This window comes from Streptomyces sp. NPDC090021 (assembly GCF_044748225.1).
Taxonomy (GTDB): domain Bacteria; phylum Actinomycetota; class Actinomycetes; order Streptomycetales; family Streptomycetaceae; genus Streptomyces.
On the sequence record NZ_JBIVFO010000015.1, the window covers coordinates 1 to 179588 of the forward strand.

General features: G+C 73.8%; 134 protein-coding genes and 1 pseudogene. 53 read left to right on the forward strand and 82 right to left on the reverse strand.

The features are described 5' to 3' along the window. Nucleotides 1–290 precede the first annotated feature (290 nt). Nucleotides 291–2363 carry a BTAD domain-containing putative transcriptional regulator gene (locus ACIPXC_RS14095; protein WP_401616799.1) on the reverse strand — a complete coding sequence of 691 codons (2073 nt, stop codon included), beginning with the start codon at nt 2361–2363 and terminating at the stop codon, nt 291–293. Nucleotides 2364–3112: 749 nt separating this feature from the next. Here ACIPXC_RS14095 and ACIPXC_RS14100 point away from each other — a divergent pair. Then, the gene (locus ACIPXC_RS14100) at nt 3113–4588 is read left to right on the forward strand and encodes an NDP-hexose 2,3-dehydratase family protein (RefSeq protein ID WP_401616801.1); all 1476 of its coding nucleotides are present in this window, start codon (nt 3113–3115) and stop codon (nt 4586–4588) included. An 89-nt stretch (nt 4589–4677) separates the two neighbouring features. Here the strand turns inward: ACIPXC_RS14100 and ACIPXC_RS14105 are convergent, their stop codons facing one another. Further along, nucleotides 4678–5298: a dTDP-4-dehydrorhamnose 3,5-epimerase family protein gene (locus ACIPXC_RS14105; RefSeq protein ID WP_401616804.1), complete on the reverse strand. Its 621-nt coding sequence runs from the start codon at nt 5296–5298 to the stop codon at nt 4678–4680. Nucleotides 5299–5574: 276 nt separating this feature from the next. Between ACIPXC_RS14105 and ACIPXC_RS14110 the strand changes: the two genes are divergently transcribed. Then, nucleotides 5575–6435, forward strand: coding sequence for a class I SAM-dependent methyltransferase (locus ACIPXC_RS14110; protein ID WP_401616807.1), 861 nt, complete (start codon nt 5575–5577; stop codon nt 6433–6435). Here ACIPXC_RS14110 and ACIPXC_RS14115 read toward each other — a convergent pair. The 6 genes from ACIPXC_RS14115 to rdmE all read right to left on the reverse strand — a co-directional run bounded on the left by ACIPXC_RS14115 (nt 6413) and on the right by rdmE (nt 13572). After that, nucleotides 6413–7654 carry a DUF418 domain-containing protein gene (locus tag ACIPXC_RS14115; protein ID WP_401616810.1) on the reverse strand — a complete coding sequence of 414 codons (1242 nt, stop codon included), beginning with the start codon at nt 7652–7654 and terminating at the stop codon, nt 6413–6415. The genes ACIPXC_RS14110 and ACIPXC_RS14115 overlap by 23 nt on opposite strands. Before the next feature lie 21 nt (nt 7655–7675). Next, on the reverse strand, nt 7676–8485 hold the full coding sequence (locus ACIPXC_RS14120; RefSeq protein ID WP_401616813.1) for an FkbM family methyltransferase: 810 nt from the start codon (nt 8483–8485) through the stop codon (nt 7676–7678). Nucleotides 8486–8602: 117 nt separating this feature from the next. After that, nucleotides 8603–9886: an activator-dependent family glycosyltransferase gene (locus ACIPXC_RS14125; protein ID WP_401616815.1), complete on the reverse strand. Its 1284-nt coding sequence runs from the start codon at nt 9884–9886 to the stop codon at nt 8603–8605. Between the two features lie 27 nt (nt 9887–9913). Next, on the reverse strand, nt 9914–11095 hold the full coding sequence (locus tag ACIPXC_RS14130; protein ID WP_401616818.1) for a P450-derived glycosyltransferase activator: 1182 nt from the start codon (nt 11093–11095) through the stop codon (nt 9914–9916). A gap of 24 nt (nt 11096–11119) precedes the next feature. Continuing rightward, entirely contained in the window at nt 11120–11917 is a 798-nt protein-coding gene (locus ACIPXC_RS14135) for a phytanoyl-CoA dioxygenase family protein (protein ID WP_401616820.1), read from the reverse strand. A gap of 47 nt (nt 11918–11964) precedes the next feature. Beyond that, the gene (gene rdmE / locus ACIPXC_RS14140; RefSeq protein WP_401616823.1) at nt 11965–13572 is read right to left on the reverse strand and encodes an aklavinone 12-hydroxylase RdmE; all 1608 of its coding nucleotides are present in this window, start codon (nt 13570–13572) and stop codon (nt 11965–11967) included. Between the two features lie 168 nt (nt 13573–13740). On the opposite strand from rdmE, the gene ACIPXC_RS14145 reads away from it, so the two are divergent. Beyond that, nucleotides 13741–15027, forward strand: coding sequence for an activator-dependent family glycosyltransferase (locus ACIPXC_RS14145; RefSeq protein WP_401616826.1), 1287 nt, complete (start codon nt 13741–13743; stop codon nt 15025–15027). A 56-nt stretch (nt 15028–15083) separates the two neighbouring features. Here ACIPXC_RS14145 and ACIPXC_RS14150 read toward each other — a convergent pair whose 3' ends face one another. From ACIPXC_RS14150 to ACIPXC_RS14200, 11 genes are all read right to left on the reverse strand, one after another. Continuing rightward, nucleotides 15084–15491: a helix-turn-helix transcriptional regulator gene (locus ACIPXC_RS14150; protein ID WP_401616829.1), complete on the reverse strand. Its 408-nt coding sequence runs from the start codon at nt 15489–15491 to the stop codon at nt 15084–15086. Continuing rightward, entirely contained in the window at nt 15484–16338 is an 855-nt protein-coding gene (locus tag ACIPXC_RS14155) for an ABC transporter permease (RefSeq protein WP_401616832.1), read from the reverse strand. The genes ACIPXC_RS14150 and ACIPXC_RS14155 overlap by 8 nt, the downstream gene beginning before the upstream one ends. Then, nucleotides 16335–17219, reverse strand: coding sequence for an ABC transporter ATP-binding protein (locus ACIPXC_RS14160; protein ID WP_401617153.1), 885 nt, complete (start codon nt 17217–17219; stop codon nt 16335–16337). Before ACIPXC_RS14160 ends, ACIPXC_RS14155 begins: the two co-directional genes overlap by 4 nt. 201 nt (nt 17220–17420) lie before the next feature. Further along, the gene (locus ACIPXC_RS14165) at nt 17421–18713 is read right to left on the reverse strand and encodes a P450-derived glycosyltransferase activator (RefSeq protein WP_401616835.1); all 1293 of its coding nucleotides are present in this window, start codon (nt 18711–18713) and stop codon (nt 17421–17423) included. Between the two features lie 64 nt (nt 18714–18777). Next, complete coding sequence (locus ACIPXC_RS14170) at nt 18778–19557, reverse strand: SDR family NAD(P)-dependent oxidoreductase (protein ID WP_401616837.1); 780 nt, start codon at nt 19555–19557, stop codon at nt 18778–18780. Further along, nucleotides 19550–20887 carry an activator-dependent family glycosyltransferase gene (locus tag ACIPXC_RS14175; RefSeq protein WP_401616840.1) on the reverse strand — a complete coding sequence of 446 codons (1338 nt, stop codon included), beginning with the start codon at nt 20885–20887 and terminating at the stop codon, nt 19550–19552. The genes ACIPXC_RS14170 and ACIPXC_RS14175 overlap by 8 nt, the downstream gene beginning before the upstream one ends. Next, on the reverse strand, nt 20887–21840 hold the full coding sequence (locus ACIPXC_RS14180) for an aromatase/cyclase (RefSeq protein ID WP_401616842.1): 954 nt from the start codon (nt 21838–21840) through the stop codon (nt 20887–20889). Before ACIPXC_RS14180 ends, ACIPXC_RS14175 begins: the two co-directional genes overlap by 1 nt. Before the next feature lie 32 nt (nt 21841–21872). Beyond that, nucleotides 21873–22658, reverse strand: a complete 786-nt coding sequence (locus tag ACIPXC_RS14185) for an SDR family NAD(P)-dependent oxidoreductase (protein WP_401616845.1) — start codon at nt 22656–22658, stop codon at nt 21873–21875. 17 nt (nt 22659–22675) lie between these two features. Beyond that, complete coding sequence (locus tag ACIPXC_RS14190) at nt 22676–23896, reverse strand: ketosynthase chain-length factor (protein ID WP_401616848.1); 1221 nt, start codon at nt 23894–23896, stop codon at nt 22676–22678. Continuing rightward, nucleotides 23893–25173 (reverse strand): beta-ketoacyl-[acyl-carrier-protein] synthase family protein, encoded by a 1281-nt coding sequence (locus tag ACIPXC_RS14195; RefSeq protein WP_401616851.1) that lies wholly within the window; start codon nt 25171–25173, stop codon nt 23893–23895. The genes ACIPXC_RS14190 and ACIPXC_RS14195 overlap by 4 nt, the downstream gene beginning before the upstream one ends. After that, the gene (locus ACIPXC_RS14200; protein WP_401616854.1) at nt 25173–25523 is read right to left on the reverse strand and encodes an antibiotic biosynthesis monooxygenase family protein; all 351 of its coding nucleotides are present in this window, start codon (nt 25521–25523) and stop codon (nt 25173–25175) included. The genes ACIPXC_RS14195 and ACIPXC_RS14200 overlap by 1 nt, the downstream gene beginning before the upstream one ends. Nucleotides 25524–25759: 236 nt before the next feature. On the opposite strand from ACIPXC_RS14200, the gene ACIPXC_RS14205 reads away from it, so the two are divergent. Both ACIPXC_RS14205 and ACIPXC_RS14210 read left to right on the forward strand, forming a co-directional pair. Continuing rightward, complete coding sequence (locus ACIPXC_RS14205; protein ID WP_401616856.1) at nt 25760–26194, forward strand: SnoaL/DnrD family polyketide biosynthesis methyl ester cyclase; 435 nt, start codon at nt 25760–25762, stop codon at nt 26192–26194. Nucleotides 26195–26236: 42 nt separating this feature from the next. Beyond that, nucleotides 26237–26857, forward strand: a complete 621-nt coding sequence (locus ACIPXC_RS14210; protein WP_401616859.1) for a disulfide bond formation protein DsbA — start codon at nt 26237–26239, stop codon at nt 26855–26857. 54 nt (nt 26858–26911) lie between these two features. Here ACIPXC_RS14210 and ACIPXC_RS14215 read toward each other — a convergent pair whose 3' ends face one another. From ACIPXC_RS14215 to ACIPXC_RS14230, 4 genes are all read right to left on the reverse strand, one after another. Continuing rightward, entirely contained in the window at nt 26912–27805 is an 894-nt protein-coding gene (locus ACIPXC_RS14215) for an alpha/beta fold hydrolase (RefSeq protein ID WP_401616862.1), read from the reverse strand. A 75-nt stretch (nt 27806–27880) separates the two neighbouring features. Further along, entirely contained in the window at nt 27881–28942 is a 1062-nt protein-coding gene (locus tag ACIPXC_RS14220) for a methyltransferase (RefSeq protein WP_401616865.1), read from the reverse strand. Then, nucleotides 28939–30144 carry an acyl-CoA dehydrogenase family protein gene (locus tag ACIPXC_RS14225; RefSeq protein ID WP_401616868.1) on the reverse strand — a complete coding sequence of 402 codons (1206 nt, stop codon included), beginning with the start codon at nt 30142–30144 and terminating at the stop codon, nt 28939–28941. The genes ACIPXC_RS14220 and ACIPXC_RS14225 overlap by 4 nt, the downstream gene beginning before the upstream one ends. Further along, nucleotides 30141–30920: an NAD-dependent epimerase/dehydratase family protein gene (locus tag ACIPXC_RS14230; protein ID WP_401616870.1), complete on the reverse strand. Its 780-nt coding sequence runs from the start codon at nt 30918–30920 to the stop codon at nt 30141–30143. The genes ACIPXC_RS14225 and ACIPXC_RS14230 overlap by 4 nt, the downstream gene beginning before the upstream one ends. 161 nt (nt 30921–31081) lie before the next feature. Here ACIPXC_RS14230 and ACIPXC_RS14235 point away from each other — a divergent pair, with 161 nt between their 5' ends. Continuing rightward, entirely contained in the window at nt 31082–32200 is a 1119-nt protein-coding gene (locus tag ACIPXC_RS14235; RefSeq protein WP_401616872.1) for a glycosyltransferase, read from the forward strand. A gap of 32 nt (nt 32201–32232) precedes the next feature. Here ACIPXC_RS14235 and ACIPXC_RS14240 read toward each other — a convergent pair whose 3' ends face one another. From ACIPXC_RS14240 to ACIPXC_RS14255, 4 genes are all read right to left on the reverse strand, one after another. Further along, entirely contained in the window at nt 32233–33867 is a 1635-nt protein-coding gene (locus ACIPXC_RS14240; protein WP_401616875.1) for an FAD-binding oxidoreductase, read from the reverse strand. Continuing rightward, nucleotides 33864–35228 (reverse strand): activator-dependent family glycosyltransferase, encoded by a 1365-nt coding sequence (locus tag ACIPXC_RS14245; protein WP_401616878.1) that lies wholly within the window; start codon nt 35226–35228, stop codon nt 33864–33866. The genes ACIPXC_RS14240 and ACIPXC_RS14245 overlap by 4 nt, the downstream gene beginning before the upstream one ends. A gap of 52 nt (nt 35229–35280) precedes the next feature. After that, nucleotides 35281–36498 carry a methyltransferase domain-containing protein gene (locus tag ACIPXC_RS14250; RefSeq protein ID WP_401616881.1) on the reverse strand — a complete coding sequence of 406 codons (1218 nt, stop codon included), beginning with the start codon at nt 36496–36498 and terminating at the stop codon, nt 35281–35283. Nucleotides 36499–36617: 119 nt separating this feature from the next. Beyond that, nucleotides 36618–37826: an aromatic ring-hydroxylating dioxygenase subunit alpha gene (locus ACIPXC_RS14255; RefSeq protein ID WP_401616883.1), complete on the reverse strand. Its 1209-nt coding sequence runs from the start codon at nt 37824–37826 to the stop codon at nt 36618–36620. 231 nt (nt 37827–38057) lie between these two features. On the opposite strand from ACIPXC_RS14255, the gene ACIPXC_RS14260 reads away from it, so the two are divergent. Next, nucleotides 38058–38777 (forward strand): class I SAM-dependent methyltransferase, encoded by a 720-nt coding sequence (locus ACIPXC_RS14260; protein WP_401617156.1) that lies wholly within the window; start codon nt 38058–38060, stop codon nt 38775–38777. A 37-nt stretch (nt 38778–38814) separates the two neighbouring features. Here ACIPXC_RS14260 and ACIPXC_RS14265 read toward each other — a convergent pair whose 3' ends face one another. From ACIPXC_RS14265 to ACIPXC_RS14275, 3 genes are all read right to left on the reverse strand, one after another. Next, nucleotides 38815–39072 (reverse strand): phosphopantetheine-binding protein, encoded by a 258-nt coding sequence (locus tag ACIPXC_RS14265; protein ID WP_401616886.1) that lies wholly within the window; start codon nt 39070–39072, stop codon nt 38815–38817. A gap of 79 nt (nt 39073–39151) precedes the next feature. Then, nucleotides 39152–40090, reverse strand: a complete 939-nt coding sequence (locus tag ACIPXC_RS14270) for an NAD-dependent epimerase/dehydratase family protein (protein WP_401616889.1) — start codon at nt 40088–40090, stop codon at nt 39152–39154. Nucleotides 40091–40172: 82 nt separating this feature from the next. After that, on the reverse strand, nt 40173–40610 hold the full coding sequence (locus ACIPXC_RS14275; RefSeq protein WP_401617158.1) for a nuclear transport factor 2 family protein: 438 nt from the start codon (nt 40608–40610) through the stop codon (nt 40173–40175). Between the two features lie 189 nt (nt 40611–40799). Here ACIPXC_RS14275 and ACIPXC_RS14280 point away from each other — a divergent pair, with 189 nt between their 5' ends. The 6 genes from ACIPXC_RS14280 (at nt 40800) to ACIPXC_RS14305 (ending at nt 46275) form a co-directional block, all read left to right on the forward strand. Then, nucleotides 40800–41579 (forward strand): cyclase family protein, encoded by a 780-nt coding sequence (locus tag ACIPXC_RS14280; RefSeq protein WP_401617161.1) that lies wholly within the window; start codon nt 40800–40802, stop codon nt 41577–41579. A 56-nt stretch (nt 41580–41635) separates the two neighbouring features. Then, nucleotides 41636–42346: a class I SAM-dependent methyltransferase gene (locus ACIPXC_RS14285; RefSeq protein ID WP_401616891.1), complete on the forward strand. Its 711-nt coding sequence runs from the start codon at nt 41636–41638 to the stop codon at nt 42344–42346. Nucleotides 42347–42394: 48 nt separating this feature from the next. Continuing rightward, nucleotides 42395–43504 (forward strand): DegT/DnrJ/EryC1/StrS family aminotransferase, encoded by a 1110-nt coding sequence (locus tag ACIPXC_RS14290; protein ID WP_401616894.1) that lies wholly within the window; start codon nt 42395–42397, stop codon nt 43502–43504. After that, a complete protein-coding gene (locus tag ACIPXC_RS14295) occupies nt 43501–44514 on the forward strand; it encodes a Gfo/Idh/MocA family protein (RefSeq protein WP_401616897.1) in 1014 nt (337 codons plus the stop codon). Before ACIPXC_RS14290 ends, ACIPXC_RS14295 begins: the two co-directional genes overlap by 4 nt. 158 nt (nt 44515–44672) lie before the next feature. Beyond that, complete coding sequence (locus ACIPXC_RS14300; RefSeq protein ID WP_401616900.1) at nt 44673–45422, forward strand: hypothetical protein; 750 nt, start codon at nt 44673–44675, stop codon at nt 45420–45422. Between the two features lie 394 nt (nt 45423–45816). Next, nucleotides 45817–46275, forward strand: coding sequence for a GNAT family N-acetyltransferase (locus tag ACIPXC_RS14305; protein ID WP_401616903.1), 459 nt, complete (start codon nt 45817–45819; stop codon nt 46273–46275). Nucleotides 46276–46387: 112 nt separating this feature from the next. Here the strand turns inward: ACIPXC_RS14305 and ACIPXC_RS14310 are convergent, their stop codons facing one another. Further along, nucleotides 46388–47206: a DUF2182 domain-containing protein gene (locus ACIPXC_RS14310; protein WP_401616905.1), complete on the reverse strand. Its 819-nt coding sequence runs from the start codon at nt 47204–47206 to the stop codon at nt 46388–46390. After that, nucleotides 47206–48642, reverse strand: a complete 1437-nt coding sequence (locus tag ACIPXC_RS14315) for a tyrosinase family protein (RefSeq protein ID WP_401616908.1) — start codon at nt 48640–48642, stop codon at nt 47206–47208. The genes ACIPXC_RS14310 and ACIPXC_RS14315 overlap by 1 nt, the downstream gene beginning before the upstream one ends. A 266-nt stretch (nt 48643–48908) precedes the next feature. Here ACIPXC_RS14315 and ACIPXC_RS14320 point away from each other — a divergent pair, with 266 nt between their 5' ends. The 3 genes from ACIPXC_RS14320 to ACIPXC_RS14330 are packed head-to-tail and all read left to right on the forward strand — an operon-like array spanning nt 48909 to nt 51174. Continuing rightward, on the forward strand, nt 48909–49544 hold the full coding sequence (locus ACIPXC_RS14320; protein ID WP_401616911.1) for a metal ABC transporter ATP-binding protein: 636 nt from the start codon (nt 48909–48911) through the stop codon (nt 49542–49544). Beyond that, nucleotides 49541–50410 (forward strand): metal ABC transporter permease, encoded by an 870-nt coding sequence (locus ACIPXC_RS14325; RefSeq protein WP_386459771.1) that lies wholly within the window; start codon nt 49541–49543, stop codon nt 50408–50410. The genes ACIPXC_RS14320 and ACIPXC_RS14325 overlap by 4 nt, the downstream gene beginning before the upstream one ends. After that, nucleotides 50368–51174, forward strand: coding sequence for an ABC transporter substrate-binding protein (locus tag ACIPXC_RS14330; RefSeq protein WP_401616915.1), 807 nt, complete (start codon nt 50368–50370; stop codon nt 51172–51174). Before ACIPXC_RS14325 ends, ACIPXC_RS14330 begins: the two co-directional genes overlap by 43 nt. A gap of 161 nt (nt 51175–51335) precedes the next feature. On the opposite strand, the gene ACIPXC_RS14335 is transcribed toward ACIPXC_RS14330, so the two are convergent. Together ACIPXC_RS14335 and ACIPXC_RS14340 are read right to left on the reverse strand one after the other, a co-directional pair. Further along, nucleotides 51336–52994 (reverse strand): AMP-binding protein, encoded by a 1659-nt coding sequence (locus tag ACIPXC_RS14335; RefSeq protein WP_401616917.1) that lies wholly within the window; start codon nt 52992–52994, stop codon nt 51336–51338. After that, nucleotides 52991–54820 carry a CoA transferase gene (locus ACIPXC_RS14340; protein WP_401616920.1) on the reverse strand — a complete coding sequence of 610 codons (1830 nt, stop codon included), beginning with the start codon at nt 54818–54820 and terminating at the stop codon, nt 52991–52993. The genes ACIPXC_RS14335 and ACIPXC_RS14340 overlap by 4 nt, the downstream gene beginning before the upstream one ends. A gap of 253 nt (nt 54821–55073) precedes the next feature. On the opposite strand from ACIPXC_RS14340, the gene ACIPXC_RS14345 reads away from it, so the two are divergent. Then, entirely contained in the window at nt 55074–56252 is a 1179-nt protein-coding gene (locus ACIPXC_RS14345) for an acyl-CoA dehydrogenase family protein (RefSeq protein WP_401617164.1), read from the forward strand. A 131-nt stretch (nt 56253–56383) separates the two neighbouring features. On the opposite strand, the gene ACIPXC_RS14350 is transcribed toward ACIPXC_RS14345, so the two are convergent. The 3 genes from ACIPXC_RS14350 to ACIPXC_RS14360 all read right to left on the reverse strand — a co-directional run bounded on the left by ACIPXC_RS14350 (nt 56384) and on the right by ACIPXC_RS14360 (nt 59428). Continuing rightward, complete coding sequence (locus ACIPXC_RS14350) at nt 56384–56800, reverse strand: hypothetical protein (protein WP_401616923.1); 417 nt, start codon at nt 56798–56800, stop codon at nt 56384–56386. A 298-nt stretch (nt 56801–57098) separates the two neighbouring features. After that, entirely contained in the window at nt 57099–58226 is a 1128-nt protein-coding gene (locus tag ACIPXC_RS14355) for a sugar ABC transporter permease (protein WP_401616925.1), read from the reverse strand. Further along, a complete protein-coding gene (locus ACIPXC_RS14360) occupies nt 58223–59428 on the reverse strand; it encodes an MFS transporter (RefSeq protein ID WP_401616927.1) in 1206 nt (401 codons plus the stop codon). The genes ACIPXC_RS14355 and ACIPXC_RS14360 overlap by 4 nt, the downstream gene beginning before the upstream one ends. A gap of 194 nt (nt 59429–59622) precedes the next feature. On the opposite strand from ACIPXC_RS14360, the gene ACIPXC_RS14365 reads away from it, so the two are divergent. From ACIPXC_RS14365 to ACIPXC_RS14380, 4 genes are all read left to right on the forward strand, one after another. Beyond that, complete coding sequence (locus ACIPXC_RS14365; RefSeq protein ID WP_401616929.1) at nt 59623–60360, forward strand: hypothetical protein; 738 nt, start codon at nt 59623–59625, stop codon at nt 60358–60360. Between the two features lie 250 nt (nt 60361–60610). Further along, a complete protein-coding gene (locus tag ACIPXC_RS14370; RefSeq protein WP_401616932.1) occupies nt 60611–61309 on the forward strand; it encodes a sigma-70 family RNA polymerase sigma factor in 699 nt (232 codons plus the stop codon). Between the two features lie 579 nt (nt 61310–61888). Next, nucleotides 61889–62566 carry a DUF4142 domain-containing protein gene (locus ACIPXC_RS14375; RefSeq protein WP_401616935.1) on the forward strand — a complete coding sequence of 226 codons (678 nt, stop codon included), beginning with the start codon at nt 61889–61891 and terminating at the stop codon, nt 62564–62566. 9 nt (nt 62567–62575) lie between these two features. Beyond that, entirely contained in the window at nt 62576–63958 is a 1383-nt protein-coding gene (locus ACIPXC_RS14380) for a DUF1996 domain-containing protein (RefSeq protein ID WP_401616938.1), read from the forward strand. A 595-nt stretch (nt 63959–64553) separates the two neighbouring features. Here ACIPXC_RS14380 and ACIPXC_RS14385 read toward each other — a convergent pair. Then, complete coding sequence (locus ACIPXC_RS14385) at nt 64554–65855, reverse strand: PucR family transcriptional regulator (RefSeq protein ID WP_401616940.1); 1302 nt, start codon at nt 65853–65855, stop codon at nt 64554–64556. A 585-nt stretch (nt 65856–66440) separates the two neighbouring features. On the opposite strand from ACIPXC_RS14385, the gene ACIPXC_RS14390 reads away from it, so the two are divergent. From ACIPXC_RS14390 to ACIPXC_RS14410, 5 genes are all read left to right on the forward strand, one after another. After that, the gene (locus ACIPXC_RS14390) at nt 66441–67343 is read left to right on the forward strand and encodes a hypothetical protein (RefSeq protein WP_401616943.1); all 903 of its coding nucleotides are present in this window, start codon (nt 66441–66443) and stop codon (nt 67341–67343) included. Between the two features lie 29 nt (nt 67344–67372). Beyond that, nucleotides 67373–68791 (forward strand): NADH-ubiquinone oxidoreductase-F iron-sulfur binding region domain-containing protein, encoded by a 1419-nt coding sequence (locus tag ACIPXC_RS14395; RefSeq protein ID WP_400735789.1) that lies wholly within the window; start codon nt 67373–67375, stop codon nt 68789–68791. Between the two features lie 137 nt (nt 68792–68928). Beyond that, nucleotides 68929–69927 carry an SCO0930 family lipoprotein gene (locus ACIPXC_RS14400; protein WP_401616950.1) on the forward strand — a complete coding sequence of 333 codons (999 nt, stop codon included), beginning with the start codon at nt 68929–68931 and terminating at the stop codon, nt 69925–69927. Nucleotides 69928–70066: 139 nt separating this feature from the next. Further along, nucleotides 70067–70672, forward strand: a complete 606-nt coding sequence (locus ACIPXC_RS14405) for a hypothetical protein (protein ID WP_401616953.1) — start codon at nt 70067–70069, stop codon at nt 70670–70672. A 166-nt stretch (nt 70673–70838) separates the two neighbouring features. Then, nucleotides 70839–72413, forward strand: coding sequence for an alpha/beta fold hydrolase (locus tag ACIPXC_RS14410; protein ID WP_401616956.1), 1575 nt, complete (start codon nt 70839–70841; stop codon nt 72411–72413). 14 nt (nt 72414–72427) lie between these two features. Here ACIPXC_RS14410 and ACIPXC_RS14415 read toward each other — a convergent pair whose 3' ends face one another. The 7 genes from ACIPXC_RS14415 to ACIPXC_RS14445 all read right to left on the reverse strand — a co-directional run bounded on the left by ACIPXC_RS14415 (nt 72428) and on the right by ACIPXC_RS14445 (nt 82156). Further along, nucleotides 72428–72880 (reverse strand): SRPBCC family protein, encoded by a 453-nt coding sequence (locus ACIPXC_RS14415; protein ID WP_401616959.1) that lies wholly within the window; start codon nt 72878–72880, stop codon nt 72428–72430. A 97-nt stretch (nt 72881–72977) separates the two neighbouring features. Beyond that, on the reverse strand, nt 72978–73391 hold the full coding sequence (locus ACIPXC_RS14420) for a PaaI family thioesterase (protein ID WP_401616961.1): 414 nt from the start codon (nt 73389–73391) through the stop codon (nt 72978–72980). A 46-nt stretch (nt 73392–73437) separates the two neighbouring features. Beyond that, nucleotides 73438–75471 (reverse strand): FAD-dependent oxidoreductase, encoded by a 2034-nt coding sequence (locus ACIPXC_RS14425; RefSeq protein WP_401616964.1) that lies wholly within the window; start codon nt 75469–75471, stop codon nt 73438–73440. A gap of 302 nt (nt 75472–75773) precedes the next feature. Further along, complete coding sequence (locus ACIPXC_RS14430) at nt 75774–78797, reverse strand: alpha-mannosidase (RefSeq protein WP_401616967.1); 3024 nt, start codon at nt 78795–78797, stop codon at nt 75774–75776. An 88-nt stretch (nt 78798–78885) separates the two neighbouring features. After that, nucleotides 78886–79827 (reverse strand): carbohydrate ABC transporter permease, encoded by a 942-nt coding sequence (locus tag ACIPXC_RS14435; RefSeq protein ID WP_401616970.1) that lies wholly within the window; start codon nt 79825–79827, stop codon nt 78886–78888. Then, on the reverse strand, nt 79824–80717 hold the full coding sequence (locus ACIPXC_RS14440; protein WP_401616973.1) for a carbohydrate ABC transporter permease: 894 nt from the start codon (nt 80715–80717) through the stop codon (nt 79824–79826). Before ACIPXC_RS14440 ends, ACIPXC_RS14435 begins: the two co-directional genes overlap by 4 nt. Before the next feature lie 101 nt (nt 80718–80818). After that, nucleotides 80819–82156 (reverse strand): ABC transporter substrate-binding protein, encoded by a 1338-nt coding sequence (locus ACIPXC_RS14445; RefSeq protein ID WP_401616976.1) that lies wholly within the window; start codon nt 82154–82156, stop codon nt 80819–80821. A gap of 446 nt (nt 82157–82602) precedes the next feature. On the opposite strand from ACIPXC_RS14445, the gene ACIPXC_RS14450 reads away from it, so the two are divergent. After that, nucleotides 82603–82734: a hypothetical protein gene (locus tag ACIPXC_RS14450; RefSeq protein WP_401616979.1), complete on the forward strand. Its 132-nt coding sequence runs from the start codon at nt 82603–82605 to the stop codon at nt 82732–82734. Nucleotides 82735–82737: 3 nt separating this feature from the next. Here the strand turns inward: ACIPXC_RS14450 and ACIPXC_RS14455 are convergent, their stop codons facing one another. Beyond that, nucleotides 82738–84123 carry a serine hydrolase domain-containing protein gene (locus ACIPXC_RS14455; RefSeq protein WP_401616982.1) on the reverse strand — a complete coding sequence of 462 codons (1386 nt, stop codon included), beginning with the start codon at nt 84121–84123 and terminating at the stop codon, nt 82738–82740. A 270-nt stretch (nt 84124–84393) separates the two neighbouring features. On the opposite strand from ACIPXC_RS14455, the gene ACIPXC_RS14460 reads away from it, so the two are divergent. Next, entirely contained in the window at nt 84394–85449 is a 1056-nt protein-coding gene (locus tag ACIPXC_RS14460; RefSeq protein ID WP_401616985.1) for an AraC family transcriptional regulator ligand-binding domain-containing protein, read from the forward strand. A gap of 43 nt (nt 85450–85492) precedes the next feature. Here the strand turns inward: ACIPXC_RS14460 and ACIPXC_RS14465 are convergent, their stop codons facing one another. The 3 genes from ACIPXC_RS14465 to ACIPXC_RS14475 all read right to left on the reverse strand — a co-directional run bounded on the left by ACIPXC_RS14465 (nt 85493) and on the right by ACIPXC_RS14475 (nt 87643). Beyond that, nucleotides 85493–85858 carry a hypothetical protein gene (locus ACIPXC_RS14465; protein WP_401616987.1) on the reverse strand — a complete coding sequence of 122 codons (366 nt, stop codon included), beginning with the start codon at nt 85856–85858 and terminating at the stop codon, nt 85493–85495. Between the two features lie 95 nt (nt 85859–85953). Beyond that, the gene (locus ACIPXC_RS14470; protein ID WP_401616990.1) at nt 85954–86970 is read right to left on the reverse strand and encodes a serine/threonine dehydratase; all 1017 of its coding nucleotides are present in this window, start codon (nt 86968–86970) and stop codon (nt 85954–85956) included. Between the two features lie 31 nt (nt 86971–87001). After that, entirely contained in the window at nt 87002–87643 is a 642-nt protein-coding gene (locus ACIPXC_RS14475) for a TetR/AcrR family transcriptional regulator (protein ID WP_401616993.1), read from the reverse strand. A gap of 156 nt (nt 87644–87799) precedes the next feature. On the opposite strand from ACIPXC_RS14475, the gene ACIPXC_RS14480 reads away from it, so the two are divergent. From ACIPXC_RS14480 to ACIPXC_RS14510, 7 genes are all read left to right on the forward strand, one after another. Then, nucleotides 87800–89488: a ricin-type beta-trefoil lectin domain protein gene (locus ACIPXC_RS14480; RefSeq protein ID WP_401616996.1), complete on the forward strand. Its 1689-nt coding sequence runs from the start codon at nt 87800–87802 to the stop codon at nt 89486–89488. Nucleotides 89489–89503: 15 nt separating this feature from the next. Continuing rightward, on the forward strand, nt 89504–91819 hold the full coding sequence (locus ACIPXC_RS14485) for an alpha-N-acetylglucosaminidase (protein WP_401616999.1): 2316 nt from the start codon (nt 89504–89506) through the stop codon (nt 91817–91819). Between the two features lie 231 nt (nt 91820–92050). Then, nucleotides 92051–92395: a hypothetical protein gene (locus tag ACIPXC_RS14490; protein WP_401617002.1), complete on the forward strand. Its 345-nt coding sequence runs from the start codon at nt 92051–92053 to the stop codon at nt 92393–92395. Continuing rightward, the gene (locus ACIPXC_RS14495) at nt 92388–93422 is read left to right on the forward strand and encodes a polyprenyl synthetase family protein (protein ID WP_401617005.1); all 1035 of its coding nucleotides are present in this window, start codon (nt 92388–92390) and stop codon (nt 93420–93422) included. Before ACIPXC_RS14490 ends, ACIPXC_RS14495 begins: the two co-directional genes overlap by 8 nt. A 168-nt stretch (nt 93423–93590) precedes the next feature. Next, the gene (locus tag ACIPXC_RS14500) at nt 93591–94778 is read left to right on the forward strand and encodes an oxygenase MpaB family protein (protein ID WP_401617008.1); all 1188 of its coding nucleotides are present in this window, start codon (nt 93591–93593) and stop codon (nt 94776–94778) included. 60 nt (nt 94779–94838) lie between these two features. After that, nucleotides 94839–96428 carry a molybdopterin-dependent oxidoreductase gene (locus tag ACIPXC_RS14505; RefSeq protein WP_401617011.1) on the forward strand — a complete coding sequence of 530 codons (1590 nt, stop codon included), beginning with the start codon at nt 94839–94841 and terminating at the stop codon, nt 96426–96428. A 235-nt stretch (nt 96429–96663) separates the two neighbouring features. After that, complete coding sequence (locus ACIPXC_RS14510) at nt 96664–97842, forward strand: serine hydrolase domain-containing protein (RefSeq protein ID WP_401617014.1); 1179 nt, start codon at nt 96664–96666, stop codon at nt 97840–97842. A gap of 110 nt (nt 97843–97952) precedes the next feature. Here ACIPXC_RS14510 and ACIPXC_RS14515 read toward each other — a convergent pair whose 3' ends face one another. After that, nucleotides 97953–99230, reverse strand: a complete 1278-nt coding sequence (locus ACIPXC_RS14515; protein WP_401617017.1) for a cytochrome P450 — start codon at nt 99228–99230, stop codon at nt 97953–97955. Nucleotides 99231–99684: 454 nt separating this feature from the next. Between ACIPXC_RS14515 and ACIPXC_RS14520 the strand changes: the two genes are divergently transcribed. Continuing rightward, nucleotides 99685–100593 carry an SDR family oxidoreductase gene (locus tag ACIPXC_RS14520; RefSeq protein ID WP_386395385.1) on the forward strand — a complete coding sequence of 303 codons (909 nt, stop codon included), beginning with the start codon at nt 99685–99687 and terminating at the stop codon, nt 100591–100593. 327 nt (nt 100594–100920) lie between these two features. Here ACIPXC_RS14520 and ACIPXC_RS14525 read toward each other — a convergent pair whose 3' ends face one another. Further along, a complete protein-coding gene (locus ACIPXC_RS14525) occupies nt 100921–101694 on the reverse strand; it encodes a TetR/AcrR family transcriptional regulator (protein ID WP_401617020.1) in 774 nt (257 codons plus the stop codon). Nucleotides 101695–101802: 108 nt separating this feature from the next. Between ACIPXC_RS14525 and ACIPXC_RS14530 the strand changes: the two genes are divergently transcribed. After that, entirely contained in the window at nt 101803–104070 is a 2268-nt protein-coding gene (locus ACIPXC_RS14530) for an ATP-binding cassette domain-containing protein (RefSeq protein ID WP_401617023.1), read from the forward strand. Between the two features lie 149 nt (nt 104071–104219). Here ACIPXC_RS14530 and ACIPXC_RS14535 read toward each other — a convergent pair whose 3' ends face one another. Further along, complete coding sequence (locus ACIPXC_RS14535; RefSeq protein ID WP_401617026.1) at nt 104220–105296, reverse strand: enoyl-CoA hydratase/isomerase family protein; 1077 nt, start codon at nt 105294–105296, stop codon at nt 104220–104222. A gap of 191 nt (nt 105297–105487) precedes the next feature. Here ACIPXC_RS14535 and ACIPXC_RS14540 point away from each other — a divergent pair, with 191 nt between their 5' ends. The 3 genes from ACIPXC_RS14540 (at nt 105488) to ACIPXC_RS14550 (ending at nt 108332) form a co-directional block, all read left to right on the forward strand. After that, complete coding sequence (locus ACIPXC_RS14540) at nt 105488–106069, forward strand: hydrolase (protein ID WP_401617029.1); 582 nt, start codon at nt 105488–105490, stop codon at nt 106067–106069. Nucleotides 106070–106125: 56 nt separating this feature from the next. Continuing rightward, the gene (locus ACIPXC_RS14545; RefSeq protein WP_401617031.1) at nt 106126–106299 is read left to right on the forward strand and encodes a hypothetical protein; all 174 of its coding nucleotides are present in this window, start codon (nt 106126–106128) and stop codon (nt 106297–106299) included. Nucleotides 106300–106364: 65 nt separating this feature from the next. Continuing rightward, nucleotides 106365–108332, forward strand: coding sequence for an NAD-binding lipoprotein (locus ACIPXC_RS14550; protein ID WP_401617034.1), 1968 nt, complete (start codon nt 106365–106367; stop codon nt 108330–108332). A 30-nt stretch (nt 108333–108362) separates the two neighbouring features. Here the strand turns inward: ACIPXC_RS14550 and ACIPXC_RS14555 are convergent, their stop codons facing one another. The 4 genes and pseudogenes from ACIPXC_RS14555 to ACIPXC_RS14570 form a co-directional block, all read right to left on the reverse strand. Continuing rightward, nucleotides 108363–110375, reverse strand: coding sequence for an FAD-dependent oxidoreductase (locus ACIPXC_RS14555; RefSeq protein ID WP_401617037.1), 2013 nt, complete (start codon nt 110373–110375; stop codon nt 108363–108365). 126 nt (nt 110376–110501) lie between these two features. Beyond that, nucleotides 110502–111239, reverse strand: coding sequence for a carbonic anhydrase (locus ACIPXC_RS14560; RefSeq protein ID WP_401617040.1), 738 nt, complete (start codon nt 111237–111239; stop codon nt 110502–110504). Nucleotides 111240–111294: 55 nt separating this feature from the next. Next, a pseudogene (locus tag ACIPXC_RS14565) lies at nt 111295–111819 on the reverse strand (ATP-binding cassette domain-containing protein); the annotation flags it as partial. A gap of 148 nt (nt 111820–111967) precedes the next feature. Then, complete coding sequence (locus ACIPXC_RS14570) at nt 111968–115126, reverse strand: AfsR/SARP family transcriptional regulator (protein WP_401617166.1); 3159 nt, start codon at nt 115124–115126, stop codon at nt 111968–111970. Between the two features lie 259 nt (nt 115127–115385). On the opposite strand from ACIPXC_RS14570, the gene ACIPXC_RS14575 reads away from it, so the two are divergent. The 6 genes from ACIPXC_RS14575 (at nt 115386) to ACIPXC_RS14600 (ending at nt 120210) form a co-directional block, all read left to right on the forward strand. After that, nucleotides 115386–116051 (forward strand): M15 family metallopeptidase, encoded by a 666-nt coding sequence (locus ACIPXC_RS14575; protein ID WP_401617043.1) that lies wholly within the window; start codon nt 115386–115388, stop codon nt 116049–116051. A gap of 25 nt (nt 116052–116076) precedes the next feature. Continuing rightward, nucleotides 116077–116613 (forward strand): RNA polymerase sigma factor, encoded by a 537-nt coding sequence (locus tag ACIPXC_RS14580; protein WP_401617046.1) that lies wholly within the window; start codon nt 116077–116079, stop codon nt 116611–116613. A gap of 82 nt (nt 116614–116695) precedes the next feature. Next, nucleotides 116696–117571 carry a C40 family peptidase gene (locus ACIPXC_RS14585; protein WP_401617049.1) on the forward strand — a complete coding sequence of 292 codons (876 nt, stop codon included), beginning with the start codon at nt 116696–116698 and terminating at the stop codon, nt 117569–117571. Nucleotides 117572–117633: 62 nt separating this feature from the next. Next, nucleotides 117634–118440, forward strand: a complete 807-nt coding sequence (locus ACIPXC_RS14590; protein ID WP_401617052.1) for a peptidoglycan DD-metalloendopeptidase family protein — start codon at nt 117634–117636, stop codon at nt 118438–118440. Next, entirely contained in the window at nt 118434–118841 is a 408-nt protein-coding gene (locus ACIPXC_RS14595; protein WP_401617055.1) for a hypothetical protein, read from the forward strand. Before ACIPXC_RS14590 ends, ACIPXC_RS14595 begins: the two co-directional genes overlap by 7 nt. A 145-nt stretch (nt 118842–118986) precedes the next feature. After that, nucleotides 118987–120210: a hypothetical protein gene (locus ACIPXC_RS14600; protein WP_401617058.1), complete on the forward strand. Its 1224-nt coding sequence runs from the start codon at nt 118987–118989 to the stop codon at nt 120208–120210. Between the two features lie 171 nt (nt 120211–120381). Here ACIPXC_RS14600 and ACIPXC_RS14605 read toward each other — a convergent pair whose 3' ends face one another. Further along, entirely contained in the window at nt 120382–121023 is a 642-nt protein-coding gene (locus ACIPXC_RS14605; RefSeq protein ID WP_401617061.1) for a DUF305 domain-containing protein, read from the reverse strand. A gap of 124 nt (nt 121024–121147) precedes the next feature. Then, nucleotides 121148–121567, reverse strand: a complete 420-nt coding sequence (locus ACIPXC_RS14610; protein ID WP_401617064.1) for a DUF6153 family protein — start codon at nt 121565–121567, stop codon at nt 121148–121150. A 105-nt stretch (nt 121568–121672) separates the two neighbouring features. Here ACIPXC_RS14610 and ACIPXC_RS14615 point away from each other — a divergent pair, with 105 nt between their 5' ends. The 4 genes from ACIPXC_RS14615 (at nt 121673) to ACIPXC_RS14630 (ending at nt 125314) form a co-directional block, all read left to right on the forward strand. Then, nucleotides 121673–122101 carry a hypothetical protein gene (locus tag ACIPXC_RS14615; RefSeq protein ID WP_401617067.1) on the forward strand — a complete coding sequence of 143 codons (429 nt, stop codon included), beginning with the start codon at nt 121673–121675 and terminating at the stop codon, nt 122099–122101. 233 nt (nt 122102–122334) lie between these two features. Next, on the forward strand, nt 122335–122763 hold the full coding sequence (locus ACIPXC_RS14620) for a hypothetical protein (RefSeq protein ID WP_401617070.1): 429 nt from the start codon (nt 122335–122337) through the stop codon (nt 122761–122763). 125 nt (nt 122764–122888) lie between these two features. After that, entirely contained in the window at nt 122889–124013 is a 1125-nt protein-coding gene (locus ACIPXC_RS14625; protein WP_401617072.1) for a PLP-dependent cysteine synthase family protein, read from the forward strand. Then, entirely contained in the window at nt 124010–125314 is a 1305-nt protein-coding gene (locus ACIPXC_RS14630) for an MFS transporter (protein WP_401617074.1), read from the forward strand. The genes ACIPXC_RS14625 and ACIPXC_RS14630 overlap by 4 nt, the downstream gene beginning before the upstream one ends. 36 nt (nt 125315–125350) lie before the next feature. On the opposite strand, the gene ACIPXC_RS14635 is transcribed toward ACIPXC_RS14630, so the two are convergent. The 5 genes from ACIPXC_RS14635 to ACIPXC_RS14655 all read right to left on the reverse strand — a co-directional run bounded on the left by ACIPXC_RS14635 (nt 125351) and on the right by ACIPXC_RS14655 (nt 132208). Beyond that, nucleotides 125351–127525: a tetratricopeptide repeat protein gene (locus tag ACIPXC_RS14635; RefSeq protein ID WP_401617077.1), complete on the reverse strand. Its 2175-nt coding sequence runs from the start codon at nt 127523–127525 to the stop codon at nt 125351–125353. 146 nt (nt 127526–127671) lie between these two features. Further along, nucleotides 127672–128001 (reverse strand): hypothetical protein, encoded by a 330-nt coding sequence (locus tag ACIPXC_RS14640; RefSeq protein ID WP_401617080.1) that lies wholly within the window; start codon nt 127999–128001, stop codon nt 127672–127674. A gap of 177 nt (nt 128002–128178) precedes the next feature. Beyond that, nucleotides 128179–129378, reverse strand: a complete 1200-nt coding sequence (locus ACIPXC_RS14645) for an FAD-dependent oxidoreductase (RefSeq protein WP_401617083.1) — start codon at nt 129376–129378, stop codon at nt 128179–128181. Next, complete coding sequence (locus ACIPXC_RS14650; RefSeq protein ID WP_401617086.1) at nt 129375–130775, reverse strand: FAD-dependent oxidoreductase; 1401 nt, start codon at nt 130773–130775, stop codon at nt 129375–129377. The genes ACIPXC_RS14645 and ACIPXC_RS14650 overlap by 4 nt, the downstream gene beginning before the upstream one ends. Then, a complete protein-coding gene (locus tag ACIPXC_RS14655) occupies nt 130772–132208 on the reverse strand; it encodes an FGGY family carbohydrate kinase (protein ID WP_401617089.1) in 1437 nt (478 codons plus the stop codon). Before ACIPXC_RS14655 ends, ACIPXC_RS14650 begins: the two co-directional genes overlap by 4 nt. Nucleotides 132209–132498: 290 nt before the next feature. Between ACIPXC_RS14655 and ACIPXC_RS14660 the strand changes: the two genes are divergently transcribed. After that, nucleotides 132499–133479 carry a hypothetical protein gene (locus ACIPXC_RS14660; protein ID WP_401617092.1) on the forward strand — a complete coding sequence of 327 codons (981 nt, stop codon included), beginning with the start codon at nt 132499–132501 and terminating at the stop codon, nt 133477–133479. Between the two features lie 101 nt (nt 133480–133580). Next, nucleotides 133581–135113 (forward strand): amino acid permease, encoded by a 1533-nt coding sequence (locus ACIPXC_RS14665; protein ID WP_401617095.1) that lies wholly within the window; start codon nt 133581–133583, stop codon nt 135111–135113. Between the two features lie 77 nt (nt 135114–135190). Here the strand turns inward: ACIPXC_RS14665 and ACIPXC_RS14670 are convergent, their stop codons facing one another. Then, nucleotides 135191–136531, reverse strand: coding sequence for a phosphatase PAP2 family protein (locus tag ACIPXC_RS14670; protein WP_401617098.1), 1341 nt, complete (start codon nt 136529–136531; stop codon nt 135191–135193). A 173-nt stretch (nt 136532–136704) separates the two neighbouring features. Next, nucleotides 136705–137751, reverse strand: a complete 1047-nt coding sequence (locus tag ACIPXC_RS14675) for a hypothetical protein (protein WP_401617101.1) — start codon at nt 137749–137751, stop codon at nt 136705–136707. A gap of 308 nt (nt 137752–138059) precedes the next feature. Here ACIPXC_RS14675 and ACIPXC_RS14680 point away from each other — a divergent pair, with 308 nt between their 5' ends. After that, nucleotides 138060–141218 carry an AfsR/SARP family transcriptional regulator gene (locus tag ACIPXC_RS14680; RefSeq protein ID WP_401617104.1) on the forward strand — a complete coding sequence of 1053 codons (3159 nt, stop codon included), beginning with the start codon at nt 138060–138062 and terminating at the stop codon, nt 141216–141218. Nucleotides 141219–141240: 22 nt separating this feature from the next. Here the strand turns inward: ACIPXC_RS14680 and ACIPXC_RS14685 are convergent, their stop codons facing one another. From ACIPXC_RS14685 to ACIPXC_RS14765, 17 genes are all read right to left on the reverse strand, one after another. Then, a complete protein-coding gene (locus ACIPXC_RS14685) occupies nt 141241–141459 on the reverse strand; it encodes a hypothetical protein (protein ID WP_401617107.1) in 219 nt (72 codons plus the stop codon). A gap of 190 nt (nt 141460–141649) precedes the next feature. Further along, nucleotides 141650–142462: a dimethylargininase gene (gene ddaH / locus ACIPXC_RS14690; protein ID WP_401617110.1), complete on the reverse strand. Its 813-nt coding sequence runs from the start codon at nt 142460–142462 to the stop codon at nt 141650–141652. 240 nt (nt 142463–142702) lie between these two features. Next, nucleotides 142703–144034 carry an MFS transporter gene (locus tag ACIPXC_RS14695; RefSeq protein WP_401617113.1) on the reverse strand — a complete coding sequence of 444 codons (1332 nt, stop codon included), beginning with the start codon at nt 144032–144034 and terminating at the stop codon, nt 142703–142705. A 6-nt stretch (nt 144035–144040) separates the two neighbouring features. Beyond that, the gene (locus ACIPXC_RS14700; RefSeq protein WP_401617116.1) at nt 144041–157564 is read right to left on the reverse strand and encodes an amino acid adenylation domain-containing protein; all 13524 of its coding nucleotides are present in this window, start codon (nt 157562–157564) and stop codon (nt 144041–144043) included. A 34-nt stretch (nt 157565–157598) separates the two neighbouring features. Continuing rightward, complete coding sequence (locus ACIPXC_RS14705) at nt 157599–158597, reverse strand: TauD/TfdA family dioxygenase (RefSeq protein ID WP_401617168.1); 999 nt, start codon at nt 158595–158597, stop codon at nt 157599–157601. 8 nt (nt 158598–158605) lie between these two features. Then, nucleotides 158606–158818, reverse strand: a complete 213-nt coding sequence (locus ACIPXC_RS14710; RefSeq protein ID WP_401617119.1) for an MbtH family protein — start codon at nt 158816–158818, stop codon at nt 158606–158608. Between the two features lie 130 nt (nt 158819–158948). Beyond that, complete coding sequence (locus tag ACIPXC_RS14715; protein WP_401617122.1) at nt 158949–160166, reverse strand: cytochrome P450; 1218 nt, start codon at nt 160164–160166, stop codon at nt 158949–158951. After that, nucleotides 160166–160990, reverse strand: coding sequence for a thioesterase II family protein (locus tag ACIPXC_RS14720; protein WP_401617125.1), 825 nt, complete (start codon nt 160988–160990; stop codon nt 160166–160168). Before ACIPXC_RS14720 ends, ACIPXC_RS14715 begins: the two co-directional genes overlap by 1 nt. Beyond that, on the reverse strand, nt 160987–162816 hold the full coding sequence (locus ACIPXC_RS14725; protein ID WP_401617128.1) for a non-ribosomal peptide synthetase: 1830 nt from the start codon (nt 162814–162816) through the stop codon (nt 160987–160989). The genes ACIPXC_RS14720 and ACIPXC_RS14725 overlap by 4 nt, the downstream gene beginning before the upstream one ends. Nucleotides 162817–163196: 380 nt before the next feature. Next, complete coding sequence (locus tag ACIPXC_RS14730) at nt 163197–167933, reverse strand: amino acid adenylation domain-containing protein (RefSeq protein ID WP_401617131.1); 4737 nt, start codon at nt 167931–167933, stop codon at nt 163197–163199. Between the two features lie 142 nt (nt 167934–168075). After that, nucleotides 168076–172836, reverse strand: a complete 4761-nt coding sequence (locus ACIPXC_RS14735; protein WP_401617134.1) for an amino acid adenylation domain-containing protein — start codon at nt 172834–172836, stop codon at nt 168076–168078. 206 nt (nt 172837–173042) lie between these two features. Then, a complete protein-coding gene (locus ACIPXC_RS14740) occupies nt 173043–174317 on the reverse strand; it encodes a glutamate synthase-related protein (RefSeq protein WP_401617137.1) in 1275 nt (424 codons plus the stop codon). Continuing rightward, a complete protein-coding gene (locus ACIPXC_RS14745; RefSeq protein ID WP_401617140.1) occupies nt 174314–175318 on the reverse strand; it encodes an asparagine synthetase A in 1005 nt (334 codons plus the stop codon). The genes ACIPXC_RS14740 and ACIPXC_RS14745 overlap by 4 nt, the downstream gene beginning before the upstream one ends. Continuing rightward, nucleotides 175315–176982, reverse strand: a complete 1668-nt coding sequence (locus ACIPXC_RS14750) for a methylaspartate mutase (RefSeq protein WP_401617142.1) — start codon at nt 176980–176982, stop codon at nt 175315–175317. Before ACIPXC_RS14750 ends, ACIPXC_RS14745 begins: the two co-directional genes overlap by 4 nt. Continuing rightward, the gene (locus ACIPXC_RS14755) at nt 176979–177473 is read right to left on the reverse strand and encodes a cobalamin B12-binding domain-containing protein (protein ID WP_401617145.1); all 495 of its coding nucleotides are present in this window, start codon (nt 177471–177473) and stop codon (nt 176979–176981) included. The genes ACIPXC_RS14750 and ACIPXC_RS14755 overlap by 4 nt, the downstream gene beginning before the upstream one ends. A gap of 222 nt (nt 177474–177695) precedes the next feature. Further along, complete coding sequence (locus tag ACIPXC_RS14760) at nt 177696–178934, reverse strand: helix-turn-helix domain-containing protein (protein ID WP_401617148.1); 1239 nt, start codon at nt 178932–178934, stop codon at nt 177696–177698. A gap of 197 nt (nt 178935–179131) precedes the next feature. Further along, complete coding sequence (locus ACIPXC_RS14765; protein ID WP_401617151.1) at nt 179132–179440, reverse strand: hypothetical protein; 309 nt, start codon at nt 179438–179440, stop codon at nt 179132–179134. Nucleotides 179441–179588 lie beyond the last annotated feature (148 nt).

Here is a 179588-nt window from a genome sequence, read left to right on the forward strand (position 1 = left end):
GCCGACGAGATCTTCGAACGCCTCGCCGGCTACCTGAACCGCCTGCCGAACCCCAAACCCTAGATATGCACCTCTTCCGAGACTCGGGACACTAGGGCCTGTATTGAGTTGCCCCGTGGAGCAAGGAGCGGCGTTCGGTGCGGTGCGCCGCAGGGCGGAGGGCCGCGGCGGCGACCGGGGCGTACTCGCGTGGTCCGGCAACGCGGCGAGGTGCCGGGTCCGGGCGCCGCGACCCGGTGAACCCTCGCGGTCACAGCACCAGGAGCGGTCGGTGGTGGACGGAGCGTCGGTCAGCACCGGTGGCGGTCCGGCCAGATGCCCGTCGTGTGGGCCGCCCGGCCCGAGCCGGTCCGGGTCCGCCGGGTCCGCCGGCCCGGGAGGTCGGCCACCGTCTCCTCCGCGCCGGGATCCGCGGGCCCTCCTCTCCGGGTCGAGTCCCCCTCGTGGCCGGGTCCATCGCCCGAGAGGGTGTCGAGCAGCCGCTCGCGGGCGTACACCCGGGTCAGTTCGGGGAACTCGTAGTGGGCGCCGCCGTCCTCCCAGCGGACGATGTTGATCAGGTGGCTGTCCACGAAGCGCTGGAGGAGGTGCTCCACGCTGCGGCTGTCGCTGCCGAGGAGCTCGACGACGGAGTCCGCGGTGAACCGCCGGGGCGGCAGGATGCTCAGCAGCCGGAAGACGCTCTGCTCGACGCGCCCCAGCCCTTCGTAGCTGAAGTCGTACCGGGACCGTACGTCGAGCTCCCCGAGGCGGAGCTCGTCCAGCAGCTTCTCGGAACAGGTCAGTTGGGTCGCCAAGCCGGACAGGGTGAGCCCCGGGCTGCCGCTGAGGCGTCCCCCGATGCACCGCACGGCCAGGGGATGTCCGCCGACGGTCTCCATCAACTGGTTGGCTGCGTTGCGTTCCCGCCTGACCCGGGCGGATCCGATGATCCGGGCGAGCAGTTCCCGGCCCTCCGCGGTGTCCATGGCGTCGAGGTTCACGTTCCAGGCGCCGCCCAGGCCGTGCAGCCGCCTGCGGCTCGTGATGATCACGGAGCACTCCGGGTCGCCGGGGAGCAGCGAGCGTACGTCGGCCAGCGCGGACACGTCGTCCAGCAGGATCAGCAGGCGTCGGCCGACCGTGGTGGAGCGGAACAGCTTGGACCGTTCCTCCAGGTCGGCGGGGATCTCGGACTCCGCGACGGCCAGGGCCCGCAGGAATCCGTGGAGCACCTCCGAGGGGTCCGTGCCGATGCCGGTGGAGCCGCGCAGGTCCGCGTAGAGCTGCCCGCCCTCGAAGAACGGCCGGACGGTGTGGGACATGTGCACGGCGAGCGCGCTCTTGCCCACGCCCGGCATGCCGCTGATGACCGCGACGGCGGGGGCCGTACGGGGCCGGTCGTGCTCCCCCACCCCGGCCAGGAGGGTGGGCGCCTGCTCGACGATGGATTCCCTCCCGGTGAAGTCTGCTATGTCCGGCGGGAGTTGAGCGGGGGCGGGGATGCCCGGCGCGGGCGGCCGGGGCGGGGCGGGCCGCGGTCCGGCGGCCACCGGAATCTCCTCGGGTTCGGGAGGCAGGGCCGCTGCGCAGTCGGGCCCGCTCAGGACGGGCTGCGGATGGCGTTGGTACAGCACACCGCCCGTGGCCTCCGACAACAGCGCCTGGTGGAGCGCCCGGAGTTCCTTGCCCGGTTCGAGTCCGAGGTTGTCGATCATGCTGCGCCGCAGCACCTGATAGACCTCCAGCGCCTCGTGGCGCCGACCGGAGCGGTGCAGGGCGATCATCAGGGAGGCGTGCACGTTCTCGTGCAGGGGGCGGCTGAGCACGAGCGACTTCAGCTCGCTGATCAGCTCCTGGTGGCGCCCCAGCTGGAGGTCGGCCTCGATCCGCAGGTCGAGCGTGCGCTCCCGGAACTCCTCCAGCCGGGTCACGTAGGAGGACAACAGGCCGCCGGGGACGACGTCGACGAGCGCGGAGCCGCGCCAGAGCGCGAGCGAGCGCCGGAGCGCTTCGGCCGCCCCTGCCGCGTCTCCGCTCTTCAAGAGCGACTTGCCCTCGCCGGCTTCCGTTTCGAATCGGTGGAGGTCGACGCACCGGTCGGGAATGGACAGCGTGTATCCCCCGGGCCGGGTGAACAGAATTTCCTCGGAATTCCGTGCGGTAAGAATCTTCCGGAGCTTGTAAATATAGGTCTGCAAAGTGGTCATCGCGCTCGCGGGAGGGTCGCTTTCCCACAGCTCGTCAATAAGCTCGGAGGTCTGCACCAGCGTGTTCCTCCGCATGAGAAGGAGGGCGATCACCTGGCGCGGCTTGGGCGCCGTGGGCACGACATTGCGCGGACCATCGAGAATCTCTAATGGGCCGAGCATCCGGAAGTCCATCTCATGTCCCCCGTTCGGTGATGCTGCGTGTTCACGAGAGGGTCGAGCGCCGCCTGGTCGACGTAAGGGGCACGGAGCGACTTCTCCCCTGACTTTGCACTAAGTTAACCCTTCCCCTAAGGCGGGGCAAGGCCATATGCCAGTGTCCTGCGCCCGACCTCTCGGGACAACATCGACCACCGGCTGCTTTGTTGGTCCGAAACAGCTCGGGATTAAACGGAATTCGATCTTCCAAGGTACGCCCGCCCTGGGACACCTCGACAGTGACGGGATTCCGCTTCGAATTCACGCCAATCACCCACGGAAATGCGCCGGTTCCTTTCGCTGCGCACAACCGTCGTGGTCGCTGGAGGCCGCCACGATCCTCGCTCGACCCCTGGAGGAGGGGAGCACTCTCCGGACGGGAACGGGCGCGTGGGGGGCGTCATGACCACAACCATCGGGCGTCACCCTCGAGGAACGATCGAAGCGCCCGACGGATTCCGTCCGGACGGATCGGCTTCGCCGCGCGGGCCCCGTCCGGCCCCGCCCCGGAGGTTCAGGGAGATTCGAGGTCGTTGCTGGCAGCCCGCACTGTACTGGTCCCCGCGCGCCGTCGAAGGCCCCACCTCCACGGGAGCACCCGAGGACACCGGTACGGCCACCCCCTCTCGACGCCGCGGACGCGGAAGACCGCCGAGCACGCCGAGCACGCCGAGCACGCCGAGCACGCAGCACCACCCTGTCCTTCCGGCGCAAAGGAATCCCTGGTGAACAGAATCGCCCTCCAGCTCCCTTCCCCGACCGCCCTGCGCACGCTCCAGGACCGGCTCGCGAGGTCGGCCCTCGCCGAGGAGAGCCGCATCCGCCAACCGGTGCCGTTCGCCACGTGGTTCGCGGGCGCCCGCGAACGCTCGGGCCTCCGGGTCGAGCGCGTGGGGCTCGACGGCCTGGAGAACTGGGAACGGGACCCGCGCACCGGAGCCCTGCGGCACACCAGCGGCGGCTTCTTCGCCATCGACGGGCTCGACGTACGCTTCCCCTCCGGCCCCGTGCCCCGGTGGCAGCAGCCGATCATCCACCAGCCGGAGGTCGGTGTCCTCGGCCTGCTGGCCAAGGAGTTCGGCGGGGTGCTGCATTTCCTCATGCAGGCCAAGGTCGAGCCGGGGAACAGGAACCACCTCCAGCTCTCCCCCACCGTGCAGGCCACCCGCAGCAATTACCTGCGACTGCACAAAGGGCGCGCCGTTCCCTATCTGGAGTACTTCCAGGAAAGGACGCGGCACCGGGTCGTCGCCGATGTCCTCCAGTCCGAACAGGGCGCCTGGTTCTACCGCAAGCGGAACCGGAACATCGTGATCGAGGTCACCGAGGACATCATGGTCGAGGAGGACTTCCGCTGGATGACGCTGGGCGAGATCCACCGGCTGCTGGCCGTCGAGGACATCGTCAACATGGACACGCGCACCACCCTGTCCTGCCTGCCCCTGGCCGGCGGCGGTCTCGACGTCCTGATGGACACCGGTGACCGCTTCCGGGACGCCCTGGCCCGCTCGTGCGCCGGGGAGCCGGGCGGCGTGCACACCCTGGACGAGCTCCAGAGCTGGATCACCGAGCACCGGGCGCAGAACGACCTCATCACCCGCCCGGTCCCCCTGGTCGAACTGCGCGACTGGCACAGCTCACCGGAACGGGTCTCCCACACCAGCGGGCGCTTCTTCTCCGTGATCGGGGTGAACGTCTCGGCCGGCACGCGCGAGGTCCGCGGCTGGTCCCAGCCCATGCTGGAGCCGCACGGCACGGGCGTGATCGCCGTACTGGTCAAGGAGATCGACGGGGTGCTCCACGTCCTGCTGCGGGCCGGCGTGGAGCCGGGGTACGTGGACGGGGTCGAGCTCTCCCCCACCGTCCAGTTCACCCCCGAGAGCGTGCCGCCGGGCGCGGCCCTGCCCCGCTTCGTCGACGACGTGCTGTCGGCCCCGCCGGAGCGGACCCGGTTCGCCTGCCTGCTGTCCGAGGAGGGCGGCCGCTTCCACCACGCCCTGAACCACTACCTCGTCGTCGAGGCCGACGGCGACGCCGAGGCCATGGAGGACCGGGACTTCCGCTGGCTGACCCTGGAGCAGCTGAGCACCCTCCTGCGGCACAGCCACTACCTCAACGTCCAGGCCCGTACCCTCGTGGCCTGTCTGCACAGCCTGCTGGCGCCGCGGCGGCCCGGTGCCGCCGGGGCGCTGGTCCGGTGAGCGGCTGAGCGGGCCGGCCGCACGCGGACGCGTGGTGGCGGCCCACCGGGCATCCGGTGGGCCGCCACCACGCGTCGCCGTACCGCCGGTCAGGCGGAGCGCAGGGCGCGGTCGATCGCCAGACACTCGGCGTAGTCGGGCAGCAGGCCCTCCGCCGCGGCCTTCTCCAGGGTCGGCGCCGCGAGGTCGCGCTCGGACAGGACGGGCTCGATGTCACCGGGGATCGGGAGGGCCAGCTCCGGGTCGAGGATCGACAGCGCCAGCTCGTGCTCCGGCACGTACTCCCCCGAGAGCAGGTAGGACACGACGGTGTCGTCCTCCAGCGCGACGAAGCCGTGGGCGACGCCGACCGGGAAGTACACGGAGCGGAACACCTCGGTGTCCAGCAGGACGGCGTCCCACTGCCCGAAGGTGGGCGAGCCGACCCGGACGTCCACCGCTATGTCGAGCGTCCTGCCGCGCGCGCAGTAGACGTACTTGGCGCAGCCCGGTGGTGTCAGTGTGTAGTGCAGCCCGCGCACCACGCCCCGCCGCGACCTGCTGTGATTGGTCTGGGCCACGCGGAACAGCGTGTGGCCGCCGGTGGCGTCCGAGAACGCCGACTCCTGGTAGGGCGAGAGGAATATGCCACGCTCGTCGTCGAACACGCGCGGGGTGAATTCGATTGCGCCCTCGACGGAGAGTTTCCGCGACTCCATGGAGGAAACCATGACGGACTCCCATTCAGTGCAGTGATGTGCGGTCTGTGGTCCGTGCGCGCCTGGGTCCCGCGTCCGGCGTGCCAGGATCGGGGATTCTCCACTGGGCCCGCGTGCTGCTGACGATGATGGCCGCTGCGTCTCGTACGCGCCTCAACGACGGCTGGACGCCACGGCCCCCGGCCCGGCCCGCGCTCCCGCGGGGTCCATCCGGCTTCGAGCGCCTGCGCAGGTGCCGGCCGGACGATGGTGGGCCGGACACGCCGACCATTCCTGGGAGCGACGCACGTGGACAAGACAACCTACAAGGCCCATGTCACGGCCGCCTTCGACCGTGCCGCCGGGTCCTACGACCGGATGGGGGTCAGCTTCTTCACCCCCATGGGACGGCGCCTGGTGGAGCGGGCCGCACCGAGGTCGGGGCAACGCGTGCTGGACGTGGGCTGCGGGCGGGGGGCGTGCCTGTTCCACGCCGCCACCCTCGTCGGCGGGCGGGGCCACGTCCTCGGCATCGACATCGCGCCGGCCATGATCGAGGAGGCCCGCAAGGAGGCCGCCGGCATCGGGGCCTCGAACGTCGAACTGCGGGTGATGGACGGGGAGTTCCCCGAACTTGCGGCCCGGTCCTTCGACGTCGTCACCGGCAGCTACAGCCTCATCTTCTTCCCCGACGCCCGGGCCGCACTGCCCCGCTACGCCGAACTGCTCGCCGACGGCGGGCGCATCGCCTTCACCAGCCCGGTGTTCGACGACGGCACCTTCCCCTTCCTGCCGCCCGTCTTCACCGAACTCATCCCGCGCTCGCTCCTGGAGAACCTGCCGCCGCAGTGGCGGCCGGAGGAACTCAGCAAGCGGTTCAACAGCTGGCTGGCGAAGGAGTCGGACCTGCGCCGGGCCCTGGAGGCGGCGGGGTTCCACGAGGTGGAGATCACCGACGAACCGGTCGACCTCGTGGCCCCGTCCGGCGAGGCGTGGGTGGCGTGGTCCCACACCCAGGGCATGCGGCTGCTGTGGGAGCACCTGCCCGACGACGACCGGGAGCGGCTGCGGGTCCGGCTCACCGAGGCACTGGACGCCATGCGCCACGACGGCGGGCCCCTGTCGATCGAGACGCCGGTGCGCTACGTCACGGCGACCGTGGCCCGTTGACCTCCCCCACCGCGGCCGCGCGGGCCGGAGCGGCGGCCACCGCCGGGGACCGGCGGGTGACCCTGGCCAGCAGGGTCTCGGCGGGCCCCCGCCGGCCCCGGCGGCGCAGCAGTTCGGCGAGCAGTACGCCACTGCCCCAGGTGCCGAGGGCGACGAGCGCGGAGCCGAGGACTCCGACGCGGTCGCCGAGCCCGAGGGTGTACGGGGCGAACAGCGTGAGCCAGACGACCGACTGCCAGACGTAGGCGCTCATCGACCGCCGGCCGCACGCGGCGACGGCGACCACGGCCCTGCTCCGCCGGTGCTCCAGACGCAGCGCGAGCAGGGCCACTGCCGCGGCCAGGCCGCAGCCCCCCGCGTACCCCGTCAGCACGTGCAGCGCGCTGAGCCCCCATGTGACACCGGAGGCGGCGGTGGTCCACACCCCCGAGGTGATCAGCGCCAGCGGGACGCCTCCGGCGACGCTCAGGGCGGTGCCCGTCCCCGCGACCCGGCGCAGCAGGACCCGGTGGCGGCCCGGCTCCTCCAGGATCCGCCGCCGCGCGGCGTGCGCGCCGACCAGGAACGGGCCGAGCGACATCACGGCGAACAGCGGGGTGGTGAACACCCAGGTGCCCAGGCGGTAGGCCGCGTCGGACACCGGGTCGGCGGCCAGGTGCAGCGCCGACGCGGTGTCGCCCGGGTCACCGGAGACGCCCGCGGCCAGCATGCTCGCGTACAGCGCCGTTCCCACGAGGACCCCGGCACCCGCCACCGTGAACAGGGTGCGGTCACGGGCAGCGGTCAGGCCGACCGCGACCAGCCCGAGCAGCCCGTAGGCCCCCAGGACGTCACCGGCGAACAGCAGCAGGGCATGGACGGACCCGAACAGCAGCAGCAGGCGGGCGCGGCGCCGCAGCACTCCGCGCGCACCCGGGCCGTCCCGTCCGCGCTCCCGCTCGCGTGCCAGGATCCGGCCCGTGCCGTAGCCGAAGAGCAGGGCGAACATGGGGAAGCTGCGGCTGTCCGCCAGTACCGTGAGCACTCCCGCCGTCAGCGCGTCCGCCGGCGAGCCGGCGACGGGCGGGTACCCTCGGATCACGGCGGCGCTCCCGCTGATGAACATGTGGGCGTGCACCAGGGCCACGATCAGCAGCATCAGGCCCCGGGCGAGATCGGGGGCGAGGGCGCGGTCCGCCGTCGCCCCGGATCCGGACGGACGCGGAGCGCCGTCGCTCATCGTCCCTTCCTCCCCGGCACGTCAGTCCCGCTCCGCCAGCACCAGGTGGACGCTGCCTCCGACGTAGACCCCCCACTGGGAGACCGTGGCGCGGAAGCCGAGGCCGGTCAGCCGCGCGACGACCCGGCCGAGCCTGCCGTCGATGTCGTGGACCTCCAGGAGGACCCGGCGGATACGGGACCAGCAGGCCGGATCGATGCCGTCGAGGACGTCGAGTTCCCCGCGTTCGACGTCGATCTTGAGCAGGCCCACCCGGTCGACGGCGTGTTCCGCCATGACGGCGGCCAGCGTGGTCACCTCGACGGTGACCCGCTGGGTCACGCTGAAGGTGCGCCGGACGACCTCCCGGGTCTGTTCGTCGGCGCCGATGTTGTCCAGGTGCGCCTCCAGGTTGCGGGCGTCGTCCTCGGCGTCGTCGTACAGGGTCGAGGCGGAGGCCACGTAGGGCCGGTAGGTCAGTTCGGACGTGCCGGGCGCGGCGCCCAGCGCCTGCCGGAAGGCGGTCGCGCCCGGCAGGTGACGGGCGAGGTTGTCCTCCAGGCAGGTGTAGGCCTTGGGGGCGGGTTCGAAGGCGAGCAGGCGGCTCCGGGGGGCCAGCTCGCCGAAGAGCAGCGACGCCAGCCCGATGTGGGCGCCGACGTCGATGACGGCCTCGCCGGGCCGGAGGCCCTCGGCCGCCTTGCGGTAGGGGGCGGCGCTGCTGATCTCCTCCCAGAGGGTGTGCGCCTCCGCTTCCTGGACCGCCGACAGCACGCGGCCGTCGGGCAGTTCGCAGCGGGAGACGGGGACGTCGGTGGGCAGTTCGTCGGGGAGATCCCACGGATTCGGCATGGCGTCGAATCTGCGGCACGGGTCTCGAGGCCCGCACGAGGAGCACTGGTCCACCGGCCGCCGGCCCGATGGACGGGTGGACCAGTGCCCGGGTGGACCGGTGCCCCGGTGGACCGGTCATGCGCGGTGCCGGTGCTCCCTGGTCATCGCCTCAAGGACCGGCACGACCTCGTTGGGTGTCGGCATGGCGCGGATCTCCTCGCTCAGCGCGGCGGCCCGTTCGGTGTACGAGGGCTCGTCGAGCAGCCGGAGGATCTTCTCGCGCAGCACCTCGGCGGTCAGGTCGCGGGCGGAGACGGCCAGGGTGGTGCCGGACTTCTCGTACTCCTCGCCCATGTCCTCGCTCACCCACTCGTAGCCGACGATGACCACCTGGGGCACGCCGTGCAGGTCCGCGGTGGCCTTCGTCTGGTAGCCGGCGTGGTGCACGATCACCGAGCACGTAGGCGCCAGTTCAGCCAGGGGCACGAAGTCGGTGGCGCGGATGTTGTCCGGGAGGTCGGGCAGGGCGTCGCGCTGCGCCGGGTCGAGGGCGGCGATGATCTCGACGTCGAGGCCGGCCAGGCTCCGGAAGAGGGCCGCGAGGGTCTCGCCCAGGCGGAACCGCTCGGACTCCTCGCTGGTGATGGAGGTGCCGAGGGTGATGCACACCCGGCGGCGCTCCACCGGTTCACCCAGCCACCTGGGCACCACACAGCGCCCGTTGTAGGGGACGTAGCGCATCGGGACGGTCGGCAGGTCGAGTTCCTGGCGCAGGCTCGCGGGCCGGGTGTCGACGACCCACTGGCCGGTCAGCATCGTCTCGTCGAACCGCCGGTCGCTGCCGAGGCGTTCGAGGGTCCAGTTCAGCCACTCGGCCGTCGGGTCCTCGCGCAGCGGCTCGGGCTGCAGGTCGCGGTGGTGCACGAAGTGTCCGCGGGTGACCATCTGGAGGGCGAGCTCGGGGCCGGACACCAGGCGCGCGTGGGCGGCGCCGGTCGCGACGGCGAGGACGGCCCCGGCGATCGAGAAGCTCTCCCAGAGGACCAGGTCGGGCTGCCAGCCGCGGGCCGCCGCCACGAGCTGGTCGATCTGGGCGTCGTTGTTGAGGGGCTGGTAGAGGGCGGGGACGACCATGTTCTCGTAGGAGAGGTGGTCCTCCCAGGTCGCCTTGGACGGGTCCTGCTTGCTGGTGCCGATCTCGTTGAAGAGGGAGATCGCCTCCTTCTGGAAGCCGTCGAGCTGTTCCCAGAGGGTGGGCGACTGGATCGGCACGGCGGTCAGGCCGGTCTGGGTGACGGTGTCGACGAGCCGTTCGTTGCAGGCGGCCCGCACCTCGTGGCCCGCGGTGCGCAGGGCCCAGGCCAGCGGGACCATCTGGTGGAAGTGGTTGCCCTCGATCGACGTGAACAGGATTCTCATCGCCGGGTTCCTTTCTGTGGGCGCCGGTCAGCCGGTGGTGAGCGGGCAGCCGAGCAGGTGCCGGGTCACCGGTGAACGGCGGCTGCGCAGTCCGCCGGCGGACCGGCGCGGGCGCGGACCGGCGGTCGCCAGGGTGCGCAGGACCGCCTCGGCCTGGGCGCGGGCGAACGGCAGGGTCACCCGGTGGTGGAGGCCGGGGACCAGGGCTTCGGCCGGGCGGCCGGTGACGAACCGGTCGGGTTCGTCGAAGACCTCGGGATCGCGGTTCGCCGCGGCGACGAGCACCACCACCCGCTCGCCCGCCCGGACGCGCTGTCCGGCGAACCCGGCGTCGGCGAGGGCGACGGCCGGATGGATCCGCACCGGGGAGTCGTGGCGCAGGACCTCGGCGACGACGAGGGCCGCGTGCCCGGGGTCGTCGGCCAGGCTCGCCCACTGCGCGGGGTGGTCGGTCACCGCGAGCACGGCTCCGGTGATCAGCCGGGCGGCGGTGCGCACCCCCGCGGTGGCGAGCAGCAGCGCGGCCTCGTGCCGCGGACGGGCGTGCGCCGCGTCCCCCGGGCCGGTTCCGGAGGAGCCGGTCCCCGGGGTGGCGAGGAGTGCGCGCAGCCGGCCGACTGCGGCCGCCGCCCGCCGGGTGGTGTCCAGGGGCTGCGGACACAGCAGGCCGTCGAGTACGACCCCGGCGGCGGCGCAGGCCCGGGACAGTTCCCGGCGGTCGGCCCCGGCCGGGCCGAGGGCGGTGGCGAGCAGGTTCACGGGCACGACCTCCGCGAGGTCGGTGACGAGGTCGAAGTCGGCGGCCAGGCCGGCGACCACCCGCTCGCACACCGCTTCGACGGCCGCGGGGGCGAGGGCCTCCTGCACCTGCCCGTGCAGGCGCCGGTAGTGGGCGGCGTCCCCGTCGAGTCCGGCGTCGTGCACCGGTACGTGGGCCTCTTCGTCCGTCAGGGGCCGGTGCGGCCACGTACCGCCCAGGAGTTCCCCGGCCAGTGCGTGGTCGGCCGTCACCCAGGCGCCCGTGGCGCTGCGCCACAGCGGGCCGAGCGCGCGGACGCGCTCCTGGGCCGGCCGGGGATCGTCGGCGTGGCCGCGCAGGAGGTCGGCGTACGGATCGCCCTTGACCTGCTGCAGCCACACCTCCCCGGTGGCCCGCTGGAGGCGTCTGCCGAGTTCGCCGATGTCCGTGCCGTTCCATGTGCCGTGCATGACGCTCACCTTCGACGGTCTCCTCTAGATGAGGGGGAACTTCTCGTTGTCCAGCGGGTCCCCGGGGGCCATGTGGGAGATGTGGGCGTCCTCGGTCCCGGGCCGGTAGGTGGCGCCGTCGTCCATGTAGACGATGCCGTGGCCCAGCCGGGGGTTGTCGGTCAGGTTCGCCCCGGCCATGTGCACGGTGCGGCAGTGGTGGAAGGCGACGTCACCGGCGCGCAGCGGCACGGTGACCCGGGGCTGCCAGTCGTAGTCCGGCCAGACGTCGGGGAGGGGCCGGTACTCGGCGAAGCTGGTCATGTGGATCTGCCGCTCGGTGTCGTCGCGCAGATGCGAGCCGGGCAGGTACGTGAGGCAGCCGCTCTCGACCGGTACGTCGACCAGCGCGACCCACGCCGTCAGCGTCCGCTCGATGCCGTGCAGCGGGAGGCCCGTCTCGTCGTCGTGGACGATCGTGGGCAGCGTGTTCAGGGTCCTCCGCCCGGACTTGAGGAGGATGTCGGTGCTGTAGAGGCGCAGCGGTGCGGCGGCGAGCCGCTTGGCGATACCGGTGATCGCCGGGTGCAGCGCGAGGTCGCGCAGCGCCTCGTGCTTGAGCCAGGCCTGGGCGACGAAGTGCACCTGCACCTCGTCCTCGCCGGCGCCCCAGATCTCCGGGCCGAGCCGGGCTACCAGTTCCTCGGAGGCGGCCCTGAACCGTTCCACCTCGGAGGCGGAGAGGACCTGGGGGATACGGACGAAACCGTTCTCCCGGTAGTGGCGGCGGGCCTCGTCGGTGAGGACGTCGTCGGCCGTGACCGGGGCGCTTCGGGCCGTCATGGCGTGTCGCTCCTTCGTCGTGGTGGTGGGCTTCGCGGGCGTCGCGGTCAGCGGGACAGCACCCGGGTGAGGGCGCCGCGCAGGGCGCCTGCGGGGTCGTCGGGCCGGGTGGCGGTGCGCCAGGCGACGACGCCGTCGGGCCGGATGAGGCTGGCGCCCCCGGCGCCGATGCCGAACCGTTCGGCGAGTTCTCCGGCGGGGTCGTCGAGGTCGGTGGCCGGGCCGTGGACCGCGACGGGGACGCCGAGGTCCCCGCTCGCGTCGCGGGCCCATCCGGTCCAGTCGGCGCCGTCCGTACCGGTCATCAGCAGCCAGCCGGAACCGAAGAGGTCCACGGTGGAGATCCGTTCGCCCGCCCTGCGCACCCACACGTGCGGCATCCGGAACCCGGGCCGGCCGGTGGGACGGGCCGGGGACTCGACCCTGGCCGGGTCGTCGTCGTCGATCAGGACGGCGTCCGAGCGGTACCGGAAGCCGAGGATCACCTCGGCGTAGCCGACGGGTTCCGCCATGCGGTCCTGCAGGTGCGGGGCGAGCCGGGAGGCGTAGAGGTGCATGGACTCGTCCATGACGAGGCGGGCCACGAGGCTGCGCTCGGGCTCGTAGCTGTCGAGCAGGCCGGGGCCGGCCAGGCCGGTGAGTACGGCGGACAGTTTCCAGGCCAGGTCGTACCCGTCGCCGATGGCCGTGTTGCCGCCGAGGCCGCCGGTGGGCGGTACGACCTTGGCCGAGTCGCCGACCAGGAACACCCGTCCGGCGCGCCACCGTTCGGCGATGCGGGCCGCCATCTCCCAGCGCTGGACGTCCAGCACCTCGGGCGCCAGCTCCGGTGCGTCCAGGCCGGTGCGGATCAGTTCGAGGCAGCGGTCGGGGGTGAAGTCCGCTGCGGACTCGCCGCGTTCGGGGTCGTACTCGACCAGGAAGGTGTGCCGCTCCGGCCGGTCGCTGCCGATGAAGATGCCGCTGAAGGCGGGGTTGCGCAGGTAGTACAGCCCGGACGCGTCGGAGGTGAGCACCTGGGACAGGTCGGCTTCGAAGATCATGCCGACCACGTGGGACAGCGAGCCGTGGCCCCGGCGGGCGATGCCGAGGCCCTCCCTGATGGGGCTGCGGTCGCCGTCCGCGGCCACCAGGTAGCGCGCCCGTACGGTGGTCAGGGCGTCGGTGTCGCGGTCGCGGAGCACCGCGGTCACCCCGTGCTCGTCCTGTTCGTAGGAGACGAGGGCGGTGCCGAACCGGATCTGCGCGCCGTCCCGGCGGGCCCGGTCCAGCATCAGCGGTTCCAGCTGGTCCTGCCAGGCCAGCGCCCAGTGCATGGGGGAACAGGGCGCGGTGGTGGCCACGAGGTCGTCGAAGCCCTCCTCGAAGGTAGCGAGCACCTCGCCCCGTACGGTCTCGGCGACCCGGGTCGTGAAGTGGCCCTTGGCACCGCGGTGGTCGGTGGCGTCCTGGACCTGTTCGGCGATCCCGGCCAGCCGCAGCAGCTCCATGGTGCGCGGGTTCTGGCCGATCGCCCTGGGGTGGATCGACGTCGTCGGATGTTTCTCGGCCATGAGCACCGGCACGCCCAGGCGGGCGAGGAACATCGTGGTGGACAGGCCCCCCAGCCCCGCGCCCACTACCAGTACGTCTACTTCCGTGTCGGATGTGGCCATCGTCTACTCCCGCTTCGGTGGCGGCCGTCCTGTCGGGCCTGGCGTTGCCCGGGGCCGAGACTCGCCGGTCGCCTTCGAAGTTCGCTGGAGGCCCGTCGGCGCGGGCTCGTGCCGGGCTGCGGAGTTCCTCGAGTGCCGTGCGAACGGGCAGCGGCAGGGTGACCTCCCATGCGAGTGCTGTTCACGCCGTTCCCGGCGAGCACGCACGTCCACACCCAGGTACCCCTGGCGTGGGCGATGCGGGCCGCGGGACACGAGGTCCGTGTCGCCACCAGGCCGGACGTGGTCGAGGACATCAACAACGCCGGCCTGACCGCGGTCGCGGTCGGCGGAGTCCTCGACGTCGCGGCCACGATGAATCCGGAGTACACCGACGAGCCCGACGAGATGCGTGACGAAGCCTGGCTGGACGTCCTCGACATCAGCGAGACCCGGCCGGAGAGACTGACCCTTCCCTACGTCCACGGCGTGCTCACCGCGTGGACGTCGTTCGTCTACCAGAACACCCTGCCGGATGACACCACCGGGGAACTGATCGACTTCGCCCGTTCCTGGCGGCCCGACCTGGTCGTCTGGGACACCATGTACTACCCCGGGGCGCTCGCGGCGCGGATCAGCGGCGCGGCGCACGCGCGGCTGATGTTCGGGCTGGACCTGGTCGGGTTGATGCGGCAGCACTACCTGCGCGGGCTGGCCGAGCTGCCGCCGGCGCTGCGGGAGGATCCGCTGGAGGAGTGGATGGAGCGGATCCTGCGGCTGCACGGCCGGGAGTTCAGCGAGGACCTGGTCGTGGGGCAGTGGACGATCGATCCCGTTCCGCCGTCCCTGCGGCTGCCCGTCGACCTGCCGTCCGTGCCGGTGCGCTATGTGCCGTACAACGGCGAGGCGCAGATCCCGGGGTGGCTGCGGGAGCCGCCGCCCCGTCGGCCACGCGTCTGTCTGACGCTCGGCAGGTCGTTCCGCGAGGTGGTCGGCTCCGACCGGGCCTCGGTGGGCGACCTGCTGGAGGCGGTGGCGGACCTGGACGTGGACGTGGTCGCGACGTTCACCGCGGACCAGCTCGATGCGGGCCGGCGCATACCGGACAACGTCCGGGTCGTCGACTTCGCACCGCTGGACGCGCTGCTGCCGACCAGCTCGGCGATCGTGCACCACGGGGGGTCGGGCACCCTGCAGACCGCACTGGCGCACGGTGTGCCCCAGGTGATGGTGCCCGCCAAGATGTGGTGCAACGTCCCCAAGGCGGAGCGGGTGCGCGACGCGGGGGCCGGGCTGTGCATCAATCCGGAGGAGCTGACGCCGCGGGGACTGCGCGCCGCGCTGCTCCGGGTGCTGGAGGAACCGTCGTTCCGCGAGAACGCCGGGCGGCTGCGCCGGGAGGTGCTCGCCACGCCGTCGCCCGCCGACATCGTCCCGGTGCTGGAGCGGCTCACCGCCGCACACCGTTCACGGTAGGGGATGTCCCGCGGCCGTGGGAGCGTCGGTGCCTCCACGGCCGCGGTGGCTCGCGGCTACGCGGGCGGGGTGCTCCCGATCCGGGGGAACGGGGTGGTCGAGAAGATCACCTCGACCGGTACCTCGAAGTACTCCGCGATCCGCAGGGCGAGGTGCAGGCTGGGGCTGTACTCGCCGCGCTCCAGGTAGCCCACCGTCTGGTAGTGCACCCCGAGGGCGTCGGCGAGCTGCCTGCGCGTGATGGCGCGCTCCACCCGCAGCACGGCGATGCGGTTGTGGACCGTCTCGTTCCCGGCGCCGCCGCGCGGACGGCCCTGCTCGCCGCCGGCGCGCCAGCCCGCCGCGGGCGTTCCGGCGTCGGCGTCAGCGCCGGACCGCGGGGCGGCCGCCCCGGCCTCCGGCTCCGCCTCCGATGTGCTCCGGCGCGCCGGCGCGCGCTTGCTGCCGGTTCCCTTGTCACCCAACGCGCTTCAATGCCTCCTGTTGCCGGGCCTCGACCTTCGAGCCCGTCTCGCCGCGCACCGTACGGCCCAGGACCCGCGGTGCGATCACCAGCGCCACGACGGCCCAGGCGAGCAGCACGACCGCGGTCATGGGCCTGCGCCAGGAGTCGCCGAGCTCGACCGCGACCGCCGCGTCGGGCAGTAGCGCGGCGCGGGTGCCCAGGCCGACCCAGTACACGGGGAACAGCTGCGCGATGCCCTGGAGCCAGCCCGCGAGCGAGGTGATCGGGTAGAAAATACCCGAGATCGCCATCAGACCCATCGTCGGGAAGATGCCCCAGGTGTTGGCGCCGCGCGGGTTCTTCACCATCGCGCCGATGATCAGGCCGATCGGCAGGGTGGCGAGCAGTCCGAGGGCCAGCACCCACACCAGGTTCAGCCATTTGGCGAGGTCCCCGGTCATGAGGTCGTCGAAGAGGAACACGCTGGGCACCAGGATGATGACCAGGGTGAGCAGGGTGCTCAGCGCGATGCCCAGCACCCGGCCGGCGATGTAGCCGACGAGCCCCTGCGGTACGGTCCTGGCCCGCAGCAGCGTGCCGTCCTCGCGTTCGGCCGCCAGCGCGAACGCCGCGCCGCCCAGCGCCTGGAAGGCCAGCAGTCCACCGATCATGCTCGGCATGGTCAGCGTGGCCAGCGACAGGTCGGTGCCCTCGACGGTCGAGTTCCGCATGAAGAACAGCACCGTGAGGAAGACGCCGCCGAGGAAGAGGTAGTAGACGATGTCGCCCGGCGAGGTCACGCTCTGCCGGAACTCGGTCCAGCCGCGGCGCAGCCCGAGGCGTACGGCGTAGAGGGTGGGGTTCATCGTCCTGCCTCCCGGAACGCCGCGATCGCCTCTTCGGACCGGCCGGCCTCGTGCTGGCGGACCATGGTCATGTACGTGTCCTCCAGGCTGGCCCGGCGCACCTCCAGGTCGCGGACGCGGTCGCCGTGCTGCTTGAACAGCTCGTGGACGAACGTGCTGGCGTCGGGGGTGGCGTGGACGAACTGCTCGCCGCTCAGGCTCCAGCGGACCTCGGCCTTGCCCGACGTCTGCCGGGCGAGCTGGTCGGCGCTGCCGTCCGCGACGATCTGGCCGCCGGCGAGGATCAGGATGCGGTCGGAGAGCTTCTCGGCCTCGTCCAGGTCGTGCGTGGTGAGCAGGATCGTGGTGTCCTCCAGGTCGGAGAGCCGGTGCACCACGTCGTGGAAGTCACGGCGCGCCTTGGGGTCGAACCCGACGGTGGGCTCGTCCAGGAACAGCACCTCCGGCCGCCCCACGATGCCGATCGCGACGTCGAGCCGGCGCCGCTGGCCGCCCGACAGGGACCCGATCTTCTGGGCCGCCTGCTCCTCCAGGCCGACCATGGAGATCAGCTCGTCCACGTCGCGCGGACGCGGTCGCTCGGCGGTGGAGTAGGGCCGGTAGAAGTCCCCCAGCTGGGCGAGCAGTTCCCGGACCTTCCACTTGCCGTGGTCGCGCCACGACTGGAGCACGACACCCAGTCTGGCGCGCCACTCCTCGTCGCCCTTGGCCGGATCGACGCCGAGCACGCTGACCTCACCCGCCGAGCGCGTCCGGAACCCCTCCATGATCTCGATGGTGGTCGTCTTCCCGGCGCCGTTGGGCCCGAGGAGAGCGAGCACCTCACCCCGGCGGACGCTGAAGTCGACCCCGTTCAGCACGTCTTTGGACCCGTACCGCATACGCAGTCCGCGGATGTCGATCACTCGTTCGCCTGCCGAGTCGTCCGGCGCTCCCGCAGCCCGGCCCGCCTCGCGCAGATCACTTAACTCCGCCATAGGTCCCTACCTTCCGATCAGACCTGTGAGATCAAAGATAGTATCTCTACTACGACCCGTACAAGTCACACGACCAAGGGTTCGTCACGCACCGTGAGGTTCGGTTCAACCGGCGACGGGCAGTGCGATGACCGCCCCGGTGACACCGGACCGCAGCCGCCGCAGGACGGGACCGGTCCGGCGCAGGTCCGGCGCCCGGGCCGCGAGCACGCGGAGCCCGCTCTCCGCCAGGAACCGGACCAGCGGGGCCGGCAGCGACGTGGGCAGGCCCGCCGCGAACACCAGCCGCTCCCCCGTCGCGTCCCGGGCCGGATCGAAGGCGGCCGGCTCCGCGTGCGCCGCCGCGTCCCGGCCGGCCGCCTCGACCGCCACCACGACCTGGCTGCCCGCCGCGACGGCCGTCCCCGCCAGTTCCAGGTCCCGGGCCGCGTACAGCGGGACGAGCCGGACGGGGGGCGCGTGCCGCAGCGTCTCCTCGACCACCGCGGGCGCGAGTGCGGGGTCCTCGCGGAGCGAGCGCCACACCGCGAGGTGTTCGAGGAGCTCCGCCACCGCGTCGCAGAACAGGGTCGCGGCCAGCTCGGTCCCGACGAGGGCCAGCAGCATGCACACCGACCGCACCTCGTCCTCGTGCGTCGCCGCCAGCAGGGCGCTGACGAGGTCGTCCCCGGATTCCTCGCGCCGCCGCGCGATCAGGCCGGTCAGCAGGGACCGCATGCCCTCGACGGAGGCGATCAGCTCGCGCGCCGTGCGCAGGTGCGGCGAGCACACCGTGGCGTCCAGGAGGCCCGCGGCGCCCCGGCACAGCTCCGCGAACCGGTCGTACTCCTGCTCCGGCACGCCGAGGATCTCCGCCACGATCCGGGTGGCGAACGGGTCCGCCACCTCCGTCCGCAGGTCGAAGTCGCCGCCCGCCGCGACGAGGGCCCGGCGCACCGCCTCGTCGGCCGCGGGCCGCCGGCGCTCCAGGGCCTTCCCGCCGAGCAGGGGTTCGAGCAGGTCGCGCACCCGCTCGCAGTCGGCCCGGCCGGCCGTCAGGAAGACCTCGTCGAAGGGGAGGATCTCGCGCAGTGCGGGCACCTCCCAGGGCATGGGCTCGCGCTGCTCCCCCTCGTCGGGCACGGCCGGCGCGTCCGCGTCGGGGTGCCGGACGCTCAGCCGCGGGTCGCCGAGCGCCGCCGCGGCGACCTCGTGATGGGCCGTCACCCAGGCGTCGGCGCTGCTCCGGTACAGCGGACCCCGCTGCCGGATCAGCTCGCCGAGCCGGTGCGGGTCGTCGCCCGCGGCCCGCACGAGCAGGGCGTACGGGTCGTCCTTCGTGCCGGTGATCCACTGGACGCCGCGGTGCGTGAGCAGCACGCGGCCCAGTTCGCTCTCGGTCAGGGTCATGGTCACCATGTGCTGAACTCCGCCTCCGACGGGGCCTGTCGGCGTCCCGTCCCGATGTGGGGGTCGTGCCGGTTCATGTCAGGGAGAGCCCGCCGTCCACCGGCAGTACGGCGCCGGTCAGGTGGCGTGCCTCGGGCCGGGTGAGGTGCGTGACCCACCAGGCGATCTCCTCGGGGGCGCCGACACGGCCCTGCGGTGTCAGCGCGCCCACGTGGTGGAGCATGCCGTCGTACTGTTCGGGCGACATGCCCGCCCGCTCCGCGAAGCCGGAGTCGACCAGCCCGGGGGCGACGCCGACGACACGGATGCCGCGCGGTGCGAGTTCGACCGCCCAGCTGCGGGTGAGGAAGTCCAGGGCGGCCTTGGTGGCGCCGTACACGCTGTTGCCCGGCCAGGCCCGGGACCCGCGCGCACCGGACGAGCCGATGTTCACCACGGTGCCGCCGCCGTCGGCCGCCAGGGCATCGAGGGCGGCCCGGGTCAGGAGCACGGGCGCCGCGAGGTTCGTGCCGAGCTGGGCGGCCACCTGCTCGGGGTCGACGTCGGCGAGGGCACGGTGGCCCAGCGCCGCCGCGTTGTTCACCAGGACGTCGATCCCGCCCAGCTCGCGCACGGCGGTCCCCACGACCTCCCGGGGCGCGCCGGCCCCGGTCAGGTCGACGGCGAGCGTCCTGATCGTGTCGTACCCCTTCGCCGTGCCCTGAAGGTCGGCGGCGGTACGGCCGACGACGAGGACGGCCGCGCCCCGGTCGGCGAAGGCACGTGCGACGGCCCTGCCGATCCCCGAACCGCCGCCGGTCACCACGACCGACCGCGGGGCAGTGGTCAGGGGCGGGGGTGCTGCGTCAGCCATCGGTCCTCACAAGGTCGTCGTAGGGCGCGGCTCCCCGGCTCCGGTGTTCGGCGGTGAGCCGCTCCAGCAGCGGGACGATGTCCCGGGGGGAGGGGGTGGCGAGCGTCTCCAGGCGCAGCCGCTCGGCGCCGGCCGCGAACGACGGCTCCGTCAGCACGCGGGTGAGCGCCTCGCGCAGGGCGGCGGCGGTCAGGGTCCGCGCGTCCAGGCTCAGCCCGGCGCCCGACCGTGCCACGAGGTCGGCCCGGACCGCGTTGTCCCACATGGTGCCCGGCACCAGGATCTGCGGGACGCCGTACAGGAACGCCGTGTGCACCGTGCCGGAACCGCCGTGGCTGACGAGCGCCGAGCAGGTCGGCAGCAGCACGTCCATCGGGACGAAGTCGACGGCGCGGACGTTGGGCGGAAGGCTGCCTACGTCCCTCAGCTGGCGGGCGTTCAGGGTGGCGACGACCTCGACGTCCAGCCCGGCGACCGCCTCGACCAGCTCACCGATGGACGCCTGGTCGCCGCCCATCACCTCGCGGTGCGAGACGCCCAGCGTCAGGCACACGCGGGGCCGCCGGGGTGCCTCGCGCAGCCAGTCCGGGACGCTGCCCCGGCCGTTGTAGGCGACGCAGCGGACGGGTACGTACGGCAGGTCCGCCGGCAGCCGCAGGGAGGTCGGCACCGGGTCGACGGTCCACTGGCCGGTCACCAGGTCCTCGGTGAACCCGCCGCCGTAGCGCTCCATCACCCAGCCCAGCCACTCCCGCAGGGGGTCCTCGCGCAGCGCGGCGGGGCGCGCGCGCACCTGCGCCAGATAGCTCTGGCGCATGCGGCCGACCAGGTCCAGGCCGAACATCAGCCGGGCGTGGGCTGCGCCGGTGACCCGGGCGGCGACGGCTCCGGCGAAGGTCAGCGGGTCCCAGATCACCAGGTCGGGGCGCCATCCGCGGGCGAAGCCGACCAGGTCGTCGATCATCTCGGCCGACGAGTAGTTCTGGAACACCGCCGAGGTCATCGCGGTGAACACGCCGTGCATGTGGTCGTACGTCAGCTTCTCCGGGCGCAGCTCGTCCATGGCCAGCAGCAGCTGGGCGTCCGGCGCGTCCTCGTCGTAGACCTCGCGGTCGGCGTCCTCGCGCTCCCGCAGCTCCTCCATCAGCCGGTCCTCGCCCAGTTCACGGCCGACCGGGACCGCGGTCAGACCGGTGCGGGCGACGACCTCCACGAGGTCGGGGTGGCTGGCCACGCACACCTCGTGGCCGGCGGCCCGCAGCGCCCAGGCGAGCGCGACCTGGGCGTGGACGTGGTTGCGCGCGCCGAAGGTGGTGAACAGGACGCGCATCAGCGCTCCCGCGCCGCTCGCTCGGCGTGCTCCTTGGCGAGCAGCATGGTCGCCGTACTGTTGCGGCCGAGCGCGTCGCGGACGAAGGTGCGCGCGTCTCCGACCGTGGCGCCCTCGCCGAGGACCGGGGCGACGGCGTCCGGGGCGAGGACGACGGTGTGGGTCGAGGTGACGGTGCAGCCGGAGGCGCTCTTCGTGATCCGCCAGCGGCCGTTGTGGACGCTCATCAGGGCGGGTGTCCTGAGCTGTTTGTAGACGATGGTGTCGCAGGGGAAGCAGACCCGCACGGACTGGGTGGTGTGGACGGCGCCGTTCGGGGTGAGCGTGTCCATCTCCAGCAGTTGCAGGTTCGGGGTGTCCTCCCCCAGCTCGACCCGGTTCACGTGCGGCAGCCGCTCCTGCCACCGGCGGGCGTCGTAGAGGAAGTCGTAGACGTCGGCGGGATCGCCGGCCACCTCCACCGCGTCGTCGAACTCCAGTGACAGCTCGTCGTCCCCGGCGCCGGGGGTCCGTTCGGCGGCCCGGCGGAGCGCGTCCAGTTCCGCGTCGCTGTTGCGGTCGATGGCCCGCGTGATCCACTCCACGCCCTCCGGGTCGTCGCCGACGGCCCGGTAGTCGTGGGTCAGGCGGACCAGGGACGTGGTGTCCGACAGCGGCTCGATGATCCATTCGCCGCCCATCGCGGCGACCGGCGGCTGGGAGACCTCCTGGCGGAAGCCCACCCGCAGTCCGTCGGGGTCGAGGACGCGGCGCGAGGTCCAGGTCTTGACGGCGTCGTTGGCGGTGGCCCAGATACGGATGCGCTCCTCGCCGGCCGTCCGTTCGAGCACGTCCGCGTGCACGGTCGGCGGGAAGACCCGGGGCCATGCCTCGGCGTCCGCGATCAGGCCGTAGACGGTGCGGGCGGGGGCCCGCACGGTGATCCGGTGTTCGGCTCGGTGGTGGTTCGTCATGGTGCGGGTCTCCTGCTCCTCGGCCGGGGCCGTCAGTAGTTGCCCAGTCCGCCGCAGACGTTGATCGCCTGCGCCGTGACGGGTGCGGCCCGGTCGGTGACGAGGTAGCCGACGAGTCCGGCGACCTCCTCCGGGGTGGTGTACCTGCCGAGCGGGATCTTCGCCTCGAACCGCTCCAGCACGGCCTCCTCGGTGGTGTCCCAGACCGCGGCGTACCCCTGCCGGACCCGCTGGGCCATCGGCGTCTCGACGTAGCCCGGGCAGACCGCGTTCACGGTGATGCCGGTGGGGGCCAGTTCCAGGCCCAGCGCCTTGGTGAAGCCGACGACTCCGTGCTTGGAGGCGGAGTAGGGGGCGCCCAGCACCACGCCCTGCTTGCCGCCGGTCGACGCGATGCTGATGATCCGGCCCGTGCCCCGGTCGAGCATGCCGCCCGTGGTCAGCGTCTCGCGGGTCATCCGCAGGACGCTGTTGAGGTTGGTGTCGATGACGTCGAGCCACAGCTCGTCCGTGATCTGTGCGGTGGGGCCTCCCCCGCTGCGGCCGGCGTTGTTCACCAGCACGTCCACGGGACCGTACCGGTCGACGGCGGCCCGGACGAGGGCGCCGACCTGTTCGGTGGAGCGTACGTCGCATGCCTGCCCCGCGACCTCGTACCCCTTGTCGCGGAGGCGTTCGACGGTGAGTGCGACGTTCTCGGGGTCGCGGGCGCAGATGAACACGCGCTGCCCGAGTTCGCACAGCAGGGTGGTGATGGCGAGCCCGATACCGCTGGTGGCACCGGTGACCAGGGCGTGCCGGTCGTCTTGGGCGGACATGTCTCTCCTCGTCGTCGTCATCGTTGGCGGGTCAGGACGGCGGCCGCGTTGAAGCCGCCGTGTCCCCTGGCGAGCACGAGCGCGGCGGACACCGGCACGTGGCGGGGGGCGCGGACGAGGTCGATGCCGTAGTCGGCGACCGGCCGGCGCACGTTGGCCGTCGGCGGGATCACCCCGTCCCGGATGGACAGCACGGCCGTCGCCAGGTCCAGGGCGGCCCCGCCGGCGCCGAGCCGTCCGGTCATCGTCTTGGGCGCGGTCACGGGGACGCCCTGCGGGCCGAAGAGCCCGCGGAGGGCGTCCGCCTCGGCGCGGTCGAGCTCGGGGACGCCCGCGGCGTCCGCGAAGACCACGTCGATGTCCGCCGGGTCCAGCCCCGCCTCGTCCAGGGCGAGTTCGGCGGCGCGCCGCAGGTTCGGCGGGCGGCCGGTGCCGGGCGCCGGGTCGAAGGTCGATCCCTGCCCGGCGATCTCCGCGTGCCAGGACCGGACGCCGCGGGCGCGCGCCGACTCCGGGCTCTCCAGGACGAACAGCGCGCCGCCCTCTCCCGGTACGTGGCCTGCGGCGTCCTCGTCGAAGGGCAGGTAGGCCCGTTCGGGATCGTTCACGGTGCTGATCCGGCCGCCGGCCAGCTGCGCGACCCAGCCCCAGGGCGACGGGGAGCCGTCGACGCCGCCCGCGATCACCATCGGTACGCCGTCGCGCAGGTGGCGGCGGGCCTTGGTCAGGGCGTCCAGGCCGCCGGCCTGTTCGGTGACGACCACGCCGCCCGGGCCGCGCAGGCCGTGCCGGATGGAGATCTGGCCGGTGTTCACCGCGTAGAACCAGGCGAAGGACTGGTAGGCGCTGACGTGCTCCGGTCCCTTGCTCCAGAGGTTGTGCAGCTCCCGGTGGCCGAAGGCGAATCCGCCGGCCGAGCTGGCGGTGACCACGCCCACGCCGTATTCGGGCATCGCCGCGGGATCCACGCCGGCGTCCTCGAAGGCCCATTCGGCGGCGACCAGCGCCAGCCGGGTCATATGGTCGGTCTGCGGGAGCAGCCGGCTCGGGATGCCGTGCGCGCGCGGATCGAAGCCGGCGATCTCGCCGGCGAGCCGGCTGGGGTAGGGCCCGGCGTCGAAGCCGGCCACCGGGCCGATCGCGGCCCGTCCGGCCAGCGTACGGCTCCAGTGGGAGGCCGCGCCCAGGCCGGTCGGCGCGATCACGCCCATGCCGGTGATCACGGCGGGGGGCGTCATGACACCGCCCTCTCCGGGCTGCGCAGCACCATGGCGCTCTGGAAGCCGCCGAAGCCGCTGCCCACGGTGAGTACGGTGTCCACGCGCTGCCGGCGCGCGGTCAACGGCACGTAGTCCAGGTCGCATTCGGGGTCGGGCTCGTGCAGGTTGGCGGTGGGCGGGATGGTGTCGTGCTCGATGGTGAGGGCGCAGGCCGCGATCTCCAGCGAGCCGATCGCCCCCAGCGAGTGGCCGATCATCGACTTGATGCCGCTGACGGGCACCCGGTAGGCGTCCTCGCCCAGCGCCCTCTTGAAGGCCGCCGTCTCGTGCCGGTCGTTCTGGAGGGTGCCCGAGCCGTGCGCGTTGACGTAGTCGACGTCCCGGGGGGTGACCCCGGCCGCCCCCATCGCCACGCGGATGGCCTCGGCCATCTCCCGGCCGTCCGGGCGCAGTCCGGTCATGTGGAAGGCGTTGGAGCGGGAGGCGAAGCCGCTGATCTCGGCGTAGGCGTACGCGCCGCGCCGGCGCGCGTGCTCGGCGTCCTCCAGCACGAACACCGCGGCGCCCTCGCCGAGGACGAAGCCGTTCCTGGTCCGGTCGAAGGGCCGTGAGGCCTGCCCGGGGTCGTCGTTGCGCGGTGTGGTCGCCTTGATCGCGTCGAAGCAGGCGACGGTGATGGGCGAGATCGGGGCGTCGGTGGCTCCGGCGACCATGACGTCCACGGTGCCCTCCCGGATGAGGTCGACCGCGTGCCCGACGGAGTCGAGTCCGGAGGTGCAGCCGGTCGAGATGAGCGCCACGGGTCCCTCGGCGCCGACGTCGCGGGCGACCTCGGCCGCGATCGAGTGCGGCACGAAGTAGTCGAAGAGGTGCCGTCCGGCGTAGGAGGCGTCCACGTTCCAGAGGCGGCCGCCGTCGCTGACGACGCGGTACTCCTCCTCCAGGCTCATGGTGCAGCCCACGGCGCTGCCGATGGCGACACCGGTGCGGGCGGGGTCGAGTTCCGCGGGGTCCAGCCCGCTGTCGGCGACACCCTCCCGGGCGCTCACGACGGCGAACTGGGCGGCCCGGTCCATCCGCCGGGCCTGCTGCGGGCTCAGTCCCTCCGCCAGCGGGTCGAAGTCCACCTCGGCGGCGATCTGCGAGCGGTAGGGGCCGGGGTCGAAGGAGCTGATCCTCCTGGTGGCCGTGCGTCCGGCGGTCAGGGCGTCCCAGAAGGGCTTGCGCCCCACGGCTCCCGGGGCGACGACACCGATGCCGGTGATGACGACGCGGCGGCCCGCGGACCTGGCCATCAGAGGCCCTCCGTAGCCGCCCGCTCCGCCGGCACGTACTGCCGGGGGACGTACAGACCGGGCTCGCTGGTGCTCAGTTCCCGCAGCCGGGCGACGTGCTGGGGGAAGGACGGGGCGCCCACCGCGGCACGGAAGGACCGGGCGTCGCGCCAGTGGGCGATGTTCACCCAGCGGGTCGGGTCCTCGGCGTGCCGGTGCAGCGTGTACTGCAGGAATCCGTCCCGGCCGGCGAGGTGCCGTCCGGTCGCGGCGAAGGCCTTCTCGAACTCCTCGGGCGAGGCGTGCACGGTGAATCTGTTGATGAAGGTGACCACCCCGCTCCCGCCGGGATCAAGGTCGTTGGGTTGCATCTCACGCCTCTCTTCAGGTCCGAAGTCGCGCTGACGATGTGGCGTCGTCCAACGTGGGCGTCGGTTCTCGCAGCCCGCTCAACGGCGTCTGGACCCGGCGGCCCCGGCGGGCGGTCCGGGGTCGAGCGGCCGTGGAGGAGCCGTGGAGAAGCGGCTCCAGCGAACGTCGATCCGCCGGTCGGGTCCGTGTTGCGATGCTCGTCGGCAACGAGCACCCCGAGAGCCGGAGGCACACTGTGAGTCAAAACCTCGAAGCCGTGCGGCGGATGATCGCGGCGTACAACACGGGCCGGACGGACGACGTCCACGAGTTCATTCACCCGGAGTACCTGAATCCGGCCACGATCGAGCACGGGCTCGGTGAGGGGCCCGAGGCGTTCGCCATGGCGGTAGCCTGGGTGCGCAGGACCTTCTCCGAGGAAGTACACCTGGAGGAGGTCAGGATCGAGGAGCGGGGCGACTGGGTGCGGGCCTACCTGGTCCTCTACGGCCGCCAGGTCGGTCCCATGGTCGGCATCGCGCCGACCGGCCGCCGCTTCTCCGGGGAGCAGATCCACTTGCTGCGCGTCGTCGACGGCAGGATCAGGGATCACCGGGACTGGCCGGAGTACCAGAGCACGTACCGTCAGCTCGGCGAGCCGTGGCCGGAGCCGGAAGGCTGGCGCCGCTAGCGGGTGCCTTGTCGGGGAGAGCCGTGTGAGGAGCACCGATCGATGACCGAACAGCGGACCGTGGACTTCTGGTTCGACCCCGTCTGCCCGTACACGTGGATCGCCTCGCGGTGGCTGGTCGAGGTCACCAAGGTGCGGCCGGTGACCGTCCACTGGCGGGTGATGAGTCTGTCGGTGCTCAACGAGCACCGCGACGACAACCCCGAGGGCGAGTGGGAGGACTACATGTGGGCGCCGGTGCGGGTCTGTGCCGCGGTGGAGGAGCGGTACGGTCAGCGGGCGCTCGGCGACCTCTTCACGGCGATGGGCACCCGCTTCCACCTGCAGGGCGACTGGGGGAACCTGGCGGGCGCCCTGGCCGACGCCGGGCTGCCGGAGGAGATCGCGGAGGTCGCCGGTTCCACGGCGTACGACGCGGCCGTCCGGGCCTCGCACGCGCAGGCCGTGGCACTGGCCGGGGGTGACATCGGCACCCCGGTCGTGTCGGTCGTGCGGCCGGGCGGCGAACGGGTCGGCTTCTTCGGTCCGGTCGTCTCCCCCGCGCCCACGGGGGAGACGGCCGGCCGGCTGTGGGACGGCCTGCTGCTGATGGCCGGGGTTCCCGGCTTCTACGAGGTCAAGCGCACGCGGACCGGGGAGCCCCGGTTCGAGCTCGCCGACTGAGGCGGCCCGCCGCGGGCGGCGGCGCCGTGCGCCGGTGCGGGTCGCCGACCGCGGTCACCCGCACCGGCGTACGTGCCCCAGCAGGGCCTCGGCGAGCGGCGGGTGCACCGAACGCGGCAGGGCGTGGCCCATGTCCTCGATCTCGACGAGGTACGCGCCCGGGATCAGGCCGGCGAGGTGGCGCCCGTGGGGCGGTGGCGCGATCGGGTCCTGCCCGGCCTGGATCACCAGGGTGGGGACCCGGACGTCGCGCAGCTCGGCGGCCCGCTCCCGGGGCGGCGGCTGCACCGCGTAGTGCACCTGCGGCTCGGTGAGCGAACCCGAGTGCTCGACGGCCTGCCGTTCCCAGCGCCGGAAGTCGGCCTCGTCGAAGGGGGCCTCGTCGCCGGAGAACAGCTTCCACCGGCGCACCCGCCGCTCCAGTTCCGCCTCCGGGCCGTCCGCCTCCTCGTTCATCACGGCGAGCGCCCTGAGGAACCGTTCCTGCGGCAGGGGCAGTCCGTCGGCCGAGGCCTCGCCGGCGAAGGCGCGTCGGATGTTGCCGGGGAAGTCCACGTCGAGTGCGCCGCCGAGCATCATCGACATGCTCAGCATCCGCCGCGGGTGGTCGAGCGCGACCAGCTGGCACAGGACCGTGCCCATCGACATGCCGACGAAGTGGGCCCGTTCGACGCCCCAGCCGTCGAGTACCGCCACAGCGTCGGCGGCCAGCCGCAGGTAGCTGTACGGGCGTTCGGCGGGGTCCCAGGCGGTGGAGCGGCCCACTCCCCAGTGGTCGTAGCGGATCACGTGCAGCCCGCCGGCGACGAGCCGCTCGACGAACTCGGCAGGCCAGCTCATCGCGGTCAGGCCGCCGCCCGCCACCAGGAGGAGGGTGGGATCGGCGGGGTCCCCGAAGTCCTCGCTCCACAGCTGTACGTCCTGCGACGGGACGATGCGTTCTGCCACTTCGGTCTCCCTCTCGGCTCCTGGAACTCCTGGTTCCGTGGGTCTGCGGTCGTGGTGGACGGGACGGGCGGCGGCTCAGAGCGGGGCCAGTTCCCAGAGGCAGGAGTCCAGGGGCACGCTGGGCGAGGCCAGCGGCCCGGTCCGGGAGACGATCCGCAGTCCCGCCGCGTCGGCCAGGGCGGCCCATTCCCGGTCGGTGCGGACCCGGCCGCCGAGGAACACGAGCATGCGCATGTCGAGCACGCTGAAGTACAGGTCGGAGGTCCGGGTGCCGCCGGACGGGGCCTCGGCCCGCTCCAGCAGGACGATCCGGCCCCCGGGCCGCAGGGCGTCGCGGCAGCGTCCCAGGATCCGCAGCGCGTCCGTGTCCGACCAGTTGAGGAGGACGAACGACAGCACGGCGATGTCGGCGGACACCGGCAGTTCCTCGAAGAAGTCCCCGGCGACGACGTCGACGCGGTCGTCCAGGCCGGCCGCCTCGATGCGCTCCCGCGCCCGCCGCGCCGCTCCCGGCAGGTCCAGCAGGGTGCCGCGGGCCCCGGGCGCGGCCCGCAGGATCGCGCCGAGCAGACCGCCCGGCGCACCGCCCACGTCGAGCACGTGCCGGGCCCGGCTCCAGTCGTACGCGGCGACGGGCGCGGCGAAGGCGGCGTCCTCCCGGGTCGTCATCAGGGCGTCGAAGGAGGCGCCGAGCCCGTCGTCCTCGGACAGGTCCGTCCAGAAGGGCTTGCCGTAGCGGTCCTCGTACTGCGGCCGTCCGGTGCGGACGGCCTCGCGCAGGTCGAGGAAGGTCAGGTCGGCGCGGCCGACCGCCTGGTCCAGGTCGAGCCAGGAGCGCTGCCGTGACGGGTCGTCCTCGGCGAGCAGGTCGCCGAGGGGGGTGGGGGCGTAGCGGCCCGGTGCGCTCTCCTCCAGCACCCCGGCGGCGGCCAGGTGCCGCATCAGCCGGGCCAGGGCGTCCGCGTCCGCCCCGGTGGCCGCGGCGAGGGCCTCGGGGCTCGTGACGCCGCGGTGCAGGTGGTCGACCAGCCGCAGGGTGGCCGCGACGCGCAGCGCCATCGGGGTGACCAGGTTCGACATCCGCACCAGGGCGTCGACGGGCCGTTCCTCCACCGGTTCGTCCTTCGTCCCGCTCACGGTGTTTTCCCCTCCGGGTCGGTGCCGAGCGCCTGCGCGCTCAGGTGGTCGACGGCGTCGGCGTAGGTGAAGGGCTGCATGAACCAGCCGGCGCGGACGTCGCGGTAGTGGCGGGACAGGGGGTGGCTCGTGGTGAAGGACGCCCCGCCCATGAGGGTCATGCTGTCCTCGACGATCGCGGCCGCGGTGCGGTTGACGACGAGCTTCGCGTACTGGAAGGGCGCCATCATCAGGCGGCCGCGCTCGTCGGGGTCGACCGCCGTGCGGTGCGCGTGGTGGTCGGCGTTGGTCAGGGCCGCCGCGAGCGCCGTGCGGAGCGTGTAGAGCTTCACGTCGAGCTCGGCCACGAGGGTGCGCACGGCCGCGGCGGGCGGGCCGCCGCGCCGGGCGATGCCCGCGACGGCGAAGTCGCGGGCCGCCTGCGCGATCCCGGCGTACACTCCGAGCAGTCCGATCGAGCTGACGGTCTGCCCGGCCATCGCGGCGTCGTTGCGGACGCCGACCGGTCCGCGCAGGAAGACGTCGGCCGCGGGTACGGGGCAGTCCTCGAAGACGACCTCGGTGCTGGCGGACGCCCGCATGCCCATGCCGTTCCAGTTGTCCGGCGCCTTCAGGCCGGGGGTGTCGGCGGGCAGGAAGGCCGAGGCGAGCCGTGCGGGCCCGGAGGCGGGGCGGGTCTGCGCGGCGACCACGACGTGCGTGGCGAACGGGGCCATGCTGACGAGGATCTTACGGCCGGTCAGCCGCCAGCCGCCGTCCTCGGCGGGCACCAGCTCGGTGGTGACGCCGGCGTCCTTGAGGGCGCCGCTGATCAGGGCCCGTTCGGTGCCCATGAGCCGCAGCAGCCGCTCGGCCAGGGCGCGCCCGGTGTCGGTGCCGTGCTCCCGCTCGTACGACATGGTGATGCCGCGGCTGAACTGCATGTGCAGGGACAGGGCGACGGAGGCGTCGGCCTCGGCGATCCGTTTCACGGCGAGGCACACGTCGTGGACGCTGGCGACGCCCAGTCCGCCGAACTCCTGCGGCACGGTGGCGCCGAGCACGCCGTCGGCGCCCATGCGGCGGACGGCGTCGAGGGGGAACGTGGCGTTGCGGTCGTGCTCGGCGGCGCCGGCCGCCAGGTCCGGCAGGTGCCGGCCGAGCACCTCCAGCAGTGCGTGGCCCTCGGGTGTGCGCGGTTCGGTGAGGTCTCCCGCCGTCATGGCGTCTGTGTCCTTTCGTTCCGGATGACGTCCGCGGGACGCGTCGCCGCCAGATATCGGTCGATGGCGGACCGGTGGTATCCCGGCCCGAATCCCAGCCGGTCGAGCCCGGGCACCAGCCGCCGCAGTTTCCGTACCGACGGGCAGTGCCCGATGCCGTCGTCGGAGACCTGCCACCGGGCGGTGACGCCGAGCCGGTGTTCGAGGTGGCGCACGACCTCGGCCACTTCCACGCAGTCCCCGGACGCGACGTTCACGGTCTCGTCGCGGACCCCGGTGCGCAGCAGGGCGTCGACGACGGTGGTGAAGTCGGCGACGTGGAGCATGTCCCGGCGCGCTCCGTGCTGGACGCGTACCCGGCCCGCCAGGACCTGGGTCACCAGTGCCGTCAGGAGACGGAAGTCCGGTTCGTCCGGGCCCAGTACGTAGCCCAGCCGCAGGATGAGGTGGCGCACCCCGGAGGCCCTGACAAGCCGTTCGAGGTCGAGCTTGTGCCGGCCGTAGCGGGTGGACGCGGCCCGCGGGCCGCTCTCCTCGCCGGGGCCGCTGCCCTCGCCGGGACCCCCGTACATGCTGACGGTGGAGAAGAAGACGAGCATGCGGCCCTGCCGCAGGCAGTGCCGGACCGTGTCTTCGACGAGCGCGGTCTCGCGCAGGTGGTCCGCGTCGGGCAGCGGGTGCGTGGGCACTCCGGCGGCCAGCACCGTCACCGCGGGGTGTCCGGCCGCGAGCGGTGCGAGATGTCGTGCGAGGAACCCGTTCCCGATGATCTCCATCTGACAAGGCAGCCCTTCGGCTCGCTGGGGGCACCGACCCTGGCAGCAGGGTGTCGAAAGACACTCGAAGGAGGTGTTCAACAAGGCTCCGTGAGCCTTCAAGGACACGGGGGGAGGGTGGCACCACCACCCCCACCCCTTTCATGAGGCGAGGAGTCCCCATGCGCGCACTGTTCGTCAACTCCCCAGGGCTGGGGCACATCTTCCCGTCCGTGCCCCTGGCGCACGCGCTGACCGCGGCAGGTCACGACGTGCTGTTCGCCCAGGGCGGTGACGTCGGCGCGGTGGCCGCGGCGGGCGTCGACGTCGTCGATGTGACCCCCGGGCTCGACTATGCGACGGTCTTCCGGCCGGAGGAGATCGACTTCAGTGTCGACGGCGGGGACGAGTTCGTCGCCGCACTGTTCGCCAGGGTCTCGGGCGTCACCGTCGACCGGCTGCTGGAGGTCGCGCGCAGCTGGTCCCCCGACCTGGTCGTCCACTCGCCGCTGCAGGGCGCCGGGCCGCTGGTGGCCGGCGCGATCGGTGTGCCCGCCGTGTCGGTGGTCACCGGTCCGGCCGACAGTGCGCCGCTCATCGGCGCTCTGATGCGCGATCACATGAAGGAGCACTACGTGCGGCAGGATGTCGCACCGGTGCCGGCGCCCGGCCTCCGGCTCAACTCGATGCCGTCGAGCCTGCTGGCGCTGCTCCCGGATCGGGTACGGGCGGACGACGACGTACCGATGCGCTACGTGCCCTTCAATGGCAACGGAGAGCTGCCCGGCTGGCTGCTGGAGCCGCCGCGCCGGCCCAGGATCGCGGTGACGCTCGGGTCGATCGCCGGTCTGTGGGGCGGCCTGGCGGTGCTGGCGCCGCTCGTCGCGGCGGCGGGCGGCACGGACGCGGAGTTCGTCGTCACCCTCGGCGGCGGCGATCCGTCGCTGCTGGGCGAACTGCCGCCCAACGTGAGGACGGTGGACTGGCTCGCGCTGGGGCCGCTGCTGAAGACCTGTCACGGGCTGATCCACCACGGCGGGTCGGGTACGTCCGCGGTGGCGATGGCCATGGGCGTGCCCCAGTGCGTGATGCCGCTCAGCCCGGACCAGAAGGACAACGAGCGGGCGGTCGTCGAGCGGGGCATCGCGATCGGCGCGGCGGCGGGCACGGTCGGCGCGGCGGAGTTCCGGGCCCTGCTGGAGGACGAGGGGATGCGGGCGGCCGCGGCCGAGGTGCGCGACGAGGTGACGGCGATGCCGTCCCCCGCCGCGCTCGTCGGGCGCCTGGAGTCCCTGGTGTGAGGGGCCGCGGGCCGCGGGCGCCGGCCGGCGCGTCAGCGGCCCGGCGGCCGGACGGACAGGGCGTGGCGGAAGACGTCCGCCGGGTCCCAGCGGGCCTTGACCTGCTGGAGTCTGGGGTAGTTGTCCCGGTAGTAGAAGGTGTGCCAGGGCACCCCGGAGGTGTTCCACCGGGGGTCGGCGAGGTCGACGTCCGGGTAGTTGACGTAGGCCCCGCCGTTGGCCGCGTCGGGGACGGGGACGCCCCCGGTGTCCGCGTAGACGTCCCGGTACAGCTCGCGCACCCAGGCCAGCTGTTCGTCGCCGGAGATCCCGGGCCACCAGGAGGTCTCGTAGGAGGCGCTGAAGAGGCTGTCCCGGTGCGGGATCGCCGTCGCTGCCGCCGGTACCGTGTTGATCCTGCCGCCGAGGGTGGAGAGGTACACGGCCGAGCCCTGGTGCTCACCGTCCGGGCTGGTCAGGTAGCGGTGGAGGGTGCGGATCTGGGTCTGCGTCCATGCCTTGCGCAGCAGCGCGGCCTTGGACTTGAAGGGGTACCTGCCGCCGGCGTAGGGGTCGGCGGTCAGGGTGGACTTCATCCACAGCGCGGTCGACTGTTCGGCCTCGTGCCGCACTCCCGTGCCGGTGGTGACCGCCGCGACGTACTCGTCGAGGAGCTTCGCGCCGTGCGGCAGGGCACCGTCGACGTTGGCCACGAGGGTGAACCGTCCGGCGGCCCGGTGGTTCAGGATCAGCCAGGCGCTGAGGGGTGCGTAGCGGGAGCCGGTGCCGGACTCCTTCTCGTGCCAGGTGCCGTGGTTGCGCAGGATCCGCACGAAGGCCGCCTCGGTCATGTCCGCCCACGACCAGCCGATGGTGACGGAGCGGATGGTCGCCGGGGGCCTGGGCAGCAGGGTCGTGGGGTCGTTGCCGTGCGTGCCGGGCGAGCGCATCAGATAGCGGGTGACGACGCCGAAGTTCCCGCCCCCGCCCCCGGTGTGGGCCCACCACAGGTCGTGGTGGGGGTCGGCGGGGTCGCGGGTGGCGGTGACCAGGCGGGCCCGGCCGCGGCGGTCGGCGACGACGACCTCGACGCCGTACAGGTGGTCGGCGACGAAGCCGTGGTGCCGCGACAGCCCCCCGTACCCGCCGCCGGCGATGTGCCCGCCCGCGCCGACGCTCGGGCAGGCGCCCGCCGGGACGGTCACGCCCCAGCCGAGGTAGAGGGTGCGGTAGACCTCGCCGAGGGTCGCGCCGGACTCGACGGCGAAGGCGTTGTGCCGGGGGTCGTAGTGGACGGACTTCATCTCGGAGACGTCGACGACGACCTGGACGGCCGGGTCGTCGACGAAGCCCTCGAAGCAGTGTCCGCCGCTGCGGACGGCGATCCGCCGGCCGGTCCGCAGGGCGTCGTCCACCGCGGCGACCACCTGGTCCGCGCGGTGGACCAGGCGTACGGACTCCGGCCGCCCGGAGAAGCGCCCGTTGTAGCCGCGGGCGATCAGCTCCTCGTAGCGGGGGTCGCCCGGGCGGATGTCCTTGGCCGGGGGCGCCGGGAAGCACCCGGCGGACGCGGTGTCCGCCCCGGTCTCCGCGGCCACGGCCGCTCCGCTGCCGGCCGCGGCGAGTGCCGCGGCGCCGCCGGCCGCGACGCCGCCCGCGATGAATCCGCGGCGCGATAGGTCCTTCACTGCCACTCTCCCTGTCGTTGGTGCGGTCGTCGCCCGGCGAGCCCTTCGAGTACGGGCACGACGGCGCCGGGCGTGGGCATCCGGCGCGACTCCCCGCGCAGCCGGTCGGCCGCCCGGGCGAAGGACGGTTCCTCCAGCAGCCGCGTGATCAGGCCGCGCAGCATCGCGGCGTCGGCCTTCTCCGGATGCGCGACCCGCAGGCCTGCGCCGTGCCGCTCCAGCAGACGTGCCTTGTGGTCGGTGTCCCACACCCCGTCGGGCAGGATCAGCTGCGGCACCCCGCAGCTCAGCGCGGTGTTGAAGGTGCCCGCTCCACCGTGGTGGATCACCGCGGAGCAGCTGGGGAGCAGGGTCTCCAGCGGTACGAAGTCCACGACGCGGACGTTGTCCGGCACCGCGGTGACGGACGCGAGCTGGGCCTGGTTCAGGGTGGCCACCACCTCGGCGTCGAGCCCGGCCACCGCCGTGAGCACTTCGCCGAGGGGGACCCGGTCCGCGCCGAGCAGCTCGCGGTGGGAGACCCCGAGGGTGAGGCAGACGCGCCTGCGCGGCTGCGGCTCGCGCAGCCAGTCCGGGAGGACGGAGCTGCCGTTGTGGGGCGCGCACCGCATCGGTATCCGGTCCGGTGCGTCCAGGAGGCGCAGAGTGGCCGGGAGCGGGTCGATGGTGCGCTGCCCGACGACGAGGTCCTCGCCGAACTCCCCGCCGTAGCGCCGTACGGTCTCGCCCAGCCATTCCTCCATGGGGTCCTCGCGCTGCAGCGGGTGGAGCCGGCCCACCGCGTCGAGGTAGGGCCGGCGCATCCGGCCGATGAGGTCCAGGCCGAACAGCAGCCGGACGTGGGCCGCGCCGACGGCCCGGGCGGCCACGGGACCGGCGAAGGTGAGCGGGTCCCAGACGACCAGGTCGGGCCTCCACCACCGGGCGTGGCGCACCAGGTCGTCGATCATCGCAGGATCCGAGTACTGCTGGAACACCTGGGTGGTCATGGCGGTGAAGACGCCGTGCATGTACTCGTACGTCAGCTTCTGCGGACGGATCTCGGTCATGTCCGTCCAGTACTCGTACCGCTCGGCGACGGCCCGGTACGCGTCGGCGCCGGCCGTCCCCTCCCATGCCCCGGCGTCCTGCGCCGTGCCGTCGCCGGACCCGTCGTGCTGTTCGTACGACTCCATCCGGGCCGCCTGGTCGAGGGCGGCTCCGGCGGTCACGGCGGTCAGGCCGGTGCGGGTGATGTCGTCGGCGAGGTCGGGCTGGCCGGCCATGTGGACCTCGTGACCGGCCGCCCGCAGTGCCCAGGCCAGCGAGACCTGTGCGAACAGATGGGACTTCGCTGTGTGTGTGGTGAACAGGACCCGCATCGGGCACCCTTCCTCCTCCGGCGTGGCTCGCGTGTTCCGGGCGCGGGCGCGCTCAGAGCACGCGGACGTCCGGGACGTAGCGGATCCATTGGCCGCCGGAGTCCCGGAACCGCTGTTCCTTGGCGATGATCTCCTCGGCGTGGTTCCAGGCGAACAGCACGGCGTAGTCGGGGTAGGGGTTCTCGAAGTCGGCCCGGGAGCGCACCGGGATGTGCGAGCCGGGGGTGAGCCGTCCCTGCTTGTTCGGGGTGGTGTCGGAGATGAACGAGATGAGGTCGGGCCCGATGCCGCAGTAGTTGGCGACGGTGGCGCTCTTGGCGGTGGCCCCGTACCCGACGACCGTACGGCCCTCGTCGCGCAGCCTGCGCAGCAGCGCCACCAGTTCGTCCCGGGCCCGCTCCACGCGGGTCACGAAGCCCTGGAGGGTGGTGAGTTCGGACAGCCCGCGCAGGCGCTCCTGTCCCAGCAGTTCGGCGACCGCGGGCGAGGGGGTGCGCCGTCCGGCGCGGGCGATGGTGTAGCGGACCTCGCCGCCGTGGACGGGGAGGCGTTCCACGTCGACCAGTTCGAACCCGAACCGCTCCACCATGGCGCTGACGGAGGAGACGGAGAAGAAGTAGTAGTGCTCGTCGTAGATCTGGTCGAAGGAGGCGAGGTCGACGATGTCGGCGAGGTAGGGGTCCTCGAAGACGAACACCCCGTCCGGTGCCAGCAGTTCGTCCACGCCGCGGAAGATCGAGTCCAGGTAGGGGATGTGGCAGATGGTGTTGGCCGCGAAGATGACCTGGGCGTGTCCCTCCTCCTTGCGGATGTCGGCGGCCGTCGACTCCTGGAAGAACTCGGTGGCGACGCGGATGCCCTGGCGCCGCGCGATGTCGGCCACGCTCTGCGAGGGCTCGACGCCCAGGTGGCGGACTCCGGCCTCGGCGAGTGCGCGGAGCATGACGCCGTCGTTGCAGCCCAGTTCGACGAGGAAGGCGTCCTTCCCGGCGAGTTCGCTCTGCAGGAAGTGCCGGGCGGTCTCCTCGAAGTGCCCGCGCATGACGGAGGACCCGGACGACAGGTACGGATAGTGGCTGTTGAACATCAGGTGGCGCGGCACTTCCTCGGTGAGCTGGACCATGGTGCAGTCCCCGCAGACGCCGACGGCCAGCCGGAAGAAGAACTCGTCGCCGAGGTATTCGGGCTCCAGGAGCCCACTGGAGAGCGGTTGCTGTCCAAAGTCGATGAACTCGTGCAGCCGACCGCCGCAGATCCGACAACTGAGCACGTTGGGTGTCCTCTTCCTTGAGTGGCTTCCACAGCTGGTTTCCACAGGTGGCTTCCACAGGTGGCTTCCACGGGTGGCTTCCTCGGGTGCCGCTGAACGCCGTGCCGGCCCGGTGGCGGCTACAGGCCTCCCGGCCAGTCCTCGTCGGCGCGCAGCAGGGCCCGGGCGAGGTTCTGGTAGAAGGCCACGACGCCCGGTTCCTTGGGGCTCAGGTGGCCGCGGGCGGCGAAGCGGGACCCCACCGCGCGCTGGACGGCCTCCAGGCCGGTGCGGTCCTCACTGTTGATCATTCCGGCGTATGTCTCGGCCTGCCGGCGCATCTCGTCGAGGTCGGCGCCCTCCAGGGCGGCGCGCGGTACGAGGATGCCGCCGCGGACCAGCGTCCGGTCGATCGTCCGCGGGATGAGGCTGAGCCAGATGACCATCTCGCCCGCCGCGGCCAGGCTCGCCGCGGGGAAGACGAAGACGCCGTACAGGTGGGCCTTCTCCGCGTCGGTCAGCGGCAGGGCGTAGGCCTCCTGCGGCTCGGTGAACGGGACGAGCAGGCGCAGCGCCCAGGGGGAGTCGACCCGTACGTCGGTGTCGGACCCGCCGGGCGTGGACTTCTGGAGGGTCTCCCGGTGGAACCCCAGGACGTGGTAGTTCTCGTGGGCGTTCTCGACGGCGACCTTCCAGTTGCAGGCCCACTCCTCGCTCCAGGAGCCGAGCTGCGCCATCTCGTCGAGGCGGTAGTTGGCCAGGTCGCCCGAGACGCGTGTGAGTTCGGGGGCCAGGGGGGCCGCGCGGGCGTCGAGGTTCACGTACACGAAGCCGTGCCACTCCTCGACGGCGAAGGCGGGCAGTCGGCAGTCCTTCGGGTCGAAGTCCGGGTTCCCCCGCATGTGGGTGGCGCCGATGAGCCGGCCGTCGAGTCCGTACCGCCAGAGGTGGTACGGGCAGGTGAAGGAGTCGGCCCGGCCGGCGGCGCCGGGTTCGAGGAGCGGCATCATCCGGTGGCGGCAGATCGGTGACATTCCGTGGAGGGCGCCGTCCGCGTCGCGGGTGACCACGATCTGCTCGCCCGCGACGTCGACCGAGACGTAGCTGTTCGGCTCGGCGAGTTCGTCGCGGTGCGCGACGAGCACCCACGAACGACCGAAGACGCGGGTGCGTTCGAGTTCGTACAGCTCGGGCGAGGTGAACGCGCGCGGCGGGAGACTGAGCCGGGGTGCCTGGTCCAGGTAGCCGCGCAGTACGTCCAGCAGCCCGGCGACCTCGTCCTGTGCCGACGGGGAACCGGCCCCGGGGCGTTCGCCGGCGGTCCGGTCTGTGCTCGTGCCTGTGCTCACGGTGGGACTCCAACCTGTGCCGCGGGTCCGTGGTGCCCCGACCCTGGCAGGGCGGGTTCGAAGCCTGCTCGACAGCGGGGTCCGGGGCCACGGGCGTCCCCCGGGTCCCGTGCGTCAAGCCGGTCTCCGGCGTTCCTCTAGCGGCCCGCCCGACCATCGGTCCGCCGGACCCCTGTCCCTTCCCCCGTGCCTGTCGGGTTCGCCGCCGGGTGCCCGTCGAACGAGGTCGCCGTGTACGGAGCCGAACTGGCCGAGATCTACGAGCTCATCCACCGCAGCCGCGGCAAGGACTACCGGGAGGAGGCCGCCGAGGTGGAGCGGCAGGTGCGGGCGCGCAGGCCGGACGCGGCCTCCCTGCTGGACGTGGCCTGCGGCACCGGGGCCCACCTGCGCTGCTTCGACGAGCTGTTCGACGAGGTGGCCGGGCTGGAGCTGTCGGAGCCGATGGCCCGCTTCGCGCGGACGGCACTGCCTCGGGTGCCCGTGCACGTGGGCGACATGCGGGACTTCGAGCTCGGCCGCACCTACGACGTCATCACGTGCATGTTCGGCTCGATCGGCTACCTGCTGACGCAGGAGGCGCTGGTCGACGCGCTGCGCCGGTTCGCGCGGCACCTGACGCCCGGCGGGGTGGTGGCCGTCGACCCGTGGTGGTTCCCGGAGACGTACCTGGACGGGCATGTCGCCGGCAGCACGGCGACGGTCGGGGAGCGGACCGTGTCCCGGGTCTCGCACTCGGTGCGGGAGGGGGCCGCTTCCCGGATGGACGTGCACTATCTGGTCGCCGACGGCGCCTCGGGCGTACGGCACTTCCACGAGACGCACCTGATCGGCCTGTTCGCGCGGGAGCGGTACGAGGCGGCGTTCGAGGCCGCCGGTTTCCGCGTCGACTACGTCCCCGTCGCGCCCGCCGGACGGGGTCTCTTCGTCGGCGTCCCGTCCGCCGGCTGATCCGGCGGACGGGACGGGCGGGGGTCCGGGGCGGGGATCAGGGCTGCCGGGCCAGTTGCTCGTTGGCCTGGTCGAGGAACTGGTTCAGCGTCTTGATCCGGGTCTCCGCGTCGGGCATGCCGATGGAGTACCTCCGCTCCACCTGGCTGATCGCCTCCAGCAGGGCGAGCGAGTCGTAGCCGAGGACGCTCAGCTCGACGTCACCGACGTCGTCACCGTCCAGACCGGCGCCGTCCGGCTCGCCCGCGCACTGCCGGAAGATCTCGACCAGTACCGGCAGGGTCAGTTCACTCATCACACGTACCTCTCTCCGCTCGTGGGGACTCCTGGGTGGGGGGCGCTCGCCGACGAGCGCCCGGGAGGGCGGCCGGGGCTCAGCCCGCCGCCTTCCACATGTCGTGCAGGGAGGCGCGCAGTCCGATGGCCGGGCGCCAGCCCAGCACCCGCTCCGCGCGCCGGACGTCGGCCTTGGTCCAGCCGCCGCCCTTGCTCTCGACGGGCCCGCCGGTCTCCTCGACCGTTCCGGGCGGGAATCCGGCCGCCTCGACCAGGGTCGTGACCAGGTGGCGCATCGTGGGCGCCTCTCCGCGCCCGATGTTGAACACGTTGCCGGACGCCGCCGCGTCCGCGGCCAGCAGGACCGCCGAGGCCACGTCGCGCACGTCGACGTAGTCGCGGGCCGCATCGGCGATCACCAGCTCCAGCCGCTCCCCCGGCGCCAGGGCGCGCAGGCGGCTCAGGACCGTGCCGAGGAAGCTCACCTCCGACGGGTGCGGGCCGCACACGTTGACGGGGCGCAGCACGACCCCGTCGACGTCCCCGGTCCGGGCCGCCGCCAGTACGGCCCGGGATCCGGCCAGTTTCGTCCGGGCGTACGGGGTGCTCGGCTCCGGGGTCACCGACTCGTCGATGCCGTCGGGGTCCGGCGGTACGAACCCGTACTCGTGGATGCTGCCGACGTGGACGACTCGGGGGCGGCCGGGCAGCATCGCGACGCCGGCGAGCAGCCGCTCCACCAGTCGCACGTGGGCGCGGTGCATCGCCTCCTCGGTCACCACCCATCCGCCCGTGGCGTTGACGACGACCTCCACGTGGTGCTCGGCGAGGAGTGCGGCGATGTCCCGGGGTTCCGCCGCCGCCACGTCCAGCGGGACGAAGGGGTGCGCGGCGCTGTGCGGGGCCCGGTGCCGGGCCACGCCGAGGACCTCGTGGCCCGCGCGGGCGAACGCCGCGGCCACCTGTCGTCCGATGGTGCCGGTCGCGCCCAGTACGGCGACCGCACCGGGCCTTCTCACCTCACGCGGGGTCGCCACCGCGTCCTCCTTCCGGCGTCGTCCTTTCGGCGTCGTCCCGCGTCGTCCCGTGTGGTCGCGACGGTTCGCCGCGGGGCGGCGGTCACGGGTGCCGGTCGTCACGGCTGACGCGGCGTTCGCGTACCTTCAGTTCGCCGTCGACCCGGACGAGCACGTCCTCGCACACGCACATCAGGTGCAGGCGGGGGCTGCCGCCCCGCGGGGTCGCGATGATCTGCGCGTACGAACGGACGCTCAGGGTGCCGTCCTCGCACGGCCGGACCGCCACCATGCCGAGCAGGTGCCGGTGCACCTCGCCGGCCTCGGCCAGCGCCGCGGCGGCCTTGTCGACCCCCGCGGCCAGGGCGGCCCGGCCGACGACCGGTTCGGGCAGGGAGGGCGGGGCGAACGATCCGTCCTCGGTGAAGGTCCGCGCCCAGCCCGCGCCGTCGCCGGCGTCCAGCAGGTGCATGTGGTCGGCGTAGAACTGCTGTACTTCGGCATAGAGGGCATCGAACGACGACGAGGTTCCCGTCCGCATTGCCACCGCGTCCTCCTCACGCTGGTCCCGTTCGGGGCGAACGGGCGCACCCGCGAACGATTCCCGACGCCCTTCGACTTCGGCTCGAACGTGACGCGCGGGAGCCGAGTGAGGCTTGAGCGCTTCTCCGTCGCCGCCGAGCACGATCGGCCCGTCGGTACGAGCGGTTTCGGTGCGTGGGAGGCCCCTGTGCGGTTGATCGACCTGTCGTCGGCGGTGGATGCCGCCGCCTACGAGCCGGATCCGGTGGTGCACGAGGTCTTGACGCCCCGTCAGGGCGCGGAGCACATGAGCGCGGAGATGCGGACGCACTTCGGGCTGGAGTTCTCCCCGGACGAGCTGCCCGACGGGGAGTTCCTCTCGCTCGACCGGATCACGCTGACCTCGCACACCGGCACGCACGTCGACGCCCCCTCGCACTACGGCTCCCGGGCCGGCTACGGCGACGGCGTGCCGCGGCACATCGACCGGATGCCGCTGGAGTGGTTCTGCCGGCCGGGGATCGTGCTGGACCTCACCGACGCGCCGACCGGAGCGGTCGGGGCCGGCCGGCTGGAGAAGGAGTTCGAACGGATCGGTCGCGCCCCGGCGCCGATGGACATCGTCCTGCTGCGCACCGGTGCCTCGCGGCGGGCGGGCACCCCGGCGTACTTCACCGAGTTCGCCGGGCTGGACGGTCCGGCCGTGAACCTGCTGCTGGACCTGGGGGTACGGGTGATCGGGACGGACGCGTTCAGCCTGGACGCCCCGTTCACCGACATCATCGAGCGCTACCGGAGCACGGGGGACCGCTCGGTGCTGTGGCCGGCGCACTTCGCCGGCCGCGACCGGGAGTACTGCCAGATCGAGCGGCTGGCGAACCTCGACGCCCTGCCCGCGCCGTACGGGTTCACCGTCGTCTGCTTCCCCGTGAAGATCGCGGGCGCGGGCGCGGGCTGGACCAGGGCGGTCGCCATGGTCGCCGACTGACCGGCCCCCGCGAGGGACCCGACACCGACACCCCCACCGACCCCGACAGGAGAGAGATGTACGGACAGGAGCTGGCGGAGGTCTACGAGATCTTCTACCGCAGCCGGGGAAAGGACTGGCCCGCGGAGGCCGCCCACGTCACGGACCTGGTACGGGCGCGGTGCCCGGAGGCGGACTCCCTGCTCGACGTGGCCTGCGGCACCGGGGCCCATCTGGAGACCTTCGGAACGCTGTTCGGGCACACCGAGGGGCTGGAGATCGCCGCACCCATGCGGGAGCTGGCCCACCGGCGGCTGCCCGCGGTGACCGTCCACCCCGGCGACATGCGCGCGTTCGGCCTCGGCCGCACCTTCGACGCGGTCGTGTGCATGTTCTGCGCCATCGGCTACCTGGGCACCGTCGCCGACCTGCGGGACGCGGTGCGCACGATGGCCCGGCACGTGCGCCCCGGCGGAGTGCTCGTCATCGAGCCGTGGTGGTTCCCGGAGGACCACGTCGAGGGGTACGTCGCGGGCGACCTCGGCCGGGAGAACGGCCGTACCGTGGCGCGGATCTCGCACTCGACGCTCCAGGGCCGCGCGACCCGGATGGAGGTGCGGTTCCTGGTCGGCGACAGCTCCGGCATCCGGGAGTTCACCGAGGTCGACGTCCTCACCCTGTTCACCAAGGACGAGTACCTCGCGGCGTTCGCCGACGCGGGGTGCACCGTCGAGTACCTCCCCGGCGAACCGACCGGCCGCGGTCTGTTCGTCGGTGTACGCCAGTAGGACCCGGCCGGAATCGTGCCCGAGACGAGCGGAGACAGTGACGCAGCCATGACCACTTACGTATGGGACTACCTGCGCGAGTACGAGAACGAGCGGGACGACATCCACGACGCCGTCGAGACCGTACTGCGGTCGGGACAGCTCGTGCTCGGTGCCAGCGGGCGGGGATTCGAGGAGGAGTTCGCCGCCTACCACGGGGTCGGGCACGCCGTGGGCGTCGACAACGGCACCAACGCGATCAAGCTGGGGCTCCAGGCGATCGGCGTGGGCCCCGGCGACGAGGTGATCACGGTCTCGAACACCGCGGCGCCCACCGTGGTGGCCATCGACGCCGTGGGGGCCACGCCCGTCTTCGTCGACGTCCACCCCGAGACCTATCTGATGGACGTCGAGCAGGTGTCCGCGGCCGTCACCGAACGCACCAGGTGCCTGCTCCCGGTCCACCTGTACGGGCAGTGCGTGGACATGGCCGCGCTCCGGGCCGTGGCGGACGAGCACGGCCTGCTGGTCTTGGAGGACTGCGCGCAGGCCCACGGCGCCCGCCGGGACGGACGCCTCGCCGGCACCTGGGGGGCCGCCGCCGGGTTCTCGTTCTATCCCACCAAGGTGCTCGGGGCCTACGGCGACGGCGGCGCCGTCATCACCTCGGACCCGGCGGTGGACGCCGCGCTGCGGCGGCTGCGGTACTACGGCATGCAGGAGCGCTACTACGTCGTCCAGACCCCGGGGCACAACAGCCGCCTGGACGAACTGCACGCGGAGATCCTGCGCCGCAAGCTGCGCCGGCTCGACGCCTACGTCGAGGGCCGGCGCGCGGTGGCCCGGCGGTACACCGAGGGCCTCGCCGGCACCGGGCTGGTGCTGCCGTCGACGGCTGCGGGCAACGACCACGTGTACTACGTCTACGTGGTCCGCCATCCGCGGCGCGACGCGATCATCGAGGCGCTGAAGGGCTACGACATCCAGCTGAACATCAGCTACCCGTGGCCGGTCCACACCATGACGGGCTTCGCCCACCTCGGATACCCCAAGGGGTCCCTGCCCGCCACCGAGTCGGCGGCCGAGGAGATCTTCTCGCTGCCCATGTACCCCTCGCTGGACCCGGCGGTGCAGGACAAGGTGATCGGCGCGCTCCACGACGTGCTGGCCACGCTGTGAGCCCTGTCCCCACCGGACGGGACGGGGCCGGGGGCCGCCGGGTCCGCATGGGCGTGCTCGGCTGCGCGGACATCGCGCTGCGCCGGATGCTCCCGGCCATCGCGGCGGCCGACTCGGCCGAGCTCGTCGCGGTGGCCAGCCGGGACGCCGCGAAGGCGGAGCGGGCGGCGGCCCGGTTCGGGTGCGCCGGGGTCAAGGGCTACCGCACGCTGCTGGAGCGGGACGACATCGACGCGGTGTACGTCCCGCTCCCGCCCGCCCTGCACTTCGAGCAGGTGGCCGAGGCACTGGGGGCCGGGAAGCACGTGCTGTGCGAGAAGCCGCTGTGCACGACCCACGCGGAGGCCGCCGAGCTGATGGAGCTCGCCCGGCGGCACCGCCGGATCCTCGCCGAGAACTTCATGTTCCTGCACCACTCCCAGCACGCCGGGGTCCGCTCGCTCGTCGCATCGGGTGCCATCGGCGGACTGGAGGTGCTCTCCGGTTCCTTCGGAGTGCCGCCGCTGGATCCCACGGGGTTCCGGTACGCGCCCTCGCTCGGCGGTGGCGCACTGCTGGACGTCGGTGTCTATCCGCTGCGCACGGCGCAGATGTACCTGTCGGGCGAGCCGGAGGTGCTGGCGGCCACCCTGCGGGTGGACGACGCGACCGGGGTGGACGTGGCGGGCACGGCGCTGCTGTGCGCCCCGGACGGCGTGGCGGCGCAGCTGGAGTTCGGGTTCCGGCACTCCTACCGGTCGCGCTACGCCCTGTGGGGCGGCACGGGACGGATCTCGGTGGAGCGGGCGTACACCCCGCCGGAGGTGCTCAAGCCCGTGGTCCGGCTCCAGCAGCAGGACCGTCTCACCGAGCTGGCGATGCCCGCCGACGACCAGGTGGGCAACGCGCTGGCCGCGTTCACCTCGGCCGTCCTGTCCGGCGGGGACGGTCCGGTCGGCGAGGCGGAGTCGCTCCTGCAGGCCAGGCTGGTGGAGGACGTCCGCAAGGTCGCCAGGATCGTCGGCGGCTGAGCCGGTGGAAGGGCTCGGCGAGGGCGGGAGCCGCGGGCGGCGGCGCCCGGGCTGCGGCGGCCTCGGCGCGGACCTACGCTGATCGGGTGACCGGCCGCGCCGGAGGGCAGGGTGCCACCTGCCGCCGCCCGGCGGCGGCCCGAGGGAGGTGACGCCCGATGTCCGCATCCCGGGCAGCAGCCGCGGCCCGCCGCGCGGCTGCGGGAACCGTCTGTCTGATCGTGTTCGCGGGCGCCGGCACCGGCGCCGCCCTGGCCGACGACAACGGCATGGCCGACAAGAGCGCACAGGCCATCGCCGAAGCCTCCCGCACGGCGATGTCCGAGGTCACGTCCATGCGCATGGTGGCCGAGGTGACCGAGGGGCCGGGCACCACCGGCCTGGACATCCGCTTCGACGAGGCGGGCGACTGCGTCGGCACCGTCACGCCTCCCGGCGGCTCCGGCAGGGCCGACGTCATCAAACGCGGCAACGACGTATGGATGAAGCTCGACGACGAACTGCTCCGGGCCCAGGTGCCGGGCCCCGCGGCCGAGGACGCGATCGCGCTCATCAACGGCCGCTACCTGCACGGCACCACGGACAACATCATGCTGCGCGACTTCGCCCAGTTCTGCGATCTCGACTACTTCAAGAGGGAGTTCTCCTCGAAGCCGGCGAACGAGCAGCTGCAGAAGGGCCCACGCACCACCGTCGACGGCCGTCCGGCCATCACCGTGACCGGCAAGCGCGGCGGCGACACGGGCACCTACCTGGTGTCGACGCAGGACGAGCCGTACCTCCTGCGCATCCAGGGGGCCAAGGCCTCCGGGGAGCGGGTGGACGCCACCTTCTCCGCCTTCGACGAGCCCGTCCGCCCCGAGCCCCCCGCGCCCGCCGACTCGGTGGACCTGTCCCAGCTCCGATAGCGGGCCACGCGAAGGGAACACCATGATCACCACTGGCTTCGCCGCGGGCACCCCCTGCCGGATCGGCCTCGGCGCTCCCGACGTGCCCGCCGCGGCGGCCTTCCACGGCGGGGTCCTCGGCCGGTGGTACAGCGACATGGAGCTGCCGGGTGGCGGGGGCACGTGTGGGGCGACGTCTTCGGCATGTGCACGGACCGCTTCGGCGCGTCCCCTGGCTCGTCAACATCAACACCTTCGAGGGCTGACCGGACCGCGACCAGGGACGGCCCGCCGGCGCCACCGTCCACGGTGGCGCCGGGGCCGTCCCCGTTTCGACACCGCGGCACCTGCACCGGCGGCCGGACTCCTGCATGATCGATTCTCCGCCCCCTTTCGATCACAGGAGTCCAGCCCCATGTCCGACATCACCGTGCGCGCCGTCCGGTCCGGGGACTTCGCGCAGTGGCGCGCCCTGTACCGCGGCTACGCCGACTTCTACCGCGTGGAGCAGACCGAGGAGGCTGCGGCCACGGTGTGGTCGTGGGTGACCGATCCGTCCCACGAGGTGGGCGCCCTGGTCGCCGAGGACACCGCGGGGCGGCTGCTCGGCCTGGCCCACTACCGCCCCTTCGCCCGGCCTCTCTCCGCCACGGTCGGCTGCTTCCTCGACGACCTGTTCGTGGCACCGGAACACCGCGGCTCGGGCGCCGCCGACCTGCTGCTCGGCGCGCTGCGCGAACTCGCGGCCGAACGGGGCTGGAGCGTGGTCCGCTGGATCACGGCGGACGACAACCACCGGGCGAGGGCCAAGTACGACCAGGTCGCCACCCGCACGATGTGGGTCACCTACGACATGGCTCCCGGGCGCGGGTGAGAACGGCCCGCAAGTGCCCGCGTGTCAGCCTGCACTGACGGCACGTCATGGACGGGCGACGAAGGGAACGGATGGACACCTCCGTCGGCTGGACCTGCCGGCCTGAGCGTCCTCAGGCCGCAGCGGGTGCGAGGGCGACCGCCAGCGCCGCCGCCGCGAGGACACCGGCGGCGAGGCGCGTGGTGCGCGCCGGCCCGGCCGCGAACCGTTCCGCCGTGACGATCCCGGTGAGCAGCGCCATCCAGGCGAGCATGGCGACGCCCCCACCGGCTGTGGCCATCGCCGCCATCAGCGCCCAGCACGACCGCAGGCAGGCTCCGCCGTGGCGCAGCCCGAAGCGGACGGTGCCCGTCGCGGCGCGCGGGCCGCTGAGCGGCAGCGGGGAGGGGCGGTGGCAGTCGCGCAGGGCGCGCCGCTTGTGGACCGTCAGCTGCCAGGCGGCGGCGAGCGCGAGCGCGCCGGCCGCCACGGCGTGACCGGGCGGCCGGGACCACAGCGGGGCCGTCACGAGGAGCACTGCGCCGTAGCCGGTCCACACCGCGAGGTAGACGGCGGCGAAGGCCGCCATCGCGCGCTGCCGGCACCGGCGCAGGCTGTTCTCGCCCACGTGGGCGAGGGCCGGGAGCGCCGCGGGCAGCATCATCGCGCCGCACATGAGAGTCCACGTCGCGAGGCTCCCGAAGCCGACGGTACCGGGGCCGGGAGCGCTGTGGGGCGGGTGCGCCGGGATCACGTGGTGAGGGGCCACCTCGCCGGCCGGAGGGACGGCCGGGGCCGCCGGGTGGAGGCCGTGCACCGCCCCGGTCACGGTCAGCGCGATCACGGCGATCCAGGCGGCGACGGCCGCCAGCTCGTACCAGAGGGTGACGCGCGGGCGCTGCCACCGCGACGCGGGCGCCGTCCGCGCCCGCCCCGCGCTCGCCAGGACCATCAGCTGTAGCTGAGGCTGACGCGCCCGATCTCGACCGGCGGGTCCTCGTCCGCCATCCCTTCCGTGCCGTCCGCGGCCACCCGTCCGAGGGGGAGGAACGTCACGCGCAGCCGGGCTTCGTCCCAGGCGCCGTCGGCCTGGAGACTGCGCACGAGCGGGGTGATCTCGACGCTCACCCGCAGGCCGTGGGGGTGCTCGTCACCCCGTGGGTCCTGGGCCCGCTCGATCCCGAAGAAGGACAGGTTGCCGGCCCGGTGGCCCTCCGCCTGTTCCCGGGTGGCCTCCTCGGGGAGGTTGACGTAGATGCCGTAGACCGTGTCGGGGTTCGTGTCCCCCTCGATGTCCTCGACGTTGAGGTAGACGTGCCGGTCGGTCTCGGGTCCGGCGACGCCGAACGCCTCGCCCAGGGGCAGGGTGGTCCGCCGGTCGATCGGGACGGCGACGCTCGCGGCGCGGCCGACGAGGCGCAGGGGTTGCTCGGAGGAGCCCGCCATCTCACGCCGCCCGGGCGGGGTCGGCCCCGGGGTGCTCGGACCGCTCGTCGTCTCGGGCACGGGGGGCCTCCTCACGGACGGCGGCAGCGGAACCGGAGGGGAGATCGGCACGGGCTCCTCGTACGTGTAGCCCAGCCCGCCGGAGATGTCGAGGATGTCGGACGCCGCGAGGCTCTGCCGGCTCCCGTCCGCGTCGAAGAACGTGTACTCCTGGCTGGTCCAGCGCGGGTCGTCCGGGTTGTCGTGCCCCGCGCGGCTCGCCCACACGAACCACAGGCGGTCGATGTTGGCGTGGTGGAGCCAGAAGACCGGATCGAGCGCGGCCGTGGTCGTCCTGCCCATCCAGCGGCCGATGTAGCTGTGCACGTCGTTGTGGGGGGTGCCCTCCAGGGCGCCCCTGCGGTTCCAGAAGGCGCCGCCGTTCAGCGTGATGCCCCCGCCGAACTCGGTCTCGCCGACGAACAGGGTGCGCCCCATCGCGTAGGCCGGGGAGGTGATCTCGACGGGCAGGGGTTCGCCCTGGTTGACGAGGTTCGCCCGGTCGGCGAACAGCGGGTTGGAGCCGCCCTCCTCGTCACGGAAGGCCGGGGGGATCCGGGCCTGTTCCCGGTCGGCGTCGTAGTCCCAGAACGGCAGGGCCCAGTCGGCCGGGCCGCCCAGCTGCACGACCGTCGCACGGACGATCCGCTCGAAGTACCAGAGGTACATGCGGTGCCAGGCGAGGAAGTACCAGGATCCGTGCTTGCAGCCGTTCCACAGCGGCATGGAGGGAGTCGTGTTCGTGCCGTGGACGGCCGCCTGGTAGGTCCAGCCGGTGGGATCGTCGGGTGCACGCTTCTTCATCTCGGCGACGGCCGCCGCGTAGTGGGCGAGTGTCAGGTCGCCGGGCGGGAGGGTCCACACGTTCCTGCGTACGTGCGCCACCTGCTGAGGGCTGCCCATCGTGTCCGCCTTCCGTTGGAAACCGGGAGGAAACCTACCGAAAGCACATGTCCTGATCGAACCGGCACGCGGGTGGCGGGCCCAATGGGGGCATCCGTCGAACGCCGCCGGCCCGGGCCGGGACGGCCCGGTTTCCCCGCGCGCCGCGGCCCGGCGCAATCGGTCCGGCACCGGCGGGAACCCCGGACGCACCGCGTCCGACTACTGGCACGTGGGAGGCGCAGCCGAGCCGTCCCGCGCGGCCGAGGACGATCGAGAGGCGTGTGATGGGCGGACTGGACGTGCGCATGCGGGGGGTCGTCTGCCGGCACGGCCGGGTGGAGGCCGTCGCCGACGTGGACCTGGAGATCGCCGCCGGCGAACGCGTGGCGCTGACCGGGACCAACGGCTCGGGCAAGTCCACCCTCCTGCGCGCCGTCCTCGGCCTGCACCCCCGGACGGCGGGCTCGATCCTGGTCGGTGGCCGGGAGGGCCGCTCCCCCGCGGAGTGGGCGTGGCGGCGCCGGGCCTGTGCCTGGATCCCGCAGAAGCCGGCCGCCGGGCGCTTCCCCCTGCTCGGCAGCGAACTGCTGGCCGGGAGCAACGCCCCGGCGGAAGCGGCCGAGGCGGCGGACCGGCTCGGGGTGGGCGCGCTGACCGGCAGGCCCCTGCACACCCTGTCCGGCGGCCAGTTGCAGCGCATGTACCTGGCCCGGGCGATCGGATGCGTCGCCGCAGGCGCCGAACTGCTCCTGGCGGACGAGCCGACGGCCGCCCTCGACTTCGACGGACAGGCGGAGGCGGCCGACGTGCTCACCTCGCTGCCGGTGACCTTGATCGTGGTGACGCACGACCGGGCCCTGGCGGACCGCTGCGACCGTGTGCTGGAGATGGCCGCGGGCCGGCTGCGGGAGGTCCGGTGACGACCCTGGCCACCGCGGACCTCGGTGAACTCCTGCAGCTGCTGCCGGTGCAACGGGCCGGAGCGGCCCTGCTGCTGGCCGCCGTCGGGCTGCCCGTCATCGGTGTCGTCATCGTCGGGCTCGACATCATGCCGGTCCGGTTCGCGATGATGCACGTGGCCCTGCTGGGCATCGCCGTGGGCCTGCTCACGGGGCTCGACCCGATGCTGTGCGCGCTGGTCGCCTGCGCCCTGGCCGGTGCCGGCGTGGCCCCGCTCGCCCGTACGCCCGACGGCCTCTCGGGGGCGATGGGGCTGCTGATGAGCCTGGCCATCGCGGCGGCCCTGCTGGTACTGGCCGTGTCGGGGGTCAACGCCTCCGGCGCCTTCGCCCTGCTGTGGGGGTCGATCCTGTCCGTCGGCACCCCCGACCTGGTCGTCCTCGGCGTCCTCGCCGTCGCCGTGCCGGGCCTGTTCTGGTGGCGGCGGCGCGAGATCGGCCTGCTCCTGTACGACCGCGAGCTCGCGCTGTGCTCCGGTGTCCCGGTGCGGGCGCTCACGGCCGCGCTCCTGGTGCTGGTCGCCGTCGCGGTGGCCGGGGCCATCAAACTCACCGGCGCGCTGCTCGTCGACGCGCTGACCCTGCTGCCCGCACTCGCCGCGCGCCGCCTGGGCAGTTCGCTGAAGTCGATCACCCTGTGGGCGGTCGGCATCGGCGTCACGGTGAACCTGACGGGGTTCCTCCTGGCCCTGTGGCTGGACTGGCCGCCCGGCCCGGTCCTCGTCCTGACCGCGGGGGCGCTGGTCCTCGCGGTGCACTTCATACCCGAACGGAGAATCAGCTCATGGCGCGCACCCGCGTCCGTATCCCTGCCGTCCTCGCACTGAGCGCGGCCCTCTTCCTGACCGCCGGCTGCGGCAAGGACGCCTCGTCCACGTCCGGCGAGGACAAGAGGCAGCCGCGCACCGGCAAGCCGTCCGTGGTGGTCACGACCACCTGGGAGGGCGCCCTCGCGAAGGCCGCCGGCGCGGAGGACATCAAGGTCATCGTGCCGCAGTCCGTCCACCACGCCCCCGACTACGACCCCAAGCCCTCGGACCTCGCCGCCGTGGCCAAGGCCGACTTCGTGCTGTACGCGCCCTTCGAACCGTACGCGGCGAAGATCAAGGAGGCCGCGGGGTCCGGGGCGAAGCTCGTCGAGGTGGAGCTCGACAACGACCCCGACAAGGTGTCCGCCGAAGTCGGCCGGCTGGCCGGGCTGTTCGGCACGGCGGACGACGCCGCCCAGTGGAAGACCGGCTTCGACGCCGAGTACACGAAGCTGAACAAGGAGCTCCAGGCCGCCTGGCCGGGCGGCCGCAGTCCGTCCGTCGTGACCCAGGTCTTCACCGCGTGGTCGGCGAAGCTGGCGGGCGCCACCACGGTGGGGACGTACGGGCCGGAGGCGGTGACCCCGGCCCAGCTGGCCGAACTCGCCGCGAAGAAGCCGTCGCTGGTGCTGGACAACGCCCACATGTCCACCGGAGCGGTCCTGCCGGACTCGGGCGCCAAGCAGGTGAAGATCGTCAACTACCCGGGGGACGACCTCGATCTGCTGCCGGTGTACCGCAACGCGGCTGCGGAGCTGAAGAAGGCCATGGGTACTCCCTGACCCCCGGTCGTACGGGAGGGGCCCGGCGGCAGGTCCGCCGGGCCCCTCCCCCGTATCGGGCGCGACGCGGCGGTCCCTGACCATGATCTCCGCTCCCGTACGTCCCCTGGAGAAGTCCGTCCATACGGCGGTCATGCCGCCCGGGTCGGACAGCGGTCGTTCTACAGGAGAGCGCCGGTCTCGGTCAGCCGCCTGCGCAGGGCCGCCCGGTCGGGCTTGCCGGCGGCGGTCAGGGGCAGTTCCGCGACGACGAGGAGCCGCTCGGGGTGCTTGCGCCGCTCCAGGCCGCGCCCCGTCAGGTGTTCGCCGAGGGAGGCGAGGGTGGGGGCCTGGGCCCCCCGGGCCACGACGCAGGCCGCGAGCCGCTCCCCCATCAGCGGGTCGGGGACGCCGACGCAGGCCACGTCCCGCACCTGGGGGTGGGCGGTGAGCTCGCGCTCCACCTCGGCCGGACTGATGTTGGCGCCGCCCCGGATGACGATGTCCTTGAGGCGGCCGACGACGTGCAGGACGCTCTCGGCGTCGAGGTAGCCGAGGTCACCGGTGCGGACCCAGCCGTCGGACGTGCGGTAGCGGGCGTCCAGCTCGGGCGCGCCGACGTAGCACAGCGGGGTCATCGGGCCGCGGGAGATGATCTCCCCGACGGTGCCGTCGGGGAGTTGCTCGTGCGTCTCTGGGTCGGCGATGCGGATCTCGGCGACCCGGGGGTCGGGGTGCCCGGCGACGACGCCGGAGCCGTCGGTGGGCGGCACCGTACTGCCGAGTCCGGTATGGCAGTTGACGCCGTCGGCGGATCCGTAGAGGTTGACGACGGCGCAGCCGAAGGCCCGCGCCGCGGCGGCGGCCGTGGTCTCGTCGAGCGGCGCCCCGCCGAGGACGAGCGCGGTGGGCGGGGGCAGTTCCCCGCCGCTGCCGTCGAGGCGTTCGAGCATCATGCGGACCATGGTGGGGACGCCGAGGACGTGCGTCGGCCGGTGCTCGCGCACCGCTCCCAGCGCGGCGTCCGCCGTGAACTGGTCGAGCAGGACCAGGGTGCCGCCGTGCCGGGCGAGGGTCACCGCGGTGCCGTTGGACCCGAAGGCGGAGGCCAGCGGGACGAGGAAGAGGCAGCGCGGTGGGGTTCCGTCGGGGATGAGCGAGGCCAGGAAGTTGCCCCGGCCGCCGGCCAGCGCGTTGTGCGAGTACGCGACCATCTTGGGTTCGGCCTCGGAACCGGAGGAGACCAGGATGCGGGCGGCACTGTCGGGATCGGGCCGGGCGGGGACGAACCCGGCGGGGTCGCTGCGCAGCAGTTCCGCCAGCGGAATCGTTCCGTCGGGGAGGGTGCCCGGCCGCCCCGCGGCGATGACGTGGCGCAGGCGCGGCAGGGACCCGGAGAGCGTGCGCAGGTCGGCCGCGTGCCGGAACGCCCGGTGCTCGGTCGCGGCGATCACGGCGACGGCCTCGGCGCGGCGCAGCAGGCACTCGGCCTCCAGGACCCCCCGGCCGACGGGGAAGGGGAGGGAGACCGCGCCGAGGGCGGCCAGAGCCAGGTCGGCGATGACGGCGGCCCGGCCGTCGGGCAGTTGGACGCCGACCACGTCGCCCGGGCCGATCCCGAGGTCCCGCAGGCCGGTGGCCAGAGCGCGCACCTTGCGGTCGAGGGCGGTGTAGCAGAGCTTGCCCTTGGCGTCGATGACGGCGGTGCGGTGCAGGTCGGCGATCTGGCGTGCCCGGAAGAGGCTGTAGAGGTCGAGGTCGGGGCAGGTGCCGTCGACCACCCAGGCGCGGCGGAGTTCGGCGGGCAGCAGGTCGCGCAGTACGAGCCTGTCGGCGGTCATACGAAGCTCCAGGGGTCGGGGACTGCGGGGGCGCCGTGCGCGTCGCGGCCGATCGAGCCGGCGAATCGCGGGTCGTGGTGCAGGTCGGACAGATCGGTGGTGACGGCGGTCGCCGTCAGGCCGTGGTCGCGCAGCCGGGCCAGGGCCTCTGCCGTGGGCAGGCCGCGCAGGTCGTGGCCGGCGGCGGCGCGGGCATCGTCGTCGGCGGGTGCGATCCAGCCGTCGGCGGTGGCCAGCGGGTGGCGGAACCCGGCCGGCCGCCGGGGGTTCTCCCCGCGGGCCGCCCGGCGCAGGGCGGGGCCGGTCAGCGTGTCGGCCGCGCCGAGCAGCGAGGAGTCGACCCGTACGCCGCGGCCGGTGCGTTCGCGCATCAGCAGCCCGGCGAGGACGGCCTCGGCTCCCAGGAGTCCGCCCATGACGTCGAGGAGGGTCATCAGCGAGGGCGCGGGGCTTTCGCCCTCGGGGCGGGCGGCCTCGCCGACCCCGGTGCGGGCCTGGACCATGAAGTCGGTGCCCATGGGGGCGTCGTCGAGGCGGCCGGCCCAGCCGCTGGTGTAGGCGTGGACGAGCGCGGGATTGACGCGGGCCAGGTCGTCGGCGTCCAGGCCGAGGGCGGCGGCCTTGCCCGGCGCCCAGTTGTGCAGGAAGACGTCGGCGTGCGCCGCCATGTCCCGCAGCCGCCCGCGGTCCGCCTCCGCCTTGATGTCGATCTCGACGGCCCGCTTGCCGCGGTTGAGGGCGAGCCAGCGGGCGGAGATCCCGGAACAGGCGGGGGGCATGCCGCGCAGCGGGTCGCCGCCCGGCGGTTCGATGCGGATCACGTCGGCGCCGAGCAGCCCGAGCAGGTGCGCGGCGAGCGGCGCCTGGATGCGGCGGCCGGCCTCCAGCACGGTCAGCCCGGCCAGGGGTCCGGCGGCCGGCGCCGCGCGGACGGCCCGCCCGCCGGGCGCACGGCGGGGCCCCGGAAGCAGCGCCGGCCCGCCGGGGGCGGCCTCGGCGCCGTGGGCCGACGGGACCAGGGACCAGGGGGCGGCGCCGTCGTGCTCCGCGGCCCGTTCGGCGAGGGGGCGCAGCGCGCATACTTCGGCACCGGAGAGGTCCGCGGCGCGGCGGATCCGGTCCCAGCCGTGGGACCGCACGGTGGCGTGGAGGGCGGCCGGCAGGGGGGCGCAGGCGGTGGCGTAGCGGAACTGGAAGGGCCGCCAGCCGCCCCGCAACGCGTCCGCGGGTGCCTCCAGCGCCTTCCAGAAGGCGGCCCAGGCTCCCGGGTCGAGGGTTTCCAGTTCGAAGAGGATCCCGTCGGCGGATGTGAACGGCGGCCCGCCGGGGGCGATTTCGGCCGCCTCGCCCTCGTCGGCGCCGGCGGCCGCGAGGTACTGCGACACCGCGAGGAGTCCGGCCCGGTCGGCGCTGGTGGTGACCGGGGCGGCGGCCGTGCCGCGGGCCTGGCCCACGAGGTTCGCGAGGAGCCCCTGCACCGTGAGGACGGCGGTGGCGGTGGCGGCGTAGTCGACGGCCAGTCCCCGGGGGCTGCCGTCCCGCCGCCCGTGCACGGCCATGATGCCGGTGGCGGCCTGCACGGTGGCCTCGTCGGCGAGCCCGCTCGCGGGATCCGCCCAGGTGGCGGTCGCGTGCGCCGGTTCGAAGCCACCGCCGCCGAGTGTGATGCCGGCGGCGGGCGCGTCCCCGTGGCCGGGGCGGTCCGTCCGTGCGCCGAACAGGCGCAGGTGGTCGGTGACGACGCTCGTGATCCGGGGCGGCCCCGAGGCGTCGAAGCGCAGTGTGTCGAGCGGCCGGACCGTCTGCGTGGTGGCTGGTGACGCCATGCCTCTCCTCTCCTGGCGCGGCGGTGGCCGCAGCCCGGGTCTTGCGGGTTGCGGGAACCGGGGAGCGTCCACGCCCGACCAGTTCCACGAACAGACAGTCGGTCGGCCGTTCGTGCGAGTTCCCGCGAGTTCGCGGAGGCCCCCGAACGTTTCCGGAAGTCCGTACGCGTCCCGGAAGTTCCCGGGAAAGAGGAGGCGAGCAGTGACGGATCCCCGCACGAACCAGGCGGATGCCGTAACCGAAGCAGGAGGCGTGGCCGCCGGGGGCGCGGGGCGGGAGGCGGAGGTGGTGGCGCTGCGGGAGCGGGTCGGCCGGTTCGTCCGGGAGCGGGTGTACCCCCGGGAGTCCGTCCTGGACGGGGGCGGCCCCGAGGCCGCCGGGGTCCTGGCCGCACTGCGCGCCGAGGCGCGGGCCGAGGGGCTCTGGGCCCTGCCGCTCCCCGCCGAACTGGGCGGCGGCGGACTCTCCTTCGAGGCCTATGCCGAGCTGGCCGAGGCCGAGGGGGCCAGTGACCACGGTCCCGCCGCGCTGGGCTCGGCCCCGCTGCTCGACGTGACGATGCTGGCGCGGCACGGGCGGACCGGCGTCCGCGAGGCGTACCTGGAGCGGCTGGTCGCCGGCGAGATCCGCGCCTGCTACGCCATGACCGAGCCGGGGGTGCCCGGCACCGATCCGTTCCGGACCGCGACCCGCGCCGAACGGCACCCCGACGGCGGCTGGCTGGTGACCGGCCGCAAATGGTTCACCTCGGGCGCGGCGGATGCCGACCTGGTGACCGTCCTGGCCCGCACCTCCGGGGCGGACGGAGACCGCGAGGGGCTGTCCCTGCTGGTGGTACCCACCGGCTCGGCCGGCTTCCGCGTGGTGCGCGAACTCCCCGTGCTGGGCGCCACGGGCCAGTACGAGATCGCCCTCGACGGGGTGCGGGTCCCCGCCGGTCACCTCCTCGGCGAGCCCGGCGACGCCCTGGCCATCGCCGGCGAACGGCTCCGGCTCGGCCGTACGCTGCGCTGCCTGCGGTGGCTCGGCCAGGCACAGCGGGCCTTCGACCTGATGTGCGAGCGGGCCGCGACCCGCGACGGCTCGCACGGACCGCTCGCCGACCGGCAACTGGTGCAGGGTCACGTCTTCGACGCCCTGCTCGCGCTGCGCACCACCCGCCCCCTGGTCCGGGAGGCGGTGGCGCTCATCGCGGCCGGACGGGACGCGCGGACGGAGGTCGGCCTCGCCAAGGTCGCCGCGGCGCGGATGCTCCAGCAGGTCGCCGACTGCGCGATCCAGGTCCACGGCGCCGCCGGCCTCGGCCCGGACACCCCGCTCCCGGCCCTCTTCCGCGCCGGCCGCGCCGCCCGCATCCTCGACGGTCCGGACGAACTCCACATCACCTCGGTGGCCCGCCGAGTGCTGCGCGCCCACGGCTGGGACGGGTAGGGCGTCCGGCCGTCAGGACCGGCCGTTCAGGGGAGGGTCCACGGGCGTACTCCCGCTCAGGGCGGTCCGCGCGGGTACGCCGCAGGGGCCGGACCCGGTGGGTCCGGCCCCTGCGGGCCGCGCGTGGGGCGTCAGTTCTGGACGGGCTCCATGCAGAGGACGAACTTGTCCGTCTCCAGCTGCTGCGCGAGGGCGACATCGGCCACGCCCTGGCACGTGTCGAGGTCGAAGGTGTTGTCGACGACCTTGACGACCTTGTAGAGGTCGGCCACCTTCTCGGTGCAGCCCTTGCTCTCGACCTCGGGGTCGTTCTCCGGGCCGGTGACGACGACGCAGTCGCCGGCCTTCGCGTGCACCGGGGCCTCGCCCGTCAGGTGGGGCAGACCCAGGCGCCAGAACAGGGCGATCGCGATCGCCACGACGACGCCGAGGATCTTCTTCCCCAGGGTGCCCTTCTTCTTCGCGGGCTCGGACGGCGCGACGGGGACGTCGACCGGGCCGGAGGCGGCGGGCTGCTCGGGGGTCTGCGGCGCGGGAGGCGTGGCCATGAAGGTTCCTTGGGGACGTGTACATGATCGAACGCGCGTACGTTACCGGCTTCTGACCGCACAAAAGGGACTCTCCCCTACCGTTCTCCGATCGGATACGGAGTCGTGACCCTGTCGACCCGTCAGGTCCCCGCTAGGGCCTGTATTGAGTTGCCCCGTGGAGCAAGGAGCGGCGTTCGGTGCGTGCCCTCGGCGTGCGGGACGAATATCCTCGTAGCGGAGCTACTAGGACATTCGGCTCGTGCGCCGAGGGTGCGTGCCGGGCGTCGCGACGCCGCGGGGCAACTCAATACAGGCCCTAGATACGGGCGATGTCCACGTGGCCGTGGAGGGCGGTCAGGGCGAGGGCCAGGAAGAAGTCGCCCCAGACGAGTTCGTGGCGGACCGCCAGTCCCTTCGCCGCGTCGTAGCAGCCGTCCAGCAGCATGCCGGGCGGGCGGGTGCCGCCCTCGGGGGTGAGGTGCGTGCGGATGAGACGGTCGAGGACCTCCGCGGCGCGGAGCGCGTACTGCTCCGCGCGGGGGCCGGGCGTCCGGGCCAGTTTCAGCAGGGCCACCGCCGCGATGGCCGCGGCCGAGGTGTCGGGGGGACCGTCCGGGCAGGCGGTGTCGGCGGGCGGGACCGGCGGTCCGGTCAGCACCCCGCCGCGCGTGACCAGCAGGGCGGCCGCCGCGGAGAGACGGGCGAAGTCCCCCGCTGCGACGGCTGGTTGGAGCATCGCGTCGGCCACCGCCAGGAGCAGCCAGGCCCGGCCCCGGCTCCAGCCGGGCGGCGGGTCCTCGCAGGGCCGCCAGCCTCCCGTGGCCGCATCGTGGACCAGGGCGGGCCGGAACCAGGGGTCGCCGGTCCCGTCCAGACAGAGGTCCAGGTGCCGGTGCAGATGGGCGGCCGCCGCGGCCGCCCCGCCGGGCCCGGCGGCCGCCAGGAGCGGCACGGCGCCGGGTACGGCGTCCACGCGGGCGAGCAGGCGGGGGCCGCCCAGGGCGTCGCCCCAGGGCAGGATCCCGAGCCCCGGGTCCCAGGCCGACCGGCAGGCCCGGGCCGCCCGGGCCCGGAGCGCCGCGGCTGCGGCGTCGTCACCGGCCGCGGCGGTTCCGTACCAGAAGATGAGGCCGCGCGTGGCGGTGTCGGCCGCGGTCCACGGCGCGAGCCGGGCCGTGCACGCCGCGGCGGCCCGCCGGTCGTGCTCGGCTCCGGTGTACCGCGCGCGGAGCCACAGCAGTCCGGCCCAGAAGCCCCCGGTCCACGAGCCGCGGCCGGTCGTGGTCCACCGCCCGTCGGCGGGGTCGGCGTACAGCGGGAAGCGGGGGCCCACCTCGGCCGCGGTCACCGCCACCCGCGCCATCACCGCGGCCAGCGCCCGGCCCGTCGGCCCGCCCGAGCCGCCCGAGCCGCCCGAGCCGCCCACGCCGCCCACGCCGCTCACGCCGTGCCTCGCCGCCGGTCGCGTACCGCCCAGAGGAACGCGACGGCGGCGGCCGCCGCGAACTCCGCCGCCACCAGCAGCCACCCCGGCCCGTACCGCCCGCTCTGCGCGAGCAGGCCGAACAGCGGTGGCCCCAGGGCGAATCCGGCGAAGAACCCGGCCGCGACCAGCGCGGAGTCCTGTCCGGCCCGGCCCGGGGCGGCCCGCTGGAGGACCAGCACCATCGAGACGGCGTTGCCGGACACGGCGAACACCCCGACGGCGACCGCGCCGACCCACACCAGCGGGCCCACCACGAGGGCGGCGCCCAGCAGGGCGGCCGCGCCCAGGGCACCGCACGCGAGCCAGCCGGGCAGCCATTCGGCACGCCCCGGACGGGCCGCCTTGGACCAGCCCACCCGGCCGGCGATCCCGGCGACTCCCAGTACGGCGACCAGGGCGCCCGCCGCCGTCGGTCCCATGCCGAGGCGTTGCGCGCCGAAGAGCGCGAGGTAGGTGTTGACGGAGGCGATTCCCGCGCCGAGGAACAGCGAGAAGGCGGCAAGCCAGGCCACCATCCCGCGCGGGACGAGCTCCGTACGGGGGCCGGCCGGCGGAGCCGAAGGGTCCGCCGGGAGCACCCGCAGCGCCCACAGGCCCGTGAGCAGGGCCGCCGCGGCACCCGTCCACACCGCGCCCCGCCAGCCGATCCCGCCCGCGAGGGCCGCCAGCGGCGCTCCGGCCGCGAAGGCTCCGAGCTGGACGCCGGACTGCTTCAGGCCCGTGACGGCGCCGCGCCGGGCGGGCGGAACGGCCCGCAGCACGGCCTTGTTGGTGGCCGGGTTGGCGAGCGCCTGCGGTACGCCGCCCAGTGCGACGGCGGCCAGCAGCAGGCCGGCGCCGGGGGCGGCGCCGATCAGGGCGAGTGCCGCGGCGGAGAGGAGGAGCAGTGCGACCAGCGAGCGCCGGGGCCCGATCCGGTCGACGATCCGGCCTCCGGCCGGGGACAGGGCGGCGGCCGTCCCGAAACCGATCGTTGTGGTCAGCCCCAACAGGGCCGGTGAGAGCTCCAGTTCGGTCACCAGTCGCGGACCGAGCGCCCCGATCAGGAACAGTTGCAGCATCGAGAACGCCATGGCGCTGGTGAGGAGCGCCGTCAGTCGCCGGCCCGCACCGCCGTCCTTCTCCGTCGGCGATGCCGTCGCCGTTCCCTCCGCCGCCACAAAGTCTCCCTTCCCCGGACGTTGAACCGCTCGATCGACCGGGTAGGCAGTCGGTTGGAACGGCGGGCCGGTTCCCGCGTTCCGCTGTGCCCTGCACCACACGAGGCAGGCGGCCCCGCTGTGACATGGTGGGTCCGCGGAAACTTGTCCGGAAGTGCGCACCCCGGTGTGCGGCTCGGGAGGCCGGTGCGAGGATGAGCCCCGCCATGGAGCCGGTCCGCTGTTTACGCGCCCTGAGGGCTGTGATGTTCGCAGCCCTCTGCGTGCTGCTCGCGGCGACCGGGCACATGCTCATGTCGGGTGTCCCGGTGCCCTGGTGGGCGTTGTCCTTCGGGTTCGCGGCCACCTCGGGGACGGCATGGTCCCTCGCCGGACGTGAGCGCGGGATCCTCGCCGTCACGGTCACCGCCGTCGCCGTACAGACCGTGCTCCACTCGGGGTTCTCCCTGGCCCAGTCCCTGACGGGGCCGCCCGCCGAGCCGGCCATGGCGGCGATGCCGGCCGGAGCGGTCGGAGCCGCCGGAGCGGAAGCTGCCGCCCACGCACAGCACGGCACCCACGCGCCGTGGGCCGCCGTGGCCCCGGCCACCGGGCACATGGCCGGCGGTGGGCACATGGCGGGCACCGGGCACGAGGCCTCGGCCATGCCTGCGGTGTTGATGTCACCGGCCGGGATGGTGCTCGCCCACCTGCTCGCGGCCGTGCTCTGCGGACTGTGGCTCGCCCACGGCGAACGCGGCCTCTTCCGGGTGGTGCGCGCCGTCGCCGCACGACTGCGGGCCCCGCTGCGCCTGTTGCTCCGACCGGTCGCCCCGGCGCACCGGCCGCGCCCGCGGGTGCGCCGGCGGCGCCGGACGCGCGCACCGCGGCAGCTGTTCCTCGTCCACGCCATCACCACCCGGGGTCCGCCGACGGCGACCGCTGTCCTCTGACAGCTGGTCACCCGAGCCGCATCTGCATCTGCATGCGCATCCGCGACTGCTCTTACGCACGCCTCGCGCGCCTCACAGACCTCACATGCCCCTCGTGCACCTGATGCGTCCGACGCATTGCGTGCACCGCATGTCTCACGCGGATGCCGCGCCTCGGGCCCTCGGCCGTGCCCTCGGGCAGGCCGTGCCCCTCACCGGCCCCGCCCTTGGCGCGGTGCCGGACTCCCCTTGCACATAAGGACCTTTGGCGATGACTCCTGCCCTGACGACCATCCAGTCCGGTACCGTCGGTGAGCGTCCGGCCCGGCACACCGAGACCTCCGACGCGGCGGTGACCCGGCTGGCACTCGCCGCCCGGGACGGCGACCGCGCGAAGACGGACCGCTTCGTACGCGCCCTCCACCGCGACGTCTGGCGCTACGTCGCCTATCTGAGCGCCGACCCCCAGGCCGCGGACGACCTCACCCAGGACGTGTTCCTGCGGGCGCTCGCGAGCCTCCACCGGTTCGAGGGCCGCTCCTCCGCGCGTACCTGGCTGCTGTCCATAGCGCGGCGCACCGTCGTGGACAGCCTGCGCCACGCCGCCGCCCGGCCGAGACTGTCGGACCGCTGCGACTGGCAGACGGCCGCCGAGCAGGCCCAGCCGTACGACGTACCGGGCTTCGAGGACGGCATCGCCCTGGCGGAACTGCTGGCCGCGATCCCGGCCGAACGGCGCGAGGCGTTCGTCCTCACGCAGTTGCTCGGCCTCCCCTACGCGGAGGCGGCCGAGGCCGTCGGCTGCCCGATCGGCACGGTCCGCTCCCGCGTGGCCCGGGCGCGGACCTCCCTCGTCGCGCTGCTGACCGACACCCCCACGACCGCGCCGGAGCCGGCGGCCCCGGCCGCGCGGGGCGAGCGGGCCCCGCGGCGCACGCGCGAGGCGGCGCTCGCGGCTTCGCCCGCCTGAATTGGGACGGTCCGCAGGCACGGACCGTCCCAGGCCGGCGCCCCCGGACCACGGGGGCCCCGGGCCCGGGACGGTCCCGCCGGGCCGTGTCCGGGTCAGCGCCAGGGCCAGGGCCGGGCTGCGACGGCCTCGACCTCGGCCTCGAACAGCACATCCGCGGTGGCGAGCGCCGCGACGCCTCTGAGGGTCTGCGTGGGCGGCTTCGAACCCCAGTCGCTCCCGCACGGCCGCGGCGATCGGCCCCAGCCCGGTCACGTCGCGACCTCGCCCCCGAGCAGGAGCCTGCCGCGTAGGACGGAACGCACGGGGCGCGGGACACAGCGCGCAGCGCAGGACGCGCAGGGCGGAGTGCCCGGCACGAGCCGCGTCGGCCCGCATCAGGGGGTGCGCGCGCAAGATATCAGCCTTTCCAGGACTCGCCGGAGTGTTTATCCGATGGTGATGTCCTCCCGTAGGCGCGTCACCCCGGGCACTAGCGTCCCGTGTCACCCCCGGGAATGCGGGTGTTGCACCGCACGACGCTTGCGGAAACTCCCTGCCCCGCCACCTCCCGGCCCCACGGAGCAAGGAGGCACATTGTTGTCACTGCGGCGGAGAAGCAACCGAGGCTGGTCGACGGCCACCCGGTACTCGATCGCGAGCGGCGTCGTCATCACCGCACTCGCGCTCACCCTGATCGCCCTGCTGGTCCCCGTGGACAAGTTCGGCGACCGAGTCTCGGCAGCCGCCCCGGCTCCGGCAGCGGGCGACGACGACGGCCTCGGAACGGTGAGCACGGCGTACGGTCCGCTGACGGCCGTGGACCGGGACTTCGTCCGCAAGGTTCGACTCGCCGGGCTGTGGGAGCTGCCCGCCGGGCGGCAGGCCCAGCAGCGCGGGACGCGCCCCGCGATCCGCACGGCCGGCGATCACCTCGTGGACGGCCACACCGAACTGGACCGTCAGGCCATCCAGGTCGGCCAGGCCCTCGGCATCGACCTGCCCAACCAGCCCACCGCACAGCAGCAGGACTGGCTGGGCCAGATGAACCGCGCCAAGGGAGACGAATACGAACGACTGTTCACCCAGCTGCTGCGACGAGCACACGGAAAGGTGTTCTCCGTGCTGGCCGGGATCCGGGCACAGACCCGCAACTCCATGGTGCGAGCCCTCGCCACGTCCGCCAACGCCACGGTGCTGGACCACATCACGGTCCTTGAGGACACCGGGCTGGTCGACTTCGACGGGCTCTCCGACAATGTCCCACCGACGAAGTGAAGTGATCGCATGAGTCAAAAGGGCCACAAGCGCTCCCGGTTGTCGACCAAGCTCGTGGGAGTGGTCTCCGCGCTCGCGCTGGGCGGCGGCGGTGTCGCCTTCATCGCCGGCAACGCCTCCGCGGGCCAGGACGGCAACCGCAAGGGGCAGTTGATGACGACCATCGACTGTCCCGACGTGGGAGACAAGCTCACGTCGGTGCCCGAGCAGGCCAAGGCCGAGGTCGACGCGAACCTGGCCAAGCTGGACGACCAGGTGGCGGACGCCTACCGGCGGCTCGCCGCCGGCGAGGCCCAGGGCAATGCCCTCCTCGGCGAGCTCAAGGCCAAGCGCGAGCAGACCATCAAGGGCATGTCCGACGCGATCGACCGGGTGGCCGAGCCCCCGAAGGAGATCGCCTCCCTGGCCTCCTGCGAGATGAAGAAGGCTCCGGTCGAGGAGGACGGAGCGGCCGGCGCCGCGGCGCTGAAGGCCGGGGCCGACGCCAGGTCCGCCGCGGCCGGGAGCAAGAGCGGTCCGGCGAAGAACGACTTCGTGAACATCACCAAGGTCCGTCCGAACGTCCGCAAGCCCAGGGTCCAGGGCGGCGCCTCCAACGGCACCTTCAGCGTCCAGTGCGGCCGTAACGAGAACAAGCACTTCAACCCGGACAACGTCATCGTCGCGCCCGGCGTCTCCAACGGCGCCCACCACATGCACGACTACGTGGGCAACGTGTCCACCGACGCCTTCTCCACCAACGACAGCCTCGCCAGGGCCCGCACCACGTGCCGCAACGGTGACCAGTCCACCTACTACTGGCCGGTGCTGCGGCTGCGCGACGGCAAGGCCGAACGGGACGCGAAGGCCCCCGGCGGCGGCCAGGACGGGAACGTCGGCACCATCCTGCAGCCCAAGCAGGTGACCATCGAGTTCAAGGGGAGCCCCACCGGCAAGGTGACGGCCATGCCCCGCTTCCTGCGCATCATCACGGGTGACGCCAAGGCCTTCTCCAACGGCACGGCCAACGCCAACGCCTCCTGGAGCTGCACCGGCTTCGAGAACCGCCAGCTGAAGGACAAGTACCCGATCTGCCCCAAGGGCAGTGACGTGGTGCGCACCTTCACCTTCCAGAGCTGCTGGGACGGGCGGAACGCCGACAGCGCCAACCACCGGACCCACGTGGCCTTCCCCGACAACAACGGCCGCTGCAAGAAGGGCTTCAAGGCCATTCCGCAGCTGGTCCAGCGCATCGTGTACGGGGTGTCGCCGGGCTCCCGCATCGCCGTGGACAGCTTCCCCGAGCAGCTCCACAAGCCGGTGACCGACCACGGCGACTTCATCAACGTGATGTCGAACGGCCTGATGAACAGGGCCGTGAGCTGCATCAACGAGGGTCGTCGCTGCCGCTGACGCCCACTGCGGGGCGCTGCCCCCCTTCAGCCCCCGGGGCGGGCGCTCCCCCCATCCTCACCCCGCGCCCGCCCCGGGACAGGTGTTGGCCCGAAGCTCGCTTCGGGCCAACACCGTTTTGTGTGCCCGTCCCTCGGCCCCGTCACGGAGGGCTGGACCGCGGGTACGTACGCACGCGCTCCGGCGGTGACCGCGGACGGTGTGGACGGTGTGGACGGTGTGGACGGTGTGCGCGGGCCGCACCGGCGCCCGGTCGGCGGCAGCGGACGGTCTGCTGAGCGGGCGACGCCGCGTCGGTGCCGGCGGACGGTGCGCGGGACCACGCGTACGCAGGTCCGGTGCCGGCGGACGGTGCCCGGGACCGCACGCACCCCGGTCCGTGGACGACCGCGGCGTACGTGGGCACACGAAAGCCCGGCCCGGCCCCGTGACGACGGGGCCGGGCCGGGCTGTTGAGGTTCAGGGGTGTCGATCAGGGGTGTCGATCAGGGGTGTGGGGTCGGGGTGTGGACCAGGGATGTGGATTCACAGGAGTGCGGGTCAAGGGTGTGGGTTCAGGGGTGTGGATTCAGGGGTGTGAGGTCCGGGGTGTGGTTCAGAGGCCGTTGACTCGGGCCATACGGCCGACGACGACGGGGGTGAAGTCCGCCTGGATCACGCGGGCCGTCCTGCGGGTCACGCGGGAGTGCTGGCGCCGCACCTGGGCCATCAGGCGGCGGCTGCGCAGGGCCATCTCCAGCTCGAACCGGGTCCGCGGGTCACGCAGGCCGGTTCCGAAGAGCTTCTCCAGCTGCCGCATCCGGTACCGCACGGTCTGCGGGTGCACACTGAGGGCCTTCGCGGCCTCGGGGGCGCCGCCGCCCTCCAGCCAGGCGAGGAGGGTCACCTCCAGGCGCTCGCTCTGCCGCGGGGTCAGGTCCGCGAGGGGCCGCAGCCACCGGGCGGCCAGAGCATGGGCCAGAGGTTCGTCCTGGAGCAGGAGCAGGGTCGAGAGGTGGTCGTCGACGAAGACGGCCCTTGCCTCCGTGCCCGGCCGACTGGGGGTCAGCGCGGCCAGGCGCAGGGCCCAGCGCAGGGAAGAGGCGGTGTCCCGGAGCGGGACTGCGTGGCCCACGGCCGCGAACCGGCCGCGCAGCAGGTGCTCCAGCGGTATCCGGACATCGGGCTCCGGGCTCGGGACCAGCAGGCACGGCCGGCCCGCGAACATTCCGACGAGAGCGTCCTCCAGGACGCCCGCCAGCTGCTGCGCCTCGCCGGGCGTGGCCGGCACAATGGCCCGTACGGCCAGCGGGAGGGTCCATCCGGCCGCCTCGGCGAGCTCGGTGAGGGAGCTGTCGGACGCGACACGGTCGTCGGTGAGGGTCCGGAACAGCTCCTGGCGGGCCCGTTCGCCCGGACGGCTGCCTTCACCGTTCTCCTCCTCGGTCACTTCCCGGGTGTTCGACCGGATGCGCATGCGCGCGGGCTCGCGGATCCCGTCGCGGGAGCCCGGGCGGGCCGCTTCGCGGATGTGGTCGCGCCGGCCCTCGTGCGTGATCTCGCACTCGTCCGTGAAAGTCGCCTCCTTGCTGCCGGCCGTCCTGCGGCCCGCGGTGTCGTGCTCGGTTCCGACGATTTCGACCTGGGTCTCTGCCTGCTCCTGCTCCTGGCACTCGTCCGGTGCTTGTTCCCGGGAGCGTTCCTGGTAGCCGAGGGTGGTGAGGAGAGCCTCTTCCACGCGCTGCCGGAGCAGCTCTTCATCAATGGCATCGTTGTCATCGACAAGAGCGGAAAGTTCCGGAATTCCATGCAGAAGCTCCTCCACTATCTCGGCGGCCAGTGCGGGAAGTTCCCTGCGCAGGACGCGCGTCCACTCGCCTCGGGGGCGGGACCAGATGCGGTTCAGAAGTTCGCACATCGTTTTCCTCGTTCGTGCTGGGGTGAGGCCTGCCCGGGGAAGAGCGGCAAGCCCGCCGAGGTTGCCTCCCGTGTCAACAGCTCTGTCCGACATGGGAGTTGCGGCCCTCGTACTCCCTCCTGGAGAGGTCCGACCACCCACGGTCCCGGGACTTTGCCTTCTTTTTGCCGTCCAGGATGCGTAGGTGACGGGCGGGTGCGGTGGCCTGTCGCAACCTCCGCTGGAGGGGAATCTTCCGGTGTTGTTCGATGCGCCGGAGACGCGCTGCGAGAAATTATCACGTTTCGATAAATCCTGTGGAGCTGATGTGACGCTCCACGATGCTGCTGCACTCCGGCCCCAAGTTCCCTCGGCCGGCGCGGAGTTCCACAGCGCGGCCGGGCACAGACGACAACGACCCCCTGGGTGCCGAGCGCGAGGTGGAGCGCTCGGAGCCCAGGCGCACAGGAGACCTGGATGCCCCTGCCCCAGCCGCACATGCCTCGCCCGCACAGGGCGCGCCGTAAGAGCCGACACGCGGCATCGGCTCCGGCCGCAGGACGGAGGGCCGTCCGGCGGCCCTCCCTGCTGCCGACACCCGGACGGATGAGTCCGGGCGCACTCAGCGCCGTCGGCGCGGCCATCCTCTCCCTCACCGTGGCCGCCCGCGCGGGTGCTTTCTCGCAGCTCTGGGACTTCCTCGACTTCGGGGCGGGCGTCCTCTCGCTCGTCTCGCTCACCTCGACCGTCCTGTGGGGGCTGATCTCCACCGACCGGCTGTTGCTGAAATCGGGTCACCGACTGCTGGCCCAGGGCGTGCACCGCGGCCTGGCCGTCTCCGGGCTCGGCTTCCTGGCCCTCCACATATGGGTCAAGGTCGCCGAGCAGCGGACGACCGCGTCCGCGGCGGCGGTGCCGTTCACCGATGTCGGACAGCCCGTGCTGATCGGGCTCGGCAGTCTCGCCGGGTACCTCTTCGTAGCGGTCGCGGTCTCCGGCGCGGTCCGCAGCGTGTTCGCCACCAACGGCCGGTCCCTGTGGTGGCGGGCCCTGCACTTCGCCGCCTATCCGGCGTGGGGCGCCTCACTGGTCCACGGACTGAAGGCGGGACGCGCCGCCGACCTCTACGTCACCGTGTCGTACGCCCTGTGCCTGCTCGGTGTCGCCGGAATGCTCGCGTTCCGGCTCAAGGCCAGGATGGACGACTCGGCGTCCGGCTCCCCCGGCCCGACCGACGTTCCGGAGCCGCCCGTCGTGGCCGCCGTGCCCAGGCAGCGGCGGGAGTCGCGCGCCCGGGCCTCCGGGAGCCGGGCGGCCGGCAACCGGGAGAAGTTCACCGGACCGGCCGCGCCACCCATGGACGACCAACCCGCTCTCAAGGCCGTGTACGCGGCCGACCCGGCCGGCTCCTCCATGGACGCCGGCTGGGGCATGGGCACCGCCGCGGGCATGGGCACGGCCCCGGGCATGGACGGCGACCAGTTCGTCACCCGTGAGTGGCGGCTGTGAGCGGCTTCCCGCGCCCCAGCCTCGGTTGTGTGGGCGCTCCCAGACTGCTGGCCGGTCTCGACCAGGCCCCCCGGCTCGACCGCGTCGCCCATCTGACCACGCACGGACAACTGCCGCGCTACCGGCCGGACGAGCTCGTCGACCTCGCCGAGAACATCGACCTGCGCGGACGCGGCGGGGCCGGGTTCCCCTTCGCCAGGAAGCTCCGCGCCGTCATGCGCGCGAGCGAGGGGCGCGACACGGGGACCGCGGTCGTCGTCAACGCCAGTGAGGGCGAGCCCAGTTGCCTCAAGGACAAGGCGCTGCTGCTGCACGTCCCGCACCTGGTGCTCGACGGAGCCCTGCTGGCCGCCGCCGCGGTCGGCGCCGACGACGTCGTCATCGGCGTCACCCGGCCCGACGTGGAGCAGTCTCTGCGCGCGGCCGTCGCCGAACGCGGCCCCGCGGGCCGCCAGGTGCGGGTGCAGGCCCTGCCCGAACGGTTCGTGACCGGGGAGAGCACCTCCATGGTCAACGGCCTGAACGGGGGGCCGACGCTGCCGTCGGGGCAGAAGATCCGGACCAGCGAGCGGGGTCTGGGCGGCATGCCCACCCTGTTCTCCAACACCGAGACCTACGCCCAGCTCGCCGTGGCGGCACGCCTCGGTGCGCTGGACTACCGGTCCGTGGGTCTGCCGTCCGAGCCCGGCACCGTGATGCTGACCATCGCCGGCTCCACGGTCGTCGAGGCACCCCTGGGGACCTCGCTGGCGTACGTGCTGGAGCTGTGCGGCCTCGATCCGGGCCAGGGCGTCCTGGTGGGCGGCTACCACGGCAAATGGCTGGATCCCGGGTCCGCGCGCATCGCCGACCTGTCCCGGGGATCCCTTGCGGCCTTCGACGCGGTACTGGGGGCGGGAGCGGTCCTGCCCCTGCCGAACGACACCTGCCCAGCCGGCGAGGTGGCGAAGGTGACCCGGTGGATGGCGGACGAGACGGCCGGTCAGTGCGGCCCCTGTTTCCGGGGCCTGCCCGCGCTGGCCGACGTGGTGGAGGACGCGGTCAGAGGCGGCGGAAGAAGCGCGCTGGAGACCATCGAAGCCCGGATGAAAGTGGTACGGCGCCGGGGCGCGTGCAGCCATCCGGACGGCACCGCGGCCTTCGTGGCGTCGGCGCTCGCGGCGTTCCCGGACGAGTTCCGCGACCACGCCCTCGGCAGCGGCTGCGGCCGACGGGTGGTGGGGGCGCTGCCCCTGCCGAAGGACGAGACCCCGGAGGAACGCCTGCTCGTGGACTGGACGCTGTGCCGGGGCCACGGGCTGTGCGTGGACATCCTCCCGGACGTCGTACGGCTCGACGCGGACGGATACCCGTCCCAGGCGTCCATGCCCGTGCCCGCGCAGCTGCGGCAGAAGGCCCAGCGCGCGGTGCGCCGCTGCCCCGCCCTCGCACTGCGCATCCAGGACTGAACCAATACCCCCGGGTTCAATGTTGGCGCGATCTGACAAATTCTGAAGGAGATCGGCATTCTCCGCCACCAGCCCCGTAGAAATTACCCAAGGCACGAGAACGCGAATCCTGACCTGAAGGAGAGATCGTGAAGAAAATGCGTCGTGGAGTATTCGCCGGGTCGGCCGTCGCGGTATTGATGCTGACCGCCGCATGCGGCAGCGGCGACAACTCCGCGGGAAAGGGAGATTTGGTCCAGCCGGTGGGCGACAGCAAACAGGCGGGGTCCGGCTACGACGGCTACGGAGGCGGATCGGGCGCCGTGCCGGCGGCCGACACCGTGAAGTCCGGCCCGGCCGGAGAGCTCAAGGTGCAGGCCACCACGGAGCTGGGGAACACGGTCACCGACAGCGCCGGGTTCACGCTCTACCGGTTCGACAAGGACACGCCGAAGCCCCCGAAGTCCAACTGTGAGGGCGACTGTGCCGCGGCCTGGCCGGCGGTCTCCGCGGACGACGCGTCGGCCGGGGAGGGCATCGACAAGAGCCTGCTCGGGTCGGTCGAACGGGCCGACGGCACGAAGCAGTTGACCCTGGCGGGCTGGCCGGTGTACCGCTACGCGAAGGACACCAAGGCCGGCGACACCCTCGGCGAGGGCGTCGGCGGGACCTGGCACGTGCTGGCGCCCGACGGCAAGCCGGCGAAGGCCGGCAACAACGCGGGCTCCGGTTCCGGCGCCGACCCGAGCGCGGGCGGCGGTGCGGGCGAGGCCGGCGGGGAGGGGAAGACGCAGGCCGACCCGATCGGCGTCAACCGGGACACGAAGCTCGGCGCCATCCTCACGGACGCGGAGGGCCGCACGCTCTACCGGTTCGACAAGGACAGCGCCTGGCCGATGAAGACCAATTGCCTCGGCGCCTGCCTGAACACGTGGAAGCCCGCCAAGGCCGTCGACAAGGAATTGGTGAAGGGAATTCCCGCCGAATTGGTAGGCACGTTCAAGCGGCCCGACGGGACCGAGCAGCTGACGATCGACTGCTGGCCGCTGTACACCTTCACCGGTGACAAGGAACCGGGTGACATCAACGGACAGGGCAATAAGGGCGTCTGGTTCGCGGTCTCCGACAAGGGCAAGAAGGTGACGGCCACCGGCTGAGCCCGCGGAGCCCACTCCCAAGGGCTGCACGCGGCGCACAGCACCCCACAGCACAACACCCCCGAAACGCGTGGTGCCCGGGCCCCTCCCCTCCCGGGCACCACGACCTCTTTTCCCCCGATCAGCCCGTGAGGTCCCGATGCCGTCCACCGCCCGCCCCGCCCTCCGGATCCGCCCGTCGCTCGCGGCCGTCGCCGCGGCGTGCGTCACCGTGCTGCTGTGCGGAGGATGCGCCGGGCACGCGGCCACGCCCGCCTCCGGGCCCGCGGCCACGCCCGCCTCCGGGGAGGCGGCCAAGCCCGCGACCTCGATCGAGGAGATCGCGACGGCCATCGGCTGCACGGCCGAAGTGAGCATGGAGGCAGACGAGTTGCGGCAGGGCGGCTGCCAGACCGAGCAGGGCGCCTACCGCATGGTCACCTTCGCCGCCCAGAAGGGGCTGAGCGCCTGGCTGGACGAGGCCCGCGCCTACGGCGGGGTCTACCTGGTGGGTGACCGCTGGGTCGTCACCACCCAGTCTGCGGACGCCCTGAACGCGCTCCGCGAACGGCTCGGCGGCTCCGTGGAGACCGGCACCGCGCACGACGGGCCCTCGTCCGGGCACACGGACCCCTCCGGGCACGCCGCACCCTCCGGTGGGGCCGCGCCCTCCGGGAGCCCGGCGCCGGGCGGGGAGGCGGCGCCCTCCGCGCCCGCCGGCTCCTCGGAGCACTCCGGGCACTCGACTCCCCCCGCGGGAAGCTGAATCGGGCGGCGGACCCGGCGGCCGAACCGGCGGCGGCGTGTCGGCCAGTGTCCTGTATCGGCTCATTCGTGAGGAGCACACGGCACGGCCCTCCGGGATGATTCGGCCGGGGCCGGACGTGCAACAAGGTGGATTCGTCAGCGACTTCACCGAAAGGAACAGCTCCTTGCGTCTGAAACGCCTCGCACCGCTGCTCGCCACCGCCGGACTCATCGCCACCACCGTGCCCCTGCTGGCCTCGACGCAGGCCGCCGCGGCTCCCGCGGCCGGCCACCTGACCCAGAAGCCCGCCTGGCACCGGTGCGACCCCGAGCAGCCGGCCTCGTACGAGTGCGCCACGCTGAAGGTCCCGCTCGACTACCGGCGTCCCGACGGCCGCACGATCGACATCGCGATATCCCGGATGAAGAGCGAGAACCCCGCCAAACACCACGGCGTCCTGCTGCTGAACCCCGGCGGCCCCGGTGGTACCGGGCTCGACCTGCCGCTGCTGATGGACGGGCTGATGCCCAAGGAGGTCCGGGACGGCTACGACCTGATCGGCTTCGACCCGCGCGGGGCCGGCGCCAGCAGCCCCATCACCTGCGGGCTGAACGACGCCGAGCAGGCCTTCGAGCGCGCCTACCGCCCGGAGACCTTCCCCTCCGACGTCACGTGGGCCCGCACGGTCGCCGACAAGTGCCGCGAGAAGGCCGGCGACGTACTGCCGCACATCACCACCCGCAACACGGCCCGCGACATGGACACCATCCGCGCGGTCCTCGGCGAGCGGAAGATGTCGTACCTGGGCTACTCGTACGGGACCTACCTCGGCGCGGTGTACTCGCAGATGTACCCGGAGCGCACCGACCGCTTCGTACTCGACAGCGGTGTGGACCCGCAGCGGATCTGGCGCGGGATGATCCAGGTCTGGGCCACCGAGGCCGAGCCCGCCTTCGCGCGGTGGACGCGGTGGGCGGCGCAGCGGTCGGCCGAGTACGGGCTCGGCGACACCCCGGAGGCGGTCTCCGACACGTTCTGGGGGCTGGTGGAGCGCGCCGACCGGGAGCCCTTCGACTTCGAGGGCGTCACGGTCGACGGAGACATGATCCGGGCCGCGCGCGCGGTGTTCTTCTACCCGACGCAGGCCACACCGCTGGTCGCGGCCCTGAAGGCGGCCGCCGAGGGCAGGCCGCAGCCGGAGGGCGCGGACCTGAAGGCGCTGAGGCTGCAGTTGCTGGGGCGGGCGGCCGAGCAGCCCCCCACGGACAACGCCACGGCCGTCTTCTGGGCCGTGGTCTGCGGGGACACCGGCAGCTGGCCCCGCTACACCGAGCAGTACGAGCGGGACGCGGCCAAGGACAAGGTGAAGTACCCGCTGTACGGGGACTTCGCGTCCAACATCAAGCCGTGTGCCTTCTGGGACCGGCCGGTGGAGGCGGCCACACCGATGCGCAAGAAGGCGAATGTGCTGACGGTGCAGAACGAATGGGACTCGCAGACGCCGCTCACCAGCGGTCAGGGCCTGCACCGCGCGCTCAAGGGCTCGCGGATGGTACTGGCGGCGGGCGGTGAGGGCCACGGGGTGTACCTGTTCGACACCGCTTCCTGCGCCAACGCCCCGGTCAACGAGTACCTGGCCACGGGCAGGCTGCCCGCCCGGGACGTGACCTGCCAGAACCCGGCGGGGGTCGCCGCCGAGGGCCGCGGAGCCGCTCCGGCGAAGCCGCTGCCCCTCCCCGGGCTTCCCGGGCGGTTCTGACCCGGCCCCGGGGTTCAGCTCGCGAGGGACGCCTCCGCGGCCGCCTTGATACGGCGGCCGAAGTCGGGGGCGTCCTTGCGTGCCGCGCTCACCGCGACGCCGACGAGGAGCTTTCCGAGGCCGTGGCCCTCCAGGGTGTTGAAGATCCGGACCCGGGTGCGCCCGCCGGGGAGGGACACGAGGTCATAGCCGCCCTGCGCGGTGACCAGGTTGCGGCTCTGCTCGGTCCAGCGGATCAGGTACGGCGGGTCGAAGCCGGTGATGCGGAACTCGCGGGCCGTCTTCATCCCGGCGTCCTTGACCGTGCTGCGGAAGACGGTGCCGAGCGCGGTAGGACCGTCGGGGGTCTTGGTGATCTGCTGGACGCGCGGGCTGAAGTCGGGGTCGTTGCGTCCGTCGGCGAGATAGGCGAAGACCTGCTCGACCGGCCGGTCGATCTCGATGCTCGCCTCGAACTGTCCGGACATGTCCGCTCCTCGGTGCGACTACCCCAGCCATGCTCCCAGAGCCCCGGCCGACGCGCCCGCCGAGCGTCGGGACCCGGCGGGGGCGTACGGGTCGCGGTCAGCCGAGCAGCGCGTAGACCGTGGAGGCGGTGGCGGCGGGCTCGTCGGCGCCCTCGGGGGTCAGGGTGACGTCGGCGAAGGCCATGCGCTTGCCGAGCTTGGTGACCCGTACGTGGACGAGCACGTCGGCGTCGACGACCGGCCGCTGGAAGCTCGTCGACTGCTGGACGGTGGTCATCGGGCCGTACCCGCCGCGCGCGGCGGAGATCGCGACGACGGTTGCGGTGTCCGCGGCGGCCATCATGGCCTGCCCGGAGAGGCCGCCGCCGTCCCGCGCGAGGCCTGCGGCCCACGGCAGCCGCAGGACGGCGTGCCGCTCGCCGGTCTCCTGGACGGTGAGTCCGAGGGCGAGCACCCAGGGCGCGAAGTTGTCGGCGAGGATCTTGTCTGCGTCTGCGGGAGAGAACGTCACCGGGAGATTGTGGCGGCCCGCCCGGACCGCCACAATCCCCTTTCGGTCAGAGCTTCGCGGCGAGTTCCGTGCCCTGGCGGATGGCCCGCTTGGCGTCGAGTTCGGCCGCCACGTCGGCGCCGCCGATCAGGTGGGCCTCCACGCCGGCCGCGCGCAGGGCCTCGTACAGGTCCCGGCGCGGCTCCTGACCGGTGCACAGGACGACCGTGTCCGCGGGTACGAGGCGCTGCTCGCCGCCGACGGTGATGTGCAGGCCCTCGTCGTCGATGCGGTCGTAGGCGGCCCCGGCGACGGAGACGACACCGCGGTGCTTGAGCTCGGCGCGGTGGATCCAGCCGGTGGTGGTGCCGAGGCCGGCGCCGACCTTGGTGGCCTTGCGCTGGAGCAGGTGGACCTGGCGCGGCGGCGCGGGGCGCTCGGGCGCGGTGAGCCCGCCGGGTCCGGCGTACGCGGTGTCCACGCCCCAGTGGCGGAAGTAGACGTCCGGGTCCTGGGAGGCCCCCTCGCCGCTGTCGGTGAGGTACTCGGCGACGTCGAAGCCGATGCCGCCGGCGCCCACGACGGCGACGCGCTCGCCGACGGGGGCGCCGTCGCGCAGGACGTCGAGGTAGCTGAGGACATGGGCGTGGTCCACGCCCTCGATGTCGGGGATGCGGGGGGTGACGCCGGTGGCGACGACGACCTCGTCGTAGCCCCGGAGGGCTTCCACGTCGGCGCGGGTGTCCAGCCGGACGTCGATGTCGTGGGCGGCGAGCTGCGTGCCGAAGTAGCGGATGGTCTCCTCGAACTCCTCCTTGCCCGGGATGCGGCGGGCGATGTCGAGCTGGCCGCCGATGTGGCCGGAGGCTTCGAAGAGGGTGACGGTGTGGCCGCGTTCGGCGGCGGAGACCGCGCAGGCGAGGCCGGCCGGGCCGGCGCCGACGACCGCGACGCGCTTCTTCAGCTTCGTGGGCGAGAGCACGAGCTCGGTCTCGTGGCAGGCCCGCGGGTTGACCAGGCAGCTGGTGATCCTGCCGCTGAAGGTGTGGTCGAGGCAGGCCTGGTTGCAGCCGATGCAGGTGTTGATCGTCTCGGGGCGGCCGGCCGCGGCCTTGGCGACGAAGTCGGCGTCGGCCAGGAAGGGGCGGGCGAGGGAGACGAGGTCGGCGCGGCCGTCGGCGAGCAGTTCCTCGGCGATCTCCGGGGTGTTGATGCGGTTGCTGGTGACGAGCGGGACGGAGACCGCGCCCATCAGCCGCTTGGTGACCCAGGTGTAGGCACCGCGGGGGACGGAGGTGGCGATGGTGGGGATGCGGGCCTCGTGCCAGCCGATGCCGGTGTTGATGATGGTGGCGCCGGCCGCCTCGATCTCCTTGGCGAGGTGGACCACCTCGTCGAGGGTGGAGCCGCCGGGGATCAGGTCGAGCATGGAGAGGCGGTAGACGAGGATGAAGTCCTCGCCGACGGCCTCGCGGGTGCGGCGGACGATCTCCAGCGGGAAGCGGACGCGGTTCTCGTACGCGCCGCCCCAGCGGTCGGTGCGCCTGTTGGTCGCGGCGGCGATGAACTCGTTGATCAGGTAGCCCTCGGAGCCCATGATCTCGACGCCGTCGTAGCCGGCGAGCTTGGCGAGCCGGGCGGCCCGGACGAAGTCCTCCACCGTCTGCTCGACCTCGGCGTCGGAGAGCTCGTTCGGGACGAAGGGGCTGATGGGGGCCTGGATGGCGCTGGGCGCGACCAGGTCCTCGTGGTAGGCGTAGCGGCCGAAGTGGAGGATCTGCATCGCGATCTTCCCGCCCTCGGCGTGCACGGCGTCGGTGATCACCCGGTGCTCGGCGGCCTCCTCCTCGGTGGTGAGGCGGGATCCCCCCTCGAAGGGGCGGCCGGCGTCGTTGGGGGCTATGCCGCCGGTGACGATCAGGCCGGCGCCGCCGCGGGCGCGTTCGGCGTAGAAGGCGGCGAGCCGCTCGAAGCCGCCCTCGTGCTCCTCCAGGCCGGTGTGCATCGATCCCATGATCACGCGGTTCGGCAGGGTGGTGAAGCCGAGGTCCAGGGGGCTCAGCAGGTGCGGGTACCGGCTCTGGGAACTCTGCGGATTCATCGGGTGTGCCTCCTCGCACGGGGGTGATGAACCTGTTCTAGCGAGGGCGGGCCCATTTTGCAACTAGGTGCAAAACCAGGTCGGGGGCCAACCGGCCCCGTTCGCCTGTTTCCGGGGCCCGGCCCGCGCGCGCCTGTGGCGGAGTTCACGCCGTCGGCGCCGCACGGCGCCCGGCCCCGGCGCTCGCCGTCCGCGCCCTGCTGGACCTTCCGCAGGACACCCGGCACCCGGCCGGACCACGGAGCGCACCGGCCGACGGGCCCCGGCGCCGACGGCCCGGCCGGGACCCGCTCGGGCGCCCGTCAGGCGCGGCGGAGACGGACCGTGACGATCTGGAAGGGGCGCAGGGTCAGGGCGACCGTGCCGTCCGCCGCCGGGACGGCGACGGCCGTGCCCGCGAGGGGCCGCTCCAGCAGGTCGCTCTCGACGGCCTCCGCGACCGGGAAGTCGACCCTGAGGGTGGCACGGGCGCGTCCGCCGCGGGACTCGTAGAGGCGGACGACGACATCACCGCTGCGGTCCTCGGCGAGTTTCACCGCCTCGACCACGACCGCGTCCTCGTCGACCGCCAGCAGCGGGTCGACCGGGCCGGCGCCGGTGAGGGTGCGCTCGGGCAGGTTCAGGGCGTGGCCCTCGCGGACCGCGTCCCCGATGCCCGCGCCGGGCGCCAGCGAGAAGCGCAGGGTGTGGGCGCCCTGGTCGGTCTCCGGGTCCGGGTAGCGCGGGGCCCGCAGCAGGGAGAGCCGGACGGTGATGGTCTGGCCGCCGTCGGCCCGTACCTCGCGGGTCACGTCGTGCCCGTACGTGGAGTCGTTGAGCAGGGCGACTCCCCAGCCGGGCTCCTCGGCATGGATCCAGCGGTGGGCGCAGATCTCGAACTTGGCCGCCTCCCAGGAGGTGTTGGTGTGCGTGGCCCGGAACACGTGCCCGAACTGCGTCTCGGAAGCGGTCCGTTCGGCCTTCACGTCCAGCGGGAAGGCCGCCTTGAGGAACTTCTCCGTCTCGTGCCAGTCGACGTCCGTGACGATGTCGACCGTCTTGGCCCCGGCCCGCAGGGTGATCCGCTGGACCGCCCTGGACCTCCCGAAGGAGCGGGTCACCCGTACCGTCACCGCCCGCGGCCCGCTCTCGGCTACCTCCAGACCGTCCAGGCCGACGAGGTCGGTGACGTTGTTACGGTAGAACGCGTCCACGTCCCAGGCGTCCCACATGTTGGGGAAGTCGGGGTGGATCTGGAGCAGGTTCGCGGCGGCCCCCGGAGCGACGGACTCGCGGCGCGCCTCCAGGTCGTAGACGGAGACGATCAGGCCGCGGCCGTCGACCTCCACCAGCAGCCGGCCGTTGGCCAGGACGTGCCCGCCTCCGTGCCGGTCCTCCACGGTGACCGGCTCCGCCGGCTGCGCCGGGCGGCCCGCCCCGCCCGCCGGGACACCGCGGCGGGCGTACGGGGCGCAGTTGAAGACCAGTTCCTCGGCGCCCTCCCCCGCCAGCGCCCGCTGCGCGGCGAGGGTGATCTCCCGGAGTTCCCCGGCCACCTGCCCGTACGTCTCGCGGGCCTCCCGGTGCACCCAGGCGATGGAGGACCCGGGCAGGATGTCGTGGAACTGGTGGAGGAGCACCGTCTTCCAGATCCGCTCCAGATCCTCGTACGGATACGCGTACCCCGCCACCCGCACCGCGGCGGTCGCGGCCCACAGCTCGGCCTCGCGCAACAGGGATTCGCTGCGCCGGTTGCCCTGTTTGGTCTTGGCCTGGGAGGTGTAGGTGCCGCGGTGCAGCTCCAGGTAGAGCTCGCCGGCCCAGACGGGCGCGTCCTCGTACTCGGCGCGGGCCTTCTCGAAGAAGGCGTCGGGCGGCTCGATCTCGATGCGCGGGGAGCCTTCGAGGTCACGCTGGCGGCGGGCGCGGGCGAGGTGCTCGCGGGTGGGGCCGCCGCCGCCGTCGCCCCAGCCGAAGGGCGTCAGCGAGCGTGAACCACGCCCCTTCTCACGGTAGTTGCGGGCGGCGTGCGCCATCTGGGCGCCGCCGAGGTCGGAGTTGTAGGTGTCGACGGGAGGGAAGTGCGTGAAGACGCGGCTGCCGTCGATGCCCTCCCACCAGAAGGTGTGGTGGGGGAAGCTGTTCACCTGCGACCAGCAGATCTTCTGGGTCAGGAACCACTGGGAGCCGGAGAGCCTGACGATCTGCGGCATGGCGGCGGTGTAGCCGAAGGAGTCGGGCAGCCAGACGTTGTGGGTGTCGATGCCGAACTCGTCGAGGAAGAACTTCTTGCCGTAGAGGAACTGGCGGGCCATCGCCTCCCCGCCGACCATGTTGGTGTCGGACTCCACCCACATGCCGCCGACCGGCACGAACTGTCCGTCCGCGACCTTCTTCTTGACCCGTTCGAAGAGCTCGGGCCGGTGCGTCTTGATCCAGTCGAGCTGCTGCGCCTGCGACATGGCGAAGACGAACTCGGGGTGGTCGTCCATGAGGGCGACCATGTTGGAGGTGGTACGGGCGACCTTGCGCACCGTCTCGCGCAGCGGCCACAGCCACGCGGAGTCGATGTGGGCGTGGCCGACCGCGCTGATGCGGTGCGCGGAGGCATGGGCGGGGGCGGCGAGGACCCCGGCGAGGCGGGCGCGGGCGGCGGCCGCCGTGCCGGGCACGTCGGTGAGGTCGACCGCGTCCAGGGCGGCATCGAGGGCGCGCAGGATCCCGTACCGGCGGGCGTCCTCGGTGTCGAGCTGCGTCATCAGCTCGTAGAGCACTTCGAGGTCCTGGACCAGTTCCCAGACCTCGGTCTCGAAGAGGGTGAGGTCCATCCGGGCGAGGCGGTAGAGGGGCTCGTTGCCGCTGGTGCGCGCGTCCCCCTCGTAGGTGGGGCGGTGGTCGACGAGGACGGGGTTGGAGGCGGCCTCGACGTACCATTCGATCCGCTCGCCGCCCTCGGCGCGGTCGGCCACGCGCACCCAGTCGTTGTACGGGTTGAGGGCCTTGATCTCGCCGCCGTCGGCCCGGTGGACCAGGCCCTCGCACTGGAAGCCCGGCATCATCCGGTCGAAGCCGAGGTCGAGGACGGCCTCCACGGTCCGTCCCGCCCACCCGGCGGGGACACTGCCGGTGACCTTGAACCAGGTGGTGCCCCACGCCGGGCCCCACGGATCGCCCGGCGCGCAGGGCTCGTAGGGCGCCGCCAGGCCCTCGGCGACGGGGACGGGCTCGCCCGGGGCGTCCCAGCGCTCGACGGTCAGCGCAAGCGGGCTGGAGTGGACGGCGGGCTTGATGCGCTCGTGGAGCACCCGGCGGAGACGGTGTTCGGTGATGCTGCGGTCGTCATGCATGACAGCTGCTCCCGGAGGTGGTGGTCGGTCGGTACGGGGCCTGCGGGCCGGTGCGCGTCCTGCGGGCCGGTGCGTCGGACGGTCCGGCTCAGATCTTGACGGCCCCCTCGCCCACGCCCTTGAAGAAGAAGCGCTGGAGGGCGAAGAAGAGGAGCATCATCGGCAGGAGCGCGGCCATCGCGCCGGCGGCGATGAGCCGCTGGTCGTTGACGGTGGTGGCGCCCGCCAGGGTCTTCAGGCCGAGCTGGAGGGTGTAGTGGTCGCTGTCGGTGAGGACCAGCAGCGGCCACAGGAAGTCGTCCCAGGCGCCCATGAAGCTGGTGATGCAGACGACGGCCAGGGCGCCCTTGGCGGAGGGGACGAAGACCCGGGTGAAGCGGGTCCACTCGCCCGCCCCGTCGAGGACGGCGGCCTCCTCGACCTCCCTGGGCACGGCGAGGAAGGCCGCCCTCATGATCATGATGTTGAGGACGGAGACCGCTCCGGGCAGCCACACGCCGACGAGGGTGTCGACCAGACCCATCCCGCGGACCGTGAGGAACATCGAGATCATCACGGACTCGAAGGGGAACATCAGGGTCGCGACGAGGACGGTGAAGACCACCTCGCGCCCCTTCCAGGCGGCGCGGGACAGGGCGTACCCGCCCATCGCGGCGAAGAGCATGTTCGAGGTGACCGCGAGGACCGCGACGAGAAGGGTGTTGCCGACGTACTGCAGCAGCGGGAAGGACTCGGCGACCCGGACGTAGTTGTCGAGGGTGGGCCGCGTGGGCAGCACGCCGTCGTACACGTTCTCGGTGCGGCCGCGGATCGACGTCAGGAACTGCCAGACGATCGGGCCCAGCATGACCACGAGCATGAGCAGCAGCGTGCCGTACCGGGCGGCCGGTCCGAGCCGGCGGCGCGCCCGTCCGGCGCGGCTGGCCCGGTCGGCCCGGACGGCGGGGGCGGCCCGGTCGGCGGGGTCGGCCCGGACGGCCCGGACGGCGCGGTCCGCCCGGTCGGCTCTGGTGGGGGGTGTCGTGCTCATCCCTCGTCCCCCTTCGTCAGGCGGCGGCCCAGCAGGCTGAACCCCAGCGTGAGGAGGAACAGCAGGATCGAGATGGCGGAGGCGTAGCCGGTCTCACCGGCGAAGCCGAGCCCCACCTGCCGGATGAGGAAGGGCAGCGTACGGGCGCCGCCGCCGGGCCCGCCGCTCTCCCCGCCGAGGATGTAGATCTCGGTGAAGACGCGCAGGGCCGAGATGGCGGAGAGGGTTCCGACCAGCAGCATCATCGGCTTCACCTGCGGCACGGTGATGCTGAAGAAACGGCGGACGGGCCCCGCGCCGTCGATCGCGGCGGCCTCGTGGAGGGAGGCGGGGACGTTTCCGAGGGCCGCCAGGTAGAAGACCATGTAGTAGCCGAGGCCCTTCCACACGGTCACGATCATCGCGGAGACCAGCAGCATCGTGCTGTCCGTCAGGAACGGGACCGGCTCGGAGACCAGGTGGAGCCGGCGGAAGACGGTGTTGACGAGGCCGTCGCTGCGCAGGACCCACTGCCAGATCAGCCCGACGACCACGGCGGAGGCGATCACCGGGGTGTAGAAGGCGGAACGGAAGAAGCCGATGCCGGGGATCTCCGCCCGGACGAGGACGGCGAGGGCCAGCGGCAGCAGCACCAGGCAGGGGACGACGACCACGAGATAGAGCACGCTGTTGCCGGTCGCGACCCAGAAGTCGGGGTCGGCGAGGGCCCGCCGGTAGTTGTCGAGGCCGACGAAGCCGCCGCCGCGCAGGATCCGGGCGTTGGTGAAGGAGAGGACGACGGTGTTGACGAACGGCCAGAGACTGAACAGCACCACCATCAGCAGGCCGGGGGCGAGGAAGAGGTACGGCGTCCACCAGGCGCGGTGGGGCAGCCCGGTCCCGGCGTCCATGGCGCGCAGCGCCGCCCTGCGACGGCGTCGCGCGTCCCGTGGCGCGGGCGGGTGGGCCGGCGGGTGTCCGGTGGCGGCGGGCCGGCCTGCGCCGACGGCGGTCATCCGCGGGCCGCGTCGGCGAGGAGCCTGTTCGCCGCTTCCTCGGCCTTCCGCACCGCCGTCCGGGCGTCCTGCTCGCCCTTGATGGCCTTCTGGACCTCGCGTACGACGGCGTCACCGACCTGGTTGGTCCACTGGACCGGGGTGTTGGCGTCGAGGGCGGCGGTCTTCAACTGCTCGGCGCCGACCGCGCGGGCGAGCGTCTCGGCGTCGCTGCCGTCGCCCCTGTCGGAGAAGAAGGGGTCGGCCAGGCCCCGGGCGTTGGAGGGGTAGATGGTGGCCTTCCGGGAGAACTCCACCTGGTTGGGGCCGTTGGTGACCCACTTCGCGAACGCCGCGGCCGCGTCGAGGTGCTTGGTGTCCTTCCTGATGCCGAGCGACTGGGCGTAGATGCCGATGTGCCCGAGCCGGCCGGTGACCGCTCCCGCCACGCGGGTCTTGGCGTAGACCTGCGGGGCGTTGTGCTTGATGTCCTTGACGAACCCCGGGGAGCCGGGGCCGAAGACGAGCTTGCCGCCGCCGTAGAGCTGGTTGATGTCGGCGGAGTTGAGCAGGGACTCCTTGGGCATGGCGCCCTTGTCGTACAGGTCCTTCATGCGTTCCACCCATGCGACGGCCTGGTCGGTGTCGAAGGTGAACCGGTCCTTCCCGGCGCTGAGGACGGGGACGCCCATCTTCTGCCAGTCACCGGGCAGCCGCCCCTTGGGATCGGCCATGAAGGCCGCGTACCGGCCGCCGGACCGGGCGGCGATCTGCTCGGCGTAGTCGAAGAACTGCTCCACGCTGGTGGGCGGAACGGCCGGATCCAGGCCGGACCTCTCGAAGAGTTCCCTGTTGTAGGTGAGGATCTCCGGGGTCACGTACCAGGGGTAGGCGTAGACGCTGTCGCCCTTGCCCGGCAGCTTGAACTGCTCCCAGGCGCCCGGTACGTACTCCCCGGCCGAGTCGCCGTCGAGCTTCGCGACGTCGGCGAGCATGCCGCGGTCGCCGAGGAGCTGGAAGGAGTCGGTGGAGAGGTTGACCACGTCCGGGAGGGCACCGGCCTGGGCATCGGCGACCAGCTTCTCGTTGTACCCGTCTCCCGGCACGTCCTCCCAGTTGACCTTCACCTCGGGGTGTTCCTTCTCGAAGGCGTCGATGACGGCCTGTACGTAGCCGGTGAAGGCGGGCTTCAGCTGCAGGGTCCGGAAGGTGATCTCGCCGGCCACCCGGCCCGTCCGCTCCGCCTCCTCGCCGTCCCCGGCACCCGCGCCGCCGAGACCGCACGCGGCGGTCGACAGGAGTGCGCCGGACACCAGCACGACAAGGGCCTTACGGGTCGGGTTCGAACGGGTCATCGTCGCCGCCTCCACAGAAGTCCGGCCTCGTCGCCGGAGGCGGTGCCCACGCTTACGGGAATGCAAGTCGGCGTCAATGAGGCCGAGTTGCGGCTGGCCGACGATACGCGGGTGCCGAATCGGGCGCCTACGCCCGGGACATGCGGACGGGTCCCGGCACCCCGTCTCCGAACTGGGCTGATGCGCTTCAGTGCACAGCCCTGCCCTGCCGGCCCCGATGCGACGACCCGGCGGCACGCACGTCAATGTTGACTCCTTGTCGCCCCTTTCCCCCGGGCCGCGCTAATGCGCTTTACCTCCACGCCGGGAATCACCCGGGAATCACCCGGGAATCACCCTTTCCGGCGACGCGGCCCTCTTCGCCCACTGCCTCACCGACGACGGCCTCGCCCGGCTGGAGTCGCTGCGGAGCCTCGGTGCGATTCCCTCCGCCGAGGTGCCGGCCGATGGCGCTGTGCGACGCGCACGGGCGGGAGCGGGTAGTGGCCTGGATCGGCGACCGGGCCGCCGGGCTGCCGGTCCGCACCGCCGAGAGGGTCGCCGGGCCGCTCGCCCGTCTCCGCCTCGCCGTCCCGTAGCCGTCAGCGCGTCGTCCGGGGGGCGCAGCGCATGTTGATGTAGCAGCAGGGGGTGCCGTCGACGAGGGCGGCGAAGACCACCGGGGTCCAGGGCTCGCCGAGCGGGGTGCCCGCCGTGCCGGCCGCGGCGAAGACCGTCGCACTGAGCGGGGTGAGGTCCGTCTCCAGGGGCGGGGTGAAGTCCGGCATGCCGTCGGCGACCTCGTAGCGCAGGTGCGGGATGCCGTCGGGGGCGCTGACCGTGATGACGGCTCCCTCTCGGCGGTAGGTGCCGAGCAGCGGGGCCATGTCGACGGCCGGCGGGTGCGGGGGCGGCGCGAAGGGCGGTGGCAGGCGCACTCCGGCGAGGTCCGCGAGGAGCTCGCGGAACAGGTCGGCGTAGAGGTGGCGGGCGCCTCCGCCGTTGGTGAGGAGGACGACGATGGTGTCGGCACCGGGAACGACCCGCAGGTAGCCGTACTGGCCGAGGGCGGCGCCGTCGTGGCCGTACCCGGGGACGCCGTTCCAGTCGTAGAGGGACCAGCCCAGTCCCCAGCCGTCCGCGCTCACCGTCCACCGGTCGGGGACGTCGACCTCCCAGCGCTGCATCGCCGCGACGGAGCGGGCGCCCAGGACCTGGGTGCCGTCCGCGGTGGCGCCGCCGTCCAGGTGCATCTTGGCCAGGCGCAGCACGTCGGCGGCGCAGGCCAGGACGCGCCCGTACGGTCCTGCCGAACGGGGCGTCATGTCCCAGGCCGGCGCCGGTTCGGGGTCGGGTCCGTCGCCCGGGACGTGGCCCATCGCCGTACGGAAGGCCAGCGCCTCCTCGGGCAGGGTCATGGTGCGGGTCAGGCCCAGGGGGGCGGCGATCCGCTCCTTCAGCGCCTGGTCCCAGGTGCGTCCGGTGACGATCTCGACGATGCGGCCGAGGATGGTGTAGCCGACGCTGCTGTAGGAGACGGCGGTGCCGGGCGGGCAGTCGAGCCCCACGTTCCGGGCCGCCCGCACGTAGCCGGCTAGGCAGTCGTCGCCGCGCCCGCTGTCGTGGGTGAAGTCGCCGGTGAGGCCACTGGTGTGGCTGAGGAGCCGGCGTACGGTGATCTCCTTGTCCGCACCGCGGGCGCCGGCCGGGGAGAACTCGGGGAGGATCGCGGCGACGGGCATGTCCAGGTCCAGGCGGCCGCTGTCGACGAGCTGCATGACCAGTGTGGCCGTGTAGATCTTGGCTATGGAGCCCAGTTGGAACACCGAGTCCGTGGTGGCCTCCACACCCGTTCCGCGGTGCAGGAGGCCGCTGGCGAACTCGTGGATCCGCCCGTCGGCGAAGACCGCGAGGACGGCACCGGGAACGTGATGGGCGGCGCGCAACGCATCGAGGCGGCTCTGCCAGTGGGCAGGGGAGAACGTCACGTCGGATCCTTCGACTCGGTGGTCTCGTACGGATCACGGCACGTGGGCGCAGGCGGTCCTCGATCCGCATACCCGTGATCACCGCCACCGTAGGCCGGTGCCGCGGACGTCCATAAGGGCCTTCACGCGTCAGCAAGGGAACCGTCGGCGCCACCGGGGGACGGCGGCGCGCCAGGAGGGAACGTTTCGCGCCGCACAGGGGCATCCGGGCGCCAGGCCGCACACCGTACGGGAAGGTTCACCCGGCCGGCTGGTAACGTCAACCGGTCTATGCAGCCCACCCACGCCCACGGCACCATCTCCGTGCACCTCGCGCGGTTCATCGTCGACGCCCTGCGCCGGTCGGGCGGGGACATGGGCAGGTTCGCCCGGTTCCACGACCTCGGCCCCGAGGTGCTGGGCAACGACCTGGCCCGGGTCTCCACCCCGTCGGCGCTGGCCGTGTGGGAGGAGCTGACGCTCACCGAGCCGGGCACGGCGGTCGGCGCGCTGCTCACCGCCGAGGCGCCGATCGGCACGTTCGGCCTGTGGGACTACCTGATCACCAGCGGCCCCAGCCTCCGGGAGTCCCTGAAGCAGGTGGTGGAGTACAGCGCCGTCATCGGCGACCCGGCGAACGAGAAGCTCCTCGTCGAGGAGGACGGACGCAGTCTCACTGTCCGGCACGCCACGGGGAGTTGGGGACCGGACGTGGTGGAGGCGATCGACTGGTTCGCGCTGGCGATGTTCCTGACCCGGGCGCGCGCCGCCACCGGGCGGCCCCTGGTCCCGCTGCGTATCTCCGTGACACACGGCGCGCCCGGCGGGTACCGGCGACTGGCGGAGTTCTTCGGCACGACCCGCGTCGACTTCGAGGCGCCGTACAACTCGATCACCTTCCACGACGACGACGTGCGGGCGCCGTTGCCCAAGGCGCAGCCGGGGCTGGACCTCCTGCTGGCGCACCAGGCCCGGCTGACGCTGGCGGCCGCCCAGCCGGTGATGCTCTGGCAGGACAGCTTCCGGATGGTCCTCGCCGGCGCCTTCCGGGAGGACACCGTGAACCTGGAGTACGTGGCGGGACGGCTGGCGATGAGCCCGCGCACCCTGCAACGACGCCTGCGGGAACTCGGCACGACCTGGCGCGAGGAGGTCGAGTCCGTGCGCCAGGAGCGGACCATGGAGCTGCTGCGCACCACCGATCTGCCGCTCCAGGTGATCGCGGCCCGGGTCGGCTACAGCGACATGCGCGCGCTGCGCCGGGCGGTGCGGCGCTGGGACGGGCGGGCGCCCCGCGACATCCGCACCGCGGGCGGGCTCGCGGCGCCCGCGGCTCCGGGCGGCTGACGCCACCCGCGGCTGACACCCCCCGCGGCCGGCGCCGACACCGTCACTTCATGGGGTACTTGGTCTTCTCCGCGAGCTTGCCGTCCTTGAAGCAGAAGCGCAGCACCGTCTCCGTGCCCAGGTCGGTCTCGCCGGTGGAGACGTACCAGGCGCAGGTGCTGCCTTCGGGCTCGACCGGCCCGCCCTCCTTGAGGGCGCCCTTGACGAAGCTCTCGCCCGACGGGAGCTTCGCACGGACGTCGCTCTCCGCGTCACCGGTCTGCACGCTCTCGTAGACCGCGGGGTCGAGCAGGCTCTTGTCCGCCATGTCGACGATCTTCCCCACGCCGAAGACGACCGCGATGACGGCGCCTATGCCCAGCACCAGCGCCACGCCGCAGCCGATCAGACAACCCTTGCGCTGAGCCACGCCCGTTCCTCCAAGTCGGTTCACGTCCGGCGGTGATCGCCTGGACACTCACACCCTCGCAAGGCACGGGGGGCGCGGGCTGTCCTCGAAAGTCGTCAGCCGCCGCAACGATCGTCGTTCGGGGTCGGCCCGGCGTGCGGTGTATGCAGGGACAGGTCCCTCGGGTCGGTGTTGGCCCCGCACAGGACGACGGCGACGCGCTCCCCCAGGGGTTCCCTGGCTTCGCGCAGGCCCGCCAGGGCGGTGGCCGCGCCCGCCTCGACCACGATCCGGTGCTCCTCCCAGGCGGCGCGCCGGGCCGCCGTGATCGCCTCGTCGGGGACGAGGAGCGACGTCACGTTCTTGTCCTGCGCGGCCGTCAGCGCGTCGGCCGAGACCCGGGTGGCCCCCAGGGAGTCGGCGGCCACGGAGTCCACGGTCACGTCGACGGGCCGGCCCGCCTCCAGCGCGGCGTTCAGGGCCCGGCAGTTCTCCGGTTCGACCGCGACGACCTGTACGCCGTGTTCGCGGGCGGCGGTGGCGACTCCCGCGAACAGGCCTCCGCCGCCCACCGCCACGACCACGGTGTCCAGCCCGGGCAGGACGCTGCGGATCTCGTCGAGCAGGGTTCCGGCGCCGGCCGCGATGAGCGGATGGTCGTAGGCGTGGCTGCTCAGCGCCCCGCTCCCGGCGGCGAACTCCCGGCAGGCGGCGAGCGCTTCGGCGTACCGGTCGCCGACGAGCCGGACGTCGGCGCCGTAGCCGCGCAGCCGTTCCACCTTCACCCGCGGGGCGTTGGCGGGCAGGAAGACCGTCGCGGGCACGGACAGTGCGCGGGCCGCCCAGGCGCAGGCGAGCCCGGCGTTGCCGCCGGAGGCGATGGTGACGCCCGCGGCCGGAAGGGCGCCGGCCTCGTGGTGGGCGGCGAGGAAGTTGCGGGCGCCGCGCGCCTTGAAGGTGCCGGTGTGCTGGAGGTATTCCAGCGCGTACCAGACGCCGTCGGCGGCGGGCGCCACCGTGACGGGCCTCACGCCCCCGGCGATCCGCGCGGCGGCGGCGCGCACGGCGGCGTAGTCGAGCTGCTGCGCCAGGTGCGGGTGCTGCGCATGCTGCGGGTGCTGCGGACGTTCCATGGTCGGTCTCCCCATCAGGTGGCGGGCCGGGTCAGGTGGCGGGCCGGGCGGCCTCGATCAGCTGGCGCAGGGCGCCGTGGTACACCTCGTGGTCCGTCAGGACCGGCAGTACGTCGGGCATTGCGCCGGACAGTACGGGGAACTCCTCGGGATCCAGCGCGGCCAGGGCCGCGCGCGAGGCGGCGGTGGCGCCGGCCGGATCCCGGTGGTCCACGAAGGCCGCGCTGCCCAGGGTGAGCAGGTACATGCGGCGGTAGGCGGTGATCGCCTCGGCGACGGTCATCCCCGCGGCCACGCTGTCGGCGAGGGCCGGCTCGACCAGCCGGGCCAGCAGCTGCCGGCCGAGCCAGGGCCGGCCGCCGCGCAGTACGAGCAGCCCGGGGTGGGCGGTGAGGAGCCGGTAGAGCGCACGGAAGCGTTCTTCGGTGGCCTCGGCCCAGTCGGTGCCGGCGGGGATCTCGGGGAGCTGCGCGGCCAGGTGCTCGGTGCACAGGTCGAGGAGTCCGGCGAGGTCCACGCAGCGGCGCTGGACGGTGGCGTGGGAGACGTCGAGCCGGTCGGCGAGGGTGCGGAAGCTGAGGCGCTGCGGCCCTTCCTCGTCGAGGATCCGCAGGGCGGCGACCGCGATGGCCTCCGGGGTGGCGCGGTCCAGGGCGTCTGATCTCCTCGGCATGAGATACACCGTATCATACGACGTATCTCCCCTTTCGTGTGACAGTCCTTGCAGCCATATTGCTGGTCATCGGCCGACAATCAGCGACTCGCGTTGACACTGAGTAATCGCCTCGCTGCACTGGGCGCACGACTGTCCCCACGTCAAGGAGACCCCGTGCCGCCTCGCCTGCGCGCAACGCTCCCCTGTCTGACCGCGGCCGCCCTGTTCGCCCTCGCGCTCCCCCCCGCCCCGGTGGCGGCCGAGCCCCGGGCGACCTCGGACACCCCGCTCGCGCTCACCCCTCCGATGGGCTGGAACAACTGGGCGCACTACATGTGCGACATCGACGAGGCCAAGGTGGTCGCCAACGCCGACGCGCTCGTCTCGACGGGGCTCGCCGCCAAGGGCTACGACACGGTGACCGTCGACGACTGCTGGATGACCAGGAGCCGGGACGCGCGGGGCAACCTGGTGGTCGACACCGAGAAGTTCCCGCACGGCATGGCCTGGCTCGGCGAGTACCTGCACGCCAAGGGCCTGAAGTTCGGCATCTACCAGGACGCCGGCTTCCTCACCTGCGAGAAGTACCCGGGCAGTGGCGCCCCCCAGGGCGGTGGGGCCGACCACTACGCCCGGGACGCACGGCAGTTCGCCTCCTGGAAGGTGGACTACGTCAAGATGGACGGCTGCAACCTGTGGGTGCCCGAGGGCCGCACCAAGGAGGAGGCCTACCGGGACGCCTACTACGCCGTCGCGAAGGCCCTGCGCGAGAGCGGCCGGGACATGGTCCTGTCGGCCTCCGCGCCCGCCTACTTCCAGCAGGGCGAATGGGGCGGCTCCGACTGGCACAAGGTGCTCGGCTGGGTCGGCGAGACCGGCCAGCTGTGGCGCGAGGGCAAGGACATCAAGGTCTACAACCCGGCCGCGCCCGCCACCTCGCGGTGGAGTTCGGTGCTGGGCAACTACGGCTACAACCGCTGGCTCGGCCGGTACGCGGGCCCCGGCAACTGGAACGATCCCGACTTCCTGCTCGCCGGCGCCCCCGGCCTCACGGCCGCCGAGAGCCGCAGCCAGGTGGCCCTCTGGGCCATGATGGCAGCCCCCTTCATCCTGTCCTCCGAGGTCTCGAAGCTGACCCCGGCCGGCCTCGCCGCCCTCGGCAACACCCGGATGATCGCCCTGGACCAGGACCCGATGGGCCGTCAGGGCGCCGTGGTCTCCTCGAACGCCACCTTCGAGATCCTGGTCCGCCCCCTCGCGGACGGCGACCGGGCGGTGGCCGTCCTCAACCGCTCGGCGAACACCCGCGACATCAGGGTCCCGCTCGACGAGATCGGCCTGAACGCGTGCACGGCCGACGCCCAGGACCTGTGGAGCGGTGCCCGCAGTGAGGTCTCCGACGCGCTGACCGGCAAGCTGGCCGGTCACGACACCGCCGTGTGGCGGCTGAGCCCGCGCGGCTGCGCCGAGGCCGTGCCGACCGGGCAGATCGTCGGTGACGGCGCCCGGTGCGCCGACGGCGCGAACACCAGCGGGGTCGGCGCCGTCGTGATGGCCACCTGCACCGGAGCCCCCGACCAGCGGTGGTTCCTCGGCGACGACTCCCGCCTGCGGCTCGCCGGCGAGTGCCTGTCGGCGGGCGAGGACGGCCTCGTCGAACTGGCCGACTGCGCGCCGCGGCCGAGCCAGCAGCCCGGCCAGAGCTGGTCCCACCGCCGTGACGGCGCCCTCGTCGAGGAGGTCAGCGGCCTGTGCCTGACCGCGCCCGCCGCGGCCGCCACCCCCGACGCCCCGGCCGAGCGGCTCCGGCTGAGCCCGTGCGGCGACCACCGGGTCGACCAGGCCTGGTCCCTGCCGGTCTGAGGCCGGAGTGAACGGATGAGGAACCCGACCCCGATGCCGTGCCGCGGGCGCCGCCTGCCCGCCACCCGCCCGGCCGCCCTCGCCGCGCTTCCCGCGGCGCTGCTGGCCGTGATCTGCGCGGGACCCGCGCCCGGGGCCACCGCCCCGGGCGCGGGCTCGCCCGCACCCGCCGCCGTACGGCCCCTGGAACGGACGTCCGCGGACAGCGGCGCACCCCGCGCCGCGACCTTCGACACCGCACCCGCGCGGGCCGCGCTGCAGCGGCTGCTCCCGCGGCACGCCGGGCAGTTCACCCTGGTGCCCGACCCGGCCGCCGGGGCCGACACCTTCACCGTGTCCGGGAGCGCCGGGGCGATCACCGTGCGCGGCAGCACCGGTGCCACCCTGCTCACGGGCGTCGGCTGGTACCTGCAGCACGTCGCCGGGGCCGACATCGGCTGGCCCGGCGACAGCATCGGCCTGCTGCCCGCCCGGCTGCCGGCCGTACCGGCACCGGTCACCCGCAGCGCGCAGGTCCCGCACCGGTACGCGCTGAACGACACCGACGACGGGTACTCGGGCCCGTACCGCACCTTCGAGGAGCACCAGCGGCAGATCGACCTGCTCGCCCTGCACGGCATCAACGAGGTGTTCGTGCAGGTCGGGGCGGAGTACCCGTACTACCGGGCGCTCCAGCGGTTCGGGTACTCCGCCGAGGAGCTGCGGCAGTGGATCCCAGGCCCGGGTCACCAGAGCTGGTGGCTGCTGCAGAACCTCAGCGGCTTCGGCGGCCCGGTCTCCGAGCGGCTGATGCGCGAACGCGCCGAGCTCGGCGGGCGGATCGCCGACCAGCTGCGCGGGCTCGGCATGACACCGGTGCTGCCCGGCTACTTCGGCACCGTGCCGCCCGGCTTCGCCGCCCGCAACACGGGGGCGGCCACGGTCGCGCAGGGCGACTGGGCGGGCTTCGACCGCCCCGACTGGCTGGATCCCGTCTCACCGGTCTTCGGGAGGCTGGCCGCCGCCTACTACGCGGAGCAGCGTGCGGTGTTCGGGGACAGCACGATGTACCGGATGAGCCCGCTGCACGAGGGCGGGCAGACCGGCTCCGTCGACGTCGGCGCGGCGGCGGGCGCCATCCAGGACGCCCTGCACGCGGCCCACCCCGGCGCGCTGTGGGCCGTCCTGGGCTGGCAGGACGACCCGACCGCGGAACTGCTGGCCGGGGTGGACACCTCGAAGCTGCTGGTCCTGGACGGACTGTCCGACCGCTACAACCGGCTGGACCGTGAGACCCGTTGGGGCGGCACCCCGTACGCGATGGGCACCATCTACAACTTCGGCGGGCACACAACGATCGGCGCGAACACCTCGGTGTGGCTCGAACGGTTCGGACCCTGGCGCGCCAAGACCAACAGCGCGCTCGCGGGCATCGCCTACCTGCCGGAGGCCACCGGGACCAACCCGGCGGCGTTCGATCTGTTCACCGACCTCGCCTGGGAGCCCGGGCCGATCGACCAGCGCGCGTGGTTCGCCGGTTTCGCGGCCCGCCGCTACGGCAGGCCCGACGCCGCGGCGGCCGCGGCCTGGGAGGAGCTCCGCAAGGGGCCGTACAGCACCTCCTCGGGGCTGTGGTCGGAGTCCCAGGACAGCCTGTTCAGCGCCCGGCCCAGCCTGTCCGCGGTGGGAGCCGCGTACTGGAGTCCCAAGTCCATGCGCTATCCGGCCGGTTCGGTGCGCCGGGCCCTGGACCACCTCCTGAGGGTGGACCCCGCACTGCGCGGCTCCAGCGCCTACCGGTTCGACCTGGTGGACACCGCCCGGCAGGCCCTCGCCAACCACTCGCGGGTCCTGCTGCCGAAGATCAAGGCGGCCTATGACGCGAAGGACCTCACCCGGTTCCGCGCGCTGACGGCCGAATGGCAGGACGGGATGCGGCTGTTGGACCAGGTGACCGGATCGGACCCGGACCTCCTCCTCGGCACCTGGCTGTCCCGGGCCCGATCGTGGGGCGCCGACCGGGCCGAACAGGACCGGTACGAGTACGACGCCCGCTCGCTGCTGAGCGTGTGGGGCCGGCGCAGCACCAGCGAGGGCGGTTTCCTGCACGACTACGCGAACCGCGAATGGAGCGGCCTGATCTCGGAGTTGTACGCCCGGCGGTGGAGCGCCCACTTCGCCGCGCTGGACGAGGCGCTGGTCCGCGGGGCCGCCCCGCGGGAGATCGACTGGCACGCCTTCGAGGAGGACTGGGCCCGGCGCACCACCCGGCACCCGGACCGGCCGAGCGGGGACCCGTACCAACTGGCCACGGCGGTCGCGGCGGCCCTCCCGGCGGCACCCGCCGGCTGACCGGTGCACGGCCTACACCACCGGTGGTGGCGGGGGTCGCCGCTCGCGGGGACGATCACTCTCCCGGTGGAAAGTGGGCGCTCGTGCGGGGGAGATCACCCGCCGCCGTTGGCCGGGCGGGGGCGGCACTCGGTTGACTGGCCGCAAGAGACCAGGGGCGGCCATCGGAACGATCCGGTGGCCGCCCCTTGGCGATGCCGTACGGCGCGACGCGACCAGGAGTGCACCGAGATGTCCCAGACCGAACACGAGCAGCCCCCCTACCAGCGGGAACAGGAGCGGCAGGACCGGTCCCCGGGCGCCGGCCCCGCCACCGCGTCCCTGGAACTGCTGACGCTGCTCGCCGCAGGAGTGGCCGACCTGGCCCTCGACCAGCTGCGGCAGACCGCCGACCGCGCGCAGGACGCGCTGCGCCGGTCCGACCTGCGCGAACTGTTCACCGACGGAGTGGTGGAGCTGCGCAAGCGCGGCGAACTCGCCACCCGCCGGGCGGGTATGGGCGAGGAGAACTACCTGGAGACCATGGCCCGGCGCGCCGCTGCGCAGCACACGTCCGAGGGCCGGCCCTGTGCATGACCACACCGGCTTCAAGGAGCGCATCGACGAGGTGCTGGTCCGGCTGGCCGACGAGGAGGAGCGGGCCCTGCTCGGCCTGCATGCGGAACTCAGCCCGCTCTCGGAGCAGTTACGCCGGTCCCTGGCGTGCGGCAAGCGGATCCGGGCCGCGTTCCTGTACTGGGGGTGGCGGGCGACGGGCCAGCCGGACTGCGAGGGGGTGATCCGGGCCGCGGCCGCCATGGAACTCGTCCACGCGGCGGCCTGCACCCACGACGACATCATCGACGACAGCCGGATGCGGCACGGGCAGCTCACCGCGCACGCCGCCTTCGCGGCCAACGGGCAGCGCTCCACCGCCCTCGCCATGATCCTCGGCGACCTGCTGATGGGGTACGCCGGGCACGTCTTCACCTCCTGCGGGCTACCCGGGGCCTACCTGGCCCGGACCGTCCCCCTGTGGTCCACCCTGCTCCGCGAGACGATGGCGGGCGAGTTCCTGGAGGTGCTGCGCACCGAGGCGAGGGCCGACCGGGCACCGCTGGTGGCGGAATCCCTGGAGGTCGCCCGTTTCAAGACGGCCAAGTACACGGTGGAGCGGCCGCTGCACCTGGGCGGCACCCTCGGCGGCGGCTCCCGCGCCCTGCTGGAAGCCTTCTCCGGCTACGGCCTCCCGCTCGGCGAGGCCTTCCAGCTGCGCGACGACCTGCTGGGGACCTTCGGCGACCCCGCACGGACCGGCAAGTCGAACCTGGACGACCTGCGGGACGCCAAACCGACGGCGCTGCTCGCGCTGACCGTGGCGGCGGCCGGGCCCGACGACCGCCGGCTGCTGGCGAAGCTGGTCGGGAACCCGGAGCTGGGCGAGGAGGAGGCCGCCGCGGTCCGCGAGCTGATGGAGCGGTGCGGAGCCAGGCAGCAGGTCGAGGACATGATCCGTGAACGCATCGGCCGGGCCGGGGCCGCCCTGGACCTCGCCGCGATGCCCGCGGAGGCCCGGTCCGCGCTGAGCGGACTGGCCGCGACGGCCGCCGACCGCTCCCTGTAGCAGCCCCGCCCCGCCTGCCTCCGCGCCCTCCGTCCGGGCTCCCTCCCTCCGCACCACGCGCCGCCGCGGCCACCGCCGCGGCCCGCCCGGCCCCGGCCCGCCCGGCCCCGGCTCGGCCGGCCCCGGCTCGGCCGCCCCGCACCCGAAGACACGACAAGGACGACCGCCGTGAACAGCAACGCCACCAAGACCGCACCCGCGCGCACCCGTTACGACCACGCCGCCCTGGACGCCCTGAGCACGCAGGGTGATCCGCTCGCCGACGAGACCGTCGCCGAGATGTTCCGCCGCGGGGAGGTCGGCGACCTCAACACCCTCATGCGGTTCTTCACCACCACCGGTGACAAGCTCCCCGAGCAGCTCCCCGCCTCCGCACGCGCCTACTTCGAGGCGACGTCCATGCCCCCGAGCTGGGTGGACTGGGACGTGATGGAACAGGCCAGGCTGTTCTTCATGGACAACGCGGCCCACATCAACACCGGCCTGTCCTTCGCGGCCATGCCCGTGACCTATGCCATCCCCCGGCTCTCCCGGCTGCTGGCCTCGACGCACTCCATGGCGTACCCCTCGCGGCGGATGGCCAACACCGGGCAGTTCGTCACCTACCTCATGCAGACCAACTCCTTCGCGGAAGGCAGCAAGTTCATCCCCGCCGCGCAGAAGGTGCGGCTGCTGCACGCGGCGGTCCGCCACCACCTGCGCCACGGCGGCCACTGGGACGTCGAGAAGGACGGAGTGCCCATCTGCCAGGAGGACATGATCGGAGGTCAGATCTGCTTCTCGCTGCTGGTCCTGGACGCCATGCACCGGCTCGGCATCCACATGAGCGAGGAAGGCGCCGAGGCCTACTTCTACGCCTGGCGCGTCGTGGGCGCCATGCTCGGCTGCGACATGTCGGCCGTGCCGGAGAGCCTCACCGAGGCCCGCGACTACTGCGACCTCTACCTCCTGCGCAACCTCGGACCCTCCCCCGAGGGCGTCCGCCTCAACGCCCAGCTCATGCGCATGTACGAGGACGTGGTCCCGGGGACCTTCTTCGACCCGATGGTCCCCGCCACCGTCCGCTTCCTGGTCGGCGACACCATCGGCGACTGGCTGGAGATCCCGCGCACCGCCTGGGACACGGCGGCCAAGGCGGTACCGGTGTTCCTGGGGCTGCTGGAGACGATCGAGGACAGCAGCCCGTACGCGGAGTGGGCGCTCGACAAGGCGGGCTCGCTGCTCTCCGGCTTCGAGCTGGCCTCCCTCACCCGGGGCCGGGTGATGCACCACGCCATCCCCGCGGAGCTGAAGAGCGACTACGGCGTGAAGCCGCCGCGCACCGGGCGCTGGGTGCCCCCGGCGCCCGTGCACTGACCCGCGCCGCTTCCCCGTGGCGACGGCGCACCGCCCCCGGGGCCGGGGCACACTGGCGGTGTGAGGGCAGACCCGAGCGGTTCCGCAAGGCCGCGGCGAGCGGTGGGCGCCGTCTGCGGAGTCGTCGCCGCGTTCGCCGGGCTCGCAGTGGCGGAGCTGGTCACGGCCGCGGTCCGGCCCGAGTCCGCCCCGGTCACCGCCGTCGGCGCCGCGGCCGTGGACCTGACGCCGGTGGCCGTCCGGGAGTGGGCCATCGGCCTGTTCGGCACCGCCAACAAGGCGGTGCTGACGCTCGGCATCGTCGTCGTGCTGGCCGTGGTCGCCGCCGGGGCCGGGCTGCTCGCCGTACGCCGCCCGCCCGCGGGGATCGCGGTCGCGGGCGGTTTCGGGCTGCTGGGGGCGGTGGCCGCGCTGAGCCGGCCGGAGGCGTCCTGGCAGGACGCGCTGCCCTCCCTCGCCGGCGGACTGACCGCGGCCGCGGTGCTGGGGCTGCTGGTCACGGCAGCCGCGCGGCCCCGGCCCGCCGGGTCGCCGCCCGGGGGCGCCTGGGCGATGGACCGGCGCGGGTTCGGCCGGCTCGTCGTCGGAGTCCTCGCGGTGTCGTCCGCGGCCGGCCTCGCCGGACGGCGCCTGGGCGCCCACGGCTCGGCCGGAGCGACCGCCTCCCGGGCGGCTCTCGTCCTGCCCCGGCCCGCCGTCCCCGCGCCGCCGGTACCGGCCGGCGCGGACCTGCGGGTCCCCGGGCTCTCCCCCTTCCTCACCCCCGTCAAGGACTTCTACCGGGTGGACACCGCCCTGGTCGTACCCCGTGTGGACGCCGGAGCCTGGCGGCTGCGCATCCACGGCGAGGGGCTGCCGCGTCCCCTCATCCTCGGTCTGCGGGAACTGCTCGCCCGCCCGCTGGTCGAGCACGACATCACCCTGACCTGCGTGTCGAACGAGGTCGGGGGCCCGTACGCGGGCAACGCCCGCTGGCTCGGGGTGCCCCTCGCGGACCTGCTCCGCGAAGCCGGGGTCCGGCCGCCGTCCCGGGGCGGACCGGCCGACCAGCTCGTGGCCCGGTCCGTCGACGGCATGACGCTGGGCACCCCCGTCGAAACGGTCATGGACGGCCGGGCGGCACTGCTGGCCGTCGGCATGAACGGTGCACCGCTCCCCTTCGCGCACGGCTTCCCCGTCCGGATGGTCGTACCCGGGCTGTACGGCTACGTCTCCGCCTGCAAGTGGCTCACCGAGCTGCGGCTGACGACCTTCGCCGCGTACGACGCCTACTGGGTACGCAGGTCCTGGGCGCAGCAGGCTCCCGTCAAGACCCAGTCGAGGATCGACACACCGCGCCCGTACACGGCCCTGCGGCCGGGCCGGGTGGCCGTGGCGGGGGTGGCGTGGGCGCAGCACCGGGGGATCCGGCGGGTCGAGGTACGGGTGGACGGCGGGCCGTGGCAGGAGGCGCGGCTCGGTGACGCGGACGGCGTGGACACGTGGCGGCAGTGGGTGTGGCACTGGGAGGCGACCGCCGGACCGCACACGCTCCAGGTCCGCGCCACGGACGGTTCGGGCACCGTCCAGACGGGGGTCCGCAGCGGCACCGTGCCGGACGGGGCGACGGGGTGGCACACGGTGCGGGTGAACGTCCCGGCACTGGGCTGAGCCCCGGCTCGGGTCCGGCTCCTGTCCGGCTCCGGGGCCGGGGCCGGAGCCGGGGCCGGGGCCGGAGCCGGGGGCGGGGCCGGGGCGGGCTGCGGGGTACGCGTGGGGGCGTCGTCGGCGTCACCCGTGGAACGCGTCCCGCGTGCGACGGGTGGGGCCGCTGGTTAGCCTGCCGGGACGAGTCCGGCACTCGCGAGGCGGGGGACTTCGCCTTTCGACCGCATGGAGGCACGCCGTGCGACACCCCAGGACCTTCGCCCTCACCTGTCTGGGTGCCCTGCTGCTGGGCTCCACGCTCGCGGGCGGCTATCCGTCCGCGGACGCCGGGAGCGCCGCCCGGCAGTGCCCGGCGGGCCAGATCTCGAAGGGCGGCACGTGCCTGCCGGGTGACACGGAGGAGTTCACCGCGCGGCAGGTCGCGGACGCACTCGCGAAGTACAGGCTCACCGCGGCGATGGCCGGGGTGTGGGTCGACGGCGAACGAGTCACGGCCGCCGCGGCCGGGGAGACGATGACGGGCTTCCCGGCGACGACGGACATGCGGTTCCGCATCGGGTCGGTGGCGATCCCGTACATGACGACCGCGCTGCTCAAGCTGGTCGACGAGGGCAGGGTCACGCTCGACGACAAGCTCTCGCGCTGGCGCCCGGACCTCCCGCACGCGGACGCGATCACGCTGAGGATGCTGGCGTCCGCCTCCTCCGGGTACGCGGACTACGTCACGGACAAGGCCTTCATCGCCGCCCTCTACAAGGACCCCTTCCGGCACTGGACCGGGGAGGAGCTGGTGCGGATCGCGGTCTCCCGGCCCATGGCCCGGCCGCCCGGTTCGGGATTCGCCTACTCGCACGCCAACTGGGTGCTCCTGGGCGACATCATCTCCCGGGTGGAGCGGCGGCCCCTGGGCGAGGTGCTGCGCGAGAACGTCCTCGAACCGATGGGCCTGAGCCAGACCGCCATCTCGTCCAGGGCCGACATCCCCGCGCCGGTGCTGCACGGCTTCGACAACGAGCGGGGCGTGTTCGAGGACTCCACCTACTGGAATCCGTCGTGGACGGTGGCGGAGGGGGCGGTGATGACCGCGACGCTTCAGGACATGGCGAAGTCCTTCACGGCGATCGGCGAGGGGAAGCTGCTGACACCCGAGTCGCACAAGCTCCAGGTCACGCCGGTCGTCAGGATCAAGGGGAACGCGTGGTTCGCCCTCGGCCTGCCGGTGGAGAACACCTGGATCGTCCAGAACCCGTCGTTCGCGGGCTATGCGGGCACGGTCGCCTATCTGCCGTCCCGGAAGCTGGCCATCGCGACGGTGGCGACCCAGGGTCTCGGCAGCACCGTCCAGAACGCCAGCTCGAACGTGCTGCAGGCGATCGCCGCCCACCTGGCGCCGGAGCGCCCGCTCGCCCTGGGCTGACGGACGCCCTGGGCTGACGGACGCCCTGGGCTGATGGGCGCCCTGAACTGGCGGACGCCTGCCGGGACCGGGTCCCGGCGGGCGTCGCGGGTCGGTGGGGCGCCGTGGTGTCAGGGGCGGCGCGGGCGGACCGGCAGGGTCTCGACGCTGTTGCCGATGAAGCTGCGCTGGTGCGGGAGTTCGGCCTCGGGCGTGGCGAGGTCGAGGTCGGGGAAGCGGGTGAACAGCCGCTCCAGGGCGATGGTTGCCTCCAGGCGGGCGAGCGGGGCGCCCACGCAGTAGTGGGCCCCGTGCCCGAAGGAGAGGCTCCGGGAGGCCGTGGGGCGGGTGATGTCGAAGCGGTCGGCGTCCGGGCCGTGGAAGCCCTCGTCCCGGCCGGCCGCGGTGTACCCGGCGAGGACCGGGGTGCCCCGCGTGATGACGGTGCCGTCGACGGTCAGGTCGCGGGTGGGGTAGCGGAAGGGGAACCAGCTGACGGGGCCGTCCCAGCGCAGCGTCTCGTCCACTACGTCCGACCAGGTCGCCCTGCCCTCCAGGACGAGGGCCAGCTGGTCCCGGTGCGTGCACAGGGCGCGGACGGCGTTGCTGATGAGGTTGAGGGTGGTCTCGTGGCCCGCGACGAGCATCAGGCGCATGGTGCCGCTGAGTTCGGCCTCGCTGAGCCGGTCGCCGTCGTCCTCGCCGGCGGCGATCAGGGCACTGGTGAGGTCCTCCCCCGGGGCCGCCCGCCGGGTCGCGGCGATCGTGCCCATCAGCTGCACGAGCTCGCGCACGGCGGCCATCGCCTCGGCCGGGGTGGTGTCGGTCGCGATGATCACCTTGTGGGAGAGGTGGTGCAGGCGTCCCCGGTGCTCGGGGTCGACGCCGAGCAGCTCGCAGATGACGCTCATCGGGAGCGGCAGCGCGAGGTGCTCGCGCAGGTCGGCGACCCCGTCGGGGGATGCGGCCGCGGCCCGGTCCAGGTCGTCGAGGAGTTCGGCGGTGAGTTCCTCGACGCGCGGGCGCAGGCGTTCCACCTGGCGGGCCGTGAAGGCCTTGCCGACCAGGGCCCTCAGCCGGCGGTGGTCGTCCTCGTCGGCGGTGTGCATGCCCTGGGCGTCGGCGAAGGCCCGCAGCGGCCAGTCGCGGGGGATGCTTCCGTCGTGCAGGCCGGGGAAGTGCCTTGCGTCCTTGGCCACTTCGGGGTGGGCGAGGAACTCCTTCAGCGCGTCGTGGCCGAGGACGACCGCTCCCGGCACCCCGCCGGGGAGCACCACCTGTGCGACCGCGCCGTGCTCGGCACGCAGCCGGGCGTTGAGGGCGTGGGGGCAGCCGCCGGCGGGGTCGATCGCGTACGGGGTGTCCGGGCCGGCGGGGGTGTGCGGGACGGGTTCGGTGTGCGACGACAAGCCGGATCTCCTGATCTGCTGGACGAGACTCGCTCAACACTGCGACCCGGGAGCCCGGTTGACAAGACCGCGCCCGGACGCCCCAGGACCGGCTCGGGGTCGGGGATCGGGGATCGGGGATCGGGGATCGGGGATCGGGGTGACGGCGGCGCCGTCGGGCTCACGGGACGTCAGCGCACGGGCTCCCGGACCGGAGCCTTGTGCCGGGCCTGCGCGACGAACGCCCGGGCGGCGCGGCTCAGCGGGCGCCGGGCGTGGGCGATGCCCACCGGGCGCAGCAGGCGCGCGGCGAGGCCGCGGACCGCCCCCGGGAGCTGGCGCGCGCCCTGTCCTGTGCCCGCCGGGCCGGGGCGCTCGGCGCCTGGCCGCCCGGGCAGCGGCCTGGTTCCCCGCTGTCCGGGGCGGTCACCGTGTCCGGGGGGTGCGGGCGGGCGGGCCGTCGTAGGGTCGGCGCATGACTCTCGAAGGCAGGGTGGCCCTCGTCGCGGGGGCGACGCGTGGGGCGGGCCGGGGCATCGCGGTGCAGTTGGGTGCGCAGGGCGCCACCGTGTACGTGTCGGGGCGCAGCACGCGGGGCCGGCGTTCGGAATACGACCGGCCCGAGACGATCGAGGAGACGGCCGAGCTGGTCACCGCGGCGGGCGGGCGGGGGATCGCGGTGGTCGCCGACCATCTGGTGCCGGCGGAGGTCGAGGCGCTGGTCGGGCGGATCGACTCGGAACAGGGCCGGCTCGACGTCCTGGTCAACGACGTCTGGGGCGGGGAGCTGCTCTTCGAGTGGGACAGCACCGTCTGGGAACACGACCTGGACAAGGGGCTGCGGCTGCTGCGGCTGGCGGTGGACACGCACGCCATCACGAGCCATTGCGCGCTGCCGCTGCTCTTGCGGGAGCCGGGCGGTCTGGTGGTGGAGATGACGGACGGCACCGCCGACTACAACGCGACCCGCTACCGTGTCTCCTTCTTCTACGACATCGCCAAGTCCGCGGTGCTGCGGATGGCGTTCGCGCTCGGGCACGAGCTGGGCCCGCGCGGGGCCACGGCCGTGGCGCTGACTCCGGGCTGGCTGCGCTCGGAGATGATGCTCGACGCTTTCGGCGTGACGGAGGAGAACTGGCGCGACGCGCTGACCACGGTCCCGCACTTCGCGATCTCCGAGACCCCCGCGTACGTGGGCCGCGCGGTCGCGGCCCTCGCCGCGGACCCGGAGGTCTCCCGCTGGAACGGCCGGTCCCTCTCCAGCGGGCAGCTGGCCCGGGTCTACGGCTTCACGGACCTGGACGGCAGCCGCCCGGACGCCTGGCGCTACCTGGTCGAGGTCCAGGACCCCGGCCACCCGGCCGACCCCACCGGCTACCGCTGACCCGCCCCCTCCCGGATCCCGGGCGGCGCTGATTTCCGTCCACGTACGATGGCGCCGGGGGACCTGCGGCAAGCGGTCCGCACGGGAGGCCGGGGGGCGACCGGTACGCGCACTACGGCGGCCGGATCGCCCGCGCGCCCGGCACCCCCCTGGACCAGGAGTCGTTGGTCCGGCGCGTCGACGGGATCCCCGGCGGCGTGGTGGCGGCCGAGAGGGCCGGCGGGGGCCTCGCGGCCCACCTCGGCGTCCCCTTCCACTTCGCGAGCCCGGACGCACCGGACGGCGAGGCCCCGGCCGGCGGCTCTGAGCGGCGGTCGGGGCAACGGCCTATGGCGTGGCGCGGGGGGCCGGGCGGTCGGCCAGTCGGTGGGTGAGGCCGTCCAGGACGCATTGGAGGCCGAAGGTCCAGATCGTTGCGGGGTGGTAGCCGGCGACCGCGGTGCCGACCCGGCCGGCCAGCGGGTAGCGGTCGGGGTCCAGGGTGCGTTCCAGCAGCGGGGCGCTGACGGCCCACCAGTCCTCCTGGCTCTGGCGGCTGTTGTGGTCGGCGTCGTCGGCGGCGGCCAGCGCGTTGGCGTGCACGAAGCCGAGGAGGTGGGTCAGGGCGGCGTCCATCTCGGTGTCGCTGAGCCCGATGCCGTCGAAGGCCGCCAGTTCATACTCGTACTTCCCGATCACTCCGGGGCCCAGCGGGGGGCGGGTGACGGCCAGGTCCGCGATCCAGGGGTGGCGCAGCATCAGGTCCCGGTTGTCCTCGGCGATCCGGGTGACGTGGAGCTGCCAGGGCTCGCCCTGGTCCGCCGGCCGGCGTTCCATGTGCAGGTAGGCGTCGTCGAGCATCAGGTCGAGCAGTTCGGCCTTGCCGGGGACGTACGTGTAGACGGTCATCGGGGTCACGCCGAGGCGCTGCGCCAGCGCCCGCATGGTCAGAGCGGTCAGCCCCTCCTCGTCGGCGAGGGCGGTCGCGGCCCGCACGACAGCGTCCACGCTGAGGCCCTGGCGCGGGCCGCGCCGCCCGGCCTGCGCCGGCTGCCCGGGCTCGCGCCACAGCAGCTCCAGCGTGCGGACGGGGTCTCCCGCCCCGCTCCGGTCCTTCACCATGTCGCCGCCTCCGAGCCCATGCACCATTAATTGACTACACCGTATAGAGTACAGCGTATAGAGTAAAGCGCAGAGAGTAAGCCGAGACGCCGTACCTCGAGGAGTTCCGTGCACATCGCCGCCGACAACCACCAGGTCATCCAGGTACGAGGAGCCCGCGAGAACAACCTCGCCGACATCTCCCTGGACATCCCCAAGCGTCGCCTGACGGTCTTCACCGGCGTCTCCGGATCCGGGAAGTCCTCCCTCGTCTTCGGCACCATCGCCGCCGAGTCGCAGCGGATGATCAACGAGACGTACACCGCCTTCGTCCAGTCCTTCATGCCGACCCTCGGCCGGCCGGACGTGGACGGACTGCACAACCTCAGCGCCGCCATCGTCGTCGACCAGGAGCGGATGGGCGCGGGCTCCCGCTCCACCGTGGGGACCGCCACCGACGCCTACACCATGCTGCGCATCATCTACTCCCGCGTCGGTACGCCCCACATCGGCACGTCCAGCGCGTTCAGCTTCAACAACCCCGACGGGATGTGCCCCCGCTGCGAGGGCGTCGGTGAGGTCTCCGACATCGACGTGGACCAGCTCGTCGACCGCGAGCTCTCGCTCAACGAGGGCGCGATCACGGTCCCGGGCTTCGCCGTGGGCTCCTGGTACTGGCAGAACATGGCGACCTCCGGCTTCTACTCCCCCGACACCAAGCTCAAGGACTTCACCGAGCAGGAGTGGGCCGACTTCCTCCACAAGGGCTCGGTGAAGGTGAAGCCGGGCGCGAACGGCTTCACCTACGAGGGCCTGATCACCAAGATCACCCGCCTCCACCTGGCCAAGGACCGCGAGTCCATGCAACCGCACATCCGGGCCTTCGTGGACCGTGCGGTGATCTTCACCGCCTGCCCGGACTGCGGCGGCGCCCGTCTCTCGGCGGCCGCGCTGTCCTCGCGCATCCACGGCGTGAACATCGCCGAGTGCGCGTCGATGCAGATCAGCGAACTGGCCCGGTTCGTGGGCCGGATCGAGGATCCCGCGGTGGCGCCGATGCTGGCCAGCCTCCGGGGCCTGCTCGACTCCCTGGTCGAGATCGGCCTGGGCTACCTCAGCCTGGACCGCCCGTCCGGCACGCTGTCCGGCGGTGAGGCCCAGCGCGTGAAGATGGTGCGGCACCTGGGCTCCTCCCTCACCGACGTCACGTACGTCTTCGACGAGCCCACCACTGGCCTGCACCCGCACGACATCCAGCGGATGAACGACCTCCTGCTGCGGCTGCGCGACAAGGGCAACACCGTGCTGGTCGTGGAGCACAAGCCCGAGGTCATCGCCATCGCCGACCACGTCGTCGACCTCGGCCCGGGCGCGGGCACGGCGGGCGGGCAGCTCTGCTACAGCGGGGACGTGGCCGGGCTGCGGACCTCCGGCACCCTCACAGGGCGCCATCTCGGACACCGGGCGCGGCTGAAGGAGTCGGTGCGCGGCCCGCGCGGCCACCTGTCGGTGAAGGGCGCCGACCTGCACAACCTCAAGGACGTCAGCGTGGACGTGCCGCTCGGCGTGCTCACGGTGGTGACCGGCGTCGCCGGCTCCGGCAAGAGCTCGCTGATCCACGGCTACCTGGCCGGGCGCGAAGGGGTGGTGGTGGCCGACCAGTCGCCGATCCGCGGTTCGCGCCGGTCCAACCCGGCGACCTACACCGGGCTGCTGGGGCCGATCCGGACCGCTTTCGCCAAGGCCAACGGCGTCAAGGCGGCTCTGTTCAGCGCGAATTCGGAGGGAGCCTGCCCGAAGTGCAACGGCCTCGGGCTCGTCTACACGGACCTGGCGATGATGGCCGGGGTCGCCACGGTGTGCGAGGAGTGCGAGGGCAAGCGCTTCACCCCCGAGGTGCTGACGTACCGGCTGCGCGGCAAGAACATCAGCGAGGTGCTGAACATGCCGGTGGCGGAGGCGCACGAGTTCTTCGCAACCGGCCAGGCCCGGACCGTCCTCGGCCGGCTGGCCGATGTGGGTCTGTCGTACGTGCGGCTCGGCCAGCCGCTCAACACCCTGTCGGGCGGCGAGCGGCAGCGGCTGAAGCTCGCGATCAGCATGGCGGAGAAGTCCTCCACCTACATCCTGGACGAGCCGACGACCGGACTGCACCTGGCCGACGTCGACAAGCTGCTGGCCCTGCTGGACCGGCTCGTCGACGACGGCAACTCGGTCATCGTCATCGAACACCACCAGGCCGTGATGGCGCACGCCGACTGGCTGATCGACATCGGTCCCGGCGGCGGGCACTCCGGCGGCCGGGTCGTCTTCGAGGGCACCCCGGCGGCCCTGGTGGCCGACGCGGACACCCTGACCGCCCGTCACCTGCGGGAGTACGTGGGCACCGACGCGTAGGCCGGCGCGGGGGCGGGGCGGTGGTGCGGGGCGGAACGGCGGTGCGGAACGGCGGTGCGGAACGGCGGTGCGGGGCGGGCCGACGGCGCGGGCGCCGCGGTGCGGGCCCGTCCCGTCGGGGCCGCACCCTCTCCCCGCCCCCTCGCGGGCTACGGCAGGCGCAGTTCCCGGTCCTCGCCGAGCGGGGCGAAGAACCGCTCCACGTCGGCCTCGGTGACCTCGGCGAGCGTCGGCGGGGACCAGCGCGGGGTGCGGTCCTTGTCGACGACCTGCGCCCGGATGCCCTCCACCAGGTCGGGCGAGGTGAGTGCGTGGCAGGAGACCCTGAACTCCTGGGCCAGCGCCTGCTCCAGCGTGTCGAGCGCCGCGGCCCGGTGCACGGCGGCGAGGGTGGCCTTCAGCGCGGTCGGCGACTTGGCCAGGATCGTCTCGGCCGCCTCCTTCGCTTCCGGCCCGTCCTGGGCGAGCAGCCGTTCCACGATCTCCTCTACGCTGCCGGCCGCGTAGCAGTGGTCGATCCAGGAGCGCCGGCCGGCGAGCACCCCGGCGGGGGGCGTGGCGGCGTACCGCGGCAGCACCTCGCGGGCGGGGGCGCCCGCGAGTTCGGCGGTCAGCTCCGGGAGGCGTTCGGCTGGTACGAAGTGATCGGCGAGCCCGCACAGCAGCGAGTCCGCGGCGCCCACGGCGGTGCCGGTGAGGGCGAGATGGGTGCCGAGCCGGCCGGGGGCGCGGCCGAGGAGCCAGGTCCCGCCGACGTCCGGGACGAAGCCGATGCCGGTCTCCGGCATGGCGACGCGGGAACGTTCGGTGACGACGCGGACGCTGCCGTGGGAGGAGACGCCGACGCCGCCGCCCATGACGATGCCGTCCATGAGGGCGACGTAGGGCTTGGGGTAGCGGGCGATGCGCGCGTTGAGCCGGTACTCGTCGCGCCAGAAGTCGGCGGAGGCGGTGTTCCCGGCCTTGGCGTCGTCGTGGATGGCCCGGATGTCACCGCCCGCGCACAGCCCGCGCTCGCCTGATCCGCGGATGAGGACCTGCTCCACGGCCGGGTCGGCCGCCCAGGCGTCCAGGGCTGCGTCGATCCGGAGCACCATGGGGTGGGTGAGGGCGTTGAGGGCCCGCGGCCGGTTGAGGGTGACCACGCCGGTCCGCCCCTCGACGCGGAACAGGACGGTGTCGTCGGCGGAGGGGGCCTGGGCGTCGGTCTCGGATACGGTCTTCACGGCGATCAGTATGTCCGCGGCGCCGGGCGCCGGCCCGGGCGCCCCCGGACACTCCCCCGGCTCCCGCCGGCCCGTGCCGCCGTGCGCGACATGCCGACGATCAACCGGGGCGCGACCGGCCCCGTCTGACAGGCTTTCCTCTCCGACCGAGCATCCGGGGCGACCCCGCGCCCGGCTCCGAAGGAGTACGCATGTCCGCCCACCCGACCGGCCTCGTCCTCGGCGAGGACACCGCCCTGGTCCTCATCGACCTGCAGACCGGCATCCTGGCCCTGCCCACCACCAGGCCCGCCCCCGAGGTGCTGGGGCGGAGCGTCGCGCTGGCCGAGGCCTTCCGCGCCCGGAAGCTGCCCGTGGTGCTGGTCAAGGTGGCCTGGTCGCCGGACGGCGGTGACCTCCCCACCGCGAACGTGGACCGCCCGGGCCCGGCCTCCGCCCCGCCCGCCGCGTTCTCCGAGATCCCCGCCGAACTGGCCGCCCTCGGGGACGTGGTCGTCACCAAGCGCCACTGGGGCGCCTTCACCGGCACCGAGCTGGACCTGCAGCTGCGGCGGCGCGGCATCCACCGCATCGTCCTGGCCGGCATCTCCACCAGCGTCGGGGTCGAGTCCACCGCCCGTACGGCGTGGGAGCTCAGCTACGACCTGGTCTTCCCCGAGGACGCCACCGCCGACACCGACGCCGATTCCCACGCCCACACCTTCGGCAGGATCTTCCCGCGCATCGGCCGGGTGAGCACCACCGACGAGGTCATCGCCGCCCTGCGCACCTGACCGCGGACCCCTGTTCACATTTCCAGGTCGATCGACCTGGAATCCGCTCCCCCGGCGTGGATCCCGTCGCGGCGCACTCCCGCGCCGAGGTCTTCGTCATGCTCATGGAGGGCGCGGCACTGTTGCGTTCGGGCATCGCCGGCCGGGCCACCCCGGTGACCGACGCCGTGCTCCGCCGCACCCTGCTCGACCTGCCCGGGCCGCCCGCCGACGGGAGCGGGACCGCGTAGGCCGGTTCAGGCCGTAACCGGGAGGGCTCCCACCGGTTAGCAGCGCGGGAGACGAGGGAGTACGCATGGCACAGCAGCACACGACGTCCCTGCGGCTGCGCCTGCGGTACCGGTTCGACACCCTGGTGGCGGGCGGGACCGCCCCGCTCATCGGGTGGCTGGCGCTCGGCTGCCTGGCCGTCGTGGTGCCGGCGAGCGCGGTGCTCGTCTGGGCCGACCGGGCCGCCCCGACCACCCTGGCGGGGCGGCTCACGGCCGTATGGGTCAGCGTCGGGCAGACCCTCAAGCTCGGGGGCGCGGTCGGCTCGCCCCTGTACGTGCTGGCCTCGGTGACGCTCGCCCTGGTCGCCCTGCTGTTCGTGTCGACGCTGGTCAGTCTGATCACCACCGGCATCAACCAGCGGCTGATGTCGCTGCGGCGCGGGCACTCCACGGTGCTGGAGGCGGGGCACACCGTCGTCCTGGGCTGGTCCGACCAGATCTTCCCGGTGGTCTCCGAGCTCGCCCGGGCCAACGCCAACCAGCGCCGGTCCGCCATCGCCGTACTCGCCCCCAAGGACAAGGTGGACATGGAGGACGAGCTCGCCACGGGCCTCGACGACGCGGGAACCCGTACGGTCGCAGGCACCACACGGATCATCTGCCGCAGCGGACCCACCACCGACCCGACGGTACTGGCGCGGGTGAGCCCGCAGACGGCGAAGGCCGTTCTCGTACTGCCCCCCGACGGGGACCACGGCGACGCCCACGTCGTGAAGACGCTGCTCGCCCTCGACGCCGCGCTCCCCCGACCGCGCGACGCGGTGGTGGTCGCCGCGGTCCGCGACACCCGCAACCACCTCACGGCCAGGCTGGCGGCCGGGCCCGGCGGCCACGTGCTGTGCGCCGACGAGATCATCGCCCGGCTCCTCGTCCAGACCGCCCGGCAGCCCGGACTCTCCCTCGTCTACCAGGACCTGCTGGACTTCGCCGGGGACGAGTTCTACACCGCGGCCGCCGCGGGGCTCGCCGGACGCACCTTCGGCGAGGCCCTCCTCGCGTTCACCACGTCCTCGGTGGTCGGCCTGCTGCACCCCGACGGCCGTGTCACGCTCAATCCGGACCCCGGTACGGAGATCGGCGCGGCCGACCGGATCGTTCTGATCTCCGAGGACGACGACACGGCCGTGCCGGAGCCGGCGGGCCCCTGGGTCGACGGGAACGCGATCGTCACCGCCCGCACCCGGCCCCGCCCCGCCGAACGCCTTCTCCTCCTCGGATGGAACCGGCGCGCCCCGCTCGTCGTGGAGCAGCTCGACGAATTCGTCAGCGCCGGCACCACCCTGGACGTCGTGGCCCTCGGCGACGAGGCGACGGTGCGGGCCGCCGCCGCTGTCGCGGCGGCCCGCAGCCGTCTCGACGTGGCCTTCCACAGCGGGGACATCACCGACCCGGACGTCCTGGCCAAGCTGGACGTGCCGGCGTACGACAGCGTGATCGTGATCGGCGAGACGGACCGCGAGGGCACCGCCCCGGCCACGCCGCCCGACCCGGTCCCGCCCGCCTTCGCCCCCGCGTCCGGGAGCGGCACGGACGACGACAGGACGCTGGTGACGCTGCTGCACCTGCGGGCCGTCGGGGAGGCCGCGGGCCGTGAACTCCGGCTCACCACCGAGATGTCGGACGACGCCAACCGCCTGCTCGCCCCCGCGCGGGCCGGTGCCGACTTCATCGTCAGCGGCCGCCTGATCAGCCTGCTGATGACGCAGATCTCGGAGAGCGGGCATCTCGCCGCCGTCTTCGAGGAGTTGTTCAGGGCGGAGGGCAGCGAGTTCTACCTGAGGCCGGTGGCGGACTACGTACGGACCGACCGGGAGGTCGCGTTCGCCACGCTGGTCGAGTCGGCGCGCCGCCGCCGGGAGTGCGCGGTCGGCTACCGCCTGCGGGCACAGGCCGCCACCGCCCCCGCGTACGGTGTGCGGCTCAACCCCGACAAGCGGCAGCGGATCCGCTTCGGCGAGCACGACTGGGTGATCGTGCTCGCCGAGAGCTGAGGCGGCGGGCCCGGCCGCCCGGGCCCGCGCTCACCCCGAGGTGTGGACCTCCAGCGCGGAGCGCACCGCGGACTCCAGGGCGCCCTCGATCCACGCCGGCTTGACGGAGGTGTGGCAGCCGGCGAAGTGCAGGTTCCCCTCGGCCCCGCGCACGTGCGGGAACAGCTCGGTGTGCTGGCCCGGCAGCAGTACGGAGGCCTCGCCGTAGGCGTACGGGTCCCGCATCCAGGACTGGGTGCGGCCGACACCGGTGTAGAACACCTCGATCCGCTGCCCGAACACCTCCTGCACGCCGGCGAGGGCACGCGGGTAGCGCTCGTCGTCGTCGAGGGAGTCCCACTTCAGGGCATCGTCCGACCAGCTGTAGGAGGCGAGCACGACCCCGCCCGGGCTGCCCTCGACGGGGTGGGAGGGCTGGAACATGAAGCGGTTGGGGTTGTCGGTGGCCGAGCCGCCGCCGATGACGCCGGCGGCCTCGGGCTGGTCGCGGCCCAGGCTGCGGCAGGCCGCGTAGTGCGCCCGCTGCGCGGCCGAGATCCCGCTGCGGGGTACGGAGGAGTGCGCGCCCAGCAGCGCGCCGTCCTCCGGGGTCCGCCCGAGCTGGTAGGTGCGGTACAGGCCGGGCTGTACCGCTTCCAGTTCGCGCTTCCAGTCGGCCTCGTCGAACTCCCACCAGCGGCGGCTGAACTCCAGCAGCACCTTGGTGGCCGCGTCGTAGTGCAGTTCGGTGATCGCGCGCCGCTTGCCGTAGGAGAGCGCGGGGGTGACCGGGATGTGGCGCAGTCCGGAGAACGGGACGGTGATGATCGCGGTGTCGGCGGTGAAGGTCTCGCGCCGCACGGGGCGGCCGTCGCGGCCCTCGGAGACGGTGTCGACGGTGACCTTCCCCTCCCCGTGGGTGATCCGGGTGGCGCGGCGGTCGAGCCGCACGATGTCCTCGACCCGGGCGTAGAGCGCGTCGGCCAGGGTGGCGGTGCCGCCGGGCAGTTCGAAGAAGGCGGTGTCGGGGCTGATGAGCGAGGCCCCGATGAAGCTGTGCACGAAGGCGAGGTGGAGCCGGGAGGTGAGGTTCTCGACGGTTCCGATCAGGTCGATCGTGCGCTCGTCGAGCTTGGCCTCCTCGGTGAGGTAGCGGTACATCGACATGTGGCCGTAGCGCTGGATGATGCGGGCCCAGCCCTCGACGAGCGCCTTGTCCTTCTTGCCCTCGATCTCCCTGCGCACGGGGGCGAAGGCGTTCCGGACGATCTGCGCGGCGGGGATCCCCTCGTACGCCGCCGGCACCCCGAAGGAGCGGTTCAGGGTCTGCGGGGCGCGGGCGTAGTCGGCGCGGCGGACGCGGACGCCGTTGACGAAGATCCAGGTGCGGTACGCGGGACGGCCGGAGCCGTCGACGTCGACGAGGTGGAAGCGCCTGCGCTGCAGGCCGAGGCTGTCGATCAGGCCGGTGACCAGGGGGTGGCTGTCGGGGATCCGCATGGCGCCGGCCTCGGCGTACTGCTTGGGGTCGGCGAAGGCGGCGGGGGACTTCTCGTGTCCGCCGGTGCGGAAGGTCTTGATCCGGCCGCCGACGCGGTTGCCGTTGGCCTCGATGACGGTGACCTGGTGCCCGGCCTCGCGCAGCAGGTGGGCGGCGGTCAGGCCGGCCGGCCCGGCGCCGACGACCAGCACCTTCCTGCGGGGCATGCGGGAGCGCGGCAGGCCGTTCCTGAGGAGGATGTCCGCGTAGCCGGGCACCAGGGGCTCGTCGTCGTCGCCCCGTACGAGGACGGCCCGGGCGACGGTGAGGCAGGTCTCCCAGTCGGGGCGCGCGGATCCGGACGGCACCTGCGGGGTGCCGGCGGACGCGGTGGCGACCGTGAGGGCGCCGGCACCCGCGGCGACGGCCACTCCGGCGCCTGCGATGACCCTGCGACGGGAGGGCCGGCGGGCGGGGTCCGCCGCGGGACCGGAGCCGGGGCCGGCGACGGTGGCGGGGGCGGCGTCGGGGCTGGGGTCGGGGTCGGGGTCGGGGTCGGGCATCGGGGAAGAGTCGGTGATCATGAGGCAACTCTCCCGGCCCCCGGGCGCCTCGGACGCCGAAAGCCGCCCCGCCCGCAAATGATCACCCGGACGTGCGGACCGGCCTGCACGGCGCTGACGTACGGGCATTCGTACGCCGGCGTGCGCTCAGCGCACCAGCCGCACGCGCTGGCTGGTGAGTTCGTACCGGGCCCCCACCACGGCCAGCGTCCCGGCGGCGACCCGGGCGGCCATCTCGGGCTCCGCGGCCAGCCTCCCCCGTACCAGCCGTACGTTCGCGGTGATCGCGGCATCGATCCGCGCGGCTCCCCGCAGCCCGGGGGTGATGGCGGGGCGGATCTGGTCGACCAGGTACTGCATGTGCCCGGGGAGGGGCGGTCCGCCCTCCGCCGCCCGCACGGCCGCGCCGACGGCCCCGCACGACTGGTGGCCCAGGATGACGACGAGCGGGATGTGCAGTTCCAAAACCCCGTAGGCGATGCTCCCGAGGACCGCCTCGTCCAGGACCTCGCCCGCCGAGCGCACGGTCAGCAGGTCACCGAGCCCCTGGTCGAAGACCAGTTCCGGCGGCACCCGGGAGTCGACACAGCCGAGGACGACGGCGAACGGGTGCTGGCCGGCGACCAGCGTGCGCCGCACGGTCCGCGTCTGGTCGGGGTGCCGCTCGTGGTAGGTCCGCCAGCGCCCGTTCCCCGTCACCAGTGCGCGGAGCGCCGCTTCGGGGGTGGTGGGCCGCGATCCGGCTCCTCCCCCGGGCGGCGCGGCCATGGGCACGTGGGAGGAGCCGGCCACCAGCCCGGCCCCGACGGCGGCCAGGCCCGTCAGCACCGCCCGGGCGAGCCGGCGCCGGCCCGGGACCTCTCGATCTTCAGCTTCGACATTCACATCGGGACAAACTATGCAGTCGCCGGCGCCTGGTTCCGCAGGACACGGCGCCGTTTCAGTCGAGCCCGGAGCGCGCCCGGGTGACGGCGGCGATATCCGTCCGGGAGCCGGCGCCGGTGCCCCTGTCCGGGCCGGTGTCGGTGTTGGCGTCGGTGTCGGTATCGGCGTCGGCGTCGGCGTCGGCGTCGTGCAGGAAGCCGCCCGACTGGTGCTTCCACAGCTTCGCGTACGCGCCCCCGGTGACCAGGAGTTCCTGGTGCGAGCCCTGTTCCACGATCCGGCCCCGGTCGAGTACGACCAGCCGGTCCATGCCGGCCACCGTGCTCAGCCGGTGCGCGACCACCAGGGCCGTCCGGCCCTCCATCAGCCGCCACAGCGCCTCCTGGACGAGGATCTCGCTCTCGGAGTCCAGGGCGCTCGTGGCTTCGTCGAGCAGCAGGATCGGCACGTCGCGCAGGACGGCCCGGGCGAGGGCCACCCGCTGGCGCTGTCCGCCGGACAGTTTGACGCCGCGTTCGCCCACCATGGTGTCGAATCCGTCCGGGAGGACGTCGGCGAACTCGGTGACGTGCGCGGCCTCCGGTCAGGACGTGCGGTCGCCGACGTGCGCCGGGCCCTCGTCCCCGGCGGCGGGGAGCGGTCGTCTCTCGTACGGGTACCGCCGGGTGCCCGGACCGGACTCAAAGTGCCCCGGGCCGGGCCGCATTCCGTGTCGCACGGTGGCCGCCTCAGCGCCCCGGGGCGTCCCCCGGCTCCGGGAGTTCCAGCGCTTCGCGGGTGCCGAGCCGGCGGAAGACCGCGTACGCCTCCTGTTCGCACGCGCGTGCCGTGCCGGTCTCGCCCTGGGCCCGTGCGGCGCGGGCCAGGTCCCGCAGGGTGCGGGCACGCCACAGCGGCAACTGCAGCTTGTCCCACAGCCCGAGGGACTGCCGCAGGGTCTCGGTCGCCGTCTCCCAGTGGGACGCGGCGAGATGCCACTCGCCGAGCGTGCGCAGGACGAGGGCCTCGCCGAACATGTCCTGACGGCCCCGGGTGATCTCCAGGCACCGGTCGAGCCGCTGTCGGGGCTCGGTCATCCGGCCCTGCCGGAACTCCGCCTTGGCCAGCGACAGGCTCGCGTACATGATGCCGAAGGCGTCGTCCGTCTCCTCGAAGATGGCGAGGGACTCCCGCAGCAGGGCCTCCGCACCCGCCATGTCGCCCCGCGCCCGGTGGCACAGGCCCAGTGAGCGCAGCGCGAGCGCCGCGCCGTGCCGGTCCCGGGCGGTGACGTACAGCCGGTGGGCGTCGGAGAGCGCCTCCCACGCCTCGTCGTCGCGGCCCTGCTCCCGGTGGACGAAGCCGATGCCGTACAGCACGTGCGCCATGGACGAGATGTCCTCCGGCTCCCGGTACTGTGCGAGCGCCGAGGTCAGCAGGGGCAGCGCCTCGTCGAAGCGGCCCTGTTCGCGGCGGGCGGCGCCCATGCCGGCCCGCGCGCCCGCGCTGCCGGTGCGTACGGACCGCTCCTCGAACAGGCGCAGCGCCCGGGCGAAGAACTCGTAGGCCTCGTCGAAGCGGTCCTGCTCCAGGCGGAGTTGGCCCAGACCGTTCAGCAGCCAGGCCTCCCCCTCGACGTCCCCGCCCCGGCGCACCGCCGCCAGGGCCGCCTCGTGGGAACGGGACCATGCGTCGAACCGGTTGTAGAGGGCCGCGGAGGCGGCCATGAGGGTGGCGGCGAGTTCGCGGGCCGCGTCGAACATTCCGTGGTCCGCGCAGTGGATGACGGCGGCCAGCAGGCACGGCTGCTCGGCGGCGAACCAGGCGGCCGGCTCGTCCGTCAGGCGGGTCGGCACCTCCGGTGGGACCGGCTCGCCCGATACCCGTGCCGGGCCGCCCGGGCCGCCCGTCGATCCGTCCGTGGCGGGGACGGGGAGGAGCCGTGACGCGCCGCCCGGGCCGTGGGCCGCCGCGATGCGGGCCATGGCCAGCCAGCGGTCGACCAGCCTGCGAACGGCCGTCTCCCGTTCCTCCCGGGGCTCGTCTGCCACGCAGCGCTCCCAGGCGTACTCGCGTGCCAGGTCGTGGATCCGGTAGCGCGATCCGCCCGTCCCGTCGGTGCCCACGACCTCCACGAAGTGGCAGTCGACGAGTCGTTCGACCGCGTCCTCAGCCTCGTCCTCACTCACCTCCAGCAGCGGCCCGGCTACCCACGCGGCGAAGTCGGGCAGGTCCATCAGGGCCAGGCGGCGCAGGGCCCGCTGCTCCTGCTCGTCCAGGTCCGCGTATCCCATTCCGAGGCTCGCGCGCACCTCCAGGTCGCCCGCCTGCAGCTCGTCCAGCCGACGGCGCTCGTCCCCCAGGCGCGACACGAGCCGCGCCGGTGTCCAGTGGGGGCGGGCGGCGAGACGGGCACCGGCGATGCGGACGGCGAGCGGTAGCCGGCCGCACAGCGCGACGATCTCGGCGGCCCGGTCCGGATCCAGCGCGGGCCGGGTCGGACCGGCCACGCGGGCCAGCAGGTCGAGTGCCTCCGTTTGGGACGGCACCCCCAGATCGAGGTGGGCGGCGCCCTCCAGCGCGACGAGCCGGCGGCGGGCGGTGACCAGCACGGCCGAGCCGCCTCCCGGCGGGAGCAGCGGGCGCAGCAGGGCCTCGCTGACAGCGTTGTCGAGGACGAGCAGGACCCGGCGGCGCGCGATGTGCGTCCGGTACAGCCCCAGGAGGTCCTCCTCGTCGCGCGCCGGGGTCTGCGGGTCCACCCCGAGGGCACGCAGCAGTCTGGCCAGGGCGTCCGCGGTCCGTACCGGCTCGGAGTCCGAGGCGCGCAGGTCCACGAAGAGCTGTCCGTCGGGGAACAGCGCGGCGGTGCGATGTCCTACGTGGACGGCCAGGGCGGTCTTGCCGGTGCCCGACCGCCCGGAGATCACCCCGATGGGCGGCGCGGTGCGCAGTGGGTTGCGCACCTTCTCGAGCAGGGCGGTCGCCCAGGCCGTCTGTTCGGTACGGCCTACGAAGTCGGCCGCGTCCGGCGGGAGTTGGGTGGGCACTGGATGACCGGCACCGACCCGGGTCCGGTCGGTACGGCGGACTGCCGGGGGGTCCTCGTCCGAGCGCGGGGCGGTCACGGCCGGTGCGGGCTCGGGTCCCTTCCCGGCGGGCGCGGCCCTCCGGGCGGTCGGCGCCCCCAGCACCGTGGTGTCCGCCCGGAGCAGGGCCTGGTGCAGGGCACGCAGTTCCGGGCCGGGGTCGGCGCCCAGTTCCGTACGGAGCAGCCGGCGGCCCTCGTCGTAGCAGCGCAACGCGTCGGACATCCGGCCGGTGCGGAACAGGGCGGTCATCAGCTGGCCGCGCGGGCGCTCCCTGAGGGGGTGGGCGGCGACATGGGCGACGAGTTCGGAGACGAGATCCGTGCGACGGTCCAGGTCCAGTTCGGCGGAGAAGCGGAACTCCTGTGCCTCCAGGCGGAGTTCCGTCAGGCGCAGGGCCTCCACACGGGCGAAGGACTGGCCGACCCCTTCCAGGGCGTCCCGGCCGCGCCACAGGCGCGACGCCGCGTGCAGGGTCTCGACGGCCTCCTCGGCCCGCCCCTCCACGGCAGCCCTCCGGCCGGCCGCGCACGCCTTCTCGAAACGGCGGACGTCCACGGCGGCGGGCGGGAACTCGGCGACGTAACCCGGGGTGCGGGTACGGATGGCCTCCGCGCCCTGCGTACCGGCCAGGGACCGGCGCAGTCCGGAGACGTGCGACGCGACGAGCGCCCGCGCGGTGGCGGGCGGCTCCTCCTCCCAGACGAGATCCACCAGCCGCTCGGCGGACAGCACCTCACCGAGGTGCACGACGAGGGCCGCGAGTATCGCGGTCGGCTTGGCACCCTTCAGCGCGATCCGGTGTCCCCCGCTCAACACCTCGACCGGACCCAGAAGGCAAACGTCCACCGCGTCCCCCGATTTCACGTTCCGCATCCGGGGACAACGCGTCGGCCCCCACCGAGGTGTACGCCCGGCACCGGGCCTCCGGTTTCACGGAGGGCCGATGTGGCGCGCGGGTGACCGAAACCCATCCGGTCCGCGGTCGCAGGTGGCCCGTTCCCGGCGTTGCGGTCGCTGCAGACGTCCTGCAGCGGATCTGCATCGATCCTGCAACGCCCGCCCCGACGCTGTGAGCGTGACGGACATCATCCTCCTCTCGGACCCCCGGGTCGCCGCCACGCGTGTCACGGAGAACGGTGAACCCCTGGTCGACGCCAGGGAGAGCGCCGCACTACGGGTCGACACGCGGCAGACCGACCACGACGGCTCGTACGCGCATCTGCGGGCCGACGTGCTGCGCCGGCTCCTGCTCGCACAGGAAGCGCTGCCCCCGGGCATCCGCCTGCTGGTGGTGGAGGGCTTCCGGCCGCCCGCCCTGCAGCGCCGCTACTTCGACGCGTACGCGGCGACGCTGCGCACGGCGCATCCGGACGCCGGACCGGACCGGATCCGCGAGCTGGCCAGTGCGTACATCTCGCCCCCGGAGGTCGCCCCGCATGTCAGCGGCGGTGCCGTGGATCTGACGCTGTGCACCGACGACGGTGCCGAACTGCCGCTCGGGACGGAGGTCAACGCCACCCCCGAGGAGAGCGAGGGCGGCTGCCGCACGGCCGCGCTCAACGTCGGCGCCGAAGCCCGTGCCAACCGGGCGGCGATGGGCCGGGCCCTGACCGCGGCCGGGTTCGTCAACTACCCGACCGAGTGGTGGCACTGGTCGTACGGGGACCGGTACTGGGCGCTCCTGACCGATGCGCCGGCGGCCAAATACGGTCCCGCCTCCCTGAGCCCAACGACATCCTGAGACAGCCGGACCCCGGGGGAACACCGTGGAGAACACCTGCATCGCGACGCCGACCACGTCGGCCGAGACCTCCGACCACCTGACCGCAGCCGAGTTCGACGAGGCGTTCACCGCGGTGATGCCCAGGCTGCGGCGCCGGCTGCTGGCCCTGACCGGCAATCCGCACGACGCCGACGACCTGCTGCAGGAGACGTACCTGAGGCTCTCCCGCCGGGCACGCGCCCGTACTCTGACGCGCCATCAGCAGCCGTACGCCTACACCTGCGCGGCGGCGCTGAACCTGCAGCGCGACCTGTGGCGGCACCCCTCGCGCCGGGAGCACTGCACCGCCCGGCTGCCGGAGCACGGCTGGGACGGCGGCTTCGCCGACCGGGAGGCCGAGGCGGTGACGGCCGCACTGCTGCGCGGGCTGTCCCCCAAGGAGGCGGCGGCCGTGATCCTGGTCGACCTTGAGGGCCTGACCCACGACATGGCGGGGGAACGACTCGGCGCGCACCGCGGCACCGTGCAGCGCAACCGTATGCGCGGCCTCGCCAAGATCCGCGCCGCGTTCGCCGCATAGCGGCGGACAGTCCGGCCGGCCACCGGCCACCGCAGACCTGTACCGCACCCGCCACACGGCACCGACCACCCGAGGGGGAACCATGCACCGCGCCATCCGCACACTCGCGACGGCGGGAGGGCTGCTGCTCGCCACCGCTTTGACCTGTACCGGTACGGCGGCGGCCGCCTCGTCGCCGGTCTCCCCGGCGGCCGTGGCCGCCGCCGACTGCCGTCCCCTGGCGAACGCGCCGGCCCAGGCGCAGGCGATCGTCAACGCCGCGTGCTCACAGCTCGGGGTGCCGTACTCATGGGGCGGCGGTTCGATGCACGGGCCGACGTACGGTCAGGACTATCCCGGCGGCGGGCCCGGCGCCCACGACAGTCGGGTGAAGGGCTTCGACTGCTCGCACCTGGTGCAGTACGCGGCCTGGCAGGGAGCGGGCATCGCCCTGCCGGAGGGGACGTGGAACCAGGCCCGGTGGAGCGGCGCCACCGCCCGGTTCACCCCCGCCCAGGGGATCGCTCCGCTGCAGCCGGGCGACCTGCTGATGTGGGGGTCGGACCCGGCCAACCTCGGCAGCGTCCACCACATCGCCGTCTATCTCGGTAACGGCAGGATGGTCGAGGCCAGGGAGTCCGGGACGCTCGTGATGGTCAGCGACGTGCGGCTGAACTCCCAGTACGCGGGCGCCCTGCGCATCGCCGGCACCGAACAGCCGCCCGCGAACACCAAGCGGTTCATGACCTGGGGCACCCAGGTGGGCCTGCGTCCCGACCCCGGCACCCAGCGGCCTGCCGTGGGCCGGCTGCCCGGGCCCACGGCCGTGGACGTGCTCTGCCAGGTGCACGGGGAGAGGGTCACCGCCGAGGGCTACACCAACGACGCCTGGTCGTACCTGCCCCGGTACAAGGCGTGGATCTCGAACATCTACATCGACGACCCGGCGGCCTGGCTGCCCGGGGTGCCCAACTGCTGACCGACCGCTCCCCACCCACCTCTCACATCACCCACACCTCTCACATCGCTCGCATCACTCACATGACCCACATCGCTCACAAGGGAGACCCCGTCATGCGCACACTCAAGCGCACCAAGTCCATCGGCCTGCTCGTCGCCGCGGTCGCCGCGGCCGGGCTGGTCCCGCTCTCGGCCGGTCAGGCCGCCGCCGCCCCGCCCGCCAAGGCCGCCGGCTACGCCGGTTCCTGCCCGGCGGCCGGTACGGTGACGCAGGGGTGGCACTCCGGCCACGACGGCGTCGACATCGCCAACGGCCGCGGTACGCCGATCCACTCGGCCGGGCCCGGCACCGTCATCGTCTCCGGCACCGCCAGCGGCTACGGCCAGTGGATCCGCATCAAGCACGACGACGGCACCGTCACCGAGTACGGCCACATGTACGAGCGTCTCGTCTCCGTGAACCAGCGGGTGAGCAGCGGTCAGCTGATCGCGCGCATGGGCTCCGAGGGCCAGTCCACCGGTCCGCACCTGCACTTCGAGGCACACTCCTCCACGGCCAGCACCCGGGGCATGAACCCCGTCACCTATCTGGCCGAGCGCGGCGTGAGCCTGCCGTGCACCCCGGGCAGCGGGACGCCCGGCACCAACTTCACCACCTGGGGCACGTCGGTCCGGGTGCGGTCCGAGCCCCGGCTCAGCGCGGCCGTCGTGCGCACGCTGACCGGTCCGACGCCGGTCCACGTGCAGTGCCAGAAGCGCGGCGACTCCGTCACCGCCGAGGGTTACACCAACGACGCCTGGTCCTACATCCCGGCGCTCGGCGGCTACGTCTCCAACATCTACATCGACCACCCCGCCGCCTGGCTGCCGGGCGTGGCCACGTGCTGACCGTCGCCGGCGCAGGTACGAAGGGTGCCGCGGCGATGGCCCTGGCCGCCGCGCTGCTCCTCTCCCCCGGTCTCGCCACGTCCGCGCGGGCCGCCGACTCGGCGCCCTGCACACCCGACCGGAACTACCCGGGCACGTTCCTGTGCCCGATCTGGGGCTCCGGCGTCAATCTGCGCACCGCCCCCGACGCGGGGGCACCGGTCAGCTCCACGACGCCCGACGGCGGTGTGCTGAGGGTGCTGTGCCAGGTCAAGGGCGGCCGTGCGACCTACGGCGGCTACTGGCACACCTGGTGGGTCAGGACCCCGGCGGTGGGCATGGCCCGGTCCGCGTACATGAGCGAGATCTTCCTCGTCGGGGGCGGCGACGACGAGCCGGACTCGGGGCTGCCGACCTGCTGAACGGCGGCCGCACCGACCGGATGCCCCCGGACCACAGACGGTCCCGGGGGCGTCCGGCGCCGCAACACCGGCTCCACCAACGCCACCGCCACCGCTGCCGCTGCCGCCACCTCCACCCCCCTCTCCACCGATCCCGAGGACGACCATGACGACCTTGAGCAGCGCACGGAGCGCGGCGCGTGCGGGTGTGCTGACCGCCGCCCTCGCCGCGCTCCTGTGCACCACCGCGACCGCCGGATCCGTCGCCTCGGCCGAGTCCCCCTCGGCGCTCCCGGCGGCGGTTCAAGCCCATGTGCCCGCCGGGGTGACGGCGGGCGTCGCCGTCTTCGACCGCCGTACCGGCACCTTCACCGAACAGCTGAACGCCTCGGCGCAGTTCAGGTCCGCGTCGGTGGTGAAGCTGCTGATCGCCCTGGACCTGCTCTGGAACCGCAGCCCCGACGTCCTGCCGGCCACCGACCGGGCCAGGATCGACGCCATGCTGCGCGGCAGCGACGACGCGGCCGCGAGCACCTTCTGGTCGAACAACGGCTCGGGGGCGATCGTCGACCGGATGGTCACCCGGCTCGGCCTGACGGACACCGCCCGGCCGCCGTCCACCCACCCCGGCTACTGGGGCTACACGGCTCTCTCGGCCCGTGACACCGTGAAGGTCTACCGCCATCTGCTGGACTCCGCCCCGGCGGCGACCCGCGACTACCTCCTCGGCGACCTGCGGCAGTCCACCCGCTGCGCCACCGACGGATACGACCAGCACTTCGGCGTCGCCGGCTCCTTCAACCGCCCCTGGGCCGTCAAGCAGGGCTGGTCGGGCTTCAGTTCGGGCGGCTGCACGGCACCGACCGGTGCATCCGCGAAGTCCGCCGAGGCGGCCGAGTCAGCCGAGTCGGCCGGAGCGGGTGGGGAGCCGGCGGGAACGGAGGCCCGGGCGTCGGCGGGCGCCGTCGCCGTGGACCTCTCCCGTCCGGCACTGCACACGACGGGTGTGGTGGGCGAGGGGGACCGTTCGATCGTGGCGGTCTTCACCCTGCACCCCGGCGGAACGTCCTACGGCAAGGCCTACACGGACATCGGGCGGCTGACCCGTTCGCTGAACGTCCCCGGCGCCTCCCGCCCCGCCGGTACGTGGGTCGGCACCTGGGGCAGCGGGGTCCGGGTCCGCACCCAGGCGACGACCGCCTCGGGCGCGATGACCACGCTGCCCGCCGGAGTCGAGGTCCTGGTCGGCTGCCAGAAGCGCGGGCAGCAGGTCAGCCAGCCGCCCTACGTCAACGACTGGTGGGCCCGACTACCGCAGTACGGCGGCTACATGACCAACATCTACCTCAGCGTGCCGGAGAACCAGGTGCCCGGAGTCCCGGTCTGCTGACCGGGCGGCGGGAGCGGCCCCGGGGTTGATACGGCGACGGGGCCGCTCGTCCTGACGTCGGACGGCGACGGGTCGGGCACGGCGACCGGCCGGTCCGTCAGAGAACGCGCGGTACGGGCCGACCGTGCCGGGGCGCTCGTGCGCGCCCCGGCACGGTCGGCCGCGGACGGGTCAGCTCCTGCCGAGGAGCTTGTTCATCTGGGCGATCTCGGCCGACTGGGAGGTGACGATCGCCTCCGCCATGGCCTTGGCGGCGGGGAAGGCACCCTGCGTCTGTTCCGTCTTCGCCATCGCCACCGCGCCTTCGTGGTGCTCGATCATCAGCTCCATGAACGCGGTGTCGAACGCGGCGCCCGAGGCCTTCTTCAGCCTGTCCATCTGGTCCGCCGTCATCATCCCGGCCATGCCGTGCGCGGAGTGGTCCATGGCGCCGTCGGCGGGCACCTGCTCGCCCCAGGAGGTCAGCCACCCGGACAGGGTCCTGATCTCGGGGTCCTGTGCCTTCCTGATGTCCTCGGCGAGCTTCTTCACCTCCGCCGACCCGGCGCGGGAGGGGGCCAGATCGGCCATCTCCACGGCCTGGCGGTGGTGGGGGATCATCCCCTTGGCGAAGGCGGCGTCCGCCGCGTTGTGCTGTCCCTGGCCGGCCGGGGCCGAGGCCCGGGCGGACGGGGACACCGAAGCGGACGGGGCGGCCTGGCCGTCGTGCCCGCTCGTGGTGTCGCCGCCACCGCAGGCGGCGAGCACGAGGGCCGCCGCGCCCGCCGAGACGACGACGGCAGCGCGACGGAAGAGGGAACGCGTACTGGTCATGATGGTGCTGCTCCTTGATCCGCGGCCCGTTTCCGGGCACGCGGGAAGAACGGATGGAGAGGGAGGCCCGGGGAACGGCCGGCCTCCCGGCGGGTGCCGGGTGGGACGGGCCGTGCGGGCGGCTCTAGATCCGCAGCAGCTGCAGTTCGGCCAGATCGGGAGGAGCGCGGGCGCCGACCGCGGCGACCGGTTCGGCGGCGTCCGCCGGGGACACCGCCGGAAGGCCGCCGAGCGCCTTCGCGAGTGCGGGGGGCGCGTACGCCGAGGCGATTCCGGTGGCGGCGCAGGTGGCGTCCGCGTGCTGGGAATGGCCCGTGCCGCCGGTGGGGTGCGAGCAGTCCTCGCCCGTCTGCCCGGCGGCGGCGGTGCCGTGGTGCCCGGCCGTCGCGTGGTGGGCGCCCGCCGGTACGGCGGCACGGGCCGGGGCCGGGCCGAGGGCGTGCATGCCGAGGATCCCGGTCAGCACCGCAAGGACCAGCACCAGCAGCCCCGTACCGCGCGCCGAGGGGCACCGGTGCGTCGGGCGGCAGGTGCGGTGGGTCACGGGGTCATCGTACGGCCCGTCGCGCGCCGATGAGCCACGGCCCCTTTCGAGCCATTCCGTGGCGCGGCCGGCCGTCACCGGCGAAGCGGTGGCTAGGATCACGTCATGACCACGGCTCGGTCGTCCACAGGCGTGCCACGGATCCGGGGGAGCCGGAGTCCGCTGGTTCTCCTCTGGCTGGCCCTGCTCCTGATCGGTCTGCTCGACGCCCACGGGATCGGTACGGAGCGCGGCGGCCCGCACCACACCGCCGCCCCCTTCTCCGTCGCCGCCTCCGCCGCTGCCCCCTCCTCCGCCGCGGACGCCACCGCGTCGTCGCGGGCCTCCCTGCCCGGCGCGGACAGCGCCACGCATCCGTCCGAGCAGTGCGTACCGGGCCGTTCCGACCGCGGTACCGCTCCCGCGAGTCACCCGCAGGCGGTCGCGGGGCCGGCCACGCCCGCCCTGCGCACGGACCGGCCCCCGACGCGGGGCACGGCCCCGCAGACCTGCGGCACACCGGCCCGGCCCGCCCACGGGGTGCTGCGCATCTAGGGCCTGTATTGAGTTGCCCCGCGGGGCAACTCAATACAGGCCCTAGGGGGTGCCGCGCCGCGCGGGCCCGTTGGGCCACGCGGCGCACGCGGTTCACCCGTCCCGGGAGTTCGGGGGCCGCGGCGACCGGCCCCCCGTGACATCGGCGGAACACTCCGCATGTCCCGCGGCGCCGTCCGACCACCCGCACCGGGCCGGGCCCACGGTCCGAAAGCACCTCCATGGGAGGAGCCGTGTCGTTCCACCCCCGCGCCGTCCCCCGCCGGACGGGTGTCCGCGTACGGCCGCTGCGCGCGCTGTTCGCGCTCCTCGTGCTGTCCGCCTTCACCGCGGCGCTCATCGGCTGCCTGGTCCACGACGGCCGGCCGCCCTCGCGGACGGTCCTGGCGCAGTCCGCCCCGGCCCACCACCACGAGCCGGCCGCCCACGGCTCACGGGGCGTCCCCCACCCGGACGACCCGTGCGTCCTCCATCTCGCGCCCCGGGGCGTCCCGGAGGCCGCGGCGCCGCGCACGGCCGGGTCGCCCGCGCTCCTCGTGGCGCTCCTCGCGCTGCTCGTCGCCGTGTCTCCCGCCCGGGTGGGGCGGCGTGCCTCCGTGCCACCGGGGACAGCGGGCGCGGGACGCAGAACCAGGACGCGGATCTGCTGCTGGCGGATCTAGGAGCCGTTCGTGCGGCCTCGCTCCGGGGCCGCCGTCCGCCGCCGCCGTACGGGCGAACGCCCCGCGCGTCGGCGGCGGACGAGATGCGCACGCACACTGCCGTCCACGAACGAGAGCCGAGGAAAATGTCCTCTCCGTCCACGCGGACCAATCCGTCCGCCCGCGGCGCAGCCCTGTCCGGGCTCGTCGGCAACACCCCGCTCCTGCGCGTGTCCGAGCCCTTCGCTCCCGCAGGCCACGGCTTCTGGGCCAAGCTGGAGGGCTTCAACCCCGGTGGCATCAAGGACCGGCCCGGTCTGCACATGGTCGAGCGGGCCCGTGCCCGGGGAGACCTGCTGCCCGGCGCCCGGATCATCGAGTCCACCAGCGGCACCCTCGGTCTGGGGCTCGCCCTGGCCGGGATGGTCCACGGGCATCCGGTCACGCTGGTCACCGACCCGGGTCTGGAGCCCTCCATGACGAGGCTGCTGACCGCCTACGGCGCCCGGGTCAACGTCGTGGCCGAGCCCCACCCCGCCGGGGGCTGGCAGGAGGCCCGCCGTGAGCGGGTACGGCAGCTGATGGCCCGGGATCCCGGGTCCTGGTGCCCCGACCAGTACAACAACCCCGACAACACCGGCGCCTACACGCCGCTCGCCCTCGAACTCGCCACCGAGCTCGGTCACATCGACGTGCTGGTGTGCAGTGTGGGCACCGGGGGGCACTCCGCCGGAGTCTCCCGCGTACTGCGGCAGCTCTACCCGCAGCTGGAGCTGGTCGGCGTGGACACGATCGGTTCGACGATCTTCGGCCAGCCCGCCCGGCCCCGTCTGATGCGCGGCCTGGGGTCGAGCATCTACCCCCGCAACGTCGCCTACGGGGACTTCGGCGAGGTGCACTGGGTGGCGCCGTCCGAAGCGGTGTGGGCCTGCCGGCAGCTCGCCGCCTCGCACTACGCCACGGGCGGCTGGAGCGTCGGCGCCGTCGCCCTCGTCGCCGGCTGGCTGGCCCGCACGCGGCCGGCGGACGTCCGTATCGCCGCGGTCTTCCCCGACGGCCCCCAGCGGTACCTGGGCACCGTCTACGACGACGACTACTGCGCGGCCCACGGACTGCTCGACGGCCCGCCGGCCGCCGAACCGGAGGTCGTCGGCCGGGTCGACGAGAAGGAGGTCACCCGCTGGACCCGGTGCGCCGCCGTCGTCGACCCGCTGACCCTCACGGAGGGCGCCGCCGGATCGCCCCGGGGGACGCAGGGGTCCGGCCGGTGAAGGGCACCCTCGCGCAGTTCCGCTCCTACGACCGCGGCGTCCGGCTGCTGATGGTGAACCAGTTCACCATCAACCTCGGCTTCTACATGCTGATGCCGTACCTCGCCGCGCACCTGTCCGGCTCGCTGGGCCTGGCCGGCTGGCTCGTCGGCCTGGTCCTCGGCGTGCGCAACTTCAGCCAGCAGGGCATGTTCCTGATCGGCGGCACCCTCGCCGACCGGCTCGGCTGCAAACCCATGATCATCGCGGGGCTGGCGCTGCGCGTCGTCGGTTTCGCGGCCCTCGGGCTCGTCGACTCCGTTCCCGCCCTGCTGGCGGCGTCCGCCGCCACCGGGCTGGCGGGGGCGCTGTTCAACCCGGCGACCCGGGCGTACCTGGCGGCGGACGCGGGCGACCGCCGGGTGGAGGCGTTCGCGCTGTTCAACGTCTTCTACCAGGCCGGCATCCTGCTCGGACCGCTGGTGGGGATGGTCCTCACCGGGTCCGGGTTCCGGGCCACCTGTCTGACGGCGGCCGGGATCTTCGCCCTGCTGGGCCTGGTGCAGATCCGCGGTCTGCCCGCCCTGCGGACGGAGGGGGCGCACCGGGGGCCGGGCGGGCAGCGGGAAACCGTGTTCGCCCAGTGGCGGGCGATCCTCGCGAACCGGCCGTTCCTGCTCTTCGCCGCCGCGATGACCGGCTCGTACGTGCTGACCTTCCAGGTGTACCTGGCGCTGCCGCTGGAGGTGCGGCGGGTCGGCGGCGACGGGACCTTCGCGGCAGCGGCGACGGCCGGGCTGTTCGCCGTCTCGGGTCTGAGCACCGTCCTGTTCCAGACCCGGGTGACCGCGTGGTGCACGGCGCGCACGGTTCCGGGACGGGCACTGACCGCGGGTCTGCTGGTGATGGGCGCCGCGTTCCTGCCGCTGCTCCTGGCGAGCGCCGTACCGGTGCCGGACGGGGGTGCGGGCCGGTGGTTCCTCGCCGCCGGGCCGCCGGTGCTGGCGGCGCTGCTGCTCGCCGTCGGCACCATGGTGGCCTACCCGTTCGAGATGGACACCGTCGTCCGGCTCTCCGGGGACCGCCTGGTCGCGACCCACTACGGGCTCTACAACACGGTCTGCGGGATCGGCATCACCGTCGGCAACCTGCTGACGGGCGCGGCCCTCGACGCGGCCCGCGCGGCGGGTGCGCCCGCCCTGCCGTGGCTCTCCCTGGCGGCCCTGGGCCTGCTGTGCGCCGTCGCGCTGCGGTGGCTGCACGGCAGTGGCCGCCTCGCGCCACCCGTGCGTACCGGGCGGGCGGAGCCGGCCTCCGCCTGACCGTCCGTCCCCTCCCCCGGCGCGGGCGGTCCCGGGTCACACCGGGTGCCGTCCGGTCGGCGGGAGGCCGGCCAGCAGTTCCCGGGCCAGGCGCAGATGGCGGTGGCCCGGCTCCAGCAGGGTGCGGGCGTCGCCGAGGGTCCGGGTCAGCAGGGACCGGGCCTCCTCGGTACGGTCCGAGGAGGCCAGCGCCCGGGCCCATTCCAGCCGGGCGTAGATCGTGTGCGGGTGGTCGGGGCCCATGACGCGGGTGCGGTCGGCCACCAGCGACTCCCAGGCCGTCACGGCCTCGGCGGTCCGGCCCGCCCTGGCCGCGACGGCGGCGCGGCTGCTGCGGACGGCGAGGGTGTGCGGGTCGTCGGGGCCGAGACAGCGTTCCGCGTCGGCCTGCAGTTCGGCCAACCGCTCCTCGGTGCGGGCGGGTTCACCGGCCCGGTACCAGATCAGGCTGCGCCGGGCGGCCAGCACCTGGGGGTCGTCCGGGCCCTGCACCCGCAGCCGGTCGGCCAGCAGCCGGTCCAGCTGCCTGGCCGCCTCGGCCGGGGCTCCCGACTCGCCGGTGAAGTAGGCCAGTTCGTGCCGGGCCGCCAGGGTGTCGGGGTGGTCGGCGCCGAGGACGGACGCCGCGTCGGCGGCCAGGGCCGCGAACCGGCCGGCCGCGGCGTGCGGGTTACCGGCCTCGCCGGTGAAGAAGGCCAGCTGGTGACGGGCGGCGAGGGTGTCGGGGTGGCCCGGGCCCAGCCGGTCCTGGCGCCGCCGGGTGATCCCGGCGAGGTCGGCTGCCGCCCGGCGCGGCCGCCCGGCGTCGCCGATCGTGATGGCCAGCAGGAAGTCGGCGCCGGGGACGCCGCCGAGCCGGGCCCGGGACAGGGCCTCGGCGGCCCGCCGCGGCCGTCCCGCCTGGTGGGCCAGCAGACCCATGTCATAGGCCTCGGCCGGTGTGACCCGGCCGACGAGCCCCTGCCACAGGTGCTCCGGCACCGGGGCCAGGCCCGGCGCGTCGAGCAGGTAGTCGAAGGCCGTGTAGCCCTGGGTGTAGTTGCCGATGAGCAGACCGCTGGTGGCGTAGACCGCCGTGCAGGCCCAGGTCATCGCGTCGTCGAAGGGTTCCGGCTGGAGGTCGCCGCCGCCGCGCTCGACCAGGTAGGGCCGGTGCAGTTCGCGCAGCCGGTCCCGGCTCACCGGGCTGCGCAGTCCGGCCCGCCGGCAGTCCACGGCGGCCGCGACCACGGCCGCGCCACGCGGATTGGCCCCGGGGGTCCAGGCGTTGTGCCAGGAGGCGAGCAACTCCGGTCCGGCCGCCAGGATTTCCGCGATGCCGAAGCGCTCACCCGCCCGTAAGGCCGCGACGATCCGCGGGTCCTGCACATGGGCGGCGGCCCGCCGCCGCTCCCCGGCCGACCAGTGCCGGGCCAGCCGTACCACCTCCGCCTGCCGGAGCACGTCCCGCTGGGTGCGCCAGGCGTCCCGGTCGGAGCCCGTCAGCCGGCTCTCCTCGCGGGCGTCGAAGCGCCGGTACTCCTGGGTGCGCATGGTCGCCAGGACCACCCGGCGCCCGGGCGCCGGACCCGACAGGGCGGCCAGCATGGCGGGCGTGAGTCCTCCCGGGCCGAGGAACTCCTCCAGGTCGTCCAGCCACAGCACGGCCCGCCGCCGGGTGCCGGCCACGCGCAGCGCCTGCGGGAGCGCGGCCCTGCCCAGCGGGCGGACGAAGGCGTGACGGGGGTAGAGGGTGCGGGCGGTCTCGTACGCCAGCCGGGACTTGCCGGCGGTGGACTCCCCCACCAGCAGGACGAACCCGGCCCGGCCGAGGGCCTCGCGCAGCCGCGGTTCGGCGTCGCGGCGGATGTACGCGGGGGGCGTGCCGGGCGTCCGGCCGCCGTCCGACGGGTGTCCGTCCGCACCGTGGGCGCCGGCCGCCTCGGGGCGGTCGACCTGCCGCAGTGTGGGGATCCGGCCCGCCGCCGTGCGCAGCAGGGCGGCTGCTGCGGCCGGGGCGGAGTCCGCGGCTCCCGCCGCACCGCGTTGCGGCTGGAGCCGCTCGGCCACCAGCCCGGAGAACGTGGTGACGGCGGCGCCGATTCCGGTGGCCCACGCCCCGCTGGTCCACAGCGAGGCCAGGGCCAGGGCCGCGGCGCCCAGGCCGACGGCCCCGACGTAGGCCGGCCAGCCGCGCGCGCGGCCGTTCTCCCGTACGAGCAACACCGGCATGCCGCCCCCCACACGCGTCCTTGGCCGGCCTCCATTTTCACCCGTGCGGGTGAATTCGGAAGCCGGTGCGGCACGGTGGTGGTCGCGCCTGACCGGATGTCAGCGGTGCGGCGGGATCACGCTGCGGCGGTCGTGGTCGGTCTTCGTCAGCCTTCCTTGAGCAGCACGGTGATGTTCCGGTTGACGATGAGGACCCGTTCGACCTCGTCTCCGACCTCGAACTCGCCCTCCACCTCCGTGGGCGTGATCACCTGGGCGACGGTGCCGCCCGGCGCGACTTCGACCAGATCCAGGTGGAGTTCGTCGGGGACGAGCGGTGGGGACGCCGACGCCAGCTTGAGTTCGAAGCCGGGGGTCCGGCACCGGCAGGTGCCCTTCACCGTGACCGTGCGCCTGCCCTTGCCGTACCGGTGGGCCGTTGCGGTGAAGTCCTGCGCACCGGCTTCGCAGGCGAATCCGTTCTCGTATCCAGACATGTCTGCTCCCGTCGTCCGTTCGCTGCTTGGCGGATCTCGCGTGGCTGCCGGTCTCGCACACGGCTGCCGATCACACGCGGATCCAGTCTCGGCGCGGTCGGTGCGGGCCGCAATCAGGGGTGGTTCGGGCGGGTGGCCGCCGGTCGGGACGGCGTGGCCCGCCGCATGTGCCGCCGGTCAGCCGAGGGCCAGCACGACCGGACCGCCCGCGCGGTCGACGTCGGCCGTCCACTTGGGCGGGAGCCTGAGGGAGCGGGACGGGGACGCCGGGAGGGGGAACCGTCGCCGCCACAGCGTCCGGCCGTCCTGGGCCGCCGTCACCACGGGGGCGGTCACCGCGACCGCGGAACGCAGCAGCACGGGCCGCCGGGCGACACCCGTGATCCGGTTCGGCGTCACCCACAGGAGCGGGGCCCGGACCCGCAGCGGAGGGCCGGGCTCGGGCCAGGGGGCGCCCGCGAGGTGGGCGATTACGGACGCCGCCGCGGCGGCTCCCTCCCCGGCGGCGGTGGCCGCGCTCTCGATGCCGTGCAGGGCGTTGCCCACGCTGAAGACGCCCGGGGACGCCGTGCGGAAGGCGTCGTCCACGCCGGGGCCCCGGGTGCCGGGGTCCAGGGGGACGCCGCCGCGGCGGGCCAGTTCGTGGTCGGGGATCCAGTCGCCGGTGAAAACCACCGTGTCGCAGGCGAGGAGGCCCGTACGGCCGTCCCGGTGGCGGACGGCCACGCCCGTCAGCCGGCTGCGGCCGCGCAGTTCGCCGACCGTGGTCGCCGTGAGCAGCGGGATGCCCGGGACGGCGGCGGCGCGCGGGTGCTCCGTGACCATCGCCACCACGTCCGCGCCCGCCTGCCGGAGGGTGGCCGCGGCGTGGCGGGCCACGGGCTCGGCGCCGACCACGACGGCCCGCCGGCCGACGGGCAGGCCGTGCTCGTGGACCGAGCGGAACAGCTCCCCGGTGGTCAGTACTCCGGTCGGGCGCGAGCCGGGAACGAGCCGGGCGCTGCGCGGGCGTTCGCGGGCGCCGGTGGCGAGGACGACGGCCCGGGCCGTGATCCGTTCCAGGCCCGCCGGGCTCGTGGTCTCCAGGCGGAGCGGTCCGGCCCAGCCGGTGGCGGTGACACCGGTGCGGACGGCGGCCCCGGCGGTGGCCGCCGCCCGCACCCACCGTCGGGCGTAGGCGGGGCCCCGAAGCCAGGGCAGCGGGGTCCGGCCGAAGCCCGCGTGGTGGAGGTGGCGCGGCATCCCGCCCGGGTCCTGCTCACGTTCGAGGACCTCCACCCGTCCGGCGCCGGCCCGTGCGAGCCCGGCGGCCAGAGCCAGTCCGGCGGGGCCGGCGCCGACGACGAGGACGTCGACGGCTGTGTCGGTGCGGTTCACCGGCGGGCCTCCTCGAACAGGGCGCGGACGGCGGCCCCGCAGTGGAACCCCTGGCAGCGGCCGCCCCGGGCACGGGTGCGCCGCCGCAGGCCGTCCGGTGAGGCGGGCGGTACGGTCGCGGCGAGCGCGTCGCGGATCTCACCGCGGGTGACGCGCTCGCAGTGGCAGACGATCCGGCCGTACTCCGGGTCCGCCGCGATCATCGCCGGGTCGCGGTACGGGCGGGGGAAGGCCTCGCCGAGGTTGGGCATCCGCACCGGTTCCGGGTCGCGGGCGCCGGTCAGGGGCAGACCGCCTTCGGCGAGCAGCCCGACCACGTGCGCGGCGATCGCCATCGAGGCGGTCAGGCCGGTGGAACGGATCCCGCCGACGGTCACGTAGCGCTGGGCGGGATGGGCGCGGATGGCGTAGTCCTCCTGCCCGGTGGCCGCCCGGAGCCCGGCGTACACGGCGGTGACCTCCTCGTCGAGGAGCGCCGGCAGGATCCGCCGGCCCTTCTCCCGCAGCAGGGCGAGCCCGTCGGCGGTCGAGCCGGTGGCCGTCTTGTCGTCCAGGTCCTCGGCGGTCGGCCCGAGCATGACGTTCCCGTACACCGTCGGTGTGACCAGCACTCCCTTGCCGCGGGCGTCGGGCACCGGCAGCAGGATGTGGTGGACGAGGCCGCGGGCGAGTTCGTCGAAGACGATCAGCTGGCCGCGCCGGGGGGTGACGGTGAAGTCCGCGTGGCCGAGGAACCGGTCGATGTCGTCGGCGTGCAGGCCCGCCGCGTTGACCAGGTGCCGGGTGCGCAGCGGGCCCCGGCCGGTGGCGAGGACGTGCGGTTCGCCCGGGGCGATTGACCGTACGGGGCAGTTGAGGTGCAGGTCGACGCCGGCCCGCACGGCCTGGGTCGCGTAGGCGAGGGTGGTCGTCCAGGGGCAGACGAGGGACTCGTCCGGTACGTGGAGCGCGCCGAGCACTCCGGGTCCGAGGTGCGGTTCGCGGGCCCGGACCTCGCCCGCCGGGAGGATGCGGGCCGCGTGGTAGCCGTTGCGCACGGCTTTGTCGGCGAGTCCCGGCAGGGCCGCGAGCTGTTCCTCGTTCCAGGCGACGAGCAGCGCCCCGACCGGTTCCACCGGGATGCCGCTGTCGGCCGCGTACGAGGCGAGCAGCCGCTGTCCGTCGCGGACGAGCCGGGACTCCAGGGAGCCGGGCACGGCGTCGAAACCGGTGTGCAGGATGGCGGTGTTGGCCTTCGAGGTGCCGTTGCCGACGTCGTCGGAGGCGTCGATCAGCGCGATCCGCAGGGGGAGGCGGGACAGTTCGCGGGCGATGGCCGAGCCCACCACGCCGGCGCCGACGACCGTCACGTCGTACGGGTCGCCGCCGGGGAGCGGGCCGCGCCGGGTCGGGGTCATGCCGGGCCGTCGAGCAGGGCGGACACCGCCGTCCGGAACCGTGCGCGGCGCTCGGCCGCGTGTCCGGCGCCGGCCTTCGGCTCGTAGACGGCGGACGGCCTCCACTCGGGGACCGCCTCGTGCACGGTGAGGGAGGGGTCGAGGCCGAGCCTGGCGACGGCGGCGACGCCGAGGGCGGTGGCGTCGGGGAGCGTGGAGACCTCGACGGGGATCTGGAGCAGGTCCGCCTGTGCCTGCATGAGCAGGGCGGAGCGGGTGAGGCCGCCGTCGACGCGCAGGGCGGCGAGCGGCGTGCCGAGGTCGGTGGCGACGGCGTCGGCGAGTTCGGCGACCTGGGCGGCTATCCCGTCGCAGAGGGCGTGCACGAGGTGCCCGGCGCTGGTGTCGAGGCCGAGGCCGGTGACCGAGCCGCGCAGGTCGCCGCGCCACCAGGGGGCGGCGAGGCCGGCGAGCGCGGGGACGAAGGTGACGCCGCCGGCGTCGGGGGCGGTCCCGCCCACGGTGTCGAGGTCGTGGGCGCCGGAGATCACGCCGAGGTCGGTGAGCCAGCGGACGGCGGACGCGGCGGTGTAGACCTGGCCGTCCAGGCAGTAGCTGGTCGCGCCGCCGAGCCGCCAGGCGACGCAGCCGACGAGTCCGGAGGTGCTGCGGCGGGGGTGGGGTCCGCTCTGCGCGAGGAGGAACGCCCCTGTGCCATAGGTGCATTTGGCGGTGCCGGGTTCGGTGACGCGCTGGGCGAGCAGGGCGGCCTGCTGGTCGACGAGGAGCCCGGTCAGCGGCAGCGGGGGCCCGAAGGCGGTGGTGGTGCCGACGTGGGTGTCGGCGTCGACGATGTCGGGCAGGGCCTCGCCGGTGAGGCCGAAGGCGTCCAGCGCCTGCGGTGACCAGTCGACGGTGTCGAGGTCGAGCAGCTGGGTGCGTCCGGCGGTCGCCGCGTCGGTGACGAAGGCACCGGTGAGCCGGTGCACCAGCCATGCGTCGCTGGTCGTCACGACGCCGCGGCGGGTGAGGTGACGGCGTATCCAGGCCATCTTCGGCGCGGCGAAATACGGGTCGAGGGGCAGGCCGGTCCGGTCCAGCAACGACGCCGCATGCGGGGCCAGTTCGGCGCAGACCGGTGCGGCGCGGCGGTCCTGCCAGACGATCGCCTCGGTCAGCGGATCACCGCTCGCCGGGTCCCAGGCGAGGACGGTCTCGCCCTGGTTGGCCAGACCCACCGCGGCGACCGGTTCGCCGGCCGCCGCGAGGGCGGCGCGTCCTGCGTCGACGACCGATTCCAGCAGTTCGCGGGGGTCGACCTCCACGCGGCCGCCCGGTAGGTACCGGGGTCGTACGGGGGCGGAGGCGGAGCCGATGACGCCTCGTAAGGGGCAGACGACGAGGGCCTTGGTTCCTGAGGTGCCCTGGTCCACAGCGAGCACCGGGCCCGTCATCACCACTCCGTCCCTGGCATCGGCATGCGCGATCGTCTGCCGGAAGACTTCACCAGCGGACGCCGCCCCGTCAAGATCCGTCCGTGCGGGCGGCGGTCCGTCTGACGCAAATTCACATCTTGTATGTGGCTTGATACTTGCATTCGAAAAAGTTTCATGACTCGAACGCTCATAGTCACTCTATAGTGATCGCCGATCACCCGGCGCGAAGGCCATGCGATACGAGGACCGATGACGACGACCACCGCAAGACGCGCCTGTCCCGGCTACCCGTCGACCGGGACGAGGTGATGGCGGGCAGCGACTTCCGGCCCGTCTACCACCCCGCCGGCCACGACAACGACCTCCGGGTGGCCGTGCAGGACCTGCGCACCGGCCGCTGGGTGGCGATGGCGCAGTTACTGGACCGGACGGACGGCTGGGGGCTGTGGACCCAGCGCACCCAGGTGCTCGCTGCGGTGGCCGCCGGATCCGACGTGGTCCAGGCGTGGCGTTCCGAGGAACCGCGCAGCGTCGCCGCGTCCGTCATGCACACGCGCGTCGTCGTGGAACGCGCCGTCCGCGCCCACCGGGCACGCCATCCCCGCACGCGCGAGCTGTGGCAGGAGGCGTGGGCCGCCTGCCGCGACGCCTCCGAGGCCAGCCCCGCCGACCCGGTCCCCTGGGTCTGCCTGCTCGCACTGGCCCTGCTCGACGAGCACCGCTCGATGGACGAGCACCGGCAGCCACCGCCCGCCCTGATGCTGCCCCGCGGTCCCTGGGGCATCCTCGGCCAGGTCGACAAGCGCGACCCGCACAACCGCGAGGCGTACCAACGGATGCTGCAGTTCGTGTGCGCCGGTACGCCCGGCCCGCTGACCGAGGCAGCCAACTTCGTCCACTGGGCGGCCGGTTCGGCCCCGGCCGCCTCCGCCGTTCATCTTCTGCCGCTCTATCTGAGCGTCGAGCGGTACCGCCGCGAACGCGGCCAGGAGAAGGCGCTCGACCTCCACTGGGTCGCCGAGGACGCCGTCCGCGACGCGGGACACGCACTCGACACCTGGTTCCGCCACAGCGACCTGCGCCGCGCCTCCCCGCTCGACCTGAACCACCTCGCCCACGCCCTGTGGGGGGCCCACCGGTTCGACGAGGCGGCCCAGGTCTTCGACACGATCGACCGGTACTGGACCACCCTGCCCTGGGCCCAGCGGACCCGTGACCCCGCCGACCAGGAACTGGCCATGGAGGTCTTCCTGCGGGCCAGGACCCGCAGCCTGGCGGCCCGGGGCTGACTCCGCGGCTCCCCGCGCCGCGGCGCCCCCGTCGCCCCGTTCCCCACCGCCCCACCCCCGTCCCCGTCCCCCGTCCTCATGACCCCCGGAGGTACTCCCCCATGTCCCGCACCACGCCGTCCGTCCGCCAGGACAGCAAGGCCCCGCCCCGGCGGGACGAGGAGGAACGGCTCAGAGAGCTCGGCTACCAGCCGGTCCTCGCCCGCCGGATGGGCGGCTTCGGCAACTTCGCCATCAGCTTCTCGGTCATCTCCGTCCTGTCCGGCTGCATGACCCTCTACGGCTTCGGGCTGGGCACGGGCGGTCCGGCCGTGATGCTGTGGGGCTGGGCGGGCGTCGGTCTGTTCGTGCTCTGCGTGGGACTCGCCCTTGCCGAGGTCACGAGCGCGTACCCCACCTCGGGAGCGCTCTACTACATGGCCGACCGGCTCGGCGGACGCCGCTGGGGCTGGTACACCGGCTGGCTGAACCTGCTCGGCCTGCTCGGCGCCATCGCCGGCATCGACTACGGCGCCGCCCTGTTCACCGGCGCCTTCCTCAACCTCCAGTACGGCGTCGAGCCCACCCCCGGCCTGACGTTCGTGATCTTCCTGTGCATCCTGCTGCTGCACGCCGCGCTGAACCTCTTCGGCGTCCGCCTCGTCAGCGTGCTCAACTCCGTGAGCGTCTGGTGGCACCTGGGCGGCGTCGCCGTGATCGTGGGCGCCCTGGCCTTCATACCCGACCAGCACCAGTCGCCCTCGTTCGTCTTCACCGAGTTCGTCAACGACACCGGCTGGGCCAACCCGTTCTACGTGGCCGCGGTCGGCCTGCTGCTCGCCCAGTACACCTTCTCCGGGTACGACGCCTCCGCGCACCTCTCGGAGGAGACCTCCAACGCCTCCGTCTCCGCCGCCCGGGGCATCGTGCGGGCCATCTGGGTCTCCTGGATCGCCGGCTTCGCGCTGCTCGCGGGCCTCACCTTCGCCATCCAGGACTACGCGGCCGTCCAGGGCACCGCCACCGGGGTACCGCCGGCCCAGATCTTCCTCGACGCGCTGGGCTCCGGCGGCGCCACCGCCCTGCTCCTCGTCGTGATCGTCGCGCAGCTGTTCTGCGGCAACGCCGAGGTCGCCGCCGCGAGCCGGATGGTGTTCGCCTTCAGCCGCGACAACGCCCTGCCCGGCTCCGCGCTGTGGCGCAAGGTGAGCAGCCGTACCCAGACCCCGGTCCCGGCCGTGTGGCTCTCCGTCGCCGTCGCGGCCGTGCTGGCGCTCCCCTCGCTCTACTCCGCCACCGCCTACGGGGCCGTGACCGCCATCAACGTCATCGGCATCACACCGGCCTACGCGATCCCGATCTACCTGCGGCTGCGCGCCGGGAACCGGTTCCAGCCCGGGCCGTGGAACCTGGGCCGGTGGAGCAAGCCGATCGGCTGGATCGCCGTTGGGTGGGTGGCCGTCGTCACCGTGCTGTTCTGCCTGCCGCAGAAGGCGCCGGTGACCATCGACTCGATGAACTACGCGGTGATCGCCCTGGCCGTGGTCCTCGTCCTGGCCAGCGCCTGGTGGTACGCCGCCCGGCGCTCGTACGGGACGCCGTCGGCCTACGGCAACGCCCGGGAACAGGCCGAGATCGCCGAGGGCATCGTCTGAACCGGCCGGCCGTCCGCCGGTACGGGCGACCGTCCGTCCGCGCGCGCCCCGCCGCACCGGGGCGCGCGCGGTGCGTTTCAGACCAGCTCGGGCTGCGGCTCGCGGCGTTGCTGCGGCAGCGTCACCGACCCGGCCGGGCGGTCCCAGTGCTTGGTGATCCGGACGTAGCCGTAGATCACCGAGACCATCGACAGGACGACGAGCGGGCCGTACACCCACGGGAGCGCGGCCATCTCCATCGACAGGAAGCGGTACGACAGCAGGAGCGCGAGGAAGACCGCGGTGCCGTAGGCGACGAACCGGATCCCCTTCCGGTCCCGGCCGTGGTCGAGGGTGCGCAGCGCGGCGTCGATGGTGAGGGTGAACACCACGCCGGCGACGATGTCCGCGCCGTAGTGGTAACCGAATCCGAGCGTCGCGCCGAGCGTGGCGATCAGCCAGAACGTTCCCGCCCAGCGGAGGGTCCGAGGTGCCCTGCGGGAATGGAGGAAGATCGCGGTGGCCCACGCCGTGTGCAGGCTGGGCATGCAATTGCGCGGAGTGAACTCGTCGAAGAGCATCGGCTGCGGTGTGGTGACCGGCGGCGGCGTGTTCGGCCAGAGCTCGGCCAGCGCCCACTGCCCGCCGTCGGCGCCGTACGCGAAGATCGGCCCGACCACCGGGAAGACCAGGTAGATGCCCGGGCCGAGCAGTCCGATGGCCAGGAAGGTGCGCACCAGGTGGTGGCGCGGGAAGCGGCGTTCGGCCGCCACGTTGCGCAGCTGGTACAGCGCGACGACGACCGCCATCACGGCGAGCTGGATGTAGACGAACTCCAGGACCCGGAAGCCGACGACCCCGGTGGCCTCGACGATCCGGCCCGCCACCCAGGACGGGTTGCCCAGGGCCTGGTCGGCGGTGGCCACGTACTGGTCGAGCACGGTCGGGCGGGTCTTCGACGTGATCAGCAGCCAGGTGTAGCCGGTCTTGCGGCCGGTCACCAGCAGCAGGGCCAGTCCGACGCCCTGGAGCAGCAGGGCCCGCTCACGGCCGGTGCGGCGGGTGAGTGCGATGACGGCACAGCCCAGGGTGACCAGGAGCGCGCCGTTGCCGTACATCATCTCGGCGCCGGCCGCCCAGCGCACGAGCCAGAACACGAGGTCGATGCCGACCGCGGCGCCGAGCGCGATGAACCGCTGCCGCCAGGTGAGCACCACCAGCGTCAGGGCCATGCCGGCGTAGAGCACCGTGCCCGACTTGGGTGCGAACACCACCTCCCGCGCCTGGTCGGTGATCGGCCCCCGCACGCCGTAGCCGCGCGCTGCGATCTCCAGGGCGACGAGGAATCCGAGGGTCACCGTGCTCGCCGCGACCCACAGAATGACGCGTGGCCGGCGCCATACGGCGGACTCGGCTCCGCCGCCCTTCCGCGAAAACACTCGCTTTACCGCAGATATCAATTTTTCAGCCGATGTTCATATTTCAACCTGATCTCTGTTCGCCCGAACATGTTAGCGGAGCTGATGTGCCAGTTCGGAAAAGCAAGGGAGGCCACATCCGGGAAACCGGGGGCATGCGGGGCGCGCCGAGCGGAATACGGAATTCCCCTGCATCAGCACAGGGCGTCCCAGCGGTGCAGGGCGTCGAGGGCGGCGGTGCGGGTGGCGGGCGCCGCGACGGCGTCGGGGGCGGGGGTGAGCAGGTAGTCGGCGACGGGCGTGAGGAGGAGCGGGGTGTCGGGGGCGGGGGCGAGGAGGCGCGCCTCGCCCCAGGTGTGACGGATGACGGTGCGGCGGAGCAGGGCGCCGTGCCGGGTCGGGACGCACCGGGCGGTGACGGCCGTGGCCTCGCCGCGACGGCGGTGCTCGGCGGCCAGCTCGGGAGCGAGCGCGGCGCGTACGGCCGCGAGCGGACCCAGCGGGACGTGCTCGGCGGCGTGGTCGAGGAGGGCGGCGGCCTCCGGGGCCAGGCGGTACGCGGCGAGGACGGCGGCCGTCTCGGCGGGCTCGAAGGGCCGGCGGGCGAGGCCGGCGACGTCGAGGAGGGTGAGGGGACCGGGCACCGGAGCCGGCCCGCCGAGGCGGGACTCGGCCAGGGCGATGAGGCACTCCACGTGGTCGTCGGCGGCCAGGTACGGCCGGACGGGCACGCCCCGGCCGTCCCCGGGCAGGGCCGCGGTGGAGAGGTGGACGCGGTACCAGGGGTCGACGAGGGGGTCTTCGGCGGGCCACTGGACCGTGACGGCGGTGTGGTGCGGACGCTCACCGAGCAGGCAGACGTCGATCTGCTCCACCGGGTGGTCGGTGACCAGGCGGATGACGGCCTGCCACAGGGCCGCCTCGTCGGGGGCGACCAGGTCCAGTGACTCCAGCGGACGGAGCAGACCGTCCGGGTAGTAGCCGGCGAGCGGCAGGCCCCGGATGGCGCGGACCCCCGTGGACCGGGCGAGGCCCGCGGCCAGGCGGGTGTAGTGGGCGACGCGGCCACGGGCACGGTCGAGCTCGGCACGGGCCGGCTCGCCCATCCGGACTCCGTCGCGGACCAGCGCGGAGAGCACCAGGTGGGGCAGATGACGGTCCGCCCGGGCACGGTGCAGCAGTTCCGCCGGCCCGGCGGCGGGATCGGCGTCGAGCAGCCGGTACAGCATCGGGGTGTTCACGGACGTCCGCCTCCGAATGTATGGTCGGGCCCGGCGCCACCGGCGGCGGCCGAGGGGGCGGGCGCGGTTCCGGGCTGTGTCCGGCGTGCCCGCGGCACCGGGCGATTCTGTACCGCAGGGTTCAACACCTGATCACCACAGGCTCAACGGACTCCGGACTCCGGACTCCGGACTCTCGACACCGAGGGCGACGCTGTGGTTAAAAAGGTGACACAAATCGAGACATGGGCGCCTTGCGGGGGCGGGCACCGTGTTCTGTGGGCTGGGGGCAGGACTTGGGCGATCTCCGTTTCTCATTACTCGGTCTGATGCGAGCTCACCGGGGCGCCACCGCGCTCAAGACCGGGAGTCCGCAGCAGCAGGCGATGCTCGCCGTCCTCCTGCTGCGGCCGGGGCACTCGGCGAGCGCCACCGACCTCATCGCGGCGCTGTGGGGTGAGGAGCCGCCGAGCGCGGCGATGACCACCGTGCGCACGTACGCGTGGCGGTGGCGCAAAGTGCTGGACGCCGCGGGCAGGGGCGAGGGAGGGGACGGTGACGCGGCCGTCGGCGACCGGCCGGCCTCCAGCGTGCTTGTGTCGATGGGCGACGGCTACCGGCTGGTGCTGCCCAAGCTCGCCGTCGACGTCGCCGAGGCGGAGGCACTGGCCGCCGAGGCGGAGCGTACCGCGCGGACCGATCCGCTGCGCGCCCGTGACCTGCTCAACCAGGCGCTGGAACTGTGGCAGGGCGAACCGCTGGCCGGTGTGCCGGGCCCGTTCGCGGAACGGCACCGGCAGCGGCTGGAGGAACTGCGGCTGACGCTGCTGGAGGAACGGATCGGGCTGGACCTGACGCTCGGCCGCCACTCGCGCTGCATCCCCGAGCTGACCGCCCTCACCACCGAGCACCCGCTGCACGAGCGGGCGTACGGGCTGCTGATGCGGGCGCTGTACCAGGCCGGACGACAGGCGGACGCACTGGCGGTGTACCGCGGGGTGCGTCAGCTCTTCCTCGCGGAACTGGGCGTCGCGCCGGGGCCTGACCTGGAGCAGCTGCACCGCCGGATCCTGGAGGGCGACCCCGCGCTGGCCGCCCCGGAACCGGGCCCGCCCGCGACACCCGCCGAGGAGCCCGAGGGCCGCCGGGAGCCGGCCCGGCGGACCACCGGCACCGACGACCACGGACACGTGTCAGGTGACCCGGCGGCCGGCCCGGCCCGGCCCGAGGAGCCGGACGGACGGGAGACGGCTCCCAGACCGGCGCCCGCATCCCCCAGACCGGCCCAGCTCCCGCCGGACGCCGCCGACTTCACCGGCCGCACGGCGCCGGTCCGGGTGCTGGACGAGGCACTCGGCACCACCTGCTCGGCACCGGCCCTGGTGATCGCCACCGTCGTCGGCATGGGCGGCGTGGGCAAGACGGCGCTGGCCCTGCACGTGGCGCACCGCGTCCGCGAGTCCTACCCGGACGGCCAGCTGTACGTGGACCTGCGCGGCTCCGACCCGGTGCCCGCCGACCCCGAAGCGGTGCTCAGCAGCTTCCTCGTGGCGCTCGGTACCCCCGGGGACGCCGTGCCGGACGGACTGGACGCCCGCTCGGCGCTCTTCCGGTCGATCGTCGACGGACGACGGCTGCTGCTGGTGCTCGACAACGCCAAGGACGCGGCGCAGATCCGGCCGCTGCTGCCGGGGGCGGTCGGCTGCGCGGTCCTCACCACCGGACGCACCCGGCCGGCCGGGCTGCCGGCCACGGTCCAGGTCGACCTGGACGTGTTCCACCCGTCGGAGGCGCTGGACCTGCTCGGCCGCACCATCGGCGCGGACCGGCTGGCCGCCGAACGCGACGCGGCGATGGAGCTGGTCGTGGCCTGCGGATACCTGCCGCTGGCGGTCCGGATCGTGGCCGCCCGGCTCGCCGCCCGGCCGGGCTGGACGGTGGAGACCCTCAGCCGCCGGCTCCAGGTGGAGCGGCGCCGCATCGACGAGCTGCGGATCGGCGATCTGGCGGTGGCGGCGGCCTTCGAACTGAGCTACCGGCAGCTGACCGCAGACCAGGCCCGGGCGTTCCGGCTGGTCGCGTCGGTGGACGGGCCCGACATCGGCCTGCCGGCGGCCGCGGCGCTGCTCGACCTCGACGCGTACGACGCCGAGGACCTGCTGGAGGCGCTGGTGGACGTGGCGATGCTGGAGTCGCCCTTCCCCGGGCGCTACCGCTACCACGACCTGCTGCGCTCGTTCGCGCGGCGCCGTCCGGCGCAGGAGGCGGGCCCGGCCGCCGCGGGCGCCGGTGCGACGGAGGACGGGGAGGCGGTGGCGGCCCGGGACCGGCTGCTGGACCATCTGCTGGCCACGGCCTGCGCCGCGTTCCAGCACGCGGTGCCGGGGGATCCGGCGGCGGGCGCGCTGGGTCCGGCCCGCTCCCCCGGTGTGGCGCTGACCGGGTGGGACGCGGCCCGGGAGTGGACGACCGCCGAACGTGCCGGTGCCGTGGCGCTGGCGGCCCAGGTCGCCGCGGACGCGGGCGCCCCGGCGGGCGCCGCGGTGCCCTCGGACGGTGTGCGGGGAACGGCGCTGCGGGCCGCGATCGACCTGCTGATCGCGCTCACGCCGTTCGTGCTCACCCCGCCGAGCCGGCAGCTCGCCGCCACCGCCGACGCGCTGGCCGAGGCGGCGGTGCGGCACGGCGACGTCCGGGCCGCCGGACGCGCGCACTTCCTGCGCGGGAACGTCGCCCTGGCGGCGACCCGGCTGGAGGCCGCCGAGGCGGCCGCCCGCCGGGCGGTGGACGCGGCACGGACCGCCGGCGACACGGTGATCCTCCGCCAGGCCCTCAACGACCTCGGCCTGATCTGCCAGTTCCTCAGCCGCTACGACGAGGCGGTGGACCACTACGACGAGGCTCTGGTGCTGGCCAACGCTCTGGGGCACCGCTCGGGCGCCCTGGTGACGACCGTGAACGCCGCACTGGCACGGGTGCGCAGCGGACGCGCGGACGAGGCGGTGGAGATCTGTCACGAGGTGCTCGCCGAGCTGCGGACCCGCCAGGACGACTCCGGGCGCGCGTACACCCTGTATGTGCTGGGTCTGGCGCTGCACTGGCTCGGACAGCACGAGGAGGCGGTGACCTGGTTCCGGGAGTGCCTGGCGGTCGCGACGGGGGCGGGGCTGCGGGACCGTGCCGCGAACGCGCGCTACCGGCTGGCGGACAGTCTGCGGTCGCTCGGCCGGGCCGACGAGGCGCTCGACCATGCCGGACGGGCACTGGTGCTCTGCGAGGAGCTGGGCGCGGAGCGGGACCAGGCCCAGGCGCTGGTGGTGCTGGGCCGCTCGCTGGCGGACCTCGGGCGCGGGGCCGAGGCGGGGGCGCGGTTGCGGCAGGCGTACGAGATCTTCTGCCGGCTGGGTCTTCCGGAGGCCGCCGAGGTGGGCTCTCTGCTGGAGGAGCCGGCCCTGGCCCTGGGGGAACCCTGCGGGCTGGAGGCCTGACGGGTGTCCGGTGGACCGGGGGTCAGGAACCGGTGCTGTTCCAGTCCTTGTCGTCGGAGGGGGTGGGGGTCGGCGCCGGGGCCTGCTGGGTGCTGACGGTGCCGCCACCCTGCCCGGTGCCGGTGGCGTCGTCGGCCATCGCCGCGCCGGCCGCGCCCAGGGCGATCAGCGTGCCGAGGCCGAGGCCCGCGACGGCCAGGCAGACGCGGGTGGCAGCGGTGTTGTTCGCGCGGTTCGCCATGACTGCTCCTGAGGGACGTCTTCCCTGGCGGGAAGGGGGTTCCGGTTCCTCCCGGAGTGCTCCGGGCTGATGGGAGGAGCATGGCAAGGCACGTTCAACGGGCGATCGACGCACGAGCACCGTGCGTCGACCGGCCTCCTCTACCGGCCTCGTCGACCGGGCCGTCGACCGATGCGCGGACGGGTGCCGGTCAGCCGGCCGCGCGGATCTGCAGCGTGCAGCACTTCACGCTGCCGCCGCCCTTGAACAGTTCGGAGAGGTCCACCCCGATGGGCCGGAAGCCCCGTTCGCGCAGCCGGGCGGCGACCCCGGTCGCCGCTTCCGGCAGCACCACGTTCAGGCCGTCGCTCATCAGGTTGAGTCCAAACACCGCCGCGTCCGCCTCCTCCACCAGCACCGCGTCCGGGAAGAGCCGGCGCAGCACCTCTCTGCTGCCCGCCGAGAACGCGCCCGGGTAGTACACGACCTGGTCCTCGTCGAGCACGCCGAGCGCGGTGTCGAGGTGGTAGAAGCGCGGGTCGACGAGGTCCAGGCCGATCACCGGGCGGCCGAGGAACTCCTGCGCCTCGGCGTGACCGGCCGAGACGCTGCGGAAGCCGCGCCCGGCGAGCAGGTGGCGGCCCGTCAGCAGCAGGTCGCCCTCACCCTCGTTGACGTGGACCGGATCGTGCGTGGTGAACCCGCCCGCCCGGAACCACTCCAGGTAGGCGGGTCCCTCGGCGGCCCGCTCGGCGTTGCGGAACCGGGCGCCCAGCACCTTGCCGTCCACGACGGTGGCGCCGTTCGCCGCGTAGACCATGTCGGGCAGGCCGGGCAGCGGGTCGATGAGGTCGACGCGGTGGCCGAGTCGGAGATACAGCGCGTACAGCCGCTCCCACTGGGCGACGGCCAGGTCCGTGTCGACCGGCTTGGCGGGGTCCATCCACGGGTTGATCGCGTAGCTGACCTCGAAATGGGTCGGACGGCACATCAGGAAGCGGCGCGGGCGGGCGGTGCGGGTCATGGCGGGCTCCGGGAGGGTGCGGGGACGCGTGCGCGGGCGGCGGGGCGGGGCAGGAGGCAGGAGGCAGGGCAGGAGGAGCAGGGCAGGAGGAGCAGGGCAGGAGGAGGCAGGCAGGAGGGGCAGGGCAGGCGGAGGCGGGCGGGAGGGGCAGGAGGAGGCGGGCGGGAGGGGCGGGGCAGGAGGGGGCGGGCGGGCGGCGGGGCGGGGCAGGAGGCAGGGCAGGAGGAGGCGGGCGGGCCGTCAGGGCCTCGTGGGACGTTCGGGTTGTGCGGGACGCTCCCGGCGTTCGGGACGTTCGGGGAAGCTGCGCAGGCCGCGCAGCGGGGAGGCCAGCAGGACCAGGCCGGCCGAGAGCAGCACGCTCGCCATGATCCAGAGGGTGGTGCGGGCACCGAGCACCTCGCCCAGCCAGCCGCCGAGCAGGGCGCCCACGGGGATGGCGCTGAAGTTGACCGTGGAGGCGCTGGCCCGGATCCGGCCGATCATCTCGGGCGGGCAGTAGGCCTGGTAGAAGCTGCCGGCGATGACGTTCCCCGCGATCACGCCGCAGACCGCGACCGACCAGGCCACCGCGCTGACGGCCAGCGGCATCCGCTCTCCGGCCATCGGCAGCAGGAGGATGAACGGCGCCCCCACCAGTTCGCAGAGCAGCAGTCCGCGGGCCGTTCCGAACCGGCGGGCGATCCGCCCGGCGAGGGCGGCCCCGGCCAGGCCGCCGACCGAGACCACCGCGAAGACGGCGCCGACGCCGCCGGGCGTCACGCCCACGCTGCGGATCAGGAAGATCGTCTGCACGGCCTGGATGCCGTTGAGGCCGAGGTTGCCGACGGCCGCGAAGCTCGCCAGCGTGCGCAGGTAGGGGTCGTGCACCAGGAAGCGGACGCCCTCCTTGATCTCGCGGAGGATCCCGCGCCGTTCGCAGACCGGCGGGGGCTTCTCCTCCGCCTTGATGGAGCCGACGCAGACCGCCGCCACCAGGTAGGTGAGCGCGTCGGCGAGCAGTCCGCTGACGGCGCCGAAGGCCTGGGAGATCAGGCCGGCCAGGCCCGGACCCGCGATCTCCGCGGCCGCGTCCCCGGAGCGGAGCTTGACGTTGGCCTCCAGCAGGTCGGGCTTGGCGACCAGTACGGGCAGCACGGCGCTGTTCGCGGTGGACAGGAACACCTTGACCGCCCCGGCCAGGGCGGCGACCACCACCAGCTGGGCCATGGTCAGCAGGCCCAGCCAGCCCGCCACGGGCACGCTGCCGAACAGCACGAGCAGCAACAGGTCGCAGACCAGCATCACCTTCAGCCGGGGCCAGCGGTCCACCCAGGCGCCGGCCAGCAGTCCGAGGAAGAGCCACGGCAACCAGGCGGAGGCGGTCAGCAGGCCGACCATGAACGGCGAGGCCTCCAGGGTGACGACGGCCACCAGGGCGAGCGCGACGTTGCCGACGGCGGTGCCCAGGCCGCTGGTCGTCTCACCGATCCAGAGCTTGCGGAAGTTGCCCTGCGCCCAGAGGCCCCAGCGGCTCTTGCGCGGCGCGTCCCCCGCCGGGGGAGACGGCGGTTTCACGGAGGCTGTGGTCATGGCGGGTCACTCTCCAAGCTTCTCGGCGAGCACCGCGGCGATCCGCGCGACGGGCTCCGGCTGCGTCATGGCGCCGTGCGTGCAGGTGATGCGGTGCTGCTCGATGCGTCCGTCGACGTACGGCCGCCAGGCCTCCCCGTAGGGCCAGTCGGCGGGCTTGTCGAGGGTGGCGCCGAAGAAGAGGGCGTCGCCCCGGTAACGGCCCGGTACGTGCTCGGCCATCAGCTTGGTGTTCTGTTCGAAGACGTCGGGCAGGACGGCGGCGGCCTCGCCGAGGAGTGCGGTGAGGCCGGCCGGGTCGTGGCCGTCGGCCGGGTCGTGACCGAGGGAGGCGAGCAGCGCGGCAAGGGTGTCGGCCGGGTCGTCGGAGGGTGCGGCGGCGTACCGGGCGGGGTCGGAGGGGAGGCCGTCGAGCAGGGCGAGCAGGCCGACTTCCTGGCCCGCGGCCTGGAGGGCGACGGCCATGGCCTGGGCGACGACCGCGCCGAAGGACCAGCCGAGCAGGTGGTACGGCCCCTCGGGGCGGACGGCGCGGATCTGCCGTACGTAGTCCTCGGCGATCTCGGTGACGGAGGACGGGGAGCCGCCGCGCAGGCCCCGTGCCTGGAGGCCGTGGACCGGGCGGTCCGGGTCGAGGTGTCGCAGCAGACCGGAGTAGACCCAGCTGATGCCCGCGGCGGGGTGGACGCAGAACAGCGGGGCGGCGGTGCCGGCCGCGCGCAGCGGGAGCAGCACGTCGAGGGCGCCGTCGGCGGCCGGGGCGGTCGGGGTCGCAGGGGTCGTCTGGTCCGGGTGGCGGTTGAGGCGCCGGCCCAGGGCGGCCGCGGTGGGGGCCTCGAAGAGCGCCCGCATGCCGAGGTCCACGCCGAGCACGGTGCGGATCCGGCCGAGCAGTTTCATCGCGAGGAGGGAGTGGCCGCCGAGGTCGAAGAACCCGTCGTCGACGGAGACCGGGCCGGGCAGGCCCAGGACCTCGGCGAAGAGGCCGCAGAGCAGGACCTCGTACGGTGTGCCGGGCGCCCGTCCCGTGGCCGGGGCGGGGAGCTCGGGGGCGGGCAGGGCGCGCCGGTCGACCTTGCCGCTCGCGGTCAGCGGGAGCGCGTCGAGCGGGACGAAGGCGGCCGGGACCATGTGGCCGGGCAGCGACTCGGCGGCGAAGGCCCGCAGTTCGGCGTGGTCGAACGGGCCGGCCGGTACGACGTGGGCGACGAGCCGGGGGCCAGTGGTGCCGTCGTCGTGGACGGTGACGGTGGCGGCGAGGACCCGGGGGTGCCCGGTGAGCACGTGCTCGATCTCGCCGGGTTCGATGCGGAAGCCGCGGATCTTGACCTGGTGGTCGGTGCGGCCGAGGTATTCGAGGTCTCCGGCGCGGGTACGGCGTACGAGGTCGCCGGTGCGGTACATCCGCTCGCCGGGTGCGTACGGGTCGGCGACGAACCGTTCGGCGGTGAGCGACGGGCGGCCGAGGTAACCGCGGGCGAGGCCGCTGCCGGCCAGGTACAGCTCGCCGGGCACTCCGGGCGGGACAGGGTGCAGGTGCTCGTCGAGGACATGGGCGCGGGTGCCGAGGACGCTGCGGCCGAGGGTGGGGCGGTCGGTGGCCGTGAACGGCTGGGTGAGCGCGTCGACGGTGGACTCGGTGGGGCCGTAGAGGTTGTGGGCGGTGGTGTGCGGGGCCTCGCGCAGACGGGTCCACAGGGACGGACCGACCGCCTCGCCGCCGAGCAGCACCACGCGCGGGGCGGGTGCGTCCAGCAGGCCTTCGTCGAGGAGTCGTTCGGCGTAGGAGGGGGTGACCTCGATGACGTCGAGGGACTCCGCACGGATGTGCCGGACGAGGGCGGCGGCGTCGCGGCGGACCTCGTCGCCGATCAGGTGCAGTTCGTGGCCCGCGACCAGCCAGAGCAGGCCGTCCCAGGAGGCGTCGAAGCAGAGGGAGGCGGTGAGTGCGACGCGGACGGTGCCGTGTTCGCGTTCGGTGGCGCCGATCGGGCCGGTCGCGGAGCGGTGCGAGGCGAGCAGCGCGGCGATCGATCCGTGGCTCACCACGACGCCCTTGGGGCGGCCGGTGGAGCCGGAGGTGTAGATCACGTACGCGGCGTCGGAGGCGGTCGCACGGGGCGGCGGGTTGTCCGCGGCGGAGCGGTCGCCGCCGCCCGCCGGAGCCGCCGTCAGGACGGGCAGCCCGGCCAGGAGTTCGGGCAGCGGCCAGCCGTCGCCGGTCACGGCCAGCGCGGGGGCGGCGTCGGCGAGCAGGGCCGCGGTCCGGTCGGCCGGGTACGAGGCGTCCAGCGGAAGCGAGGCCGCGCCGCACTTGAGTACGGCGAGCAGGGCGATCACGCTCTCCGCGGAGCGCGGCAGGGCCAGGGCGACCACCGTCTCCGGTCCGGCGCCCGCGGCCGTCAGACGGTGGGCGAGTTCATTGGCACGGCCGTTCAACTCGGCCCAGCTCAGCCGGGTGTCCCCGGCGACCAGCGCCGTCGCGTCCGGGGTCCGGGCCGCCCGGGCCTCGAAGGCGGCGGGCAGCAGGGGTACGGAGGACGGCAGTCCCTCGCCTGCGCCGAGGAGCTCCGCGTGTTCGTCGGCGGAGAGCAGGTCGGCCCGCCCGATGGGCCGGTCGGGGTGGGCGGCGACCGCCGTGAGCAGCCGGCCGAAGCGGACGGCCAGGGCTGCGACGGTCTCCCGGTCGAACAGGTCGGTCGCGAAGTCGATGGCGCATTCCAGCCCGGCGGGTACGCCATCGGCGTCGAAGGACTCTCCCATGGCGATGGAGAGGTCGAACTTGGCCACGCAGCCGCCGACCGGTTCGACGGCGGCCCTCGGTCCGGCCGGGCCGAACGGTGCGTCGCCGACGCCTGCGGCCGGTCCGCCGCCCTGGAGCAGCAGCATGACCTGGAAGAGCGGGTGGCGGGCGAGTGAGCGGACCGGGTTGAGTTCCTCCACGAGGCGCTCGAAGGGCACGTCCTGGTGGGCGTGGGCGTCGAGCTGGGTCTCCCGTACGCGACCGAGGAGTTCGGCGAAGGTGGGGTCGCCGGAGGTGTCGGTGCGCAGCACGAGGGTGTTGACGAAGAAGCCGACCAGGTCGTCGAGCGCCTCGTCCGAGCGGCCGGCGACGACCGAGCCGATCGGTACGTCGGTACCGGCCCCGAGCCGGGTCAGCAACGCCGCCAGAGCGGCCTGGAGGGTCATGAACATGGTGACGCGGTGCTCGCGGGCCAGCCCGGCCAGCGCCCGGTGCAGTTCGTCTCCGAGCGGGAGGACGACGCGGTCGCCGTGGTGGCCGCTGTCCGGCCGCCGGGGACGGTCGACGGGGAGCGACAGCTCCTCGGGGAGCCCCGCCAGCGCTTCGCGCCAGTAGTCGAGCTGGCGGGAGACGAGGCTGTCGGGGTCGCTCTCGTCACCGAGCAGTGCCCGCTGCCACAGCGCGTAGTCCGCGTACTGCACGGGCAGCGGCCGCAGGTCCGGGACGCAGCCGTCCCGGCGGGCGGCGTAGGCCTGCGCCAGGTCCCGCAACAGCGGGCCCATCGACCAGCCGTCGCCCGCGATGTGGTGCAGGACGAGGACGAGGAGGTGCTCGTCGTCGGCGAGCGGGAACAGGTGGGCTCGCAGGGGGAGTTCGGTGGCGAGATCGAAGGGGGTCGCGGCGCATGCGGCGAGGGTGGCCGCGGGGTCGGCGGGCGGGGCGAGGTGGCGGTCGAAGGGGATCCGGGCCGTGTCGGGCGGGACGATCCGCTGGTGGGGCTCGCCGTCCCGCTCGGTGATCAGGGTGCGCAGGGTCTCGTGCCGGGCGGCCAGGTCGCCGAGGGCGAGTTCGAGGGCGGCCGGGTCGAGCGGGCCGGTGAGGCGCAGCGCGAGGGGCATGTTGTAGAGGGCGCTGGGGCCTTCCATCCGGTCGATCAGCCAGAGGCGCTGCTGGGCGAAGGAGAGCGGCGGGTCCGCCGGGCGCTCCCCGGCCGTCAGTGCGAGGCAGGCGGTGGCGCCGTCGAGCCGCTGTGCGAGGCCGGCGACGGTCGGCGCCTCGAAGACGTCCCGGACGCCGATCTCGGCCGCGAACACCGTGCGGACCCGGCTGACCAGTTGCATGGCGAGGAGGGAGTGCCCGCCGAGGGCGAAGAAGTCGTCGTCGACCGAGACCGGTCCCCGCACGCCGAGGACGTCGCCGAACAGGCCGCAGAGCAGTTCCTCGCGCGCCGTGCGGGCGGTCCGGCCACCGGTGAACAGCTGGAAGTCCGGCGCCGGGAGGGCGCGCCGGTCGACCTTGCCGCTGCCGGTCAGCGGCAGCGCGTCGAGGGTGACGACGGCCGCCGGGACCATGTGGGCCGGCAGCGTCATGGCCACGAACCTGCGCAGTTCGATGGCGAGTTCGGGGCCGGGGGCGGTGACCGCGCAGTGGGCGACGAGACGGCGGTCGCCGTCGGCGCTCTGGTGCGGGGTGACCACGGCCTGGTGGACGGCGGGGTGCCGGGTCAGCTCCTGCTCGATCTCGCCGGGTTCGATGCGGAAGCCGCGGATCTTGACCTGGTGGTCGGTGCGGCCCAGGTAGTCGATCCGCCCGTCGCGGGTGCGGCGGACCAGGTCGCCGGTGCGGTACATCCGCTCCCCCGCCGCGAACGGGTCGGCGACGAACCGTTCCGCGGTCAGCGCGGGCCGGCCCAGGTAGCCGCGGGCCAGGCTGTCCCCGGCCAGGTACAGCTCACCGGGAACGCCGGCGGGGACGGGGTTCAGGTGCTCGTCGAGGACGTGGGCGCGGGTGCCGAGCACGGTGTGTCCCATGGTGGGGCGCTCGGCGTCGGCGTAGGACTGGAGCAGGGTGTCGACGGTGCACTCGGTGGGCCCGTAGAGGTTGTGGCCGGTGGTGTCCGGGGCCTCGCGCAGGCGGGTCCACAGGGCCTGCCCGATCGGTTCGCCGCCGAGCAGCACCACGCGCGGGGCGGGCGCGTCCAGCAGGCCTTCGGCGACCAGCTGTTCGGCGTAGGTGGGGGTGAACTGCAGTGCGTCGAGGCCGTGTGCACGGATGTGGCGGACCAGTGCGGCGGGGTCGCGGCGCAGGTCCGCGCCGATCAGGTGGAGTTCGTGGCCGGCGACCATCCACAGCAGGCCGTTCCAGGAGGCGTCGAAGCAGAGCGAGGCGGTCAGTGCGGCGCGCAGCCGGCCGTGCGTGCGCTCGGGCCCGGCGAAGGTCTCCGCCCGGTGGGCGGCCAGCAGGCCGGCGATCGAACCGTGGCTCACCACGACGCCCTTGGGGCGGCCGGTGGAGCCGGAGGTGTAGATCACGTAGGCGGCGTGGGACGGGGTGACCCGGACCGGCGGGGCCTCGGCGGGCCGGTCGGCCCAGTGGTGTTCACCGGTGTCCAGGACGGCCGCGCCGTCGAGACCCTCCAGGACCTCGGGCAGCGGCCATCCGGCGTGGGTCAGAACGGCCGCCGGGCGGGCGTCGGCCAGCATGTGCGCGGTACGCTCCAGCGGATACTCGGCGTCCAGCGGGAGGAAGGCCGCACCGGCCTTGAGCACCGCGAGTACGGCGACCAGGGACTCGGCAGAGCGCGGCAGCGCCAGCGCGACCACGTCCTCCGGGCCGATACCGCAGCCGATCAGGCCATGGGCCAGGCGGTTCGCACGGCCGTCCAGCTCCGCGTACGTCAACCGGGTCTCCCCGAAGACGAGCGCCGTCAGGTCCGGGGTGGCCACCACCTGAGCGGCGAAAGCCACCGGCACGAGGGGCAGTTCGGCCGGCAGGGGCCGGTGGCCGCCGAGGAGTGCGGCGCGTTCGCCCTCGGCCAGCAGGTCGGCGCGGCCGATGCGCGCGTCCGGCCGCGCGGTCATCTCGGTCAGCAGACGGCCGAAGCGGGCGGCGAGGGATTCGACGGTCTCCCGGTCGAACAGGTCGGTGGCGTAGTCGATCGCGCAGTCCAGACCGGCGGGCTCGCCGTCCGGTCCGAAGAACTCCTCCAGCGTCACGTTGAGGTCGAACTTGGCGACCCCGGTGTCCGCCGGCAGCGCCTCGACGCGCAGACCGAACAGCTCCGGCCCGCCTCCGGCGTTGGACTGCAGGACCATCGCCACCTGGAAAAGCGGGTGGCGGGCGAGTGACCGGACCGGGTTGAGTTCCTCCACGAGGCGCTCGAAGGGCACGTCCTGGTGGGCGTAGGCGCCGAGTCCGGTCTCCCGTACGCGGCCCAGGAGTTCGGCGAAGGTGGGGTCGCCGGAGGTGTCGGTGCGCAGCACGAGGGTGTTGACGAAGAAGCCGACCAGGTCGTCGAGCGCCTCGTCCGAGCGGCCGGCGACGACCGAGCCGATCGGTACGTCGGTACCGGCCCCGAGCCGGGTCAGCAACGCCGCCAGAGCGGCCTGGAGGGTCATGAACATGGTGACGCGGTGCTCGCGGGCCAGCCCGGCCAGCGCCCGGTGCAGTTCGGCGTCGATGGGCAGGGCGACCCGGTCGCCCCGGTGGTCGGCGCGGGCTCCGCGCGGCCGGTCGACGGGGAGGGTGAGCTCCTCGGGGAGCCCGTCGAGGGTGTCGCGCCAGTAGTCGAGCTGGCGGGAGACGAGGCTGTCGGGGTCGCTCTCGTCGCCGAGCAGTGCCCGCTGCCACAGCGCGTAGTCCGCGTACTGCACGGGCAGCGGCCGCAGGTCCGGGACGCGGCCGTCCCGGCGGGCGGCGTAGGCCTGCGCCAGGTCCCGCAGCAGCGGGCCCATCGACCAGCCGTCGCCGACGATGTGGTGGAGGGCGAGGACCAGGACGTGTTCCTCGGCGCCGGCCCGCAGGAGCGTGACGCGTACGGGCGGTTCGGCAGCCAGGTCGAAGGGGCGGCGGGCGGCCCGGTCCACCTCCGGCTCCACCGACTCCGGGGCGCAGTCGAGCCGTTCGACCGGGAGGGCGGCGCCGGCCGGGGGGAGGACGATCTGGTGGGGTTCGCCGTCGTGTTCGGCGATCAGGGTGCGCAGGATCTCGTGCCGGGCGACGAGGTCACCGAGGGCGAGTTCGAGCGCGGCCGGGTCGAGCGGGCCGGTGAGGCGCAGCGCGAGGGGCATGTTGTACAGCGCGCTCGGCCCTTCCATCCGGTCGATCAGCCAGAGCCGTTGCTGGGCGGAGGAGAGCGGTAGGCGTTCGGGGCGTTCGCCCGCGGTCAGCGCGAGGCGTGTGATGGCGCCGTCGAGGCGCCGGGCCAGGCCGGCGACGGTGGGCGCCTCGAAGACGTCGCGGATGCCGAGTTCGGCGCCGAGGACCGCGCGGACGCGGCTGAGCAGCCTGGTGGCGAGGAGGGAGTGCCCGCCGAGGGCGAAGAAGTCGTCGTCGGCCGAGACCGGTCCCCGCACGCCGAGGACGTCGCCGAACAGGCCGCAGAGGATCTCCTCGCGTGCCGTGCGGGCGGTCCGGCCACCGGCGGCCGCCGCGAAGTCGGGCGCGGGCAGCGCGGACCGGTCGAGCTTGCCGTTGGCGTTGAGCGGCAGCGCGTCGAGCGTGGTGAAGGCCGCCGGGACCATGTGGTCGGGCAGGGCGGCGGCCGCGTGGGCGCGCAGCGCGGCCGGGTCCAGCGGGGTGCGCGCCACGACGTAGGCGACCAGGCGGGCGCCGGTCGTACCGTCCTGGTACGGCAGGACCGCCGCCTGGCGGACCTCGGGGTGGGCGGCCAGTACGGTCTCGATCTCACCGGGTTCGATGCGGAAGCCGCGGATCTTGACCTGGTGGTCGGTGCGGCCCAGGTACTCGACCCGGCCGTCGGGGCGGCGGCGGACCAGGTCGCCGGTGCGGTACATCCGCTCCCCCGCCGCGAACGGGTCGGCGACGAACCGTTCCGCGGTGAGCGCGGGGCGGCCCAGGTAGCCGCGGGCCAGGCCGGCGCCGCTCAGGTACAGCTCGCCGGGGACACCTGGCGGCACGGGCCGCAGGCCCGCGTCCAGGACGTGCGCGCGCAGGCCCGGCAGCGGCCGGCCGATGAGCGGGCGCGGGTCGCCGGCCAGCCGGTGGTACAGCGCGTCCACGGTGCACTCGGTGGGGCCGTACATGTTGAGCACGACGGTGCCGGCGGCGGCGGTGAGGGTGGCCGAGAGGGTCCGGCCGAGGGCTTCGCCGCCGACCATGAGGAGGGCCGGCGGGCAGCGGTCGAGCAGGCCCTCCTCGACCAGCCGTTCGGCCTGCCCGGGGGTGACGTCGAGGACGTCGGTGCCGGTGCGCTCGGCATGGCGGACGATGGCGGCGGCGTCACGGCGCAGGTCGTCGTCGAGCAGGTGGAGTTCGTGGCCGGCGACCATCCACAGCAGCGCCTCAAGGGCGGTGTCGAAGGACAGCGAGGCGGCCTGGGCGAAGCGGAACCTGCGCCCCGGGTGGGCCCGTCGGGCGGCGGCGATGGTCTCGTCGCGGTGGAAGGCGAGCAGGTTGGCGAGGCCGCCGTGGCGGACGACGACGCCCTTGGGGCGGCCGGTGGAGCCGGAGGTGTAGATCACGTAGGCGGCGTGGGACGGGGTGACCCGGACCGGCGGGGCCTCGGCGGGCCGGTCGGCCCAGTGGTGTTCCCCGGTGTCCAGGACGGCTGCGCCGTCGAGACCCTCCAGGACCTCGGGCAGCGGCCATCCGACGTGGGTCAGGACGGCCGCCGGGCGGGCGTCGGCCAGCATGTGCGCGGTACGCTCCAGCGGATACTCGGCGTCCAGCGGGAGGAAGGCCGCACCGGCCTTGAGCACCGCGAGTACGGCGACCAGGGACTCGGCGGAGCGCGGCAGCGCCAGCGCGACCACATCCTCAGGACCGATACCGCAGCCGATCAGGCCATGGGCCAGGCGGTTCGCACGGCCGTCCAGCTCGGCATACGTCAACCGGGTCTCCCCGAAGACGAGCGCCGTCAGGTCCGGGGTGGCCACCACCCGGTCGGCGAAAGCCACCGGCACGAGGAGGTCCGCCGCGCCCGGCCGGGCGGTGTCGTGCCAGCCGGCCAGCGCGGTCCGGCCGGCCTCGCCCAGGATGTCCAGTTCGGCGACCGGGCGGTGCGGGTCCTCGGCGGCCTGGGCGAGCAGCCGCGGCAGGGCCTCGGCGAGGCGCTCGGCGGTGGCCCGGTCGAACAGGTCGGTGGCGAACTCCAGGCCGCCCTCGATGCCGCCCGGGGTGCCGTCGGGGTGGTGGCGCTCGGAGAGGTTGAGGGTGAGGTCGAAGGCGGTGGTGGGCAGGCCGAGCGGCTCGTGGGTGGTGCGGGTGCCGGGAAACGCGGGCCCTGCGCCTGCCGTGTTGTCGAAGGCGATCATCACCTGGAAGAGCGGGTGGCGGGCCAGGCTACGGGCCGGGTTGAGCTCCTCGACCAGCCGCTCGAAGGGCACGTCCTGGTGGGCGTAGGCGGCCAGGCCGCTCTCGCGCACCCGGGCGAGCAGGTCGGCGAAGGTGGGCCGGCCGGTGAGGTCGGTGCGCAGGACGAGGGTGTTGGCGAAGAAGCCGACCAGGTCGTCGAGTGCCGGGTCGAGGCGGCCGGCCAGCGGGGTGCCGATCGGCAGGTCCTCACCGGCGCCGAAGCGGTGCAGCAGGGTGGCGTAGGCGGCCTGGAGGACCATGAAGAGGGTGGCTCCGTGCCCGGCGGCCAGCTCGGCGAGCCGGGCGTGCAGGTCCGCGTCCAGCTCCAGCGGGACGACGTCGCCGCGGTGGCTCGCGACCGCGGGGCGGGGGCGGTCGAGCGGGAGCGGCAGCTCGTCCGGCAGGCCTGCCAGGGCCTGCCTCCAGTGGTCGAGCTGGCGGGACAGTGCGGACTGCGGGTCGGTGTCGGCGCCGAGGAGCCGGTACTGCCAGAGGGTGTAGTCGGCGTACTGGACCGGCAGCGGCTCCCACGTCGGCCGCTGCCCGCCGAGCCTGGCGGTGTAGGCGTCGGCGAGGTCGCGGAAGAGCGGCCGCAGGGACCATCCGTCGCTGGCGATGTGGTGCATCACCAGGAGCAGCACGTGCTCGTCGGGGGCCTCGGGGTGCAGGTAGGCGTGCAGCGGGATGTCGGTGGCCAGGTCGAAGGTGTGGCCGGTCAGCTCCTGCACCGGCCGGTCGGTGACGGTGAGCAGCGGCGCCGGGGGCGCGGTCAGGACCCGCTGGTAGGGGACGCCGTCGGACTCGCCGAAGACCGTACGGAGGCTCTCGTGGCGGGCGACGACGTCGCCGAGGGCGTCTTCGAGGGCCTGGGCGTCGAGGGGGCCGGTGAGGCGCAGGGCGAGGGTGACGTTGTAGGTGGCGGCGGGGCCCTCGGCCTGGCCGAGGAACCACAGCCGGCGCTGGGCGAAGGAGACGGGCAGGTGCTCGGGCCGGGGTTCGGGGCGCAGCACCGGCCGGGCCGGGTCGGTGGCGAGCCGGTCGGCGAGGGCGGCGACGGTGGGGGCCTGGAAGAGGTCGCCGATGGCGAGTTCGGCGCCCAGTTCGGTGCGGGCCCGGCCGACGAGCCGGGTCGCCAGCAGGGAGTGGCCGCCGAGTTCGAAGAAGTCGTCGTCGATGGTGATGTCGTCGATGCCGAGGATCTCGCCGAAGAGGGTGCACAGGGCGCGCTCGCGTTCGTCGCGCGGGGCGCGGCCGTCGGTGTCGGCGGCCGACTCGGGGGCGGGCAGGGCGCGCCGGTCGACCTTGCCGTTGGCGTTGAGGGGCAGGGCGTCCAGCACGACGACGGCCGAGGGCACCATGTAGGCGGGCAGGGTGGCGGCGGCGAACTGCCGGAGTTCGGCGTCGAGTCCGGGGTTCTCCTCAAGGGCGGCGCCGAGGACCGCGCAGTAGCCGACGAGGCGGGTGTCGCCGGGGCGGTCCTCGCGGGGTGTCACGATGACCTGGCGGACGGCGGGGTGGCGGGAGAGCACGGTCTCGATCTCGCCGAGCTCGATGCGGAAGCCGCGCAGTTTGACCTGGCCGTCGACGCGGCCGAGGAACTCGATCGCCCCGTCGGCCCGGCGGCGTACGAGGTCGCCGGTGCGGTACATCCGTCCGCCCGGCGCGTACGGGTCGGCGACGAACCGCTCGGCGGTCAGGGCGGGCCGGTGCCAGTAGCCGCGGGCGAGGCCGGCGCCCGCGACGTACAGCTCGCCGGGGACGCCGGGCGGGACCGGCCGGAGCCGGGCGTCGAGGACGTGGGCGCGCATGTTGTCGAGCGGGGCGCCGATCGGCGGCCGGGGTCCGGTGAGGTCGGTGGGGGCGAGCGGGTGGTGGGTGGCGAAGGTGGTGGCTTCGGTCGGCCCGTAGACGTGGGCGAGCAGCAGGTCGGGGCAGTGGTCGAGGACCCGGCGCATGAGGGTGGCGGAGGCGGCCTCACCGCCGGTGCAGACGGTCCGCAGGGCGCGGAAGGTGTCGGGGGCCTGCTCGGCGACGAGGTCGAAGAGGGCCTTGGTGAGGAAGACGGCGGTGACCTGGTGACGGGTGACGACGGCGTGCAGGGCGGCGGCGTCGAGGCTGCCGGGCGGGGCGACGACGACGGTGCCGCCGGACAGCAGCGGTGTCCACAGCTCGTAGGTGGCGGCGTCGAAGGCGTGCGGGGAGTGGAGCAGGATCCGCCGGTGCCGGCCGTCCTGCCAGCGGCGGTCGGCGGCGAGGTCGACGACGTCGCGGTGACGGACGGCGACGCCCTTGGGGGTGCCGGTGGAGCCCGAGGTGAACATCACGTAGGCAAGCCGGTCGGGGTGGACGGGGAGGCCGGGGGCGTGCGCCGGGGCGTCCTTCTCGTCGCCGGGGCGGACCACGACGGCGCCGTGCGGGAAGCCCGGGTCGGCGCGGTCGGTGAGCAGGACGGGGGCGGCGGTGTCGGCGAGGAGCGCGGCCATCCGCTCCGGGGGCAGGCTCGCGTGCAGGGGGACGTAGCACCCGCCTGCCTTGAGGACGGCCAGGGTGGCGACGACCAGGTCGACGGAGCGTTCCATCAGCAGGGCGACCGGCGACTCGGGGCCGACACCGCAGGCGGCCAGGTGGTGGGCGAGCCGGTTGGCCCGGGCGTCGAGTTCGGCGTAGGAGAGGGTGCCGTCGTCGTGGGCGAGTGCGACGGCGTCGGGGGTGCGGGCGGCCTGCGCCTCGAACAGCGCGGGCAGGGAGCCGGTCGGGACGGGCGCGGCGGTGGCGTTCCACTCGTCGCGCAGGCGGTCGTGCTCCTCGGGGGCGAGGATGTCGAGGGTGCCGATGGGCGCGTCGGGGTCGGCGGCTGCGGCGGCGAGCAGCCGGCCGAGGCGCTCGAACAGGGTGGTGACGGTGGCTCGGTCGTAGAGGTCGGCGGCGTATTCGACCGATCCGGTGAGGCCGGCGGGGGCGCCGTCGGTGGTGTGCCGCTCGGTGATGCCGATGTTGAGGTCGAACTTGGCGACGCGCAGGCCGAGTTCCTCGGGCTCGGTCTGCAGGCCGGGCAGGCCGAGTGCGCCCTCCTCGTGGTTCTGGAGGACGAGGAGGGTCTGGAAGAGCGGGTGGCGGCCGAGGGAGCGGGGCGGGTTGACCTCCTCGACGAGCCGCTCGAACGGCACGTCCTGGTGGGAGAACGCGTCGAGCTGGGATTCCCGGGCACGGCCGAGGAGTTCGGCGAAGGACGGGTCTCCGGCGGTGTCGGTGCGCAGGACGAGGGTGTTGACGAAGAAGCCGACGAGGTCGTTCAGCGCCTCGTCGGAGCGTCCGGCGACGCCGGTGCCGAGGGGGATGTCGGTGCCGGCGCCGAGCCGGGTGAACAGTGCGGCGAGTCCGGCCTGGAGGACGGAGAACAGGGTGGTGCGGTGCCGGCGGGCCAGCCCCGTCAGGGCGGTGTGCAGTGCGGGTCCGTAACCGAACGGGACGGCGTCGGCCGCGCCGGTGGGGGCGGGCGGGCGGGGGCGGTCCGTGGGCAGCTCCAGCTCCTCGGGCAGCCCGGCCAGCGCCTCGCGCCAGTAGTCGAGTTGGCGGCTCAGTACGCTGCCGGGGTCGCTCTCGTCGCCGAGCAGTTCGCGCTGCCAGAGCGTGTAGTCGGCGTACTGGACCGGGAGCGGCTCCCAGTCGGGGGCACGGCCGGTGAGGCGGGCGGCGTAGGCGGTGGCGAGGTCGCGCAGCAGGGGGCCGAGCGACCAGCCGTCGCCGGCGATGTGGTGGAGCACGACGAGCAGCACGTGCTCGGGGGCCGACTCGGTGACGGCCGGGACAGCCGGGGCCGACTCGGTGACGGCCGGGGCAGCCGGGGCCGACTCGGTGGCGGCCGGGGTGGCTGGGGTGGCCGGGGTGGCCGGGGTGGAAGTGAGCGAGAAGACCGTGACCCGGATGGGCAGTTCGCTGCTCAGGTCGAAGGTGCGGGCGGCGGCCCGGTCCCGCAGGGCGGGGTAGTCGCCCGGTGCGCAGTCGACCGTCTCGAAGGCGGCCTCCGCCTCCGCGGACGGCAGGATCCGCTGCACCGGGACTCCCCCGGACACCGGGAACACCGTGCGCAGGGCCTCGTGCCGGGCGACCACGTCCGCCGTCGCGGCACGCAGCGCGTCGGTGTCGAGCGTGCCGCGCAGGCGGACCGCGAACGGCAGGTTGTAGAGCGCGGTCGGCCCTTCGATCTGGTCGATCAGCCAGAGACGCTGTTGTGCGTACGAAACCGGGATCACGGTGCTTCCTCTGCTCATGTCACGGCATGGATGGTCAGGCGGGGACTGCGGTCGTCGGGCGCACCGTGGGCCGGCAGTCGAGGAGGTCCACGGGGCGGCCCATCGCGACGGCGATCTTCCGGTCGCCGGTGAACGGGTCGCGGCCGTGGGCGCAGAGCACGTTGTCGACGAGCATCACGTCGCCGGCCTGCCAGGTCTCGCGGACGGTGGCGGCGTCGTAGGCGGCGTTGAGGGCGTCCACGTCCTCCCGGGAGAGGGGTTCGCCGTCGCCGAAGCCGGTGTTGAACGGCAGGCCTCCGGGTCCGAACTCCTCGACCATGGCCTCCCTGATGTCCGGGTCGAGGGACCACTCGTTCCAGAAGGCCAGGTGGTTGAACCAGACCTCCTCACCGGTCTGCGGATGGTGGATCGTGGCCGAACGCAGCTGGCTGGTCCGCAGGTTGCCGTCCGGCTGCCACTCCCAGGTGATGCCGTTCTCGCGGCAGTACCGCTCGACGTCGGCGGGGTCCTCGGTGCCGAAGGCGGTGCGCCAGCCGAGCGAGATGTAGTCCGAGTAGCTGCGGTCGAGGGTCCAGCCGGAGGAGCGGCCCCGCGCGGCCAGGTGGTCGGGGAGGGCGGCGAGGACCTTGCGGACGTCGGCGGTCGGGGTGGCGCCGCCCGTCGCGGGGGCGGTCAGGCAGGCGAACAGCAGTCGGCCGGGGAAGGTGAGGGTGTAGCTGTTCTCGTTGTGCATCCGGATCGACTGGGCGGGCGGCAGGTCGGTGGAGGAGAAGACCCCGTCGCCGAAGTCACTGCGCGGGGTGGCCTTCTCCCGGTACGGGGTGGGCTCGGGGATCAGCACGTCGCGGACGGCGGCGACGTCGGCGGCCTGCGTCACCGGCAGGCCGCGCAGGAAGATCGTGCCGTGCTCGTTCAGGGCGGCGGTCAGCGCGGTCTCGTTCTCGCGCAGCCACGCGCAGGCCTCGGTGAGACCTGCGGTGGCGGGCACGTGGGTGAGGGCCGGGCGGCCGGGGCTCAGCTCCCAGGTCGGCATGGCGGCGCTCACCGCTGGTCGAGAGTGGCGAGCAGGCTCGCCGGACGGATGTCGGTCCAGTTGACCTCGATCCAGTCGAGGCACTCCTGGCGGGGGGCCTCGCCGTGGACGGTGGTCCAGCCGGCCGGCACGTCGATCCAGACCGGCCAGAGCGAGTGCTGGTTCTCGTCGTTGACCAGGACCAGGTAGCCGGAGTTGTCGTCCTCGAACGGGTTGCTCATGGTGGTCTCCGTAGAGTTGGAGGTGCGAGAGGTGCTCTGTGGTGTGGTTCGAAGGTAGGGGCGCCGACCGGGCCGGAGCGGCACAAGTTCCGGCAGGTGAGGGGCAGTTGCGGCACTGCCGGGTCTGCGCTCAACGGGGTGTGAGGCGGACGGGGAAGTGGTCCAGGCCGAAGTTGATGATCGAGCGGTTGTAGGTGACGGGGCCGGTCGGTTCGATGACGGCGGCCTTCTCCAGCGCGGCCGTGTACAGCGCGCTCAGCTCGGCCTTGGCGAGCGGCGCGCCGATGCAGTAGTGGGCGCCCAGGCCCAGCGCGAGGTGCTTGTTGGGCGAGCGGTCGAGCCGGATCTCCTCGGGCTGCTCGAAGGCCTCCGGGTCCCGGTCGGCGGACCACACCCAGACCGCGACCCGGTCGCCGCGCCGGATCCGGCGACCGCCCAGCTCGATGTCCCGGGTGGCGGTGCGCAGCGTGTGCAGCCCCACGGAGGTCCAGCGCAGCAGCTCGTCCACGGCGGTGTCCATGGACACCTCGCCCCGCTGGAGCCGCCGCCACAGGTCGGGGCGCCGGACGAGGGTGTGCAGGCCCATGGCGGCGGTGTGGCGGACGGTCTGGACACCGCCGACCACGATGTTGTCCAGGTTGAGCACCACGTCCTCGATCGGCAGCAGCCGCCCGCCGACCTTGTAGGTGGCCATCATGGAGATCAGGTCGTCGCGCGGGTCGGAGCGGCGCAGCATCACCTGGTGCATCAGGTACGGGATCAGCTTCTGGTGGCCGGCCCGTCGTTCCTCGGGGGTGCGGCCGAGGAAGGCCACGTCGCAGACCCGGACCACCATGTCGCGGTCCTTCTCCGGGACGTCCAGCAGGTCGCACATGACGGCGAGCGGGAGGGCGGAGACCACGTCGACGAGGTCCACGTCGCCCTGCTCTACGGCCCGGTCGAAGAGCTCGCCGGCCCGTTCCGTGATCGACCGGGCGGCGCCGCGCACCCCGCCCTTGGAGAAGAACGGGTTGGCGGGGGCGCGTAGTTCGCGGTGGCGCGGCGGGTCGGTGAGGGCCATCATCCGGCCCGAGCCGACCGGTACGTTGCCCTCGCCCGCGCCGAGCAGCGAGCCGGACTCCGAGCTGAAGCCCGCAGCGTTGCGCAGCACGTCCGCCGACTCCCGGTAGGTCAGCACCGACCAGACGGGCCCGTCGTCGACGGTCTCGGTACGGTGCACGGGCGCCTCGCGGCGCAGCTCGGCGATGAGGGCCGGGGTGTCGGGGCGGGCCCACAGGTCCGGGTCGGTCAGGTCGACGGTGCCGCCCGCGGCGGCGGTCGCTGTGCGGGCGGTGGCGGTGGTCGGCATCACTGCTCCCTGGAGGCGTGGTCGGGCGCGGCGGGCACCTGGCGGTCCGCCGGAAGAGGGGTCAGGAGAGCGGTCAGGAGGTCGGCCGGGCCGGGCCGGTCGACGGTGGCGAGCAGGTGCCCGCCGGGGACGACGCGGTGGCCGAAGTCACCGCGGGTGTGAGCGGCCCAGCCGGTGAGGCCGGTGGTGGCGAGCATCGGGTCGTCCGCACCGGCCAGCGCGTGGATCGCGGAGCCGATCGGCGCGTGCGGACGGTGGCGGTAGGTGGCACTGACGGCGAGGTCGGTGCGGAGGGCGCGGAGGGCGAGTTCGACGAGGTCCGGATGGCCCTGGACCGACTCCTGCAGGCCGGTGAGCCCGAGGAGTTCGGACGCGTCCAGGTTTCTGGTCTCGCGCTCGGCCCACTCGGCGGGGCTGGGCGCTCCCACGGCGACCACCAGCTCGGGACGGCGGTCGGCGGGGAGCGCGCGGGCGACCTCGTAGGCGAGCAGCGCGCCGAAGCTCTGGCCGTAGAAGGCGAACCGGCCGCCGTCACCGCCGGTCAGGTGCGGGGCGAGCGCTTCGGTGACGGCGGAGACCAGCGTGTCGAAGTCGGGCGGCATCGGGTGCCGGCTGCGGCCGCCCCGGGCCGGCGGGCGCAGCGCCCAGACCTCGGCCACCGGGGCCAGGGCGCGGGCGAGCGGCGTGTAGGCGGTGGCGTCGCCGCCTGCGTGCGGGAAGCAGAACAGCCTGACGGGGCGGTGGGACTGGGGTACGGGCACGAAGAGCCAGTCCCCCTCGACCCGGGGGCGGGCGGGCCGCGCGGCGGGAGTGGCGGTGGTCATCGGACGGCCTCGCGGCGGGCGGAGAGGGTGGGACGGGCGGCGGCCGGGCCGGCCGCGGCGGCGCGCCGGACCGCCGCGGTGAATCCGGCCAGGTCGGCCGCGTCCAGCAGGTCGCGGAGCTGGAGCTCGACGTTGAGCTTGCGTCGCAGCAGGTGGACGACGCGCAGGGCGGCGAGGGAGTGGCCGCCGAGGGAGAGGAAGTCGTCGCTCTGTTCGACGTCGGGCACCCCGAGCACGGTGCGCCACACCTCGGCGACCTGCTCGTCCACCCCGCCTTGCGCGGCCGGCCCGTCGGCGGTGGGCGCCGGGGTGGGCAGGGCGCTGTGGTCGACCTTGCCGTTGGGAGTGAGCGGCAGGGCGTCCAGCACGGTCACGGTGGACGGCACCAGGTGGGCGGGCAGGGTCCGGCGCAGCTCGGCCAGCAGGTCCGCGGGGCGGAGGGCCGCGCCGGTGACGTGGCCGGCGAGCCGGTGGTCTCCGGGTGCCGCCTCGTACAGGGTGACCGCGGCCGCGGTGACCCCGGCGAGGGCGCCCAGCGCGTGCTCGACCTCGCCCGGCTCGACCCGGAAGCCGCGCAGCTTGACTTGGCGGTCCACCCGGCCGGCGTACTCCAGGAGGCCCTCGGCGGAGCGGCGCGCCCGGTCGCCGGTGCGGTACATCCGGGCACCGGGCTCCGGTGCGAACGGGTCCGCCGTGAACCGGCTCGCGGTCTGTCCCGGGTGGCCCGGGTAGCCGTGCGCGAGGCCGGGCCCGGCCAGGTACAGCTCGCCGACCGCGCCGGGCGTGGTCACGGGGGCGAGGCGGCCGTCGAGCAGGTAGGCGCGGACGCCGGGCAGCGGTTCGCCCAGGTGCGGGCCGGGGCCGGTGATCGGGGTGGTGATCGCGTCGACGGTGCACTCGGTGGGCCCGTACAGGTTGAGTGCGTCGATGCCGCCTTCGGCCAGTTCGAGCCAGGTGCGGGCGGGTACCGGCTCACCGCCCATGAACAGGCGCGGGACGTGGGCTCCGGATCCGGCCAGCGGCTCGCGGAGCAGTTGCCAGTGCGAGGGCGTCAGGTCCAGGTCGGTGACGGCATGCTCGGCGAGCAGCCGCACGAGGCGGGTCGGCTCGGCCCGCTGCGTGTCGTCGATCACCACCAGGGTGTCGCCGCGGCAGATCCGGATCCACTGCTGGACGGAGGCGTCGAAGGAGACGCTCGCGTTCCAGGCGACGACGCCGGGCTCCGGGCGGTAGGCGCCGCTGAGTTCCAGGGCGGCGGCGAGGTCGGCCACGGCGCCGTGCGGGACCTCCACGCCCTTGGGGCGGCCGGTGGAGCCGGAGGTGTAGATGACGTAGGCGGAGTCGAGCGGGTGCGCAGTGAACGGCTCCGCCGGGGCTTCGGTGTCCGCGGCGTCGGGGCGGAGCACCGGCACCCCGGCCGGTACCGGCGGCTCGGTGTCGGCGCTGACGACGGCGGCGAGGCGGGCGTCGGCGGCCATGAAGGCGATGCGCTCGGCCGGATAGGCGGGGTCGAGCGGGACGTACGCGGCGCCGGCCCGCCAGGCGGCGAGCAGCGCGACCGGCAGATCGGCGGTACGGGCGAGGTGGATCCCGACCCGGTCCCCGCGGCGCACCCCGGCCGCGCGCAGGGCACGGGCGAGTTGGGCGGTACGGCGGTCCAGGGCGGCGAAGTCGAGACTCCCGTCCACGGCGTGCACGGCGGTGCGCCCGGGGTGCGCGGCGACGGCCGCCGCCAGACGGGACAGCAGGTCGACGGCGGCGGTCGTGACGGCCGGCTCGGCGAAGGTGGTCATGCGGAACTCCTCGTTGGTGTGGTGCTGCGACATGGATGGATCACGCTGTACGGCCCGCCCCCGGCCCCGGTCCCCCGCCCTGCGGGCGGCCGGGTGTGGTGCGGAGCAGTCCTGGCCCGCGCCCCCGGACGGCCCGGCCGCGGTACGAGCCGTGCGGCCAATGGCCGCGGGCCCGGCGCCGCGAGGGCTCCGGCCACCCCGGTGGAGGCCGGAGGCACACGGCCCCGGCCCTGCGGGGCCGACCGTGCGGCCGACGGCCGGTCGGGGCCCGCGCGTGGACCGGGCCGGCACCTCGTCCGGCCGGGCCGACCCCCGGGGTTCGCCGACGGGCGACCGCGGAAACCGGACCGCCGGCCGGACCGGGCAGGGGACCTGCGCGCGGCTCCGGGACCGGCCGTACCGCCACCGGCGGGTCAGGCCCGGGCCGACAGGCGGGTCAGGGCTTCGGTGTAGGCGTCGATGAAGCGGTCCGCCGTGGCGTCGTCCACCACCGCCCGCTGGTGGTCCACGGCGAGCAGGACGCGCTGCGACACCGGGTCCTGGATCAGCGAGGCGCCGAAGGCGAAGCTGTTGGGCTCGTGGCGGAGCGTCGGCTCGCAGCCGATCCGGCCGTCCTCGATCCGGGCCGCGCTCAGCCGCCCCAGGGCGTGGAACCGCAGATAGCCGAACTGGCTGTCGAGCGCGGTGTCGGCCATCATCCGCGCCAGCCGGGCGAACGGCACCCGGCGGTGCGGCATCATGTCCAGCTCCTCGCGGTGCACGTGCCGTACGAGCGCGGCCAGGTCGTCCTCGTCAGGCTCCGCGACCAGCGGGACCGTGTTGAGGAACAGCCCGTACACCTCCGTCCCGCCCAGCCGTTCCAGCCGGCCGTTCATCGCCAGCCCGGTCGTGACCTTGCGGCGCCCCGTGATCCTGGCCAGGGCGTACAGGTGGGCGGCGAGCGCGACCGACTTGACCGGTACGGCGAGCGCGCCGGCGACCGTCCGCAGGTGCCCGGGGGCGTCGGGAAGCACCCGCTCCACCGTGCGCGGCAGCTCGTGGACGTCCTCGCTGCCGGGCCAGAGCTGACCGGTGGCACCGTCGAGCCGGCTGCGCCAGTACGCCAGGGAGTCGGGGTCCGCGGCGGCCTCGCGTTCCACGGCGACGAAGTCCCGGAAGGAGGTCCGCGGCGGCGGGGCCGGCGCGGAGGCCGGATCCGCGCGGAGCGCGGTGTGCCGTTCGAGGATCTCGGTGAGCAGTGAGGTGAAGCTCCAGCCGTCGAGGATGGCGTGGTGCTCGGAGACGGTGAGCTGGAAGGCGTCGTCGGCCAGCCGCTGGACGGTGACCCGGAAGAGCGGCGGTTCGGCGAGGTCGAAGGGCCGGTCGCGGTGGTGCTCGAAGACCGCACGGACCGCGCGGTCCTGCTCCTCGCCCGTCGCTCCCCGCAGGTCCGTGAGTTCGACCGGTACGGGCAGTGCTCCGTGGACCAGTTGGAGCGGTTCGCCGTAGCCGGAGAGGTCGAGGCCGGTGCGCAGGACGGCGTGCCGGTCCATGGCCTCCTCGACCGAGCGGCGCAGCGCGCCCTCGTCGAGGTCGCCGGCGATCCGGTAGGAGTTGACGTTGTGGTAGCTGTCGGTGCCGCCGGCGACCTCCATGTGGAAGACCATGGACAGTTGCATCGAGACCATCGGGTAGGCGTCGACAATCCCGGGCGGCAGCTCGGCCCGGTCCTCCTCGGCGATCAGCGCGAACGGCCGGTCCGCAGCGGGGTCCGCGGCCACCGGGCGGGCCAGCGGCAGCAGTTCGGCGACGGTGGGCGCGTTGAAGACGTCCCGCAGGGAGACCTGCCAGCCTCGGTCGTGCAGGGCGCCGGCCAGCTGGACGGCACGGATGGAGTCCCCGCCGAGGTGGAAGAAGTCGTCGTGGACACCGATCCCGCCGACCCCGAGCACCTCCGTCCAGACACCGGCGAACAGTTCCTCCTCCGGTGTGCGCGGCTCGACGTGCCGGCCGGCCGCCGCCCCGGGCACGGTCCGGTCGGGGTCGGGCAGTGCCGCCCGGTCGACCTTGCCGTTGACGGTGAGCGGCAGCGCGTCCAGGACGGTGACGCTCGCCGGGACCATGTACTCGGGCAGCGAGCGGCCCAGGAAGGCCCGCAGGTCCGCGGGCCCGTCCGGGGAGGGTCCGGTGACGTACGCGGCGAGCCGGTCGTCGTGGACGGTGACGACGCAGGCGTCCACCTCGGGGTGCGCGGCGACGGCGTTCTCGATCTCGCCGAGTTCGATCCGGAAGCCGCGCAGCTTCACCTGGAAGTCCGCCCGGCCGACGTACTCCAGCCCGCCGTCGGGCAGTCGCCTGGCGAGGTCCCCGGTCCGGTAGAGCCGGGCGCCGGGCGGGCCGTACGGGTCGGCCACGAAACGGCCGGCGGTCAGGCCGGGGCGGCCCCAGTAGCCGTGTGCGAGGCTGCCGCCGCCGATGTACAGCTCGCCGGGGACCCCGGGCGGGCTGGGGCGCAGCCAGTGGTCCAGGACGAGCGCGGTGAGGTGCGGCATCGGTTCGCCGACGAGGCTGCGTTCGAAGCCCGCGCCGTCCGCGGCGACGTCGTGCGTCGTGACGTGCACGGTGGTCTCGGTGATGCCGTAGAGGTTGCACAGCCGGGCGGGCGGCAGCGGGTCGAGGTCGTGCCAGCGCCGCACCGTTGCGGGGTCGAGCGCCTCGCCGCCGAGCATGATCCATCGCAGGGCGGGCAGGGCTCGCGGGCGGCGGCGCAGCGCCGGTTCGAGCTGCCGCAGCGCGGAGGGCGTGAGGCAGAGGTGGGTGACGTGTTCCTCGTCGAGAAGGGCGGTGAACTCGTCGGGTGAACGGCTGGTGAGGTGCGGTACGACGACCAGGCGGCCGCCGTGCAGCAGGGCTCCCCAGAGTTCCCACACCGTCCAGTCGAAGGCGTAGCTGTGGAAGAGCGTCCAGACCGTGTCCGGGCCGAAGCCGAAGGGGTCGCGGCCGGAGTCGAGGAGTCGGCTGACGTGTTCGTGGGCGACGGCGACGCCCTTGGGGCGGCCGGTGGAGCCGGAGGTGAAGATGAGGTAGGCGATGTCGCCGGGGCGTCCGGCGGCGGGCGGCCGGACGGCCGGGGCGGCGGCGATCTCCTCGGCGTCGGCGGCGAGGTCGAGGGTCTGCCACGGGCCGTCCGGGGCGCGGTCGGGCCGGTCGGTGAGGACGAGGGTGACGTCGGTGTCGCCGAAGACCAGGGCCGCCCGGTCGGCCGGGGCCGCCAGGTCGACCGGTACGTAGGCGGCGCCCGACTTCAGGACGGCCAGGATCGCGGCGGGGACGGCGGCGGTGCGCTCCAGCAGCAGTCCGACGCGGTCGCCGGGGCGGACCCCGCGGGCGAGCAGGGTGTGGGCCAGCCGGTTGGCCCGGCGGTCGAGTTCGGCGTAGTCGAGGGTGCCCTCCGGGTCGCTCACGGCGGGCCGGTCCCCGTGGGCGTCGGCGGCGCGCTCGAAGAGGTGGTGCAGGCAGTGGCCCGGTTCGAGCCGCGCGGGGCGGTGCGGCTGCCCGGTGGAGGTGAGCCGGAGCACGGTGGCGTCCGGGTCGGCGAGGGCGGCGTCCAGCAGGCCCGCGTAGTCGGCGGCGAGTCGGCGTACGGTGCCGGTGTCGAACAGGTCGGTGCTGTACTCGGCTTCGCCGCGCACGTGCCCGCCGGCGGTGTCCTCGAAGACGGACCAGGTGAGGTCGAACTTGGCTGTGCCGTTGGAGCGGACGGTGCGCCCGGCGGTGACCCCGGAGCCCAGGTTCAGGGGCGCGGGGTCCTCGGTGTGGGCGCCGAACACCACCTGGACCAGGGGCGGGTGCTGCGGGGTACGGGTGGCGCCGAGCAGGTCGACCAGCTGGTCGAAGGGGACGTCGAGGTGGCCGAAGGCGTCGAAGGCGCCGTCCTGCAGGTCGGCGAGCAGGCCGCGGAAGGTGGCGTCGGGGGCGAGCCGGACGCGCAGCGGCAGCAGGTTGACGAAGTACCCGATGAGGTCGGCGAGTTCGGGACGGTTGCGGATGGTGACGGGGGTCCCGACGAGCAGGTCGTCCCGGCCGGTCCAGCGGCCCATCAGGAGGGCGAAGGCGGCGAGCTGGACGGTGTACGGGGTGACGCCCTCCTGCTCGGCGAGCTTCCGGACCCGGGCGGCGGTGCCGGGGGCGAGACCGAACGGCTCGGTGGCGCCGCGCAGGCTGCGCTCGGCGGGCCGGGGCCGGTCGCCGGGCACCTCCAGCAGGGTGGGGGCGCCGCCGAGGACCTGCTTCCAGTGGGCGAGGTGCTCCTCGTAGGAGGTGTGCTGCTCCTCCTCGGCCCAGTCGGCGTACTGGGTGGTGAGGGTCGGCAGGGCGGCGGGCCGCTGCTCGGTGAACGCGCCGTACAGTTCGACGAGTTCGTGGTCGAAGAGCTCGGCCGACCAGCCGTCCCAGACGATGTGGTGGACCACGAACAGGAGCGTGGTGCGGTCGTCGGCGAGCCGGAACGCCTCGGCCCGCAGCAGCGGTCCGGTGGCCAGGTCGAACGGTTCGACCGCCCGCTCGGCGATCAGTTCCTCGGCCCGGGCGGCCCGTTGCTCCTCGGGCAGCGCGCGGAGGTCGGTGACGGCGAGGGGTACGGCGAGCGCCGGGTGGACGTGCTGGCGGGGGCCGTCGGCGTGGAGGGCGAAGGTGGTGCGCAGCGCCTCGTGCCGGGCGGTGATGCCGTCCAGTGCCCGCTGGAGCAGGGCGAGGTCGAGCGGGCCGGTGACGTCGTACGTCCAGGGGGTGGTGTAGGTGGCGGCCTCGGGGTTCCACCGGTCGAGGAACCAGAGTCCGCGCTGGAGCCCGGTGACAGGGGCGGTACGCAGCGCTGCGGCGGCCCCGGCCGGGGCCTCCCCGGCGGGCCCGGGGCCGGCCTCGCCCACGGACCCGGCGGCAGCCTCCCTGGCGGGCGCGGTTGCGGCCTCGCAGACGAGTACGGTGGCGGCCTCGTCGGCGGGTGCGGCCTCGCCGACGGGTGCGGGTGCGGCCTCGCCAACGGGTGCGGGTGCGGCCTCGCCCACGGGTGCGGTGGCGGCCTCGTCGGCGGGTGCCGGGACGGGCAGGGGCTCGGGGATGCTGGGCGGGTGGGGCGGCGGCGCGGCGGGCTGGTCGGCGGACGGGCTCACGGCCTCGTTCCCTTCGGTCGGACGGGCGGTCGGAAAGGCGGGCTGGCGGGCGGGTCGACGGGTCGGCTGACGGCGCGACGGACGGGCCGGATCCCAGGCCGGCCGGCGAGGCGACGGACGGGCCGGCGGGCGCGGTGCGGTGTCATCGCGCGGCCAGCCGTTCGGCGATGGCGCCGACGGTCCGGCCGCGGAAGACCACCTGCGGCGGGACCCGGGTGCCGGTCTGCTGGGAGAGCCTCATGGCGACCCGTACGGCGGCCAGCGAGTTGCCGCCGATGCGGAAGAAGTCGGTGTCGGGGCCGGGGTCGTCGGCCAGCTTCAGGACCTCGCGCACGGCGTCGGCGACCAGCCGCTGGTCCCGGCTCAGCAGGTCGGCCGGCCCGGGATCGCGGCGTTCGGCCGGGGCGGGCAGGGCCCGGCGGTCGACCTTGCCGTTCTGGTTGAGCGGCAGCGCGTCCAGCACGTCGAGCGTGGCCGGGACCATGTGGTCGGGCAGCAGCCCCGCCAGGTGGTCGAGCAGCGCCTCCGGGTCGGGTGCCTGCGCCGCGGCGGCGGAGGTGACGTACGCGGCGAGCCGGCGGTCGCCGGGTGCCGGCTCGTGGACGGTGACGGCCGCCTCCCCCACCGACGGGTGGCGGGTGAGCGCGTCCTCGATCTCGCCGGGCTCGACGCGGAAGCCGCGGATCTTCACCTGGTCGTCGATCCGGCCGGTGATCTCCAGTACCCCCCGCTCCGTCCGGTGGCCGAGGTCGCCGGTGCGGTAGAGGCGTTCGCCGGGCGCGCCGAACGGGGACGCGACGAACCGCTCGGCGGTCAGCCCGGGCCGGCCCACGTATCCGAGGGCGAGCCCGCCGCCCGCCGCGTACAGCTCGCCGGTGGTGCCGTCCGGGACGGGCCGCAGCCGCTCGTCGAGAACGTGGACGGCCTTGCCGTGCAACGGCCGGCCGATCGGGACGGAGGCTCCCGCGGCGTCCTCGCGCGTGGCGCGGTGGCAGGTGGTGAGCCCGAGGCTCTCGACCGGGCCGTAGCCGTTGGCGACCACCAGGTCCGGGTACTGGTCGAGCGCCTTGCCGACGTGGGTGACGGACGCCCGCTCACCTGCGGTGAAGGCCACATCGAGGTCGTCGTAGGTCTCCGGGAACTCCTCCAGCAGGAAGTTGAACAGGCTGGCGGAGAGCTGCAGCTGGGTGACGCCGTGGCGGCGGGTGAGTTCGGCGACGGCCTGCGGGTCGGGCCGCTGGCCGGGCTGGAGCACGCACACCCCGCCGAAGGCGAGCGCGCCGTACAGCTCCAGGGCGAAGGCGTCCCAGGAGACCGGGGAGCACTGGAGCCACACCTCGTCGGGGCCGAAGCGGGCGTAGTCCTGGCCGAGGTAGGTGGTGGTGAGGGCGCGGTGCGGGACGGCGACGCCCTTGGGACGGCCGGTGGAGCCGGAGGTGAACATCACGCAGGCGAGGTCCGTGCCGGTGACGGTCAGGCCCGGGTCGTGGCCGGGGCGGGCTGCGACGGCGGCGGCCGCGGCGTCCAGGTCGAGGTGGCGGGCGACGGGGAACGGCGGGCTCGCGTGGCGGTGGGTGACCAGCAGGCAGGCGCCGCAGTCGGCGACCGCGCCGGCGAGCCGCTCGGCCGGGAAGTCCGGGTCGAGCAGGGTGTAGGCGGCCCCGGCCTTCAGCGCGGCGAGCAGTGCGACCACCAGGTCCGGTCCGCGTTCGACCAGGACGGCGACGGTGTCGCCGCGGCCGATGCCCGAGGCCCCGAGGTGGTGGGCGAGGCGGTTGGCCCGCTCGTTCAGGGTGCCGTAGTCGAGGCGTTCCTCGCCGCAGAGCAGGGCGGGGGCGTGAGGGTCGCGGGCGGCACGGTCCTCGAAAAGCGTGTGCACCGGGGCCTCGACGGCGGCGGCGAGGGTGCCGAGCCAGGCCTCGCACAGCGCGGCCATGGTGGCGGCGTCGAACAGGTCGGAGTCGTACTCGAAGCGACCGGTGAAGTCGGTGCCCCGGTCGTCGACGGAGATCGACAGGTCGAAGCGGGAGACCGGGTTGGAGTGCAGCTCTCGGGTGACCCGGGTGCCGCCGATGGTCAGCGGGCGGTCGTCCAGCGGATGCAGTTCCAGCAGGACCTGGCAGAGCGGGTTGCGGTCCTCCGTCCGGTCGTCGGGGCGCTCCTCCATGACGGCGCCGGCGATGGCGTCGAACGGTGCCTCCTGATGGCGGTAGCCGTCGATCGCCACCTCGCGGACGTGCCGGACCAGATCGCGGAAGTCCATGCCCTCGTCGAGCCGGACGCGCAGGGGTAGCAGGTTGACGAAGTAGCCGATCAGAGCGTCGAGTTCGGCCCGGCCGCGGACACTCACCGGGGAGCCGAGCACCAGGTCGCGCCGGCCGGTGCGCCGGTGGAGGGTGAGGGCGAGACCGGCGAGCAGCACCATGTACGGCGTCGCGTCCTCGCTGCGGGCCAGCGCCCGGACCGCCTCGGCGACCGGTCGGGGCATGGTGAAGCGGTGGAACGCCCCGCGGAAGGACTGGAGTGCGGGCCGGGGCCGGTCGGTGGGCAGGAGGGGCTCGGTGGGAGCATCGCGCAGGTGCTCGCGCCAGTGGTCGAGTTGCCGCCGGGCGGTGTCGTCCCGGCTCTGCCAGGTGCTGTAGTCGGCGTACTGGACGGCGAGTTCGGGGAGTCCGCTGGCGCGGCCGGTGGCCAGGGACTCGTACAGGGCGGCCAGTTCGGTCTCCAGGACGGGTAGCGATCCCTCGTCCCAGACGATGTGGTGGCAGAGCAGCAGCAGGGTGGACGTCTCGCCGGTGCGGTAGAGGTGGGCGCGGACGAGCGGGCCGGTCTCCAGGTCGAAGGGGACCAGTGCGGCCTCGGCGAGCAGGCCGTCGACGGCGGCGGAGGTGGTCTCCACGACGGTGAAGGGCAGCTCCACCGAGGGGTGGACCACCTGCCGGGGGCCGTCCTCGCCCAGCTCGAAGGTGGTGCGCAGCGCTTCGTGCCGGTCGGTCACGCCGGTCAGGGCCAGCCGGAGCAGCTCGGCGTCGACCGGCCCGGCGAAGCGGAACACCCAGGGCACGACGTAGGTGGGCGCGCCCGGGTTCCACTGGTCCAGGAACCACAGGCCGCGCTGGAAGTTCGCGAGCGGCGCCGCGCCGGCGCCGGTCCGCTCCAGGGCCGGGCGTCCGCCGCCGTCGGAGGCGGCGGTGACGGCGGCGGCGAACGCGCGGAGCGTCGGCGCGTCGAAGATGGTGTACGGGGAGATCATGCCGAACACGTCGAAGACGCGGCCGACCACGCGCACCGCGGTGAGGGAATCCCCGCCCAGGTGGAAGAAGTTGTCGTCGGCGCCGACCTCGGGCACCCCGAGTACGTCGGACCAGACGGCGGCGATCAGCTGTTCGGCGGGGGTACGGGGCGGACGGCGGGCGGCGGACGGCGCGGCGGGCTCGGCCTGGGGCTCGGGCAGCGCCGCCCGGTCCACCTTGCCGCCGGCGGTCAGCGGGAAGGCGTCCAGCGGGGTGACGGTCGCGGGGACCATGTGCTCGGGGAGCCGCTCGGCCAGGTGGGCGCGGAGCCCGGCGGGGTCCGGTGCGCCGGAGGCGGTACCGGTCACGTACGCGGCGAGCCGGCCCTCGTGCGCCACCACGACGGCCGCGGCGACATCCGGGTGGCGGGCCAGGACCTGCTCGATCTCGCCGGGCTCGACGCGGTAGCCGCGGATCTTCACCTGGTGGTCCGTACGGCCGACGAACTCCAGCGGGGCGTGGGTGCCGGAGCGCCGGACCACGTCACCCGTGCGGTACATCCGGGCGCCGGGCTCGGGCGCGAAGGGGTCCGCGACGAACCGGCCCGCCGTCGGGCCCGGGCGGCCGTGGTAGCCGGAGGCCAGCACGGGCCCGCCGAGGTACAGCTCGCCGGAGGTGCCGGGTGCCACCGGCCGCAGCCGGTCGTCCAGCACGTACGCGCGGCGGCCGGGTAGCGGCCGGCCGATGGGAACGGTGCCGGCCCCGTCGGCTCCCGGTCCGTCCGGCTCGTGGACGGTGGCGGTGACGACGGTCTCGGTCGGCCCGTAGGCGTTGAGCAGCGGCACGCCGGTGGCGGTCCGCCAGCGGGCCGCGGCGTCCGGGTGGAGGCGGTCGCTCCCGGAGATCATCAGGCGCAGGGCGCGCGGCGGCCGGACGTCCTCGCGCAGGGCGGCCACCACCTCCTGGAAGTAGCCGGCCGCGAGGTTGGCCACGGTGACGGCTTCGGCGTCCAGCAGCTCCAGCAGGGCGGCGGGGGCCAGCAGTTGCTGGTCCGGTACGACGAGGCAGGCGCCGGCCGAGAGGGTGGTCAGCACCTGTTCGACGGCCACGTCCACGGTGGGGCGGGCGAAGTGCAGCACCACGTCGTCCTCGGTGAGGCCAAAGCATTCGACGGCGGCGGCCACGTGGGCGGTCAGCGCGGCGAGCGGGACGTGTACCCCCTTGGGACGGCCGGTCGTACCGGAGGTGTAGATGAGGTAGCCCGCGGCGGAGCCCGCTCCGCCGTCCCGCCCGGGGCCGGGGCCGGGGTCGCTCGCGTCCGCGGCCGGGCCGTCGGGCCCGACCGGTTCGCCGTCGGTGCAGGCGAGGGCGGCGCCCGCGTCCTCGCGGATCCAGCGGTTGCGCTCCTCGGGCGCCTCCCGGTCCAGGGGCAGGTAGGTTGCGCCGGCCCGGAGTGCGGCGAGCAGGCCGACCACGTGGTCGAGCCGGTCCCGGCCGGATACGGCCACCGTCGCGCCGGGCGGGATCCGGGCGGCGATGCGGGCGGCGAGGGCGCCGCTCAGCTCGTCCAGTTCCCGGTAGGTGACGGTCCGGGCGCCGAGCCTCAGGGCCGGGCGGTCCGGGAACCGGCGTGCGACGGATATGAAGGGAAAACCGCGAGATTCCATCATCCAACCCCGATGAATTGACGACGCTGCAGGCAGTGATCTCGACGATAGGGCCGCATTTCCGGGCCGATCGGCAGATCACCCGGAAGGCGATCGGCAGTTTCAACTGCCGCTCGTCAGGGAGGCCGAAGGGCGTCGAACGCGCAGACAGGACGGCCCGCCGAGGCGCTCACGGGCGCCTCGGCGGGCTACGGAAAAGGCCTTTTCGATTATCCTGCGGAGGGAATGGCAGGGAAATCCGGCGACCACACGTCGTCACGGTCCAGCGCTTCCGGCGTGTATTTCCCGAGTGCACTGATCAACATGCGGAGTTCGAGGGCGAGGCATTCCGCGAAGCGGATCAGCCCGGCCCTCGGGTCCTCGGCCGTCGCGAGCAGGGCCGCCCGGCCCAGGCCGACCGCGCGGGCGCCGAGCGCCAGGCCCTTCACCGCCCGGCCGCCCTCCCACATCCGTCCGGAGACCAGCAGGCACGGCGGTGGTCCGGCGGCGGCGAGCCGGCGCAGGCACTCCGCGAGCGGCAGGCCGACCTGGGCCGGGAAGGCCTCCGGTGCCCATCCGGTGCCGCCCTCGGCGCCGTCCACGGTGACGGCGTCCGCGCCCGCCTCGGCCGCCACCCGGGCGGCCTCGGCGACGTCGCGGCCCGGGTGGAGCTTCACCCAGACCCGGGCCCGGGGGAAGTTGTTGCGCATCAGCCGGATCTGCTGGCGCAGGATCTCCGCGGTGAAGGTGCCGGGGGTGCTGGAGCGCAGCACGCGGCCGTCGCCGAACACGTCGTCGAGCCCGTAGCGGTCACCGATCCGGGCGGCCTCCTCGGGGTCCAGGACGGTCATGCCGCCGAGGCCCGGTTTGGCTCCCTGTCCGAGCTTCAGCTCGAAGGCCAGCCGCCCGGATGCGAGGAGCGGCAGGGCCGCCGGGTCGCTGTACACGAGGTTCCACACCTCGGCGTCGGCGTCCTCGGTGGACTGCTGGACGGCGACCCCGCCCCGCCCGTCCGGCAGTTCCTGCGTGTAGGCGCGCAGGCGGCCGAGGAGGGCCCGGTCCGCCGCCTCGCCCTGCCTGCCGTAGCCGTTCACGGGGACGACGTTCTCGCCGATCACCATGGGCAGGCCGAGCGCGCCGGCCTGCCTGCTGAGCGCCGTCCCGAGGTCGCCGCCGGCCGCCCGGGTGGAGCCGAGCGCCGACACGTACACGGGCATGGCGGAGGTGAACCCGCCCATGGCGGTCGTCAGGTCGACGTCCCGGTAGTCGGGCTCGCGGCCGAGGTCGATCAGCCGGGCGAGCCTGTGCGGCATCAGGACCGGTGGGGTGATCCGCAGGGTGTCGAGCGGGTCGCGCGCACCGTACGGCCGCGGGCCGCCGCCGTGCTCCGCGCCGAACAGGACCCGGCCGTAGTCGCCGGGCGGCGGGAAGGCCGCCGCCGCCCCGGCCCGGGCGCGCCGCCGGACCTCCTCCTCGGGGAAGCCGGGGGCGGTGAGGTCGCTCACGGCGACACCACCCCGGCCAGCTTCGGGAACGCGGTGGCCTGCCAGACCGCGTCCAGCCCGGCGACGTAGCGGGTCAGCCGCTCGACGCCGATGCCGAAGCCCGCGCTGGCGGGCACGCCCTCGCGGACCAGGTCGAGGTACCAGCGGTACTTCTGCGGGTTCTCGCCGGTCTCCCGCATCCGGGTCACGATCTCCGCGTAGTCGTTGGTGCGCTGGCTGCCGCTGCACAGTTCGCCATAGCCCTCGGCGGCGATCAGGTCGAAGTTGCGCAGCAGGCCCGGCTGTTCGGGGTTCTCCCGGTCGTAGAAGCCGCGCGATCCCTTGGGGTAGTCGGTGACGAAGAACGGCCGGTCCCGCTGGGCCGAGAGCAACGCCTCGCCGTCCCAGTCGAGTTCGGCGTCGGGGCTCTGCCGGTGGCCGAGCCGCCCGAGCTCGGTCACGGCCTCGGCGTGCCGCATCCGGCCGAAGGAGCCCTTGAGCAGCTCGGCGAACGCGTCGGTGTCCCGGCCGAGTTCGGCGAACTCCTTGGGCAGTTCCCGGACCGCGCTGTCGACCATGTGCACCACGAGCTCTTCGACGAGCTGCACGGCGTCGTCCCTGCTCGCTCCCGCCACCTCCACGTCGAGCTGGTGGAACTCGGCCAGGTGGCGGCTGGTGCCGGCGGTCTCCAACGGCTCCAGCCGGACGTTGGGCGCGATGCAGAAGATCTTGTCGAAGGCCAGCAGCGAGGCCTGCTTGTAAAGGATCGCGCTCGTCATCAGCTTGTAGCGGTGCCCGTAGAAGTCGACGTCGACCTGTTTGGAGCCGCGCGAGCCGGGGTCGGTGACCGGCCCGATGACGGGCGGGAGCAGCTCGGTGAAGCCCCGTCCGCGCAGGAACCCGCGGGCGGCGAAGAGGAGCTGGTGCTGGATCCGGAGCGCACTGCGGGTGACCGGTGCGGTCAGGTGGCGACCGGGGTCCGGAATCGGTGCGGCGGGGGCCGTGTGCCCGTGGGTGGTCATGGTGTGGTCGGTCCCAACTCTCGTCGTGGCGTGGAGGACGTCGTGCGGGGCGGTACGGGCGGGGAGGGCGGTACGGGCGGGGAGGGCGGTACGCGGGGACGTGCCGGGTCGGCAGCCGCGGTGAGCACGGACGGGCCGGCGGCCACGGGGAGCACGGACAGGTCGGCGGCCACGGGGAGCGCGCACGGGCCGGCGGCCACGGGGAGCGCGCACGGGTCGGCAGCCACGGGGAGCGCGCACGGGTCGGCAGCCACGGGGAGCACGGACGGGTCGGCGGCGCGGTCGTCGTAGGTCCGTTGGACGTGGGACAGCGCCGAGATCAGCCCGGCCGAGCCGAGGATCGGCGGACGGGGGCCGTCGGCGGCGAGGCCCGCGATCGGCATCGAGCCGACGCTCGACCAGAGCAGGCGGCCGTCGGGCGCCAGCGAGGTGCGGGCGCGCCCGGCGTTGTCGGGGTGCAGGCAGTAGGGGACGTCCAGATAGCCGGCGGCGAAGGCCCTGACCAGCGCCCGGCCGACGTCCGCGTCCAGCTCCAGCACGGCGCCGATCAGGGCCCGCGCCTCCGCCTCGATACCGGTGTCGGTCACGGCGGCCGTCGTGGAGGTGTCGGCGGTGCCAAACCCCAAGGCCCCCGGCACCGCGCTCAGCGCCGGACGCGCGCGCTCGTCGGCCGCTGCCGCCGCGGCGGTCTCCAGTGCCCGGACGTTCTCCCCCACGGTCGGTATCCGGTGCGCCTCGGCGGTGGTCTTGACGATCAGCCGGGCGGCACCGGCCCGTACCGCCAGCCGGGCCGCGTCCTCCAGCAGCAGCCGGGCCCCGCCGGGCGAGCGCGGGAAGACGCCCATGTAGGCGTAGAGCACGACGTGGTGGTCGACGTCGGGCAGCAGTTCACCGGCCAGCCGGGCGAGGACGGTGAGCGCCTCCTCGTCCTGGCGCGGGTCGGCCTGCTGGGCGTAGCTGAGCGAGACGGAGTTCAGCCCGTGCTGCCGGAAGAACAGCGCCTCCAGCACACTCACCGCGATCAGCAGGCTCGGCGGACACAGCTGCCCCATCAGGCAGCCGCCGAAGGTCTCCAGGTGCGGCTCGGATCCGTGTTCCCCCACCGAGGCGAGCAGTTCGCAGCTCCGCCGCCAGGCGGTGACCGCCTCGCGCAGCGGCGTACGGCTGTACGGCAGGCAGTACGAGACCGGGCCGCCCTCGGTGGCGTCCAGGCCGACCGCCAGCAGCGCGCGGACGATGTGCTCGGGCATCGCCGAACCGTGCCGGACCTGTACCGGGAAGCGGGCGTCCATGACGCCCCGCAGGAGCGTGCGGGTGGTCTCGGCGGGGTGGTTGGCGATCGGGTACCCGTTGAGGCCGACGCCCTCGGCGAGCGCGCGCCGGGCGGCGTCGAGGTCACCGGTGCGGGTGTAGCTGTCGAGCGTGACGGTGCCGACGGTGACGGCGTCCGCGTCCCGGGTGGCCCGCAGGCCGTCGCGCATCCGCAGCGGATCGGCCATGCCCATCCGGGGCTGGACCACCAGGACGCCGGCCGCGCGGGCCCGGGCGACGAAGGCGCCGAAACCGGGCGCCGGCCCGGCTCCTGCGCTCGGCGGCATGGGCGGTGGCACGGGCAGCGGCACGGCGGGAGCTCGGCTCGCGGCGCCCGCGGGGCCGCCGGTCACAGCAGCACCCCCGACCCGGCGGGCAGGGCGCGCGACCCGGACCCGGCGGGCAGCGAACCGACGAAGGACTGGAAGTCCAGCACCGAGCCGCCCTCTTCGAAGACCCCGTCGAAGCCCGCCGTCAGCAGCGCCCGCTGCCGGGCCGCCGTGCCGGAGCCGGAGATCCCGAGCTTCCCGCCGATCACGGCGGGGGTACCAGCCAGTTCGGGGCAGGCGCGCAGCGCCTGCACCACCCGCAGTCCGTCGTGGAAGCCGTGCCCGTTGACGCTGCTCAGGACGATGAGGCCGGGCCCGATCCGGCGGCACTCGGCGACCAGCAGCTCGTCCGGCACGCAGGCGCCCAGGTTGGTGACCCGGTGCCCGAGTTCCTCCAGCAGCAACTGCAGGAAGACCAGGTTCCAGGTGTGCGAGTCCGAGGCCATGGTCGTCACGACGACGTCCAGACCGGTCGGCTCGGCCTTTCCGTGCTGCTCCACGGCATGCTGCTCCACGGCGCAAACCCTCTGTGTCGGTAGGTGGTGGGGAGCCCCGGCCAGGGGCGGGGACTGCGTTGTCCGGGGGCGGTCCGCCCGGCCGTATACAGAACGCTAGGGAGGTTCCGGGCACCGGACCGGCAGCTCGCCCGGCAGGATGCGGGCAGTATCGGCGCAGGCCGGAGCGGTGGAACGGGGCGTGGGGACGGATGGGCGCGGGGCGCGGCCACCGGACGGTTCTCAGCTCGCCGCCGCCAGCTCCGCGTACCCGCCGGCCCCGCACAGCCGCCGGCAGAGGTTCAGCACGGTGAAGCGGACGCCGTCACGGGCCGGGACGCTGCGGATCAGGCCGCTGGCCAGCAGTTCGTGCACCGCGGCCAGGCATTCCTGCGGCGGCCGGCCGCTCAGCCGGGCGGCGTCCTCCCCCGACCAGTCCCCCGGTACGGCCGCGAGCCGCTCCAGCAGGTCCCGCCGGCCGAGCGTCAGCCGGTCCAGCGCGGCCCCGAGGGCCGCCCCCACGTCCGCCCTGCCGCCGAACCCGGCCGGGGGCGGCGCCAGATGCAACGGGCCGTCCGTCAGCCGTGCCACCAGCTGGCGCGGGGAGAGCACCGTCGACCAGCCCGCCACGAGTTCCAACGCCCCCGGCAGCCCGTCGAGCTGGCGGCAGATCGAGGCCACGGCCGGCGCCTCCTCGGGCTCCAGCCGGAATCCGGGCCGCAGCCGGCGCAGGTGCGAGAGCAGCAGCCGTACGGCGCCCACCTCGGCCAATGCCACCGGGTCGTGGTCGAGTTCCGGTCCGGGGGTGGGCAGCGGGGCGAGCGGGATCACCTGTCCGCCCGACAGCGGCTGGGGCACCCGGGCGGTGACCAGCACCCGCAGGCCGGGGCAGCGGTGGAACAGCTCGTCCAGCAGAGCGGTGTCCACACCGGCGTCCGCCCCGTCCAGTACCAGCAGGGTGGGCCGGTCCCCGATCGTCCGGGCGAGTCCGGCGACCGACTGCCGGCCGCAGTCGATCCAGTGCACCGACCACCGCGAGGCGAGGTGCAGCCGTCTCGCGACCTCCAGGACCAGCCTGGTCTTGCCGACCCCGCCGAGGCCGGCGACGGTGACCAGCCGGTCGCCGTGCACGGCGAGCGCGTCGGTCAGCACCTCGACCTCCAGTTCCCGGCCCACGATCGCACCGCGGGCCACGGGCGGGGCGGTCGGCTCCTCACGCGGCTCCTCGACGAGCGTCTGCCGGCGCGCGGCGGCCTCGAAGCTCGACCGGTGCCGGCCCTCCAGACGCAGCGCGTCGGCCAGCAGGCGGACCGTCTCCTGGCGGGGGCGTTGCACCCGCCCGCTCTCCATGTCCCGGATCGCGCGGACGCTCAGGGTCGCGTGATCGGCGAGCACCTGCTGGGTCAGGCCGACGCGTTCGCGCCGGACCCTGAGCAGCTCTCCGAATCCCGTAGTCGACTGCGGCGAGGTAACACCGTGCATGTCTAGTCCACCTTCCGTGGGTTGGCCAAGTACCGGGGACCGAGGGGCCCGGAGGCCTGTGGCCCGCCGGCGGCGGCTGCGAGCGGTGGTGACCATCGAGCCGTGTTCCCCTTGGCGCCGATGGTCCCCGGCCCGGCTCTACGGCCGATCAACGGCCGATCACCACCCGCCACCGGGGTCCTTCGGGCGCCGGTGCCTCACCCCCGCAGGCGGCGCAGGCATGCCTTCCAGCGGTGCCGGACGACGGTCCCCGGCTGGACAACGGTCCCCGGGTGTTCGGCCGTCACGCGGGCCACCTCCCTGGCCACGCCGGACGCACCGTTCTCCTCGGCCCAGCGGTACCAGTCGATGGTGTTCCCGTACGCGCCGCGCTGTTCGTGGACCCGGGCGCCATCCAGGATGGCGGCCGTGTCACCGGCCTTGCGGGCCTCCAGCAGCCAGGACCGGGCAACCTGGACGTGCTCGTCGCTCCCCGCCTTCAGCTGAACCTTGGCGCGTCGGCGCATGGCCCGGACGTTGCCCGCCTCGGCGAGGTCGCGGTAACGCCGTACCCCCTCCTCTAGGGCCTGTATTGAGTTGCCCCGTGGAGCAAGGAGCGGCGTTCGGTGCGTGCCCTCGGCGTGCGGGACGAATATCCTCGTAGCGGAGCTACTA

Bases quoted from the DNA above. Each gene is read 5' to 3' on its own strand.
- ACIPXC_RS14095 (WP_401616799.1), bottom strand. From the start codon at position 2,363: ATGGACTTCCGGATGCTCGGCCCATTAGAGATTCTCGATGGTCCGCGC.
- ACIPXC_RS14105 (WP_401616804.1), bottom strand. From the start codon at position 5,298: ATGGTTTCCTCCATGGAGTCGCGGAAACTCTCCGTCGAGGGCGCAATC.
- ACIPXC_RS14115 (WP_401616810.1), bottom strand. From the start codon at position 7,654: ATGAGCGACGGCGCTCCGCGTCCGTCCGGATCCGGGGCGACGGCGGAC.
- ACIPXC_RS14120 (WP_401616813.1), bottom strand. From the start codon at position 8,485: ATGCCGAATCCGTGGGATCTCCCCGACGAACTGCCCACCGACGTCCCC.
- ACIPXC_RS14125 (WP_401616815.1), bottom strand. From the start codon at position 9,886: ATGAGAATCCTGTTCACGTCGATCGAGGGCAACCACTTCCACCAGATG.
- ACIPXC_RS14130 (WP_401616818.1), bottom strand. From the start codon at position 11,095: ATGCACGGCACATGGAACGGCACGGACATCGGCGAACTCGGCAGACGC.
- ACIPXC_RS14135 (WP_401616820.1), bottom strand. From the start codon at position 11,917: ATGACGGCCCGAAGCGCCCCGGTCACGGCCGACGACGTCCTCACCGAC.
- rdmE (WP_401616823.1), bottom strand. From the start codon at position 13,572: ATGGCCACATCCGACACGGAAGTAGACGTACTGGTAGTGGGCGCGGGG.
- ACIPXC_RS14145 (WP_401616826.1), top strand. From the start codon at position 13,741: ATGCGAGTGCTGTTCACGCCGTTCCCGGCGAGCACGCACGTCCACACC.
- ACIPXC_RS14155 (WP_401616832.1), bottom strand. From the start codon at position 16,338: ATGAACCCCACCCTCTACGCCGTACGCCTCGGGCTGCGCCGCGGCTGG.
- ACIPXC_RS14160 (WP_401617153.1), bottom strand. From the start codon at position 17,219: ATGCGGTACGGGTCCAAAGACGTGCTGAACGGGGTCGACTTCAGCGTC.
- ACIPXC_RS14165 (WP_401616835.1), bottom strand. From the start codon at position 18,713: ATGGTGACCATGACCCTGACCGAGAGCGAACTGGGCCGCGTGCTGCTC.
- ACIPXC_RS14170 (WP_401616837.1), bottom strand. From the start codon at position 19,557: ATGGCTGACGCAGCACCCCCGCCCCTGACCACTGCCCCGCGGTCGGTC.
- ACIPXC_RS14175 (WP_401616840.1), bottom strand. From the start codon at position 20,887: ATGCGCGTCCTGTTCACCACCTTCGGCGCGCGCAACCACGTCCACGCC.
- ACIPXC_RS14180 (WP_401616842.1), bottom strand. From the start codon at position 21,840: ATGACGAACCACCACCGAGCCGAACACCGGATCACCGTGCGGGCCCCC.
- ACIPXC_RS14185 (WP_401616845.1), bottom strand. From the start codon at position 22,658: ATGTCCGCCCAAGACGACCGGCACGCCCTGGTCACCGGTGCCACCAGC.
- ACIPXC_RS14190 (WP_401616848.1), bottom strand. From the start codon at position 23,896: ATGACGCCCCCCGCCGTGATCACCGGCATGGGCGTGATCGCGCCGACC.
- ACIPXC_RS14195 (WP_401616851.1), bottom strand. From the start codon at position 25,173: ATGGCCAGGTCCGCGGGCCGCCGCGTCGTCATCACCGGCATCGGTGTC.
- ACIPXC_RS14200 (WP_401616854.1), bottom strand. From the start codon at position 25,523: ATGCAACCCAACGACCTTGATCCCGGCGGGAGCGGGGTGGTCACCTTC.
- ACIPXC_RS14210 (WP_401616859.1), top strand. From the start codon at position 26,237: ATGACCGAACAGCGGACCGTGGACTTCTGGTTCGACCCCGTCTGCCCG.
- ACIPXC_RS14225 (WP_401616868.1), bottom strand. From the start codon at position 30,144: ATGACGGCGGGAGACCTCACCGAACCGCGCACACCCGAGGGCCACGCA.
- ACIPXC_RS14230 (WP_401616870.1), bottom strand. From the start codon at position 30,920: ATGGAGATCATCGGGAACGGGTTCCTCGCACGACATCTCGCACCGCTC.
- ACIPXC_RS14235 (WP_401616872.1), top strand. From the start codon at position 31,082: ATGCGCGCACTGTTCGTCAACTCCCCAGGGCTGGGGCACATCTTCCCG.
- ACIPXC_RS14245 (WP_401616878.1), bottom strand. From the start codon at position 35,228: ATGCGGGTCCTGTTCACCACACACACAGCGAAGTCCCATCTGTTCGCA.
- ACIPXC_RS14265 (WP_401616886.1), bottom strand. From the start codon at position 39,072: ATGAGTGAACTGACCCTGCCGGTACTGGTCGAGATCTTCCGGCAGTGC.
- ACIPXC_RS14275 (WP_401617158.1), bottom strand. From the start codon at position 40,610: ATGCGGACGGGAACCTCGTCGTCGTTCGATGCCCTCTATGCCGAAGTA.
- ACIPXC_RS14285 (WP_401616891.1), top strand. From the start codon at position 41,636: ATGTACGGACAGGAGCTGGCGGAGGTCTACGAGATCTTCTACCGCAGC.
- ACIPXC_RS14290 (WP_401616894.1), top strand. From the start codon at position 42,395: ATGACCACTTACGTATGGGACTACCTGCGCGAGTACGAGAACGAGCGG.
- ACIPXC_RS14300 (WP_401616900.1), top strand. From the start codon at position 44,673: ATGTCCGCATCCCGGGCAGCAGCCGCGGCCCGCCGCGCGGCTGCGGGA.
- ACIPXC_RS14305 (WP_401616903.1), top strand. From the start codon at position 45,817: ATGTCCGACATCACCGTGCGCGCCGTCCGGTCCGGGGACTTCGCGCAG.
- ACIPXC_RS14310 (WP_401616905.1), bottom strand. From the start codon at position 47,206: ATGGTCCTGGCGAGCGCGGGGCGGGCGCGGACGGCGCCCGCGTCGCGG.
- ACIPXC_RS14315 (WP_401616908.1), bottom strand. From the start codon at position 48,642: ATGGGCAGCCCTCAGCAGGTGGCGCACGTACGCAGGAACGTGTGGACC.
- ACIPXC_RS14320 (WP_401616911.1), top strand. From the start codon at position 48,909: ATGGGCGGACTGGACGTGCGCATGCGGGGGGTCGTCTGCCGGCACGGC.
- ACIPXC_RS14330 (WP_401616915.1), top strand. From the start codon at position 50,368: ATGGCGCGCACCCGCGTCCGTATCCCTGCCGTCCTCGCACTGAGCGCG.
- ACIPXC_RS14335 (WP_401616917.1), bottom strand. From the start codon at position 52,994: ATGACCGCCGACAGGCTCGTACTGCGCGACCTGCTGCCCGCCGAACTC.
- ACIPXC_RS14340 (WP_401616920.1), bottom strand. From the start codon at position 54,820: ATGGCGTCACCAGCCACCACGCAGACGGTCCGGCCGCTCGACACACTG.
- ACIPXC_RS14350 (WP_401616923.1), bottom strand. From the start codon at position 56,800: ATGGCCACGCCTCCCGCGCCGCAGACCCCCGAGCAGCCCGCCGCCTCC.
- ACIPXC_RS14365 (WP_401616929.1), top strand. From the start codon at position 59,623: ATGAGCCCCGCCATGGAGCCGGTCCGCTGTTTACGCGCCCTGAGGGCT.
- ACIPXC_RS14370 (WP_401616932.1), top strand. From the start codon at position 60,611: ATGACTCCTGCCCTGACGACCATCCAGTCCGGTACCGTCGGTGAGCGT.
- ACIPXC_RS14380 (WP_401616938.1), top strand. From the start codon at position 62,576: ATGAGTCAAAAGGGCCACAAGCGCTCCCGGTTGTCGACCAAGCTCGTG.
- ACIPXC_RS14385 (WP_401616940.1), bottom strand. From the start codon at position 65,855: ATGTGCGAACTTCTGAACCGCATCTGGTCCCGCCCCCGAGGCGAGTGG.
- ACIPXC_RS14390 (WP_401616943.1), top strand. From the start codon at position 66,441: ATGAGTCCGGGCGCACTCAGCGCCGTCGGCGCGGCCATCCTCTCCCTC.
- ACIPXC_RS14400 (WP_401616950.1), top strand. From the start codon at position 68,929: ATGCGTCGTGGAGTATTCGCCGGGTCGGCCGTCGCGGTATTGATGCTG.
- ACIPXC_RS14405 (WP_401616953.1), top strand. From the start codon at position 70,067: ATGCCGTCCACCGCCCGCCCCGCCCTCCGGATCCGCCCGTCGCTCGCG.
- ACIPXC_RS14415 (WP_401616959.1), bottom strand. From the start codon at position 72,880: ATGTCCGGACAGTTCGAGGCGAGCATCGAGATCGACCGGCCGGTCGAG.
- ACIPXC_RS14425 (WP_401616964.1), bottom strand. From the start codon at position 75,471: ATGAATCCGCAGAGTTCCCAGAGCCGGTACCCGCACCTGCTGAGCCCC.
- ACIPXC_RS14430 (WP_401616967.1), bottom strand. From the start codon at position 78,797: ATGCATGACGACCGCAGCATCACCGAACACCGTCTCCGCCGGGTGCTC.
- ACIPXC_RS14435 (WP_401616970.1), bottom strand. From the start codon at position 79,827: ATGAGCACGACACCCCCCACCAGAGCCGACCGGGCGGACCGCGCCGTC.
- ACIPXC_RS14440 (WP_401616973.1), bottom strand. From the start codon at position 80,717: ATGGACGCCGGGACCGGGCTGCCCCACCGCGCCTGGTGGACGCCGTAC.
- ACIPXC_RS14445 (WP_401616976.1), bottom strand. From the start codon at position 82,156: ATGACCCGTTCGAACCCGACCCGTAAGGCCCTTGTCGTGCTGGTGTCC.
- ACIPXC_RS14450 (WP_401616979.1), top strand. From the start codon at position 82,603: ATGGCGCTGTGCGACGCGCACGGGCGGGAGCGGGTAGTGGCCTGGATC.
- ACIPXC_RS14460 (WP_401616985.1), top strand. From the start codon at position 84,394: ATGCAGCCCACCCACGCCCACGGCACCATCTCCGTGCACCTCGCGCGG.
- ACIPXC_RS14470 (WP_401616990.1), bottom strand. From the start codon at position 86,970: ATGGAACGTCCGCAGCACCCGCAGCATGCGCAGCACCCGCACCTGGCG.
- ACIPXC_RS14475 (WP_401616993.1), bottom strand. From the start codon at position 87,643: ATGCCGAGGAGATCAGACGCCCTGGACCGCGCCACCCCGGAGGCCATC.
- ACIPXC_RS14485 (WP_401616999.1), top strand. From the start codon at position 89,504: ATGAGGAACCCGACCCCGATGCCGTGCCGCGGGCGCCGCCTGCCCGCC.
- ACIPXC_RS14490 (WP_401617002.1), top strand. From the start codon at position 92,051: ATGTCCCAGACCGAACACGAGCAGCCCCCCTACCAGCGGGAACAGGAG.
- ACIPXC_RS14520 (WP_386395385.1), top strand. From the start codon at position 99,685: ATGACTCTCGAAGGCAGGGTGGCCCTCGTCGCGGGGGCGACGCGTGGG.
- ACIPXC_RS14525 (WP_401617020.1), bottom strand. From the start codon at position 101,694: ATGGTGAAGGACCGGAGCGGGGCGGGAGACCCCGTCCGCACGCTGGAG.
- ACIPXC_RS14540 (WP_401617029.1), top strand. From the start codon at position 105,488: ATGTCCGCCCACCCGACCGGCCTCGTCCTCGGCGAGGACACCGCCCTG.
- ACIPXC_RS14550 (WP_401617034.1), top strand. From the start codon at position 106,365: ATGGCACAGCAGCACACGACGTCCCTGCGGCTGCGCCTGCGGTACCGG.
- ACIPXC_RS14555 (WP_401617037.1), bottom strand. From the start codon at position 110,375: ATGATCACCGACTCTTCCCCGATGCCCGACCCCGACCCCGACCCCGAC.
- ACIPXC_RS14585 (WP_401617049.1), top strand. From the start codon at position 116,696: ATGCACCGCGCCATCCGCACACTCGCGACGGCGGGAGGGCTGCTGCTC.
- ACIPXC_RS14590 (WP_401617052.1), top strand. From the start codon at position 117,634: ATGACCCACATCGCTCACAAGGGAGACCCCGTCATGCGCACACTCAAG.
- ACIPXC_RS14600 (WP_401617058.1), top strand. From the start codon at position 118,987: ATGACGACCTTGAGCAGCGCACGGAGCGCGGCGCGTGCGGGTGTGCTG.
- ACIPXC_RS14605 (WP_401617061.1), bottom strand. From the start codon at position 121,023: ATGACCAGTACGCGTTCCCTCTTCCGTCGCGCTGCCGTCGTCGTCTCG.
- ACIPXC_RS14615 (WP_401617067.1), top strand. From the start codon at position 121,673: ATGACCACGGCTCGGTCGTCCACAGGCGTGCCACGGATCCGGGGGAGC.
- ACIPXC_RS14625 (WP_401617072.1), top strand. From the start codon at position 122,889: ATGTCCTCTCCGTCCACGCGGACCAATCCGTCCGCCCGCGGCGCAGCC.
- ACIPXC_RS14635 (WP_401617077.1), bottom strand. From the start codon at position 127,525: ATGCCGGTGTTGCTCGTACGGGAGAACGGCCGCGCGCGCGGCTGGCCG.
- ACIPXC_RS14640 (WP_401617080.1), bottom strand. From the start codon at position 128,001: ATGTCTGGATACGAGAACGGATTCGCCTGCGAAGCCGGTGCGCAGGAC.
- ACIPXC_RS14650 (WP_401617086.1), bottom strand. From the start codon at position 130,775: ATGACCCCGACCCGGCGCGGCCCGCTCCCCGGCGGCGACCCGTACGAC.
- ACIPXC_RS14655 (WP_401617089.1), bottom strand. From the start codon at position 132,208: ATGACGGGCCCGGTGCTCGCTGTGGACCAGGGCACCTCAGGAACCAAG.
- ACIPXC_RS14660 (WP_401617092.1), top strand. From the start codon at position 132,499: ATGGCGGGCAGCGACTTCCGGCCCGTCTACCACCCCGCCGGCCACGAC.
- ACIPXC_RS14665 (WP_401617095.1), top strand. From the start codon at position 133,581: ATGTCCCGCACCACGCCGTCCGTCCGCCAGGACAGCAAGGCCCCGCCC.
- ACIPXC_RS14680 (WP_401617104.1), top strand. From the start codon at position 138,060: ATGCGAGCTCACCGGGGCGCCACCGCGCTCAAGACCGGGAGTCCGCAG.
- ACIPXC_RS14685 (WP_401617107.1), bottom strand. From the start codon at position 141,459: ATGGCGAACCGCGCGAACAACACCGCTGCCACCCGCGTCTGCCTGGCC.
- ddaH (WP_401617110.1), bottom strand. From the start codon at position 142,462: ATGACCCGCACCGCCCGCCCGCGCCGCTTCCTGATGTGCCGTCCGACC.
- ACIPXC_RS14695 (WP_401617113.1), bottom strand. From the start codon at position 144,034: ATGACCACAGCCTCCGTGAAACCGCCGTCTCCCCCGGCGGGGGACGCG.
- ACIPXC_RS14705 (WP_401617168.1), bottom strand. From the start codon at position 158,597: ATGCCGACCTGGGAGCTGAGCCCCGGCCGCCCGGCCCTCACCCACGTG.
- ACIPXC_RS14710 (WP_401617119.1), bottom strand. From the start codon at position 158,818: ATGAGCAACCCGTTCGAGGACGACAACTCCGGCTACCTGGTCCTGGTC.
- ACIPXC_RS14715 (WP_401617122.1), bottom strand. From the start codon at position 160,166: ATGCCGACCACCGCCACCGCCCGCACAGCGACCGCCGCCGCGGGCGGC.
- ACIPXC_RS14720 (WP_401617125.1), bottom strand. From the start codon at position 160,990: ATGACCACCGCCACTCCCGCCGCGCGGCCCGCCCGCCCCCGGGTCGAG.
- ACIPXC_RS14725 (WP_401617128.1), bottom strand. From the start codon at position 162,816: ATGTCGCAGCACCACACCAACGAGGAGTTCCGCATGACCACCTTCGCC.
- ACIPXC_RS14735 (WP_401617134.1), bottom strand. From the start codon at position 172,836: ATGATGGAATCTCGCGGTTTTCCCTTCATATCCGTCGCACGCCGGTTC.
- ACIPXC_RS14745 (WP_401617140.1), bottom strand. From the start codon at position 175,318: ATGACCACCCACGGGCACACGGCCCCCGCCGCACCGATTCCGGACCCC.
- ACIPXC_RS14760 (WP_401617148.1), bottom strand. From the start codon at position 178,934: ATGCACGGTGTTACCTCGCCGCAGTCGACTACGGGATTCGGAGAGCTG.
- ACIPXC_RS14765 (WP_401617151.1), bottom strand. From the start codon at position 179,440: ATGCGCCGACGCGCCAAGGTTCAGCTGAAGGCGGGGAGCGACGAGCAC.